The sequence below is a fragment of the Bacillus sp. MT(2024) genome (assembly GCF_036362845.1).
In the GTDB taxonomy this organism is placed as follows: Bacteria; Bacillota; Bacilli; order Bacillales; family Bacillaceae; genus Bacillus; species Bacillus velezensis.
In genome coordinates this window covers 2,702,443-2,933,128 of sequence record NZ_CP143632.1, presented here as the reverse complement: position 1 = coordinate 2,933,128, position 230,686 = coordinate 2,702,443, and the positions used below count along the sequence as shown (strand labels likewise).

Below are 230,686 nucleotides of genomic sequence, written 5' to 3'. Positions count from 1 at the left end.
CAATACGTTAGTTCCCTCTTTTGGAAAGATCAAGCCTTTTAAAGATCCATGCACCATTAAGTGTATGAGTTTTCAGTGTGAAAATGCAGCAAACCAATTATTTGTATTCAAAAACCCCGGCAGGCCGGGGTTTTAATCAGCATGAAGATCGCCAAAGGTCGTCATAATTCCTTCTTCGTCCAGTTCCTGCTCATATTTTTCGTGTGCTTTGCTTGGATACACGGAAATGTTTTTTCCGGTAATATCTGTCGCGATAAAGTTTTCATAATCCTCAGCATAGCCGATGTTTTCTTCTGAGTTCATTGTCATATCCCCATAGCTGAGCGGCGGATCTTCTAAATCCTGAGGCGTTTCTGAGTTTCCGTATTCCTCAACATCCTGATAAGCATCTTCACTATCGTAAGCCGCCCGGATTGATTCATCATCATCAAATTCAAACTGTCCGAACGGTGTTTCCTCTTCAATCGGCCTGTCTTTGGAAACGGCATCCTGCGAGGAATATTCCGCCAATGTCGTAGCCGTCGGCAGAGCTTCGAGTCTGTCATAAGGAATGTCCTTGCCGCTGACTTCACATGTGCCGTATGTGCCGTTTTCAATTTGTTTCAGAGAGTAATCAATATCGCGAAGGTGCTCCCGTTCATGGTCGAGCAGAGCCAGGTCTTTTTCCCGCTCGTATAATTCGGTCGCCTGATCGCCGGGATGATTGTCATAGGAAGACAATTCACCGGATGATTGATACGGGAATTCATCAGTTAACTGAAATTGATCATTTTCTTTAAAGCGACTTAAAATATCATGTCTGGCTTCTTTCAATTCTTTTTTTAAGTGTGTGATCTGTTCGTTTGTAAGCACATCAATCCCTCGTTTCTATGTGATGCTTACTGTTAGTATGAACGTTTTTGCGCAGAAAAATGGTGGATAAAAATAGTCATTTTCCCACGGGGAAGTAAAAGGATACAGTGATTGCCGAGAGTGGGGAAAGAAAATTCAAGTTTGTTTCTTTATTCATTTGCGCAAAAAGGTTTATAATAAGAAATGCGGGCATTTTGTCGTGCTCAAATCTGTGTGTTTGACACAAATTCATCACAGGTGTATTGTATTAAAAGCATTTAACGGATTATGGAGGAATGTCTCATGGTGACAACGGTGCAGCATACGTTCCGAGAGGAAGCAGATCATGCATTACATAAAGCCAAACAAGTCAACCATGCTGTCTTATTGAGCTATTCAAGACGTATTGCGTCTTTAGACCCTCTATCATTTTTCAAAGACGGAGCAAAAAAATATAAAGGCAAACGATTTTTTTGGTCAGAACCCGGTAGTGAATTAACAATAGTCGGTCTTGGCACAGAAGCGCTGTTCCAATCGAATGAAAAAAATGGAAAACGTTATCACGACGTTTTTGAACAATGGGAGCGCTTTAAAAAGACGGCTTTTCATATTCATGAAGAAGAAGAGGCGGCGCATACCGCGGTCGGCCCTGTCTTATTCGGCGGTTTTTCATTTAATCCCGCTGAAGAGAGAGGAGACGAATGGAACGGGTTCGAAGAAGGACTGTTCTTTATCCCCTCACTCATGCTGACAAAGACGGCAGATGGTGATTATTTAACCGTCAATCAATGGGCGGCAGACGGTAATCAGGCAGAAGATACGCTGAAACGTCTGAAATCTTTTTCAGAAGCTTTTGCAATTTCTTCAATTCAGTATGAAGAATATCCTGTTTTAACAAAAGCGGAAGAACTTGATGTGGAAAACTGGCTTGAGGCCATTAAAACAGCAACAAATGATATGAAAGCAAATCAATATGATAAAGTCGTGCTGGCAAGGGAAGTCGTTTTGTCTTATGATGGGCCTATTCCGGCGGAGAGCGTTGTCCGCAAGCTTTTGACGGACCAAACGACAAGCTATGTTTTTGCGATTGAGCAGGGAGATAAATGCTTTGTTGGCGCTTCACCGGAACGGCTGATCAAAAAATCCGGCAAAGACGTTATGTCCACCTGTCTGGCAGGTTCAATTAAGCGCGGAGAAAATCAACAAGAAGATGACCGTCTCGGCAAAGAGCTGCTGCATGACGAAAAAAATCTCGCGGAACATGATTTTGTGGTTAAGATGATACACGATTCTTTCTTGTCGAGCTGCAGCGATGTGAAAAAGCCTGCAGGTCCGCAATTATATAAAACAAAAAGTGTTCAGCATCTATATACGCCGATCACAGGCCACCTTAAAACGTCCGCTTCGCTGTTTGATTTAATTGAAAAGCTGCATCCCACTCCGGCATTGGGCGGAGCTCCCCAGCAGAAAGCTGTTGAAGTTATCGCTGATATTGAACCGATGACACGCGGATGGTACGCGGCTCCGATCGGCTGGATGGACGGCAGGGAAAACGGAGAATTTATCGTGGCTATCCGATCAGGGCTGATTGAAGGCAAAAGTGCGCGGCTTTTCGCAGGCTGCGGTATTGTTGAAGATTCAGATCCGCAATCAGAATATGAAGAAACACAAATTAAACTAAAGCCGATGATCTCTGCTTTAGGAGGTGAAAGGCTTTGACAAACCCGATTACACATTATATCGGAAGTTTTATTGATGAATTCGCTCTATCTGGTGTCACCGACGCGGTTGTTTGCCCGGGATCGAGGTCAACTCCCCTGGCGGTTTTGGCGGCGGCCCACCCGGATATTCAAGTCCATATACAGATTGATGAACGATCCGCAGGTTTTTTCGCACTAGGTCTTGCAAAAGCCCGCCAGCGTCCGGTCATGCTGATTTGTACGTCAGGAACGGCAGCGGCTAACTTCTATCCGGCCGTGATTGAAGCTCATTATTCAAGAGTGCCTCTTATTGTCCTGACTGCTGACCGGCCTCATGAATTGAGGGAAGTGGGGGCGCCTCAGGCGATTAACCAGCATTTTCTGTTCGGTAACTTTGTTAAGTTTTTCACAGACTCGGCTCTGCCTGAGGAAAATCCTCAAATGCTGAGCTATATCAGAACATTGGCCGGCAGAGCCGTAAGTGAAGCCGGGAAGCGCCCGATGGGGCCAGTCCATATCAATGTGCCGCTCAGAGAGCCTTTGATGCCGGATTTATCAGCCGGACCTTTTGAAAGAATGAGAAAGGGGAAGCACGTCTCAGTCACAACAGGGATGCAGTCAGCTGATCAAGACGCGCTCTGTCATATTACAGAGCGTCTCGCGGGTACCGAAAGAGGTATGATCGTCTGCGGCGAAATTCACGGTGAAGCAGAAAAGCAGCAAATCATCGCGCTTGCCGAGATGCTTCAGTTCCCGATTTTGGCTGATCCGCTTTCAAACCTCCGAAACGGGGAGCATGATAAGACGCTGATTATTGATGCTTATGACTCGTTCTTAAAAGATGAAGAAATAAAAGAGGCGCTGCGCCCTGAGGCTGTGATCCGCTTCGGCCCGATGCCGGTTTCCAAACCGCTCTTTTTATGGCTCAGAGATGATCCTGCCATTGAGCAGTTTATCGTCGATGAAGACGGAGGATGGAGAGATCCCACCCAGGCCGGCGCGCATATGATTCATTGCCATCCGTCGGTGTTTTTGGAAGCGGTCCGTTCAGCTGAAACCGGAAAACGGCCGTCCGGATGGCTTGAGAAATGGCAGTTTGTCAATGACCGGTTCCGGAGTCATTTACAGGCCGCGAGCATGGATGATTTATCATTTGAAGGAAATGTATATCGTCAGCTTCAGCACCTTGTCCCTGAAGGCAGTTCGATTTTTGTCGGCAACAGCATGCCGATCCGCGACGTGGATACTTTCTTTGAAAAACAAGATCGTTCCTTCCGTGTTTATGCCAACCGCGGCGCTAACGGCATTGACGGAGTTGTCTCCTCGGCTATGGGACTGTGTGAAGGTACAAAAGCTCCTGTCACGCTTGTCATTGGAGATTTATCGTTTTACCATGATTTAAACGGGCTGTTAGCGGCTAAAAAACTTGGAATTCCGCTTACGGTTATTTTAATAAACAATGATGGCGGCGGGATTTTCTCGTTTTTGCCGCAGGCATCTGATAAGACTCATTTTGAAGAACTGTTCGGTACGCCGACGGGTCTTGATTTCCGGCATGCCGCCGCACTGTACGGCGGGACGTATACTTGTCCTGAGACATGGGAAGCATTTAAGGATGCGTATCAGCCGCAGGCGGACAAGCCCGGACTTCATATAATCGAGCTGAAAACAGATCGGACATCAAGAGTTCAATTCCATCGTGATCTGCTGCAGACCGCAGTGCGGGAAGTGAAAAAAGAATGGAAACTGTAACAGTTAAAACGGCTGACGGCGTATGCTATCGTGCTGCTGATAGCGGACACGAATCGTCTGAAGCTATTGTTTGTCTGCATGGATTTACGGGCAGCAAAGAATCATGGATGTTTTTACGCGGCATGTTTCCCGGCGAGCGAATGGTGATGATTGACTGCCTGGGTCACGGGGAGACAGACGCGCCTGTGCAAGCGGCAAGGTATAGTGCGAGCCGGCAGGTTGCGGACCTTGCCGCCGTTTTTGATCAATTAAAACTTCACAAAGTGAAACTTATTGGTTATTCTATGGGGGGAAGACTTGCGTATTCCTTCGCACAGGCATTTCCGCATCGGGTGTCAGCGCTTGTTTTGGAAAGTACAACCCCGGGCCTCAGCACGCTTCAGGAACGCAAAAAGCGGATTCAGTCAGACCGGAAGCTTGCTGACTTTATATTGCGGGAAGGTATAACATCGTTTGTTGATTATTGGGAGAGCATTCCGTTGTTTGCCACGCAGCTTTCTCTGCCGGACAGCGTAAAGGCGTCCATCCGTGCCGGCAGGCTGAAGAATAATCCGTCCGGACTTGCAGGAAGCCTGCTCGGGATGGGGACGGGCTCACAGCCTTCCTGGTGGGAGGCATTACACCGCATCAAGGCGCCCGTCCTGCTTATATGCGGTGAATGGGATGAAAAGTTTTGCGCTATTAATCAAAAGGTGCATAACCTGCTCCCATCAAGTAAAATAGAGGTTGTCAAACAGGCGGGGCACACGGTACATGTGGAACAGCCGCGAATTTTTGGTAAGATAGTAAGTGAGTTTTTATACGGCTTGTAAAGCATAAAGAAAATAGCTTTTCGGCCGGACTCAGGCAAAAATGAAGGAGGTCATATCAATGGCTGCAGAATGGAAAAGTGAACGTCAGTACGATGAAATCCTGTACGAGACGTATAACGGTATTGCAAAAATAACAATTAACCGCCCGGAGGTACATAACGCATTTACTCCTAAGACGGTATCAGAAATGATTGACGCGTTTGCTTGTGCGCGTGATGACTCCAATATTGGTGTCATCGTTCTTGCGGGAGCGGGAGATAAAGCATTCTGTTCAGGCGGAGACCAAAAAGTCCGCGGTCACGGCGGATATGTCGGAGACGATCAGATCCCGCGTCTAAATGTGCTTGATCTTCAGCGTTTGATCCGCGTGATTCCTAAACCGGTCGTGGCGATGGTATCAGGCTATGCCATCGGCGGAGGCCATGTGCTTCATATCGTCTGTGATTTAACGATTGCGGCCGATAACGCGATTTTCGGCCAAACCGGACCGAAAGTGGGAAGCTTTGATGCCGGTTACGGCTCAGGTTACCTGGCGCGTATCGTCGGACATAAGAAAGCCCGTGAAATCTGGTACCTGTGCCGTCAATACAACGCGCAGGAAGCGCTCGACATGGGGCTTGTCAATACGGTTGTCCCATTAGAGAAACTTGAAGAGGAAACAATTAAATGGTGTGAAGAAATGCTTGAGAAAAGCCCTACAGCCCTTCGTTTCCTTAAAGCGGCATTTAACGCTGATACAGACGGCCTCGCCGGAATTCAGCAATTTGCAGGAGATGCAACGCTTCTTTATTACACGACTGACGAAGCGAAAGAAGGCCGTGATTCCTTTAAAGAGAAACGCAGTCCCGATTTCGGTCAATTCCCTCGTTTTCCGTGATCAGATGACACTACGAAACAGCTTGAGCCGCTCTGGTCCAAGCTGTTTTCTTTTCAAAAACAGTACTTTTACCTCGGAGATGATAACATGCTGACAGAACAGCCGAATTGGCTCATTCAAAGGGCTCAGCTGACACCGGAGAGAATCGCTCTCATATTTGAAAACAAACAGATGACATTCAGAGAATTATATCATGCTTCTAAACAAATGGCCGCGCGGCTGTCCAAATACTGTTCGCTTAAAAAAGGAGACCGCGCCGCGATTTTGCTTTCTAACAGACCGGAAATGGTTTATGCCGTTCACGCCTGCTTCTTATTAGGGGCGGAAGCTGTGCTGTTGAATACGAAGCTCTCAAAACAGGAACGGTTGTTTCAGCTCGAAGATTCACAGGCAAAGCTTTTATTAACGGAGGACGGTTTTTGCCGCGAAGAATATGAATCTGCGGTCGCCACCGCAGATGTGGACGAGCTGCAGGCTGAAGAGGCGGGTGACATGGAGCCGGAAGCTTATGTAACGCTTGATGATACGGCGACTCTTATGTATACGTCAGGAACAACAGGAAGGCCGAAGGGGGTGCAGCAGACTTTCGGTAATCATTATTCCAGCGCTGTATCGTCTGCGCTGAATCTGGGGGTCACGGAGCGGGACCGCTGGCTTATTGCGCTGCCGCTGTTTCATATCAGCGGTCTGTCTGCGCTGTTTAAGTCGGTCATTTACGGCATGCCTGTCGTGCTTCATCAAAAATTTTCTGTCACTGATGTGCTGGACAGCATCAGCTCCCATCAGGTCACGATCATTTCAGCGGTGCAGACCATGCTCTCGGGCCTGCTTGCGGAAACTGAACAATGTCCTGAATCACTGCGCTGCATTCTGCTTGGCGGGGGTCCGGCACCGCTGCCGCTCCTTGAAGAATGCCGCAGGAAACAATTTCCGGTATTCCAATCTTACGGCTTGACTGAAACCTGCTCACAGATTGTCACGCTTTCTCCGGAATTCAGTATGGACAAGCTCGGCTCGGCCGGTAAACCGCTGTTTTCATGCGAAATTAGAATTGAAAAAGACGGAAACCCTTGTGCGCCGTTTGAACATGGTGAAATTACGGTGAAAGGCCCGAATGTAATGAAAGGGTATTATCATCGTGACGACGCGAACCAGGCCGCTTTTCATAATGGATGGTTTAAAACGGGCGATCTTGGCTATTTGGATGATGAAGGGTTTTTATACGTGCTGGACAGGCGGTCGGACCTCATCATTTCAGGCGGAGAGAACATCTACCCGGCAGAAGTGGAAGCGGCGCTGCTTGCCCATCCGGCTGTAGCGGAGGTTGGTGTTTCGGGAGCCGAAGATCCGAAGTGGGGGAAAGTGCCGCATGCTTTTCTCGTGCTGACTTCTTCTGTCAGTTCTGAGGAGCTGACCGCTTTTTGCCGTGAGCGGCTTGCAAAATATAAAATACCGGCTGCTTTTTTCACGGTTGACGAGCTCCCGCGGAATGCGTCCAATAAACTGATGAGGCATCGGCTGAATGAGCTTCGTAAAGGAGAATTGTCATGATTAAGATTGAAAAAATCACCCTTTATCATGTAAGTATGAGGCTGAAAAAACCGTTTAAAACAAGTATTGAAACGCTGCAGGACCGTAAATTTTTGATCGTGGAAGCGATCGATGAAACCGGGAGAACCGGCTGGGGGGAGGTATCGGCGTTTTCTTCTCCGTGGTATACAGAAGAAACGATTCAGACATGCGCGCATATGCTGAGAGATTTTTTTATCCCAAATGTCGTAGGCCGCGAGTTTTTCCATCCGTCAGAAGTGCCTGACAGTCTCGCGCGTTTCAAAGGGAACCGCATGGCAAAAGCGGGGCTTGAATCAGCCGTGTGGGATCTATATGCCAAGAAAAAGGGGATATCTCTCGCAGAAGCCTTAGGGGGCAAAAGAGATAAAGTGCCCGCCGGCGTGGCGGTGGGTCTGGCTTCGGCTGATGAGATGCTTCGGGAAATTGAGCAATACGTAAAAGAAGGTTATCAACGTATAAAAATAAAAATTCAGCCCGGCCATGACGTTGATCTGGTCAGAGCCATCCGCAGCTGTTTTCCGAACGTGCCGCTGATGGCGGATGCCAACTCGGCTTATGAACTGAAAGACATCAGCAGGCTGAAAGAGTTGGATGAATTCCAGCTCATGATGATAGAACAGCCGCTTCAGGCAGATGATATTGTCGATCACCGCCACCTGCAGAAACACTTGAGAACTGCGGTATGCCTTGATGAAAGCATATGCTCACATGATGATGCAAGGCGGGCCATTGAGCTTGGGAGCTGTAAAATCATTAACATAAAACCGGCGCGTGTAGGAGGCCTGACAGAGGCCTTAAAAATACATGACTTATGCAGAGAGCATCACATGCCGGTTTGGTGCGGCGGAATGTTTGAAACCGGCATTTCGAGAGCGCAGACAGTCGCGCTTGCTTCGCTGCCGCAATTTACGATACCGGGTGATATTTCCTCATCAGACCGATACTGGGAGGAGGATATTGTCACTCCCGACATCCGTATCGAAGAGGGATTCATCTCTGTCCCGGACGGTCCCGGACTGGGTGTTGAAGTCAATCAGGAAATAATGAGAAAATACGTCACCCAAATGGACGTTTTTACGACAAACAACTGATAAAAAGACATTTCAGCGAGTTGAGCTGCCTGTATGCTGCTGTTATATTGAAACTGTTCATTATCACCCCTTCCCCCGTTTGAACCGGCTGTATCAGCCGGTTTTTTTAATAGGCGAATGCGATGATTTTTTTATTCTTCAAACAGTGTCGGCTTTACATCGCAGGTGCTGCTTTCCGGCTGGGGCAAACATGTACATCTTGATAAAAAATTCTGTGCTTGTCATGAATGCGATACTGATTGTATCGCATGCCGCCGCCTATATTTGCCGCCGAACCGCCTTTCTGCCATGCTTCTCATCCGCGCGGTTTTCTCCGGTTCAGGGATGCTTGCGGCGGAAATGAAAAAGAGCTGTATAAAACAGCTCTTTTCTTTTATAAATCATGCGGTTTAAAGGTTTTGCAATCCGTTTCTTCACTTTTTTCAGCGGTTTCGCCTGTATGGCTGACCACATAAATAGCGTCGGCCGTGCATTTGTTTCCTCTGCCCCAATATGAACAGTTATTGACTTCACACAGAATTTTTTGGTCCATGCTGGCTCCCCTCCAAGATAAAAGGTACGCCATTAGTATGAGCCGCCCTGATTTTTGTTATTCCTCCTGGCGGATATAACGTCTGTCTTTCATAAAGAGCTTCCAGAAGAAATAAAACCCGGGGAACAAAATGATGAAAGCGACGATATACGTCATAAACAGCGCCCTGAAGGTTGCCGGCTCCGTAAATCCTGACATGACCGTAATATCCGGATAAATCATATAAGGAAGATGAGCCCGTCCGTATGCATAGCTTGCCAGAAAGTATTGGAGCGCAATGGCGATCATGGCGATTCTCGGTTTGCCGAGGTTGCGGCCGAAGTGCTTATTCGGCAAAAACAGAGCCACGCCGGCAATGATAAATGTAATGACAGACAGAATGAGCCATGTCTTGTCTTTCATCATCCCCGTATACAGCCAGCCGGCTTCAGAGCGTAATGTCAGCATAATGAAGAAGGCAAACAGAAGCGACAGCGGCCCTGTTATTAAAGAGCTCCGTCTGTAGATGCGGTACGCATGCTCCTCTTCCGCAACATTTGAAAAATCGGCCAGAAGCAGTGAAGATAAAAATAAAGTGCTTAAAATGGCAAAGCCGATAAACGCATACGCATTAAGGCTTGTAAAGACATTTGCCAAATTCAGTTGATACACTCCGCCCGTCTTCTCAATAAACCCTCCGTGTGTGACCGGAAGGACCAAAATCAGCACAGCGGGAATAATGAAGCCTGAAATTCCGGAGATATATCTCATGATTTTTCTTTCCTTCGCCGTATTGGAGAAGACGAGAAAGCCGCTGCGGATGGCTAAGAGCAGCAAAATAATACTTCCCGGGATCAATAAAACGGTTCCCAGCACGAAGGTTGCCCCTGGAAAGAAGCTGAATAGGGCGACAACGATCGCGACGATAAAGACGTTGGTCACTTCCCATGTCGGGGACAAATAACGGTTGGCGATGTTTGTCGCCTTTGTTTGTTCTCTATTTAAATAAATCATCGACCAAAAGCCGGCTCCGAAGTCCATCGTTGCCATGACCGCGTAGATAAACACGAAGCCCCATACGATTGATATCGCAATGAGAGCATCCATGGTAATGTCCATTTCAATTCAGCCCTTTCTATTGTTAGGATTCCGCCGCTTTTACATCCTCCTCAACAGGATGTTTGCGGAAATAGTAAAGCAGCACATAAATGACTGCGGCTGCCAAAATGGCGTAAACGACCGTAAACAGGATGAACAGCAAACCGATTGAACCGGTTGTCGTGACGACATCAGACGTTTTCAGGAGATGGTAAATCACCCATGGCTGCCGCCCCGTACAAGCGAATATCCACCCGAATTCAATTCCGATCAGACTGAGCGGTCCTGCGGTTAAAAATAAAATCAAAAGCCAAGTCGGAAAGCTGTCTTTCTTTAAAATTTTTCTCCACACGATGCCGATGATGGAGTACAAAATGAGCAGCATCCCGATGCCGACCATTCCGTTAAACAGTGTATGGATGAATAAAGGCGGCCACTCGTCTTTCGGAAACGCGTTCAATCCTTTGACGACGGTATCAAAGCTGTTTGCGGCCAAAAAGCTTAAAGCCCACGGCACTTCTATCGCCCATTTTACTTTTTCTTCTTTTGCATCAGTAAAACCCCCGATCGCAAGCGGAGCGTGTGATCTAGTTTCAAACAGCCCTTCTGCGGCCGCAAGCTTCTCAGGCTGGTATTCGTAAAGAAGCTGGGCTGACTCGTGACCGTTTAAAGAGGCAAGAATGGAGAATATCCCGCCGATCGTTAAGGCGAGCAGCAGCGCTTTTCGGTGAAAGCGGTATACCTGCTCCTGTTTTCTCGTTCTCAGCATTTTATAAGCCGCTACTGACGCGACGATAAATGCACCGGTCATGAAAGCCGTCAGAACGACATGGCCCGCGGTGGTGAAAAAGCTTGGATTAAAAAACGCTGCCCACGGTTCGACGTCAGTGATTTTGCCGTTTAAAATTTTAAAACCGGCCGGCGTTCCTTCAAATGCGTGAACATTTGTGATTAAGACGGCTGATGCCGCGGCGCCGATCAAAACGAAAATAACGGCAATGATGCGCATCGCCGGAGTCAGCCGATCAGCGGCGTAGACATAAATGGACATAAACAGCGCTTCGATAAAGAAAGCATAAATTTCAATCTGAAACGGAAGTGACATCACCCTGCCGATGACCTCCATGAATCCGGGCCACAAAAGGGCAAGCTGTGTACCCGCGATCGTTCCGGTCGGTATCGCCACGCCGAGCAGAACAGCCTGCGCCTTCGTCCACCTTTTCGCCATAATGGCATAATGCGGATCTTTTGTTTTTTGATAAATCAATTCAGCCATTAAAATCATCAGAGGCAAGCCGACACCAAGCGTCGCAAAAATAATATGAAAGCCCATGGTTGTCCCGAACAGACTTCTGGCTAATACTAAATCATCCACGATCATAAACCGCCTTTCTAAATTACCGTTTTATGTAATGTGGTTATATTATTTGCTGAAGCGATTAGATTATTCTTCCGATTCCATATATGTGCAGGGTTTAGAAATCAAGGGATCAGGGCATATATGATTGACAAGCGCCTATTTAAGGTTTAGAATAAAACGTAATTATTACGATTTAAGAAAGGGAGATCACCATGAAAAAAGATATTCATCCGGATAACCATCAAGTGATTTTTCAAGATGTGAACAGCGGCTACCGCTTTTTAAGCCATTCTACGAAAACGTCAGAGGAAACGGCAGAGTGGGAAGACGGAAAAACATACCCGCTGATTAAAGTAGAAGTCAGCTCAGATACGCATCCGTTTTATACAGGCCGCCAAAAATTCAACGAAAAAGGAGGGAGAGTCGAACAGTTCAACAAAAAATACAATATGGGGAAATAAGACAAGCCCAATGGGGTTTGTCTTATTTATTGAGCACTTTGTCGTCTTGTGCGGGGAGTGACGAAATGACCCGCCTTATGTTATATTGTGAATAAAAAGGCAGAAAGGAAACACCAAGATGAGTCTTCTAAACGATATTATGCAATTTAATGAGCAGTTCACTAAAAACAAAGATTATGAAAAATACCAAACATCTAAATTCCCGGATAAAAAGATGGCGATTTTGTCCTGTATGGACACACGTCTTGTAGAATTGCTTCCGCATGCGATGAACATGCGAAACGGCGATGTGAAAATTATTAAAAGTGCCGGCGCGCTTGTCGCCCACCCGTTCGGAAGCATCATGCGCAGCCTTTTAGTCGCTGTATACGAATTAAACGCTGATGAAGTCTGCGTTATCGGCCACCATGATTGCGGCATGAGCAAAATCAACAGCGAGGATATGCTTGATAAAATTATCGACCGCGGTATTCCGAAAGAGCGGATTGACATGCTGAAGCACTCAGGTGTTGATCTTGATCAATGGCTGAAAAGCTTTGATTCAGTAGAAGCGAGTGTTACAGACAGCGTAAACGTCATTAAACACCATCCGCTATTCCCTGACAATGTCCCGGTGCACGGTCTGGTGATTGATCCTGAAACCGGTAAACTTGATCTGGTGATCGACGGCTACCAGCATATGGACTAATGTTTTTGTTTTTTGTCCGGTACGGGATCAACACCGCCCGGATGAAAAGGGTGGCACTTTAAAATCCGCTTCAGTGTCAGCCATCCGCCTTTTAATGCGCCGTGAGTCTTGACGGCTTCGATTCCGTACTGCGAACACGTCGGATAAAAGCGGCATGACGGCGGCGTCAGCGGAGAGATGAACTTCTGGTACCCGCGGATTAACGCAATCATTATGGTTTTCATCAAAAAACCACCTTTCTGATGCTAGTATAGAAAAAAAATTTCAGATTGAAAAGCTTCCGCCACAATTCTTATCGGAAAACTGTGTTATAATGGATGTATATTCTGAAAAAAAGGGAGTGCCATTATGCCTTCAGTAGAAAGTTTTGAGCTAGACCATAATGCGGTTGTGGCTCCGTATGTAAGACATTGCGGAGTGCATAAAGTCGGAACAGACGGCGTCGTGAATAAGTTTGACATTCGCTTCTGCCAGCCGAACAAACAGGCGATGAAGCCGGATACGATTCATACGCTTGAGCACTTGCTTGCGTTTACGATTCGCACACATTCTGAGAAATACGATCACTTCGACATCATAGATATCTCACCGATGGGCTGCCAGACAGGCTATTATCTTGTTGTCAGCGGCGAGCCGACAGCGGAAGAAATTGTAGACCTGCTTGACGCTACGCTGAAAGAAGCCATCGATATTACGGAGATTCCGGCGGCCAACGAAAAACAGTGCGGCCAGGCGAAACTTCATGATTTAGAAGGCGCGAAACGGCTGATGCGTTTCTGGCTGTCACAAGATAAAGAAGATTTGCTGAAAGTGTTCGGATAAAAAACAGGCCTTTTTGCTGACATGCAAAAAGGCTTTTTTACATATTTCTAAAAAATGTCACACCTTATGTGTAAGCGTTTGCTAAAATAGAAGCAAACATGAAGGAGTGATGGGATGAAACGGGCTGTATTGGCAGGTATGTGCGGTATGGTATTTCTATTATCTTCCTGCGGGGGCAATTCGGACAAAACCGCCGCGGATGAGGAGCCTAAAGCGCTTGAGGTCAAGCTTACAGGACCGGAAAAGGCAGCACCGCATGAAAAAACGGAATACAAGGCGGTGGTTTTTTACGGCGGCAAGCGTGTCACGGATGCGGATGAAGTCATGTTTGAAGTATGGAAAGAAGGAAAAAAAGGCAGCAGCAAAACAAGCAAGGCCAAGGAGGAAAAAGGGGCGTATCACCTGCGGACTGAATTTGATGAAGAGGGTGTGTATACCGTTCAATCCCACGTAACGGCAAAACAGCAGCATAATATGCCGACTGTAAAAGTGCGTGTCGGGGATGCTGAAGCTGCCGATGATTCCTCCGGCCATGAGGAACAGACGCATCATCATTAAGGATTGTTTTTATCCGTCAAGCCTTTTGATGCGTCCTCCGGCGGGTCAATCGTATGTTTTACGTTATAAGCTCTTACAGTCGACCAGATGGATAAAAGCAGCACGGCGAGCACGATAAGAAAGCCGAAGCCCAGAAGAAGCAGCATAAAATCCCTCCTTTTTAACAAATCATAACATATTTTCCATACGTAAAATCAAGGGCTAAAAATTTATGTTTTAACACACGATATATAGGGTATATCAATAGTAAATCAAAGGAGGAAGATAGGCATGTCAGAAAAACTATTGGAAGCGGTCAATAAACAAGTTGCAAACTGGACGGTCATGTATGTGAAATTACATAACTATCATTGGTACGTCAAAGGGAAGGACTTTTTCACATTGCACGAAAAGTTCGAGGAGCTGTATAACGAAACGGCTACATATATTGACGATCTGGCAGAACGTCTGCTGGCATTGAACGGCAAGCCGATCGGCACAATGACGGAATCATTGAAGACTGCTTCTATAAAAGAGGCGGAAGGCAATGAGAGCGCAGAACAAATGGTACAGAACATTTATGATGATTTCACTGTCATTGCGGAAGAGCTGAAAAGCGGCATGGATCTCGCAGATGAGGTCGGAGACGAAACGACCGGAGATATGCTGCTTGCCATTCACCAGAATATCGAAAAACATAACTGGATGCTGAAAGCGTATTTAGGATAATCAACAAGGGAAGACCGGGGCTATAAAGCACTCGGTCTTTTATTTGGCTGCCGAAGAGAGGTGTTGTCCATTTTTCTGAAAAATCCAGTCCGTTCCATTCACTTTTCATAGAATAATGTAAGGCCGTTTCTGTGAAAGGATGTTGGATCAAGTGGGCAAAGACTTTGGCATCTTTTCGTTTTTTGCAGTGATCGTGTCGGCAGCGGGGTTTTTCTTTGGCGGTTTTCAGTATTCCTTTCTGATTTTGCTATCGGTCATGGCGATTGAGTTTATCAGTACAAGCTTAAAAGAATCTCTTTTGCAGCAGCTGAGCGCAAGAAAGCTTTTTGCGCGGCTGGTCAAAAAAATCGTGACCCTGGCATTAGTCTCAGTTTGCCATTTTTTTGATCAGCTGCTTCATTCAGAAGGCGCTATCCGTAATTTGGCTATTATGTTTTATATCTTATACGAATCGGTTCAGATCGTGATAACGGCAAGCTCGCTGGGCATCCCGGTTCCGCAGGTGCTCGTCGACCTATTGGATACCCTGAAAAATAAATTCAAGCGCAAACCGTAACATTTGCTTCAAAGGAGGCTATACTAGCGGGTATGATGGTTTTCCTCTGAATTTTTGATAAAGGGCTTCCGAACAAACGCAACTGTGGTATGATGTATGGAAGATATGAAGGAACGGATTAGAGGGATAAACATGTACGAGTTTAAAGACTATTATCAGAATACTGTTCAGCTCTCCTTTGAACACCAGCCTTTTTCAGACAGCCCGAAGCATGTATGGGTCATATGCCGATATGGAGATAAGTGGCTTTTGACTGAGCATGAAGACCGGGGGTTTGAATTTCCGGGCGGAAAAGTGGAGCCGATGGAATGTGCGGAGGAAGCGGCCCTGCGCGAGGTGAAAGAAGAAACCGGCGCCGCGGTAAGACATCTGAAGTACGTCGGACAGTATAAAGTTCTCGGCAGGGAAAAGGTAATTGTGAAGAATATTTATTTTGCCGATATTGAAAAGCTTGAAAAACAGGCTGACTATTTTGAAACAAAAGGGCCGGTGCTGTTCAGCGAACTGCCGGAGAATCTCCCCCGAAATAAAAAATTCAGTTTCATTATGAAAGATTCGGTGCTTCCGATCAGTCTGAAAAAGCTGAAAGAGGACGGCGTATTTCAATCATAAAAAACGGAGACCCGGCGCTTACGCACGGGTCTTTTTTATATTTTTCCTTTCGTCCATTTTCTTTCTAACAGTTCGACTCCCTGATACATCAATGTCGCAAAAATCGCGATGATCAGAAGGCTTAAGAACACAAGAGTGAAATTGAAGACCTGGAAACCGTAAATGATCATGTAGCCCAGACCTTTTTCGGAAACGAGAAACTCGCCGACGATGACGCCGACCCAGGATAAACCGACGTTCACTTTAAGCGCGGAAATAATCGCGGGGGCGCATGCCGGCAGAATGACTTCTTTAAACATGATGCTTCTTTTCGCTCCGAATGTTTTCATCACCTTAATATAGTTTTCATCCACTTCCTGAAAAGCCGTAAAGACGACGATTGTCGTGATAATGACACTGATGACTGCTCCCATGGCGACAATGCTTGTGAAATTCGGTCCGAGTGCCACGATGAGAATCGGTCCGAGTGCGACCTTCGGCATCGCGTTTAAAATGACGAGGTACGGGTCTAAAACCCGGGCGAGCCTGTTTGACCACCATAACAGAGCGGCGAGGCATGTGCCGAGAAGCGTGCCGAGCAAAAAGCCGAGAACGGTTTCTCCTAAGGTTACGCCGATGTGCGCCGCAAGGGATCCGTCCGCAATCTTTTCAACTAAAAGCCTGCAAACGGCGGAGGGTGAGCTGAAGATTAACGGATCGATCCAGCCCGCCCTGCTCGATATTTCCCATCCGGCAAAAAATACGATGAAAATGGCGGCCTGATACGCACGGATCCGGAGCTTTTCTTTTTGGTGTCTTTTCTTAAACTGCTGATGAAGCTGTTCAATCGTGCCGCTGCTGTTTTTCAAGGGAATTCAGCTCCTTCCATATGGTTTGAAACAGCGGCTGAAAGGCCGGATCCTGACGCGCGTCAAACGGATCTAAAGCCGCGAGCTCCTTAGGCACGGTGAATATTTGGTGGATGGTGCCCGGCTGATTCGAAAATAAATAGATCGTATCGCTCATGGCGATGGCTTCACCGATATCGTGGGTGACGAGCACGGCGGTTTTTTGAAAATCCTTTAATGTTCTGAAGACAAGGTTTTCCAAAGAAAGCTTCGTTTGAAAGTCCAGCGCGGAAAACGGTTCATCAAGGAGCAGCAGGCCCGGGTCCGGCGCAAGAGTTCTGGCAAGTGCCGCCCGCTGCCGCATTCCGCCTGAGAGCTCTTTCGGGTATTTCTTTTCAACGCCGATTAATCCGAGCTTAGGCAGAAGGCTGAGAACTTCAGCTCTTTTTTCTTCTGTTAATGTTTTTGAAATGTGTAAACCGAGCAGCACGTTTTCCTCAATTGATTTCCAAGGAAATAAATAATCCTGCTGAAGCATATAACCGATTTGGTGTTCTTTATGGTTCGGCACGCTTCCTTCGATCAGCACCCGGCCTTGCGCAGGGGTGATAAGGCCGGCCAGAATGGACAGGAGTGTTGTTTTTCCGCATCCGCTCGGCCCGAGAAAGGAGATGAAATCCCCTTTTTCAATCTGAAAATGTATATCTTTCACGGCGGTTGTCTTTTCTTTCAGCGAGAAATAAGTATGTGTTACATGATCCACATGTAAAAAAGACATTCATGTTCCTCCTATTGTTCTGAGGTGACTTTTTTGGCGATTTTTGTGTTGACGAGTTTGCTGTACGGAATGTGTTTCGGGAGCTCTCCGGCTTCATCCATAATAGATTGAAGCAGTTCCCATTCATCCTTTTGCAGAACTGGGTCTGCAGAGAATGACTTTTGTTTTTTATAGCGCTCTATCGATGTTTCGATAATGGCCGGGTCTGTATCGGCAAATTCCTTCTGAATCGTTTTTGCGATGTCTTTGGCCGGATGGCTTTCCACCCATTGCTGGGCGCGATAAATGGCGCGGGTGAATTTTTCCGCCGTCTTTTCATTGTTTTTCAAATAACTTTCTTTTGCCATAAAGGTTGTGTATGGCACTTGGCCGGAAGCTTCTCCGAAGGATGCGACGATATGACCGATGCCTTCTTTTTCAAATTGGGATGCCGTCGGTTCAAACAGCTGCACATAATCACCCGTTCCGGATGCGAATGCGTTGGAAATATTGGGGAAATCAATGTTTTGAACGAGGTTAATGTCTTTTTTCGGCTCTATGTGATTCTTTTTCAGGACGTACTCACCGGCCATTTGGGGCATGCCGCCTTTTCGCTGGCCGAGAAATGTTTTTCCTTTTAAATCGTTCCATTTGAATGATTTCTCATCCTTCCGCGACACGAGAAACGTGCCGTCCGTCTGTGTCAGCTGCGCGAAGTTGATGACCGGATCTTTTGCTCCCTGTGCCTCCACGTAAATGGATGTTTCAGAACCGACCAGCGCGATGTCTGACCCGTTTGACAAAAGCGATGTCATCGTTTTGTCTCCGCCCCATGTTGTTTGAAGTGACACTTGGAGCCCTTCTTTTTTAAAAAAACCTTTTGCTTCAGCGACATACAGAGGCGTATAGAAGATGGAGTGTGTGACTTCCGCCACCTTTACCTTCGTCAGACTTTCTTCCTGTCTGCAAGCCGGAAGAATGAGCAGGAAAAAGGCGCATATGACAAAAACGCAGCCCGCTTTGAGCCATTTGTTCACGGTGTAACCTCCTTGTTTAAGCGTTAAAATAACCTTTTCTGCTTTACATATCGTATGATGGGTATAAAAAATGTGTGAGTGCCCATATTCACGTTGGGAAAGAATAAAAAAACTGATGATATAAGGAGGCGCATTGTATTGCTGGTAGAAAAGAAAAGGTTCCCGTCTCCGAGTCCGCATGTCCGCCTCTTTGCGGTATGCTATGAGTCAGAAGGGCTGAAGGTAAAGGGGCTCCTTGCCGAACCTGCGGCACCGGGAACATATGACGGTTTTTTATATTTGCGCGGCGGCATAAAAAATGTCGGCATGGTACGCCCCGGAAGAATCGTTCAATTCGCTTCCCAAGGCTTTGTCGTGTTTGCGCCTTATTACAGAGGCAACCAGGGCGGCGAGGGAAATGAAGATTTTGCGGGAGAGGACAGAGAGGACGCGTTTTCCGCTTTCCGCCTTCTTCGGGAGCATCCGAACGTCAGGGAAGGGCGGGTGCATATTTTCGGTTTTTCCCGGGGCGGAATCATGGGGCTTTTGACCGCGATTGAAATGGGGCATCAAGCGGCTTCACTCGTTTCATGGGGCGGTGTGAGCGATATGGTGCTTACTTATGAAGAGCGGAAGGATATGCGGCGGATGATGAAGCGGGTGATCGGCGGCACGCCGAAAAAGGTGCCGGATGAATACAGATGGCGTTCGCCGTTTGAAAAAGCAGACCGCATTCAGGCCCCTGTGCTGCTCATCCATGGAGAGAATGATGAGAATGTTTCGATTGAACACGCCCGGATGATCGAGGACAAGCTGAAAGAGGCGGGGAAACCGGTGGAAACTTGGTATTACAGCGGTTTTACGCATTATTTTCCGCCGCAGGAAAACAGACGCATTGTCCGGCGGCTGGCGGAATGGATGAAGACACGGTAAGATGCCTGATTTATGATATGATAATAAAGAATAAGAGAATGAAAGGGGATTTTCATTTTGGGAATGCCTGTTGAATTTAATACCATGATTGTGACAAAAGGCAATGAAAAACGGATAGAGGAAAATATCTTTTTATTGGAGAAAGAGGGCTACCGCGTCTATCCTCTTGATATTCCGATGGACGTGCGCAAAACGAAAACCGGAGAGAAATCCGGCACCGGCGAGGTCCAAAAGCTCGAATGGGCGAACGGCCGGACAAGCATTACATACAGACTCACTTCGCTTCATTCGACAAACTGAAAAAACAAAAGCCGAGGGCATAAACGCCCTTGGCTTTTTTGATTACACGAGAGGTCCGCCGGCTTTGGCAATCGAGTCTGCATGGGAAAACTTTTTAAAGTTTTCTTTAAACTCATTGGCTAAAAACAGCGCTTTTTCGTTGTATGCTTGTTTATCGCTCCATGTGTTTTCAGGCTGAAGAACTTCATCCGGCACGCCCGGAACATGAACGGGACTGTGCAGGCCGAAAATGCTGTCTGCCGTCATGTCAGTCTGGTTCAGTCTGCCGTCAATAGCGGCTTTGACCATCGCTCTTGTATACGAAAGTTTCATCCGTTCTCCGACTCCGTACCCTCCGCCGGTCCAGCCTGTGTTGACCAGGAAGACTTGAACGCCGTGTTCGTCGATTTTACGCCCGAGCATTTCGGCATATACATGTGCCGGAAGCGGAAGGAACGGTGAACCGAAGCACGTCGAGAAAGTCGTTTGCGGAGATGTCACGCCGCGTTCGGTTCCCGCGAGTTTACTGGTGTAGCCGCTTAAGAAGTGATACATCGCCTGTTCCTTCGTCAGTTTGCTGATCGGAGGAAGCACGCCGAATGCGTCCGCCGTTAGAAAGACGATCGCCTGCGGATGGCCGGCAATGCTAGGCTGCACGATATTGCCGATCATCTCAATCGGATATGCGGCTCTTGTGTTTTCCGTGTAGAAGGAATTGTCGTAATCCGCTTCACCCGTTTTTTCATCAAGCACGACATTCTCAAGAACAGACCCGAAGCGGATCGCACGAAAAATCTGCGGTTCTTTTTCCTCGCTCAGATTGATACATTTAGCGTAACATCCGCCTTCAATGTTGAAAACGCCGGAATCTGACCAGCCGTGCTCGTCATCTCCGATCAGTTTGCGGTCCGCATCGGCTGAAAGCGTCGTTTTCCCTGTGCCGGAAAGGCCGAAAAACAGGGCGACATCGCCTTTTTCACCGACGTTGGCTGAGCAGTGCATCGGCAGTATATCCTGCTGCGGAAGCAGGAAGTTCATAATGGAGAATATTGATTTTTTCATTTCTCCGGCGTATTCGGTGCCGCCGATTAAAATGACGCGCTTTTCGAAAGAGACAATGATAAATGTTTCCGAATGCGTGCCGTCCGTCTCCGGGTCTGCTTTAAAATGCGGAGCTGAGAGAATGGTGAAAGGCTGCGCTTGCGGGTCTCTTTCATCCGTTTCCGGTCTGATAAACAGCTGGCGCGCGAATAAATTGTGCCACGCAAATTCATTTACGACCGTAATCGGCAGTCTGTATTTTTCATCCGCTCCCGCGAATCCTTCAAACACAAACAGTTCATCCCGCTGTTTTAAGTAGCTGACGACTTTGGCGTACAGCTTTTCAAACGCCTCTTCAGAAATGGGCTGATTCACCGCGCCCCAATCAATTTGATTTTCTGTGCTTTGTTCACGGACGATAAATTTATCTTTAGGTGACCGGCCTGTATATGCGCCGGTGGTGGCGCGTACGGCGCCCGTTGATGTCAGCGTTCCTTCATCTCGGCTGATCACTTTTTCGGTAAGTTTTGGAGCCGATAAATTATGATGCACATTCGGACTTGCAAGTAATGCTTGAAGATCTGCGGTTAAATCAACTAATTTCATAAAAACCTTCCTTTGCCGGTTTATTTGTATTTCGCTGAATGTGGAATTAGTATAACATATATCTGAAAATAGTCTATACTATTTGCGGTTTTTTGTTTGTGTTTTTCCATTGCTTCCCGAAATAAAGGCGCGCAATCGCTTTAATTCATATTGACACTTTCCGCCCTTTTACGATAAGATATTTCATTGAGCGGATACTCTTATCCCGAGCTGGCGGAGGGACAGGCCCGATGAAGCCCAGCAACCGGTTTCTCTGTAAAAAAGCAGGTGAAAACACTGTGGGAAACCAAGGTGCTAACCTGATGCAAGGTTTAATATTTTCCTTGAGCGATAAGAGTGAAAGGCACACAGACCAAACCCTTTCCTCGAGTGGAAAAGGTTTTTTTATTTCATAAAATATGCCAATTAACATTCTCTGATATAGTATGACATTGTATTAAGAGGGAGCGAGTTCCGTATCATATGAGAAGGTCTTGCAAAAGATCTTTTTTCAGGAGGAAAAGTGAATGAGTAAAAACCGTCGACTATTTACATCTGAATCTGTTACTGAGGGTCATCCGGACAAAATCTGTGACCAAATTTCTGACAGTATCTTAGATGAGATTTTAAAAAATGACCCGAACGCGCGCGTGGCCTGCGAAACATCTGTAACGACAGGACTTGTGCTGGTAAGCGGAGAGATTACTACATCAACATACGTTGACATTCCGAAAACAGTCCGTGAAACGATTAAAGAAATCGGCTACACACGCGCTAAATACGGATTTGATGCGGAGACTTGCGCTGTTTTAACATCAATTGATGAACAGTCTGCGGATATCGCAATGGGTGTCGATCAGGCTCTTGAAGCGCGTGAAGGCACAATGAGCGATGCTGAAATCGAAGCAATCGGAGCGGGAGACCAAGGCCTGATGTTCGGTTATGCGTGTAACGAAACGAAAGAGCTTATGCCGCTTCCGATCTCTTTGGCGCATAAATTAGCCCGCCGTTTGAGCGAAGTCCGCAAAGAAGACATTCTTCCGTACCTTCGCCCTGACGGCAAAACGCAAGTTACCGTTGAATATGATGAAAACAACAAGCCGGTCCGCATCGACGCGATCGTCATTTCAACTCAGCACCACCCGGAAATTACGCTTGAGCAGATTCAGCGCAATCTGAAAGAGCATGTCATTAACCCTGTTGTGCCTGAGGAACTGATCGATGAAGAAACAAAATACTTCATCAACCCTACGGGACGTTTCGTAATCGGCGGACCTCAAGGTGATGCGGGTCTTACCGGCCGTAAAATCATCGTTGACACATACGGCGGATATGCACGTCACGGCGGCGGCGCATTCTCCGGTAAGGATGCGACGAAGGTAGACCGTTCTGCGGCATACGCTGCGAGATACGTAGCGAAAAACATCGTGGCAGCAGGTCTTGCTGATTCTTGTGAAGTGCAGCTTGCATACGCGATCGGCGTGGCACAGCCTGTTTCTATTTCCATCAATACATTTGATACAGGAAAAGCTTCTGAAGAAAAACTGATCGAAGTCGTACGGAATAACTTCGACCTGAGACCTGCCGGCATTATTAAAATGCTTGATCTGCGCCGCCCGATCTATAAGCAGACAGCTGCTTACGGCCACTTCGGACGTCATGATGTGGATCTTCCTTGGGAGCGTACTGACAAGGCGGATGCGCTTCGCAAAGAAGCACTAGGAGAATAATTTTATAGCCGCTTACTTAAGCGGCTTTCCCTTTTTGTAGATGCTGCCATGCTTATTTTTTACATAGCGTGAAACCAATGGCGTAACAAAGCGTCTATAAAAAGGGGGTCCAATTAGAAAATTACACTTATGGAGGCTATACTATGTGTGGATTTGTCGGTGTTTTTAATAAGCATCCATTAACTCAAACCGCAGATCAAGAAGAGCTAATCAAACAAATGAACCAAATGATCGTTCACCGCGGTCCTGACAGCGATGGGTATTATCATGATGAGCACGTCGGATTCGGCTTCAGACGGCTCAGTATTATTGACGTAGAAAACGGCGGACAGCCTTTATCATATGAAGACGAAAAATATTGGATCATTTTTAACGGCGAAATCTATAACTACATTGAATTGAGAGAAGAGCTTGAAGCGAAAGGCTACACTTTCAATACAGATTCCGATACCGAAGTGCTCCTTGCGACATACCGTCATTATAAAGAAGAAGCCGCTTCAAAGCTTCGCGGAATGTTTGCGTTTTTAATCTGGAACAAAGCTGACCGCGTCATGTACGGCGCGAGAGACCCGTTCGGAATTAAACCGCTGTATTACACAACCATCGGGGACAAAGTATATTTTGCATCTGAAAGAAAGAGTTTAATGGCCGCTCAAAACGGTATTGATCTTGATACAGCTTCTTTACAGCAATATATGTCTTTCCAATTCGTTCCTGAACCGAGCACGCTTGACGCTGAAGTGAAAAAAGTCGAGCCGGGCAGCCAGTTTACGATCCGCCCGGAAGGCGACATCGCGTTTAAAACATATTTCAAAGCGAACTTCAAGCCTGTTCAGTCTGATGAAGATAAATTGGTGAAAGAAGTCAGAGACGCAATCTTTGACTCTGTCAAAGTTCACATGAGAAGTGACGTTCCTGTCGGTTCGTTTCTATCCGGCGGTATCGACTCTTCTTTTATCGTCTCAGTTGCGAAAGAATTTCACCCGAGCCTTAAAACATTTTCCGTCGGTTTTGAGCAGCAGGGCTTCAGTGAAGTTGACGTAGCGAAGGAAACGGCTGCCGCGCTCGGGATTGAAAATATAAGCAAAGTCATTTCTCCTGAGGAGTATATGAATGAGCTTCCGAAAATCGTCTGGCACTTTGATGACCCGCTTGCAGATCCGGCGGCGATTCCTTTGTACTTTGTCGCGAAAGAAGCGAAAAAGCATGTAACGGTTGCATTATCCGGGGAAGGCGCGGACGAGCTGTTCGGCGGGTACAATATTTACCGCGAACCGCTTTCGCTTAAACCGTTTGAACGCATTCCGTCCGGTCTGAAAAAAATGCTTCTTCATGTGGCGTCCGTCATGCCTGAAGGAATGAGAGGGAAAAGCCTCTTAGTCCGCGGCTGCACACCGCTTGAGGAGCGCTATATCGGTAATGCGAAGATTTTTGAAGAGCCCGTGAAAAAACAGCTGCTCAAACATTACAATCCAGAGCTTTCATACCGTGATGTCACGAAGCCGTACTTTACGGAAAGCCGTTCATACAGCGACATTAATAAAATGCAGTATGTTGACATCCATACGTGGATGCGCGGCGACATCCTGTTAAAGGCTGACAAAATGACGATGGCCAACTCATTGGAACTGCGCGTGCCGTTCCTTGATAAAGTCGTGTTTGACGTGGCCTCTAAAATTCCGGATGAACTGAAAACGAAAAACGGCACGACGAAATACCTTCTGCGCAAAGCTGCTGAAGGGGTAGTGCCTGATCATGTGCTTAACCGCAAAAAACTCGGCTTCCCTGTGCCGATCCGCCACTGGCTGAAAAATGAAATGAACGAATGGGTTCGCAACATCATTCGTGAAAGTGAAACAGATGCTTATATTGAAAAGGATTATGTCCTTCAGCTTCTGGAAGATCATTGTGCCGACAGAGCGGACAACAGCCGCAAAATCTGGACCGTGCTGATCTTCATGATCTGGCACAGCATCAATGTCGAAAAAAGACTGGTGCCGGAAGAGCTGAATCATCAGCCGAAAGAAGTCATTTTCGTTTAATCCAAAAGGCTTTCGAGTTATCGAAAGCCTTTTTTCTATTGTTTTTTGTAAACCGTCTATTCCGCTCTGTTTTCGACAAAGTATTACGCAATATTCAGAAAAAGGTTATAATAGGACTAATCGGGTAGATTCCGGAAAGAGTTTTCTGGCTATTTCGTCTCGGTTTGTTGTTTCTTTGTCAAAATCAGGGGGAGGGAGAGTTATGCAAAACAAAGAAAAAACGCTTCACCGCGGCTTGGAAGAGCGGCATATCTCGCTTATGTCGTTGGGCGCCGCGATTGGAGTCGGGCTGTTTCTCGGGTCTGCTTCTGCCATAAAGCTTGCCGGGCCGGGGATTTTAGCCGCTTACGCCTGCAGCGGACTGATTATGTTTTTTATTATGCGGGCATTGGGGGAAATGGCGATTCAAAAGCCTGTAGCCGGCTCATTCAGCCGGTATGCCAGAGATTATCTCGGTCCGCTTGCCGGGTTTTTAACGGGCTGGAATTATTGGTTTTTATGGGTTGTTACCTGCATGGCGGAAATCACCGCGGTCGGCATTTATATGGGCTACTGGTTCCCTGACGTGCCGTCATGGATCTGGGCGCTTTGTGCACTCGTCATTATGACGGCTGTCAACTTTCTGGCGGTCAAAGCGTACGGTGAGCTTGAATTCTGGTTTGCGCTCATTAAAGTCTTGGCGATTCTGTCAATGATCGCGATCGGTCTGGTGATGATCGTATTCGGTCTCGGAAACGGAGGCGTTGCGCTCGGAATCAGCAATTTATGGAGCCACGGCGGCTTTTTCCCGAATGGGATTAAAGGGGTGCTGCTGTCGCTTCAGATGGTCATGTTTGCCTATCTCGGGATTGAGCTGATCGGTGTCACAGCCGGTGAGGTCAAAAATCCGGAAAAATCACTGGCGCGGGCCATAGATACTGTTTTTTGGCGCATTCTCATTTTTTACGTCGGAGCTTTGTTTGTCATTATGTCAATTTATCCGTGGCAGGAAATTGGTTCAGGCGGGAGCCCGTTTGTTTTGACATTTGAAAAAATCGGAATACCAGCTGCAGCCGGAATCATTAATTTTGTCGTATTGACGGCGGCTCTTTCTTCCTGCAACAGCGGGATCTTCAGCACGGGGCGTATGCTGTTCAATCTGGCGGAACAAAATGAAGCGCCTAAAGCATACGGTACGGTCACAAAAGGCGGTGTGCCGGGAAAAGCGGTATTGGTTTCAGCGGGTGCGTTATGCATCGGCGTTTTGCTGAACTACGTGGTGCCGGCGAAAGTGTTTACGTGGGTGACGAGCATTGCGACGTTCGGAGCAATTTGGACATGGTCGATTATTTTGCTTTCCCAAATGAAATACCGTAAAAGCTTACAGCCGGAACAACGGAAAAAACTCAAATATAAAATGCCTTTATACCCCTTTTCCTCATATATCTCGCTGGCATTTCTGGCTTTTGTCGTTGTGCTGATGGCTTTTGATGCAGAGACCAGGGTGGCCGTCATCATCGGTCCTGTCTGGTTCGGCATATTATTAGCCGCCTATTACGGGAAAGGTTTCCATAAAAGAAAAGACATAGATCTGGAAAACGGACAGACATTCGCCGAAAAAGCGTAAAAAAAGAGCCCGGGACATGGGCTCTTTTTTTCATAGGATCGGGCCGGCGGGGGAAGAATAAAACAAATTCCTGAACATTTTGCTTCTGTTTCCTGACAATCGGGAGAATGCAAATGGTTTTTACTTAAATAATATTTTGAAAAATGGTACAGTAGTAAAACAAAGCTGATCTATTTTTATTTCTCTTGCATTGTTTTATAGTATCGGCCTTTTTCAACATATTCCGTTCTGATTCTTTCCATGTCCCGTATGTCTTCTTCTGTCAGCCGGCGGATAACCTTTGCGGGCCGGCCGAACGCAAGACAGCCGGGAGGAATGGTTTTGCCCGGAGGAACGAGACTTCCGGCGCCGATAAACGCGCCTTCTCCGATTTCCGCCCCGTCAAGAATGACGGAGCCCATACCGATTAAAGCATTCTTTCTGATGATTGCGCTGTGCAGTGTAACCTGATGGCCGATCGTGACGTCATCTTCAATAAGAAGCGGGCGGTTCGGGCTTTGATGCAGACAGCTCAAGTCTTGTATGCTGACTCTTTTTCCGATCCTTGTCGGCGCAACATCCCCCCGGATGACTGCCGAGAACCAAATGCTCGATTGTTCTCCGATCACGACGTCGCCCGTTATGACGGCGTTATCCGCAATGAACGCTTCAGGATGTATGTCAGGCGTAAATTGTTTATAAGGGTAGATTATCATGTCTCATCCTTCTTTCTCTAAATTTATGTAAGAGGTGAACTGCATGTGGACTTGGAAAGCAGACAGGCCCGTCGGTACCATTGTCATTATCCACGGGGCAAGCGAATACCACGGGCGTTATAAATGGCTCGTTGAAATGTGGAGATCTTCCGGATATAACGTGGTGATGGGCGATTTGCCCGGTCAGGGAACGTCGACCCGCGCCAGAGGGCATATTCGCTCTTTCCAAGAATACATTGATGAAGTAGATATATGGATTGATAAAGCGAGAACGCTTGAAGCGCCCGTTTTCCTTTTAGGCCACAGCATGGGCGGACTGATTGCGATAGAATGGTTTAAGCAGCAGAGAAATCCCCGCATTACGGCACTCATTTTATCATCACCTTGTCTGGGTCTGCAAATAAAAGTCAATAAAGTCCTTGATTTTGCGTCTAAAGGACTGAACGTCCTCGCTCCGTCCCTCAGAGTGGATTCCGGCTTATCACCTGATATGGCAACGAGGAATGCGGATATGATTGAAGCGGATCAAAACGATTCTTTATATGTCACGAAGGTATCCGTAAGATGGTACAGAGAGCTTTTAAAAACCATTGATGCCGCTATGGTGCCGACTGATGCGTTTTTAAAGGTGCCGCTTTTGCTTATGCAGGGCGGTGATGACAAAATCGTCGATAAAATGAAGGTCCGCAAATGGTTTTCCGGTGTGGCTTCCCATAATAAATCGTATCGGGAATGGGAAGGGCTTTATCATGAAATTTTTAATGAACCGGAAAGAGAAACTGTGTTTAAGGCGGCAAAAGCCTTTACAGATCAGTATATTTGAATTCGCTGGGGGTGCATATGTTGACAGTACCGGAACATCCTTTTAACCTTATGGCAAAAGTGTATCGGGAAATTTTTCCGCTCGTTCATCAGGAATTGAACATGTGGCGGGAAAAATCAGATTCCATTAAAAATACCGAACTGCGGCAGCAGGCGGCCGCAAGTATCCGCGATAAATCGTTTCATTGTGAAGGCGGCGGCATTTTAGCCTTGCTTTCGGGAGAACAAAAACAGAAATGCGTGCAATTTATCATCGCGTATCAGACAATCAGTGATTATCTGGACAATCTGTGCGACCGCAGCACCTCGCTTGATCCGGAGGACTTCCGCATGCTTCATCTTTCCATGCGTGACGCGCTGACGGTCGGTGCCGAGGTGCGGCCGTACTATCAGTACAGAGAGGAGCGGGATGACGGCGGTTATCTTCATGAGCTGGTCAGAACATGCCAGCGGGTGCTCGGGTCAATAGAACATTACGGTATCATTAAACCTTATTTGCTTGAGCTGTGTGATTATTATTGCGATCTTCAGGTTCATAAGCATGTCGTTGAGCATGAACGCGTTCCGAGGCTTAAAGCCTGGTTTGAGCAGTACCGGTCACAGCTTCCGGAAATGGAGTGGTTTGAGTTCTCGGCCTGCGCCGGATCGACGTTAGGCATTTTCTGTCTCGTTGCTTACTCATTCCAGCCTGATTTTAACGAACATACCGCTGAGAAAATCCGCAGCAGTTATTTTCCGTACATACAAGGGCTGCACATACTGCTCGATTATTTAATTGACCAGGAAGAAGATCTGCTTGAAGGCGATCTGAATTTCTGTACGTATTATCAGTCTCATGAAGAAATGATGCAGAGACTGCAGCATTTTATTGAAAAAGCGGATGAACATTTGCAAGGCATTCCGCATGAAAATTTTCACCGGCTGATCAACAGGGGGCTGCTCGGTGTCTATTTATCCGATGACAAAGTCGCCGGCCAAAAAGAAATGGGCCGCCTCGCGCGAAAGCTGATCAGGGCAAGCGGAAAAACGTCATTTTTCTTTTATATCAACGGAAGAGCCTACCGCAAATTTCAGAAGATGGCTTGGACGAAAAGTTCGTAATGGGGAACTGCGCCTCTCGTGTACATCATGACGGCGCAGTTTTTTATTTATGACGTGAAGAATGAAACATTGTTTGCGCCTGCAGAATATGATACTTTAATTTTATGAAAAAATTAAAGTATTTAGCGGTCATAGCATTACTTTCCATTTCCGGAGGCTGCTCCGTCATCCATGCTTCCGCCGGCTATCATCCTGTCTTGATAGCGCACAGGGGCTCTTCTGCGATTGAGCCGGAACATACCGCTTTGTCTTATGCACGTGCGATTAAAGACAAAGCAGATTATATTGAGATAGACTTACGGGAGACAAAGGACGGCCGTCTGATTGCGATTCACGATAAAACGGTAGATCGGACAACAGATGGTAAAGGGATGACAGATGATCTGTCTTTGGCTCAGATTAAGAAACTGAATGCGGGAAAAGGAGAAAAGATTTTAACATTAGAAGAAATCATACAGAAATTCGGACAAACTGCCAATTACTATATTGAGACAAGAGAAAGCAACGGCAGCCTGGTGATGGAAAAGAAACTGATTGACATATTACAAAAACATAAGCTGATTTCCAGCCATAAAGCAGTCATTGAGTCTTTTAGCGGGAAGAGCTTAAAGAAAGTTCGTTCTATGAATAAAAAAGTTCCTCTTGTTCGATTATTAAAAGATCACGAGGCTGAGGAGATAAATGATAAGCAGCTGCAAACCATCAGAACGTATGCTGATACAGTCGGGATCAACGCCAAATTGGCAAATGAAGCAGTCGTGAAGCGCATTCATCACAATAAGATGAAAGTGCACGTGTTTTTTGATAAGGAAGACGAGCATACGCTGACGCCTATTATGCTGAAACAAAAAGCAGATGGTGTCTTTACGAACAATCCCGCTTATACACGCAGCGTGCTGCAAAACAGTAAATAAAAAGAGACATGCGCATTTTACGCTGTCTCTTTTTTTAACGGTTTCTTTTTTGCCGCAAGGTGCATTGCGAATTTGCCGATCAGCCCGATGACAAAAAATGCAGCAAACCACCAGTAATAGGTTTTCGCGAACTCAAATCCTAAATGTCTTGATAAAATGATGACAAACATCACATAGGGAACACTTGAAAATATGATGCGAAGAATATTCAAACTGCCGCTCCTCCCAGACGTTACACTTAAAAGGTGAACTTTTTTCCATTATTTCATAGTAATTGATTTTTCTTGAAAAGTAAACACAAAAAGAATCGGCCCGCTTATGACAGGCCGATTCTTTATTTGCCGGCAGATTTCTTTTCAATCGCTATAATAAACGGCGGGTCGTTTTGCTGGTTGAGAAAGCCGTAGCTCAGCACGCGGGCTTTTTCCTGATCAAGATTGCTGCAGTATTCCAGTAATGCACTTTTTTCTGTCTTGCCTTCAGGATGCCCGTGGTACACAACGAGAACGATCAGCCCGTTCTCCTTCAGCAGTTCAAGGAGCTGTTCGATCGCGGAAATGGTTGAGCGGCCGTTTGTCGTAATGCTTTTATCGCCGCCTGGCAGATAGCCGAGATTAAAGACGGCGCAAGCCACACGACCGTGCGCATCTTCAGGCAGCGATGCCTTTATTTGATCATGGCTTTTATGGTGAAGCGTGACGCGCGGGCCGAAGTCGGCACCGAGCCGCTCCTTCGTTTTAGCGAGTGCGTCCGCTTGAATATCAAAGGCATGGACATGTCCTGTCTCACCGACAAGGCCGGCCAGAAAATATGTATCATGTCCGTTGCCCATCGTCGCGTCAACCGTGATATCACCTTCCTGTGCGGCGGACTTCAGCAATTCTTTACTGAAAGGGAGGATGTGCATCAAGGTCATAGGGCGGTCTCCTCCCCGATCTTTCTGAAGAGCTTTCCTTGATAGCTTCCCCGTGTTTCCAGCTCTTTTTGAATGGCGCCCAGTACTTCCCACTTATTGACGCTCCACATCGGCCCGACCATTAATTCGATCGGCCCGTCTCCCGTAATGCGGTGAACGATCATTTCCGGGGGAATGATTTCGAGCTGATCACATACAAGACTTACATATTCTTCTTGAGAAAGGAACTCCAGCTTTCCTTTTTCATATTGCTTCACCATCGGTGTGCCTTTTAATAAGTGAAGCAGGTGAATTTTAATGCCTTGCACATCCAAATCAGCGACGGCTTTGGCCGTCTCCATCATCATGTCCCTGTTTTCAAGCGGAAGCCCGTTAATGATATGGGAACAAACGCGGATGCCGTGTTTTCTCAGTTTATTGACACCCTCAACATAGCAGTCAAAATCATGGGCGCGGTTGATCAGAAGGGCGGTCCGCTCATGCACGGTCTGCAGCCCGAGTTCAACCCACAAATAGGTCCGCTCATTCAGTTCTGCCAAATATTCCACGACATCGTCCGGCAGGCAGTCCGGACGGGTCGCGATAGACATGCCGACAACGCCGTCAAGCCCGAGGACGGATTCAAATTTTTCACGCAGCTCCTCTACAGGGGCATGCGTATTCGTGAACGCCTGGAAATATGCGATATACTTGCCGTCTTTCCACTTTTCGTGCATGCGGTTTTTGATATCGTGAAATTGCGTGAGTAAGTCATCGGCCCGATTGCCGGCAAAGTCACCGGATCCCGCCGCGCTGCAGAATGTGCAGCCGCCGTGTGCAACCGTGCCGTCCCGATTCGGGCAGTCAAAACCGCCGTCAAGTGCGACTTTAAACACTTTATGCCCGAAATGCTCCCGCAGATGATAATTTAATGTATGGTACCGTTTTTCCGTATTTGAATAAGGAAAAGGGTTATTCTCGTTCAATGTTCAAAAAGCCTCCCTCACATCAGATGCATCCTAAAATTGTAGCATGAATGATGGGGGTTCACAATCTGAAAACAGGATGCGGCTTTCTTTTGTTTATTATGACTCCAGGCAGGATTCTCATTCTTTTAGCTTAAACACGGAAAATTTGGTTCTCTTTCCTGCAACCTTCGGGTGTTATTATTTTGGGTCCGCTCAAACTAAGATTGATTTCCCATTCACTGAGGAGGGGTTTCGTTGGCAACAAGACAATCAGTAGATGAACATCTCCAAAGAAGCGAACAGGCGTATGAATTTGCGAATGAGCAATTTATGACCGCTTCAAAACAAGAGCATTATAATGATAATGAATACAGTGAAGCGCAAATGATGCTTGAAAACGCGGTGAATGAATTAAACAAGCTGTCATTATCTGCGAATGATCAGCAAAGAGAGCAGCTTTACAGAATGAGATTGCAGCTGCAGACTTTGCAAAACAATATGATTTTGCAGCGTAATTTTGATTACTGACCGCGCCGTTTCAAATGGTTCAGCAAACCTGCCGGAATCCCGGCGGGTTTTTTTGTATTTCTTTTAAAAAAGAATTGACAATAGGCCTGAGTGTGTTTATTGTATTACGTGTACTACTTGATGTAATACACATAAAACACTCAAAAAATGAAATCGACATATAAATGTTAAGCATAGGGAAGGGGAACTTTCATGAAAAACAAAAGATCCGTAAAACAAGATGTGCCTCTTATTATCGCCGCCTCGGTTTTGGCCAGCAGTCTGTTTGTCGTTCTTGTCGTCATCGGTTTTCAATGGCAGAACATTTAAAGAAAGAGAGCAGCTCGTAAAAGAAAGAAGGGAAGTAAATGATTCAAATCGATCCGAGAAGCTCAACTCCGATTTATGAGCAGATCATACAGCAATTGAAAGAGCTTTGTTTAAAAGGGATCATGAAGCCGGGGGATAAACTTCCTTCTGTCAGGGAATTGGCAACGATTATTATCGCCAATCCGAACACAGTCAGCAAAGCGTACAAGGAGCTCGAACGCGATGGTGTCATTGAAACGCTGAGGGGAAGAGGAACGTATATATCGGAGAATGCAAAAACGACATTGGTTGAAGGGAAGATGACGATGATAAAAGAGCAATTGAAACAGCTCATCATCGATGCCCATTACGCGGGAGTTGAGCTGGAGAAGCTGCAGGAATGGATAAAGGAAATCAGCGCTGATGTGAAAGGAGGCAAGGATCATGATTGAATTGCGGAATCTCTCAAAAACGATAGACGGTAAAGAAGTGCTCAAAGATATTTCGCTCACCATCGGAAAAGGGGAAATTTTCGGGCTGCTCGGGCGAAACGGATCAGGGAAAACAACACTGCTCCGGCTCATTCAGCAGATTCTGCTTCCGGATCAAGGGACGGTTTTATTTAATCAGGTGGAAATAAAGCGTCATCCGAAAGTCAAACAGAATATCATTTATATGCCTGTTGAAAATCCTTTTTATGACAAGTATACATATAAACAGCTTGTTGCGATTGTAAGCAGAATCTATCCGAATTTTGATGTGACTTACGCCAATGAGCTGATGAACAGGTACGGCATTCCGGAAACGAAGAAATATCGTGAATTATCCACAGGCCTGAAAAAACAGCTTGCGCTCGTCCTTGCCTTTGCTTCACGCCCGGCTCTTATCCTTTTGGATGAACCGACGGACGGAATTGACGCCGTAACGCGTCATGACGTGCTTCAGCTTATGGTGGATGAAGTAGCTGAACGGGAAACGAGCATTCTGATTACCTCACACCGTTTAGAAGATATTGAGCGAATGTGCAACCGGATCGGGTTTTTGGAAGGAAATCAGCTGACGAATGTGATGGACTTGGATGATATGAAGGAAGAGTACATGAAAATCCAAATGGCATTTGAAGAGGACGTCGCCTTGAAGATCAGAGAACAAAATATACCGATTCTCGACCATGCCGGTGTGTTTTATACGGTGCTGATTCAAAAGAACGATGAGAAGAAAAAGAACTTTCTGCAAGAGCTGCAGCCGAAAGTATGGAACGAACTTCCTGTGAACTTAGAAGAAGTCTTCATCGCGAAGTTTGGAGGGAACCGGAGATGGTAGACAGGGGATTGCTGTACAGGGAATGGGTGCAGAATCGAACTGTTCTTGTGATGGTCGGCATTTTTTTAGCGGCGGTCAATCCATTTGAAGTGTTAAATACCTATCTGGTTTATCAAGGCTGTCTGGACACCCACGGAGCATATTGTAAGTTTTATGTGAATTCTTTGGATAGCGGAATGCTGAACTTAAACTGGGCGCCCGCTGTGATTTTGGCGGTTTGCTTATTCGGACTGGAGCGTACGAAAGGAACGATTGATGCGCTTTTCAGTCTGCCTTATTCCCGCGCTCAGGTGTTTAACACTAAATTTTGGCTCGGGGCGGCGGTCATTACCGGCGCTCAGGTGATCGGCTACGGGCTGGCTGAGCTGCTCATTCTTCTGTTAAAGCCTGAGCGCGTATATTTCTTCCACCATTACAGCGTCGGAGAGATTATTGTGAGTGTTTTGGCTTTTACATTGGTCGCGAGCGCAGGCTGCTTAACGGGGAATACGTTCGCCCAGCTGTTAACGGCGTTTGCCGTGTCGATATCACCATACCTGATCATTACGTTGCCGCTGTCCAATGTAGAAGTCATCTTCGGAGCCGGCATGTATGAGCTGATGCCGTCAGTGGATGCTTATATCAAAGTATACAATCTTTTTCAATATTTGAATCCGATCATGTACATGGATACAGATTGGGTATCTGCCAGCAAGTATATATTAATCATTCCGGCAGTGATGAGCATTGTATTTTATGCCATCGGGTACTTTTGCTATGTCAGGCAGCCGGTGGAACGGAACGGCCATTTTTTTCTCTGGAGACAGCTTGACCGGCCCATTCAGGTTGTGGTGATCATCATCGCCGTTCTCGGTTTTGGCCTGGCGGGGTACTCGACGGGACAGACGATGACAGGGTATGTGGCCGGGATGCTGGTCGGAGGAGCGGTCGGATTTTTGGTCAGTTATTTTGCCATATATAAAAAAACGAAGCATGTGTAAGAAAGGAGGACCGGAATGATACCGCAGGGATTGTTGTACACAGAATGGAAGAAAAATCAGTGGTTGTTTATATGCAGCGGCATTCTTTTAATGGCGGCAAACCCTTTTTTGGTTTATAACAACTACTCAACATATCAAGAATGTTTGAATAACCAGGCTCTTCAAGATTGTGAATTCGTTGTCAATTATACGAATGGGTCGCTTCTTTCCTTCAGCTGGATTGTGAGTGTCATCATTGCCGTCTTCTTATTAGGCTTGGAACGGACAAAGGGAACGATGGATGCTTTGTTAAGCATGCCTTACAGCAGAGGCCAAATCTTTCAGACTAAATTCTGGCTCGGCGGGGCAGTCATTGTTGTTCCTCAGGCGATAGGCTATGGAGCGGCGTCATTGCTGATATCTTTGCTGAAACCGAGCCATACGTACGATTTTGATCATTTTTCAATCGGAATGATTGTCATCAGTTTTATGGCTTACGCCTTGTTAATGGCATCCGGAGCAATAACGGGACATATATTCGCCCAGCTGTTAACGGCGTTTACCGTAACGATTCTGCCTTTTTTACTCATCGGTCTGCCGGCCGCGAATTTGGAGGTCGTTTTCGGTGTTAGTGTGGGAGATCAATTTTCTTTTATCAGCAGTTATATCGAATCCCGTCTTTTTATATTTGTAACCCCTATTGGATATGTGTTTAACGAGTGGATCAGAGAAAGGGATTTGGTTTTAATCATTCCGATGGTGATGAGTCTTGTCTTTTATCTGATCGGTTACGTCAGCTTTCTGAAACATCCGAATGAACGGAACGGCAGATTCTTTCTATGGAGAAAATTGGACCGTCCGGTGCAGATTTTGGTGATTGCGTTTGCCGTTATGGGTTTCGGTGTTTTCGGATATGGGGTCACAGACACGATGTTCGGCTATTTAGCCGGCATTATCTTCGGCGCGGTTATCGGGTTTTTCATCAGTTATTTTACGGTTTACAGGAAGTCAAAGCATATGTAGATCCGTTTGAAAATGAGCAGTTTGGAGGAAGGCAAGGTGCCGATTAGCGGTTTGCTTTATAAAGAATGTAAGCAGCGGCAGACGCTGCTGCTGCTTACAGCGGGGTTCTTATCTATCTTAGGCCCTTTGGCAATTATAAATGAGTATTTTCACTATAAGGATTGTTTACGTGCACTTCAGCTGTACCCGGGGTCAGTTTGTACATTCAGCATCGATTACAGCAATTATCGGAATTTGATTGGGCTTCATTTCATTCCGCCGGTTGTTATGGGGCTTTTTCTGATAAGAGCAGGCCGGGCTGAAAGGATGTTTACACTGAGTCTTCCGTATTCGAGAAGCCGGATATTTCATACGAAGTTTTTCTTGGGAGCAGCCGTGTTAGCCGGCTCGCAGTTTGTTTCTTACGGAGTATCAGACATATTGTTTCTAGCGCTTAAACCTGACGCTGTCCATCATTTTCAATCATTCAGCGCAGGGATGCTGGTCATCAGCTTGATGATTTATGCATTAGTGACAGCTGCCGGCACGATAACGGGCAATTTAGCGGCGCAGCTGATCACAGCGTTCACGGTTTCCGTCTTTCCGATCGTGGTTATGACGATTTACCTGTTAAACGCTGAGTTCCTTTTTGGCAGGCAGGCTGTGCCGGATATTGATTTCCCTTGGAGCGGATTTCTGATCTATTTCATGCCTGCGGCTTACATCCATACATCATGGATGTATTACATGAAAAACGCATTGTTCATCTCCACATTAATGGGATTTTGTTTCTATCTATTCGGCTATGTGAATTTCCTGAAAATGCCGAATGAACGAAGCGGACATTTTATCCTGAGCAAACACATTGAACGCATCATTCAAGTGCTCGTCATGTCGCTCAGTATGATGGGAAGTGCGGGGGTATGCGGATATGCTTATAACGGTTCGTATACCGGTTACATATTCGGCATGCTCATCGGTGCGGTTATCGGGTTTTTCATCAGTTATTACTTCATCTATAAAAAAACGAAACAGATATAAGGGGGAGTGGTGTACGTGATAGAGGTACAGCATATCGATCATTCATTTAAAATCGGCAGGAAAGGCAGAGAGAGTGAGGTTCCGGTACTGAAGGATGTCTCTTTGACCGTTGAAAAAGGGGAAATTGCCTGTATCGTCGGGCGGAGCGGTTCCGGAAAATCAACGCTTCTGAATTTAATTTCGGGATACATAGCGCCGACAAAGGGCCGTATCGTCATTAACGGCACTGATGTGACGGGTTTCAATGAAAAAGAGTGGGCGCAGTTCCGCCTCGGGCATTTCGGCTTTATTTTTCAAAGCTTTCAGCTCATTCCGAGTCTGACAACCTATGAAAATGTTGAAATGCCGCTTGCCTTAAAAGGCGTCAAACCGTCTGAACGCAAGCAGAAAGTCGCGGATATGCTGAAACGGGTCGGACTTGAGAATCATGCGAATCATTATCCGAATGAGCTGTCAGGCGGCCAGCAGCAGCGTGTCAGTATCGCAAGAGCCCTCATTTTAAATCCGTCAATTATTTTAGCCGATGAGCCGACGGGAAGCCTCGATTCAGAAACGGAACTTGAGGTGCTTGCATTAATTCAGCAGCTGAACCGGGAGCGCGGGATTACATTTGTCATCATTACGCATGACGATGAAGTCGCTTCGATCGCGCATTCAAAATTCCAGCTGCATGACGGTGTATTAAAAGGGGGCGTTACTGTTGAGATTTAAGGATCAGATTCACTTTATCAGAAGAAATATGAAGAAAAACCGGCTGCGTGTTTTCATGACGGTGCTGGCGACGACAATGGCGTGCGCGTTTTTAGTGGTGCTGGCTTCCGTCGGATTCGGCATCCAAAAAACGATTACAGACATTACCATGAGCCAGCAGATTGTTACGGAAATCAATGTGCTCGGCCAAGAGAACGGAAAAGCCGTGAAGAAATCAGACTTGGAAAAGTATAAAAATGTCAAGTCTGTCGTTGAGAGAACACAAGTGTATGAACCGAACAAAGCGTCATTGGGAAACCGAACAAATGAAGATTCAGCCATTGTGCTGACAAACATGAAAGATGAAGTCAAAGCCAATATGGAGCTTGATCAGGGAAGAGTCGCCCGCACAGAGAATGAAATCGTGGTCGGCTATGATTTTGCGAAGAACCTATTGACGAAAAAAGAGGCTGACGCTTACGACAAAGAGTTAAAGGATCACCAAGGCGACATGTCGGAGGTGAAAAAACCAAAAGGCTATACGAAAGACCTGCTTAATAAAACGATACAGCTGAGCATCTCCAAAACAAACAAAGACGGAGACGTTGAAAAAACGAAAACGTACGACTTCAAAGTAGTCGGAATTACAAAAAAACCGTCCCAAGATTGGATGGAGGATACAAATATTTTTGTGAGTGATCAATTCAAAAAAGACTTCTCGACATTCTTGGATCTGAAGAATGGAAATGCGGAAAAAAGCATCAATGTGTATGCGGACAAATTCGATCATGTCGATCAGCTTACCCATGACCTCACGGATGACGGCTTTTATGTCAGATCTGTCACAACCGAGCTGAAGGGCGTCAACACCTTTTTCCTCGTCTTTAAAATCGGCCTGATCTTTGTCGGCTTTATCGCCGTCGTGATTTCTGCCATCGGTATTTTCAATACGATGACGATGGCGGTGACGGAACGAACGCAGGAAATCGGGATTATGAAAGCGATCGGCGCAAGCCCGTCCATCATCCGCAGAATGTTCCTGATGGAAAGCGCCTATATCGGGATATTAGGTTCTGTCATCGGGATTATCATTTCTTACGGAGTGAGTTTTGCCGTCAATCTGGCTGTGCCGGTTATCTTGAAAGCGGTAGGGGGAAACACCGGAGCTGAAGATCTTCATTATACCTTCTCCTATATCCCGCTCAGCCTCGTTGTGATCGCAGTTGTCATTTGTGCGGGGGTCGCGGTAATTTCCGGTATGAATCCGGCCCGCAAAGCGACAAAAACCAACGTTCTGACCGCATTAAGAAGAGAACTGTAAAGGAAAAAAGCCGGCTGGACATCAGCCGGTTTTTCCTCTATCTATCAGAAAAGGGCGGATACCATGTTTCACATTTTGTTAATAGAAGATGATAACACTTTGTTTCACGAGATGAAAGAGAGATTAACGGGCTGGTCATTTGCGGTGCATGGAATAAAGGATTTCAGCCGGGTCATCCGGGAGTTTACCGAAATCAAGCCTGATTTGGTGATCATTGACGTACAGCTGCCGAAATTTGACGGTTTTCATTGGTGCAGAATGATACGCTCCCAATCAAACGTGCCGATTCTCTTTTTGTCCTCGCGCGATCATCCCGCGGATATGGTCATGTCGATGCAGCTCGGGGCAGATGATTTTATTCAGAAGCCTTTTCACTTTGATGTGTTAATCGCGAAAATACAGGCGGTGTTCCGCCGTGTGCACCAATACGGCACAGAACCGGCGCTGATGAAAAGATGGTGCGGGGCGGTCATTGACACAGAAACCAACACGGTCAGCCGTAAAAACGGTTCGGTCGAGCTGACCAAAAACGAAATGCTGATCTTAAAACTGCTGGCTGAACAGAAAAATAAAATCGTCAGCCGGGAAGAACTCATCAGAAGCCTATGGAATGATGAGCGTTTCGTCAGTGATAATACGCTGACGGTGAATGTCAACCGGCTGCGGAAAAAACTCGATCAATTAGGCATCGGGAAAATGATTGAAACCAAGGTCGGGCAGGGATACATCGCAAAGGAAGAAGACGGTCTTTATGATTAAATCATTTCTGCTCGAAAGAAAAAGCTGGATCGCGATGTTTCTTTTGCAGCAGGCTGTGCTCCTTTTTGCGGCATATATTGATCCGTCTATTCCGTTTCTTTCAGTGCTGTATTTTGTTTACCTGTCGCTTCTTGTGTTTCTTGTATTTCTCTTGTTCCGCTATCGGAAAGAGACCGCCTATTATAAAAGCTTAAGAGAGTGGGACGCCAATTTAGACATGTCTTATCTTAAAGCGCCTGACAGTCCGTTTGAGTCTATCGTTGAAGAAAGCATTGAAGGGCAGACACAGCAATTACGAAAAAGCTCACTTGATCTTCAGGCGGCGTCAGAGCATGAAAAGGATGACCTGATGTCATGGATTCACGAGGTCAAAACACCGCTGACAGCGATGCATCTCATGATCGAGCGCCTTGATGAACAGCCGCTGAAAGCCCCTTTGCTGTATGAATGGCTGCGGATTCACCATCTCCTGGACCAGCAGCTTCATCAGAAACGATTGTCCTTTATTGAAAATGATTTATCATTCCAGCGCATTCAGCTCAGACCGCTCGTTTTCAAAGAAATTAAAAATCTGCAATCATGGTGCATACAAAAAGGGATCGGGTTTGACATTCAGCTTGATTCACCGGACGTTCACAGTGACGGAAAATGGCTTTCCTTCATCATCAGGCAGCTGTTAAGCAATGCGGTAAAATACAGTGAAGCGGATGACATTACCGTAAAAAGCTATGAACAAAACGGCCGTGTGCATGTCGATATCGAAGACCGCGGCATCGGCATCGAGCCCAAAGATCTTCCGCGCATTTTTGAAAAAGGATTTACCTCGACGCGAATGAGGCGAGATCACGCGTCAACGGGGATGGGCCTGTATTTGGCTCAAAAAGCCGCGGCTCCTCTTCTCATCCAAATCAGCGTGCGCTCTGAGCCGGAAAGCGGCACGGTTTTTACCTTGGTGTTTCCGAAACAGAACGATGCCGTCAGCATGTTCAGCGTGTGACAAAAGTGTCACATGCTTTTCTCTTTTGTTCGCTTAATCAAACGAAAAAAACGGCTTCTGTTTTTAAAATAAAGATAACCAATGTAAAAGGAGAATCATAACGTGATGATTTTAGAAGCAGGCAATATCCAAAAAAGCTACGGAAACAAGCTGAATAAACAAGAGGTGCTGAAAGGAATTGATCTTCAGATTCACAAAGGGGAATTCGTCAGCATTATGGGCCCGTCAGGATCAGGGAAAACGACCCTTTTGAATGTGCTTTCCTCCATTGATAAAGTGAGCGCGGGCACCATTAAACTGAACGAGACGGAGATTACATCCATGAAAGAAAAACAGCTTGCCGAATTCAGAAAACGGCATCTCGGCTTTATTTTTCAGGATTATAATTTATTGGACACGCTGACCGTGAAGGAAAACATACTCCTGCCGTTATCCATTACGAAAATGTCTAAGAAAGAGGCGGACCTGCGATTTGCCGAGACGGCAGAGGAGCTTGGGATCTATGATTTGAGACATAAGTATCCGAGTGAAATTTCCGGCGGGCAAAAACAGCGGACGTCTGCCGCAAGAGCTGTTATTCACGAGCCGGGCATTATTTTTGCTGATGAGCCGACCGGAGCGCTCGATTCAAAGGCTGCCACGGATTTATTGAATAAACTCAGCCGCCTGAATCAAAAACGCCGCGCCACCATTGTGATGGTCACGCATGATCCGGTTGCCGCCAGCTATTCCGGACGTGTGGTTTTCATTAAAGACGGCCGTGTGTATACACAGCTGAATAAAGGCGGCCAGGACAGACCGGACTTTTTTCAGGATATTATGAAAACGCAAAGTGTATTGGGCGGGGTTCAGGCATGAGTATTCATCATTTGATCTTCCAGAACCTGAAAAAGAATATGAAAAACTATTACCTTTACGTTTTTGCGCTGGTGTTCAGCGCCGCCCTTTATTTCGCGTTTGTCACGATGCAATACGATCCTGCGCTTGATGAAATGAAAAGCTCCATAAAAGGAGCGGCGGCAATCCGGGCCGCCTCTGTACTGCTTGTGGCGATCGTGTCGGTATTTCTTTTATACGCCAACACCATTTTTATTAAACGGCGCGGCCGGGAAATCGGCTTATTCCGATTAATCGGCATGACGAAAATGCACATTTTCCGCATACTCAGCGCAGAAAATTTCATTTTGTATTTCGGATCGATTTGGATCGGTATTTTCGCCGGCTTTTCCCTCTCGAAATTATGTATGATGATGCTGTTTCATACAGTCGGTGTGAAAGCCTCTGTCTCACTGTTTTTTTCAAGCAAGGCGCTCGTTCAGACGTTAATTGTGTTCGGGGCAATTTACGTGCTGATTATGATGATGAATTACTTATTTATTAAACGGCAAAGCATTTTGTCTTTATTTAAAACCGCGTCATCGTCAGAAAGCGGCATAAGACGGCTTTCTTGGGTGCAGATGTTGATCGGCGTTGTCGGTATTGCGGCCATTATCGCCGGCTATGCCGTGTCCGCGGATTTATTCGGAGGCAGTTTTACGAGCATGAATGAACTGTTTTCGGCAATGGTGTTTATTCTAGGCTCGGTCATTATCGGAACCTATCTGTTTTATAAAGGTTCGGTCAGCTTTCTGGCAAATCTCATCCGGAAATCAAAAGGCGGGTATCTGAATGTCAGTGAAGTGCTGTCTTTGTCATCCATCATGTTCCGGATGAAGTCAAACGCCGTGCTGCTGACGATTATTACGACTCTTTCGGCGCTGGCAATCGGTTTACTGTCTTTAAGCTATATCTCGTACTACTCCGCGGAAAAATCGGCTGAGCAAAATACAGCTGCGGACTTTGCGTTTGATAACCAAAAGGAGACTGACTCATTTACCGCTTTATTGAAGAAAAACGGAATTGAACACAAAGTAAAAACAATCAAGACCATTCAAGCCGGTGTCAATATGAAGAACATCATAAACGGCGACATGAAAAGCTTTAAACAAGACCCGTCCAGCCTGGCGCTGCCGATTATAAGCGAGAAAGACGCAGAAGGGACGGAGCTTTCTGACGGAGAAGCCGTGTTTACCGGATATAATGATATGATGAAAAGATTTCTCGACCTGAAAACGTCAGGTTCCATTGATATAAACGGCAAAACGGATAAAATACCGCTGGCGTATAAGGGCTTGAAGAACGACTTCCTCCTGTCATATACATTTACAAGCGGAGGGCTGCCGACCGTTATCGTCACGCAGCAGGTATTCGACCGGATCGAGAAAGATATCGACCCGTCCATTCAGGGAAAATCAAATCGGTTCTTCGGCATTACACTCAAACGAGAAGAGGACATCCAAAAAGCTGATGGTCTGTTTCAGGCGCAGCACTATTCAGACGGCGCGCTTTCACAATTTGAAACGGCTGACACGCAAAAGAAAAACATGGGGCTGATCATGTTTATTGTCGGCTTTTTGGGATTAACCTTTCTGATCACCTCAGGCTGTATCCTTTATTTTAAACAAATGGGCGAGTGTGAGGATGAGAAGGCTGATTATACGATATTGCGGAAGCTCGGCTTCACAACGGGAGATCTGCTGAAAGGCATCCGCCGGAAGCAGGCGTATCATTTCGGGATTCCGCTCGTTCTTGGGCTGTTCCACAGCTATTTTGCCGTTCAGTCAGGATGGTTTTTATTCGGAACGGAAGTGTGGACGCCGATGATCATCGTCATGGCGCTGTATACGCTGCTGTACTCCATCTTCGGCATGCTGTCGGTGCTGTATTATAAAAAGGTCATTCAATCCGCCTTGTAAAACAAGTTGAGGAGCCTCCGCATAAGCGGAGGCTTTTTTTGTATGAATAGAAGAAAGCGATTTTTAAAAGAATAGACATACGTCATTTTTTCGCGCGGGGGAGCCTTATGCAGAAGTATTTTCAATTGAAATCTGAAACAGGGGCCTTTCATCTTTTTTCCAAGGAACACATTTTCACGCTGTTGATCATCGGGTTGCTGGTGGCGGGCGTGATCGTATTCCGGAAAAAGCTCAACCAGAGTCGCATGATCCGCTATGTACTATTCATTCTCCTTGCCATGTCGCAGATCAGCTATCATATATGGCTGCTTTGTCATCATGCCTGGTCGCTGAAAACAGCTCTGCCGCTGCAGCTGAGCGACCTTTCCGTCTATTTGGCGATGCTGATGGTCATGACAAAAAGCAAAAAGCTGTTCGCCTTCCTCTATTTTGCCGGTTTGGGCAGCGCCGTACAGGCGATGGCAACACCTGATTTAGGGGCGTATTCTTTCCCGCATTTTCGGTACATCGTGTTTTTCGTCTCCCACGGCTGTGTTTTTCTTACCTGTCTATTCATGGCCGCTGCAGAAAAGTACAGACCGTCGGCGCGCGGGCTGTGGGTGTCGGTGCTGATCGTAAATCTGTACGGGGCGTGTGTCTTTTTTATTGATCGTGTGCTGAATGCAAATTATCTATATTTAATGAAAAAACCGAAGACCGCTTCGCTTCTGAATGTTTTCGGACCTTGGCCGTGGTATCTTCTATCAATGGAAGCGGCGGTGATATTGAGCTTTTTCATTCTGTATATTCCGTTTTGGCTGCTGAGGAAAAGAGCATGAAGCCGGTCTGTTTTTGCGAATCCAATCATTTGTAATTTTTTCAACATTCCGGCATTATTTTTTTCAGATTCTGATGTTGAAAAAAGACGTCCGCGGCGATAGAATGAATGTGCTATGATAACGTGATCGATACGGAGCCGCGGCTTGCGGTTTCCGTTTTTTCATGGGGTTTTTTATAGAGAGAGGGGGATCGGTATGCCGCGCGCTTTGAAGATATTAATCATCGGAATGTTTATCAATGTGACGGGCGCATCTTTTTTGTGGCCGCTGAATACGATCTATATTCATAATCATTTAGGGAAATCGCTGACTGTTGCGGGGATTGTTCTGATGCTGAATTCCGGGGCCAGTGTGGCGGGGAATTTATGCGGCGGATTTTTGTTTGATAAAATCGGCGGATTCAAATCCATTATGCTGGGCATTATGATCACATTGGCAAGTCTTCTCGGACTCGTTCTGTTTCACCAATGGCCCGTTTATATTTGGCTGCTCATCATTGTCGGCTTCGGTTCCGGTATCGTGTTTCCGGCCAGTTACGCCATGGCGGGAGCGGTATGGAAAGAAGGCGGGCGGAGGGCTTTTAATGCGATTTATGTAGCTCAGAACGCAGGTGTCGCCGTGGGCTCGGCACTCGGCGGGATGGTTGCAGCATACTCGTTTACGTACGTGTTTTTAGCCAATGCTTTGCTTTATGTGCTGTTTTTCCTTATCGTATTTTTCGGGTTTCGAAATATCAAAACCGGAAATGCGAGCCAGGTTTCTGTTCTGGACTACGAGCCTGTCAGCAGCAGAACGAAATTTACGGCGCTTCTCATATTGAGCGGCGGGTATGTTCTCGGGTGGATTGCCTATTCGCAGTGGTCCACAACCGTTGCGTCACATACTCAAAGCATCGGTATGCCGCTTTCATTATACAGTGTGCTCTGGACCGTAAACGGAATATTAATTGTCGCCGGACAGCCTCTCATAGGAGCTGTTCTGAAAAAATGGTCAGGCGCGTTAAAAACGCAGATGGTCATCGGCTTTTGTATTTTTATCGTTTCGTTCGGCGTGCTTCTTAGCGCCAAGCAATTTCCGATGTACCTCACCGCAATGGTGATTTTAACCGTCGGAGAAATGCTTGTCTGGCCTGCCGTGCCTACCATTGCCAATCAGCTTGCGCCTAAGGGGAAAGAAGGGTTTTACCAAGGATTTGTCAACAGTGCGGCGACGGGCGGCAGAATGATCGGGCCGCTCCTTGGCGGCGTGCTGGTTGATCAGTACGGCATGAGCGTGCTGCTGTTGATTCTGATGGTGCTTCTTGTTGTCAGCATCGCAGCGACGGTGCTGTACGACAAACGCCTGAAAACCGTTAATAAACAAAACGTCCAAGTGCGATGACGACATAAAAAATCCCGCTGTTTCGGCGGGATTTTTTTGTTTATACGACCGGAAGCACGTTGACGGCGTCCTTAACGTTTAAATACGTCTTTAATGAAGAAAAGCTGGCATCAAGCTGATTCATTCTCATGGCGAGGGAAGGCTTGATCCCGGTGATAATCAGTTCTGTGCCGATTAATTTAAGCAGGTGGTGCAATTTGAAAATCCGGTCTGCGGTCTGTTCGTTTACCTCGGCCAAACCTGATAAGTCTATAATTAAGTAATCATCTTTAGATGCGGTTAATATGTCCGTCAAAGTTGTCACAATTGAATCAAATCGTTCTTCCGTTAAGTTTCCCACTAACGGCAAGGCGGAGATGCCGTTTCGGATCGGAACAATCGGTGTTGAAAGCGTCGTGATTTCTGTGAGGGAATCCTCAAGGAGCTTTTCGTATTCTTTCTGCTCTGTAATGTCTTTTTGAAAACCGACAAAATAGAGCTTGTCTTCAACATACAGAGGATCAATGTTGAGTTCATTCCAAAACGGGGTGCCGTCTTTTTTGATATTTTTCAGCCGCACCGTGATCTTTTCTTTCTGGTTTAAGCTCTTTCTTATTTTCGCGACTTGTTGACGGTCGGTTTCTTTGCTTTGCAGAAATCTGCAGTTCTTACCTAATATCTCTTCGGAAGCGTAGCCTGTCATATCCATAAATCCCTGATTTGTATATATGATGGGATTGTCCTCAAGAGAGGGGTCTGTAATCACCACGCCGATGCGTGCGTGATCAAGCGCCTTTTTGATAAGCTCCAGCTGCTCCAGTTTTCCGGATACATTTGAGTCAGCCATGTAAAACCCCCTTTTGGCCGTAAAGCTGCGCGCTTTTTTCAGCCGTTGTTTCTCCCCTTTTTAAATGAATCTACAGTAACCGTAGCATAACATATGTTCTGATTCAAGCAGCCGAAGTTTGCAATTTGTCATTCGGGCTTGTCCTCATATACACTGAATATATAAGGGGAAGGCACATCATCGCTAAGTAAGTGACTAGGTCATTGTCACTGGGTGAAAAATGAATCTAATGCATCAAGCTTACCGATCATGTGTTCACATATAATGGAAGAAACAAGCTTTTTACATTCCTGTTCAATCGCCGGTATGTAGATATCGAAAATCATCGTATTCGTAAGGGGGCTGGATGGCCTGAAGTCGCTTTACTAAATAAGGGCTTTAGGAAGGTGATGAAGATGCTGCATCAGGTAATAATTGCTTGTGTAATTGGAGGCATCATGGGGGTTCTCGGTCATGTGAAAAAGAGAGGCAGGCTGGAGAAACCCAGAATGACAAAGCGGTTTATCTATCTCGGTTTTTTGGAAGATGGTTTTATCGGAATGGCTGCTTCCATCTTACTTGTCTTATCCGCTGACCCCGATTCAGGAATTCAACTCGTCATCTTATCCATAATCGCAGGCTACGGCGGAGAAGCTGTTCTCAGGAGCTTTGATTTTGTCAGAGAACAAAACAGTGATTCGGCCGAAGCAAAACCACACCAGCAAAAAAATCCTCCATCAAAATAATATCCCCGCTCACGACCCGTTCCGGGTACATTCCCATTGTATACAAACCTGCTTGCACTTATGAACAGAATTCTATAAAATACAGGTAAGATTACGGTAGCGATAAGAACAGTGAAGAGGAGCAGTAAGAAGCAGATTTCGCACTCAGAGAGTTGACGGCCGGTGCAAGTCAATCAAGTCTGTTTCCGAACTCGCCTCAGAGTTGCAGCGGCAAAACCGCTGACGCATAACTGCGTTAAAAGTATCAAGTGAGTGCGGCTTAAAACCGCGCTAACGAGGGTGGTACCGCGGGAAACAAAAATCTCTCGTCCCTTTTAGGGATGAGGGAGTTTTTTTTAGTTTTAGAATAATCTGAATATAATCTTCCTCATCCCGTCAATACTTGGACTACATACGCCGTATTCAATCAGAAGGAGGTTTTTACGTTGAGTTTTCAGCACGAAAAAATAGAAAAGAAATGGCAGAATTACTGGTTGGATCATAAAACGTTCGCCGTCAGTGAAGAGAATGACAAGCCGAAGTTTTACGCGCTTGACATGTTTCCGTATCCTTCAGGAGCCGGCCTTCATGTCGGACATCCGGAAGGCTATACGGCAACCGATATCCTTTCTCGCATGAGACGCATGCAAGGGTACAATGTGCTTCATCCGATGGGATGGGACGCGTTCGGGCTTCCTGCCGAGCAATACGCGCTTGACACGGGAAATGATCCGGCTGAGTTCACAAAACAAAATATAGATAATTTCCGCCGCCAGATCCAATCACTCGGATTTTCTTATGATTGGGATCGTGAAATCAATACGACTGATCCGGACTATTACAAGTGGACGCAGTGGATCTTCACCAAGCTGTACGAAAAAGGGCTCGCTTACGTAGACGAAGTGCCGGTCAACTGGTGCCCGGCGCTCGGAACGGTGCTTGCGAACGAAGAAGTCATTGACGGCAAAAGCGAGCGGGGCGGCCATCCGGTTGAACGCCGCCCGATGAGACAATGGATGCTGAAAATCACCGCTTATGCGGACAGGCTTCTTGAAGATTTAGAAGAACTTGACTGGCCGGAAAGCATTAAAGACATGCAGCGCAACTGGATCGGACGCTCAGAAGGCGCAAACGTGCATTTCGCGATCGACGGCACTGATGACACGTTTACGGTGTTTACGACAAGACCGGACACGCTGTTCGGCGCGGCTTATGCCGTACTGGCTCCTGAGCATGAGCTTGTGGAGGCCATCACGACGCCTGAACAAAAAGAAGCGGTAGACGCTTATGTTAAAGAAGTTCAGGCGAAAAGTGACCTTGAACGGACGGATCTTGCGAAAACAAAAACGGGCGTCTTCACAGGTGCATATGCCGTAAACCCTGCAAACGGGGAAAAGCTGCCGATCTGGATAGCGGATTATGTCCTCGCCTCTTACGGAACGGGCGCTGTAATGGCCGTGCCGGCGCATGACGAACGTGATTTTGAATTCGCCAAAGTGTTCAGCCTGCCTGTCAAAGAAGTCGTAAAAGGCGGAAACACGGATGAAGAAGCGTACACGGGAGACGGAGAACATGTCAATTCCGGCTTTCTGAACGGACTGAATAAAGCGGAAGCGATTGAAAAAATGATCGCCTGGCTTGAAGAAACGAAAAACGGTGAGAAAAAAGTGACATACCGTCTGCGTGATTGGCTGTTCAGCCGCCAGCGCTATTGGGGCGAGCCGATTCCGGTCATTCATTGGGAAGACGGCACGTCAACAGCCGTTCCGGCGGAAGAGCTGCCGCTGATTCTGCCGAAAACCGATGAGATCAAACCGAGCGGAACAGGTGAATCACCGCTTGCCAACATTAAAGAGTGGGTGGAAGTCACTGATCCTGAAACGGGCAGAAAAGGCAGAAGAGAAACGAACACGATGCCGCAATGGGCGGGAAGCTGCTGGTATTTCCTCCGCTTTATCGACCCGAAAAATCCGGATCAGCTCGCTTCACCTGAGAAACTGGATAAATGGCTGCCCGTCGATATTTACATCGGAGGAGCGGAGCATGCCGTGCTTCACCTTCTGTACGCTCGTTTCTGGCATAAATTCCTCTATGATATCGGTGTCGTGCCGACGAAAGAACCGTTCCAAAAGCTGTATAACCAAGGGATGATTCTCGGGGAAAACAATGAAAAAATGAGTAAATCCCGCGGAAACGTCGTCAATCCGGATGAAATTGTGGCGTCTCACGGAGCAGATACGCTTCGCCTGTACGAAATGTTTATGGGGCCGCTTGACGCATCTATCGCCTGGTCTGAATCAGGTCTTGACGGAGCGCGCCGCTTCCTTGACCGCGTATGGCGTTTGTTTATCGAGGAAAACGGCGAGCTGACGGGTAAAGTGACAGAAGGCGCGGGCGAAACTCTTGAGCGCGTCTATCATGAAACGGTTATGAAAGTGACAGAAAACTTCGAAGCCCTTCGTTTTAACACGGGCATTTCTCAGCTGATGGTCTTCATTAATGAAGCTTACAAAGCGAATGAACTGCCGAGAGAATATATCGAAGGTTTTGTGAAGCTGCTTTCTCCTGTTGCGCCGCATTTGGCGGAAGAACTGTGGGAAAAACTCGGCCACGAAGGTTCGATTGCATACGAGGCTTGGCCTGCTTATGATGAATCAAAACTGGTGGACGATGAAGTGGAAATCGTCGTCCAGCTGAACGGAAAAGTAAAAGCGAAATTAATGGTTCCGGCTGATGCTGATAAAGCAGCGTTAGAACAGCTCGCACAAGCTGACGAAAAAGTAAAAGAGCAGCTTGAAGGAAAAACGATCCGAAAAATTATTGCCGTACCGGGCAAGCTTGTCAATATCGTGGCAAACTGACCGGACGAAGCCCCTCTCCTACAGAGAGGGGCTTTTTTATCAGGCCTCTATCATAGAAATTGCACCGCGGGCTTTGGTATACTTAACACCATAAAGATGAATGGGAGTGTCACGCATTGAAAATAAATGAAATCAGCACAGCCGCACTGGAAGAAAAATTAAAAGCGGGAGAAGAGCTGTATCTGATTGATGTCAGAGAAGACGAAGAAGTTGCCGAAGGAATGATTCCGGAGGCCGTTCATATCCGCATGGGGGACATCCCTGAGAAGATGGATGCGTTAGACAAGGACAAGGAATATGTATTTATCTGCCGTTCCGGAAAAAGAAGCATGAACGTTTGTATGTATTTACATGAGCAGGGCTTCCGTACAGTTAATGTTGAAGGCGGCATGCTGGAGTGGGAAGGCGAAACAAAGCCGAAGAAATAACGCTTTGAAGTGAAAGAAGAAAAGGGACGTGCGTCTTTTTCTTCTTTTTTTATAAAAAAACGGGAGGCGAATCAGGTGAAACCGATGATCCGCGCGATGAAAACAAACGATATCAAGCAGGTCCGGCAAGTCGCAGAACGCAGCTGGCATCATACGTATGAAGGGATTATTCCCAGAAAAATTCAGGATCAGTTTCTCGAATCCGCCTATCAGGATGAGATGATGGAACGCCGGCTCTTGCATTCTCTGTTCTTTGTGGCAGAAGAAGAGGGGCGAGTGCTCGGTTTTGCAAATGTCACCCCGGTTCAAAAAGACGGAAATGCGGAGCTGACCGCCATCTATATTGACCCGGATTGCCAGGGAAGCGGGATAGGCACGGCACTTCTTAAAGAATGCATCAGGCAGTCCGGCGGGGTAAAAAAGCTTTATGTCCATGCAGAAAAAGAGAACCGCATCGCCTTGTCCTTTTATCAAGCGAAAGGGTTTCAAAGGGTATGTGAATTTGAAGAAGATTTTAAAGGACACACCTTACAGACGGTCAAACTGGTGCTGAACATATAAAAGCGTCCGGCCCGCTCAGGACCGGATCGCGAATGATCAATGATAAGCCGGAAGCCGGTCTTTGTGCGCTTCAAATAAGTCATCGCACAAAGAGATGATGTCATTCATGGAAAGCTCGGCGCTCGTATGCGGATCAAGCATGGCCGCTTGATATACGGCTTCCTTTTTTAATGTAACGGCTGCTTCGATGGTTAAAAGCTGTGTGTTAATGTTTGTTCTGTTGAGCGCCGCGAGCTGCTCCGGAAGTTCGCCGGAATAGCACGGCATAATTTGGTTTTTGAGGGCGGCGCACGGCACTTCAACGACCGCTTTCGCCGGCAGATTCGGTATCAGCCCGGTATTCAGCACATTGCCGCCGAATGTGAACGGACGGCCCGTCTCCATCGCTTCTATAATTCTCGAACCGTATTCTTTCGAGCGTTCATGCGTCAGGTTTTGGTTGTTGATGATGCCGTCTCTCATCGTTTCCCAATTTTTGATTTGATCCGCGCATCTCCTCGGATATTCATCAAGCGGAATTTGGAGTTCATCTATCAGCTCCGGATACCGGCTTTTTATAAAATATGGGTGATATTCGGCATTATGCTCAGATGATTCCGTCACGTAGCAGCCGAATTTATCCATCAGCTCAAACCGCACCATGTCCTTATGTTTCGTCTTTTGTTTTTCGCGTGCCCGTCTTTTAATTTCCGGATATAAATCAATTCCGTCTTTTTTAATCTCTAAAAGCCAAGCCATATGGTTGATGCCGGCAATGCGTTCTTCCGTACCTTCGTGATCCATGCCGAGTGAGTCAAACAGATCTTTGGTACAGACCTGGACGCTGTGGCACAGGCCGACCGTTTTGACATTTGTATGTCTGAGCATCGCTCCGGTCAGAGAGGCCATCGGATTTGTATAGTTTAACAGCCACGCATCCGGGCAGACCTCTTCCATGTCTTTTGCGATGTCAAATAAAACGGGGATGGTGCGGAGGGAACGGAAAATGCCGCCTATTCCGACGGTATCGGCAATCGTCTGGCGGAGACCGTACCGTTTCGGGATGTCAAAGTCAATGACCGTCGCGGGTTTATAGCCTCCGACCTGAATGGCGTTTATCACATAGCCGGCGTGTGTAAGCGCCTGTTTTCGGTCATCGTAGGAGATGATGGATATACTCGGATTGTAGCGGTCTCTCATGTTTTCCAGCATGAGCTGAGATTCTTTCAGCCGTACAGCGTCAATATCATAAAGCGCGAATTCAAATCCGTTTAATGCTTCAGTCAGTAAACAGTCCCCCAATACATTTTTTGCGAAAATCGTGCTCCCCGCTCCGATAAACGTAATTTTCTTCAACAGAAATTCCTCCCTTTTCTTCTCAGCCTTTGACCGCCCCGGAGGACAGCCCTGAGATAAAATATTTTTGAAGTGCCAAAAACAATACGACCATCGGCAGCATCGCCATAATTGCGGCTGCGGCGACTAAGTGAAGATTGTTCGCGTTTTCGCCGAAGAATCCCGCCATGGCCACGGTCAATGTCTGCACCTTTTGATCTTGTAAAAAGAAAATCGCAAATTGGTAATCGTTCCAGATAAACACGCAGGAAATAATGCAGACCGTTGCGGTAATCGGTTTCAACAAAGGAAACACGATCGTATAAAAAGTCCTGATCAATCCCGCGCCGTCCATCCTGGCGGCTTCCTCAAGTTCTTTCGGAATGGAAGAGCGGATAAACCCTGAATATAAGAAAACGGTCAGCGGCATATATGCAGCCGTATTAATGAGAATGGCTGCGGCATGCGTATTGACCAGCCCCGCATCAGCGACCATCTTGTATAAAGGAACCATGGAAGTCAAAGGCGGGATGATCATGATGGAAATCAAAAGGCCGAAGACGATTTTGTTCAGCTTTGTATTTCTTCTTGCGAGCGGGTATGCGGCAAGCGAACCCATGAAAATTAGCAAGGCGGCAGAAACGGCTGTAATGATGATCGTGTTCAGAAAGGATTGCCCGAGAGAGGCGCGCTCCCATGCTTCACGAAAATTCTGAAATGAAAAGGCGGATGGCAGCGACCATTTTGAACTGTAGTCTCCTTTTGCTTTTAATGATGTGGTCAGCAAAATATAAAAGGGGACAATATGAACGCACGAGATAACGGCAGCCAACAGCGTAAAGATCCGCATTCGGGCTGTTTTCATGACATTTCCGTCTCCTTTCGCTTGAAATACACGAGAGCCGAAAAGCTGATGACAAGAATAATAACGGACATAAACACTCCTTGGGCGGCGGCATATCCCGCATCCTGCCGTTTAAAATATAAATCATACATAAACGTCGACATCGATTGAGAGGAATTGCCCGGCCCGCCTGCGGTCAGCGCGAAAATGACATCAAACAGCTTCAGCCCTCCGATGATATTGATGACCATGTTGATGGTGACAGCCGGCATCAATAATGGCAGGGTGATGGTGAAAAACGGCTGAAGACCTCCCGCGCCATCCATTTTTGCGGCTTCGTAATAATCTTTCGGAATGCTTTGCAGCCCCGCCAAATATACAATCATCGCAATGCCTGCGTATTGATACGTGTTAATCATGACGATAATCCAAGGGTTTGCCGCAGGGCTTGCCAAGGCGTTGACAGGACCGATTCCCAGTGCGCCAAGTACATCATTCAGCGCACCCCCGTCATATGAGAAAATAAAATACCAAATGTATCCCATAATCAGGGGACTGATAATGACGGGCAGGTAGACGATCGTTCTTGTGAGCGCCTTCATTTTTAAGCTCTGATTCAAAAGCAGCGCATATAAAAGTCCGAGCATATTCTGAAAAAAAGTGCTTCCGATGCCGTAAAGCAAAGTGTTTTTCACAATAAGCCACGTGTCCGGATCTGTAAAAAGCCTTTTATATTGAGTGACCCCCACCCATTGATACGTCTGTGAGAAGCCGTTCCAGTTTGTAAATGTGATAAAAGCGCCTTTGACAAACGGAAAAATCATGAAAATAAAAACCGTGGCAAGAGCGGGAACGTACATCCACCACAGTGACGCGGGTTTTACCGGCTTTTGATGTTGAAATCCTTGGGTTTCTCTTGCAAGATCACTCATTCTTTTTCAGCTCCTTGTGAATCAGATTGAAGACGGAGCCGCTTATATTCCCTGCCGAGTTTCGCTGAAATTTCCGCGGGGGTTAAGATATCGGCCGTCAGCTCCTGCCCGGCTGTCCCCATCACATCCCACATTCCGTTCGGCAAATAAAGGCGGTCAAAATAAGGCTGCACCTTAATATGCTGATAGCGCTTATAGTCATTTGCGTAGAAAATGTCCGTTTGCACATTCACTAATCCGGCCGGAAGCGAGGTCGCTTCGGCAATTGATTTCGCATTCTCGGGACGGGCCATAAATGCGATGAACTGTTTGGCTTCTTCAAGCCGCGGGGAATCCTTGAATGCCGCCAGCGTGTAACGTTCGCCTCCGATCCAAACCGGCGCGTCTCCCTTGTGGACGGCCGGGGTCGGTATGATGCCGACTTTTACCTTCGGATTGATTTGAGCGACGTCTTGGCCGAGGGTGCCGCCCTGCAGCGTAAAGGCGATTTTGTTTTGCGCCATCAGTTCAATGAGCTGGGACCGTTTTGCCGTCACGGCATCTATATTGAGCAGGTTTTCCTTTTGCATCTCTTTCAGTTTGTCAGATAAATAGGTGAAGTGTGTCCAGCGGAAGGTTCCGTTTAACAGCTGTTTTTTAAAACGGTGTGCGGGATCTGTGATGAGAAGCGGTGCGGCGAATTGATCGTAATATTGGGCAAATGAGCTTTTCTCATAGCCGGCAAACCAAAAGGGGGTGACTGTTCCGCCGCTTTTTTCTTTAATCTGTCTCAGTGCTTTCATAAAATTATCCATTGTTTCCGGCGGCTTGATTCCGTATTTTTCCAACAGTGTGCGGTTGTAGGCCAGTCCGTCTTTTGCCTGATTCAGAGGGAAGGCGTATATTCTGCCTTTGGCGTCTTTGAGCATGCTGTTTAAATTCGGATCGAGCCGCTTCGTCCAAGACATGCCGCTGAGGTCGGCGGTATATTCTCCGTAGCGGATTTTGGCCCAGCCGTGTGTGTCGAAAAGATCGGGCATGTCACCGGCCGCCATTCTGACCCTCATCATATTTTCGTAGTCATTGCCTGGGAAATGAACGTTTACTTGAATGTCCGGATGTTCTTTTTGGAATGAATCAGCCAACTTTCTGAATACGGCGCGTTCGCTGTCTGAGGATATTGTGGAATAGACTGTCAATGTTTTCTGCTTTTCTCCGGCGCCGCTCTGTTCTGCCGAGCAGCCGGGAAGTATCATGCAAGTAAAAGAAAGAAACAAAGCCAGTAAGCGTTTCATCTTTTCCTCCTTTAAATATGATATAAACGCTGCGGGACATGTCACCTCCTTTCTTGTGAGCCGCAGCTTTGTCTGACAATCAATGAAGTGGGGAGCGTCACGGCCAGCGGGACGGTTCTGCCGTTTAAACGGTCGAGAAGCAATTTGACACCCGTCCGGCCCATCTCTTCCGTGTATACTTTTACTGTTGATAACGGCGTGCTGGCGTATTCTGCCTCATCAATTCCGTTGAAGCTGACAATCGCCGTATCGCGCGGGACTTGAAGGCCGGCTTCCTGCAAGGCTTTTAAAGCGCCGACAGCCATCGAATCACTTGCGATAAAAAAGGCATCGGGGAGACTTCCGCCTTTGATGGCTTCATTCATCAGCCGGAACCCTTCGTGCATGCTGTATTCGCCGATCAGTACATGCTCCGGCCCGGCGCCGGCCATTTGTAAGAAAGCGGTCAGACGCTTATCCTCAATCGTTTTATTGCTGTTTACACCGTCTATGACGGTATGCTCCCGTTCCCGGCCGCCGATATAACCGAGCCGCTGGTAACCGAGCGACAGAAGATGTTCGATCGCCTTTTGCGCTGCGGCATAAAAATCCACGCTGACGGAATCGTAGCGGGCGGGATCGGGGGTGCCGTTAACAAATACCGCGTGCCTGAAAGCGGCGCTGATATTCGTAAGCGCCTCGTCTTGCAGGCTGCCGATTACGATCACGCCGTCCAGATCGTGAAACATATGCTCTTGAAAAGACCCGAGATGGATAGAAGATGTGATAAAAACTTTTTGCCGAAAGCATTCTTCCTCAATGCCTTTTCGGATCGCTGAAAAATAAGGATCCTGCCGTTCTTCTTCCGGTGACAGACAGCTGACAACGCCGATCAGGGGCGCTGAATCGCTGCGGCTGCGGTTCTTCCGTTTTTTTGCCGACGGCTGATAGCCCAGCTCATCGGCGATCCTCAGAACTTTTTCTCTTGTTTCATCAGTCACGGCCAAAGAGTCATCCTTATTCAAAATTCTCGATACTGTCGCGCTGGATACAGATGCCTGTAAGGCAATATCTTTGAGACGGACCATTTCGCATCTCCTTTTTACTAAATATTTACTAAACAGAAATGACCTGGTTATTGTTAAAATGATATTATCATATGTTAGTAAGCGTTTTCAACACCTATTTTTGGTTACTTTTAGTAAAAATCAGTAAAAAAGAAAATCTGTTTTTCTCTATCATATTTCAATTGAACCGGAATAAATTGATAGAGAAAGGAGAGGGTGATGTGCTGAAGATAGCTGTTTTTGATGAGGAGCATGAAAAGGATCTGCAGACTGAAGTCAATACATTTTTAAAGGGGATTTCTGATGAACAGCTCGTTGATATTAAATATACGGTAGCGGCGGCCTGTGATCCTGAAGGTGAGCAGCTTTATTGTTTTTCCGCTCTCATTTTATACCGAAAATAAAAAAGCCCGGATGAAATGCCGGGCTTCTTTGTGCATTATGCTTTTTTGACGCGGGGACTTCTCGGTTTTTGGTATTTCTCCGCTTGTTTGATTCCTTTTCTTTCGCTCGCTAATGACTTGTACAGAGACACGATCATCAGAAGGATCACGACTGAAAACGGAACCGCGGCGAGAATGGCCGTGTTTTGCAGTGCGGCCAGACCGCCGGAATATAATAATACAGCTGCCACGGCGGACTGGATGACGCCCCAGATGATTTTCACCCGGTTTGACGGGTCCAAAGAGCCGTAAGACGTTTGCATTCCAAGCACAAATGTCGCTGAATCCGCTGATGTAATAAAGAATACAGCGATCAGAACAAGCGTTAATACGGATGTCACCATTGTCAGCGGATAGTGGCTGAGTGCGCCGAACAGCATCGTATCCGTTGACATACCCGCGACATTGAATACGCCTTTCTGCTGAAGATCCATCGCGGATACACCGAAAATCGCAAACCATAAGAAAGCCAATATACAAGGTGTCACCAACACCCCGATTAAAAATTCCCGGATCGTCCGGCCCCTTGATACACGGGCGATAAAAATGCCGACAAACGGCGACCAGGATATCCACCAGGCCCAATAGAAAATGGTCCAGCTGTTAATCCATTCGCGTTTTTGGGGATCATTCGGAGACAAGCGAAAGCTCATCTGCACGATATTTTGGATGTATTGGCCGATAGAATCGGTAAATGAGTTCATAATCAGCACCGTCGGGCCTGCAATGAGCATAAAGATCATTAAAATAGCCGCGAGCGCCATGTTGGTATTGCTTAAGTATTTAATCCCTTTGCCGATTCCGCTCCACGCAGAAATCAAAAATAACACGGTCACGACAGCGATCAGGATCAGCTGAATGGAAAATGTTTTCGGAATGCCGAATAAATAATGCAGACCGCCGTTGATCTGAGTCGCTCCGAGCCCTAAGCTTGTCGCCACACCGACAACGGTCGCAAACACCGCGATACAGTCAATTGCTTTGCCGATCGGCCCGTTTACTTTATCGCCCAAAAGCGGTGTCAGTGTGCTGCTGATCAAACCGGGCGCGTCTTTTCTGAATTGAAAATAAGCGATACATAAAGCGACGACCGCATAGATGGCCCAAGCGTGAAGCCCCCAGTGGAAAAACGTGTACCGGAGCGCATCACGAAATGCTTGGGGTGTTTCTGTTTCACCTGAGGGAGAGCTGATGGCGTAATGGCTGATCGGTTCTGCAGCCCCGTAAAATACCAAACCGATTCCCATGCCCGCGCTGAAAAGCATGGCAAACCATGATAATAAGCCGAATTCCGGTTTTTCCCCGGGTTTTCCGAGTTTTATTGTGCCGATCGGACTCACAATGAGAAAGAGACAGAAACCGACAAATATAGAAACGACCAGCAGATAATACCAGCCGAAAGAATCCGTAATAAATTTTTGTGCCGTATCAGTGACTTGCTGCAGGCTGTCAGGAGAAATGGCCCCCCATAAAACCGCAGCGGCTGTGATGACAATCACAATCCAAAAAACACTGGAGATGTTCTTCTTCAAACGTTCTCACCCTCTGACTATTTTTTTCAATACGCCACTTTTTAGTATGGTCGCACGATTGCAGATCATTCCTTTCTTCCTGTTCCCTCAATCAGGTGAAACAAAACGCAGAAAACTGTATCATGTTTTTGGTCAATTATCAACGGGGACGCTCAGGTAAATGCGCTTTAAACCATTTACAGCGAGCGTGAGAAACGTCCTGCATTCAAACCGGCGAGACGCCCCGTGACAAAGGCTGAAGTGATATTGTAGCCCCCGGTATAGCCGTGAATGTCGAGTATTTCTCCGCAAAAATATAAGCCTTCCATTTTTTTAGACGCCATTTGTTTCGGCTCAATCTCTTTTACGGAAACACCTCCGCCTGTGACAAACGCTTTGTCCAAAGAAAGCGTTCCGTCAGCGGCAACCGTAAGTTGTTTGCAGTCTTTGACAAAAGCCCTGAATTGATCCTTCGGCAGTTCCGTAAAGCTTGTCTGCGGATCAAGACCGTTCCGTTCCAGAAGAAAAAGCAGATACCGTTCCTGCATCCACGGCTTCAGCGCGTTTTTGAGCGCTTTTTTCGGTGCGTCTTTCAGTTCCTTGTGCATCTTTTGAAATAACTCTTCCTCGTTGATGCCGGGAAACAGATCGATGCGGAGTTTGACTTCGGGCTGCTTTTTCAGTTCTTTGACGACAAACTGGCTGCAGCGGAGAATGGCGGGGCCTGACAAGCCGAAATGGGTAAACAGCATGTCCATCACGTGTGTGACGATAGGTTTGCCTTTTTTATTCAGGACGCTGACGGCCGTGTTTCTAAGGGACAGCCCCTGAAGTGTTTTTTGTTTAATAAACGGTTCTGACGACGTAACCGGCACTTCCGTCGGAAAGAGTTCGGTCACGGTATGACCGGCCCCTTCCGCCCATGCATAGCCGTCTCCGGTGCTGCCGGTATGCGGGACTGATTTTCCGCCGACCGCGATAATGACGGCGTCTGCGTTAATGTGTTCGTCATTGTTTGTCGTAATGCCCGCTGTCCTGCCGTTCTCGTACCGCACCTCTTTGATTTTTTCATTTGTGCGGATGGTGACATTCAGTTGTTTTAATCGGTTCAAAAGCGCATCGACAACGCTTTGCGCTTTGTCCGTCACCGGGAACATGCGCCCGTGGTCTTCTTCTTTCAGCTGAATACCGAGTTTCTCAAAAAAGGCGATGATATCTTCATTATTAAATTCGGAAAACGCGCTGTATAAAAAGCGGCCGTTGCCGGGGATGTGTTTGATGATTTCTTCAACAGGTAGGCGGTTGGTCACGTTGCAGCGCCCGCCGCCGGAAATCGCCAGCTTCCGTCCCAGCTTGTTTCCTTTATCGATTAATAATACGTCCGCCCCTTCTTCGCCTGCCGCAATCGCAGCCATTAAACCGGACGGGCCGCCGCCGATTACAATCACGTCATAATGTTTCATATTCATCAACAACTTTCTTTTTCACGTATAATAGGCGGAAATGTCCGCTTCCTGCTATTATAGCGAAAGAAGGGGATTCCTTAAACGTATTTTGTTTTTAAGAGCTTTCCCAAAAAGTTTCCCGCTGTAATTATTACCGTCTAATTGCCCAGTTGTGTTAAAATAGAAAAGTTGAATCTTCGTAGAAAATGGTGATGAGGAAACATGTCAAGCAAATTGTTAAGGGGCACGTTCGTGCTGACGCTCGGCACCTATATATCGCGGATTTTAGGGATGATTTATCTGATCCCGTTCGGAGCGATGGTCGGAGCGACGGGCGGAGCTTTGTTTCAATACGGATATAATCAATATACACTGTTTTTAAACATTGCCACGATGGGATTTCCCGCCGCGGTTTCAAAATTTGTCTCGAAATATAACTCCAAAGGAGACTATGAGACGAGCAGGCGGATGCTGAGAGCGGGAATGTCGGTTATGCTCGTAACCGGGATGATCGCTTTTTCAATTCTTTATATTTCGGCGCCGTTTTTTGCGGAAACATCTCTCGGCGGCACGAGTAACAACGGACTTACGATTGACCACGTCGTTTATGTCATCCGGATGGTCAGTCTGGCACTTTTGGTCGTGCCGATTATGAGTCTTGTGCGCGGTTTTTTCCAAGGTCATCAGATGATGGGGCCGACAGCCGTTTCACAGGTTGTGGAGCAGCTTGCCCGGATCATCTTTTTATTGGGCGCAACGTATTTGATTTTAAGAGTGATCAACGGCGGCCTTGTCATCGCAGTCGGATACGCGACTTTCGCGGCGCTGATCGGATCATTCGGAGGGCTTGTCGTCCTTTATATTTACTGGAATAAGCGGAAGGGCGATCTTCTGGCGATGAAGCCGAATCTCGTCCCGTCTGCGAACTTAAGTTATAAAAAAATGTTCATTGAGCTTTTCAGTTATGCCGCTCCTTACGTATTTGTCGGACTGGCGATTCCTTTGTATTCATATATCGATACGAATACGTTTAATAAAGCGATGATTGCGGCGGGCCATAAGGATATCAGCCAGGACATGCTTGCGATTGTCACCCTTTATGTGCCGAAGCTTGTGATGATCCCGGTTTCTCTCGCGACCGCTTTCGGTCTGACGCTGATTCCGACGATTACTGAATCGTTTACGAGCAGGAATTATAAGCTTTTGAACCAGCAGATTAACCAGACGATGCAAATCATTCTGTTTTTGGTTATTCCCGCCGTTGTCGGGATGTCCGTGTTATCGGGTCCGGCCTATACGTTCTTCTACGGCTCTGAAAGTCTTCGCCCGGATATCGGACAGGATATATTGTTCTGGTACGCGCCTGTCGCGATTCTGTTTTCTCTGTTTACCGTAAACGCCGCGATCCTGCAAGGGATTAATAAGCAGAAATTTGCTGTCGTGAGCCTTTTCATCGGCGTCATTATCAAAGTGGTGCTGAACGTGCCGCTGATCAAGCTGTTTCAGGGAGACGGGGCCATCTTGGCAACGGCGCTCGGTTATATCGCTTCTCTTCTGTACGGTTTTATCATGATTAAGCGCCATGCGGGCTATTCGTATACGGTACTTATAAAACGGGTCATTTTAATCGCAGTCCTGTCCGTCGTGATGGGAGTCGCGGTCAAGCTGACTCAATGGCTGCTCAGCTTCTTTGTAACATACCAAAGCGGCCAGGTGCATGCGGCGATTGTCGTCTTTGTCTGCGCCGCTGTCGGCGGTGCGGTGTACATGTTTGCCGCATACCGAATCGGATTTTTACAGAAAATGTTTGGAAACCGTCTGCCCCGCGTTTTGAGAAGAGGCAGGCATTCCGCCCATTGAGAAATAATGAATAGTCCGCTTATCGCGGGCTTTTCTTTTTAAAGGAGAGGATCAGGATGAGACTTGATAAGCTGCTTGCCAACAGCGGATTCGGCTCAAGAAAAGATGTGAAAAAAATCGTCAAGGCCGGGGCTGTCATGATTGACGGAGAGCCGGCGAAAGATGTGAAAACCCATGTCGATCCGGAAAAACAGGACATCACGGTATACGGAGAGCCGGCAGACTATCGTGAATTTATTTATGTCATGATGAATAAGCCGCAAGGAGTGCTGTCCGCTACAGAAGACAGCCGCCAGCAAACGGTGGTTGATCTGCTGACGCCTGAAGAACAGCGATTTGAACCGTTTCCGGCGGGACGTCTTGATAAGGATACGGAAGGCTTTTTGCTTCTGACCAATGACGGGCAGCTCGCTCATCGCCTCCTTTCTCCGAAAAAGCATGTGCCTAAAACATATGAGGTCCGGTTAATTTCACCTCTGTCACCGGAAGACATCGTTCATCTGGAAAGAGGCGTCGTCATTGAAGGAGGCTATAAGACGAAGCCGGCAGCCGTTGAAATTATTACAGAAAGCCCGGATGAAACGGTGATACACTTGACCATTACAGAAGGCAAATATCATCAGGTGAAGCTGATGGCAAAGGCTGTCGGAAATGAAGTGGCTTATTTGAAGCGGCTTTCGATGGGGGCTGTTTCTCTTGACCCGGATCTTAAACCGGGAGAATTCCGCGAGCTGACTGAAGAGGAGCTCGAAACGCTGAGAGGCGCTGAAGTGTAATCGATATCAGAAAAGCCCAAAACAGATTTGTTTTGGGCTTTTTATATAGAGGAACAAAAAACAAGGCAAAGACGCTGCTTTGCCTTGCAGCATGTCAGGCCGAAAAGGGCCTTATGTAATTGTTCGCTTAAGATGTAATTTTCACTTTTTTTCGTGTTGTCTCCCACTTGCCTCGGCTAGGACTATGAACAAGATCATTGTATGCTAACACATTTAAGTCTCGCTGAATGGTTCTAGGTGTAATGCCGAATTCATCAACCAGTTCCTGTGTTGTCACAAGGCCTTTTTCCTGGATGAACATGTAAACTGATTTAATCCGAGTCAGCATACGATTTGTTGAAGGTTTCAAAAAACCACTCCCTATCATAAGATCGGATGGACTTGATATACCACAACTTTCGACTCTAAAACTTCGTACGAATAAGCAACAAAGGATGACATTCTGTTTTTTCTCTTTTAACTGCCTCCATTATACACGATATGGACGACATGAATCTAGGAATAAGCGCAGGTAATTTTTTCAAATGGGTACAGCCTTGGTGCATTACTATGTCCGGCCCGCTTTTATTATTATGGAAACTGAAACTTTTTTTATACATGTCCGTATGAAAACGGGGGAGTGAGAAGTTTGGGAGAATTATTGAATGCAAACATTGTCTGCGCCGGTTATGCTGACAGGCCGAAGGTGATTTCGAATGTATCTCTGTCAGTCAACGCTGGTGAAATTTCCGGTTTAATCGGAGCGAACGGCGCGGGGAAAAGTACAGTGATAAAGGCGGTTCTCGGGCTGTGCCGGGATATAGAAGGCGGTATTGAGTGGAATGATTCATCTTATGCTTACATACCGGAGCGTCCGAGTTTTTACGATGAACTGACGCTTTGGGAGCACCTCGAGCTGACCGGATCATTGCGGGGAATAGAAGGGGAAGAGTGCCGTGAGCGGGCAGGGCGGCTGCTTGAAGAGTTTTCGCTGACGTCTGTAAAACATGATTTGCCTTCCGGTTTTTCAAAAGGGATGCAGCAAAAGCTGATGCTCATACAGGCATTTTTGGCGAAGCCGGATATTTACATCATTGATGAGCCTTTTATCGGACTTGATCCGATCTCAACAAAGCTGTTTACCGACATGCTGATTGCTGAGAAAGAAAGGGGCGCGGGGATTTTGATGTGCACGCATGTTCTGGATACGGCGGAAAAAATCTGCGACCGATTTTATTTGCTGGATCAGGGCGCTCTGCTTCTTCAAGGCACATTAGAGGAGCTTCAGGAAAAAACGGGGAGCCGTTCACTGCTGGATTGCTTTTATTCAGCGGTTCGGAGCAGTCAGCGATGACCGGGCGGGCTCTGTTTTTTCAAAGGCTGTTTCATTATTGGCGGTATCAATGGAAGGTGTTTCAGACGGTCATTGATTGGACGGTCGCGCTGTATATCGTTCTTCCCGCTGCCGCATTTGCCGTTTATCAATATGCTGAATGGCTGAACGGCAGGGGGCTTCTTAATGGAGCGGCAGGTGTATTGGGATGGGGCTGGCTGTATGTATTCAGTGCCCTGCTGTTGTGCACGGGTTTTATTCATACCTTTTTGCTGGAAGCGGATCACGTGTTTTTGGTGCATGCAAAACATCTGATGCAAAAGCTGAAACGGTACGCGCTTTTGTATTCGATGTTCCTTTCCCTTATCAAATGGGGTGCGCTTGCCGTATTGTTATTTCCCTTATGGCTCCAGTACGGTGACTGTACCTTACCGGCATATTCAGGTATGTTTTGCTGTCTGTTCGGCTTCCATACCGCGATATTAGCGGTGCACCGGCACAGAAAAAACAGCAGGCGGACATTCGGGAATCAGGCGGCGGGCTGGCTGAAAGTGATGGTTCTGATGGCGGGTGCGTTTTTTATGATCGCCTTTGCCGCCGAATGGTATTGGCTTTGGCCGGCGGGATGTATATTGTTCATCTGCTCCGCTTTTTTGACTTGGAAAGGGACGGAGACATTATCAGCCTTTGAGGAAGAAGTGCTTGAGGAGAACAGGCGGAAGCTTTCATTCGCGGCCTCTGTTTTGATGCTCAGCCATGATGTGCAGCTCCCGAATGGTAAAAATAAAGGGCGGAACAAGCCGTTTTTATATCCCGGCTCAAAGCACATCTTTACAAAACGGTCGGCGTATACGGCGTGGAAAGAATTGTTCTTTAAAGTGATGATCCGAAACGGCGGGTATCTCCGGCAGCTTTACCTTTTAACCGCGGCTTTTACGGCTCTTATTCTCGTTCTTCCGCTCTTAGTGAAGCCGGCAGTCCTTATTTTATTTGCGATCGTCAGCCGCTATGCCGCGTCACTTTTATTTGACCGGATCACGGATAAACCGGTTTTAAGCGGTATCAAGAGAGACAGTGATGACTATTTCCGGGCGCGAAACAGCGCATTAACCGTCATTCAAATCATCTGTTCCGCCTGGTGTCTCATTGCCGCGATTCTTTCCGTTCTTTATATGTAAAAATCCCTTTCCGAAAAGGAAAGGGATTTTTCTTAATGTCCGTTCAAAATAAAAAGCTGAATAAAAAACAGCACCGCAAAGATGATGACTAAAGGATGGATTTCGCGCCATTTTTTCTTAGCTGCTTTAACAAGCGGATATGAAATGAAGCCGAGAGCGATTCCGGTTGAAATACTGGACGTTAAAGGCATCGCCAAAATGACGAGAAAGGCCGGGAACGCTTCGTCAAGCTCATTCCAGCGGATATTCGACACAGCACCCATCATCAGGCTGCCGACAATAATCAGAGCCGGTGACGTAATCGCGGACACTTCGGATAAGACGCTGACAAGCGGGCTGAAAAACATGGAAACGGCAAACATAACGGCAATCGTCAGCGCCGTCAGACCCGTTCTTCCGCCGGCGGCCACACCTGCTGAAGATTCAACGAACGCGGTCGTCGGGCTGGTGCCGAAGATGCTTCCGACCGTCGTAGCTGTCGAATCAGCCAACAGCGCTCTTCTGGCATTCGGCAGCTGATTGTTTTTGATCAATCCCGCCTGTTCGGCGACACCGATCATGGTGCCGGTCGTGTCAAAAATCGTAACGAGAAGAAAAGAAAACACAACGGCGTACAGACCGTGATGCACGACATCCCCGAGGGCCCCGAACGGATTTGTGATCAAAAGACCCTCCGGCAGGCGCGGGAATGAAACGAACCCTTTCGCAAAATGGATCTGTCCGGTCAAAAAGGCAATGACGGCGGTCAGCGCCATTCCGATGAACAGAGCCCCGTTTACATTCAGCACCATCAGCACGATACTGATGATAAGTCCGATAAGCGTTAAAATGACGGCGGGCGAATGAAGATCGCCGAGTGCGACCAGATTGGATTTATCAGCCGTGATGATTCCGGATTGGCGTAAGCCGATAAAAGCGATAAATAAGCCGATGCCGGTCGTAATTCCGTATTTTAAATTGTCCGGAATCGCTTCTATAAGTTGTTTTCTTAAAGGCGTTAACGATAAAATAATAAAGATGACTCCCGCGATAAAAACGGCGCTGAAAGCCGTCTGATACGTAATGCCGCTGCCTGTGCCGACAACGTGAAAGGCGAGATACGCGTTTAAGCCCATGCCGGGGGCAATGGCGATCGGAAAATTCGCAGCGAGAGCCATCCATAAAGTGCCGACAATGGAAGCGATAATCGTCGCGGTGAACACCTGGTCAAACGGAATTCCCGCATTGGAAAGGATCACCGGATTGACGACAATGATATACACCATTGTGAAAAAGGTGGTCAATCCCGCGGTAATTTCTCTTTTTATTGTCGTTTGATGCTTGTCGAGATGAAACATAAGTACCTCCAATGACGAACATTTTTTCAAAACATCATCTATATTATTCGTTTTATTGACATTTTGCAAGTCTTTATCAAGAAAGGGGATTTGTGATGAACTGGGAAGTTGAAGTCATCAGAAACAAAGAAGATCTGATCCGTGACACGCAGAAGTTTTTGCAGATCAACAGCGTAATGGACGAATCAACAGCCGGTCCCGGCCGGCCGTTTGGAGAAGGCGTCAATGCCAGCCTGACGTCACTGCTGGAATTCGGTAAAAAAGAAGGCTTCACCGTAAAGAATCTTGACGGCTATGCGGGCCATATTGAATGGGGAACGGGTGACGAAATCGTCGGCGTTTTGTGCCACGTCGATGTCGTTCCGCCCGGAGACGGCTGGACGAGCGATCCGTTTTCAGCCGATATCAGGGATGGCCGGATATATGCCAGAGGCGCCATTGATGATAAAGGGCCGACAATGGCGGCGTTTTATGCGCTGAAAATCGTCAAAGACATGCAGCTCCCTTTATCCAAACGCGTGAGAATCATCATCGGAACGGATGAAGAAAGTGATTGGAGATGCGTGGATCACTACTTCAAACACGAAAAAATGCCTGACATCGGCTTTGCTCCTGACGCAGATTTTCCGATCATTAACGCGGAAAAAGGAATTATAGATGCGTCACTGCGCATTGCAAAAAGCGCTTCTGACAAAGACGCAAAAAACGTGCTTCTGTCATTCCGTTCAGGACTGCGCTTGAACATGGTGCCGGATGCGGCTGAAGCGGTTATTGAAGGGAACGGTCTTGATGCCGTGCACGCATATTTCAGCAAATGGCTTGAGCAGTCAAAAACACAAGGTGAAGCAGTTTCGGAAAATGGAAAACTGACGCTTCGGGTGTACGGAAAATCATGCCACGCGATGGAACCGGATAATGGTGTCAATGCCGGCTTAAAGCTTGCTGAATGCCTTAACGGAACAGAGCTGGATGGAGCCGGAAAGCACTTTGTCAAAACCATCAGTGACTATTTTTCAAATGATACACGAGGCAAAAAGCTGAAAATTGATTGCAGGGATGACATCAGCGGAGAGCTGACATTGAATGTCGGCACCTTTACATACAGAAAGGGTGAGGAAGGAGAACTCGGCATCAACATCCGTTATCCCGTCACTTCAGACAGCAAAGTCATCCGTGATGCTTTTACGTCTGCTGAAGAATTCCGGCTTGAAGAATTTAAAGACAGCAAACCGCACCACGTTTCTGCCGATCATCCGCTCGTAAAGACGCTTCAAAAGGTTTACGAAGGACAAACGGGAAAGAAAGCGGATCTGATTTCAATCGGCGGAGGAACGTATGCGAGATCCCTTTCGGCGGGCGTCGCGTTCGGGCCGCTGTTCCCCGGCCGGCCTGACAGCGCGCATCAAAAGGATGAGTACATTGAAATCGATGACCTTCTCAGGTCAACGGCTTTATATGCCGAAGCCATTTATGAGCTTGCCAAGTGATAATAAAAAGGGACGCCGAAAGCGGCATCCCTTTTTATCATTCAAATGACCATAAATCCGTTGATAAATAACGTTCTCCCGTATCGGCCGTCATACAGATGACGATCTGTTCGGAAGGGAGGCGTTTGGCGGTTTCAATGGCGGCGAAGCAGGCGGCGCCTGAAGACGGGCCGACGAGTATGCCTTCTTCCCGGGCCAGACGCCGTGTTGTCGTATACGCATCTTCATCAGATATTTTCATGATTTCATCGTAAACGTCCTGATTCAGTATGCCGGGAATAAATCCGGGGCTTGTCCCGACAAGCTTATGAGCGCCGGGTTTTCCGCCAGACAGGACGGGGGATCCCGCAGGCTCGGCGACATGAACAAGCATATCCGGAAAAAGCTCTTTAAGCGTTTCTCCGGTTCCGGTAATGGTTCCGCCCGTTCCCGCCGTTGCCACAAAAGCACCGAGCGGTCTGTTGAGCTGCTGAACGGCCTGATAGATTTCAATGGCGGTCGTTTTTCGGTGGGCATCTGGATTTGCGCCGTTATCGAATTGCATCGGGATAAAACTTCCCGGAATCTGTTCGGCGAGTTCTTTCGCTTTTTTGATGCTGCCGGGCATTCTTTCCGCCCCCGGTGTTAACACAACCTCCGCGCCGTACGCTTTCAGGAGGTTGATGCGTTCTTTCGTCATCGTGTCAGGCATGACGAGAATTGCCTTGTAGCCGCGCGCCGCCGCGTTCATCGCCAGGCCGATGCCTGTGTTGCCGCTTGTCGGTTCGATGATGACAGAGCCGGGTTTTAAATGCCCGCTGTTTTCCGCTTCAATGATCATATTGTAAGCCGCTCTGTCTTTGACACTGCCGCTCGGGTTAAACGATTCTAATTTTAAATAGACCTGTGCTGCATGTTCTGGCTGAAGGCGATTGAGCTTTACGATCGGTGTGCCGCCGATCAGCTCCGCCGTGCTGTTTGCGATTTTCAAGGCCGGCTCATTCCTTTCTGTATAAAACGTTCGGTACATAATATCCTATCATAATGAGCGGACAGGGTTCTCCTCTCCGCTTATCCGTTTTATAATAACACCATAACCAAAGAGGGGGAGATCCTCGTATGAAAGCTTCATTGCCGCATTATTTTATCGGCATTCCGATTCCGGCTGACATTGCTGAACCGATTTGGGAAGCAGCCAAAAAGGAGCCGGCGTTATCATTCAAAAAATGGGTGCACCCGCATGACTATCATATTACGCTCATTTTTCTCGGAGCCGCGGATGAAGAACGGCTTGCGAAATTATCGTCTCTGCTCGCAGATGCTGCGTCGGCAGCGCAGCCGTTTACCGTACAGTTTCAGCATCTGGATATTTTCGGCGACCGCAGACAGCCGAGAGTGCTTCACCTTGAGCCCGAACGGAATGAACTGCTCTTTGATTTGCGGGAAAAAACAAAACAGGCTGTTTTGAAAGCCGGTTTTCAAGTGGAAAAACGGCCGTATCACCCTCATATGACGATGGCGCGGAAGTGGGCGGGAGACCGGCCGTTTCCTGACGATGTGCCGTTTGAAAGCGGCAGGGTGCAAAGTGCCGTCAGCCGGTTTTCCCTGTTTCAGACCCATCTTGACCGGTCGCCTAAATACGAAGAAATCGCACAGTTTCAATTGACATAAACAAATATTCGGAGTGGAGAAATCACATGGCACAGATCATCAAAATTCACGACTGCATATCCAGATATGAACTTGATCCATACCATTATATGAACCAGTTTATCCGGCTGAAGAAAGAACGCTGGGAGGCGCTTCTTGAAGCGTTTGACCGGATAACGGAAGAAACGGAAACGGAAACGGCTGCCGGCGGGGAAACCGATCAAGCGCCGGCCAGGAAAAAATTTTCCTTAAAAAAGAGAAAAGAAGAAAATACGGCCGATATAAATGAAAAGAGGCACCAATGGTTTGATGAACCGGAGGGAGAAGAGGCGCTGTTCGGGAATCTTCCGTCTCAAAAGTCTGAGCTCGCGCCTTTTTTCAAAGATCAGCTGTATGACTTTCAATTAAAATGGGCGAGCTCCACGCTTTCTCAAAAGTCTGAGCTTTCGCAGGCGGTCAAAAGGGACAGGATGTTAAAAATGCTGGCTCAAAAGCTGCCCGATTCCTATTTTGTGATGTATCATCCGGTTCTGCAAATTCAGCAGGCGTCCGTCGAACTGAGCATTATCATCATCTCGCCGCTGGAGATTTTCTGCGCCGCTTTTATGGAAGCGGAAGAGGACAGCGTATATATCGGATCAAAACACCGTTTTTGGGAAGAAAGAGGCTCCGGCAGCACGCGCCAAGTATTGAATCCGTCTCTCAGCCTGCACCGGACGGGCTCGGTCGTTTCGCAAATCATAAAAGAAAAGCAGGCCGACATTCCCGTGCGGAAGCTTTTGCTCAGCAGAACGTCTTATATTGATTACCCGGAGCCGCCGTACGGGCTGGAAATAGCTGATAAACGGACTGCCGCAGGGTGGCTGGAAAAGCAGCAGAAAAATACGGCGCCGATCAAGCACCACCAGCTGAAGGCGGCGAAGGCTCTTTTGTCTTACGGCTTGAGCGATTCAAGCCGGAGACAGGAATGGCTTGATTAAAGCGGACGTTTGCCGGCTGTCTCTTCATCTATGAAGCAGGTGAGAACAAACGATGAGTCAATGGTTTTTTATTATTAATCCGGTCTCAGGAGGCGGGCGGGGACGGCGTGTCTGGAAATCAGTTCAAAAAGAGCTGACCAGGCGCGGGGTCAGCCACCGCTCTTTTTTGACCGGGCATCCCGGACATGCGGAGGTGCTGGCGAGACAGATTTCAATGATGCAGGATCATAAGCTTAAGCGGCTGTTCGTCATCGGCGGTGACGGGACGATGCATGAAGTCATTAACGGACTGAAAGGAACGGATCAGATTGAGCTGACCTTTGTGCCCGCCGGTTCATACAATGACTTTTCCAAAGGGCTCGGTATTAAGAAGTCGGCGCTCCTCCAAGAAATCAAAAGTCTGCACCGCCCGCTCACACGGAAATTTTTTGCGGGAAACATCAACTTTTTTCATGACAAAGCGCAATCACTTTATTTTATTAACCACCTGTCTGTCGGTTTCGATGCCTCAGTTTTGAAGGCAGCTGCGAATTTTCCGTTATCGCGCGTTCTTCGGTTTTTGCGTCTCGGTTTTGTGATTTACCCGCTCGCGCATTTACATACGGCCTCGGGGTTTCAGCCGTTCAGATTTGTTTGCACGGCAGACGGCCAGAGGCGTGAATTCCGCAATGTCTGGTTTGTCATTGCGGCTAATCATCCTTATTACGGAGGCGGCATGAAAGCGGCGCCTTCAGCAAATCCCCGTCAAAACCATTTTGATATTGTCATTGCAGAAAACCTGTCCTTTTTCTCGCTGTATCGTTTTTTATGGGCGATGAGCTTCGGCCGGCATATCAAAATGGACGGAGTGACGATGATAAAGGGGAAGGAATTCGTTTTTGAAACAGATGGGAAAATTCCGTTTCACGCTGACGGCGAGCTGATCGGAACGACGCCGTTTCGGCTTATGCCGGGCGGCGCGCCGTTGAAAATAAAAACATAATAAACAAATGAAACCCGTCAAATGTTTCACGGCAAAGAGCGGTTCGCGGCATAAATCTTCAGAATTCACAGGTGTTCTTGCTAGTTTTGCTTGACGAAGTTTGTGCTGTAGCGCTAAAATTTATAGGACGGCTATTGATTAGCATATGAGACTCTCAATAGCTGTCTTTTTTATTCTCATGAAATTGTTTATGACAGGCCGCTCCGCCAATAGAGAAAGGCTGGAGGCCTATTCTAAAATATTTTAAGAAATGATGGGTTGAACATTGATATGAACTGGTTGGGACAATTACTAGGTAGCGATTGGGAGATCTTCCCCGCCGGAGGAGCTACAGGAGATGCATATTATGCGAAACATAACGGCCAACAGCTTTTTTTAAAACGTAATAGCTCGCCCTTTTTAGCCGTGTTATCCGCCGAAGGCATTGTTCCGAAGCTGGTTTGGACAAAACGGATGGAAAACGGAGACGTCATTACGGCTCAGCATTGGATGGCGGGCAGGGAGCTGAAGGCAAAGGATATGAGCGGACGCCCGGTGGCTGAGCTGCTCCGCAAAATCCACACATCAAAAGCTTTGCTCGACATGCTGAAAAGATTGGGAAAAGAACCGCTTGATCCGGGCGCCCTTTTGTCGCAGCTGAAGCAGGCCGTCTTTGCCGTGCGGCAATTTTCGCCGCTTATTCAGGAAGGCCTTGCTTATTTGGAAGCTCATGTGGATCAGGTGCAATTCGGTGAAAAAGTCGTTTGCCATTGTGATGTGAATCATAATAACTGGCTTCTGTCAGAAGACAACCAGCTGTATTTAATAGATTGGGACGGCGCCATGATAGCCGATCCGGCCATGGATCTCGGCCCTTTATTGTATCATTACGTCGAAGAGCCAGCGTGGGACAGCTGGCTTGGGATGTACGGCATGAAGCTCACGGAAGGGCTTCGGCTGCGGATGGCGTGGTACATGTTATCGGAGACCATCACCTTCATCGCCTGGCACAAATCAAAAGGAAACGACAAAGCGTATCATGATGCCATGGAAGAGCTTCATGCCCTGATGAAGCGGATTGTCAAGTAGTCAGGAGTACGAATCCATCTGCTCCACCCATTGGGACAAATGGTTTTGGTGCTCCTGAATATGCGTGTCGATGGAATCGGCCGTGATGCCGGACTGGCTGTAGCGGTAGACATCCTCGAGCACGTTTTTTATATTTGAATCAAGCCCGGTGTTGGCCATCAGTGATTTGATGACGCGCTCCAGCTGTTCATACTCGGCAACCGTGCCGCAGCAATCCAATTGATGGTCGGCCAATATGTCCTTTAATAACCGGACCTGATGTTCGCTTGTTAAGCCCATGATTCATATACACATCCTTTCTGTGTCATACATTGTGCAAAGCGGTGCGGTTTTATGCATCACATGAGTGTTCCGGACCGGGGGAGCCTCTTTTTTTATGCAGCCGGCGCCTTTAAAAGGCGCTTGCGGCTCTTTATGTTTCATGGTATGTTGTTACTCGAAATTATAGATAGAGGTGTCAATCATATGAGAATGCGCCATAAACCTTGGGCGAATGATTTTCTGGCAGAAAACGCTGACATCGCCATCAGTGATCCGGCCCAGTATAAAGGGCGGTGGAACACGGTCTTTGGCAATGACAACCCGATCCATATTGAAGTCGGTACGGGAAAAGGGCAGTTCATTTCTGGAATGGCCAAGCAGAATCCGGATATCAACTATATCGGAATTGAGCTGTTTAAAAGCGTCATCGTCACTGCCGTCCAAAAAGTAAAGGACAGCGGGGCTCACAATGTCCGTTTGTTAAATATAGACGCGGAAACACTGAATGACGTATTTGAACGGGGAGAAATCAAGCGCGTATATTTAAACTTTTCTGACCCGTGGCCGAAAAACCGTCACGAAAAGCGCCGTTTAACATTTAAAACGTTCTTGAAAAAATACGAAGAAGTGATGGGCGAAACAGGTGAGATTCATTTCAAAACCGATAACCGCGGTTTATTCGAATACTCTCTGAAAAGCTTTTCCGAATACGGCCTGCTTCTGACGGAAGTCAGTCTTGATCTGCACAACAGCGATCCGAAGGGCAATATTATGACAGAATACGAAGAAAAATTCTCCGCGCTCGGCCAGCCGATTTACCGGGCCGAAGTTGAATGGAGAACAAAAGACAGACTCTGATGCGGGAGTCTGTTTTTTTATGCCGCCATTTGCTACCATTACATCAGGAGGGATCAAGATGGAGACATTGAATATTGGGAGTATTTCATTAACATGGCTGGACGGCGGTGTAACGCATATGGACGGCGGAGCGATGTTCGGCGTTGTCCCGAAGCCTTTATGGTCGAGAAAATACCCCGTAAATGACAAAAACCAGATTGAATTAAGAACAGACCCGATTCTGATCAGAACAAACGGCCTGAATATATTGGTTGACGCGGGTATCGGCAGAGGGAAATTTTCTGATAAACAAAAAAGGAATTACGGTGTAACACAGGAATCCAATTTAAAACACTCTCTTCGTGAACTCGGGCTTTCCTGTGAGGACATTCATATTGCGGCGATGACCCATCTTCATTTTGACCATGCATGCGGCTTGACGGAATACAGCGGAGAGGAGCTTGTCTCTGTTTTCCCGAATGCCCGCATTATCACTTCTGCAACAGAGTGGCGCGAAATGAGAAACCCTAATATCAGATCGAAAAATACATATTGGAGAGAAAATTGGGAGGCGGTACAAGATCAGGTCGAAACCTTTGAGAACGAGTATCAGCTGACAGAAGGCATTACGATGCACCACACCGGCGGCCACAGCGCCGGCCACAGCGTCATCGTCTTAGAAGACGGCGGGGAGACGGCTGTGCATTTTGCCGACCTGATGCCGACGAATGCGCATAAAAATCCGCTATGGGTGCTGGCATATGATGATTATCCGATGACCTCCATTCCGCAAAAGCAGAAATGGCAGACGTTCGCGGCAGAAAAAGACGCCTGGCTGATTTTCTATCACGACGCGATTTACAGAGCGGTAAAATGGGGAGAAGACGGCGAAGTGGCTGCATCTGTCAGACGGGAGAAAAAATAGGCGGATCGATGATTTACCTGTATGAATTTCGGGAATAAAAGCAAACCTAAGACAAATTGCTTTGAAAGGAAGAGACAGGTGAATCAATTTCAAGTGACGAAAGATGGAGAAATCAAAACAACTCTGCGCGGATTAGAAGTGCTTTCTACGCCTTTTTTAAATAAAGGGGTGGCCTTTACACAGGAGGAAAGAAAGGAACTCGGGCTCGAGGGATTTCTGCCGCCGAAAGTATTGACAATCGAAGAGCAGGCGAGGCGGGCCTACGAACAATTCAGTTCGCAGCCTGATGAGCTGAGCAAAAATGTCTACTTGACCGCTCTCCATGATCGGAATGAAACATTATTTTACAGGCTGTTAAATGATCATTTAGGCGAAATGCTGCCGATCGTATATACGCCGACCGTCGGCACTGCGATCCAGCGTTACAGCCACGAGTACAGAAAACCCCGCGGTCTGTATTTGTCAATAGATGACCCTGAAGGAATGCGCGCCGCATTTCAGCAGTTCGGAAAAAATGAAAACATTGACTTAATCGTTGCGACAGATGCAGAGGGTATTCTGGGAATCGGTGACTGGGGCGTCGGCGGCATCGCCATTTCTGTCGGAAAACTCGCGGTGTATACGGCGGCGGCCGGAATTGATCCGTCACGAGTGCTTGCGGTCGTATTAGATGCCGGGACAAATCAAGAAAGCCTCTTAAATGACCCGCTGTACGTCGGAAACCAGCATTCAAGAGTGCGCGGCGAGAAATATGACCGCTTTATTGATGAGTATGTCTCGCTTGCCCGGGAAACATTCCCGAATGCGCTGCTTCATTGGGAGGATTTCGGTACGGCTAACGCCCGCGGCATATTAAAACGGTATAAAGATAAAGTCTGTACGTTTAACGATGACATTCAAGGAACGGGCGCGGTGTCGCTTGCAGCTGTTTTAGCGTGTGCGAAAGCGTCAAAAGTGCCTTTAAAAGAGCATAAAGTCGTCGTCTTCGGCGCGGGAACGGCCGGTATCGGAATTGCTGAGCAGCTGCGCGAAGCTATGGTGCATGACGGATTAAGCGAAGAAGAATCATACAGCCGCTTTTGGTGTATCGACAGAAACGGATTGTTAACGGATGATATGAAGGATCTGCGTGATTTTCAGGTTCCGTACGCCCGCCCTGCTGACGAAGTGAAAGAGTACGGCCGCAGCGGTGAAGGCGGATCAATTGATCTGGCGGAGACGGTGCGTCAGGCCAAGCCGACGATCCTGATCGGCACATCCACCGTCTCAGGCGCATTTACGGAAGAAATCGTCAAAGAAATGGCCTCACATGTCAAACGGCCGGCGATTTTGCCGATGTCAAATCCGACGACATTATCAGAAGCAAAACCTGAAGATTTAATTAAATGGACGGAAGGCCGCGCCCTTGTCACAACGGGAAGTCCGTTCCCGCCTGTTGCGTATAACGGCGTTACCTACCATATCGGACAGGCGAATAACGCACTCGTATTCCCGGGACTCGGACTCGGCACGATTGTGACAAAAGCAAGGCTCATTACGGACAATATGTTCGTTGCCTGCGCGAATGCCATCGCCGGTATGGTGGACGTCGGCAAGCCGGGAGCGCCGATGCTTCCGAAAGTGGAGGATCTCAGGACGGTATCGGCAACAGTGGCGGTAGCTGTAGCTAAAGCTGCGATTCAGGACGGTGTAGCGGAAACGGAACCCGAGGATCTGATCCAAGCGGTGCAGGACGCGATGTGGAACCCCGTATATAAACGAATTCGGCCGATGTAACCGAATAAAGCCCAAAACGCTGATGGTTTTGGGCTTTATTTTTTGCTTGTCCGAATTATGAGGCGACAGAATCAATGACATCGACAATCTGGCCTGTTTTTGCATTGACCATAACTTCATATTGCTCCAGTTCGCCGAATGCCGAACGTGTCACGCCGGTTTTGTATACCTGGATGGTTTCTCCGTTTACCTGGTAGGGCTCGGGCTCTGTGTAAATCCATGATCCGTCTATCGGCCCGCGCTGTTTAAAAGCCGCTTTCACGATACGGAGCGCTTTTTCTGAAGAGATATAAGGTTTCATCGCATACTTTTTCACTGCGATGGCAGCGCATAATCCGACTCCTGCACCTAAGAGAAAATGACGTAATTTCAATATGAAGCACCTCCAATTATGTCGTAGTTTTTATTATACAGAAGATGCCAGACGGTGTTAAGTAAAGCGGCGGTTTTACAGCCCATTCAACCTGAGCGCTTGGAAAACAGTTGTTTTTCTAATAAAATAAAAGCATTACATAGAAATGAGGGGAAAATATGAATGAGGAAACGAAAACGCTTTTCCGGACGCTGACGCAGCTTCCCGGCGCACCGGGAAATGAACATCAGGTCCGCTCCTTTATGAAACGGGAGCTTGCGAAATATGCGGATGACATCGTGCAGGACAGACTCGGAAGTGTTTTCGGAGTAAGGCGCGGCGCTGAAGATGCGCCGACCGTTATGGTAGCCGGGCATATGGATGAAGTCGGGTTTATGGTGACACAGATTACGGATAACGGCATGCTGAGATTTCAGACGCTCGGCGGCTGGTGGAGCCAGGTGCTGCTTGCCCAGCGCGTCGAGGTGCAGACGGATAACGGACCGATTATCGGCGTCATCTCAAGCATCCCGCCCCACATTTTAACGGATGCCCAGCGCGCAAAGCCGATGGAGATCAAAAATATGATGATTGATATCGGTGCCGATGACAGAGAGGACGCGGTCAAAATGGGGATCAGACCGGGACAGCAGGTCGTGCCGGTCTGCCCGTTCACCCCGATGGCCAACGAGAAGAAAATATTGTCCAAAGCGTGGGATAACCGCTACGGCTGCGGGTTAAGCATTGAACTATTAAAAGAGCTGCACGGAAAAGACCTGCCGAACAATCTTTACGCCGGGGCCACCGTTCAGGAGGAAGTCGGCTTGAGAGGGGCGCAGACAGCGGCCAACATGATTCAGCCTGATCTCTTCTTCGCGCTTGATGCCAGCCCGGCAAATGATATGAGCGGGGATAAGGAGCTGTTCGGCCGTCTCGGCGAGGGGGTGCTGCTCCGCATTCTCGATAGAACGACGGTCATGCACCGCGGGATGAGAGAGTTCGTCCTTGATATGGCGGAAACGCACAATATCCCTTATCAATATTTCGCTTCAGGCGGAGGAACGGATGCCGGACGCGTCCACATATCAAACAGCGGGGTTCCGTCTGCCGTCATCGGCATTTGTTCAAGATACATTCATACAAATGCCGCTATCATCCATGTCGATGATTATGCCGCGGCGAAAGAAATGCTCATTAAGCTGGTCATGGCGAGTGACAAACAGACGGTTGAAACGATCAGAGAAAATGTGTAAAAAAATAAGCAGTCAATAAGTCCCTTTGAATACTTATTGACTGCTGTTTTTACATTCTGTTTTAAGCCGCGTGATCGAGACAGTTCATTAAAGCGTATTGAAAATAGAATTAGGTAACACATATTATTTTTCAATATTATTATCAAAATGGTTCCAATCCAAATAAACAACCACGAATCTTTATTGCAATGATAAACGTTTTTAAATCAAAAACATGCTGCAAGCATTGAGATGAGCAGCGATTTCACAAAGTCGAGTGACATTTGCATTTTTTATTTGTTCTGCAAGGAGGTATGATTATGACAAAAAAGACAAACATAAAATTTCCTCTCATCTCTAACAATCTTCCTCTTGATCTGGTTAATACTGAGGTGGTCAGTTATGGTAAACGTCATAATTTGTTAAAGTCAAAAGAGGATCTTTTAGAATGGTTAAGGTTAATGAGTAAAGTAACCCCTTTTTTCAATCAATTAACATTAAAAAAAGCACAAGATGAACTGACTACTGTGATGGTTGAAAAAATACTTGAGTTACGATCAACACTAAGAGAAAATTTTGAGAAAATTGCAGATGGTGAAGAACCTGGAGAATCTTTTATCACTTTTTTAGAAAAAAAGATTGAATTGGCTCCATTTACATATAAGATTCTCGATACTAAACTTGCTCGTATTCCAATTGGAAATATTGATGATGCAATTATTTCGCTCATTGCTTATGATGGCTTATCGCTAATATATACAAAAAAGATTAATTTAATTAAGCGATGTGCTAATGAGGAATGTGTTTTATTATTCATTGATAACACTGGAAGGAGAAAATGGTGTTCAATGAAGATATGTGGTAACAGAGAAAAGGTTTCCCGTCATCTTAAAAAAACATAGAACAAATTTTCTTTATTGTATTGTCGAAATCATCTTGCACTTTACTTTAATTTTGAATAATCACATATAAATAAAAAGTTAATGAACAGCCTTATTTCAATATTCTTTTGAGTAAGGTTGTTTGTCTTTTTTAGAAAAAACAATCAATAAGTAACTTAACGGCTTTTACGGAAAATTAAAATGTCGCTCATAAAACAACCAATTTGCAGCTAAAACCCAGTTGAATTATAAAAAAAGGTTAAAGTAACAAACAGGAAAATGATATTTCAAGCGTTCTTAAAAGATCATTTTTGAATAGAAGAACAATCTTTGAAAGAGAGAAGGATTGTAATTTCAGATTTATAACCCTTTAAAATTAAATTGACAGGTTATTTTAATTGTTTTAAACTTAGTGAAAAGGAGGGGTTATATTGAAGATTGAGCAAACAGCAGAAAATCCACAAAGTAAAAAAGGCTATTATTTCAAAAAAATGAAAGGAGGAGGAAAAAGTCCTTTAAAAGTAAATGTTAAAGATGCTTCAACAGGCTTATTAGGTGGTTTTATAACAATTTTAATCTTGTCATTGATAACCTATAAAACTGGATCTCTGTGGCTGATGGCGCCTTTTGGGGCAAGTTGTGTACTGGCTTTCGGAGCGTGGAATGCCCCTTTATCACAACCTAGAAATATTATTGGCGGACACTTCATCTCGACATTGACTGGACTTGTTATATATAATCTTCTTGGTTCTCATCCCTGGACATTGGCTTTAGGAGTGGGGCTAGCTATATTTTTTATGGCGGTTACAAAGACTACTCATCCACCTGCTGGAGCGGACCCTATTGTAGTTATTCAAGGGGCGTATGCTTGGAGCTATTTAGCTTTTCCGGTTTTTGTGGGATCTGTAATTATTGTTGCGGCAGCAGTTATTATTAATAACTTGCGAAATAATCGGCAGTATCCCACTTTTTGGTTTTAATCAATTTCAACGAGCAGCATATGTATCCGTTATTGCGCAGATTTCGCTCTCCTTCCTTACATATAAAGAAAACAATATATAGTTAGTTTGAGGTTGAGTAAAATAATTCATGAATGAAGTGAAGAAAAAGAGGGCTGTGGGAATAATTTATTGCGGACAAATTCTTTTGGATTCGAGAAAAAAGTCTGAAAAGTAAGATTTGATACCATTCTATTGTAAATAGGTAAGCAGGACCGCATAAAGGCGGCCTGCTTATTTTGTTTCAAATAAATAAGAGAGTGCTTTCATCGCTTGATTTACGGTTTCGACCGTGATATTCGCTTTTCCGGAAAGCTCTTTCAGCGGATGATGAAGTTCTTTCGGGCGGATGAGAATGAGCGGCTTTCCTTTTGCGACGGCATAAGAAGCATCCATCGCGGTATTCCACTGTTTATATTTCTCGCCAAACAGGGCGATCACAAAATCGGCTTTTTCCATCAGCACCTCTGTACGGAAATTGTTGATATCAGAAGCTCTGGCGTCTTTTAAAACAGAATCGGGCTGCACGCCCATAATCTCTTCTCCGATATTGTCTGAGCGTTCATGGTTTTCCATCGGACCGACAAACGTAATCGGCAGGTTCAGCGCTTTTGCTTTTTGTTTGATTTCATCCCGCCAATCACTGTGGATTTCACCGGCTAAATACACGACAAACTGCACCTTTTGCCCCTCCTTATGTACATATTCAGAATTTCGTACGGCTACAAGCAAAATGGTAAACGAAACTTGCTTGATAATGCAAATGAAATATGATAATGATATTGCATATAGTTGGTTTTGCCGTAAACAGTCTGGTATGATCCAATTGGACAAACATCAGCATATAAAAAACTCATAATCCAGATGGAGGAATGACAATGAAAAAGATTGAAAGCACGGAAGAATTGCAAAAAGCGGTACAAGACGATTGGGCGGTATTTATGTTTTCAGCGGATTGGTGCCCGGACTGCCGCTTTGTGGAGCCGTTTCTCCCTGAGCTGGAAGCGGACTTTCCCGAATTCACTTATTACTACGTAGACCGCGATCAATTTATTGATACATGCGCGGAATGGGAAATTTACGGCATTCCGAGCTTTGTTGTGTTTAACGGAGGAAAAGAAGTGAACCGCTTCGTCAGCAAAGACCGTAAAACAAAAGAAGAAATTGAGCAATTTTTAACCGATTCCCTTGCTAAAGCATAAAGGAGGCCACGGGCTTTGAAAATGACGTCAAGGAAGCTGGCGGATTTATTAAAACAGCGCCTGCAGCACGAGAACCGATCCTTCTTTTTTGACAGAGAAAAAGACACCCTCCGTGTTGAGGATCAAACGACCAAAAAAGGCATCACATTGGAGCTCCCGCCGATCATTGCGAAGTGGGAGACAAAAAAAGAAGAAGCGATCGACGAAATCGTCTACTATGTGTCAGAAGCGATGGAGGCGATGGAAGGCAGCGGACAGGAGATGTCCGGAAAGGAAACCGGAATCTATCCGGTCATCCGCTCTACGTCATTTCCCGATCAAACGAGCGACGGCATTCCGCTCGTGTATGATGACCATACGGCCGAAACGAGAATCTACTATGCGCTTGATCTCGGTAAGACGTACCGCTTAATTGACAGCCGTATGCTCGAGAAAGAAAGCTGGACAAAAGAACGCATCAGGGAGACGGCGTCATTCAATCTCCGCTCTCTTCCTTCGGTCGTGAAACAGGATACGGTTGCGGACAATTATTTTTATTTTTTCAGGGCGAATGACGGCTATGACGCCAGCCGGATTCTCAATGATTCGATTCTTCATGAATACAAGCAGGCCGCTGAAGGCGAATTAGCGATTTCCGTTCCGCATCAGGATGTATTAATACTTGCTGACATTCGAAATGAATCGGGTTATGATATTTTAGGGCAAATGTCCATGAGCTTCTTTGCAAGCGGCACGGTGCCGATTACGGCCCTTTCATTTCTGTATAATGAAGGCAGACTGGAACCTGTGTTTATCATGGCGAAAAGCCGGCCGAAAAAGGATTAGAAAGGATTTTTCTTATGAACGCTTTTTACAATAAAGAAGGTGTGGGAGATACGCTTCTGATCTCTCTTAAAGATGCAGCACGCGAAGAAATCGGCTATGAAAGAGAAGGCGATGTCGTCAGAATCTTTAACAAAGAAACAAAAGAAACGACGGGCTTTAACATTTTTAACGTGTCTTCTTACTTACAGATTGAGGACAACGGCCCCGTCGCTTTGTCTGAGACATTCGTTCAGGATGTGAATGAAATACTGAACAGAAACGGCGTTTCAGAAACGCTGACGGTTGACCTTTCTCCGAAATTTGTTGTCGGTCACGTTGAATCGAAAGAAAAACATCCGAATGCGGATAAACTGAATATCTGCCAAGTGAATGTGGGAGAGGAAACCCTTCAAATCGTTTGCGGCGCGCCGAACGTGGACAAAGGGCAAAAAGTCGTCGTCGCTAAAGTCGGCGCGGTAATGCCGAGCGGACTTGTGATTAAAGACGCTGAATTAAGAGGCGTTCCGTCAAGCGGCATGATCTGCTCCGCGAAAGAACTCGCTTTGCCGGATGCGCCGGCGGAAAAAGGGATTCTTGTTCTTGAAGACAGCCGCGAGGCCGGCGAAGCATTTCAATTCTAACTCCCATAAATAAGCGCACAGAATCGAATGATGTGAGAGAAAGCCGTTAAGCAGGCCTGCTTAACGGCTTTCTTCAGTTGGGAGCTTAATCTTTTCTGAACCGCCCGGCAATGGTATACTAAATATCGTCCCAGACTACTAAAAAGGGAGTTAGAGAGTGATTAAACATGAGTTGGCTGAATAAATTTTTTGACTTATTTTTAGGTGAAAAAGAAGAAGAGCATGAACGTGAACCGAACACGCATGCCCAAATCCCGAAACAGCACATACCGGATCAGCCAGAAGGCAAATTAACGCGCATGGAAGATCCTAAAATATATTACGAATATCCGAAAGGGAATTTCCGCTTCCCGGTCGTTCCGGACGGCTATAAGCGAACGGAGCAAAACCAAAGACAGCGGGAAAGGCACGAACGCCGCCAGCCGTCCCGGGGTTATGCCGCCGGGAAGGAGCAAACCGAGCGGAAACAGCATACACATAAAGAGCCTGATGCCGTGAAAAAGCCCTTTAAACCGTCATCCATTCCTTCACCGGTTTACGGCTTTCAATCTCAGCACAGCATAAAAAAAGCGCCTATTTCCGAAAAGCGGCGTGAAGAGAACGTAACATTGCTGTCAGAGGAGCAATTTGTTCCGCCAAAATCCGGTCAGGAAACGGAAAAAGAGCCCGTCTTCACAACATCCGGTATAACAAAACAGACGAATGACCGGCCAGAACCGTTTGCGAAACAAGAAACGGAAGAAATCCAGGCCGTTAAAAAAGAGGAGCTTCACACCGAGGCTGAGAATGCAAAAGAGCAAGTGTTTGCAGCACCAGAACCGCAGCAGGCTGAAGAGCGGGAGCACACCGAAAGCGCGGAGTCTGCCGGCTTTACAGAAGAACAAGAGCATGAACAAACCCGACCGCAGCCTATTAAAGAGCCTGAGTATGAAGCATCCCGAACGGCTGAAAACACAGAGGAACAAGCGGCGCTGCAGGGGGAATATCAGGAGCCTGAGCCGGAAAAAGCACCTCCTTTTGAAACCGCAGAAGAACCGGTGTATACATACACAGAACCCGGATACGATGAGGAAGTTCAGCCGCAGTCTGAAGACAAGCCCGAATCAGCTGAAGCCGACGCGAAACAGGAAGCAGACTCTCAGCCTGAGTACAATGAAGCAGACCGGCATTCAGACCTTGAGCCTGAACCTGCAAGCATTGAGACGGCTGATGCCCCGTCCCGGCCTGCCGAGGAAAAAACGGAGCATCCCGGACAGCCTCAGACTGTGAGAAAAGCGGAGCGGCCGAAAGAGCGCAATGTTCCGTTTAACGTCATGATGCTTAAAAGCGATAAACACAAGCAGACGAAGACGCCAGAGGGCGGAGCGAGCTATGTCTTTCCGAATCTGTCGCTTCTGGACGTACCGCCGGCGCAAAGACATGACGACCAATCGTGGATTGAAGAACAGCGCGAGCTTTTAAACGTTACGCTGAAAAACTTTAATGTGCGCGCCCAAGTCGTTCATGTCACACAAGGCCCGTCCGTCACACGTTTTGAAGTGCATCCTGAGCCCGGAGTGAAAGTAAACAAAATTACAAACTTAGCAGATGATATAAAGCTGAGTTTATCTGCCAAGGATATTCGGATTGAGGCGCCGATCCCCGGTAAAAACACGATCGGCATTGAAGTTCCGAACCGCGTAAGCAAAGTCGTCGATTTAAGGCAGATGATCAGAAGCGCCGCTTTCAGGACGAATCCGTCTCCGCTTACAGCCGCGCTCGGTGTCGATATTTCCGGAAACCCGGTCGTCATTGATTTGAAAAAGATGCCGCACGGGTTGATAGCGGGTGCGACAGGATCGGGAAAAAGCGTCTGCATCAATACCATTTTGGTCAGTCTGCTTTATAAGGCGGATCCGAGTGATGTCAAAATGCTTCTGATTGATCCGAAAATGGTCGAGCTTGCGCCTTATAACCAAATTCCGCATTTGGTCAGCCCCGTCATCACGGACGCCAAAGCCGCGACCGCCGCGTTAAAATGGGTTGTGGAAGAGATGGAACGGCGGTATGAACTGTTTGCCCATTCGGGTGTGAGAGATATCGGACGCTTTAATGAATTAACGGCCGATCATAAGACAGGCGAAAAGCTCCCTTACCTCGTAGTGGTCATTGATGAGCTTGCCGATTTAATGATGGTCGCGCCGAACGATGTGGAAGAAAGCATTGCCAGAATCGCACAGAAAGCGAGAGCCTGCGGCATTCATCTGCTTGTCGCGACACAGCGTCCGTCTGTCGATGTCATTACCGGAATGATCAAGGCGAACATACCGACGAGGATTGCATTCTCCGTCTCAAGCCAGGTAGATTCCAGGACGATCATCGACATGGCGGGAGCGGAAAAGCTGCTCGGAAAAGGCGACATGCTGTACTGGGAAAACGGTACCGGAAAACCGGTGCGCCTGCAGGGCAACTTTGTGTCCGACAGAGAAATTGACCGCGTCGTCTCTCATGTCAGAAAACAGCTGCCGCCTTCTTATTTGTTTGAACAGGAAGAACTGATCAGGCAGGGAACCGCCCTTAAGGAAGAAGACGAACTGTTTCCTGAGGCGTGCCAATTCGTCGTGGAGCAAAACAGCGCCAGCACCTCAAGCCTTCAAAGAAGGTTCAGAATCGGTTATAACCGCGCCGCGAGGCTGATTGACATGATGGAAGCCGAAGGCATGATCTCAGAAGCGAAGGGCAGCAAACCCCGTGAAGTGCTGATTACGGCCGCTGACATTTCTCAAGAATAAGAATATCGTTCATTTTTCTCACAAACATGGTATGATAGTGGATGGACCATCAAAACTGCATCACTGTCACGCGCTGAAATATCATGCGGCAGGTTTAATCAAAAAGAAAGTTACAGATACTGACGATAACGTAAAAATAAATGGAAGCGCCGCTGTGCGGGCTTTTCGCCCGCTGCGGTCGCAAAATGAAATGAGCGTCATATACTGGGGAACAGATAGACGTTTGTTGGAGGTACGATTATGACTGTTTATCATTTTGTTGGAATAAAAGGGACAGGTATGAGCCCGCTTGCTCAAATCCTGCATGATACAGGGTATCAGGTGCAGGGATCGGATATCGAGAAGCAGATTTTCACTCAGGCTGCCCTTGAAAAAAGAAATATCCCGATCTATCCGTTCAGCGCCGATAACATCAAACCCGGCTTAACGGTCATCGCCGGAAACGCATTTCCTGATTCTCATCCGGAAATCGCAAAGGCGCTCGATGAAGGGATTCCTGTCATCAGATATCATAAATTTTTAGCTGAATATATGAAAAAATACACAAGTGTCGCGGTAACGGGCGCACACGGCAAGACGTCCACAACGGGCCTCTTGGCACACGTGATGCAGCAGGCGAAGCCGACTTCGTTTCTTATCGGGGACGGGACGGGCAGAGGAAATGAAAGCAGCGAATACTTTGTATTTGAAGCTTGCGAGTACCGCCGTCATTTCTTAAGCTATCAGCCTGATTATGCGATTATGACGAATATTGATTTTGACCACCCTGATTATTTCGCCAACATTGACGATGTGTTTGATGCTTTCCAAAACATGGCGCTTCAAGTCAACAAAGGCATCATTGCCTGCGGTGATGACGAGTACCTGCCGAAAATTCACGCCAATGTGCCAGTCGTTTATTACGGCACGGGAGAAGAAAACGATTTTCAAGCGAGAAACATCGTAAAAAATACGGAAGGCACGACATTTGACGTCTTTGTCCGCAATACGTTTTACGATACGTTCTACATCCCGGCATACGGCCATCACAATGTCCTCAATTCCTTAGCGGTCATTGCGCTCTGCCACTATGAAGAGATAGACGTGAACATGATTAAGCTCGGACTTGAATCATTCGGCGGCGTCAAACGCAGATTCAATGAAAAAGTGATCGGCAGCCAGGTACTGATCGACGACTACGCCCACCATCCGACTGAAATCAAAGTCACGATTGAGGCGGCGCGCCAAAAATATCCCGAACGTGAAATCATCGCGGTATTTCAGCCGCATACGTTTACACGGACGCAATCATTCCTGGATGAATTCGCAGAAAGCTTAAGCGCGGCCGACCGCGTGTATCTGTGCGACATTTTCGGCTCTGCCCGCGAGAACGTCGGCAAGCTCACGATCACGGATCTTCAGGAAAAAATCGATAACGCAGAACTCATTGAAGAAAATGACACATCCGTGTTAAAAGCGCATGAAGGCGCAGTGCTGATCTTCATGGGCGCCGGAGACATTCAAAAATATATGAGAGCCTATGAAAACGTCATAGCGTAACAAAAAAGCAGTGGGGCTCTCACTGCTTTTTTGCGCGTGCTGCAAAAGGGATTTACCGATAAACGGAGAAATAGTATACATACAGACCTTTCATATATGTTTATCATTTTGAGAATTGGGTATATACCACTATATCCTGCATTATAAGGAGGTATTAGATGATCATCATTCTTTACTTAAGCGTCGCACTCATTGCCGTTGCATTTCTCATCCTCGTCATCTATCTGTCCAAAACATTAAAGTCCGTGCAGATGACTTTAACAAACGTAGCCTCGACTTTAGACGGCCTTGAAGGGCAGATGAAAGGCATTACCGCAGAGACAACCGAGCTGTTACATAAGACAAACCGTCTCGCGGAAGACATTCAGGAAAAATCAGAGAAATTAAATACGGTTGTCCATGCTGTTCAGGAAGTGGGAACTTCCGTCCAGCAGTTTAATACATCCATAAAGCAGGCAGCAGGTTCCGTTACGGCCTCTGTAAGAGAGAATCAGGATAAGATCAGTCAGGTTGTCACCTGGAGCCAGGCCGCTATGGAAATATGGGACAAGTGGAAGCAAAAGAAAAAAACATCGCTTTAATCATAAGAAAAATCCACTAAGGAGGAATCATAATGAGCAAAGATGGAATCAATAGTAAGGATTTTTTAATCGGAACGCTGATCGGGGGAATTATCGGCGCGACAACGGCGTTGTTTCTGGCGCCTAAATCAGGTAAGGAGCTGCGCGACGATCTCGGCAGTCAGGCTTCTGCGTTAAAGGATAAGACGGACAGAATGACGGCCGATGCGAAAGAAAAAGGCTCTCAATATGTCAGCATCGCCAAGGACAAAACATCTAATATCACCCAGCTGGTAGCTGATCAGTCAGGCCAGATTATGAATAAAGTGAAGGATTTAAAAGACCGTTCTAAGAGCACACTAACCGAGAAAGCCGAAGAGACGAGAAGCGAAATGCAGGACACGGCCCAAAGCATCAAGGCCGAAGCGGAAGACGCCGGGGAAAAAGCCGGTCAGGCAAATCGCTGACCTTCAATAAGGAGAGATAACCGACATGACAAAACAGCTGATATCGTCTGAAGAAGAGTTCAAAAATGCCGCTGAGAAAGAAAACACGCTCGTGTTTTTGAAACACAGCACAACCTGCCCGATCAGCCAAGCCGCGTTTCAGGAGTTTGACGCCTTTGCATCGGAGCATTCAGAAGTACCTTCTTATTACCTGCATGTGCAGGACAGCCGGCCGCTTTCAAACTATATCGCCGAGACATACGGCGTGAAACATGAAAGCCCGCAAGTATTCGTCATTACAAACGGCGAAGTGAAATGGCACGCGTCTCATTCACAAATCACAAAAAACGCAATAGAGCAGCACCTTTCATAATTGCTGGCCGCCGGTTGATACCGGCGGTTTTTTTTTGAAAAAAACTATTGATCATTTCAGCCGGATCATGTAGGATATCAATATATACTGCTTCAACGCATAAAAGCTTAAAAGCGTTTTTGTGATAAAGTCGAATGTGAAAAAATTTATTATTTCATATTCCTATTTTCGCATAACTGTAGTAAGATGCATGTTAACCATTAAAATAAAACATAGCATAGAAGGGATGAAAAAGATGAGCAACAAGGAATTAGAGAGCCTAAGACAGCAGGCAGACGCACTAAACTTAGAAATCCTTAAATTAATCAATGAACGCGGAGCCGTTGTAAAAGAAATCGGTAAAGCAAAGGAAGCACAGGGTGTCAACCGATTTGACCCTGTCAGAGAGCGTACAATGCTTAACCGCATTATTGAAAGCAATGACGGCCCATTTGAAAACTCAACGATCCAGCATATTTTCAAAGAAATTTTCAAAGCCGGACTTGAACTTCAAGAAGAGGATCACAGCAAAGCGTTGCTCGTCTCCCGGAAGAAAAAAGCAGAAGATACGATCGTTGACATTAAAGGCGAAAAAATCGGTGACGGCGATCAGAGATTCATCGTCGGACCTTGTGCCGTAGAAAGCTATGAGCAGGTTGCCGAAGTCGCGGCCGCCGCGAAAAAACAAGGCATTAAAATCCTGCGCGGGGGCGCGTTTAAACCCCGCACAAGTCCGTATGATTTCCAAGGTCTCGGCGTAGAAGGCCTGCAAATTCTCAAACGCGTCGCTGATGAATATGACCTCGCGGTGATCAGTGAAATCGTAACGCCCGCCCACATTGAGCAAGCGATTGATTATATTGACGTCATTCAGATCGGCGCGCGGAACATGCAAAACTTTGAATTGCTGAAAGCCGCCGGTTCCGTTAAAAAGCCGGTATTGTTAAAACGCGGTCTTGCCGCAACAATTTCAGAGTTCATCAATGCAGCTGAATACATCATGTCACAAGGAAACGACCAAATCATTCTTTGTGAGCGCGGAATCAGAACGTACGAAACGGCAACGAGAAACACACTCGACATCTCTGCCGTGCCGATTTTGAAACAGGAAACTCACTTGCCGGTGTTTGTTGACGTCACACACTCAACAGGCCGCCGCGATCTCCTGCTTCCGACAGCAAAAGCGGCGCTTGCGATCGGCGCTGACGGCGTGATGGCCGAAGTTCACCCTGATCCTTCCGTTGCCCTGTCAGACTCTGCGCAGCAGATGGATATCCCTGAATTCGAGAAATGGCTGAACGAATTAAAGCCGATGCTGAAAGTAAAAGCATAATACAATGTTCCGCTCTTTAAAGGCCGCCTCGCGCGGCTTTTTTTCGTATCTTCATTTTATTTAATTATAAAATGAAAGTGAACGTTTTCATCACTGGGAAAAACGTGTATAATTTCATGAGAGATATTTAAATTTGATGAATAATGAAAAATAATGTACACTACTGACTTACGCTTACAATCATAAACGACAGAATGCGAAATTGTACGACATTTCTTTACATAAAGTGTTTATGCTATAGATAAGGATAAGTGTATCCAGTAAAAGGAGTGGTTTCAGTGAGCAACATTACGATATACGATGTGGCCAGAGAAGCAAATGTCAGTATGGCGACTGTTTCCCGCGTCGTGAACGGCAACCCGAATGTAAAACCGACGACCAGAAAAAAAGTATTGGAAGCCATTGACCGGCTCGGCTACCGTCCGAACGCGGTGGCAAGAGGGCTTGCAAGCAAAAAAACGACAACGGTCGGCGTCATCATCCCTGATATCTCAAGCATTTTCTACTCGGAACTTGCGCGTGGAATTGAAGATATCGCGACGATGTACAAATATAATATTATTTTAAGCAACTCGGATCAAAATCTTGAGAAAGAACTGCATCTGTTAAATACGATGCTCGGCAAACAAGTGGACGGTATCGTATTTATGGGCGGCAACATTACGGACGAGCATGTCGAAGAATTTAAGCGCTCTCCTGTGCCGATCGTCTTGGCTGCATCAGTGGAAGAACAGGGCGAGACGCCTTCTGTCGCCATTGATTATGAACAGGCGATTTATGATGCCGTTAAGCTTTTCATTGATAAAGGGCATCGTGATATTGCATTCGTCTCCGGACCGATGCAAGAGCCGATCAACCGTTCGAAAAAACTGCAAGGGTACAAACGGGCGCTTGAAGAAGCGGCGATTCCGTTTAACGAGCAATTCGTAGCGGAAGGCGATTACACTTATGATTCCGGTATGGAGGCGCTTCAAAGCTTGATGGGCCTTGACCGGAAACCGACGGCGATTCTTTCTGCGACGGATGAAATGGCCCTCGGCATTATCCATGCGGCCCAAGATCAAGGTCTTTCGATACCTGATGATCTTGATATTATCGGTTTTGACAATACGAGATTGAGCCTGATGGTCCGCCCTCAGCTTTCAACAGTCGTGCAGCCTACGTACGATATCGGCGCCGTGGCGATGAGACTTTTGACAAAACTGATGAACAAAGAGCCGGTTGAAGAGCATATCGTCGAATTGCCTCACCGCATCGAATTAAGACAATCAACCAAGTCATAAAAAAACGGAAAAGCAAGCTTCACTCTGAGGGGTGGAATCTTGCTTTTTTACTTGAGTAAGGAGAAGATATGAAACGTTTTGATTATCTGACGCCCGTTGGCTTTATGTTAGGCTGTATTATTGTCGCAATCGGTATTCTGTCAGGGACGGGACTGGCGGGAATCAGTTCATTTTTGGATCTGACTTCTTTTTTAATCGTCACAGGCGGCCTTGCCGCGGCGGTCTTTATCAGCTTTCCGCCGAGGGATTTAAAGAAAACCCCTTCTGTTCTGAAACAGGTATTCTCCCGTCAGGATGACAATGTGAAAGAGCTTGTCAGAGTATTTGTCAGCCTTTCGGAGCAGGCGCGCAGGCAGGGGCTGCTGTCTCTGGATGACCAGGCGCGGGAGATCAAGGATCCGTTTTTAAAAAAAGGGCTTTTGCTTGCGATTGACGGCTGGGACGAGGAAACGATCCGGCTGGTGATGGATTCTGAGATCGCCGCAATGGAAGAAAGACACAGAAAAGGAAGACGCGTTTTTGAAAAAGCCGGTGATTTCGCACCCGCCTGGGGAATGATCGGGACGCTCGTCGGACTCGTTCTTATGCTCAAAAATTTAAATGACCCGCATACCCTCGGACCGAACATGGCCGTTGCGCTATTGACGACGCTGTACGGAGCGCTGCTTGCCAATTTGGTGTTTATTCCAATCGCGGCAAAACTTGAAGAAAAAACGGAAAGTGAAATTTTCATCAAACAGGTCATGATCGAAGGGGTTGTCGGCATCCAATCGGGCAAAAATCCCCGCAACCTCGAAAGTCAGCTCGTCGTCTTCAGCTCAAGAGAAGACTGGCGTAAAGGACAGCCTGCGAACAAGAAAAAGGGCGCTGTCCATGAAGCTTAGAAAAGAGCGTTTTGAAAGAAGAAACAAACCGGAACATTCCGGCGGTTCACCAAGATGGATGGTGACGTTCGCTGACTTGATCACGCTCATTCTCGTGTTCTTTATCTTGCTTTTTTCGATGTCGCAAATAGACGCGGAAAAATTTCAATCTGCCGTTTCATCGATTCATACAAACGGCGGCGGGGGTGAACCGGCGTCATCAGACAAAGCAAACGAAAATAAAGAACAGGATTTGCTGTTACAAAACGTGAAGACATACATAAAAGCGCATCATTTGAGTTCCAAATTGACGGCGAAGCGCGATGAGCGCGGAGTGGTTCTTGTGCTGCAGGAGGCCGTTCTGTTTCAGACGGGAAAAGCGGATGTGCTGAAAAACGCCGAGCCGGTTCTGCATCAGATCGCGGTGCTTTTAAAAACAATTCCGAATGACATACAGGTAGAAGGCCATACGGACAGCCGCCGGATTTCCACCTATCAATTCCCGTCGAACTGGGAGCTGTCGTCTGCAAGAGCGGCGAGTGTGATCCGGTATTTTACCGCGAATGAAGGCTTTTCCGCCAAACGGTTTATCTCTGCCGGGTATGCGGATACGAAACCTGTGAAGGACAACAAAAGTCCCGGACATATGAAAGAAAACCGCCGTGTAGAAATTGTGATCAAAAAAACGACCTCCTCATAAGGTCGTTTTTTATTTTGTTTTATACCGCTGCTCAGACCGGATGGCAAAAAGTGCTTTTTCCACGGTTTGGGCATTTTTTTCTGAAATTTCTTCTTTGCGTGGAATCGGAGGATATAATTGTTCAGGATCACTCCAAAAAGCGGGCAACGTGCAGGGGGAATGCTTCTGCCATTTATCAATCCATTTCTGCGGTATGCGCTCCCCGGGATCAATCCCTTTCATCTCAAGCCAAATGCGGCTCCATGCTCTCGGGACGACTCTCCAAATATCGTATCCGCCGCCGCCGACCGCGATCCATCTGCCGCTGCAATATTGATGGGCTAATGAATGAGCGAGCCGCGGGATCTCCTGATAAATGTAGATTGTATTGGACAGGTGTGTCAATGGGTCGTAATAATGGGCGTCCGCACCGTTTTGGGTAAGAATCACATCCGGCTTAAAAAAAGCCGCAATTTCAGAGGCGGCCGTTTTGTAAGCGTGGAGAAAGGAATCGTCCTCTGTGAAAGCGTCCAGCGGAATGTTAAAAGAATAGCCGTAGCCTTGCCCGCTTCCTTTTTCCAGTACCTGCCCCGTCCCGGGAAATAAATAACGCCCGGTCTCGTGAAAAGAAACAGTGCAGACATCAGACCTGTCGTAAAACGTAAATTGAACGCCGTCGCCGTGGTGGGCGTCTGTATCAATGTATAACACTTTTGCCCCGTAGTTCTTCTGGATGTATTGGATGGCCACGGCGCTGTCATTATAGATACAAAAGCCTGACGCCCTGCCGCGGAAGCCGTGGTGAAGGCCGCCTCCTAAATTGCAGGCGTGCCTAGCTTGTCCCGTCATGACGTAATCAGCCGCCGTTAAGGTGCCGCCCACCAGAAGCGACGCAGCTTCATGCATGCCGGCAAAAACGGGGGTGTCTTCCGTTCCGAGACCGTAGCTTTCTCCTTCTGCGGCAGGGAGCCGGCCCGCACCCGCAAGTTCCACCGCCTGTATATAATCCTCTGTATGAACGAGAGCCAGCTCTTCTTTAGAGGCCGTGCGCGGAATGACGATGTCTCCTTCGTCAAACGCGTCCGCCGCCTGAAGCAGATCGTATGTTAAAAGCACGCGCTGCTGATTGAACGGATGATCCTGATGAAATTGATACGTCTGATAAGAAGGCGAGTAAACAAAAACGCTGTCTCTCATGGCTGATCCCTCAAATGTTTCGGCCATAAGACATTGTATCCGGCTTCATGAACGGCACGGATAAAAGGGAGCGGATTCATCGTCTTCACCCGGAAGACGAGAATGTTCGACCCGGCGGAATCATGGGGATAGACGAGCACACTCAGGATTTGCAGCTGAAGATCACGGCACATGCAGCTGAGATCAGCAAGGCTTTTTGTCATATCCGTCACCAGGATTTCCACCTGGGATCCCGGCTGGGCCGCGCCTGTCAGGCTGACGAAAGTCCGGAGCACGTCGGTTTTCGTTAAAATGCCCGTCAGCTTATGATTTACCGTAATCGGCAGACAGCCGATGCCGTGCTCATAAAAGGAAGCGGATATTTCTTCCACAAAGTCAAGAGGATGGGCGCAGATAACATTCCGCTTCATAATGGTCTCCACTTTGTTTGTCAGAAACGCGCCGCGTTCCTTTTGTTCGAAACTGCCGGGGCCGGCCTGTTTAATGTCTCTGTCTGTGACAATACCGATGACGTGCAGCTCGTCGTCGATGACAGGGAGATGGCGGATATGATATACCTTCATTTTACGGACGGCTGTTTCAATGGAGTCGTGTTTTGAGACGGTGATGACGTCCCGTTTCATGATTTGTTCTGCAATCATCTTTTTATCCCCTTTGTATGTCAGTCAATACATAAATCGCTGATAAAAACGAAGCCTGTCGAACTGTTCAATTGACTCCTGACTGACGTGCCTGCCGATGCGGGCCATCAGACAATTGGCCGGATGAGAGCTGATTTCCGGTTCATCCGTTGCAAACCAGACAAGACCCCCGGCATTCATCATCTTTTCCATGATCTTTCTGTATTCCCACACATCTTTTTTCATTCCTTTTAAATCCCAATGCCAGTAATATTCCGTCGTCATGATGATGTACCGTTCCATCTGTTCATCCATCATGCTGACTGTCAGCAACGTTTTCCCGACAGAACAGCCCCTGTAGCCGGGAGCGACCTCGATCGCACCGAGTTCAAGGAGGTCTTCCATATTTCCGTCAGACCACCGTTCAAGCGGATCAGGATATAAATACGTCACATAGCCGATAATCGTCTGTCCGTCCCTGGCGATAATGATCCGACCTTCAGGAAGCCCGGCGATCTCGATTAACGCTTTGTGCTGTTCATGAGGAAGGCGAAAGGCTGTCAGGCCTTCATGAAACTCATACTGTGCTAGGTCCTCTGGAGGAACGGGCCCTTCTACCAATAGAGGGCCGGCTGCTGTCTGAATTGATGAAGAATGGTACGTTTTATGATGTTTCACTGATTCACCGCCTGTCGGTTCTTAATAAAAACACATCTCTCTTAAGCATAACAAAATATAAAGCGTTTTCAATAGTGTTGTAATTTATATTTTAAAAATTGAGAAAACTGTGAACATCTACTATAATTAGTCTATAGATAAGCAAAGGGGGATGTTGCATGAATTTGAAAGCGTTGCCGGCGGAAAAGGGGAATTATCATCTGCGAAATTATGAGGAAACGTACCGCAGCTTCGATTGGAAAGAGGTCGAAGCGGAGTTTTCCTGGCATCAGACGGGGAAGCTGAATGCGGCGTACGAAGCGATTGACCGTCATGCCGAATCATTTCGAAAAAACAAAGTAGCGCTGTATTACAAGGACGCAAACCGGGATGAAAAATATACATTTAAAGAAATGATGGAGGAATCGAATCGGGCGGGAAATGTACTGAGACGGTATGGAAACGTGGAAAAAGGGGACCGCGTTTTTATTTTCATGCCGCGTTCGCCGGAGCTTTACTTTATTATGCTCGGCGCAATTAAAATCGGTGCAATCGCCGGCCCTTTATTTGAAGCGTTTATGGAAGGCGCCGTCAAAGACCGCCTGTTGAACAGCCAGGCAAAGGTTGTCGTGACGACACCTGAACTGGCCGAACGGATTCCGGCGGACAGCCTGCCCGACCTCGAGCATATTTTCATTGTCGGCGGCAGCAAAGAAGCGGGAGATAAAATCATCCATTATGATAAAGCGGCTGAGGGAGAAAGCACGAGACTTGATATTGAATGGATGGACAGAAGAGACGGCTACCTGCTTCACTACACATCAGGGTCTACCGGAACGCCCAAAGGTGTGCTCCATGTTCATGAAGCCATGATTCAGCAATACCAGACCGGCAAGTGGGTGCTTGATCTTAAAGAAGACGATATTTACTGGTGCACTGCGGACCCGGGCTGGGTGACCGGGACGGTGTACGGGATATTTGCGCCGTGGCTGAACGGAGCGGCGAACGTGATCGTCGGCGGCAGATTCAGTCCGGAAAACTGGTACGGCACGATTGAGAAGCTCGGTGTCAGCGTCTGGTACAGCGCTCCGACGGCTTTCAGAATGCTTATGGGCGCCGGAGATGAAATGGCATCCAAATTTGACCTTACTTCACTTCGTCACGTCCTGAGTGTCGGAGAACCTTTGAACCCCGAGGTCATCAAGTGGGGACATAAAGTATTCGGCAAGCGCATCCACGACACGTGGTGGATGACAGAAACGGGCGGACAGCTCATCTGCAATTATCCTTGCATGGAGATCAAGCCGGGTTCAATGGGGAAACCGATTCCGGGAGTGGAAGCGGCGATCGTTGACAATCAGGGAAATGAGCTTCCGCCGTACCGGATGGGAAATCTCGCCATTAAAAAGGGCTGGCCGTCGATGATGGATTCCATTTGGAACAACAAAGAGAAATATGATTCTTATTTCATGCCGGGCGGCTGGTATGTTTCCGGAGATTCTGCTTATATGGATGAAGACGGTTATTTCTGGTTCCAAGGCAGAGTCGATGATGTCATTATGACATCCGGCGAGCGCGTCGGCCCGTTTGAAGTCGAAAGCAAACTTGTTGAACATCCGGCGATTGCCGAAGCCGGCGTCATCGGAAAGCCGGACCCTGTCCGGGGAGAAATTATTAAAGCGTTTATCGCGCTCAGAGAAGGGCATGAGCCATCCGATCAGCTGAAGGAGGACATTCGCCTCTTTGTAAAACAGGGGCTTGCCGCGCATGCCGCACCGCGGGAAATTGAATTCAAAGATAAACTTCCGAAAACACGGAGCGGAAAAATCATGAGACGTGTGCTGAAGGCGTGGGAGCTGAACCTGCCGGCAGGCGACCTGTCCACAATGGAAGATTAAAGACGGCGTTGACATCGTATTTTATTTATGTTAAAAATGAGTAAGCTTCATACGAAAAGGTTTTGATTGAGACAAGTAGGATATCTGATTGTTCCAGAGAGCTGATGGCCGGTGAAAATCAGCACATAAGATATGCCGAATACACTCATGAACCGCTTTTGCGAACAAAGTCATTCCAAGGCTTTCAGTAGTGAAAGAACGGACACGGTCCGTTATCAAAAAGAGTGATAAAAGCTTTTTTATGCTTTTATTAGTAGGGTGGTACCGCGATTATATCGTCCCTTCGTTTTAAACGAAGGGGCGTTTTTTATTTTCATAAACAAAGGAGCAGACAAAATGACTAACTTATTAGAGGATTTATCATTCCGCGGCTTAATCCAGCAAATGACGGATGAAGAAGGACTGAATAAACAGCTGAACGAAGAAAAAATCCGTTTATACTCAGGGTTTGACCCGACGGCTGACAGCCTGCACATCGGACACCTTCTGCCGATATTGACACTGCGCCGTTTCCAGCTTGCAGGCCACCATCCGATTGCGCTTGTAGGCGGCGCGACGGGACTGATCGGCGATCCGAGCGGCAAAAAAGCGGAGCGTACGTTAAATACTCAGGATATCGTTGTCGAATGGTCGCAAAAAATTAAAAATCAGCTTTCCCGATTTTTAGATTTCGAGGCGGGAGAAAACCCCGCTGTCATAGCGAACAACTTTGATTGGATCGGAAAGCTGAGCATCATTGAATTTCTCCGCGACGTCGGAAAGAACTTCGGAATTAACTACATGCTTGCGAAAGATACTGTAAGCTCAAGAATTGAAACCGGAATTTCTTACACGGAATTCAGCTACATGATCCTGCAATCCTACGATTTTCTGAATCTGTACAGAGAAAAGAACTGCAAACTCCAAATCGGAGGCAGTGACCAGTGGGGCAACATCACGGCCGGTCTTGAACTAATCAGAAAATCAGAAGAAGAAGGGGCGAAAGCTTTCGGTCTTACCATTCCGCTCGTCACAAAAGCTGACGGCACGAAATTCGGCAAAACGGAAGGCGGCGCCATTTGGCTTGATAAAGAAAAAACATCGCCGTACGAATTCTACCAGTTCTGGATCAATACAGATGACCGCGACGTCGTCAAATACTTAAAATACTTTACTTTCTTGTCAAAAGAGGAAATTGAAGCTTATGCTGAAAAAACGGAGACGGCTCCTGAGAAAAGAGAAGCGCAGAAACGTCTCGCTGAAGAGGTGACGGTTCTTGTACACGGCCGCGAAGCGCTTGAGCAGGCCGTTCATATCTCCCAGGCGCTGTTCAGCGGCAATATTAAAGAGCTTTCTGCTCAAGACGTCAAGGTAGGATTTAAAGATGTACCTTCGTTTGAAAAAGACCGCTCTGAAGAACTGTCTTTAGTAGACGTGCTAGTGGAATCTAAATTATCGCCTTCAAAACGGCAGGCCCGCGAAGACATTCAAAACGGAGCTGTTTACATTAACGGCGAGCGCCAGACGGACATCGGGCATCTTCTGACTGCGGAAGACCGCATTGAAGATCAATTTACCGTACTGCGCCGCGGAAAGAAAAAATACTTCCTGATCACGTACTGAAAATAAAAAGCAGTCCGGCCGCTCCATGCGGCAGGCTGCTTTTTTATGTTTTGTGAATACTGCACGGGGAAATGAGTACAGTACATAGTATAAGCAAAACAGGGAAGGGGTGCTGCGCCGTGAATTTCATGTTTACCATCGCAAAAGAAAGATTGCAGCGGGATCATTGGGAACAGCAGCAAAGCATAAACGCCGAAGCCAAAGCCGAGGAATCAGAGACGGAAGAAGAAAATCCGATATCATAAAGGTAAAGCCTCCATTCTGCGGAATGGAGGCTTTTGATTGTCACCATATCAGTCTGACGGCGGCCATCAGCACGACTCCTGTGATGACCGTGATGGATAAGCTTTTTGTCAGCATCGCGCAAAGCAATGTCGGGATGAGAACGATCATTGCTTTCCAATCAAAGGTCAAAGCGCTGTTTGTTTTCACAATCATGCTTTCCGTTACCAGAGCCGTCAAAATGCAAAGCGGAATAAAGGAGAGCCATTTTAAAGCCAATTCAGGCATCTGAATGTTCCGGACAAATATAAACGGAACAATGCGCGGCACAAGTGTAACAATCATGCAGCCGAGTATAATCCAGATCATTTGTGTGCTGATGCTCATTTGTCCGTCACCACCCCGATCGTTGCCACAATCACGGTTGAGACGATGACCGCGATGTGTGACGGGACGAAATACGATAACAAGACCATAAAAATGATCATATAGAGAATTAAGGAGAGGCTGTGCTTCAGCTTTTCCGAAGCGGATGACTGCAATTGCAGCACAAGCAGCGCCGCAAACATAGCGGGCAAAGCAAAGTCCAGGCCGAGCGCGTAAGGATCAGATATCCATTGCCCGAGAAGCCCGCCCATCACGCAGGAAATAACCCAGCACATGTAAGCGGTTATATTGAGGCCGTTCATCCACTTATCGTATAACCTGCCGTTCTGAGCCGCTTTGTTCACCGCTACTCCGAAAGATTCGTCAGTAAGCAGAGCCCCGAAGCCGATATTTTTTGCCAGAGAGTATTTCGTGAAATACGGCGCGATGGTCAGGCTCAGCAGAAGGTGCCGCAGATTGACGATAAACGTCGTTAAAATAATGGCGGAAATCGGACTCCCGGAAACAAGGAGCGAGCAAATAATAAATTGGGCGGCGCCGGCATAGACACACAAGGATAACAAACAGATTTCAAGAATGCTTAGATGAGAGGCAACGCCGACGATGCCGAAAGCAAAACCGATGCTCATATAGCCCAGCAGCGTAGGCACACAATCCCGCACCCCCTGTAAAAACGTATCGTTCATTTCCCGGGAAACGGCGGTTTTTTGCACTTCTGTGTTAATCATTTTTTATACTCCTTTCATAGAGATTATAATGATAACGACTAATGAAAAAATCAAAGAAAATACGGTTCACATTTATATGAACCGATTTCCGGTGACGACATGAAATAACGAATGGTTTTGTTTCATCAGGCCTTCAACTTTTTCAGCCCCGACTTCTTTCACAAGCTCTGCGAACATCAGATCGTGCCTCATATATTCCATGGCCACGAGAACGAGAGCGGGATCTTCTGATTTAATGGCCCAGGCATTCGTCTGCGGAGAAAAATTGGCGATTAAGACTTCTTTATTATCTCGGGCAGCTATCGTTAATCTTCCGCCCATCCGTTTCTCCGCCACTTCAGGAGACATATTATGATTTGTCGTATTTCCGAGCTTCACTTCCGGAGGGCCGAACACAATCGAAAAGACGGGCAATTGTTCGGCGGCGCGTTTATTAGCGGCTTCTTGAATAAAGGGAATCTGCTGTTCCCAGACAGACAGCCACAACTCTTCCTCGGCTTTTTCAATCATATCCTTCATCTCATTGATGACATGATCATTCGTGCTGATGCGGCGGATGACATTCATCTCCTGCTCGCTTTCCAGCGCCAATAACTTTTCCTCAAGGTAGCCGAATGAGTTCTCGAAATCGTGCCGGAGCCGGTCGATTAATTCCTTTCCGGCCAGCGGGGCATATGTAACCGGATCAGACGGTACAATATGGACAGCGCCTTTATCAACTAATTTCCCCAATACCTCATAGATCATTGAGCGGGGGACGCCTGACCTTTTGCTGATTTCATATCCGGTAACAGGCGAGTGTTTCAACAAGCCGATATATGCTTTACATTCATATTGAGAAAATCCAAACTTCTGTAATTCTTTCAGAACATCGTCCATAAACATCCTCCGTAGTGGTTATTCATGAAACTACTATAATGTAAGCGGTTATATCTTGTCAATGGGACTTGAGTGCTGAAAGAAAGGTTCGCCTGTTTTGTCGCTTTCCAACTTAGTTTATGATGAGTTACATGTATGGCTTTTGTGAAAAACGTTGCCGTAGACCCACACGAATGCCGTTTGATACGATAAATACAAGAAGTCAAAAAGAGGAGGATCACGGTGGAAAACACCTCTAAAATCGCTTTTTTATCGGTTATAAGCAATTCCCTGGTCGTCATGCTCAAAATAGTGGTGGGGATAATAACCGGATCTGTCGCGATACTTTCTGAAGCCATTCATTCTTTTTTAGATTTGATCGCCGCCTTCATCGCCTTTATCTCCGTCAGGATTTCAAAAAAGCCGGCTGATACAGGGCATCCGTACGGTCATGGAAAAGTCGAGAATCTGTCGGGGACCATCGAGACGATTCTGATTTTTGCGGCAGGGATTTGGATGATATATGAATGCGTTCAAAAACTGGTGAACCCGGCGCCGGTTCATCTGCCCGTATTGGGAATTGTTGTGATGCTTGCGGGGGCTCTCATTAATTTGATCGTTTCGAAGTTCGTAAAAAGAGAAGCCGAAAAGGTTAATTCCGTGGCAATGAAATCAAATGCCCTGCATTTACTGACTGACGTGTACACATCATTAGGCGTAGCGGCAAGCCTTTTGGTCGTTACCTTAACGGAGTGGTACATACTTGATCCCATTATAGGTATGGTGCTGGCGGTGTATATCATATATGAAGCGTTTAAATTAATGAAAGAAGCATTCCCGCCGCTGATTGATACCCGTTTGTCGGAAGAGGAAGAAAAAACAATTTTAAAGATTATCGAAACATTTCAACAGGAATTTATTGAAATTCACGATTTTCGTACAAGACGCTCCGGCCCGCAAGAGTATATTGATTTTCACCTGGTCGTAGCCTCTCACGTGACGATTAAAGACGTGCACGACCTGTGTGACCGCATTGAAAGAGATATTACGAATGAATTCAAACAAGCACAGGTAATGATTCACCCCGAGCCGGAGAGCGAGAGGAAGAAATAAATCGATCTTATGTTTGCGTTTGTTCCCGGCAAAATGCCTGCAAAAGGCCCGTTCCCACGGGTCTTTTTGTTGTATAAATGTCCATTTCTCGCTCATATGAGAGAGAAGCTTATACACGTGAGGGGTACATTTCATACGTTATGTTGTAAAGAAAAAGGGAGGTGAACAGAATTGAACGCTATTTCTGTTAAAGAAATTGAACATGGAGTTGCCGTTGCGGAAAGAGAAGGTTTAGGGGAGTATTTATACCAAGAACCGGTTTCCAAAAAATGTTCGGGCCGTTCCCGCAGCAGAAAACGGACACACCGTTCCCGCAGCAGAAGACGGAGTCATCACCGGACACACCGCTCCCGCAGCAGAAGACGGAGCCATCACCGGACACACCGCTCCCGCAGCAGAAGACGGAGCCATCACCGGACACACCGCTCCCGCAGCAGAAGACGGAGCCATCACCGGACACATCGCTCCCGCAGCAGAAGACGGTCCCATCAAAAACGTACCCGCAAGCGCTGTTTTAAATGCTGACTGCAGACTCTATTACAAGTAACGGAGATCTGCTATAATGGCAAGAGAACTGCATAAAAGATCCGGTATCATCATCTGCGGACACTGAACTGACAACATGGCGCTGTTTGTTCGTGTCCGTTTTTCGTGTCAAAAAAAGATGCCGGAGGATAAAAAGGAAGGGATGACGCCGAATGAAACTGAATGAGGACTTTTATAACTCTGAAGGAAAGACAGTCTCTTCGCAAAACATAAGCAGCAAGCTTTTGCATATCACGGACAGCGGGCATATCAGCGTTGACTTCATCAGCATAAGCAGGCTGCGGAAGGCTTCAAAAATCGCGATCTTAGGTGACAGCGTCGCCCGGGGGCTGCGTGCGGAATACGGCTTTGGTGACATTCTGAAAGACCGGACAAACGCTGATATAACCAATCTGTCTGTCAGCGGCGTTAACATGAGCAACAACGGAAGCGATAACATTTATCAGCAGGCGCTTAAAACAAAGGGACATGATGTCATCATTGTCCAGGGAACAGATGATGATTGGTGCAACCACATTCCCATCGGCACAGATGAAAAGGATATCACCACATTTTACGGAGGCTTCTGCCAAGTGATCCAGCAGCTGCGGAGCGGAAATAAAGGCGCGAGCATCATTGTAGTGACCCCAACGAGACAAGCTAAAATATCAAAAGGAAAAATCGTCCGCCGTGATACTGATAAAAATAAACTGGGCCTGAAGCTGGCTGACTATGTGAAAGCCCAAAAAGAAGCCTGCACACTCCTCTCTGTACCGTATGCCGACCTGTTTGATACAGATCTCATCGACCCGTATAATCCCGCTTTCCGAAGCATGTGCATGTCAGAAGGTCTTCATCCGAACGAGAAAGGGCATCAAATCATATTTCAGGAAATCTGCCGGAATTATTATTACTATTATGGGTAACACAGCGCTAACAGATTATTTTCGGCCTTGCTTTTCTAAAAGCTCAATTATTCTTTGAGATGCGTGTTTTTGCGCTCTCAAAAGCGAGACGATATTACCGGTAAAACCGATTAAAATGATCAGCAGCAAAATGATCATCCACATCAGTGAACCTCCCGTCGAGTGTTGAAAAACCCACTCTTTATTTTACTTATTATGGATGGGGAAGAGAATAGGTCTAACTATTGGTGTTTCTTTATCAATCCATAAAAAAATGCACAGACTGAACGGGTCTGTGCATTTTTATTCGCTTATTTCAGCAGGTTCAATGATTCACGATTAAAGGCTTCCAAATCGTCAGGCGTTCTGCTCGTTACGATGTTATGGCTCACGACGACTTCTTCATCTTTATAATGTGCGCCGGCATTGATTAAGTCTTTGCGGATGCTGCGGAATCCCGTGATATCTTTTCCTTTAAGAAGGTCGGTATCAATCAGCAGCTGCGGGCCGTGGCAGATCGCGAAAACGGGTTTCTGATTTTCCACGAATGCTTTAGTGAATTCACCCGGGCGGTCATCTCCGCGCAGAAGATCCGGTGAAAAGCCTCCGGGAATCAATAACGCATCGAATTCCTTTGGGTCTGCGTCTGAGATCGCTTGATCGATCTTTACTTTCTCACCGTGCTTGCCCGTCACTTCTTTCCCTGCTTCCAAATCTATTGTCACCACACTGTGGCCCGCTTCTTTAAATGCTTCCGCCGGGCTTGTATATTCAATATCCTCAAATTGATCTGTCATCAGAACTGCGATTTTTTTGCTCATACATCATGCCTCCTGTGAATTTGTATATGACAAGAATATCAGGCGGATTGCCGCCTCACAACGTATTTGCTTGAAGATACGGCATGAAAAAAAGACCCCTCTGAAAAAGAGGAGCCAAAAGGTACGGAGGTCTGCTGAAACTTACGTGTTTAACTTGAGATAAGGCAAGAAATCGAACCAATTACTTTTTGCGTCTTTTTTTATCCTTTTTACACCCGCATTTCCCCGGATCGCCCGGATCAATGACTTCGTGAATTGTTTCTTCCTGATAAACGTGGCGGGGAACATAACGGATATGTTCTCTGTTAATGTGTTTGATGGGATGGACGTAAACCACTTCTTTGTCAGTATACTTGTCAGTCACAATATACTTAGGGTCACAGTAATACACTTTCGATTTTTTACCCATTCATCTCACCTCCCGTACTTTATTAAATGCTGAAAAGGAGGGTTTTGCATCGGACAAGTACACCATGGCAAGTCCACAATTTTTCAGCTGCAATTTCGTTTTTCTGGTTTTTCCTGAAGCCGTCTCAAATTGGAATGGCTAACCCTTTTTGAACGGGGAAATCTATAAAAAAGAATTCAAAAACGATTCTTTTCTCAGGTCAATCGAGATGCATACATCTTTAGGGGGATTTCAGAATGCTCGATGAAAAAACGATTGAAATCATTAAAAGCACAGTGCCGGTCTTAGAAGAGCATGGTGAAGAAATCACAGGCCGATTTTATGACCTGCTTTTTCAGCATCACCCTGAGCTGCTGAATATCTTTAATCAGACGAATCAAAAGAAAAAAACACAGCGTACGGCCTTGTCGAATGCTGTGATTGCGGCCGCAGCCAATATTGACCGGCTGGAAAACATAGTCCCCGTCGTCAAACAAATCAGCCATAAGCACCGGAGTATCGGTGTTAAGCCCGAGCATTATCCAATAGTTGGAAAGTACTTGTTAATCGCGATAAAGGATGTGCTAAAAGACGGGGCTGCTCCTGAGGTCATTCAGGCATGGGAAAAAGCATACGGCGTCATTGCAGACGCTTTTATCGGAATTGAGAAGGACATGTATGAACAAGCGGAAACGCAAAAAGGCGGCTGGAAAGACGATAAGGCGTTTAAAATTGATAAAAAGGTAAAAGAAAGCAAAGAGATAACGTCGTTTTATTTAAAACCGGAAGACGGACAAGTTCTCCCCGAATTCAAAGCGGGACAGTATATCAGTGTAAAAGTATACATTCCGGACACGGGTTATACGCATATCCGCCAGTACAGTTTGTCGGATGTATCCGGTAAGGATTATTACCGGATTTCCGTGAAAAAAGACGGAATTGTTTCTTCATATCTGCATGACCAATTACACGAAAAGGATTCAATTGAGATCAGCGCTCCGGCCGGGGATTTCGTATTAGACCCTGATTCCAAAAAGAATCTGGTTCTGATCAGTGCCGGTGTCGGAATTACCCCGATGATCAGCATGTTAAAGACGGTTGCCAAAACCCAGCCGCAGCGAAACGTTCTCTTTATCCATGCGGCAAGGAGCGGAGAGTATCATGCGCTGCGGCATGAAGCTGAAGAAGCCGCGGAACACTCATCCGCTGACACCGTCTTTATTTACAGCGAGCCGTCCGAACAAGAACGTTCAGAAAATATTCGTTTTCGGGAAGGCCGGATTGACAAACAGCTGTTAGAAGAAGTGATGACAGATAAAGATGCTGATTTTTACCTGTGCGGATCCCCGTCGTTCATTAAAGAAATGAAAAAACTGATTTCTGAATTCAATACAACGCCGGAATCGATTCGCTATGAATTATTTGAACCGCAGCTGAGTATGGTGTGACTGGAGAAGGAAGGGCGATGATTTTAATGTATGAAGCACCCGGATCGGGTGCTTTTTTTATTCTAGATAACAGAACGAACAGGGAATTAGAGCGGGGTGTCTCGTCGGTGGCTGCCGCTGAGTACGTTGGTTTGGATGATATAGGTACGCACACGCTGAGGAAAATATTCGGGTACCATTTTTACAAGCAAACAAAAGATGTTGCCATGCTGCAGGACGGACAACTCTTCGATTCATTGGAATCAATCAGGATGCCATGAACAACGCTATGAAGAAATTCAAGATATAAGCAGGCTCATCTCATAAACAAGATGAGCCTTTTTTTTGCATATTTTTATTGATTCCCTTCAAAAAGCATATGTGGAATTCATTTTAGTCATATTGCTTGAAAACAAGGGTGGCGAGGGCTGACGGCGCTTCGGGCAGTTGCACAGTATATAACATATGGGTAATTCGGAACTGACGTCTCATGTTATAATTCAAATCATAATTTATTAGGGGGCTTCTTTAAATGGGAAACCTAGGCTTGCTAGATAATGCAATAGATTATTTACAGCACGGATTACATAATTTACAGGAATATGAGGAAAGGCTTTCAATTTCAGATATAAAGCAATCTATTATCAATCTAATAAATTCATTAGATTTATTTGTATTAGAAAAACTTCGACAAGTTGAAGGAGAAGAAGCAATTTTTGCATCAAATAATAATAAAAAGGAGGATTATGATACAGGCTATAGAGCCACAGTTCACGTGGGGAACGCATACAGAAGAATAAAAGCAGTATTACAAAACCCAATAACTGATGATGAGCAGAGTGCTTACGACATTTTAAAGCTACTTAGAGATTCAGCAGTTCATTATGAGTTTGCATTTGGACAAGAAAAAGAAGAAAATATGCTGTTTCTGTTACATTACATCGGACGCTTTATTGATTTAGAACTTAGTGTGGAGTTAGAAAATGTCTTAGCCAATTATCATGAGTTTTATTTTAGTTATATTGAAGGCACTGATTATTATGTAATAGTTCAAGAAAGGGCTGAAGAAGCTAGAAAGGAAATGATCAGAAACGACATTTATTGGTATGAGTACGATACAGTTAAGAATGGGGCTCCCCAAATAGTTTTAGATTGGGTATGCGACGAATGCTCAGAACAGTCGGTAGCTGCAGACAATAGGTTAGGAGTAGATCCTGGAGTCTGTGCGATTTGTTTTGCGGAACACGAAATCAAGGAGTGCTTTAAATGTGGACAACGTATAAGTATAAACCATGAAGGTAAATGGATGTTTGAAGGTTACTGGTGCGATTTTTGCGCCGATCATTATGAAAGACAGTAGCAACTCGAATTAATTTTGGCACAAACTTGGCAGGATAACGGCACACCATTTTGTTTTAGATATAGTATTATGGTAAAGGAAGCGGCACTGCTGATGAGCGGGGTCCCTTTTTTATATTTCTCTGTAAACTGCTCCCGGTAATTCCCGGGATAAAAGATTGGCTGGTAACGGTTGAGTACGGAATCGGTTTAGAAAGAATATATACGAATACGATCATTTTTTTATTCGAACACCGAAAAAATCTTTCGGCAATTTTCGTAAATAGTACCAAATAAATTAGTTTTTAACCGATAATAATATGTGAAGCCAAAAAAGCATTATCGAAACATAAAATAAGAAAAATCAATAAAACGCTTATGTTTAAAGTTTAACTGATTGTCTAAGAGAGATGGTAGGCATATATTAAAGAGTGGTGAAGTTTATGGTTGTTACAGGAGACTATCAGTGTAATGTATGTAAAAGTATTACTCGTATAAAGGTTCAGCTGGGTTGGCTAGATAAATATCCAGTTAGAATCAGATGTGGAAATTGCAAAATTTCTATATATGGAAATGTATATTTAGACCAGAAAAATGCAGGGTATTCTATTAAATTAAAAAATGTCAATCCTCTTGATCCAGGTCAATTGCCTGATTTTATAGTGGAAGTTTCAGGTGAGCTTTTAACAGATAAGATACGTATATATACTGAATCGAAGAGTGACGTTTTCAGTCCCTTTTTTAAAAATGGTGTTTTTGTTATGGGGGAGAATATAGAACATTTCAAGCGAAGCACTCTTTTATTCCTTTATAAAATTGATAATGAATGGCCTATAGTTAAACGGATTAATGAATTATGGTTCAATGAGAGCCATGGATATTTGAGAAAAGAACTTCATAATGTCTTAGATAAAACACCGTTTCCTGTAGATAACGAATTAGAATTGTTGAGAGCAGTCCATTTTTTAAATACTCGGTTTATTCAAATTTTTGCGGGAGGATATTTCAAGAAAATAACAGATCATATATTTAATGAACTTAAAAATATAAACTCGACACAATTGTTATTACTTGCAAATCATTTTGAAAATAATTTAGGATCTTACGAGAAAAAATTATTCAATACTCTTGATAAGTTTGTCCAAAAATTCCATATGTTTATTCCTATTTTTGGATTGGATTTTTATTCAGACATAAAACACAGAGAGGAATCAATAAAACAACTTGGATTGACAACGGTTGATTTTGAGGATATCAAGGATTTTTATACAGACACTTTTGAAGATATAAGCGATGTTTTAAATTTAATCGTTGCTTACAATAATTTGAAACATCGTGGTGATTTTAAAGAAATGAAAAGTAATGTAATTGATAGTATCCAAGAAATTAAGGATTATCAAAAAATGCAAAAAAAGGGGAGAAAGCTGGAATTTATAAATGGACAAGAAAGCTTTGATAAAATATTTGTCTCAAAAGTTGATAATCGATTACGAAATGCAATAGCACATAGAAGTTACATCTATAATGTTGATACGCAGAAGTTGAAATATTACCCTTCAGGTGATGTAAGTAGAGGTAGTACGGAAAGTTTATATTTAACAGAGTTTATTCAAGAATGTTTTAAATTAATGAGGACTTGTATAGGATTAGCCGAAATTGTTTATCAAACTCGTAAGTTTAGTTATATAAATAAAGGTATTGAGGCTAGGCCTTTTAATCATTACTTTCCTTCATCTGAGAAAAAAAGAACTAATCCTAAAAGGAAAACCAATCAAAATAAAAATAAAAAGAAAAACCTAAAGAAACTAGCGAAAAAAAACCGGAAAATAAATAAAAAAAAATAATGGTGATTATATCTTTTGGTTCGTTTTTAAGAAAAGTCTTCCAGGTTAGACAGTTGAAATTATATTAGGCGCCTTCCCAAACGGGAAGGCGTTTTTATTTTAGGGATGACGCTTTTTTATTTGAGTAGTGCAGGTTCGAGTGCAAATGAACATTGAAGGAAAGGATCGTTTCAGGGTAGAGGGAAAGCTCTGAAATAGTCATAATCACCTTTTTTTATATTCTAACTGTGTCTGCTAAATCTCGGGATGACTATCGGCGGTGAACGCTCTGAGTGCGGGGAGCAGTATAAGAAGAATATGATTGGAGGGATTGGAATGAAGAAAGCTTTGAAGCCTTGCAATAAACCCGGATGTCCTATCCTGACACGAGAGGACTACTGCGAACAGCACAGAGAACAGCACAGAGAACAAAGCCGGCCTATGACCAATACCGGGAATCAGCTGCCAAACGGGGGTATAACAGCAAGTGGAGGCAGTCGCGCGCTGGCTACCTGCCCAAGCATCCGTTATGTGCCGCCTGCTTAATGCAGGGCAGAAGAACCTCGGATACAGTTGTCGATCACATCGTTCCGCATAAAGGCGGCATGAACCTATTCTGGGATTCAAGTAAATGGCTGCCCTTATACGCCTCGTGTCATGGCCGGTAGACAACGACGGAGGATGGAGGATTTGGGAACAGAACATCAAATGAAAGAATGTACAAATTCCCCAAGACTAAAAATTAAATTCTTTTGCGTACACTTAACTTCATCTGTTTCGATGTTATTGTCTTCACTGTCATATACCGAGCATAAAAGAAAGATGGGTAAAAACAAATTTGTGAAGCTTGTGTGTTTAAAAAAGATAGGAGGATGTAACCCCCTATCTTCTCATTCTTCCTATTCTGATTAACTCCCCAATAATTGATCCAGCGATGAAAATAATCAATGGGACTGGAGTGAATTTATTACCCAAAATGCCCATGTAAACAAAATAACATGCACATAAAACAAGGAACAGTAGGATATATCTTTTTAATATCCTGTTAATATTAGACGTTGTTTTTTCTTGTTGCATATTTTTTCACCTCGTTTTTATGGTCGGCAAGTTGATGGGATTGGCCTGCTTCCAAAGAATTTGGGACTGTCTGCCGTTTTAAGGACTTTCTTTCTTTTAGAGTCTTCGTAGAATTTTGTTCTATTAGCATAAGGGTATGCGCTGCATTTAAAGGCATAACGATATTGGAATACTGTATAGTATGCAGTTGTTTGGGTACCTGCTAAAAACCCTACAATAGCGAATACTACGTTGTAAGGTGTTTTTGTTATTGTTGAAATAGCTGTGGCTGCCACACCGACAGAAACGCCTTTCAAATTGTATTTATAATTGTATTTCCCCATGTATTTTCCACCGGGCGGTATCTTCATAGTTGACATATTAGAAGAAGAAAATACCCCATCTTCCTCCATAGTAAGGTTAAAATCGACCTCACCGTTTTTATAAAGTGTGTTTGTTTCGTTGTTGTATTCAAATTTTGTAACTGCCCCATTTTCCTCAGTAACTTTAGCTTTATTCACAGCTGGGTCAGTAAAGTCGTAAGAATAGACATACTTTTCCCCATCAATCTCAAAAACATTCTCACCTACAGTATCATTTGACATTGATGCAGGGATGTTCAACATTTCATTGCTTTCTGCTTTGGCTTTAAAGTTGGGCATAATACCTACAACCAATGCAGTGACCAAAAACAAAAGTAAAGCTGACCTGAATTTCTTCAAACAATCACACTCCCTATTGTATATTCGTTACGACCCAAATTATACCGGTATTGTTATTTTTTAAGAATAGGGACAGCGAAGTGTAAATTCGACAATGGAGATAAATAGTCCGCTATAATACCGTTCTGAAAAAGTGGGTAAATAGCCTTTTTTTGTAATTGCGCGATGTCGAAAGAGAAAATTGCGTGATGTCGAAAAAAATCCTATTAATTACATTTTATGTTAAAGGTATGCTAGAATATTGTTTGAGAAAATTTAGAATATTTGTAGAAAGAGGGGTTTATCTTATGAGTAAACTGGCTTCTGAATGTGTTGCAAATATATTAAATGATTGGTATATCGCGATAAAACAACAAGACGCTGAGTCTGCTGAGAAATATTTTGAAGAGGTCAAACCATTGTTTGATGAGATGGAAGAGGATCAGGAAGTTTTGATGTATTATTCTTTGTTGGAGGAAAGGCATAAAATGCTTTTGTATCAGGTGAAAGGGGAGGAGCTTCCGCCTCATTCATATTTTAATGAAAACCACGCTGAGGAAATAAAAAAAACAGACCATATGATTGAATATTATTTCTTTCTATTTGAAGCGTTATATGAGTCGCACAAAAGGAATTTTGAGAAAGCAATTACTTTGTTCAAAATAGCCGAGAAAAAATTGAAAGATATACCCGATTGTATAGAGCGGGCTGAATTTTATTCGAAAGTGGCGTCTATGTATATGATGCTGCGGCAGAGTCTAATTTCTTTGAATTATATGAATGACTCTGTACAAATTTATAGAGAGAACGAAGGCTATAAACGAAAGCTTGCCACGTCTCTTATGATTGTCGGGCAAAACTACACTGATTTAGGGCTTTACGAAAAAGCGGAGGAAAGTTTTTTAGAAGCAATCAGAATTTCGAGAGTTCTACACGATTCACTATTTACCGCATTAATACATCATAATTTAAGTATTACATATTCTGCAGCAAATCGTTCCCAAGACTGTATAAATGCCTTGAAAAAAGCCATCAGAAATAAAGATTGGAGGGACTCGGTTTATTATATAAATTCCCTGTATATGTTTCTGAAAGAGCTTTATAAAATAGGGGATGTAAATAAAATGCCATATTATTATAAAAAGACAAAGGAATATTTTAAACGAAAAGAGAATAAGGTGTATGAGGCTAAAATAAATATTATTTACGGACTTCTGCAGCAGGATCAGAGTAAAAGCATTGAAACTTGTCGAGGTGGTATTTCTTACTTATATGAAGTAAATGACCTTGATAGCGTCTTTGATCTTTCTTTGGTTATTTCAGAACACTGTGAGAAGCATGGACTCTATAAAGAGGCGCTTGAATTTTCTAAACATGCTATTTTAGCCGAGGAGAAAATGAGGCACCTGGAGGGATTGTAATTGAAAAAAGTTATTCTTTGTGCAGCTCTCACCTTCGTTACGTTAAGTGGTTTAGCTGCAGTCAAAATGAATCATGCATCATCGGATGTTAAGATAACAGAGCGCCCGGTCGGTACTCTGCAATTAGCAGAGCGGCCAGTTGGCACATAAAAAAAGCCCCTGTCCGGGGCTTTTTTTAATAAAGAGAGGGAGCATCTGTCCACCATTCTGACAGCCCAAAAGAAAAACCCTAGAAATGTTGATATAACAACGTTTCTAGGGTTTAATCCAATGCTCTTTAAAGAGCGTTTTACTTAACGGGAGTAGAACTCAACGATAAGCGCTTCGTTAATTTCCGGAGCAAGCTCAGAGCGCTCTGGAAGACGAGTGAATGTACCTTCAAGCTTTTCAGCGTCGAAAGTAAGGTACTCAGGAACGAAGTTGTTTACTTCTACAGATTCTTTGATGATAGAAAGGTTTCTTGATTTTTCGCGAACACCGATTGTTTGACCAGGTTTTACTTGGTAAGACGGAATGTCAACGCGGCTTCCGTCAACAAGGATGTGACCGTGGTTAACTAATTGGCGAGCTTGACGGCGAGTGCGTGCAAGACCGAGCTTGTACACAACGTTATCAAGACGTGCATCTAAAAGAATCATGAAATTTTCGCCGTGTTTACCAGTCATTTTTGCAGCTTTGTCAAACAATGTGCGGAATTGACGTTCGTTTACACCGTACATGTGACGAAGTTTTTGCTTTTCTTGCAATTGCAAACCGTATTCTGATAGTTTTTTACGCTGTCCCGGACCGTGGGGACCTGGTGCGTAAGGGCGTTTTTCTAATTCTTTACCTGTACCGCTAAGAGAGATTCCTAAACGGCGGGACAGTTTCCAAGATGGACCTGTATAGCGAGCCATAATGTGACTCCTCCTTTGGTTTTATTTTGTGGAAAATAAAAACCGTCTGTTCGATCCGACCGTGCACATTTTGTTTTCATGTATCCTCGCTCCAGCAGCAGAGAGTTACACGATACACCTTACAGCTAAGGAACAAAATGCAAACACAGAAGCTGAACAAAAAGGCTGCAATATTTCACACAAAGAACATTATATGATTTTTCCCCGCCGCCGTCAACCATTTCTCCATGAAGAGTGCCGGTTTATGATATAATGTACAAAAATGAGTAGTACATGTTTAGGTGATAAAAATGAAAAAACAAACAATTGATGAAGTGACGGCCTTTCATCAGAAAATGCTTTCTTTTTTCTTAACGAAATCTGAATCCGTCTCATTATCCGACTCGCTGTTATGGCTGGCCTCAGCTCTAGAATCCTGCTTTACATCTCTTTCATTGACCCTTTCACCGGCAGAATCAACACGTTTCACCATAAAAACAGAAGATGAACCGCATTATGCTCCGCTGAAAGAGAGTGACGGCCGTTTTATGATCAGGAATCAGACGTCCGGCAGATCCTTTTATCTGCGCTCGGAAGGCGGGCTGCCGATCCCGGAATCATTGCCTGAGATCGTTACTCAGTTTATCAATCAATCTGTGAGACAAAGCGGGCTGTTTGACAAAACGAAGCATCAGCGGAAAATTCACAGAATGACAGAAATGTTCCATTCGCTTTTGGATCAAAATGAGGTTTTGGAAAAACTGCAGGCAAGTTTGAGTACGGCTTTCCGGTCTTTCCGCTTTTCACTGTTTATCACGCAGGATCAGGATACGGACAGACAGCTTCCCGCAAAAGAATTACATATGGACGGAAAAGATGCCGACCCGTCTGCCCTGAAGGTTTATTTATCGGGGAGACTGCTCAGAAAAGGCAGGTCATCTGCTTACCTGCCGATCAAAGGCCAGCAGGGGACTTACGGGGTTCTGAAGACGGAGGGGCTGCAGGATGCCGTTCTTTCGTGCAGTACTCTCAGTGAAATGCTGCTGCTTGCGGGCGCAGCGGGAAAAGCATTTGAAAATGCGCAGCTCTATGAGCAATCGAAAAAAAGCATTGCGAATCTGGAGCTCATTAATGAAACATCGCGGCAGCTGAATCAGCGCCTCAGACTCACTGACACGATGCGGGAACTCGCCGCCATTATGACCCAATCGTTTCATGCGGAAGAAGTGGCTTTTTTTCATATTGATCATTTTGAGACGCAAAATCTGCTTCCGGGACATACCGCTTTTTTTAAGACAGAACGTGCGAACCCCTATATCAGCATTGTGAAAGAAAAGCTGTTCGAGGGAGAAAAGGGCGTGTTTATCGGCAGCGGAAAGACTGTATTCGGCGAAAACGGCTACGGCTCGCTGATGGCGGTGCCGATGATCGAAAATGACACCGTCTTCGGGTTCGCGATTTTATTGAAAAAGGATTTGTATGCTTTTACGTTTGAAATGTATAAGCTTTTTCAAGCGCTCATTCACCATGCGACATTGGCGGTCACGAACTCCATGCTGCGCGACAGGCTTGAGCATCTTGTTCAGACAGACCAGCTGACGGAGCTGTATTCAAGAACCTATTTGGATGAGAAAATTCAATACAGCATGAAAATTCATAAACGGGGTGTATTCATCCTCGTTGATATCGATAATTTCAAAACCATTAATGATACATACGGTCATCAAACGGGAGATTCGATCCTGATTCAGGTGGCCTCCGTTATGAAAAACCATATTCGTGAGCATGATGTCGCTGCGAGGTGGGGGGGCGAGGAGCTGGCTGTCTATCTGCCGAATATCAACGTGTCATCCGGAGAACGCATCGCTAAAAGGCTTGTTCGCGCCATCCGGGAAAACACCGAGCCGCGCGTGACGATTTCCTGCGGTGTTTCCTGCTGGTCAAAGACAGGCCCGATGCCGTTGAAAATGCTCGTTCAGCAAGCGGACGAGGCGCTTTATATCGCCAAACGGAACGGCAAAAACCGGCTGATCATCCATCAAAACAGCACGACGACATAAAAAAGGAGCCGGCCTGCCGGCCGGGCTCCTTTTTTTATCCTAATCGTTTTTCAAGCGTTTCAACAAACTTTGCTAAATAGGTTTCGTCCGTTTCATCAAAACGGTTTTTCACGGGGCTGTCAATGTCCAGCACACCGATCACTTCACCGTTTACGCGGATCGGGAGAACGATTTCTGACTGGGAAGCCGCGTCACAGGCGATATGTCCCGGGAACACATTCACATCGGCAATCCGCTGCACGTCGCCGTTAGAGTAGGCAGTGCCGCATACGCCTCTGCCGAACGGAATGCGCACACAGGCAGGAAGCCCTTGAAACGGTCCGAGCACAAGCTCGCCCTCTTTAGCGAAGTAAAACCCCGCCCAGTTGACTTCATGTAATGAATGGTATAAAAGCGCTGATGCATTCGCGTAATTTGCGATCGCATCCGTTTCATCTTCTGTCATGGCTTCGAGCTGTTTAAGCAGAAGCTGATAACTTTTTTCTTTATCTCCGGATTGTTTTTCGACATGAAACATGGAAAACCCTCACTTTTTCTATAATATCAAACAAAGTTCCGGCCGTTCTGCCGGCATTTGTCGAGAAGTTCTTACAGGAACGGCGCCTTTCTGCTTGAATTGTTACACATAAAGGGGTGAGCCGTATGAAAGTAAGCACCAAAGACAAAATTATTAACGCCGCTGTCCAGCTGTTTAACCAAAAAGGTTATTCCGGCACGTCCGTCCGTGAAATCGCAAAGTCAGCTGATGTAAATGTTGCGCACATCTCCTACTATTTTAAAGGGAAAGGCGGATTAATGGAACATTTAGTTTCCGAGTTTTACGAAGGCTATACTGAAGCGCTGGAAAAAGCCGCCGTCAGTATGAACGGTGAAGACGCGCAGGAACGCATCCTGCGGGTGATTTTCGATATTTTATCCTATCAGCACGATAACCGTCAATTAACGCGGTTTGTGTACCGGGAAGTGACGATTGATTCCGTGCTTATCAGGGAAATTATGTCTACTTACTTAATGAAAGAAAAATATATTTTCCAGCTGGTGATTGAAGAAGGGCAGTCACGCCACAGACGGCTGACGCTGCCCGTGCCGCATTTTATTCTGCAATTGAAATCCCTCTTGATGATGCCGTATCTTCAGCCTCAATACATTACGGAGGTGCTCTATATGCAGCCTCATGAACCGTACTTTTATAAAAGGTATTTTGAAGAGGTGAAGATATGGATCGAAAGCGTGTTCCGACGGCCTGATGCGGCGCTTATGAAGTAATGATGCTTTTGTACGTTTCATAGGAACTGCCGACATCTTCCGCTTGATGGGCGTCCGACCCGAATATGAGCGGGATTTTTTTTTGCTTCGCCGTCTCAGCCATCCAATCCTCCATGTATACTTCCCCGGCAAACTTCTTTCTGAGCCCGGATGTATTCACATCCAGCTCCATTCCGTGTTCTTTCACGGCGTCAAGACAGCGGGCCGCAAGCTCTCTTATTTGAGGTGACATGCTGTAAGGGAAAAGGCGTGCGAATTTTTTGACGAGCGTGATATGGCCGACCCGTTTTGGCTTAAAGGGGCCGAGAGGTGTTACAATGGAAGAATACACAGTTTCATAGTATTGTTCATATACGGCTTCAACGCTTCCGAAGTGGTCGGCAAGCTGCCGAAACGCGTGCTCGTCAAAATCGAGGCAGATATAAGACGGACCGGTCTTCAAAAAATGAACGGATAAAATGCCGTCATCCAGTGAGGGGCCGTACGTGTTCAGAAACGCCGCGGTTTCCTCTTCATACCCTGTGATAAAATCAGTTTCTAGCCCGGTCAGAATGCTGATTTGTCCATCATATTCCTTTTTCAGCTGTGAAAGCCGCTCCAAATAAACCTCCATCTGTCTGAGATCCATCGCGCTGTCCTGAAGCGGTACGGGATCTTGAAATGACGGAGGAAGGGGGGCGTGCTCTGTAAATGTGATCGAGTCAAAGCCTCTTTCCAGGGCCTTTTCGACATATTCTTTCAGCGCATCCTTCGAGCCGTGAGGGCAAAAAGGCGTGTGGATATGAGCGTCTCGTTTTTCCATTTGTGTCACTCCATTATAAAATTGCAGAATCCTGCCGAAATTATGCAAAAAGTTTTTGATTTCTGGTCAAAAAATGTTGGTTACATGGTATCATAATAACAATGAAAACGACAGATTTTCTCAATACATATATTGAAATCTTTCTGAATACATAAAACACCCTGACAGATTAAGAGAACAACAAGGGGGCTCATTATGGAGTTAGTCATCGGATTATTGGTTATACTGCTCGCGCTCTTTGCGGCGGGCTACTTTTTCAGGAAAAAAATTTATACGGAAATTGACCGGCTGGAGTCATGGAAGATTGAAATTTTAAACCGTTCGATAGTGGAAGAAATGTCCAAGATCAAACATCTGAAAATGACCGGAGAGACGGAAGAGTTCTTTGAAAGATGGCGCGAAGAGTGGGATGAAATTGTCACAGCCCATCTGCCGAAAGTAGAAGAGCTCCTTTATGATGCCGAAGAGAACGCCGACAAATACCGGTTCAAAAAAGCGAATCAGGTGCTTGTTCACATCGACGACCTCCTCACTGCAGCCGAATCAAATATAGAAGGCATACTGCGTGAGATCAGCGACCTTGTGACGAGCGAGGAAAAAAGCCGCGGAGAGATTGAACAGGTGCGTGAGCGGTATTCAAAAGCGCGAAAAAACCTTCTGGCGTACAGCCATCTCTACGGAGAGCTATATAACAGCCTGGAGACGGATCTCGACGAAATCTGGAGCGGCATAAAAAAGTTCGAAGAAGAGACGGAAAGCGGCAATTACATTAAAGCGAGAAAAGTGCTGCTTGAACAGGACCGCAGACTGGATCAGCTTCAAACATACATAGATGACGTTCCGAAACTGCTCGCGGACTGTAAACAGACCGTGCCTAACCAAATTGCCAAGCTGAAAGACGGCTACCGGGAAATGACGGAAAAAGGCTACAAATTGGAGCATATTCAAATCGAAAAAGAGCTGGAGACACTCACAAATCAATTGAAACGGGCCGAAAGCGCGCTTTTGGAAGAATTAGATGTCGACGAAGCGTCCGCCATTCTTCAGCTGATTGATGAAACCATTCAATCGATGTATGAACAGCTGGAAGGCGAAGTGGAAGCCGGACAGTCCGTATTAAGCAAAATGCCTGAGCTGATCATCGCGTATGAGAAGCTTGAGGAAGAAAAAGACCGCACAAAAACCGAAACGGAACTCGTCAAGGAAAGCTATCAGCTGACGGCGGGAGAAATCGGCAGACAGCATGCTTTCGAAAAACAGCTGGAAACGATAGGCCGGCTCCTTGAGCAGGCGAGAGAAAAGCTTGACGGTGAGCATGTCGCTTACTCGCTGCTGATTGAAGAAGTCGAGGCCATCGAAAAGCAGATGGAAGAGGCTCAGAAAGAACATGCCGAATACCGTGAAAATCTGCAGGCGCTCAGAAAAGAAGAACTGCAGGCGCGGGAAACACTGATGAATCTTCGGAAAACCATTTCTGACACGGCCCGAATGCTGCAAAAAAGCAACGTGCCGGGAATTCCTGAACAAGTTAAGGACAAGCTCGAGACGGCAAATCATCATATAGAAGAAACCGTCAGCCAATTGGAAGAGCTGCCGTTAAACATGGAGGAAGCCGCCAAACATCTGACCGAAGCTGAAAAGGTGGTTGCGGAAGTCAGCGAAGAGGCGGAAGAACTTGTGATTCAGGTGAAGCTGATTGAGCGGATCATCCAGTACGGCAACCGCTTCCGAAGCCAGAATCATATTTTATCCGAACAGCTGAAAGAAGCGGAACGGCTGTTTTACGCTTACAGCTATAATGAAGCTTATGAGATGGCAGCAGCTGCTGTTGAAAAAGCAGCTCCCGGCGCCGTGAAAAAAATTAAAGCTGATCAATCTGCTTCATAGACGCACAAGCAAAAACTGCACCCTGATGGAAATCAGAGGTGCAGTTTTTTTGTTTCTCACGGAATATAAAAAGCGCCTATGGCTGATATACATCAAACCGCAGGCGCTGAATGTTACGATTTTGCTTTATTTAATTCGATGGGCGGGCTGATAAAAAACGTGATGATGCAGCCGATGATCGCTCCGGCAATGCCCGGAAGCACCCAGCCGATTCCCATGCTGTAAAGCGGAAGATTTGCGTTTAAGAATGAATCTAATGATCCGAGCGGAATGCCTGCTGCCTTCAAACCGTCCAGGATACTGAACAGCCCTGTTCCGATCAGGCAGGCGATATAGACTTCGCGTCTTTCCTTAAAGATTTTATCAATAAAGGAAAGGACGATAATGACAATCGCCAGCGGATAAATGGCTGATAAAATAGGAACTGAAAATGCAATAATCTCAGCAAGTCCGAAATTTGAAATCGCCAGACTGAACAGCGTGACAATCGTAACCACCATTTTGTATGATAAAGCGGGAATCAATTTTGAAAAATATTCGCCGCAAGATGTGACAAGCCCGATGCTTGTCGTTAAACACGCAACGGTGATGGCGGCGCCGAGAACGATGTTTCCCAGTGAACCGAACAGGTAATCAGATGAAGCTGATAAAATCTTTGCGCCTTCGCCGAGCGGCCCGACAGCGTCCGTGCTTGTCGCTCCCAGATAGGCCAAAGATAAATAAATGAATGTCAAACCCGCCGCTGCAATCAGACCCGCTTTAATACAAGCGGCCGCGAGCGCTTTACGCTGGGTGACGCCCCTGCTTTTAACAGCATTGACGACAACGACGCCGAAGACGATTGAGGCGAGCGCATCCATTGTTTTATAGCCTTCCAAAAATCCTTTGAACACCGGCGTTCCGGAATATGCCTGATGTACGGCGCCCAGCCCGCCCATCGGAGTGACGATGGCTTTTACGACAATGATTAAAATGATACCGAATTTAATGGGAGTCAAAATCTTTCCGACTCTGTCCACGATTTTGGACGGGTTAAGAGCTAAATAATACGTAATAGAAAAAAAGATCAACGTGAAAACAAATAAAGATAATCTTTCCGGAATGCCGCTTAAAAACGGAACTGCACCGATTTCATATGAAACGGTTCCGGTTCTCGGAATCGCGAAAAGCGGCCCGATTGATAAATAAAGCACAACGGTGAAAATAGTGCCGAATACCGGGTGAGCTTTATCGGCAAGTCCTTTCGCGTCTTTGCCTGTTAATGCGATGGCGATAATACCCAAAAGCGGCAGTCCTACGCCGGTCAGTAAGAAACCGCCCATCGCTTTCCAGACATTATGCCCCGCCGCTTGCCCAAGCTCCGGCGGATATATCATATTTCCTGCCCCGAAAAAAAGTGCGAAGAGCATGAAACCGATAATAACGGTATCTTTGACAGGTAGTGAGTGTTTCATAAAAGTCCTCCTAAATACTATGTTGAAATATTCTGTCAATTAATTGTCAGATAATATAACAAAACGAACATTACTTATTATATGGCAATGTACAGAGAAGTCAATACTCGATTTATTGCGAATTTCTATTTACTTTTGTTATGGTAGCATAAATATCATACGATGTACCGTTTTCATAAAAGGAGTAAAAAAAATGATATATTTAGACAACAGTTCAACGACCGAGCCGTATGAAGAGGTTTTGGAAGTGTATAAACAGACGAGCAGCCGTTATTTCGGCAATCCTTCGTCTCTGCACCAGTTAGGAACTGAGACGGAACAGCTCCTTGAAGCGGCCGCTCAGCAAATAAAAAGAACCTTACGTTTAAAAAATTATGATATTGTATTTACATCAGGCGCGACTGAAGCGAATAACGCTGCGTTAAAGGGAGCGGCCTGGGCAAACATGAGTAAAGGAAGACATATCATTGCTTCGGCGATTGAGCATCCTTCTGTGACGGAGACGCTTGATCAGCTGACAGAGCTGTTCGGCTTTGAAGTCACATATCTTCCGGCCGATCAAAACGGCTTCGTTTCTTTGAAAGACGTCAAATCGGCTATCAGGCCGGATACGATAATCGTCAGCGTCATGCATGTCAATAACGAAGTCGGCTCCATTCAGCCCGTAAAGGAAATCGGCGGGTTTTTGAAGCAGCACCGGAATATTCTGTTTCATGTTGATCATGTGCAGGGCATTCATAAAGTTCCTCTGTCTATAGAAGAAGCGGGCATTGACCTTTGCACCGTTTCAGGGCATAAGTTTCACGGCTTAAAAGGGACCGGAGCGCTTATCGTCAAAAAAGGAACGCGGCTCATTCCGCTTATAACGGGCGGCTCGCAGCAAAAAGGCGTCCGCGCCGGAACAGAACACACGGCAGGCGCCGTTTCCCTTGCGAAAGCGATCAATCTTTCCGCGCGTGACATGAATGAGCGGCTTTCTTCCGTGGAGGCTGCCAAGAATGCGCTCATGGAAAGGCTGAGCGGGACGGACGAGGTCGTCATCAACACTCCCGCCGAAAATAGCGCGCCGCATATCATTAATTTTTCCGTTCCGGGTGTGAAGGCGGAAGTGCTGCTGCACATGCTTGAGGAAAAAGGAATATATGTCTCCACAACCGCGGCATGTTCGGCAAGAGAGCACAAACCGAGCCGTGTTCTTCTGCAAATGAATAAAGGCGAACAGATTGCATCAAGCAGCATCAGAGTCAGCCTGAACTTCAGCCATACGGCTGACATCACGGAGCCGTTTATGGCCGCGCTGGCGCCGGCTGTTCAAAAACTAAAAAAAATGATGAGGTAGCATATGAATTACGATCATATTTTAATCCGTTTTGGTGAAATATCCACAAAAGGAAAAAACAGACGCAGTTTTATTGAAAGATTAAAACAGAATATCCGCCTGGTATTAAAGGATTATAAAAAAGTAAAATACTTTTCAAACCGGGACCGGATGTCAATTACACTTAATGGAGAAAACCCGGAGGAAATTTGTTCCTTATTAAAGAATATATTCGGCATTCAAAGTTTCAGTCTCGCAATTAAATGCGAAAGCAAGCTGGAAGACATTAAAAAAACGGCTTTAGCCGCGATAGAAGGCGAATATAAACCGGGGAATACGTTTAAGGTCGAGACCAAACGGGCTTACAAGCAGTTTGAATTAGATACAAATGCGATGAACGCTGAAATCGGCGGCCATATTTTGAAAAACACGGATGGATTAACCGTCGATGTGAAAAATCCCGATATTCCGCTTCGGATTGAAATCAGGGAGGAAGCGACATTCCTGACCATTCGTAACGAAAAAGGCGCCGGAGGCCTTCCTGTCGGTTCCGCGGGTAAAGCGATGCTGATGCTTTCCGGAGGTTTTGACAGTCCGGTCGCCGGTTTTTACGCGATGAAACGGGGATTATCAGTTGAAGCCGTACATTTCTTCAGTCCGCCGTATACGAGCGAACGGGCAAAGCAGAAAGTCATGGATCTCGCGGGATGCCTCGCGAAGTTCGGCGGCAGTATGACGCTTCATATCGTGCCGTTTACAAAGACGCAGGAACTCATTCAAAAACAAATCCCGGAAAACTATACGATGACGGCGACGCGGCGTCTTATGCTGCAAATCGTGGACAGAATCAGAGAAGAACGAAAAGCGCTCGCGATCATTACGGGGGAAAGCCTCGGGCAGGTAGCGAGCCAGACCCTTGAAAGCATGTATGCGATCAATGCCGTGACGGCAACACCGGTTTTGCGCCCTTTAATCGGAATGGACAAAACAGAAATCATCGAGAAATCAAAAGAAATCGGCACTTATGAAACAAGCATTCAGCCGTTTGAGGACTGCTGCACCATCTTTACGCCGCCAAGTCCGAAAACACGTCCGAAAAAAGAAAAAATCGAGCACTTCGAAAGCTTCGTTGATTTTGAACCGCTGATTGCAGAGGCCGCTGCCGGCATCGAAACCATCACTGTTTACTCAGAGCAGGAAGCTCACGATAAGTTTGCCGGCCTGTTTTAAAACTGTATACAATTACCAAAGTTTTTTTGAATGAAGACATGTGTTTTATCACATTCTATACTCACAAGGAGGTGATACACATGTCACAATCAAACAGCGGAAACAGCAACCAGCTTTTAGTGCCAGGCGCTGCTCAAGCTATCGACCAAATGAAGTACGAAATCGCTTCTGAATTCGGTGTAAACCTTGGACCGGAAACAACTTCTCGCGCCAACGGTTCTGTCGGTGGAGAAATCACAAAACGTCTTGTCTCTTTTGCTCAGCAAAGCATGGGCGGAAGCAGCCAGCAGCAGTTTTAATCACAACTTCACATAATGGCTAAGAGAGCGGGGAATTCCCCGCTCTTTTTTCATGAGTATAGATAGAAGGCGGGAAGCAATTTATGCATATTTTTATTGTAATGGCCTATGTTTATGTATAATGGGGAAAGAAAGTGAGGAGTTGTTCGTGTTAAAACGAGAAGATTTAATCGCCCCAAAGAACTATAACCTTGTAAATGAAATCGAAAAGTTCAGCCGTTCCAAAGAGAAGAACGCGCTTATTTGGGAAGATCAAACAGGCGGCAAGAAAGTCTGGACGTATGAAAAATTGATGGAAGAAACGAATAAAATCGGAGCCCGCCTGAAAGGTCTCGGATTTGAAAAAGGCGATAAGCTGATTGTCATGGTTCCGAGAGTGCTTGAAGCGTATGCCGTTTATTTAGCGATCTTAAAAGCGGGGATGGTCGTCATTCCTTGCTCGGAAATGCTGCGCGCCAAAGACCTTGAATACCGGATCAAACACGCCGAAGTGAAAGGCGCTATCGTTTTTCCTTCATTTATAAACGCGTTTGACGAGGTGAATACCGAGCAGCTGGTGACATTGTCAATCGGTGAAAATGATGCCGGCTGGAAAAACCTCTTAACGATTGAAGCGGACGGAAACAGTTTTCAAACAGCTGATACAACAAGAGAGGACATGGCGTTTTTGTCCTATACTTCAGGCACGACCGGCCAGCCTAAAGGCGTTGTACATACACACGGCTGGGCCTTTGCCCATTTAAAAACATCAGCCGGTGCATGGCTGGATATTTCTGAAGACGATACAGTGTGGGCCACCGCGGCTCCCGGCTGGCAGAAATGGGTGTGGAGCCCGCTGCTCGCCGTTCTGGGAAGCGGCGCGACAGGATTCATTTATCACGGCAGATTCAACGCCAAGACGTATTTAGAGCTGCTGGAGCGCCATCAAGTAAATGTCTTCTGCTGTACCCCGACGGAATACCGCCTGATGGCAAAAGTGGAGGAGCTGGACAAATATGATCTTTCTGCTCTTCACAGCGCAGTTTCTGCGGGTGAGCCATTAAACCGGGAAGTCATTGACGTATTCCGGAAGCATTTCGGCATTAAAGTGAGAGACGGATACGGCCAAACGGAGAGCACCCTGTTAGTCGGCGTCCTGAAGGATATGGATATTAAGCCGGGAAGCATGGGCAAACCGACCCCCGGAAATCAAGTAGAGATTATAAACGATAAAGGCGAAATATGCGAAACAGGCGAAACGGGCGATATCGCCGTACATTTGAGCACACCGGCTTTATTCAAGGAATATTATAAAGATCCCGAAAGAACGAAAAAGCAGATTCGCGGAGATTACTTTCTTACAGGAGACCGCGCGAAAAAAGACGAGGACGGCTACTTTTGGTTTGAGAGCCGCAATGATGACATTATCGTCAGCTCCGGATATACAATCGGGCCTTTTGAAGTAGAGGACGCGCTCGTGAAGCATCCGGAAGTGAAAGAATGTGCAGTCGTGGCAAGCCCGGATGAAATCAGAGGTTCAATCGTAAAAGCTTATGTCGTTTTACAAGACGATGAAAAGCGCAGTGACGAACTTGTCAAAGAACTGCAAAACCACGTAAAAACAATTACGGCGCCTTACAAATATCCGAGAGAAATTGAATTTGTCGAAAGCCTGCCGAAAACGGCGTCCGCAAAAATCAGACGTGTGGAGCTGAGACAGCGTGAAGAACGGCTGAAGGCTGATAAAAAAGCATAATACAGGATAAAGGGTGAGCGGGGATGAAAGCGATTTGGCACGGCGGCACCATCTATACAATGCTTGACAAGAATCATGTCACTGAAGCCGTTTATACCGAAGAAGGCGTCGTCAGGCAGACGGGCAGCTACCGGGAGCTCCAAGGAACATACGGTTCGCCTGATACGGAGGAAATCGATTTACATGGAGCTGTCATGTTCCCGGGGTTTTCGGACAGTCATATGCATTTAATCGGACACGGGGAAAAACAGCTTCGCCTCGATTTGTCGCAGCTGACGTCAAAAGAAGCGATCCTGCGGGCCGCAAAAGAAGCAGAGCGTGAATTGGAAGATGGCGAATGGCTGATCGGCGAAGGCTGGGATGAAAACCTGTTTGAACGGCCGGATTACGTCACGAAGCATGACCTTGACCCGCTCTTTCCCGACCGCCCCGTCCTGCTGAAGCGGGTATGCCGGCACGCCGCAGCGGTTAATTCGGCCGCATTGCGCGCGGCGGGGATTACAAACGAAACCCCTGATCCAAACGGCGGGATTATCGTCCGGGACGGCACCGGTCCGACAGGCCTTCTGTTGGATAAAGCCCAAGAGCTTGTGACACAGGCCCTTCCGCCCGTCTCACTTCACTATGTCAAACGCGCGCTTCAAACGGCGATTACGGACTGCTGGTCAAAAGGCCTGACAGGCGGGCATTCAGAAGATCTGGCATACTACGGAGACGCGTCCGTTCCCGTTGCCGCGTACGAGTCATTAACCGGCAGCGGCCTTTATCCTTTTCGCGCCCATCTGCTCGTTCATCACGAAGCCGTCGACAGCTGGAGCGCTCTGGATAAATCGACCGGACCTTACCTGGAATACGGAGCGATGAAAATTTTTGCTGACGGCGCGCTCGGAGGCAGAACCGCTCTGTTGAAAAAGCCTTATCATGATGATCCGTCAGTTTCCGGCGTTCAGGTGCACGATGACGAGACCCTTGCCGCTCTTGTTTATAAAGCGAGAGAGAAAGGAATGGAGATCGCCGTGCACGCGATTGGCGACCTTGCATTTGAAAAGGTGCTCGATGTTATCGAAAGATACCCGGCAAAGCCCGGACAGCTAGACAGGCTCATTCATGCGCAAGTATTAGATGACGGATTGATTGAAAGAGCCGCCCGGCTGCCGATCGGACTTGATCTTCAGCCGCATTTTGTGGCCAGTGATTTTCCGTGGGTGATTGACCGGCTCGGAGAAGAGCGGATGAAAACGGCTTTCGCCTGGAAAACACTGCTGTCAAAAGGGCTGCTGTGCGCCGGAGGCTCAGACGCCCCGATTGAGCCGGCCGATCCGCTTCTGGGCATTCAATCGGCTGTGCTCCGTACAAGCAAGCAGCACCCGGAAGGTCCGGCCTATTATGAAAAAGAGTGCCTGACCGTGTACGAAGCCATTCAGCTTTACACGGAGGGAAGCGCGGCCATCATCCATAAAGAACATAGCCGCGGACGGATCGCCCCCGGCTATGATGCCGACTTTACCGTACTCAGCGGTGATCCGTTCGGGACGGATCCGAAAAAGCTTCATGAATTGGAAGCGGTCAAAACCGTCGTCGGCGGCCGTATCGTATATGAAAAAGAGGACAGGCAGTGATGCCCGTCCTCTTTTTTTATGATAAAAATGATCGCTTTACTTTTTCCCAGAAAGAGTTGTCTTTCAATTTCACCGTTTTGATTTTTTTATCGGATAGTGTAATCTCAACCTTTTTGACATTCCGCGTGCTGAGCGCTTCATTATCAAGCCCGATAATCGGATGCTCATTGCCGTCCTGCACCACCTGCAGTGTCAGCTTCCGGTCTGAGCTTAAAATAAACGGGGATCCGAGTGTACGGTATGTGTTGTTGTTCAACGACGCCAGTTCGGATACCTGCATGCAGGAAATCAAAGGATCAACAACGGCGCCTGAAACAGATTTATTGTAGGCGGTGCTGCCCGTCGGGGTGGAAATGATCATCCCGTCTCCTCTGAACGTCTCAAAATGAAGATCATCAATTAACACGTCCATCACAAACGTTTTAATAATGCTTGAACGGATGGAAACCTCGTTTAAACAGTGAAAATGATTGCTGCCGTCCACCGTTACGTGAATGAGCGGGTATTTTCTGACCTCTAGTTGTTCCGCGGTCATGCTGGCCGCCATTTTTTCAGGCTCATCGCTGTGAAAATCACAGTACAAATGGGCTTTCCCTTTTTTAGCGATGCCGACATACAGGCAGTCATCACGGAATCCGGTTTTTCTGACGGCTTGCAGAAATGAGCCGTCGCTGCCGATGCTGGCGATAATACCGGCATCCTCCGGGTGAGCCGCAACTGTAAAACCGTGCGATTCAGCAAGCTGCTTCAAGGAGCTGACTTGTTCTTTTGTTTCGTTGTTTTGTTTGTGAAAAAAATAAACATTGCGGCGAAGATCGGTCATATCCCCATTCCCCTTTGCTGTCATATTTACGTTTTTCTCCCAGCAGGTATTGTGTTAAAATACCTGTGGCAATAGTGTAACATGTTTCCTGTTTATCCGTTAAGAGAAAGCGCTTCATGAAAAAAATGAATCTTTTTTTACGGGGGAACGTACGAATATTGACAGAAAAGGAGGAGAACAAATGAATGCAAAAAGATGGATTGCGCTCGTCATCGCGCTCGGCATTTTCGGCGTATCAGTCATTGCAAGTGTGACCGTCGGGGTGCTGAAGAATTTCGGAGATACCGGGTCTGACTTTGCATCACTGACAGATGACACAGAGGAAGTGACGCTGGATAAGGGCAGCCCCGGCAGTAAAATCGCCGTGCTTGAAGTGGACGGCACGATTGAGGATAACGGCGGGTCCGCTGGCCTGCTCAGCTCAGGCGGGTATGATCACAGATCATTTTTAAAACAGGTTGAGCGTGCGAAAGAAGATAAAAGCGTCAAAGGAATTGTACTGAAAATCAATTCTCCCGGCGGAGGCGTTTACGAAAGCGCGGAAATACATAAAAAACTGGAAGAACTAAAGAAAGAAACGAAGAAACCGATTTATGTATCCATGGGCTCCATGGCGGCATCGGGAGGCTACTATATTTCAACGGCCGCCGATAAAATCTATGCTTCACCGGAAACGCTCACGGGTTCACTGGGCGTCATCATGGAAAGCGTCAATTATTCCAAGCTCGCCGATGAACTCGGCATCAAGTTTGAAACCATTAAAAGCGGCGCGCATAAAGACATCATGTCCCCGACCCGCGACATGACGAAGGAAGAAAGAAAGATCATGCAGACAATGGTCAACGATTCTTATGAAGGATTTGTCAATGTCATTTCAAAAGGCCGGCACATGTCAAAAGCGGATGTGAAAAAAATTGCCGACGGCCGTGTTTACGACGGCAGACAAGCGAAAAAAATCGGCCTCGTTGATGAGCTCGGTTTTTACGATGATACGATCAGCGCGATGAAAAAGGACCATAAAAATATGAAAAACGCTTCAGTCATCACATACGAGGAAGGATTCGGATTAGGCTCGCTCTTTTCCATGAGCGCAGCGAAAATGTTTAAAAGCGAAATTGATTTTCTGAATATGAAAGAACTCATTTCGCAATCCGGTTCGCCGCGGATGATGTATCTCTATGCAAAGTAGGGGGGAAGAAAGAATGGACGCGACTTACGAAGGCTTTCACGGCAAAGAAGAGGAAGCCGAACAACAGAAGGCGCCCGAGCAGGCATATGCGGGCTTTTGGATCAGGTTTTGGGCGTTTCTTCTTGATTGGCTGGTGGTCTGGGGACTTAACCATCTCATCGTTTCACCGATTTTCACGCTGATGAAGCTCCCGGCAACAAGCGGAATGTTTACAATCTCAGCTTATTCCGTCACAACCCTGATCGTCTACCTCGCCTATTTTGTGTTCATGACGAAATGGTTTCATCAGACACTCGGCAAAATGGTCTTCGGGTTAAAGGTCACTTCTTTGACGCCCGGAAAGCCGCTGACTTGGAGCACCGTCATTTTCAGAGAAGCGGTGGGGCGATATATCGATAAAATCTGGATTCTCTATATCGTCATTGCGTTTACGCCCAAAAAGCAGGGCATTCACGATTTGATCGCCGACACAACGGTGATTCACGAAGCGCTGTACCGCAAATAAAAGCAGTAAACCCGGAATAAACGTCCGGGTTTATTTTTTTTGGTTTTGGCGATAATGCTGCTAAGGAAGTGAAGCCTATGGGATATGCCGCAGCAGCTGTAATTCTCATTCTCATTTTGGTCTGGCTGCTCATGAGGATGAAAATCCATCTGACTTTCGAATATCTTCACGATAAAGATAACGACAAACTGACGTATAAACTCTCGGCCTTATACGGGCTGGTCCGTTTTAAAAAAACGCTGCCCGTCATTAAAGTAAACAGCGAAGACGCGTCTATTGATGTCAAACAGGACACGAAATCAGAAATGAAAGGTCAGAAAAAAGAGAAGAAAAAAATCACATATGAAGATGTCAAACAGAGCATTCACAGAATAGAAATGATTCTGCACCAAGTCTTTCAGATGCGCCAAATCGCCGCCTCATTTCTTGCGGGAGTCCGTGTTACGAAGTTTGAATGGGTGACGGTTATCGGAATAAAAGACGCCGCCGTTACGGGAATCGCCGCCGGCGGATTGTGGGCCGTAAAGGGAGGCCTTACGGCGATGCTGTATGATCATCTGCGTTTCATACATAAACCGGTGTGCGAAGTCATTCCGTCTTTTCAAGTGCCTGCATCCAAGACGCATTTGCAGTGTATATTCTTTTTTCGTTTTGGACATCTTATAGTTGCAGCTTTCAAATTGCTCAAATACGGGCGGAACGGACTTTCTATCATACGAAAGAAACAGCCGGTTCCGGTTGCTTCAAAGAATGATTCATCAGTTTAAGGAGGAGCGCATATGGCAGACCACCCCATTCAAGGTTTAATGAAAACCGCTATGGAAAATTTAAAAGAAATGATTGACGTGAATACAATCATCGGCGATCCTGTTGAAACGCCTGACGGCAGCGTAATCTTAACGGTTTCAAAGGTCGGATTCGGATTTGCGGCGGGCGGAAGCGAGTTTGGAGGAAAGCCGGCTGAAAAAAGAACCGATGATGATGAAAGAAAAGAGCAGAAGCTCCCGTTCGGCGGCGGAAGCGGCGGCGGAGTATCCATTACGCCGATTGCGTTTCTGATTGTCGGAACAAACGGCGTGCGCATGCTTCATTTAGACGAAAACACCCATCTGATTGATAAACTGTTAGACTCCGCGCCTCAAACGATTGAACGCATCCAGCATATGTTTAAAAAGAATGAAAAAGGCCGGAACCAAAAAAGAACGGATATCGATTTATAACAGAAAAGTTAACTGCCGCCCGCAGTTAGCTTTTTTTACGATGCGGCATAACCTTTGCAGTTTGCATAAAACTCGACTATGATAGAGCTATACATAGATAAAGGGAGGAATCAGAATGGCTGAAATTACATTTAAAGGCGGAGCCGTGACGCTGATCGGACAAGAAGTGAAACCGGGTGACCAAGCTCCTGACTTCACGGTTTTGACAAACGGATTAGAAGAGAAGACATTAGCAGATATGAAAGGGAAAGTAACGATCATATCCGTTATTCCTTCCATTGACACAGGCGTATGTGACGCGCAGACACGCCGCTTCAACGAAGAAGCCGCAAAACTTGGTGATGTGAACGTTTATACAATCAGCGCCGACCTTCCGTTTGCACAAGCGCGCTGGTGCGGAGCGAACGGAATTGATAAAGTGGAAACATTATCGGATCATAAAGAGATGTCATTTGGTGAAGCATTCGGTGTTTACATCAAAGAACTTCGTCTTTTGGCACGTTCCGTATTCGTCCTTGATCAGGACGGAAAAGTCGTTTACGCGGAATACGTAAGCGAAGCGACAAACCACCCGAATTATGAAAAGCCTATCGAAGCTGCAAAAGCGTTAATCAAGTAAAGAGAGAAAAAGAGCTCCGGGTGCTGCCGCGGAGCTCTTTTCATGGCAAGGAGGAAACAGCATGCAACACGACCATGTCGGTCAGATTTATGAACTTTTAGATGAAGCCGCCCAAGTGATAGCAGAAGGCCTTGAGATTTCTTATATTGAGGGGCTTGCGGAGGCGGGAGAGATGTATTTTCTTGAAACGGCCGACCAGCTTCCGCTTCAGGAAAAGCAAGCCGGCGAGCTTAAAAACCTGCTTGCGAAAGCAGACTTCAGAAAATGGGAGCATGAATGGATCCGCAAGGCGTTCCAGCTCGCCATTTTAAAAGGACTGAAAGATAAGTCCCATCCGAACAGACAGATGACGCCTGATACGATCGGCCTTTTCATCAGTTACCTCGTGAATAAATTTACGGGCGGCCGAAAAGGCCTGACATTGCTGGACCCCGCCTGCGGCACCGGAAATCTTCTGCTGACCGCGGCAAACCAGCTTTCTGACAAAGCGGCAAAAAGCTTCGGCATTGAAATCGACGATGTCCTTCTGAAGATCGCTTATGCTCAGGCGAATCTGCAGGAAAAAGAAATGGAGCTGTTCTGCCAGGACAGTCTTCAGCCGTTATTTATCGAACCGGCCGATGCGGTTATCTGCGATTTGCCGGTCGGCTACTATCCGAATGACGAAGGCGCTGAAGCGTTTGAGCTGAAAGCGGATGAAGGCCACTCATTTGCTCACCACTTATTTATTGAGCAGAGCGTCAAACATACAAAACCGGGCGGATACTTATTTTTTATGATTCCGAACCATCTGTTTGACAGCGCGCAAAGCGATAAACTGAAGCGGTTTTTTGCGGAAAAAGTGTATATCAACGCCCTTCTCCAGCTGCCGGCTACGATGTTTAAAGACGAAGCGCAGGCAAAGAGCATTTTAATCTTGCAGAAAAAAGGCGAAGACACAAAGCCGCCGAAACAAGCGCTTTTGGCGAATCTTCCTTCTTTTGCGAACCAGCAGGCGATGCGGGAGATGATGGCAAAATTGGATCAGTGGATTCAAAAAGAAAAATAATGACGAAAAAGCAGTGTGAGACGCAAAATCCCGCGCTGCTTTTCGCTTTTTAAAATGAATGGAAATCAGGGCGAAAACACAAATTAAGGAAAGAAAATAACATTCCGTAAGGCCGTGCCGTCCATTTGGCACAAATGAGATTTATCAGAAAATATCGACTTCGTGTTGTAAGCGGTACCAATGTGGATGTTGACTTGAAATGCTGGGTTGACAATGTTTAAATGGAAAAGTCAGATATTTTTTGGACCGCAGTTATGGTCTGGGAAAAAAGAACGAACAAACGAAGAAGAATTTTGATAGGAGCGTCATTTATGTCTAAAATTATTGCAATTAACGCAGGAAGCTCATCTTTAAAATTTCAGTTATTCGAAATGCCTTCAGAAAAGGTGCTAACAAAAGGTTTAGTAGAACGGATCGGTATCGCCGACAGCGTTTTCACTATCTCTGTTAACGGCGAAAAAAATACAGAAGTGACAGATATTCCGGATCATGCGGTTGCGGTGAAGATGCTGCTTCACAAGCTGACTGAATTCGGTATTATAAAGGATTTAAATGAAATTGACGGAATCGGCCACCGTGTGGTTCACGGCGGAGAAAAATTCAGCGATTCTGTTTTGCTTACGGATGAAACAATCCGTGAGATTGAAGAGATTTCAGAACTTGCGCCGCTTCATAATCCGGCTAACATCGTCGGCATTAAAGCCTTTAAAGAAGTGCTTCCGGATGTGCCTGCGGTTGCAGTGTTTGATACGGCGTTCCACCAAACGATGCCTGAGCAATCTTACCTGTACAGCCTTCCGTACGAATACTACGAGAAATACGGCATCCGCAAATACGGTTTCCACGGCACTTCTCATAAATACGTGACACAGCGCGCAGCTGAGCTTCTCGGCCGCCCGCTTGAAGATTTGCGTCTGATTTCCTGCCACCTCGGTAACGGCGCAAGTATTGCGGCCGTAGAAGGCGGAAAATCCATTGATACGTCAATGGGCTTCACACCGCTTGCGGGTGTTGCGATGGGAACACGTTCAGGAAACATCGACCCTGCATTGATCCCGTACATTATGGAAAAAACGGATCAGACGGCAGATGAAGTATTAAATACGTTAAATAAAAAGAGCGGACTGCTTGGCATATCCGGTTTCTCCAGCGACCTTCGCGATATCGTAGAAGCTTCAAAAGAAGGAAACGAAAGAGCGGAAACGGCTCTTGAAGTGTTTGCAAGCAGAATCCATAAATACATCGGTTCTTATGCTGCGAGAATGAGCGGCGTTGACGCGATTATTTTCACTGCGGGTATCGGTGAAAACAGCGTTGAAGTCAGAGAACGCGTGCTTCGCGGCTTAGAATTCATGGGTGTATATTGGGATCCTGCGCTGAACAACGTGCGCGGCGAGGAAGCGTTTATCAGCTACCCTCACTCTCCTGTCAAAGTCATCATCATTCCGACTGACGAAGAGGTCATGATCGCACGCGACGTTGTCCGCCTTGCACAGTAATGATCGAAAAAAGCACATCCTTTAGGGTGTGCTTTTTTATTGAATGCCCCAGAGTCAAACGTTACGATATGTTTAATACATAAACGATGAGGTGAAGCAATGAGCGTGCATGAACATAAACAAGAAGCCCCGTCAGCCGTGCGCTGCAAGGTGGTTACAGTCAGCGACACGAGAACGAAAGAAACCGACAAAAGCGGGCGCGTCATGATGGATTTCATCAGAGAAGCAGGATTTGAAACGGTCGCTTATGACATTGTAAAAGATGAAAAAGATGAATTGCAGAAAGCCGTTTTATCCGGCTGTATGGATGAATATACAGATGCGGTGCTGTTAAACGGAGGGACGGGCATTGCCGAAAGGGATGTCACAATTGAAGCGGTCACGCCGCTGTTTTCAAAAGAACTCCCGGGATTCGGCGAGCTGTTCCGCATGCTGAGCTATACGGAGGACATCGGTTCCGCCGCCATTTTGTCCAGAGCGGCAGCGGGTGTGATCCGAAATACCGCAGTCTTCTGCACGCCCGGCTCCTCAGGCGCCGTAAAGCTTGCAATGAGTAAACTGATTATTCCTGAACTGCCTCATGTGCTCCGGGAAATCCGAAAAGATTTATAAATGTATAAAAAGGCTTTGCTCCGCTCAAAAAATTGGGTGGGGTTTTTTTTATAAAAGGCTTGAAAAAACAGAATTTACTTGTTACAGTGTATACATACAAAATGCATTTTTATTAATTAAAACTAATTTTTATACAAAGGGAGCTTTTAACATGGCAGAACAAAAAAAGGTTGTATTGGCATACTCAGGAGGTCTTGATACTTCTGTAGCGATAAAATGGCTGCAAGAACAGGGATACGATGTTGTTGCCTGCTGCTTAGATGTTGGGGAAGGAAAGGATTTGGCATTCGTTCAGCAAAAAGCGCTGGAAGTTGGCGCCGTAAATTCGTATGTGATTGATGCGAAAGAAGAATTCGCCCGGGAGTACGCGCTCATTTCTATGCAGGCCCATACAATGTATGAAGGCAAGTATCCGCTCGTATCTGCACTATCCCGTCCGTTAATCGCGAAAAAACTCGTTGAAGTGGCGGAAAAGGAAAACGCGGTGGCCGTAGCGCACGGCTGCACGGGAAAAGGCAACGATCAGGTTCGTTTCGAAGTATCCATTAAATCATTAAATCCTGATCTGGAGGTCATTGCTCCGGTCCGTGAGTGGCAATGGTCGCGTGAAGAAGAAATTGAATACGCTGCAAGCCGCGGCATACCGATTCCGATCAATCTTGACAGCCCGTATTCCATCGACCAGAACCTATGGGGACGCGCCAATGAATGCGGTATATTAGAAGATCCGTGGGCGGCGCCGCCTGAAGGGGCATATGACCTGACAGCATCTCTTGAAAACACGCCGGACGTTCCGGAAATCATCGAAATCGCATTTGAAGCCGGTGTTCCGGTTTCAATCGACGGCATAACCTACCCGCTCGCTGATCTAATTCTCAAGCTGAACGAGACTGCCGGAAAACATGGCATCGGCCGGATTGACCATGTGGAAAACCGCCTGGTCGGCATTAAGTCCCGTGAAGTTTACGAGTGCCCGGGCGCGATGACTTTGATTACGGCTCACAAAGAGCTTGAGGATCTGACTTTAGTGAAAGAAGTGGCCCATTTCAAACCGGCAATTGAACAAAAACTGTCTGAAATCATCTATAACGGTTTATGGTTCTCGCCGTTAAAAGACGCGCTGCTTGCATTCCTGAAAGAAACCCAAAAACACGTCACCGGCGTTGTGCGAGTCAAGCTGTTTAAAGGCCATGCCATTGTAGAAGGACGTAAGTCGGAATATTCACTCTATGATGAAAAACTTGCGACATATACAAAAGACGATGCTTTTGACCATCACGCGGCAATCGGTTTCATCGAGCTTTGGGGGCTGCCGACAAAAGTAAACAGCATTGTGAAAAAGAAGGAGCAGATTGAAGCATGAAGAAGCTTTGGGGAGGCCGTTTTCAAAAAACACCGGAAAAGTGGGTCGATGAGTTCGGCGCATCCATCACATTCGACCAAAACTTAGTCAAAGAGGATATTACAGGGTCTCTCGCTCATGCGGCAATGCTGAAAAAATGCGGCATTCTGACGGAAGAAGAAGAAGGCGCCATCCGACAGGGGCTGCAGATCCTCCTGCAAAAAGCAGAGGAAGGGACGCTTGAATTCTCTGTTGATTATGAAGATATCCATTTGAATATTGAAAAAATGCTGATCGAAGAAATCGGACCGCTGGGCGGCAAGCTCCATACCGGCAGAAGCCGGAATGACCAGGTGGCGACCGACATGCATTTGTATTTGAAAGATCATGTCTCACATATCATCGTGCTGATTGAACAGTTCCAAAAAGCGCTGATCGAAAAAGCGGAGGCCAATGTCGAGACCATTCTGCCGGGGTACACCCATTTACAGCGGGCTCAGCCGATTTCTTTCGCCCACCATCTGCTTGCTTATTTTTGGATGCTTGAACGGGATAAAGAGCGTTTTCGCGATGCTATGAAGCGGATTAACATATCGCCGCTCGGATGCGGGGCGCTTGCCGGAACTACGTTTCCGATAGACCGTAACTATTCGGCGGAGCTGCTCGGTTTTGACTCCATTTATGAGAACAGTCTTGACGGAGTCAGTGACAGAGATTTTATTCTCGAGTTTTTAAGCGGCAGCAGCATGCTGATGATGCATCTTTCACGTTTATCAGAAGAAATCATTCTATGGTGCTCGCAGGAATTCAGATTCATTGAACTGGATGATACGTACGCGACGGGAAGCAGCATGATGCCGCAGAAGAAAAACCCCGACATGGCGGAGCTGATCCGCGGTAAAACCGGACGCGTATACGGTGATATGATGGGTCTTTTCACGATTATGAAAGGGCTCCCGCTCGCTTACAACAAAGACCTGCAGGAAGATAAAGAGGGCATGTTTGACACTGTGAAAACCGTAGAAGGAAGCCTTCAGATTTTCACGGGCATGATTGAAACGATGAAAGTAAACAAAGACATCATGAAACAAGCGACAAAACAAGATTTTTCAAATGCGACGGAACTTGCCGATTATTTAGCTAAAAAAGGCATGCCGTTCAGAGAAGCGCATGAAGTGGTCGGCAAGCTTGTGTACAGCTGTATTGAAAAAGGAATCTATTTAAGTGATATGGCATTTGAAGAATTCCTTCAAGCCAGCAGTCTCTTTGAAGAAGATATCTATACCGTGCTCGATCCGCATCATGCGGTTGAAAAAAGAATGAGCGCCGGCGGAACGGGTTTTCAGCAGGTAGAACAGGCGCTCGTAAAAGCAAAAGCCTGCGCCGGCATTTAATTTGCTGAAATTTCCTTCATATTTTCCCGTCATATCAGACACCCTACATCTATAAAAGATGGGAGGTAGAAGGAATGCGCAAAGAACAAGACCGTTACATCTATGATGAAAAAGAAAGTGAAGAAACGGCCAGGCTCATCTCAGAGGCATACCAAAGCGGTTATGTCGGCATGGAGGAAGCCTCTGCTCCTTCAGAAAATTAAGCTGTCTGTAAAGACGGCTTTTTTTTCGTGCGGACGAAGTGCAAAAAAGTGATATTGCCGTTTGTTTATAGTAAAGTAGAGGGAGAAACGTCTTGATTTTATTGAAGCGGCTACGTTGCTGGGGAGGGTATTCAATGTGCGACATGCTCTAATCACTGCCGGTACAAAGGGGTTGGGCCGAAAAGTGACTGAAATGCTTCTGGAAAAAGGTTTTTCTGTCACAGTGAATTACAGACAGGACGAAGAAGCGGTCGCTTGTCTGAAGGCGGATTATCCCGGGTGCCATGACAGATTGCAATTCGTTAAGGGCGATGTAACCCGGAAAGAAGATCTCATGCGGATCGCCGATGCAGCCCTTCAGCGGTTTGGAAGGATTGACATACTGATTAACAATGCCGGGCCGTACATATTTGAGCGCAAAAAGCTTGCCGATTACTCCGATGACGAATGGTATGGCATGCTTGAAGGGAATTTAAGCGCCGTTTTCCATCTGTTTAAAGCGGTTATCCCGGTCATGAGACAGCAGCGGTTCGGCCGGATTATTACATACGGTTTTCAAGGAGCGGACCATGCCCCCGGCTGGCTTCACCGTTCCGCTTTCGGAGCGGCTAAAGTCGGATTGGCTTCGTTAACGAAAACCATTGCGATTGAAGAAGCCGAATCAGGCATTACAGCCAATATGGTCTGCCCGGGCGATATTGTAGGAGATATGAAAGAAGCGTCTATAGAGGAAGCAAGACGGAAAATCGGCAAAGAAAAGACGCCGATCGGCAGGTCCGGAACCGGAGAGGACATTGCGAGAATCATCGCCTTTTTATGTGAAGAAGATTCCGATCTTGTAACCGGAACGGTCATTGAAGCAACAGGCGGGCTGAATGTGATTAACAGGCATCAATCCCTGTAAGTTTTTTCGTTTGTCAAAAAGGGAACTTGATAAATATTAATTTTTTATGAGGTGAAAACGATGAAAGTGACTTATCACGGACATTCTGTCATTCAAGTGGAAACGAAAACCCATAACATTATTTTTGATCCGTTTCTGACCGGAAACAGTCTGACAAATTTGAAACCGGAAGAAGTGAAAGCGGATGTCATCCTGCTTACTCACGGACACAATGACCATGTCGGAGATACAGAGCAGATCGCCAAACAAAACGATGCGCTCGTCATTGCGCCGAACGAGCTGGCCGTTTATCTCGGCTTTAAAGGGTTAAAGGTCCACCCGATGCATATCGGCGGGGCGCACCAATTTGATTTCGGCAAAGTAAAACTGACACAGGCGTTCCACGGATCGGCGGTCACTGATGAAGAAAACAAAACCATCACATACACCGGGATGCCGGCCGGGATTTTATTAACGATTGACGGCAAAACAATTTTCCACGCCGGCGATACGGCGCTGTTCTCAGATATGAAACTGATCGGGGAACTGAATCACATTGACCTGGCGTTTCTGCCGATCGGTGATAACTTCACCATGGGGCCTGAAGATGCGAAACTCGCGGCTGAATGGCTGAGAGCGAAACAGGTCGTCCCCGTTCATTACAATACATTCCCCGTCATTGAACAGGACCCTGACGCTTTCGCAGAAAGTCTGCCCGGAGGCGTCGGCAAAGTCATGGCGGTCGGCGAGACCATTGAGCTTGCCTGACATATGTGTCGAAGACCTTCTGAATCAAGCATTCAGAAGGTCTTTTTTGTGATGCCGCCTTTTTTCGGGCGTCTCATTGCGAATGAATCCCCCGTACCCTTATAATAAAAGCAGAAGACTGTCCTTAGAGGTGAAACGCTTGGCAACAAAGCATGAACAAATCCTATCATACATAGATTCGCTTCCTGTCGGTGAAAAAATTTCGGTCAGAAGAATTGCGAAAGAAATGAAAGTCAGTGAAGGAACGGCTTACAGAGCCATTAAGGAAGCCGAAAACAAAGGATTCGTTTCCACTATTGAACGTGTGGGGACCATCCGGATTGAACAGAAGAAAAAAGAAAATATTGAAAAGCTGACATACGCCGAGGTCGTCAATGTGATAGACGGCCAGGTGCTCGGCGGAAAAGCCGGTCTGCATAAAACGTTGAATAAGTTTGTGATCGGGGCGATGGAGCTTGACGCGATGATGCGTTATACGGCGGCGGGGAACCTGTTAATCGTCGGGAACCGAATCAACGCCCACCGCCAGGCGCTTGAAGCGGGCGCGGCCGTTTTGGTAACAGGAGGGTTTAATACCGATGACAGCATTATCGAGCTGGCCGATATGCTTGAGCTTCCGATTCTCTCCACGAGCTACGATACCTTTACGGTCGCCGCGATGATCAACCGGGCGATCTATGATCAGCTCATAAAAAAAGAGATTGTGCTCGTGGAAGATATTTTGACGCCCGCAGATCGGACAGTGACGCTGTTCCCTAAGGATAAACTGGAGAAATGGTACGAAAAGAACTATGAAACCGGACACGGCCGCTTTCCGGTTATCGATCAGCAGATGAAAATCCACGGAATCCTCACGCCGAAAGATATCGCGGGGCATGACCGGTCAGTTCCCATTGAAAAAGTAATGACCAAAAACCCTGTCACGGTGATCGGAAAAACATCTGTCGCCTCAGCGGCTCAAATGATGGTTTGGGAAGGAATTGAAGTGCTTCCGGTGACAGACGGGCATCACAAACTGATCGGAATGATCAGCCGCCAGGATGTCTTAAAAGCGCTTCAGATGGTTCAAAAGCAGCCTCAGGTCGGAGAAAAGCTGGATGATATTGTTTCAAGGGGATTTAAAGAAGAGGAAGATAACAAAACGCCGGCCGTTTATCAATATGAAGTCACGCCGCAAATGACCAATCAGCTCGGCACGATTTCTTACGGGGTGTTTACCACGATTTTAACCCAGGCCGCCAGCCGATTTTTACGCTCCCGCAAACGCGGCGAGCTGGTCATTGAAAGCATTACGATTTTCTTCCTGAAGCCCGTACAGATGGAGTCGGTCATTGAAGTGAAACCGCGCATTTTAGAGGCGGGCCGGAAATTCGGGAAAATGGAAGTGGAAGTGTCAAGCCAAAGCGGCATCGTTTCAAAAGCGATGCTCATGGTGCAGCTGATGGAGAGAAGTTAAGGGACGCACCCGGGTCCCTTGGCATTCATTATGCGTGGTCCCTCTCCGCTTCCTTTGCATGGATGGGCTCATAATGCTTATAGGCTTTATACCCGGCCCATGCGCTGCCTGCTCCGATTAAAATGAAGACGCCGCCGATGACCAGGGTCAGAACGGAGTGGAACAGAATCATTTGGTTTACTCCGTACAAAAGCACCAGCGCGCCTAATGCCATACTTGATTTAGCCGAAAAACATTCCTTCTCCAGCGCCCGTTTCGTCTGGATTCCTTTTACTTTGTAATACACGTAAAAGCAGGCAGAAAGCCCGATGAGAAAAACAAAAACCAGCATAAATGAAATCCTCCATTATATGAGTTTGCAAAACCGTTTATACCGTTGCTGAAAGATTTTCCTTTTCCATGGATAAAGAGTATGATTAAATGAATAAAAACGAAAAGGAGAAAACGATGAAATCCGAACTGATCAGAACCATATCATTATATGACACCATTATCTTACATAGACATGTGAGGCCTGACCCGGACGCCTACGGTTCACAGTGCGGCCTTACGGAAATCCTGCGGGAAACGTATCCCGAAAAAAATATTTTTGCCGTCGGACAGCCTGAACCGTCCTTGTCTTTTTTATATTCCCTCGATGAGGTGGATGACGAAACCTATAAAGATGCTCTTGTCATCGTGTGCGACACCGCAAACCAAGGCAGGGTCGACGATCAGCGCTACCATTCCGGCGCAAAGCTCATGAAAATAGACCACCATCCAAATGAAGATCCGTATGGCGATCTGTTATGGGTCGATACGAATGCAAGCTCCGTAAGCGAAATGATCTATGAGCTGTACCTGGAAGGAAAGCAGCACGGCTGGAAACTGAATACGAAAGCAGCTGAGCTGATCTACGCTGGTATCGTCGGTGATACGGGGCGCTTCTTATTCCCGAACACCACAAAAAAGACATTAAAATACGCGGGAGAGCTCATTGAGTTCCCATTTTCATCGTCAGAGCTGTTCAATCAATTGTATGAAACAAAATTAAATGTGGTGAAGCTTAACGGCTTTATTTATCAAAATGTGTCACTGTCTGAAAACGGCGTCGCTTCCGTTTTCATTAAAAAAGACATTTTGGAGACATATGGAACCACCGCTTCTGAAGCGTCGCAGCTTGTCGGAACACTCGGAAATATTTCGGGTATCCGCGCTTGGGTGTTTTTCGTAGAAGAAGACGATCAAATCAGAGTCCGGTTCCGTTCAAAAGGTCCGGTCATCAACGGAATTGCCCGGAAATACAATGGCGGCGGACATCCGCTTGCGGCGGGCGCATCCATCTTCAGCTGGGATGAAACCGATCAGATTCTTGCTGATCTGGAAGAGGTATGTAACGAACACAAGTAGAGGGGAGACCCTCTTTCTTAGTGTTCATCTGTCACGGGGATGAACCAGCAGCCGAATTCAGTCAGGTCTTCGTAGACGCGGAGATTACAGATTTGGAGTTCTTTTTTTATGAGGGAAGCGAGTGTGTCTGTTTCTGCATATGCGGAATAGCCTTGTCTGATTCGGGCTGCATGATCTTTTGCCAAGCGGCGTTCACTAAAAACCTCCATTTTCCCTTCCTCCCTTCAGAATCGTTGAAAATGTCTCATCTACAGTTTATAAAAAAGCGGAGAAAAAAGCGACAGATCTATGGAAAATTTTTAAAAATGACATAATTACGTCGCAAAAGAAATATGAATTTCGACAGACAATCTCGTATAAATCGTCAGTTCCTTTACTTCAGCTTTAAATTCCTTCTCATTTATGGTGTATATTTTGTTTTCGATCGTCCGTTTTAAAAGTTCCTTTGTTTTATACACGCTTTCAATATCCTTTGTGATGACTTCAGAAATATTATCTTTCACTTGTTCCTCAAATTTCATCTTGTCAGGCTGGGCGATTCTGTACTTTTCCCCATTAATCAGCTTCACATCAACACTTTGGATGAGAAGTCTTTGCTTATTATCCTCATTTAATTTATGAAGATCTTTCTGATAGATGGAGATTTGGTTTTTTAAATCCCGCGCGTGCTCCCGCTGCTTTTCAATTAACGTCACCTGTTCTTCCTGAAACGTTCCGTATGTAAACAGAAAGAACAGCCAGCTGACGATGGCTCCGCACATCATTCCCGCAAAAAAACGCTGCCATCCCGGTTTTTTATAATACTCGGGAATTCTCATGATGACATATTCTCCTGGGTCAGCCATGAAATAATCAGCCAGCCGGTCTGCGCGCCGCCCATTGCTGAAATAATTAAAAGAAGCTGTTTGAAGATGTCGCGCGTGTTGCCTTCCCACAGCCCCCGCTCGAAACTGTATACCGCGTCAAATGTTCCCCCGATGGCCGCGACAAGCGCCCAGATTTTCAGCCTGTTCGCCAATTTTGTGATCGCCGTCAGCGGAGGCTCGCCTGATAAATAAGCTCCGAGGCCGCCGATCAGCGCGCCGCCGAGCAACACACCGAGAGCGATAAAATAACTGCTGATGAAATTCGCCATAAAGCCGGCTTCCTGATCCATATATACACCACCTCACTTTTCTATCATATTGAGCGAAACGGACAAGTATGATGATGAGTCAAAAAAGAACATTTGTTTCTTAAGAAAACCCGTCTTATAATGTAGAAAGGCAAAATGAACGTATGGGAAAGGAGTGGCGGCATTGTCGTCTTTTGTTCACCTGCAAGTACATAGCGGCTACAGCCTGTTAAACAGCGCCGCTTCTGTAAAAGAGCTTGTTACACAAGCGAAGGAACTCGGATATTCATCATTGGCGCTGACGGACGAAAATGTGATGTACGGCGCCATTGAGTTTTATAAAGCATGCAAATCAAACGGAATTAAGCCGATTATCGGTCTGACGGCTTCTATATACACGGACGATACAGAGCTTGAAGCACACCCGCTCATTCTTTTAGCGGAGACAAACACCGGTTATCAGAACCTGGTGAAAATCTCAAGTGCGCTGCAATCCATGGCAAAGGGCGGCATGAAGCGAAAATGGATGAAGAGCTATCATGAGGGGCTGATCGCCATTACGCCCGGTGAAAACGGGTACATTGAAAGCCTGCTTCAAGCCGGGAAGTTTGAAGAAGCGGCCCGGGCTGCCGAAGGATTCCGGGAGCTGTTCGGAGACGGCCGTTTTTATTTAGGGTACCAGCCGTTTAAAGGACATGAGGCGTTATCAGAAGAGATTCTCCGCCTGTCAGCCGAGACGGAAATCGCTGTCTGCGCTGCGGGGGATGTCCGCTATATCAAGAAAGAGGATCAAGATGCGTACCGCTGTCTGTGCGCTATTAAAGCCGGAGAGAAATGGGAGGATCAGAGCGGGAATCTGCCGGACTTATACTTGAGGACGCCTGAAGAAATGGCAGAGCTTTACACGCGGCATCCGGAAGCGATTGAAGCAGCCGCCCGTATCGCCCGGCAATGCCGGGTCGATGTCAGCCTCGGACAGACACAGCTTCCGTCTTTTCCGGCGCCGGACGGCAAATCAGCCGATGACTATTTGGCGGAAGTCTGTCATGAGGGGCTGCGTCTCCGTTTCGGCACTCCTGATGAGCGGGTTGTCCGCCGGCTTGAATATGAGCTGGACGTCATCAGGCGCATGAAATTCAGTGATTATTTTCTCATCGTATGGGACTTTATGAAGTACGCGCATGAAAAGGGCATTGTGACAGGCCCGGGAAGGGGGTCCGCGGCAGGCTCGCTTGTCGCTTACTCGCTTTTCATTACCGACGTGGATCCGCTTAAACATTCTCTGCTGTTTGAGAGATTTCTTAATCCCGAGCGGATCAGCATGCCGGATATTGATATCGATTTCCCTGATACGAGAAGGGATGAGGTCATTCAGTATGTACAAAATAAGTACGGGGCCATGCACGTCGCCCAGATTATCACCTTCGGGACATTGGCCGCAAAGGCGGCGTTAAGGGATACCGGGAGAGTGTTCGGAATCAGCCCGAAAGAAGCCGACCAGCTTGCCCGCCTGATTCCGTCAAAACCGGGAATGACGCTTGAGGAGGCGAGGCGGCAGTCCGCTCAGCTGAACAGGCGGCTGTCCGAATCCGCCGTTCTTCATAAAGTGTTTCAGATCGCAAGGAAAATTGAAGGTCTTCCGAGACATACGTCAACACACGCGGCCGGGGTCGTTCTCAGTAAAGAGCCGCTTTCGGAAGTTGTCCCTCTTCAAGAAGGGCATGACGGCGTGTATTTAACGCAGTATGCGATGGATCACCTGGAAGATCTCGGTCTTTTGAAAATGGACTTTTTAGGTTTGCGCAACCTGACGCTTATTGAATCCATTAAAACGATGATTGAAAAAGAGACGAATACGAAAATTGATTTTTCCGAGATTTCTTATCAGGATGAAAAAACGTTCTCGCTATTGTCAAACGGTGATACGACGGGCATTTTTCAGCTGGAATCATCAGGAATGAGAAACGTGCTGAAGCGCCTGAAGCCGTCAAGACTGGAAGACATTGTCGCGGTTAACGCGCTTTACAGGCCGGGACCGATGGAAAATATTCCGTTATTTATCGATCGGAAGCACGGCCGCGCGCGTGTGGAAGTGCCGCACGAGGACGTAAGAAATATTCTCAGTGACACTTACGGCGTCATCGTCTATCAAGAACAGATAATGATGATCGCCTCGCGCATGGCAGGGTTTTCATTAGGTGAAGCGGATCTGCTCAGACGGGCTGTCAGCAAAAAGCAAAAGGACATTCTGGACAGAGAGCGAAGCCATTTTGTTGAAGGGTGCTTAAAAAAGGAGTATTCTGTAGTCACTGCAAACGAGGTCTACGATCTGATTGTAAAATTCGCTAACTACGGATTCAACAGAAGCCATGCTGTCGCATACAGCATGATCGGCTATCAGCTCGCCTATTTAAAGGCGCATTATCCGTTATATTTTATGTGCGGGCTGTTGACGAGCGTCATCGGCAATGAGGACAAAATATCGCAATATCTGCATGAAGCGAAGGGGAGCGGGATTCAAGTCCTTCCGCCGTCAATAAACAAAAGCGGTTTTCCGTTTGCGCCGGAAAACGGAGCCGTCAGATACAGTTTGCGGGCCGTTAAAAACGTAGGCGTCTCGGCAGTGAAAGATATTTATAAAGCAAGAACACATAAACCGTTCGAGGATCTTTTCGATTTCTGCTTTCGCGTACCTGCAAAAAGCGTGAATCGGAAAACCATCGAAGCCCTTATATTTTCTGGCGCCATGGACGAATTCAATCAAAATCGCGCCGCCTTGCTGGCTTCCGTTGATGTGGCTTTAGAGCACGCTGAACTTTTTCGTGCAGACGATGACCAAATGGGATTGTTTTTGGAAGAATCGTTCTCCATTAAGCCAAAATATGTAGAGGCTGAGGAATTTCCGCTCGTGGACAAGCTTCGGTTCGAAAAAGAAGCTCTCGGTGTTTATTTCTCAAGCCATCCTTTGTCTGCTTTCAGGGATCTCCTGAACAAACGGGGGGCGCAAGCGATCACAGCAGCGCGGCAGATGCCGAAGGGACAGCTGTCAATCGGCGCTTTGCTCGCGGGCATCAAAACGATTCGGACAAAGACAGGTCAGCATATGGCGTTTCTCACATTAAGCGATGAAACGGGAGAAATGGAAGCCGTCGTGTTTCCTGACCAATATAGAAGGCTGTCTCCGCTGTTAAAAGAAGGCGCGCTTTTATTCGCCGCCGGAAAAATGGAAGAGCGTCAGGAGAAGACACAATTCATCATGTCATCCGCCTCTCTTCTTGAGCAGACGGAGGCAGACAGAGCGCCGTCTGTTTACATCAAAATCGAAGGCAGCCGGCACAATCAGGAGTTTTTGGAAAAGATGAAGCGTATTTTACTGGAGCATAAAGGGGAAACCGGCGTTTATCTATATTATGAAAAAGACAAGCAGACGATCAGGCTGCCGGATACTTTTCATATTCAGGCGGACCATCAGGCGTTATACCGTTTAAAAGAGCTGCTGGGCCGCGAAAACGTCGTGTTAAAATAGTGGTAACAATAATCGTTTTGTTATACAATTGAAACAATTGTGCTATCTTATTTAAAGATTCTGAAATTTTTCACCTCCAGCGATTGTACCAGTCTATGCGGCAGAATATGTAACAAAGTACTTAAAAGGAGTGTTTAGAATGTCATTAAGAGAAGAAGCGTTACATTTACACAAAGTAAATCAAGGAAAGCTGGAATCAAAAGCAAAGGTAGAAGTCAGAAACGCGGACGACTTAAGCCTTGCCTACTCTCCCGGAGTAGCTGAGCCTTGTAAAGAGATTTATGACGATAAAAATAAAGTATATGATTATACAATGAAGGGGAACATGGTAGCAGTCGTAACAGACGGATCAGCCGTTCTCGGTCTCGGTAATATCGGGCCTGAAGCTTCACTTCCGGTCATGGAAGGGAAAGCGGTGCTGTTCAAAAGTTTCGCGGGCGTGGATGCATTCCCGATCGCGCTTGACACAAACGATGTGGACAAAATCATTGACACTGTGAAGCTGCTTGCACCGACATTCGGCGGTGTCAACCTTGAAGATATTGCGGCGCCGAACTGCTTCATTATCGAAGAGCGCCTGAAAAAAGAAACAAACATTCCGGTTTTCCACGATGATCAGCACGGCACTGCCATCGTAACCGTTGCCGGACTTGTAAACGCGCTGAAATTATCAGGAAAATCCATGTCATCCATTAAAGTTGTGGCAAACGGAGCGGGAGCGGCAGGCATCGCGATCATTAAGCTTCTTTACCATTTCGGCGTACGCGACATCGTGATGTGCGACTCTAAAGGAGCGATTTACGAAGGGCGTCCGGCTGGCATGAACGCGGTGAAAAACGAAGTGGCAAAGTTTACAAACCAAGACCGCAACGACGGTTCGCTGCAGGATGTCATTAAAGATGCAGACGTCTTTATCGGCGTATCAGTCGAAGGCGCGCTGACAAAAGAAATGGTGGAGAGCATGGCGAAAGATCCGATTATCTTCGCAATGGCCAACCCGAATCCGGAAATCATGCCTGAAGACGCGCGCGCAGCCGGCGCTAGCGTAATCGGAACAGGCCGTTCTGATTTCCCGAACCAGGTTAACAACGTACTGGCATTCCCTGGAATTTTCCGCGGGGCGCTTGACGTTCGCGCGACTCACATCAACGAAGAAATGAAAATTGCTGCGGTTGAAGCGATTGCTTCCCTTGTTTCAGAGGAAGAATTAAGCGCTGATTATGTCATCCCGGCTCCATTTGACAAACGCGTGGCTCCTGCCGTTGCGAAAGCTGTTGCGAAAGCAGCGATGGAAACGGGCGTCGCCAGAATTACGGTCGATCCTGAAGAAGTGGCTGAAAAAACAAGACAGCTCACGGTCATCGGCGAATAATAACACAAAAATGAAATGGCAGCGCGTTGGAAAAAAACAACGCGCTGCTGTTCAATATACGGACTGCCGGCATTTTTTTAAGGGCAGGTCTTAAAAAAATTTCAGCAGAATCCTTATTTCTTTTGAAAACGCTGACAGATAAGGCTGAACAACGCTTTTTACGGTATGAAATCCGTCCGTTTCCGTCTGTTTTGCAGCAAAAAATGTCGAATGGAGGATGACACCGTTTGACAAAAAAAGTACAATAGTTTCGGTAAAGTTATTATTAAGTCTATCTAATCGGAAGACATGCAGTGAAGAGAACCCTTCACAAAAGGGAGGTAATCATTTGTTAAAGGATATATTCACAAAAAAGAAAAAATATGCTTCCGTGCCGTCTGAGCAGGCAAAACATGATGTTCCGGAAGGCATTATGACAAAGTGCCCCAAATGTAAAAAAATCATGCTCACAAAAGAGTTAGATAAAAACCTGCGCGTCTGCATGAACTGCGGGCACCATTTCCCGATGAATGCAAAGCAGCGCATTGAAAGCCTCCTGGATGAAGATTCATTCGAAGAATTCAACCAGGGAATGATATCTGAAAACCCGCTCGGTTTCCCGGAATACTTAGAAAAAATCGAAAAAGACCGTGAGAAAACATCGCTGAATGAAGCGGTGGTTACCGGAAAAGGAACCATCAGCGGTTTCCCTGCCGTGATCGCGATCATGGATTCAACATTCCGAATGGGCAGCATGGGTTCGGTTGTCGGCGAAAAAATCACGCTTGCAATTGAAAAAGCAAAAGAGGATAAAGTCCCGTTTATCATCTTTACCGCTTCCGGCGGCGCACGTATGCAGGAGGGGGTCTTAAGTCTTATGCAAATGGCAAAGACAAGCTCTGCATTAAAACTGTTCAGTGAGGAGCAGGGACTGATTATTTCTGTCATGACCCACCCGACGACAGGCGGCGTATCGGCCAGTTTCGCGTCTCTCGGTGATTATAATTTCGCTGAACCGGGCGCCTTGATCGGATTTGCCGGAAGACGTATTATTGAACAGACGATCGGGGAAAAACTGCCGGAAGATTTCCAGACGGCGGAATTTTTATTAAAGCACGGCCAGCTTGATGCGGTGATTCACCGAAACGACATGAAAGACAAACTCGCATTTCTGCTGGACATGCACCAAACAGGAGGTGAGCATGAGTGGCTGCAAGATTAGAATTTGAAAAACCGGTGATTGAACTGCAGACGAAAATCGCCGAACTGAAAAAATTCACCCAAGATTCGGAGATGGATTTAAGCGCTGAAATCGAAAGGCTTGAAGACCGGCTCAGCAAGCTCCAGGATGAGATTTATAAAAACCTGAAGCCGTGGGACAGAGTGCAGATCGCACGCCTTCCCGACCGGCCGACGACGCTTGATTACATTCAATACCTGTTTACCGACTTTTTTGAGTGCCACGGAGACAGAACATACGGAGATGATGCTGCGATTGTCGGCGGAGTCGCCAAATATCACGGCATGCCGGTCACCGTCATCGGACATCAGCGCGGAAAAGACACGAAAGAAAACCTTGTCCGCAATTTCGGGATGCCTCACCCTGAGGGCTACCGCAAAGCGCTTCGTCTCATGAAGCAGGCGGATAAGTTCAACCGCCCGATTATCTGCTTCATCGACACGAAAGGAGCGTACCCGGGTAAAGCGGCGGAGGAACGGGGACAAAGTGAAGCCATCGCCAAGAACCTGTTCGAGATGGCCGGCCTGACTGTGCCTGTCGTTTGTATCGTCATCGGGGAAGGCGGCAGCGGAGGCGCGCTTGCGTTAGGTGTGGGCAACCGCATGCTGATGCTTGAGAACTCGACGTATTCCGTTATTTCTCCTGAAGGAGCCGCGTCCATTTTGTGGAAAGACTCCAGCCTTGCGAAAAAAGCGGCCGAAACCATGAAGATTACTGCGCCCGATTTATTAGAATTAGGAATTATTGATGATATGATTAAAGAAGTGAAGGGCGGAGCTCACCATGATATCAAGCAGCAGGCGGGCTACATTGACGGTATTCTTAAAGAAACGTTAAAATCTCTTCTTCGATTGAACGCCGAAGAGTTGATCTCACAGCGCTATGAAAAATATAAAGCAATCGGGAAAGTTTCGGTTGAGGATCAATATATCGGGGTAAACTGAATAGACGTGAAGCCTATGGCTCACGTTTATTTTTTGTGATTTTTGTGATATTCCTTAAATTTTATTTAAAAACAATTTATTTAATTGTATAATAGGTAAGGTTTCATGGGAGCTCAGGCGTCCCTTTTCATTGTTTTAGGGCAATGATCATGATATGTTTAACATATATATGTTGCTGAGGTGAATAGGAAATGAAGCGTATAGGAGTACTAACGAGCGGCGGGGATTCCCCGGGTATGAACGCTGCGGTGCGCGCGGTTGTGCGGAAAGCTATCTACCACGACGTCGAAGTGTACGGAATTTATAACGGTTATTCAGGATTAATCAGCGGAAAAATAGAAAAACTGGAGCTGGGTTCGGTCGGTGACATCATCCACCGCGGCGGAACAAAGCTGTATACGGCCAGATGTCCTGAATTCAAAACAGTTGAAGGCCGTGAAAAAGGAATCGAAAATTTAAAGAAACTCGGCATTGAAGGTCTTGTCGTCATCGGCGGAGACGGCTCATACATGGGTGCGAAAAAATTAACGGAGCACGGGTTTCCGTGTGTAGGTGTACCGGGTACGATAGATAATGACATCCCGGGAACTGATTTTACGATCGGATTTGATACGGCGTTAAACACCGTAATTGATGCGATTGATAAAATCCGTGACACCGCTACGTCTCATGAGCGTACATACGTTATTGAAGTAATGGGGCGCCATGCGGGCGACATTGCTTTATGGGCAGGTCTTGCAGGCGGAGCGGAATCAATTTTAATTCCTGAAGCGGACTACGATATGGAGGAAATTATCGGCCGTTTGAAGAGAGGGCACGACCGCGGCAAAAAACACAGTATCATCATCGTTGCAGAAGGGGTAGGCAGCGGGGTTGAATTCGGAAAACGCATCGAAGAAGAAACGAACCTTGAAACACGGGTATCCGTTTTAGGGCACATCCAGCGCGGCGGATCTCCAAGCGCTTCTGACCGGGTTCTTGCAAGCCGCCTCGGCGCTTACGCGGTTGAGCTTCTGCTTAAAGGAAAAGGCGGACGCTGCGTAGGTATACAAAACAACAAGCTTGTAGACCATGATATTATAGAAATTTTAGAATCAAAACATACTGTTGAACCAAACATGTATCAGCTTTCAAAAGAACTGTCTATTTAAGGCGGAAGAAGCTGAAGATTTCAGAAGGAAGTGAACGAGTTGAAAAAAACAAAAATCGTTTGTACAATCGGTCCGGCCAGTGAAAGTGTAGAAATGCTGACAAAATTGATGGAAGCGGGTATGAACGTTGCTCGTCTGAATTTTTCACACGGTGATTTCGAAGAGCACGGCGCAAGAATCAAAAACATCAGAGAAGCCAGCAAAAAGCTCGGCAAAAACGTGGGGATTCTCCTCGATACGAAAGGTCCGGAAATCCGCACGCACGATATGGAAAACGGCGCGCTTGAGCTTCAGGCGGGAAATGAAATTATCGTTTCTACGAAACAGGTGCTGGGAACGCTTGAAAAATTCTCAGTTTCTTATGAAGGCCTGGCAGACGACGTGTCAGCAGGGTCTATCATCCTGCTGGATGACGGTTTAATCGGATTGGAAGTGCTGGAATCAAATCCGGAAAAACACGAAATCAAAACAAAAATCTTAAACAGCGGCACGCTGAAAAATAAAAAAGGCGTAAACGTTCCCGGCGTCAGCGTCAACCTTCCCGGAATTACTGAAAAAGACGCCAAAGACATCGTATTCGGTATCGAGCAAGGCGTTGATTTCATCGCTGCGTCATTTGTACGCCGTTCTACGGATGTCCTGGAAATCCGCGAACTGCTTGAAGAGCATAACGCGTCTGACATTCAAATCATTCCTAAGATCGAGAACCAGGAAGGCGTGGACAACCTGGATGCGATCCTGGAAGTATCTGACGGCCTAATGGTAGCGCGCGGAGACCTCGGCGTAGAGATTCCGGCCGAAGAAGTGCCGCTCGTGCAAAAAGAAATGATCAAAAAATGCAACGCGCTCGGCAAACCGGTTATTACAGCGACACAAATGCTTGACAGCATGCAGCGCAACCCTCGTCCGACACGCGCTGAAGCAAGTGACGTTGCCAACGCTATTTTCGACGGCACAGACGCTATCATGCTTTCCGGTGAGACGGCTGCGGGACAATATCCTGTTGAGGCGGTTCAAACAATGTTTAACATCGCCACACGTACGGAAGAATCTCTGAACTACAAAGAAATTCTGTCTAAACGCAGAGATCAGGTCGGCATGACGATTACCGATGCGATCGGCCAATCAGTTGCGCACACGGCGATCAATCTGAGTGCGGCAGCTATCGTGACGCCTACAGAAAGCGGCCATACGGCGCGTATGATCGCGAAATACCGTCCGCAGGCTCCGATTGTAGCCGTTACGGTTAATGAGTCTGTATCACGCAAACTCGGCCTTGTATTCGGTGTATTCCCGTCAAGCGGCCAAAACGCGAATTCTACCGATGAAATGCTTGAAGACGCGGTTCAAAAATCACTTGACAGCGGCATCGTGAAACGCGGTGATCTGATTGTCATTACAGCAGGTTCTGTCGGTGAATCAGGCACGACGAATCTGATGAAAGTCCACACTGTCGGCAGCATTATCGCGAAAGGACAAGGCATCGGACGCAAATCTGCATTCGGTCCGGTCGTTGTTGCAAAAAATGCGAAAGAAGCTGAACAAAAAATGACAGACGGCGCAGTATTGGTTGCTTCAAGCACTGACCGCGACATGATCGCTTCACTTGAAAAAGCATCAGCGCTCATCACTGAAGAAGGCGGTCTGACAAGCCATGCAGCCGTTGTCGGTTTAAGCTTGGGCATTCCGGTTATTGTCGGCCTTGAGAACGCAACTTCAGTTTTAACAGAAGGACAGGTTATCACAGTTGACGCTGCCCGCGGCGCTGTGTATGAAGGCCGCGCAAGCGTTCTTTAAACAGCTTTAAAAAAGAGAGGGGGGTTCTCCCTTCTCTTTTGTCTTTAGGCTGATTTTCCTATTCCCATGCGGGCGGTGACGCGCTTTTAGAAGGGCAGGAGGGCAGAAAAATGAGAGTGTTATTCTTACTGTTTATCGTATGTCCGGCAATTGAAATCGGTTTGTTTCTGCTGGCAGGAAAATGGCTCGGTATTTTTCCGACCTTCCTTCTCATCATTTTGACAGGCGTGTTAGGCGCCTTGGTGGCAAAAAGACAGGGAACCGATGTGTATCATCGGGTGATGCGCGACCTGCAGCACGGCAAAATGCCGGGGGAAGCGCTTCTTGACGGAATATGCGTCTTTTTCGGAGGCCTGCTTTTGATGCTTCCGGGTTTTCTGTCCGATATTGCAGGGGCCTGTCTTCTGATTCCGTTCACTCGGAACCGCATGAAGCCGCTTTTGTTCAAATGGCTGAGAGGAATGTCAAAAAACAAGCGGATCATTATCAAATAAAAACGGCAGCCTTCTTACAGGGCTGCTGTTTTTATTTGGATTGAACAGTAATATAGGCCCATATTTCTTTTAGAGCGCCCGTTGTGATAAAGGCCTGAATGAAAACGAGCAGCGCGGGCCCCGCAGCCAGTCCTAAAATTCCGAACAATTTAAAGCCGGCAAACAGGGCGATTAAGGTCGCAAGCGGATCAAGTCCGATTGACTTGCTTAAAATTTTCGGCTCCGTCAGCTGGCGCTGAATGAGAACCACAATATATAAAACACCGAGACCGATCGCTTGAGGAAGCTGACCGGCAATGGCTAAATACATAATCCAGGGAACAAAGACCGACCCGGCGCCGAGATACGGGAGCAGATCAACCAGGCCGATAAAAAAGGCGATGGTTGCCGCATGCTCAATCCCTAAAAGAAAAAGTCCGATAAAGACAATGATCATCGTGAAAAGTATGAGCACGGCCTGCGCCTTAATGAAACCTGCCATCGCTTTTTTCAGCTCTCCCGATACGGCCTTGGCGTTTGCCGAAACCCGTTCCGGAAAAATGGAATAAAGCAGCGCCTTCAGCTTATGCCAGTCCTTTGTCATAAAAAAAGTCGCCAGCATTGCGAAAATGAAGACGGCAGCTGTATTGGGAAGGAAGGCAATCCATTTCGGCACCAGCTCCAAAAGATGTGAAAGCATGAGCCCCGCATTTTTAGCGGCTGTATCACCGAGGGTCTGAATATGCGTCACGATGGAAGCCTGCTGATTGGTTTCCAGCCCGTTAAATAAGACGGTCAGCTCGTGATACAATGGCTGAATGCGGGAAGTGAACAGCTCTTCGCAATACGTCATAAAGGCGCTGATATGGGGAGGGAGCGTTTTGGCCAGATAGGCGGTTCCCGAAATGATTTCCGCAACGAGAAATGTCGCCGCGCCGAGAAGAATAAGCAAAAAGAAGACCAGGACAATGACTGTATTGACTGACCGTGGCAGCCCCGTCAGTTTGTCCAGCCAGTCAACAACGGGAATGATCGCTGATGACAGAATAAGGGCGATCAGAAACGGATAAGTTAACGGAAATGAGGCGTAACCGGCCGCTAAAGCGCCGCCGGCCGCAGCGAGTACAAACAGCGCGCGGAAAAAAACAGTTGCATAGTGCGGATTCACATCGATCCTCCTCTCGGTCGGCACGTCCTATTACATTAGTTTATTCGTCAAAAAAAAGGATATGATTACAGATATGATGAAAGAGGGTGCTTTCAGGATGTTTACACAGGCGAATTTATTTTTACTATTATTGCTGGCCATCGCATTGGTAGCCAAAAATCAGTCATTGCTTTTTGCCGTCGGCTTTCTCATTGTGATAAAAGCTGTCGGTCTTGATCAGAAACTATTTCCGGTTATTCAGTCAAAAGGCATCAACTGGGGGGTCACCGTCATTACAATCGCCGTTTTAGTGCCGATTGCCACAGGTGATATCGGTTTTAAACAGCTCGGAGAAGCGATGAAATCATATTATGCGTGGATCGCTCTCGGTGCCGGGATCGCGGTTGCCTTAATCGCCAAAAACGGTCTCACCTTATTGGAAAACGACCCTCATATTACAACGGCGCTGGTCATCGGCACGATACTTGCCGTCGCGATTTTCGGAGGCGTCGCCGTCGGCCCGTTAATCGGCGCCGGAATCGCCTATTTGGCCATGCAAATCGTTAAAATATTCACTTCATAAAGTAAAAAAAGCGGCGTAAAGCTGCTTTTTTTTGCGGGTGAAAATAAGAGTTTGCAGCGCATTTTGTAGTTCAGACAAATGCCATTCGCATTATTCCGATGAATGAAGTGGCTTACCATGTAACAAAGAACTTCGGAATCGACGGCGCATATTGTGCGATGACAGCAGATGCAGTAAGGCGGTTCCAATTGATGAATGGATTAAAAGCTGATGGAATTTATGCACTTGAACCAAATCAAAACTTGAAGTGTTGTTAAAATAAGCGGAGACCCTTTCCTTCAATTTGAAAGTTTGTTAAATTTATAGTGAGAATGAAAAAACACAATTCGGTTGGTAGTCCGGATGCATGATTTAAAATGTCAGTAACCTTCCCCTCCTCGGGATGTCCATCATTCTTCAGTAAATTTAGGAGGAGGGAATCGTTATGAAATTAACGGTTTACTACGATGGTCAGTTTTGGGTAGGAGTCATTGAAGTTGTGAATAATGGGAAATTAAGAGCAGTTCGTCATTTGTTTGGACAAGAGCCCAAGGATTCAGAAATCATGCATTTTGTTCATAATCAACTTTTACAGACTCTCTCCCGTACTGAACAAGCAGGGGTTTGTGTTAAAGCAAAATCTAAGAAGTTAAACCCAAAAAGATTACAACGGCAAGCTTCTAAAGAGATGAAAAATATCGGGATATCAACTAAGGCGCAAAAAGCGATAAAACAGGAGCTTGAAGCAAGAAAAGAAAAGAAAAAACAACTGAACAGAAAACAAAGAGAAAAAATAAAGGAACAAAAATATTTAATCAGAAAACAAAAAGCAAAAGAAAAGCATAGGGGCAAATAGTTGGAGAACCCGATGGAGCCCTTCGATTGAAAAGTTGAGCGGCATCCGTTTTTTCTTCGGACTGATTTAGAAAGAAGAAGCAGAAATCGAGCCCTTCTCGAGATGAGGAGGGTTTTTCTGCATTTATTTAACTTCACTTACATCAGTAAATGAGTCAGTTTCAATTGATGAACGGTTTGATGAGGATATTTACGGGCTGAGTGCAAAAGCGAAAATCTTGTCTTAGCTGAAGTAATCATAAACTCTCTTTTTTATGAAGGGAGATGATTAATTTGAAAAACTAATTGTATTGTTGATCTTATATTTTCGTTAAGCTCTATCACAGTAGCTGCTGTTAAAACAGAACACCGCCAGAACCTAAAAGATTCTCAAGAGCTATTTGATGTTTTTATGTAAGAACTTTTATGTAAAGATATATTAACAATGTCCGTAAATTCTATAAGGCTGCCACTAAGAGACATTAATGGGAAGGCTTTATATTATAGCAAGGACCATATTTTCGTCTTTGTCTTTGGCCCATAAATGCCGTCAGCAGTCAGGCCGTACATTGGACTGGAATCGTTTGACTGCATTTGCTGTTTTCGGTCCGATAAAATTGAGAACTCTGCCCCATTCATATTATTCACTTTCCTAAGAAGGGGATTAAATTTGCGGTGAAGTTGTCGCGCCTGTCCTTTTAATGTTTCCCCAAAGCTCCCCCAAATGAAGACATAGAATACATGGTTTTACAAAGCATCTGAAAGCAAGCGATTAAATTTATCAACGCCAAGCCTTGATATATAGGGCTTTTAAAACATTTTTAGTTAAAAGTCTACAAATTAATCAGATTATTGTTTATAATAAGAATAGGCTTAAACTTAAATAAGCTTATAAGAATTTGTTATGTTCCTCTATAAGCATACCGGTTATGTAACCGCAACCAGTGAAATGTAAGCATTTTCTTAAAGGGGAAAGGGATTGTTTGCATGACTCATTTTAAGTAAGCCGTATGTTTTATATACTCTTTAAAGGGGAATTTTGATTGAAAAGGAGAGGTTGAATATGACAGCAACACGCGGTCTTGAAGGGGTTGTAGCAACAACATCATCTGTAAGCTCTATTATCGACGATACCCTTACATATGTAGGGTACGATATTGACGACTTGACAGAGAATGCAAGTTTTGAAGAAATCATTTATTTGCTGTGGCATCTGCGCCTGCCGAATAAAACGGAACTTGCTGAACTGAAAAAACAGCTTGCGAAAGAAGCAGCCGTTCCACAAGAAATCATTGAGCACTTCAAATCCTATCCCCTCAATAACGTACATCCAATGGCTGCGCTCCGGACGGCGATTTCATTACTCGGTCTGACTGACAGTGAAGCCGATGTCATGAATCCGGAAGCGAACTACAGAAAAGCCATCCGTCTGCAGGCGAAAGTGCCGGGCATTGTCGCCGCTTTCTCAAGAATCCGCAAAGGACTTGATCCTGTTGAACCGAAGGAAGAGTACGGAATCGCGGAGAACTTCCTTTACACCTTAAACGGTGAAGAGCCTTCTCCGATCGAAGTGGAAGCGTTTAACAAAGCGCTCATTCTTCATGCGGATCATGAGCTGAACGCATCAACATTTACGGCGAGAGTATGTGTCGCCACCTTATCTGATATTTACTCAGGCATCACTGCCGCCATCGGCGCTTTAAAAGGACCGCTTCACGGCGGAGCCAATGAAGCCGTCATGAAAATGCTGACAGAAATCGGCGAAGTGGAAAACGCCGAGCCTTATATCCGCAGCAAAATGGAGAAAAAGGAAAAAGTAATGGGCTTCGGACACCGTGTGTATAAGCATGGAGACCCGCGCGCCAAACACTTAAAAGAAATGAGCAAACGCCTGACGAATCTGACGGGTGAAAGCAAATGGTACGAGATGTCAATCCGTGTCGAAGAAATCGTGACGTCGGAGAAAAAACTCCCGCCTAACGTTGATTTCTATTCCGCATCTGTATACCACAGTCTCGGCATTGATCACGATCTGTTCACGCCGATCTTTGCGGTCAGCAGAATGTCAGGATGGATCGCCCATATTCTTGAACAGTACGATAACAACCGCCTCATCCGCCCGCGCGCTGATTACACGGGCCCGGATAAGCAGACTTTTGTTCCGATTGATGAAAGAGCCTGATCAAACGGGAGGCTGGTGATTTTCATGTCGTTAGCCTCTTGTTAATCAAGCCCGGATTGGTTTACAATTTTGATAGAATCTTGAGAAAAGTCATTTTATTTTTTATACAAGAAAAATAAAATGTTTTCTAAATATGAATTACATACTGGGAGGTAATATTGTGTCACAAGGTGAAAAAATTACAGTCTCTAATGGAGTATTAAACGTACCAAATAATCCGATTATCCCGTTTATTGAAGGCGACGGCACAGGCCCTGATATTTGGAACGCCGCTTCTAAAGTATTGGAAGCCGCTGTTGAAAAAGCATATAAAGGCGAGAAAAAAATCACGTGGAAAGAAGTTTATGCCGGTGAAAAGGCTTATAATAAAACAGGTGAGTGGCTTCCTGCCGAAACGCTGGAAGACATCAGAGAGTACTTCATCGCCATCAAAGGTCCTCTGACGACACCGGTCGGCGGCGGTATCCGTTCACTGAACGTGGCGCTGAGACAGGAGCTTGATTTGTTTACGTGCCTGCGCCCTGTCAGATATTTCACGGGAGTGCCTTCTCCGGTCAAACGTCCTGAAGATACGGATATGGTCATTTTCCGCGAGAATACGGAAGATATTTACGCCGGAATTGAGTATGCGAAAGGTTCTGAAGAAGTTGAAAAGCTGATCAGCTTCCTGCAAAATGAAATGGGCGTTAACAAAATCCGTTTCCCTGAAACGTCAGGAATCGGCATCAAGCCTGTTTCTGAAGAAGGCACAAGCCGCTTAGTCAGAGCTGCCATTGAGTATGCGATCGAAAACGGCCGTAAGTCTGTCACGCTTGTCCACAAAGGAAACATCATGAAGTTCACTGAAGGGGCATTTAAAAACTGGGGCTACGAGCTTGCCGAAAGAGAATACGGAGATAAAGTATTCACTTGGGCTGAATATGACCGCATTGTCGAAAAAGACGGAAAAGAAGCGGCTGATAAAGCGCAGAGCGAAGCGGAAGCGGCAGGGAAAATCATCGTCAAAGACAGCATCGCTGATATTTTCCTTCAGCAGATCTTAACCCGTCCGAGCGAATTCGACGTCGTGGCGACAATGAACTTAAACGGAGACTATATCTCTGATGCGCTTGCCGCTCAGGTAGGCGGAATCGGGATCGCGCCTGGAGCGAACATCAACTATGAAACAGGGCATGCGATTTTCGAAGCGACTCACGGAACGGCTCCTAAATATGCCGGCCTTGACAAAGTCAACCCGTCATCCGTCATCCTTTCAGGAGTGCTTCTTCTTGAACACCTGAACTGGAATGAGGCTGCTGACTTGATCATTAAATCTATGGAAAAAACGATTGCTTCAAAAGTAGTAACGTACGATTTTGCTAGATTAATGGACGGTGCAACTGAAGTGAAATGTTCAGAGTTCGGTGAAGAGCTCATCAAAAACATGGACTGAACCTAAAGCAGACTTCTAATGAAGCCAAAAAAGGAGAAGAGAATCATGGGAAAAACACGCAGTAAAGTTTCTGTTATCGGAGCAGGATTTACGGGAGCGACAACAGCCTTTCTTACAGCTCAAAAAGAGCTTGCGGACGTTGTGCTCGTTGATATTCCGCAATTAGAAAACCCGACAAAAGGAAAAGCGCTAGACATGCTCGAAGCAAGTCCGGTTCAAGGATTTGACGCGAAAATCACAGGCACGTCCAACTACGAGGACACAGCCGGTTCTGATATCGTCGTCATCACAGCCGGAATTGCGAGAAAACCAGGCATGAGCCGTGATGATCTCGTATCTACAAACGAAAAAATCATGAGAAGCGTCACACGTGAGATCGTGAAATATTCTCCTGACTGCATTATCGTTGTATTGACAAACCCTGTTGATGCGATGACATATGCGGTGTACAAAGAATCAGGCTTCCCGAAAGAACGCGTCATCGGACAATCCGGAGTGCTTGACACTGCGCGATTCAGAACATTCGTCGCTGAAGAATTAAACCTGTCTGTAAAAGATGTGACCGGTTTTGTTCTTGGCGGACACGGTGACGACATGGTTCCTCTCGTCCGTTATTCCTATGCGGGCGGCATTCCGCTTGAAACGCTTATCCCGAAAGACCGTCTTGATGCGATTGTAGAACGCACAAGAAAAGGCGGCGGGGAAATCGTCAACCTTCTCGGAAACGGAAGCGCCTACTACGCGCCTGCTGCATCACTGACTGAAATGGTAGAAGCCATTTTGAAAGATCAGCGCCGCGTGCTTCCGACCATCGCTTACTTAGAAGGCGAATACGGTCATGAAGGCATTTACTTAGGCGTACCGACGATTATCGGAGGAAACGGCCTAGAGCAAATCATCGAGCTTGAACTGACAGACTATGAAAAAGCGCAGCTGAGTAAATCAGTTGAATCTGTCAAAAACGTGATGAAAGTATTGTCATAAGAAAAAAGGGAAGGCTTCCGAATCAGAAGCCTTCCTCTTTTTACAATTAATGAAAGCGTTTTCTTTTTCCCTGAGCGATCCTTTCTCTGAAAATGATCAAAAAGGCGAATTGTCTGAACGGGCAGTATTGGATAAAATGAAATCATAAAGTGATATGCAGCACATAAAATAGAGAAAATTGGATGTCGGGGAAAATAGACAGCGGAGGGCGCAGCATGAACAAAAAAATTTTAGTTGTAGATGATGAACAATCTATCGTTACTCTTTTACAGTATAATCTGGAACGGTCCGGCTATGATGTCATAACCGCATCAGACGGTGAAGAGGCTCTGGAGCTGGCAGAGAATGAAAATCCGGATTTAATCGTACTGGATGTCATGCTGCCGAAAGTGGACGGAATCGATGTCTGTAAACAGCTCAGACAGCAGAAAATGATGGTCCCGATCTTGATGCTGACAGCAAAAGATGAGGAATTTGATAAGGTGCTGGGACTGGAGCTCGGAGCGGATGATTACATGACAAAGCCGTTCAGTCCGCGGGAAGTCACTGCGCGGGTGAAAGCCATTTTAAGAAGGGCTGACATTTCTTCGCTGTCACAAGGCAGAGAAGAGGAAAAGGACGGGCAGATCCTCATCGGCGAGCTGAAAATTCTTCCGGAGCATTACGAAGCGTATTTTAAGTCAGAACAGCTGGAATTGACGCCTAAAGAATTTGAACTGCTTCTGTATTTGGGAAAACACAAGGGAAGAGTGCTGACGAGAGATCTTCTGCTGAGCGCGGTCTGGAACTATGATTTTGCCGGGGATACCCGGATTGTTGACGTTCATATCAGCCATCTGCGCGACAAAATCGAATCAAATACCAAAAAACCCATCTATATTAAAACAATCAGAGGTTTGGGGTATAAACTGGAGGAGCCAAAAATGAATGAATAAAGTCCGTGTGCGTCTGTTCGCTTTACTCGTTGTATGTATCATATTGGTTTTCAGTGTTCTCGGCCTTTTTTTACAGCAGCTTATTTCTTCATCCGCTGAAGAAAGAACGGCGGATCAGCTGAAAAAGGAATCGGTATACATAGCGGGCCTTCTTGACACCGGCCGAATCGGCAATAAAAGCAATGAAACGGTAATCCGTGATGCCGGCCGCACCCTCGGTATAAACGTCTCCGTGCTCAACGAGAAGGGTGACGCTGTATATCATTCCGGCAGTCGTGCTGATGATTCAGCCGTAAAGGAGTTCATTTCTCACAATAAAAGCGAGGAAGCTGTACAGTCGAAAAGCAAAGTCATCCGCGGCACTGCCGTAAAAAATGACGCAGGGAAAATTGCGGGGTATGTACTCGTTTCCTCGGAGATCAACGGCGGTTCAAGCGTTACCGGAGAAATGTGGGGCATGCTGGCAGCAAGTCTTTGTACCGCTTTTATCATTATCGTTTTCTTTTATACAAACATGACGTCCCGTTACAAAAAATCAATCGACGCCGCGACAAAGGTGGCGACGGAGCTGTCCAAGGGGAATTATGACGCCCGCTCCTACAGCGGTTACGCAAGGCGGTCGGACCGTCTCGGGCGTGCGATGAACAGCCTGGCGGTTGATTTAATGGAAATGACAAGAACGCAGGATATGCAGCGCGATCGTCTATTAACGGTCATTGAAAATATCGGATCCGGTTTGATTTTAATAGACGGGAGAGGTTTTATCAATCTCGTGAACCGGTCATACACGAAGCAGTTTCATACAAAGCCTGAACGTCTGCTTCGGCGCCTTTACCACGATGCGTTTGAACATGAGGAGATCATTCGGCTTGTCGAAGACATTTTTATGACGGAGACGAAAAAATGCCAGCTGCTCAGACTTCCCATCAACATTGAGCGGCGCTACTTTGAAGTTGACGGCGTTCCGATCATGGGCCCTGATGATGAATGGAAGGGCATCGTCCTCGTTTTTCACGATATGACGGAAATTAAAAAATTGGAGCAGATGAGAAAGGACTTCGTCGCCAATGTCTCCCATGAACTGAAAACACCGATCACCTCGATTAAAGGATTTACGGAAACACTGTTAGACGGAGCGATGAAAGACGAAAAGGCGCTTTCAGACTTTCTGTCTATCATTCTGAAAGAAAGTGAGCGGCTCCAATCTCTCGTGCAGGATTTATTGGATTTATCCAAGATGGAGCAGCAAAACTTTACGATGCGCGTAGAGTCCTTTGATGCTGCAAAAATTCTGCATGAAATTGAGGCGCTTTTGCAGCATAAGGCTGAGGAAAAAGGCATCAGCTTTCAGCTCGATCTCCCGGAAGAGCCGATTTTTGTGACGGGTGATGCGCACAGGCTGAAGCAGGTATTTTTGAATCTGGCGAACAATGCCCTGACCTACACGCCTGAAAAAGGGACGGTGGGGATTTCGGTACATGTGAAAGAAACCGTTGTCGATATCAAAGTGTCCGATACGGGAATCGGCATTCAGAAAGAAGAGATCCCGCGGATATTTGAGAGATTCTACCGCGTGGATAAAGACAGAAGCCGCAACTCGGGAGGAACCGGCCTCGGCCTCGCCATTGTGAAGCACTTAATAGAAGCCCATGAAGGTAAAATCGAGGTCACAAGCGAGCCTGGACAGGGAACTGTGTTCACTGTGACGCTGAAGCGGCCGCCGGCAGCGTGATCAGCTTTACAAAGGATTAACAATTTCTTCATGACCTGTTAAACCTATCTTGTTAGGATGTAACAGAACCCCTTCATCCAAGGAGCCAATTTTGACGGCGGGAACGCGTTTTTTGTTCCCGTCCTTTTTTGCGTTTTCACGGGGTTCGCTCATTTTCCTTTCAAATTGAACTTTGTTAAAATAAGAGAAGCTGTGAGATTAAAAAACAGAGGAATGACGAGCTTTTGCTCTTAGGAGGATATTGAATGACGGAACGAAAAAAATTAGTGCTTGTCGACGGAAACAGTCTGGCGTACCGGGCGTTTTTTGCATTGCCGCTTTTAAGCAATGAAAAAGGCATTCATACAAATGCCGTATACGGGTTTGCGATGATTTTAATGAAAATGCTGGAAGATGAAAAACCGACCCATATGCTGGTGGCTTTTGATGCGGGAAAAACCACTTTCCGCCACAGCACGTTTAAAGAATATAAAGGCGGAAGACAAAAAACGCCGCCGGAGCTTTCAGAACAGATGCCGTTCATCCGTGAGCTCCTCGATGCCTACAACATCAGCCGCTACGAGCTTCCTAAATATGAAGCGGACGATATTATCGGCACGCTTGCCGTATCTGCTGAAAAAGACGGCTTTGAAGTGAAGGTCGTTTCGGGGGACAAGGACTTAACCCAGCTTGCCACCGGGAAAACGACCGTTGCCATTACGAGAAAAGGCATTACCGACGTAGAAGATTACACGCCGGAGCACGTGCAGGAAAAGTACGGTCTGACCCCTTTGCAGATCATTGATATGAAGGGATTAATGGGGGATTCATCCGATAACATACCGGGCGTCCCCGGCGTCGGGGAAAAAACCGCGATTAAGCTCTTAAAGCAGTTCCATTCGGTTGAGAAACTGCTTGATTCCATTGATGAAGTCAGCGGAAAAAAATTAAAAGAAAAGCTTGAAGAATATAAGGAACAAGCCCTGATGAGCAAAGAGCTGGCGACGATTATGACAAATGCGCCGATTGAAGTCAAGCCCGAAGATTTAGATTACCAAGGGTTTGACCGTGAACAAGTTGTTGCCATTTTTAAAGACCTCGGTTTTAATACGCTTCTTGAGCGGCTCGGAGAAGAAAGCGGGGAAACGGCGGAAGAAAATTTTGAAGACATCAATGTCGAAACGGCAGAAGAAATCACCGAAGATATGCTCGTTTCGCCGTCCGCTTTGGTCGTCGAACAAATCGGTGATAACTATCACGAAGAACCGATCCTCGGCTTTGCCATCGTGAATGAAACAGGTCTTTATTATATTCCGAAAGAAATCGCCATTCAGTCTGAAGCTTTTAAATCTTGGGCTGAAGATGAATCAATGAAAAAATGGGTGTTCGACAGCAAACGTTCCGTCGTCGCTTTGCGCTGGCAGGGAATTGAGCTGAAGGGAACGGAATTTGACGCGCTTCTTGCTGCCTACATTATAAACCCGGGCAATTCGTACGACGATGTCGCGAGCGTAGCGAAAGAATACGGGCTGAATATCGTTTCAAAAGATGAAGCGGTATACGGAAAAGGCGCAAAACGCGCCGTTCCGGCTGAAAAAGAGCTTGCCGATCATCTCGCGCGGAAAGCGTCTGCCGTTAACAGCCTCCGTGACAAACTGCTTGACGCTTTGGAAGAAAATAATCAGCTTGAACTTTATCAAGATCTTGAACTCCCGCTTGCGCTAATTCTCGGAGAAATGGAATCAATGGGCGTCAAAGTGGATGTTGAAAGACTGAAGCGAATGGGAGAAGAGCTCAAGGCAAAACTGAAAGAATATGAAGAAAAAATCCATGACATCGCCGGTGAGCCGTTTAACATCAACTCACCAAAACAGCTCGGCGTCATTCTGTTTGAAAAACTCGGCCTGCCGCCAGTAAAGAAAACAAAAACAGGCTATTCCACTTCAGCTGATGTGCTTGAGAAGCTCGCCGACAAACATGATATCGTCGCGTACATTCTGCAATACAGACAAATCGGCAAACTCCAATCGACTTATATTGAAGGGCTGCTGAAAGTCACGCGCAAGGATTCTCATAAGGTGCATACACGATTCAATCAGGCATTGACGCAAACCGGACGCCTGAGCTCAACGGATCCGAACCTGCAAAATATTCCGATCCGGCTGGAGGAAGGGCGGAAAATCCGTCAGGCTTTCGTACCGTCCGAACCGGACTGGCTTATTTTCGCCGCTGATTATTCACAAATTGAATTAAGGGTGCTTGCGCATATTTCAAAAGATGAAAATCTGATCGAAGCATTTACGAATGACATGGACATTCACACAAAAACCGCCATGGACGTGTTTCATGTCAGTGAAGATGAAGTGACACAAGCGATGCGCCGCCAGGCAAAGGCCGTCAATTTCGGGATCGTTTACGGCATCAGCGATTACGGGCTTTCGCAAAACCTCGGCATCACCCGGAAAGAAGCGGGCGCTTTTATTGACCGCTATTTGGAGAGCTTCCCGGGCGTCAAGGCATATATGGAAGAATCGGTGCAGGGAGCGAAACAAAAAGGATATGTGACGACACTTATGCAGCGCCGCCGCTATATCCCTGAGCTGACCAGCCGCAACTTCAACCTGCGGAGCTTTGCGGAACGGACGGCCATGAATACGCCGATTCAGGGAAGCGCCGCTGATATTATTAAAAAAGCCATGATTGACATGGCAGCTGAGCTGAAAGAGAAAAACCTGAAGGCGCGGCTGCTGCTTCAGGTGCACGATGAATTGATTTTTGAAGCGCCTAAGGAAGAAATTGAAATATTAGAAAAGCTGGTTCCTGAAGTGATGGAGCATGCTTTGGCATTAGACGTGCCGCTGAAGGCTGATTATGCTTCAGGGCCGTCCTGGTACGATGCAAAATAAACAGAAAAAAAGGAAGTGATGATTGTGCCGGAATTACCAGAAGTTGAAACGGTCCGGCGCACTCTGACCGGTCTTGTGAAGGGGAAAACGATTGAATCGGCGGATATCAGATGGCCGAATATCATCAAAAAACCCGCCGAGCCGGAGGAATTCGCGCGGCAAATTGCAGGAGAAACGATCCGATCCATCGGAAGAAGGGGAAAGTTTTTGCTTTTCCATTTGGATCATTATGTCATGGTGTCCCACCTGCGGATGGAGGGGAAATACGGTCTTCATCAGGCCGATGAGCCTGACGATAAACATGTGCACGTCGTGTTTCACATGACGGACGGAACACAGCTCCGCTACCGGGATGTCCGGAAATTCGGCACGATGCATTTGTTTGCGCCGGGAGAGGAACGGAATGCATTGCCGCTTTCACAGCTCGGGCCCGAACCAGATGATGAAGCATTTACCGCCGCTTATTTAAAAGAGCGGCTTGCAAAAACGAACCGCGCGGTGAAAACCGCCCTGCTCGACCAAAAAGCGGTCGTCGGCCTCGGCAACATTTATGTCGATGAAGCTTTATTCCGGGCGCGGATTCACCCTGAGACAAAAGCGAACAGCCTGTCTGACGGGCAGATAAAAACGCTTCATACAGAAATTAAAGACACCCTTCAGGAAGCGATTGACGCGGGCGGGAGCACCGTCCGGTCTTATATCAATTCTCAAGGGGAAATCGGAATGTTTCAGCTCAAACATTACGTATACGGCAAAAAGGATGAACCGTGCAAAACGTGCGGCACGATGATTTCTAAAATCGTGGTCGGCGGAAGGGGTACGCATTTTTGCGCCCGCTGCCAAAAAAAATCATAAACTGAAGCTGTTCAAGCAGGCGGCAGCAGAATGACTTTTTTCTAACACAGTTGATGACCTTTCTCCATATATATATTGTGATTCACCCAATAGGCATATGCCACAATTGCCGATCAAGAGAAAGGGAGAAACGGATATGGAGATTGTTTCTTTGCTGCTTTTGGCTTTTGCTGTCAGCTTGGACAGTTTTTCAGTCGGGTTTACGTACGGTTTGAGAAAAATGAAAATCCCGTTCAAAGCGATTGCCGTGATCGCCTGCTGTTCAGCCTCTGTGATGTTTATATCCATGCTGATCGGCCATTTTCTGACAAAGATTTTTCCCGTATCCGTCACGGAGAAACTGGGCGGGCTGATCTTAATCGGAATCGGGGCATGGGTCATCTGGCAATTTTTTAAACCGGCTAAAGAGCCGGATTACTTATTGCATGAAAAAACGCTGCTTAATCTTGAAGTGAAATCGCTCGGCATCGTCATTCATATTTTGAAAAAACCGACCAGCGCCGATATTGATCAATCCGGAACCATTAACGGAGTCGAGGCGCTTCTGCTCGGTATCGCCTTATCCATTGACGCGTTTGGCGCCGGGCTGGGAGCGGCCATTCTCGGCTTTTCTCCGGTTATGATGAGCGTGACTGTCGGGCTGATGAGCTCGCTGTTTGTTTCACTCGGCATAAACGCTGGGCATTTGCTCTCAAGATGGAATTGGATAGATAAAATGACATTTTTGCCGGGAGTCCTGCTGATTATCATCGGGATTTGGAAAATGTAAGAAGGAGTGGGCTTTTTGAGCTTGGTCATCGGTTTAACGGGAGGCATCGCAAGCGGCAAAAGCACGGTAGCGCGTATGCTGATCGACAAAAAAATAACAGTCATTGATGCGGATGTCATCGCGAAACAGGCGGTGGAAAAAGGAATGCCGGCTTACGGACAAATTGTGGAAGCATTCGGAAAAGACATCCTGCTGGAAAATGGCGATATTGACAGAAAAAAACTCGGTTCTATCGTTTTCACTGACGAACAGAAGCGTCTGAAACTGAATCAGATCGTTCATCCGGCAGTGCGTGCGGAAATGCTGAAACAGCGGGATGAAGCCGTTGCGAGAAAAGAGCAGTTCGTCGTTTTGGATATACCGCTTTTGTATGAAAGCGGGCTTGATTATCTTGTCGGCAAGGTGCTCGTCGTCACCGTACCGGCAGACATTCAGCTCAAACGGCTGATGGAGCGGAATTCCCTGACAGAAGAAGAAGCGATGAGCCGGATAACGTCGCAAATGCCTTTAGCGGACAAAGCAAAAAAAGCTGACGCCGTCATTGATAACAGCGGCAGTCTTGAACATACAAAGCACCAGCTTGAGGAAGTATTGAGCGGCTGGGCATAAACAAACACCGTTCGGAAAGCCGAACGGTGTTTTTCTGGTTAAAAATCAAAATTGTCAGGGTCCGGACCGACACGGAGATTTTCGTTCAGATCATCAATCCGCTTCATATCGTCAGCTGACAGTTCGAAATCAAAGACATTTGCATTTTCTTCAATACGGTGTTTTTTAGTTGATTTCGGAATGGTGATGACACCGTTTTGCAAATCCCAGCGCAAAATCACTTGAGCGGCTGATTTGCCGTATTTCTCAGCGATCTCCTGTAAGACGGGGTGATCAAGCAGCTGCCCTTGCATCAATGGCGACCACGCTTCAAGCTGAATGCCTTGTTCAGTGCAGAAAGCAAGCAGTTCTTTCTGTGTCAGGCGCGGGTGGTACTCCACCTGGTTGATCATCGGCTTGATTTCCGTTTCTTTCATGAGATGTTTCAGATGGTGAATTTGGAAATTGCTGACCCCGATCGCCTTAATGCGTCCATCCCGGTAGAGGGTTTCGAGCGCCCGCCACGCATCGATGTACTTTCCTTCGACAGGCCAATGGATCAAATATAAATCTAAATAATCTAAACCGAGTTTTTCTAAGCTTGTGTCAAACGCTTTTAACGTTTCTTCATATCCTAAATCGGCATTCCATACTTTTGACGTGACAAAAATGTCTTCACGTTTTAATCCCGCTTCTTGCAGCCCTTGGCGGATGCCTTCGCCGACACCTTCTTCATTTCCGTAAATCGCGGCGGTATCAACGCTGCGATAGCCGTGCACCAATGCCGTTTTCACCGCGTTGACGAGTTCCGCGCCTTCCTCTACTTTGAAAACTCCGATGCCGAACCAAGGCATCTCTACTCCGTTATGCAATGTTGCTTTTGCTTGTAAATGTGTTGTCATGTATATATTCCTCCTATTATTTGTCTGTTGAAAAAAATCAAAATGCGCTGAAGAAAAACTCACCTCCTTTCAATGGCAGTGCGATCCCGCTTTTCAAGCTTCCTGCTCCATCCGGTTAATACGACCGCGCTGAGCACCATCAGCGCCCCGATCCAAGCGGTATGAATGATTCCGATTGAGTCTGTAATGATTCCGCCGGCAAACGAGCCGATCGCGATTCCGGCATTAAATGCCGCGATATTTAAGGCTGATGCTGTATCAACGGCGCTTGGCGCAAAACGTTCACTCAGCATCACGACATATACCTGAAGGCCCGGCACATTCATAAACGCCAACAGCCCCATGAAAATAATGGTGATCAGCCCGGCTGTTTTAAACGGTGCGGTAAAAGTCAGGACAAACAGCACAGCAGCCTGGACAATGAACATATAAAACAAGGCTTTCAGCGGATTCCGGTTTGATAAACGGCCGCCAATCATGTTTCCGATGGCAATCGCAATTCCGTAAATGAGCAGGATGGCTGCGACGGTTTCTTTCTGAAAACCGGTTACCTCCTGAAGAAGCGGAGATAAATACGTAAACACGACAAACGTTCCGCCGTAGCCTAACGCTGTAATAATAAATAAAAGCAATAACCGGCCGTTTGTGACGAGTTTGACCTGCTCGGAAAATGCGGTTTTCGTCCCTTTGCGCAAATGTGACGGAACGAGAAGCGCGTTTGTGAGGAATGCGATGATTCCTACCGCCACAATGACGGCAAATGCGATTCTCCATCCGAATTGCTGGCCGAGATAGGTGCCGAACGGAACGCCGGTCACCGTAGCCACCGTCAGCCCCGTGAACATAATGGAAATCGCGCTTGCTCTTTTATGCTCCGGCACGATATTGGCGGCGATCGTTGCCCCGATTGACATGAAAATGCCGTGGGAAAAAGCCGAAATGACCCGTGCCGCCAGTAAGACGCCGATTGAGGAAGCGCTCGCTGCGAGTGTATTTCCGGCGATAAAAATCAACATTACCCAGAGCAGCAGCGTTTTCCGCGACATGCCGGATGTGAGAGACGTTAAAACCGGCGCGCCGAATGTCACGCCCAGAGCATACATGGAAACGGTAAGTCCCGCCGTTGTCACAGGTATATGCAGATCTTGAGATATAAGCGGCAGCAGTCCGACGCTGATAAATTCGGTTGTGCCGATCGCAAAAGCGCTGACGGCTAATGCCAGCAGCGCTGGTAAATAACTTTGGCGATGTGAAGACATCTGTTTTCCTCCTTGAACGATAATGTATGGTTGAAATGATGCCGGGTAAACGATATAAGTATAAGAGTACATTCCTTTTCAGCCGGCAAATGTCATTATGATTGATAGAAGTGTCATTGAAAAGAACGTACTTTTAAGTGCCATAGGCACTTTTTAGTTCCTATAGATGAGGAGGAATTACCGTTGCTGAAGAAAAAATACAATATATCCGTAGAGGCGGCGCTTGAAGTGATCGGCGGAAAATGGAAGTGTGTGATCCTCTGCCACCTCATGCGCGGGAAAAAACGGACAAGCGAATTGAAGCGGCTTATGCCGGACATCACCCAGAAGATGCTGACACAGCAATTGCGGGAGCTGGAAGCTGACGGCGTCATCAACCGGATCGTGTACAATCAGGTGCCGCCGAAAGTGGAATACGAGCTGAGTGAATACGGGCACAGTCTGGAAAGAATTTTAAATGCGCTGTGTGACTGGGGCGCGATGCATATTGCTAAACGGTACGGCGAGGTGTCTTCCGTTTTAGAGGACAGCATTTTAAATGACAAATTTAAAGAACCGGGACAAATATAAGAAAAAAGCAGGCAGCCTGAGACGCTGATCCTGCTTTTTTTATGGAAGAAAGATCATTTTATATGCAAAAAAACCGATTGAACAACATATTGATCGGTATAAGGGTGGATTTTTATCAAGTTGTACTGGCGGATTTCTTTTAATGTGTTATACTATATATAAATAAAGGTAAATTAGAGTGGCATATTAAAAAGGGGTGACCTGAGCATGAAGGTAAAAGTAGCAATCAACGGGTTTGGAAGAATCGGAAGAATGGTGTTCAGAAAAGCAATGGAAGATGATCAAATTCAAATAACAGCCATTAATGCAAGCTATCCCCCGGAAACGCTTGCTCATTTGATAAAGTATGACACAATTCACGGCAAATACGATCAAGAAGTTGAGACCGCCGACGACAGCCTGATCGTCAACGGAAAACATATTATGCTGTTCAATCGCCGGGACCCGAGAGAGCTTCCGTGGAAAGAATGCGGAATAGACATCGTCGTAGAGGCAACGGGGAAATTTAATTCAAAAGAAAAAGCGATGAGCCATATTGAAGCAGGGGCGAAAAAGGTCATTTTGACGGCTCCGGGCAAAAATGAAGACGTTACCATTGTCATGGGAGTAAATGAAGAGCAGTTCAACCCCGATGAACATGTCATTATTTCAAATGCATCCTGCACGACAAACTGCCTTGCGCCGGTCGTCAAAGTGCTTGATCAGGAATTCGGGATTGAAAGCGGCCTGATGACGACTGTTCACGCTTACACGAATGATCAAAAAAATATCGACAATCCGCATAAAGATCTGCGGAGGGCTAGAGCGTGCGGAGAGTCCATCATTCCGACTTCTACAGGCGCCGCCAAAGCGCTGTCGCTTGTGCTGCCTCATTTGAAAGGAAAACTTCACGGTCTTGCTTTGCGTGTTCCCGTTCCGAATGTGTCATTAGTGGACCTTGTCTGCGATCTGAAAACAGATGTGTCTGCCGAGCAAGTGAACGCCGCTTTCCAAAGAGCCGCAAAAACGTCGATGTACGGAATTCTTGATTATTCGGATGAGCCGCTCGTTTCTTCGGATTATAATACGAATTCACACTCTGCGATCATCGACGGACTGACAACGATGGTGATGGAAGAACGAAAAGTAAAGGTGCTCGCCTGGTATGACAATGAATGGGGATATTCCTGCCGGGTCGTTGATCTTATCCGTCACGTCGCCGCGCGAATGAAACACCCGTCAGCTGTGTAGACTAAAGATCATGGACATTTGTTAGAAAAAAACCCTTAACGGCATATTCGCAAAAAACACACCTTGCAAAATAAACTTAAACACAGTATACTATCTTTCGTGAACTTCTTGCTCGTGACTGCTTCGGAATTACTTAAAGGGTTAGGACCTCTCCGGACTAACTTTCCCCCGTGGTAAATGGCCGGGTCAGTTCTCGGAAATTCACTTTTTTAATTCTTGTTAAGGGGGGTCCATGATTATGGAAACAATGGGGCGTCACGTCATCTCCGAGCTGTGGGGATGCGATTTTGATAAGCTCAATGACATGGATTTTATTGAAAAAACGTTTGTAAATGCTGCTTTGAAATCAGGAGCTGAGGTGCGCGAGGTCGCATTTCACAAATTTGCACCGCAAGGCGTAAGCGGAGTCGTTATTATCTCTGAGTCACATTTAACGATTCACAGTTTTCCTGAACACGGATATGCAAGCATTGATGTTTATACTTGTGGAGACCTGGATCCTAATGTGGCTGCGGATTACATTGCGGACGCATTACATGCAGATACAAGAGAAAACATTGAAATACCGAGAGGAATGGGGCCTGTACAGATTAAACAGGCACAAGCGAAAGTACTGTAATTTTCAAAACGCAAACACAAGGGAGCTAAGCTGAAAAAGCCATTACGCGCTTTGAAGCTGATGCTCCTTTTCTAATGTAAAAAAACAGCATTGCTTTTTCTTTAAGCATTTTTTTTGTAAAATAGAAAAGATAAGGCCGGTCTATCGGCTCTCCCAACAAATAGGCTCATCCTAGAAACGTTGGCGGGCATTTACCGGAAGCTTGCGAACCGCATTACAGCAACGAAACAGATGGGAGCTGATCCAATTTGAAATGTCCTTCATGCCAGCATAACGGTTCCCGCGTACTTGATTCACGGCCTGCGGACGAAGGGAAATCAATCCGCAGAAGGCGGGAATGCGAAGCCTGCCATTACCGCTTCACTACATTTGAGAAGTTTGAAGAGATGCCTCTGATCGTCGTGAAAAAAGAAGGCGTCCGGGAAGAATTCAGCCGTGAAAAAATGCTGCGCGGGTTAATTAAAGCTTGTGAAAAAAGGCCCGTTCCTTTAAAAACATTGGAAGACATGTGCTTTGACATTGAAAAAGAGCTGAGAAACCAAGGCGTATCTGAAGTCAAAAGCGAACTTGTCGGAGAAATGGTAATGGACCGCCTGGCGAAAATCGATGAGGTGTCTTATGTCCGCTTTGCCTCCGTCTACCGGCAGTTTAAGGATATAAACGTGTTTATCGATGAATTGAAAGATTTAATAAAGAAAGAACGCTGAGAGAGCTAAGAGATTGTGTCTGGCTCTTTTCTCATGAGCAAAATTGGCATTTGATAGATCGCAGAAACGGTGTAAAATGAGAGTAGAAACATATCGGAAGGTTTGAGAATCATGGCTGACTATTGGAATGACGTATTGCCTGTAGATCCTTATACGGTCAAAAGCCGTTCGCTTCTTCAGGATGTCGACAGACAGGTTTTGACACATCTGTACCAGCCGCTGATCGGTTCTTTTGCATTCTCCCTTTATATGACCTTGTGGGGGGAGCTTGAGCAGAACCGCTTGTGGGGAGCGGAATCCACGCACAGGCAGCTGATGGGCATGATGCAGTCAAATTTAAAAAAGATTCATCATGAACAGGGAAAGCTTGAAGGAATCGGGCTGCTGAAAGTGTATATCCGGGAGTCCGAGCAAAAAGAGCGGATGTTTATTTATGAGCTGCTGCCCCCGCTCAGGCCGAATGATTTTTTTGAAGACGGCATGCTGAATGTCTTTCTTTATAACAGAGTCGGTAAAACGAAATACCAGCAGCTGAGACAATTTTACACGCACCCTTCCGTCGGCGCGGGCGCAAGGGAAATTACCCGTCCGTTTAATCACGCCTTTGCCTCTTTTCAGCCGAGTGAATGGAAAATGACGCCTGATATGGAAGAGGCGATGAAGCTCCCCGAGGACTATGAGACGGCGTCTGTCGGACAAGCGCCTTCCTATACGGTGACGGAGGAAGTGTTTGATTTTGAGCTGTTTTTGGCGGGGTTATCAGAAACGATGATACCGCGCAAATCAATCACACAGGATGTGCGGGAGAGCATTAAAAAGCTTTCATATTTATACGGAATAGATCCTATCTCCATGCAGCACGTCGTCATGACCGCAATTAATGAACAGGATACGATAACGGCAGAAGCGCTGAGGAAAGCGGCCAGCGACTGGTACCAAATTGAAAGAAGCGGCAAGCTTCCGGAACTGATTGATAAAACACAGCCTGTCACCTTGAGAGAAAACCGGACGGAAAAGGACGATTCATTGAACGGCGAACTCATCGCACAGCTTGAGACCATATCACCGAGAAAGCTTCTTCAGGACATTGCGGACGGGACCGAGCCGTCTAAAGCCGACCTGCAGATTATTGCCGATATTATGTTCGAACAAAAGCTTGAGCCCGGCGTCACCAATGTGCTGATTTATTATGTCATGCTGAAAACGGATATGAAGCTGTCCAAAAACTATATCCAAAAAATCGCCGCCCACTGGGCCAGAAAGAAAGTCAAAACGGTACGGGAAGCAATGAAGCTCGCAATCGAAGAGCACAGGCAATATCTTGATTGGGCGGACGGCAAAACAAACGGCGCGGCGCGCGGCAAAAAAACCGTCCGGGAAGAAAAGCGCCCTGATTGGATGAAAGAAGAAGAAACCGGGAAGAAACAAGAACAGACGGCTCTTTCCGCACAGGATCTTGAAGAACAGAAGAAAAAAATGATGGAAGAAATGAAAAAACTGAAAAAATACTCTGCCTATTGAGACAGAGAAGCGGGGTGATATTGAATGGAACCGATCAGCCGATCCTTAGAAGGCGTGACGAAAAGACCTGACTTTCAAAAACGCCTGGAACGAATGCAGCAGCAAGTCATGGCCGACGAAGACGTCCAGGCTTTTTTGAAGGAACAGAAAGATGTAATCAATCAAAGCATGATTGACAGAGGGTTAAATAAACTGTACGAATTCGTTCAGCAAAGCAAACAGTGCGCCTTCTGTTCGAAAGACAGCCGGACGAACAGCCTGCTTGAAGGCTACCATCCGAAGCTTGTGATCAACGGGCGTTCCATTGATATTGAATATTACGAATGTCCGGAAAAGAGAAAGCTCGACCGCCAGAAAAGGCAAAAGTCCCTGATGAAGAGCATGTATATCCAGCAGGATCTTCTCGGCGCGACGTTTCAGCAGATCGACATTACCGATCCGAGCAGACTCGGCATTTTCCAGCATGTGACGGATTTTCTGAAGAGCTATAATGAAACGGGAAAAGGCAAAGGGCTGTATCTGTACGGAAAATTCGGAATCGGAAAGACATTTATTTTAGCCGCCATTGCCAACGAACTGGCGGAAAAAGAGTATTCATCAATGATCGTATATGTTCCCGAATTTGTCAGAGAGCTGAAAAACTCGCTTCAGGATCAGTCGCTGGAGGCGAAACTGAATATGGTGAAAACGACGCCCGTACTGATGCTTGATGACATCGGAGCGGAATCAATGACAAGCTGGGTCAGGGATGAAGTCATCGGCACCGTGCTTCAGCACAGAATGAGCCAGCAGCTTCCCACTTTCTTCTCGTCTAATTTTTCACCAGACGAGCTGAAGCATCATTTTACGTATTCACAGCGGGGAGAAAAGGAAGAAGTAAAAGCGGCAAGACTGATGGAGCGGATTTTATATTTGGCTTCGCCTGTCCGTCTTGACGGGGAAAACCGCCGCCGTTCATGATGCCGGCGTCCAATGGGAAGGATTTGAGGGAATGAGGAATAAGAAGGCTGTCACTTGGGCTGCGGCTGCGGCGGGAGCGGGTCTTTTGCTGTGGGCAAACCGCAAATATCTGAATCTGTCGCCTAAGGAGATCCGGCTGTGGGTGTTATCGTTCGGTGTTTTTGCGCCGCTTGTGTTTATCGGAATTTCCATCGTCAGGCCTTTTGTGCTGTTTCCCGTATCAATCGTTTCCGTCGCCGGAGGATTGGCGTTCGGCCCGTTTTTCGGCACCATGTATACGCTGGCGGGCTCAATGGGCGCTGCCGCCGCGTCTTTTTTTGCGGCGGGGCTGTTTGCCTTTAATGAGAAAAGCCGTCATGGAAAAATGGAAGCCATTCAAAAGCAGATGAAAACCAATGGCTTCTTTTATATTTTTATCCTGCGCATTCTGCCTGTTAACTTTGATGTGATCAGCTATGCCGCGGGCCTATCGAAAGTCAGGCCGGTAACGTATTTTTTGGCGACCGCAGCGGGCATCATTCCGGGGACGATCGTCCTGAATGTGCTCGGCGCGAGCTTTATGTCCGGCAATGTGCTGACCGTACTCTGCGTGATCTGTCTTTACGTCGTATTTTTATCGCTTCCCGTTATATTTAAAAAGAAGGTGCGTCATTTGTTCGGCGGTGAAAGCTAACCTTTACGTCTATTTTAAAAACATCCCCCATATACTTGTAACAGATGCCGTAAGGGGGGACAAATATGCTTGAAGTGATCTTTGAAGATGACCACGATACCGCCGCTTTTTTACATCTCATTCAGCAATCGGACGACCGGAGACATTTTATTGTCCGTGAAGGCATAAAAAAAGTCGGAATCGCAAGGTCTGAAACGGCTTTTTGCGTTCAGCGCTTTATTGAGCCGATACTTGTCAGGTTTTTTTTGGAATGCAAAGAAGACGAGCATATGCTTTCGCTTATTGAGGACGCATACTGCTTCACCGATCAGGATGAACAGCAGCAAATCCTTCAGCTTGCACACAGCATTATGGAAGGAGAGCTTGAGGATCATCCGTTTGAGCCGAAGAAAGAGCCGCGCGCACAGTTTATTTCAGATGCGCTCCGGACGATTTCACTTGATGCGGGTGTTTTTTCCGTGCGTTCGTTTCAGACGTTCCGGCTCGGCAGGTATTATGAGAGGCTCAGAGAATACGCGGAGGCTGCGATAGATGAATACCGGATGGAACAGGAATATCAAAACTTTATCCAGTCTCTGAGAGATTATGTGACATCCAATCCGCCGCGGATGAAGAAAGTCCGCATCGTACATGAACGGGCTTTTACGCTGTGGGAGCTGCGCTATGTGTCAGAACGGGAACAGAAAAAATACATAGACAGACGGTTTGTGCGGGAGCACCCGATGTATATAGATTCCCATCTCCTTGCGCCGCTGATCTCCATTGCGCCTGAGACGGTCGAACTGTATACGGACAAACCGGAACATATGATGTCCAGAACGATTCAAAACGTGTTTCAGGAGAGGGTGCGCCTTTTTCCGCTGGGCGCGTTTGCAGCCGAGAAGACGGAAGGATAGCCGCTCGGACGGCCTTGCGTAAGCGGCAGGGCTGTCTGTGCGAAATCAGACGGAAAACCGAGTTGCATTTTTCTCACAGACATTTTATAATACATAAAAGATTAATGATTGCTACACGTATTGATAAGGACATGAAGCATTGATACCGGCTTTATAAGAGAGGAGAGCCCAGGCTGAAAGCTTTCCAGCTATGGATCATTGTCTTTACCGCCTTTGAACTTCAGCTGTGAACGCCGGAATAAGCGCCAGTAATAGCTGACGGGAACTCCCGTTACAGAGTTTAGAGCCGCAGGTGCCGAAACAATCGGCCGCGCGGAAAAAAGGGTGGAACCACGATTCCGTTTATTTAACCTCGTCCCTTTCATAGGGGGCGGGGTTTTTGATTTGCATAAAAAAAGGAGTGACGAAGATGTCAGATATGATCAACATCACATTTCCGGACGGAGCGGTAAAGGAATTTCCGAAAGGAACAACAACAGAAGATATCGCGGCATCCATCAGTCCGGGATTAAAGAAAAAGTCTTTAGCCGGAAAACTGAACGGACAGGAAATTGATTTAAGAACGCCGATTCAAGAGGACGGTGCCGTAGAAATCATTACAGAAGGCACAGAAGAAGGCTTGAACATCATGCGGCATAGCACGGCGCATTTATTGGCCCAGGCGATTAAACGCATTTATAAAGATGTGAAATTCGGAGTCGGCCCCGTCATTGAAAACGGGTTCTATTATGACGTTGAAATGGAGCAGGCGCTGACGCCGGATGACCTTCCGAAGATTGAAAAAGAAATGAAACGCATCATTGGTGAAAATCTGCCGATCATCCGAAAAGAAGTGAGCCGTGATGAAGCAAAAGCCATGTTTGCGGAAATCGGCGATAATCTGAAGCTTGAATTGCTGGATGCCATCCCAGAAGACGAAACGGTCTCCATTTATGAGCAGGGCGAATTTTTTGACCTGTGCCGCGGCGTGCATGTGCCGTCTACAGGCAAAATTAAAGAATTTAAGCTGCTGAGCCTTGCGGGCGCATACTGGCGCGGCGACAGCAAAAACCAAATGCTTCAGCGCATTTACGGCACGGCCTTCTTTAAAAAGGATGACTTAAAAGAGCATTTGCGCATGCTTGAAGAAGCGAAAGAGCGTGACCACCGAAAACTGGGCAAAGAATTAAAATTGTTTGCCAACTCTCAAAAAGTCGGACAAGGTCTGCCGCTCTGGCTGCCGAAAGGCGCGACCATCCGCCGCGTGATCGAGCGCTACATTGTGGATAAAGAGCTGAGCCTCGGTTATGAGCACGTCTATACGCCTGTCCTCGGAAGCAAAGACCTGTACGAAACATCAGGCCACTGGGATCATTATCAGGATACAATGTTCCCGCCGATGGAAATGGACAATGAAACACTCGTGCTCCGTCCGATGAACTGTCCTCACCATATGATGATTTATAAACAGGACATTCACAGCTACCGCGAGCTTCCGATCCGGATTGCAGAGCTGGGAACGATGCACCGATACGAAATGTCCGGGGCGCTTTCAGGTCTTCAGCGCGTACGCGGCATGACGTTAAATGACGCGCACATTTTCGTCCGCCCTGATCAGATTAAAGAAGAATTCATCCGCACGGTCCGTTTGATTCAAGACGTATACGAAGACTTCGGCCTGAATGATTACACATTCCGCCTGTCTTACCGCGATCCTGAAGACACGGAAAAATATTTTGATGATGATGAGATGTGGAACAAAGCGCAATCCATGCTGAAGGCGGCAATGGATGAGATGGGGCACGACTATTATGAAGCGGAAGGCGAAGCGGCGTTTTACGGCCCTAAACTTGACGTGCAGGTGAAAACGGCGATCGGCAAAGAAGAGACATTGTCAACTGTACAGCTTGACTTCCTTCTTCCGGAACGCTTTGATCTCACTTACGTCGGAGAAGACGGCAAACAGCACCGCCCTGTCGTTATTCACCGCGGCGTCGTGTCAACGATGGAGCGTTTCGTTGCTTTCTTAATTGAAGAGCACAAAGGCGCCCTTCCGACATGGCTTGCGCCGGTGCAATTCCAAGTCATTCCTGTATCACCGTCCGTGCATCTTGACTATGCGAAAAAAGTGCAGGAGCGCCTGCAGCGCGAAGGCCTGCGTGTCGAGCTTGACAGCCGGGACGAAAAAATCGGCTATAAAATCCGTGAAGCGCAAATGCAAAAAATCCCGTACATGCTTGTGGTCGGTGACCAAGAAGCGGAAAACGGCGCGGTAAACGTCCGGAAATACGGCGAGCAGAAATCAGAAACCGTCTCATTGGACGATTTTGTGAAAAAGGCTGTAGCCGAAGCGAAAAAATAACCGGAAATACAAAAACCCCGTTCATTCAGAATGGGGTTTTTTTGCGTGTAAAATTATCTTTCTTTTTGTTTCTCTATAATCGCAAACAGCTCGTGAAGATCGCTGATCACGTAATCAGGCGCAATGTCCGTATCATTTTTCTTTTGCGTCCGGTTTACCCAGACTGTCGTAATGCCTGCCCGTTTCGCTCCCAATATATCAGTATTGAGGTTATCTCCGACCATAATGGCGTCTTCTTTTTTCAGGTTCAGGAGGCCGAGGCAATGTTCGAATATGGAGGCATCGGGTTTCCCTTTTCCGAAAGCGCCTGAGATGACGATTTCATTAAAATAAGGCGCCAGCTCAGGAACGCCGGCGAGTTTTTCTTTCTGCAGGCTGGGATCGCCGTTTGTCAGCAGAAGCAATTCATAAACACCTTTCAGCTTATCAAGCACCGCAAACGTTTCATCATACACATACGGGCGCTGTCTGCGTTCCGCCGCGAAAAACTCCGCCAAATATTCGCCGTAAGCCGCATCGTCTATACCGACGCTTTTTAAGCCGTTCGTCCAGGCGTTTCGTCTGTATTCCGGCGCAATCCGATTCAGCTGTTTAAATCCTTCGCTGACCGGCTCGGAAAAATTCGCCCACAATCCTTCAAACGGATTAATGCCGATCATGACCGTATAAGGATAGGTTTCGTATGACATATACAATTCCCGTGCCGCTTTCCGAACCGCCTCTTCAAATGTATGCGGGTCAAGGCCATATTTTTTTTCCGCTTGTAAACATGTTTCCCTGAATGTTGTTCTGACGCTTTTTTCATCCCATAACAGTGTATCGTCCAAATCAAAAAATACGGCTTTCATGATCTTCTCCTCTTTGTTATATTCTGAAACTCTCTGCCGCAAGGCTCCCGTTTATTCTACAATAGATACATAGACTGTGAAAGATGTTTTCAGATGATTTGAAAAAAACAGGCAGGTTTGTGTCAGATTCTGTCTCAGGCTCTAAAACGTGATAAAATACAATTTGAAAGAACAGGTGAAAAGTATGCTGCATTTGATCATCATGATGCTGGAAAGAGTCGGAATTATCGTCATATTGGGATTTGTTCTGGCTCATACCAGATTGTTCAGACAGGCGCTCCAGCAGCCTGAGAGCTATAAAGGCAAAGCGGTGCTGATTTCAATTTTCTCGCTGTTCAGTATCATCAGCAACTATACGGGAATAGAAATTCAGCGGAATACAATCATGAATAATGATTGGGTGTTTCAAATTAATCCGTCCGGTTCAATTGCCAATACAAGAATTATGGGCGTTGAAATCGGCGGACTCTTAGGCGGTCCGTATGTGGGAATCGGCGTCGGCATACTGGCCGGCCTGCATCGTTTATCACTCGGCGGCGCGACCGCAGTCAGCTGTGCCGTCTCATCCGTTTTAGCGGGCATTTTGTCCGGCTGGATCGGACGGTATTTCAGAAAACGCTATGCGATGCCGACACCGCGTGTGGCCGCGCTTGTCGGACTCGGAATGGAATCGCTGCAAATGCTGCTCATCCTCTTGATGGCCAAGCCGTTTTCTGATGCTTGGACGCTTGTGAGCATCATCGGCATCCCGATGATATTGGTAAACGGGTCAGGGACTTTTATTTTTCTTTCGATCATTCAGTCGATTATCCGGAAGGAAGAACGGGCGAGAGCCCTTGAAACCCATAGGGTGCTGATGATTGCCGATCAGACGCTTCCGTTTTTCCGCCAGGGGCTGAATGAAAGCTCATGCAAAAGCGTCGCCGCCATCATTCACAGGCAAACAGGAACGGACGCGGTATCGCTTACGGATAACGAAAAGATTTTGGCGCACGTCGGCGCGGGTGCCGACCATCATATTCCGTCTGAAAGCCTGATCACCGGATTGTCAAAACGCGTCATTAAAACGGGTCATATTATGAAAGCGACATCAAAGGAAGAAATTGAATGCACGCACGATCCCTGTCCGCTGCATGCGGCGATTGTATTGCCGCTGACGTCAAACGGCAAAACGATCGGGACGCTGAAAATGTACTTTAAAAGCCCGTCAGGTTTAAGCCGGGTTGAAGAAGAGCTTGCAGAAGGACTCGCCATGCTGTTTTCCACCCAGCTTGAACTCGGCGAGGCGGAACTGCAGAGCAAATTGCTGAAAGACGCAGAAATAAAGGCGCTTCAAGCACAGGTCAATCCGCATTTTCTGTTTAATGCGATCAATACGATTTCTGCACTTTGCCGTACGGATGTGGAAAAAACCCGAAAGCTTCTGCTGCAGCTCAGCGTCTATTTCCGTTCCAATCTGCAGGGAGCAAGGCAGCTGCTCATCCCGCTTTCTAAAGAACTGAACCATCTGCAGGCGTATTTATCATTGGAGCAGGCCCGTTTTCCCGGGAAATATAAAATCAGTCTTGAAATCGAACGCGGTTTGGAGGACATCGAAATTCCTCCTTTTGTGCTGCAGATTCTCGTCGAAAATGCGCTTCGCCATGCATTTTCAAGAAAGCAGGACAGCTGTGCCGTCAATGTCAGCGTGGTATCCGCCGGTCAGTCGGTTTTAATGCGGGTTGGAGATAACGGTAGGGGAATTGATCCGGAATTGCTGTCCGTGCTCGGAAACCGTCCGCTCCCGTCTAAAGAAGGGACGGGAACCGCGCTTTACAATTTAAATCAGCGGCTGATCGGGCTGTTCGGCCCACAAGCAGCCCTGCGATTGGAAAGTGAGGCCGGCAAAGGTACGGACGTATCATTTGAGCTGCCTTTGAAACTGATGACTAAAGGAGAAGAACATGCTGAAGGTGTTAATCGTTGATGATGAAATGCTGGCAAGAGATGAATTAGCTTATTTGCTGAAACGGACGAATGAAGTAAGTGACATAAACGAAGCTGAAAATATTGAATCCGCTTTTGACAGTATGATGGATCAAAAACCGGATATGCTGTTTTTGGACGTTGATTTGTCAGGAGAAAACGGATTTGACATTGCCAAACGGCTGAAAAACATGAAAAATCCGCCGGCCGTCGTTTTTGCGACAGCGTATGACCAATTTGCTTTAAAAGCTTTTGAAGTCGACGCGCTCGATTATTTAACGAAGCCTTTTGATGAAGAAAGAGTGCGCCAGACGATCAGAAAGTTTAAAAGAGTGAAGCTGGACAGGGCAGGAGCCGTCTCGGAGCAGCCGTCCGCAGCCGGAGCGCATAAACTGGCTGTATCAGCCGGTGAATCTATTGTCATTTTAGATACGAAGGACATTATTTACGCCGGCATGGAGGACGGACACGTTTCCGTCAAAACCTTTGCCGCGTCTTATTCCGTTCATGAAACTTTGGCGGTCATTGAGAAAAAACTGCCTGATACGGGTTTCTTGAGAGTGCACCGCGCGTTCATCGTGAATACGGAGCATATTACGGAAATTCATCCGTGGTTTAATTCGACTTACAATCTGATTCTAAAAGACGGCTCTAAAATTCCCGTCAGCCGTACATACGCCAAGGACTTAAAAAAGCTGCTTCATATTATATGAGGCGGCTTTTGCATTTCAGCAGCCGTTTTTTGCATTTCAGAATGAATATTCAGCCGTTTGTTATGAAAGCGCTTTAAAAAGCGATTTCTCTTTTATAATGGACCTAACAAAGAGAAAGAGGTGAAGAAAATGAGTGCGAAAAAAGTGTACGGATTTCTGACACAAGCATTTATTTTTGCCGTAATTATGCTCATATCTAATGAGATTGCAGCGATTGTCCCCATTCCTATACCCGCTTCCGTAGTAGGTTTGGTGTTATTATTTATCCTCTTATGCCTGAAAGTGATTAAGCTTGAACAAGTAGAAACGCTGGGAACATCATTAACGTCACTGATCGGATTTTTATTTGTCCCGTCGGGCATCTCCGTGATGAATTCACTTGGCGTCATGCAGCAGTACGGCGTGCAGATCGCACTCGTCATCTTACTCGCCACCATCATTCTGTTAGGGGCGACGGGCCTTTTTTCTCAGCTGATCTTGTCTGTCAGCCAAAAACGTCAGAAGGCTGCTCCGGCTGATAAACAAACGGTGCGCCGTTCCAATCAGGAAAACGAACTTGTGCAGCATTAGGAGGGAAAACGGATGAGTCCATATTTCGGTATTGTCGTTTCACTTGCGGCCTTTGGCATCGGCACGTATTTATTTAAAAAAACGAGAGGCTTTTTCCTCTTCACCCCGCTGTTTGTCGCGATGGTGCTTGGAATCCTTTTTCTGAAGCTCGGCGGTTTTTCATATGAAGATTATAAAAGCGGAGGAGACATTATTAAATTCTTCCTGGAGCCCGCGACGATCGCTTTTGCCATCCCTTTATACAAACAGCGTGACAAGCTGAAAAAATACTGGTGGCAGATCATGTCTTCCATCATTGTCGGATCTATCTGCTCAGTCACGATTGTCTATTTGATCGCAAAAGGCATTCATCTCGACGCGGCCGTTATGAAAAGCATGCTTCCGCAGGCGGCGACAACGGCAATTGCCCTTCCGCTGTCAAAAGGGATCGGCGGCATCACCGACATCACCGCTTTCGCTGTTATTTTCAATGCCGTTATCGTCTATGCTCTTGGCGCTTTATTCTTAAAACTGTTTAAAGTAAAGCACCCAATCTCTAAGGGACTGGCTCTCGGCACATCAGGACACGCACTCGGTGTTGCGGTCGGAATTGAGATGGGGGAAGTAGAAGCGGCAATGGCAAGTATCGCGGTTGTCGTCGTAGGAGTGGTGACGGTGCTGGTCATTCCGGTATTCGTTCAGCTCATCGGAGGATAAACCCGGTTTTTTTATTGTGTTGGCACGTCCGCGGGCGGCAAAGAACGAAATTTCACATTTTTCCTTGCGCTCGCCCCGGCATCGTGTTAAAATGAAAAAGTTGATCCGGAGAAGTCATTCTTGACTAATGATCCGGTATTGTGTAGAATAGTTATTGAATTGAATATAAATCACAAGCAGAGGCACCCGCTTCTCACCTGATTGACACATTCATGTAGTTGGCAGGTTGACCGTACATTTTTATTTATGCAGATGTTCGTAGTGTGGGTGTGTTGTCATGCCCGCACTTTTTGTTTGCCTGCAGAATGCAGTCAAAAAGCGTTGTGAATCAATTCGAAGAAACTATGGAGGTGGCTCATTATTAGCAAAGATCAATTGGTTAATGAGGGTATCCGTGCACGTGAAGTTCGTCTGATCGGACAAAATGGCGATCAGCTCGGCATCAAGTCCCGTCAGGAAGCACTTGAAATCGCCGGCCGCGCAAATCTTGACCTTGTGTTAGTTGCAGCAAATGCAAAACCGCCTGTCTGCCGCATTATGGACTACGGTAAGTTCCGATTCGAGCAGCAGAAAAAGGACAAAGAAGCACGCAAAAATCAAAAAATCATTAACTTAAAAGAAGTTAGATTAAGTCCGACGATCGATGAGCATGACTTTAACACGAAATTGCGCAATGCGATTAAATTCCTTGAAAAAGGCGATAAAGTGAAAGCTTCTATCCGCTTTAAAGGGCGCGCAATCACTCATAAAGAAATCGGCCAGCGCGTATTGGACCGTTTCTCTGAAGCATGTGCGGAAGTTGCGACAGTCGAAACAAAACCAAAAATGGACGGCCGCAGCATGTTCTTAATGCTCGCGCCGAAAAACGAAAAGCAATAAGGAGGAAATCCCATGCCAAAAATGAAAACTCACCGCGGATCTGCTAAACGTTTTAAAAAGACAGGTTCTGGGAAGTTAAAACGTTCTCATGCATACACAAGTCACTTATTCGCCAACAAATCCCAAAAGCAAAAGCGTAAGCTTCGCAAGGGTGCTATTGTGAGCGCAGGAGACTTCAAACGCATCAAACAACAGCTTGCCAACATCAAGTAATCGGACAAGGAACAATTAGGAGGGAAATCTAATGCCAAGAGTAAAAGGCGGAACTGTTACACGTAAGCGTCGTAAAAAGGTTCTTAAATTAGCAAAAGGTTATTTCGGTTCAAAACATACATTATACAAAGTAGCAAACCAGCAGGTCATGAAATCAGGAAACTATGCATTCCGTGACCGCCGTCAGAAAAAACGTGATTTCCGTAAGCTTTGGATCACTCGTATCAACGCTGCTGCACGTATGAACGGTCTTTCTTACAGCCGTTTAATGCACGGTCTTAAGCTTTCAGGCATCGAAGTAAACCGCAAAATGCTTGCTGATCTTGCTGTAAACGATCTTACTGCTTTCAATCAGCTTGCTGATGCTGCTAAAGCTCAGTTAGACAAGTAAGTTGAAAAAGCCGCTCTCTTTCCGGGAGCGGTTTTTTTACGTAAAGGGTGACAATCAATGGCTCTCTTCATTTACGCCGTATTGATAAACGGATACGGCTTTTGGATCATGGGCGCTGATAAAAGAAGAGCAAAGGCGCACAGGTGGAGAATATCAGAGAAACGAATATGGCTCACAGCCGCCATGTTCGGCTCACTCGGCGTATGGATCGGCATGCGCACCTTCAGGCATAAGACGAAGCACAAATCCTTTTTATACGGGGTGCCGCTGCTTTTTCTCACTGAAGCCGCCCTTGTGCTCATGTATTTGATGTATAAAAAATAAAAAGCAGGAGAGCTTATCGCTCGCCTGCTTTTTTCGCTTTTTTGATGGGCTGGTCCCAATCAATCTTGCAATTCGGGTACCGCTCCAATACCTTTTTTTCGACTTCTTCAAAATCACCTGCAGAAAAGCGGTTCAGCTTTTCCGGATTTTCGGTCCATACAAATATCGTATGAATAAACAGCGGATGATCTTTGGAAGGGATATGCTTTTCTCCTTCAAAGAGCACTCCTTTATAAGTAAGCTGGAGATTTTTTCGCGTGTTTTTCTGTTCGTCAATAAAATAAAAATTCTCTTTTGATTGCGCCAGTCTGAGCCTTCTTTTCGGGTTTGCGTAAAATTTGACGCACATGTAAATAAAATAAATAAGAAGTGCAAGCAAGACAATCCTCAATACTGTAATGGCCATATGTGTGAAGGCACCTCCTCACCTTTGTCATGATCTGATGTAATACGAAAAACAAAACAAAAAGTTTCATTTTTTTAAAAGAAATAGATAAAAACATTTACCCGTTTTTCAGGCGAATTAATCGTATGCTTCAGCATTGGTTTTGTATAATAAGAAGGGTAGTGAAAAAAAGGAGGTTTATTGATGACAAAATTAGATGAAACGCTCACCATGCTGAAAGCCTTAACGGATGCAAAAGGGATACCGGGAAATGAGAGAGAAGTAAGACAAGTGATGAAATCATACATAGAACCATTTGCCGATGATGTCACAACAGACCGGCTGGGAAGTTTAATCGCCAAAAAAACCGGCAAAGAAAACGGTCCGAAAATCATGATCTCAGGGCATTTAGACGAAGTCGGTTTTATGGTGACGCAAATCACTGATAAAGGCTTTCTCCGCTTTCAAACCGTCGGCGGCTGGTGGTCTCAGGTCATGCTGGCCCAGCGCGTCACCGTCGTGACAAAAAAAGGGGACATCACGGGGATCATCGGTTCGAAACCGCCTCACATTCTGCCTCCTGACGCCAGAAAAAAAGCCGCTGATATTAAAGAGATGTTCATCGATATCGGGGCGTCCAGCCGTGAAGAAGCAATGGAATGGGGCGTTCTTCCGGGTGACCAGATTGTGCCGTATTTTGAATTTACAGTGATGAACAATGAAAAGCATTTATTGGCGAAAGCATGGGACAACCGTATCGGCTGTGCGATTGCCATCGATGTATTAAAAAATCTGAAAAACAGTGATCACCCGAATGAAGTATATGGGGTCGGAACGGTTCAAGAAGAAGTCGGGCTGCGCGGGGCGAAAACAGCGGCACATACGATCCAGCCTGATATCGCGTTCGGTGTGGATGTCGGAATTGCCGGAGATACACCGGGAATTTCTGAAAAAGAGGCGCAAAGCAAAATCGGCGAAGGGCCGCAAATTATTCTGTATGACGCGTCAATGGTATCTCACAAAGGGCTGCGCGACCTTGTCGTGAACACGGCGGAAGAAGCGGGAATTCCGTATCAATTCGATTCCATTGCCGGAGGGGGCACGGATTCAGGTTCCATTCATTTAACCGCAAACGGAGTGCCGGCGCTGTCCATTACGATCGCGACGCGCTACATTCACACTCATGCCGCTATTTTGCATCGGGATGATTATGAGAATACGGTAAAATTGATCACAGAAGTGATTAAAAAATTAGACCGGGAAACGGTTGACCGTATTACTTATCAATAAAGATACGGAAGAATCTGCTTTTTTAAGCAGATTCTTTTTTTTGTCTGTACAAATATGAGCCTTGCGTCTACAATAAGAAAAGACATAGAAAAATCTGACAACATGTTTTTGAAAGCGCTTTAAAAAAAGGGAGGTTTACAAATGAAAAACAGATTCAGACGCATGATCCGCTTTTCATGCGCAGCCGTTACAGCCGGTCTGCTTCTGATGTCTTCATCTCCGGCATCTGCCGCGTTTTGGGGGGCATCAAATGAATTGCTTCATGATCCGACAATGGCGAAGGAAGGAAACACGTGGTACGCTTTCGGAACCGGTTTGGAAGGGGAGAGGGGGCTTCGCGTCTTAAAGGCGGGCAGCGGCGGCGTATGGACCGTTCAGAAATCAATCTTTACTTCCCCGCTGTCATGGTGGGGCAATTATGTGCCGAATTACGGGCTGAATCAATGGGCCCCCGATGTTCAATATTTTAACGGAAAGTATTGGCTGTATTATGCCGTTTCTTCATTCGGCAAAAATACCTCCGCGATCGGTCTTGCATCATCTACAAGCCTCAGTTCGGGAAACTGGAAGGACGAAGGGCTTGTCATCCGTTCGACAAGCGCCAATAACTACAATGCAATTGATCCGGAGCTGACAATTGATAAAGACGGAAACCCTTGGCTTGCCTTCGGTTCTTTTTGGAGCGGCATTAAGCTGACAAAGCTTGATAAAAATACAATGAAACCGACGGGATCACTTTATTCCATCGCTGCCAGACCGAATAACGGCGGAGCTTTGGAAGCGCCGGCCATCACCTACCAGAACGGCTACTATTACTTAATGGTGTCGTTTGATAAATGCTGTTCAGGCGTGAATAGTACGTACAAAATCGCTTATGGAAGATCCAAAAGCATCACCGGCCCATATCTCGATAAAAGCGGGAAAAGCATGTCTGAAGGCGGAGGGACGATTCTTGATTCCGGCAATGAACGCTGGAAAGGCCCGGGCGGTCAAGACATTGTGAACGGGAATATTTTAGTGCGTCATGCGTATGATGCCGAAAACAGCGGAATTCCGAAGATGCTCATCAATGATATCGATTGGAGTTCAGGCTGGCCTTCCTATTAATTGATCAGCCGGGCATGTGTGTCCGGCTTTTTTACTTGCAATAAAAGATTGACAGTTTGATTCCTCCTTAACTATAATAAAGTTGTTCGTACAAATGAAAGAATAAAAGTTTTATTATTTATATTCGTACGTATATTTATTTAAAAATGCAAGCGCTTTATTTTGATGGGAAGGGGAAATGAATGTGCTTCAGAACAAAGAATATGAATTTTGGTTTGTAACGGGAAGCCAGCACTTATACGGAGAGGAAACGCTGCAGCTTGTCGATAAACACGCAAAGGGAATATGTGACGGTCTCAGCGGGGTGTCATCAAGATACAAGATCAGGCATAAACCGGTTGTCACGTCATCTGAAACGATCAGAGAGGTTTTGCGGGAAGCGCAGTATCAAGAAAACTGTGCCGGGGTCGTGACATGGATGCATACATTTTCCCCTGCGAAAATGTGGATTGAAGGTCTTTCCGCTTTTCAAAAGCCGATGCTTCATCTGCATACCCAATATCACCGCGACATCCCGTGGGAAACGATTGATATGGACTTTATGAACAGCAACCAATCCGCTCACGGAGACCGGGAATACGGATATATCCAGTCAAGAATGGGGCAGACGAGAAAAGTCATCGCAGGCTATTGGGATGATGAGGAAGTCAAACATGACATTTCGCAATGGATGAACACGGCTGCCGCTTGGAATGAAAGCAGGAATATTAAAGTAGCCCGGTTCGGCGACAATATGCGGAATGTGGCGGTTACTGACGGCGACAAAGTCGGCGCCCACATTCAATTCGGCTGGCAGGTTGACGGGTACGGAATCGGCGATCTTACCGAGGTGATGAACAATGTCACCGACGCAGAAATTGAGGCGCTTTATGAGGAATACGACAAATTGTATGTCATCAGCGACGAAACGAAGCGGGATGAAGCAAAAGTTGCTTCCATTAAAGAACAGGCGAAAATTGAACTCGGATTAACGGCCTTTCTCGAACGGGGCGGATATACAGCGTTTTCGACCTCCTTTGAAGTTTTGCACGGAATGAAGCAGCTTCCGGGTCTTGCCGTTCAGCGTCTCATGGAAAAAGGGTACGGATTTGCCGGCGAAGGCGATTGGAAAACGGCTGCCCTTGTGCGAATGATGAAAATAATGGCGGACGGAGAACAAACCTCCTTCATGGAAGATTATACGTACCATTTTGAACCGGGTCGTGCGATGATTCTCGGATCACATATGCTTGAAGTATGTCCGACGATCGCTCTTGATCAGCCGAAAATCGAAGTCCATCCTCTCTCAATCGGAGGGAAGGAAGATCCGGCCCGGCTGGTCTTTAACGGAATCGGCGGTTCAGCCATCATCGCCAGCATCATTGATATCGGCGGGCGATTCCGTCTCATTCTGAATGAAGCGGAAGGCAGGGAAATTGATCATGATATGCCGAATCTCCCTGTGGCGCGGGTGCTGTGGAAGCCGGAGCCATCACTGAAAACAGCTGCGGAAGCATGGATTTTGGCGGGGGGCGCCCACCATACCTGTATGTCCTTCCGGCTTACGGCTGAACAGATGCTTGACTGGGCTGAGATGGCAGGCATTGAAAGCATCTTTATTTCCCGCAATACCGAAATACATGAGCTGAAAAAAGAGCTGAAATGGAATGACGTATTATACCGGCTGGGAGGGAATTGATATGGCGTATACGATTGGTGTTGATTTCGGCACATTGTCCGGCCGGGCGGTGCTTGTCAATGTCCGCACGGGCGAAGAAATCGCGTCTGCGGTAAAAGAATACACTCATGCCGTCATCGACCGCACGTTGCCGAAGACGGGTGAAAAACTCCCTCGGGACTGGGCGCTTCAGCATCCTGCCGATTATATCGAAGTTCTGGAAACGGCGATTCCGAACCTGCTTGAGCAGGCGGGCGCTGATCCAAAAGACGTGATCGGCATAGGAATTGATTTTACCGCCTGCACGATTTTGCCGATAGACGGCGCTGGCCAGCCGCTTTGTATGCTGCCGGAATTTGAACGGGAGCCCCACAGTTATGTGAAGCTGTGGAAGCATCATGCGGCTCAAAAACATGCAGACCGTTTGAACACGATTGCCGAAGACACAAAGGAACCATTCCTTAAAAGATACGGCGGTAAAATTTCTTCTGAATGGATGATCCCGAAAATCATGCAAATCGCGGAAGAAGCGCCGCATATATACAAGGCGGCAGATCGGATTGTGGAAGCGGCAGACTGGATCGTCTATCAATTGTGCGGTTCATTGAAGCGAAGCAACTGCACGGCCGGCTATAAAGCAATCTGGAATGAGGAGACGGGATATCCGCCGGATCATTTTTTCGAAAAGCTCAACCCGTTAATGAAAACGATTACACAGGATAAATTAAGCGGCACGATTTATTCAGTCGGGGAAAAAGCAGGAGGTTTGACCGAAAAAATGGCGGAGCTGACCGGGCTTCTGCCGGGGACTGCCGTTGCCGTCGCCAATGTCGACGCTCACGTGTCAGTGCCCGCGGTCGGTATTACAGAGCCGGGGAAAATGCTGATGATCATGGGAACGTCTACCTGCCATGTGCTGCTCGGCGAGGAAGAACATATCGTCCCCGGTATGTGCGGAGTCGTCAATAACGGCATTTTGCCCGGATATGCGGGATATGAAGCGGGGCAGTCCTGTGTCGGCGACCACTTTGAATGGTTCGTCAAAACGTGCGTTCCGAGAGACTATGAGAAGGAAGCTGAGGATAAACACATAGACATTCACGAGCTGCTCAGCAAAAAAGCAGCTGAACTTGTTCCCGGGGAAAGCGGCCTTCTCGCGCTTGACTGGTGGAACGGAAACCGCTCAACCTTGGTGGACGCCGATTTGACGGGCATGATGCTCGGCATGACGCTGCACACGAAGCCGGAAGAAATCTACAGGGCATTGATTGAAGCGACGGCGTTCGGAACGAGGATGATTATCGAAACATTCCGGGAAAACGGTGTTCCGATCGAAGAGCTTTACGCAGCCGGAGGAATCGCCGAAAAAAATCCGTTTGTCATGCAGATTTACGCAGACGTCACAAATATGGACATTCAATTATCCGGATCTCCGCAGGCGCCTGCACTGGGCTCCGCGATTTTCGGAGCGCTCGCCGCGGGACGGGAAAACGGGGGATTCTCCAATATTGCTGAAGCATGCGCGCATATGGGGAAATTAAAAGACGGCTTTTATGCCCCGAACCGGGAAAGAGCTGAGATTTATGACAGCTTATATGCGGAATATAAAGAGCTCGTACACTACTTCGGCAAAGAAAACAATGTCATGAAACGCCTGAAAGCCATTAAAAACCGCGATTTTGCGAAAGGGGGGAGCCTCCATGCTTGAAGCGTTAAAAGAAGAAGTGCTCGCGGCCAATCTGAAGCTCGAGGAACATAACCTTGTCACGTTTACATGGGGGAATGTCAGCGGCATTGACAGAGAGAGCGGGAGAATCGTCATTAAACCGAGCGGTGTCGATTACAGTGAGCTGACCGCTGACAAACTGGTCGTTCTGAATGAGGACGGAGACATTCTGGAAGGCTCGCTGAAACCGTCTTCTGACACGCCGACCCATCTTTATCTGTATAAAGCGTTTCCGGCTATCGGCGGAATCGTTCATACTCACTCCCGCTGGGCGACGAGCTGGGCGCAGTCCGGAAGAGACATACCCGCTCTCGGAACGACTCACGCGGATTACTTTGAAAGCGCTATACCCTGCACGAGGGAAATGTATGAAGAAGAAATTGTGAAAGATTACGAGTATCATACAGGCAAAGTTATAGCCGAAACCTTTCAAAACGAACCGTATGAACAAAATCCGGGTGTCCTCGTCCACAGCCACGGCCCGTTCTGCTGGGGAACGGACGCGCTGAATGCCCTGCATAACGCCGTTGTGCTCGAAACGGTAGCGGAAATGGCCTACCATTCGCTTATGCTGAACAAACAGCTCAGTCCGATCGACAGAGTGCTGCATGATAAGCATTTTTACAGAAAACACGGGGCGAATGCTTATTATGGCCAAACTTGACGCAGCCGGGTTTCTGATTGATTTAGACGGAACCGTATTCAGGGGGCGGGAGCTGATTGACGGCGCAAAAGAAGCCGTTCATACCCTTCAGTCACTGGGCAAAGCCGTTGTCTTTTTAAGCAACCGCGGCAATCTATCAAGAGCAATGTGCCGAAAGAAACTGCTGGGTGCCGGTATCCGCACGGATGAACGGAGCATCGTGCTGTCCTCCAGTGTGACGGCATCATTTTTAAAGAAGCATTATCCTTTGTCAAAGGTCTGGGTGTTAGGAGAGAAAGGGCTGACTGATGAACTCGCTTTAGCGGGTGTCGTCCTGGCGCAAAACCCGCAGGCGGCAGACTGGCTTGTCATCTCCCTGCATGAAACCGTCACCTATGAGGATCTGAATCTCGCTTTTAAGGCGGCTTCCTCCGGCGCGCGCATCATCGCCACGAACCGGGACCGCTCCTTTCCGAATGAAGGCGGCCATGCCATGGATGTCGCGGGAATGATCGGGGCCATTGAAGCATCCGCCGGAGCAAAAACGGAGCTTGTCATCGGCAAACCGTCTTGGCTGATGGCTGAGGCGGCATGTGAAGCGCTCGGACTTCCCCCTGAGGAATGCGCCATTATCGGAGACAGCCTCGAATCTGATATCGCAATGGGCAGGCTGTACGGAATGAAAAGCGTATTGGTTCTGACGGGGTCGGCCAAACTTGGGGAGCCCCGTCTATATGAACCTGACATCGTCCTTGATTCTATTAAAGACCTGACAGAATTAGCGAAGGAGGGAATCCTTTTATGAAACGTTCTCCTGAGGACATTCAATCCGAGTTTGACAAGGAAGGGGCCAGCCGCTCACCGATTCAAATAGAAGATATCGTGATCGGGGCGAATGCAAAAGAAGAGCTTCTCAGATTTCTGCAAAAAAAATGCTGGAATCATCCGGTCCTCGTCTGTGACCGGAACACGTACGAGGCGGCGGGACGTCTGCTTGCGGACGAATTAAGGGCAGGCGGAATCAAAGCATCAAAAGTCATCATTCCGGAGCATGAAGCCGGGGCCGCCGCGGCTGATGAGAGGACATTGGTCTATACGCTGATCAATCTCGCGGAAGAGACGGATGTCATCATTGCGGCTGGTTCAGGAACGATTCACGACATTACGCGGTTTGCCGCTTATCAGCGCGGTTTGCCGTTTATCTCATTCCCCACCGCTCCGTCAGTCGATGGTTTTACATCGGCGGGAGCGCCGCTCATATTAAACGGAATCAAAACGACGATCCAAACGAAAGCACCGATCGCCTTATTTGCCGATACGAATGTATTAAAAGAAGCGCCCCGTTCAATGACAGCCGCGGGCTTCGGAGACATGCTCGGAAAAATAACATCGCTGGCAGATTGGGAGATTTCCCGCAGTCTTGCGGGTGAGCCGTACTCAGAAGCAGGGGCGAAGCTTGTGAAAGACGCGCTTTGGCAGTGCATTGATCACCGCGCTGACATTGCCATGGGGACTGAGGAAGGCGTTCAGATACTGATGGAAGCGCTGATCGTTTCGGGTCTTGTCATGCTTGCTCTCGACCACTCCCGCCCCGCCTCAGGAGGAGAACATCACATCTCGCATTGGATTGAGATGGAAATGCTGAAGGCAAAACAGCCTCCGATTCTCCACGGTGCGAAGGTCGGCTGTGCGTGCGCGTTGCTGAGTGATATTTACAAAGAACTGGCTTGTCACGAAAAGCTTGCTGAACTGCCGCCGCACTTTCGCGAGGCGATTCAGTCTGCATATGAAGGGCTTCCCGACGGCAAAACAATTGCCGGGTGGCTCTCATCTGCGGGAGGTCCCGCCTGTTTCGATGAGATCGGTGTAAAAAAGGACCTTGTCAGCGATGCGCTTAAGCATGCGCACACACTGCGAGACCGTTATACCGGTTTAACCATCATAAATGAAAATGCAGCGCTCTTTGCACATCATTTGCATCAATAGCCGCACGGCCTAAAGTGGAAGGGGTAATGACATGAAAAAAACAACCGCTGTATGTTTGGTGCTGATGATGCTCTTCTTGTTTACCGCCGGCTGTTCACAAGAACGGACTGCCGGCCGGCCGGGAGAAACGGAGCTGACGTTTTGGACGTTTAACGGCCTGCACGAACAGTTTTATCAGGAAATGGTCAAAGAATGGAATCAGAAGTATCCGGATCGCAAAATCAAGCTGAATACCGTTGTTTATCCTTATGGACAAATGCATGATAATTTATCGGTTTCGCTGATCGCGGGTGAGGGGCTTCCCGATATAGCCGACGTGGAATTAAGCCGGTTCTCGAACTTTCTGAAGGGGAAGGATATCCCGCTTGCCGATCTGACGCCGCTGATTGAAAAAGACCGCGATAAGTTTGTGGAAGCGCGTCTGGCCTTATACAGCAAAAACGGAAAATTGTACGGCCTTGATACACATGTGGGGACGACCGTCATGTTTTACAACATGGATATCATGAAAAAAGCGGGCGTTGATCCCGCCTCCATTAAGACATGGGAAGATTACCGGCGGGCAGGGAAAAAAGTGCGTAAGGCCGCGGGGAAACCGATGGGAACGGTTGAAACAAACGATTCCGCCACATTCCTATCCATGATTTCGCAGCAAGGGTCAGGCTACTACAGCAAAAACGGAAAATTGATTCTGAACAGCAAGAAGAATATAGATACACTGAATGATGTAAAGGACATGGTAAATGATAAAACCCTTCTGCCGGCTCCCGGCGGCGGCCATCACAGCGAAGAATACTACGGTTTTATGAATCAGGGCGGGGCAGCCTCCGTGCTGATGCCCATTTGGTACATGGGACGGTTTATCGATTATATGCCTGATTTAAAAGGAAAAATGGCGATTTACCCTATGCCGGCCTGGAAAGAAGGCGGTGACAGATCAGCGGGTTTAGGCGGAACAGCCACCGTCGTGCCGAAGCAGGCTGAACATCTGGAGCTCGCGAAAGAATTTCTCGGATTTGCGAAAGGTTCAAAGGAAGGGAACATAAAGCTGTGGACGGTGCTCGGCTTTGACCCGCTCCGCTGGGACGTGTGGGATTCAAAAGAATTGAAGGAGAAAAACAAGTACACGGATTTCTTCCAGAACGGTACGTCAATTTTTTCCTCGCTTCTTGAAATAAAAGATGAGATCAATCCGATTTATCTGCATGAAGACTTCTCTAAAGCGGCTGATCTCGTTGTCAGACAGGTGCTGTTCGATGCGCTGAAGACGCAGGAAAAAACACCTGAGGAAGCCTTGGACGAGGCGGCAGAGCAATTGGAAAAATAGGAGAAGCCGCCCTATTTAACAGTGAAAGCGGGGGAGCTTTTATGAGACCTGTAAAGACAGAGACAGCGCAAACCGTTTCTGCAGTCCGGAAGAAGCCGCGCCGGCGCAATGTGCTGTATTCAAAAAAAGCGGCGCCTTATCTTTTTACGGCGCCATTTATCATTTCGTTTCTCGTTTTCTTTTTGTATCCGATCATCAGCGTGTTTATCATGAGCTTTCAGCGGATACTGCCGGGAGAAATTACATTTGTCGGGTTTTCCAATTATACCGCTCTTCTTAATCCAACCTTTTATACGGCATTATTTAACACATTGGAATATACTTTCTGGACGCTGATCGTGCTGATTCCGGTGCCGCTTCTTTTAGCGGTGATTCTGAATTCGAAGCTCGTCAGGTTCAGAAATGTGTTTAAATCGGCTCTGTTTGTACCGGCTTTAACATCGACGATCGTAGCGGGGATTATTTTCCGGCTGATGTTCGGAGAAATGAATACGTCGCTTGCAAACGAGCTGATGATGAAGCTTGGCGCATCACCCCAAAACTGGCTCAACAACAAAGGTACCGGCATGTTTTTAATGGTGCTGCTTGCGTCATGGAGGTGGATGGGCATTAACATTCTTTACTTTCTGGCGGGATTGCAAAACGTGCCGAAAGAATTGTATGAGGCGGCTGAAATTGACGGGGCAAGTACGTGGAAAAAGTTCCGGCATATCACCCTTCCATTTTTAAAGCCGGTGTCCGTTTATGTGTTAACGATCAGTATGATCGGCGGTTTCAGAATGTTTGAGGAAAGCTATGTGCTTTGGCAGAATAATTCTCCGGGCAATATCGGCCTCACGCTTGTCGGTTATTTATATCAGCAGGGGCTTGCATACAACGAAATGGGGTACGGTGCCGCAATCGGAATTGTGCTTTTGCTTGTCATCTTACTAGTCAGCCTTGTTTCACTGAAACTGTCCGGTTCGTTTAAAGGGGAGGGATAAGCGTTGCGTAACAATTACATGTTTTCCGTGTACAGAGTCGCGTTTACCTTGTTTTTTATCATGCTGAGCCTGCTGTATATCTTTCCGATGATCTGTCTATTGCTCGGTTCTTTAAAGCCGTCATCTGAGCTGATGCGCATCGGGCTGAATCTGCGTCTTGATCCGGATGTGATGAGCCTTGATAACTACACCTATTTGTTCAACGGGGGGAGCATTTATTTCAAATGGTTTTTTAACAGCCTGCTGCTCGGCGTCCTCACCACGGTTCTCACGCTGTTTTTTTCCTCTTTGATCGGCTACGGACTCGGTGTCTACGAGTTTAAAGGCAGAAATATTATTTTCGTTCTTGTGCTGATCATTATGATGGTGCCTCTTGAAGTGATGATGCTTCCGTTGTTCAAATTGACGGTGGGTCTTCATTTGATCGATTCTTATACGGGGGTGATTCTGCCGTTTATTGTGTCGCCTGTCGCCGTGTTCTTTTTCCGGCAATATGCGCTCGGACTTCCGAAGGATCTGCTTGATTCAGCGAGAATGGACGGCTGCACCGAATTCGGCATTTTCTTCAGAATTATGGCGCCGCTCATGAAACCGGCATTCGGAGCAATGATCATTCTTCAATCTTTAAACAGCTGGAATAACTTTTTATGGCCGCTGATCGTGCTTCGGTCGAAAGAAATGTTTACGCTTCCAATCGGACTTTCAGGGCTGCTGAGTCCGTACGGCAACAACTATGACATGCTGATTTCCGGGTCCGTTTTTGCGATACTGCCGGTGATCATCATATTCTTGTTTTTCCAAAAATACTTCATTTCCGGCCTTACAGTAGGCGGAGTGAAGGGATAGAGAGAGGGAGGAAATGTAATGAAAAAAGCGGGAATTACAGCAGATAAAGAATATATCATCGGTGAAGTGGACAAACGGATGTACGGATCATTTATAGAACATATGGGCCGGGCGGTGTATGAAGGCATTTATGAGCCCGGACACCCGAAAGCCGACAAGGACGGCTTCAGAACAGACGTGCAGGAGTTAATCAAAGAATTGCAAGTGACGTTCATCCGCTATCCTGGAGGGAATTTTCTCTCAGGCTACAATTGGGAGGACGGCGTCGGGCCGGTGAAGGACCGCCCGCGGAGGCTTGATTTGGCATGGCAGACGACAGAAACGAACGAAGTGGGGACGAATGAATTTTTAACGTGGGCGAAAAAAGTGAACGCCGAAGTGAATATGGCGGTCAATCTCGGGACGAGAGGGATCGATGCCGCCCGGAACCTCGTCGAATACTGCAACCATCCTGAAGGGTCATACTGGAGCGACTTACGAAAATCGCACGGATATGAAAAACCTTACGGCATCAAAACATGGTGCTTAGGAAATGAGATGGACGGCCCTTGGCAGATCGGTCATAAAACGGCGCATGAATACGGACGGCTCGCCGCTGAAACAGCAAAGGTGATGAAATGGACGGACCCGACGATCGAATTGGTGGCTTGCGGAAGCTCAAACAGCGGCATGCCGTCCTTCATCGAGTGGGAGGCCGAGGTGCTTGAGCATACGTACGAGCATGTGGATTACATTTCACTGCATACGTATTACGGCAACCATGAAAATGATCTTGAGAACTATTTGGCGAAGTCTATGGATTTAGACCATTTTATTAAATCCGTCACAGCCGTATGTGATTATATGAAAGCGAAAAAACGCAGCAAAAAAACGATTCACCTTTCTTTAGATGAATGGAATGTGTGGTATCACTCAAATGAAGCGGATAAAAAAGTGGAGCCATGGATTACGGCCCGGCCGATTCTCGAAGACATCTACAATTTTGAAGATGCGCTGTTGATCGGTTCACTGCTGATTACGATGCTGCAGCATGCGGACAGACTGAAGATCGCCTGTCTCGCCCAGCTTGTCAACGTGATTGCGCCTATCATGACTGAAAAGGGCGGAGAAGCATGGAGGCAGCCGATCTTTTACCCTTACATGCACGCCTCAGTCTACGGGAGAGGGGCTTCAATGAAGCTGCTGATCACCTCCCCGAAATACGACTCGGCGGACTTTACGGATGTGCCGTATGTTGATGCCGCGGCCGTTTACCATGAAGAGGATGAAGCACTGACCATTTTTGCCGTCAACAAAAGCAAGGAACTGATGGAAACGGAGATCAAACTGAGAGGGTTTGAAGATTACCGCATCATTGAGCATATCGTGCTGGAGCATCAGGATATGGAAGCGACCAATCAAAAAAACAGAAAAGAAGTCATTCCTCACTCCAACGGAACGTCTTCGGCAAACGCTGAAGGGATAACGGCACATTTTACTCCGCTGTCCTGGAATGTCATCCGTTTATCAGGAAAATAATGTTCCGAAAAGCCGGGCTGCCGCTGCCGGCTTTTTTTTACGCAAAAATCATCTCCTGTTATCTGATAATTGTGATAATATTTAGAAAAAGAGAAAAGGGGCTGGGATTAAATGAATGCGATTACAATCGTCATAGCGTCTATATGTATTTTGGCGATCGCCTATCGGCTTTACGGTACCTTTATGATGGTCAAAGTATTAAAAATCAATGATCAGACACCGACTCCGGCCCATGTGCTTGAGGATGGGAAAGATTATGTGCCGACGAATAAGTGGGTGTCATTCGGCCACCACTTCGCGGCAATCGCCGCTGCCGGCCCGCTTGTGGGACCGATTCTGGCAGCTCAGTTCGGCTATCTGCCCGGGCTTTTATGGCTGTTAATCGGGGCGGTGATCGGGGGAGCCGTGCACGATATTGTCGTATTGTTTGCATCAATGCGGAAAAACGGGAAAACGCTTTCTGAAGTCGCCAAAGAAGAGCTCGGCCCGGTGGCGGGATTTTGCACCGGTCTTTCGATGCTGTTTATCATTACGATCACGATGGCGGGGCTGTCCATGGTTGTGCTGCACGCGCTTGAGAAAAACCCGTGGGGAACGTTTGCGGTGGGGATTACGATTCCGATCGCGATGGGGGTCGGCCTCTACTATAAAAAAACGGGCAATCTCAAACTCGCATCAACAGTCGGGTTTCTTTTGTTAATGGCCGGTGTTGTAATCGGGCCGCGGCTGCAGACAACGGCTCTCGGGGACATGCTGACACTGGATGCGAAAACGCTTGCAGTGGCGCTTCCCGTCTATGCGTTTTTCGCCGCGGCGCTTCCGGTTTGGCTTTTGCTGGCTCCTCGCGACTATTTAAGCAGTTTTATGAAAATCGGGGTTTTTGCCGCTTTGATCGCAGGCGTCTTTTTCGTCAATCCCGCCATTAAATTCCCGGCCGTAACGGAGTTTATTCACGGCGGAGGGCCGGTGATCGCGGGTCCTGTCTGGCCGTTTATTTCAATAACGATTGCCTGCGGCGCCATTTCGGGCTTTCATGCATTTGTCGGTTCCGGCACAACGCCGAAAATGCTGGATAAATGGAGTGATATAAAACCGGTTGCTTTCGGAGCGATGCTTGTGGAATGTCTCGTCGGAATTATGGCGCTCATTGCAGCTGCCGCTCTTGAGCCCGCCGACTATTTTGCTATTAACAGCACGCCTGAAATATTCCGCACCCTCGGGATGAATGTCGTCCATCTGCCTGAATTGAGCAAAGAAATCGGGCTCAGTCTGGAGGGAAGAACGGGCGGCGCTGTTACGCTTGCCGTCGGAATGACGTATATCTTTACGGAGATTCCGTTTTTCAGTCATTTGGCTTCATACTTTTTTCAATTCGTCATTATGTTTGAAGCGGTGTTTATTTTAACGGCGATTGATGCGGGAACCCGTGTCGCCCGGTACTTGATTCAAGAGTTTTTCGGAGAGGTCTATAAGCCGCTGAAAAAAACAGACTGGCTGCCGGGCTCGATTTTCTCAAGCGCGCTCTCCTGCCTGCTGTGGGGCTATCTTCTGTATTCGGGCGACATCAGTTCCATTTGGGCGCTGTTCGGCGTATCCAATCAGCTTATGGCATCTGTCGGCTTAATCATCGGTGCGACCGTCGTATTAAAAATAGCGGATAAGCGGCGCTATATGCTGACATGCCTGATTCCTCTCGCTTATTTGTATGTGACCGTCAACTATGCGGGTTATTGGATGGTGCGGTATGTGTATTTGAACCCCGAAGCGGCGGGATACAACGTGCTGAATGGCGTTTTATCCATTATCATGCTCATTCTCGGCCTTGTAATTATCATTGCGGCTGTGAAAAAATGGGCGAATGTATGGCGTGATCCGAGTGCCAGACTGGAAGCTTCAATACCCGGATAAATCCGCGGCCGATCCGAACATTGCAGCATCATAAAAGCAGAGAGCCGATCTGTCTCTCTGCTTTCGGCTTATGACAAATCTGCCGCTTCCAAAAGGTAATCCGCCAAATGAACCGCGCGGACACGGTCTGTTAATCCTTCGCGTAAAATGCCGAGCTGCATTTGCAAAAGGCATCCGGGATTGGCTGTCACGATGACGGCCGCCTCCGTTCTTCCGGCGGCTTTCATCTTGCTGTCTAATATTTTCATAGACATCTCTGACTCTGTTATATTATAAATTCCCGCCGACCCGCAGCAGCTGTCGGCCTTTTCCATTTCTCTGTACTCAGCCCCTTTAATGCTTTTCAAAAGCGTTCGCGGTTCCTCTGACGTATGCATCACATTGCGGAGATGGCAGGAGTCCTGATATGTGACGATATGAGGAGACTGCGCCCGCAGGTTTTTTTGATGGAACTTCAGATCAACCAGTACGGATGAAAAATCTTTGAGCTTCCGGACAAATTGTTCGGCACGTTCCGCCCATCCAGGTTCATCTTTCAGTAAATGAGGATATTCCTGAAGAAAGGCGCCGCATCCACCGGCGTTTGTAATGATATAATCAGCGTCAAGCGCCTCAAAAGCGGCGATATTCCGCTTGGCCAGTTCTTTTCCCATCTCTTTTTCTCCGCTGTGCCCGTGAAGCGCGCCGCAGCACGCCTGGCCGTCCGGAACCGCGATTTCACACCCGGCCGCCTGTAAAAGCGCCGTTGTCGCATGATTTGTTGCTAAAAACATCGTATCCATTAAGCAGCCCGAGAAAAAAGCGGCCCGTTTTTGGACGGGACCCGCGGCAGGAAGAAAACGCGGCCTTTCCTTCATGTCTTTCCGTTTCGGGGCGGGCGGGAGCACTTGTTCCATCGTGCGCAGATGTTCAGGCAAAACGCGCAGCATACCGGTTTTTCTGACGGCTGTCTGCAGTCCCGATCTTTGGTATATTCCGAGAAGATTCACGGCTGCCTGCATGCGGTTTTGATGAGGGAAAAGCCCGGTGAAGGCGGCTTTCCGCAAGAGGCGCACGCCCGGCTTATGTTTTTTATTTTGATGAATGATATCCCTCGCTTCTTCAAGCAGCTGTCCGTAATTGACCCCTGCCGGACAAACGGGCTCGCATGCCCGGCATCCGAGACACAGCGAAAGTGAGCGTTCGACATCTTCATCCGGCTCGATCAGTCCGTCTGTGACGGCTTTCATCAGGGCGATCCGGCCGCGCGGCGAATGGGATTCTTGAAATCCCGATTCGATATAGGTCGGACAGGAAGGAAGGCAGAAGCCGCAGCGCATACAGTTCAGCAATTCACCTTCATCCATGCGGGTTTTGAATTCTGTTTGAATGTGTTGCTGCTCTTTAGCCGTTGTCATTTCATCACCACCACGCGTTTCCTTGATGAATTGGCGAATATTTTTCCCGGATTCAGCAGATTTTGGGGATCAAGCGCTTGTTTGATCGCTTTCATGGCGGTGATGCCTTCTGTTTTCAGCTTCATTTCTAAATACGGCGCTTTTACGATACCGACCCCGTGTTCACCCGTTATCGTCCCGCCCAGCTCAATCGCTTTTTCAAAAATAGCGGCAAAAGCTTTTTCGACACGTTCCATCTCCTCTGTATTTCGGATATCGGTGGTGCACGTCGGATGAAGGTTGCCGTCTCCGGCATGGCCGAATGTGCAGATGGACAAGCCGTATGTTTCTGCAATCTCGTTAATGGCTCTGACCATATTGGCAATTTGTGATCTCGGCACGGTGGCATCTTCCAGAATCGTCGTCGGTTTCAGTCTGGCGAGAGCTGATAGTGCGGACCGTCTGGCCTCTGTAAGGGCGAATGCTTCCTCCTCGGTTTCAGCCGTTTGGACGGATACGGCGGCTCCGTTTTTACAGATGGCTTCGATTTTTTCCATATCCCGTCTGACCGTTTCGATGTCACCGTCCTGTTCGATCAGCAGCACCGCTTTTGCGTCGGTCGGAAGCCCGATCTTGGCGTAATCTTCAATGACCTGCAGTGTCGGCTGATCCAGAAATTCGAGTGTGGCCGGAATGATTTTTTCAGCGATGATGGCAGAAACAGATTCCGCAGCCGCTTCAATATGTTCATAGAGTGCAAGCAGCGTTTTTTTCGTTTCCGGCTTCGGAACCAGCTTTAAAGTCGCTTCCGTCACAACGCCGAGCGTACCTTCTGATCCGACGAAAAGCCGGGTCAGATCATAACCGGCGACATCCTTTGTCAGCTTTCCTCCTGTGCGGATGATATCGCCTGAAGCCAAGACGGCTTCAAGGCCGAGGACATAATCCCGGGTGACGCCGTACTTCAAACCGCGCAGTCCGCCGGAATTTTCATTAATATTCCCGCCGATCGTCGATATTTTCATGCTGCTCGGATCAGGCGGATAAAATAAACCTTTTTGCTCAACCGCACGGATCATATCTTGCGTAATCACGCCCGGCTGGACGGTTGCCGTCAAATTTTCTTCATCAATTTCAAGAATGCGGTTCATATGTTTGAATAAAAGCACAAGCCCGCCTTCAGACGGACATGTGCCGCCGCATAAGTTTGTGCCTGAACCCCTCGGCACGATCGGAATGTCATGCCTGCTGCAAATCGTTAATATACGGGACATGTCATCCGCGCTGCGGGGGGCGATTACCGCATCCGGCATGGCTTGCAGCTGAGGAGCCGCATCATAAGAATACACAAGACGGCCCGCCGCCGAATCATCATAATTCTCCTTCCCGACCGTCCGGATGAACGCTTCTTTTGCCTCTCGTGAAATCATGTTCTCCCAACCTCCCTGATAAGAAAAGCGTTTTCATTTAATTGTAAAGAAAAACGATTCCGCACACTATGGAGAAACGTATGAAAAATGATGATATGATTACGTACTTTTTGTATGTTGATCTAAAAAGCGGAGCGCCAAATAAAAAGCCGTTATGTCTTCGGGGCGGTCAAGCTTCATATTTGTCAGTGATTCCAGTTTGGAAAGACGGTAGCGCAATGTATTGATATGAATATGCATGTCGTCGGCGGTGCGCTTTAACGATAATTGCCGGTCGAAAAAGGCGCGCAGCGTATTCAGAAGTTCTTCCCGGCCGAGTACATGCTTGAGAACCCGCCGTGAAAATTCCGACCGCGTGCCGGGTGCGATATCGGCAATACACATATCCAGTTTTAAATCTTCTTCAAAGACGGCCTGCTTGTCACCGATTCCGGCTGAAAGTGCTTTATCCGCCTGTTCGTATGATTCCGCGAGGCGCTCTCCCGGAACGATCCGTCCGATGCCGGCGGTGACAGGCTGCCCAAAAACGGCGCCGATCTTTTTGATGAGCTGTGTTTTGGAAGCCGAATTTGCTTCATGATTAATGAGAATGCGTTCATTTCCCCAGCGGACAAACAGGTCTTCAGGGCATTCGTTCTGCCAGAGCCGCCCGAGCTCCTCCGCTTTATATTGCTCATAACGTCCTTGAATGAGTATGATCCGGCGGTATGCGTGAAGGTCTGCGCCGATGAGCTTTGCTTTTTCTAAAAAGCCCGGAGACCATTCTTTCAGCTGCAGCCAATCAACCATAAAGGATTCAAGCATTCTCGCACGCCACTGCGCTTCTTCCATATGGCGCGTTTCTTTAATAAACAGCTCCGTCATTTTCCTGAGCAATTCTCCGAAAGGCAGGATATCGTCAGGGTCTCCTGTCAGACCGAACACTCCGATCACCTCATGGCCTGAAAAAACGGGGAGGTTCAGTCCTGCTTTTACGCCCTGGAGCCGTTTTTCATCTTCTTTCGTAATGATGACATTCCGTTTTTCGCGGGCGCAGATCAGTGCGCCTTCATGAAACCATCCGGCGCGCGCCTCGTTGGTGCCTGCGATGATCATCCCTTTTGTATCGGCAATAATCACTTCGCGGCTGTACATATGTTTGACTTCGGCAATCAATTTTTTTGCCAGTTCCGGCTGTAACTGCATGGCGATCCCCCTCGCCATTATTATACAAAAAAAACCGGGTGTGCCATCACCCGGTTCATGCTTATTGCGCAGGTTTTAATCCGCCTTCAAGTGTTTTGAGCATTTCATTTTTTTCTGAGTCTGACGCATGCTGCCAAAGAACTTCGAATAAGACGCCGAGGCCCGGAAGCATTTTTTCTTCACCGCTTTGGATGGCGTCAACGATAGTATGCTCCAGCTGATCCTGGTTATTGCCGGTTACATTGGCAATAACGGCGTTGCGTAAATTAAGATCCATTACAACCGCTCCTTTTTCCTGAATGTGATACGCATATTCTTACCGCGCACGCGGTTTATTATGTGCTGTTCTTGAGATATAATAACAACATGCATGAAAAAAGGAGAGCACAGACATAAAGTGAAACGAATCGACTCTGCAAAAAACCAAAAAGTGAAGGACTGGAAAAAACTTCACACAAAAAAAGAGAGACTTAAAACGAATACATTTCTGATAGAAGGAGAGCATCTGGCAGAAGAAGCGCTCAAATCAAAGGGAACGGTAAAAGAAATTCTCGTAAACGATGAGAGCGCCATCCCGGCCGATCTGGACATGAGCATTCCGTGCTACGTGCTGAGCGAAGACGCGTTTTCAGCCGTGACGGAAACGGAAACGCCGCAGCGGATCGCCGCGGTCTGCCATATGCCGGATAAGCAGCCTGATCAGCTGAAACGGCTGCTTCTGATTGATGCCGTGCAGGACCCGGGGAATTTAGGAACAATGATCAGAACGGCAGATGCGGCGGGAATCGACGCCGTTGTCCTTGGTGAGGGAACGGCAGACCCGTACAACGGAAAAACGCTGCGTTCAGCACAAGGATCTCATTTTCATATTCCCATTTTAAAACGTCCGCTTGATGAGTTTACCGCTGAGCTGAAATCACAAGGCGTCGCGATCTACGGCACGGCGCTTGAAAACGGTGCGGCTTATCAAAGCGTGAAGCCTGAAGAATCGTTCGCGTTAATCGTCGGGAACGAGGGGGCGGGAGTGGACGCAGGCCTTCTGCAAAAAACCGATCTCAACCTGTACGTTCCGCTGTACGGAAAGGCGGAATCGCTGAATGTGGCGGTAGCGGCCGCCATCCTCGTTTATCATCTCAGAGGATAGGTTGCGAAAAACCTTGTATTTCACTATAATAGATAACAATAATGTAAAAACCGTGACAGAGGACGTCAATTTTTGCACACGCTGCCTTCCAGGGAGAAAATGCCGCTGACTGAGAGCATTTTTATCGCAGCACAGAAATTGATTTTCACCTCTCGAGTTGTCACCGGGACCGCGCCAAATGCGCGTAAAGGTGAACCGGAACGATCGTTTCCGTTATGTCAATGAAGCTGTCGGCAGATGAAGTCTGCCTTAAAAAGGGTGGTACCGCGGCCACAACTCGTCCCTTCTCTCAAGGGGCGGGTTTTTTTGTTTTCTGAAAAAGGCATAGAACGGTTTGGTTTACATAAAAGGAGGATGCATGATGGAAGAGAAGCTTAAACAGCTTGAACTGGAAGCTGCAGAAAAAGTAGAAGCGGCGGGTTCATTAAAAGAAGTTAACGACATTCGGGTGCAATATCTCGGAAAAAAAGGGCCGATTACAGAAGTTCTCCGCGGCATGGGCAAACTGTCCGCCGAAGAGCGCCCGAAAATGGGAGCGCTCGCCAATGAAGTGAGAGAGCGCATTGCAGCAGCCATTACGGCGAAAAATGAACAGCTTGAACAAGAAGAGATGAATAAAAAACTCAGCAGCCAGACGATTGACGTCACATTGCCGGGCAGTCAGGTAAACATCGGCGGGCGCCATCCGCTGACGGTCGTTATTGAAGAAATTGAAGATTTATTTATCGGCATGGGATATACCGTCGAAGAAGGCCCTGAAGTGGAAACGGATTATTACAACTTTGAGGCGCTGAACCTGCCGAAGGAACATCCGGCCCGCGACATGCAGGACAGCTTTTACATTACAGAAGAAATGCTGATGAGAACGCAGACGTCACCGGTGCAGACGCGCACGATGGAAAAGCATAAAGGAAAAGGCCCCGTCAAAATCATTTGTCCCGGTAAAGTGTATCGCCGCGACAACGATGACGCGACACATTCCCATCAGTTCATGCAGATCGAGGGTCTCGTCGTGGACCGCAAAATCAGCATGAGCGACCTGAAAGGCACGCTTGAATTGGTCGCCAAAAAAATGTTCGGCCAAGACCGTGAAATCAGGCTCCGTCCGAGCTTTTTCCCATTCACAGAGCCTTCTGTCGAGGTGGATGTAACCTGCTTTAAGTGCGGCGGCCAAGGCTGCTCCGTCTGCAAAAAAACAGGCTGGATCGAAATTCTCGGCGCCGGCATGGTTCACCCGAACGTGCTGAAGATGGCTGGTTTCAATCCTGAGGAATACCAGGGTTTCGCTTTCGGAATGGGTGTTGAACGTATCGCGATGCTGAAATACGGCATTGAAGATATCCGCCATTTCTATACCAATGATGTCAGATTCATTTCGCAGTTTAAACAGGCGTAAGAGGAGGATACACATGTTTGTTTCATATAAATGGTTAGAAGATTACGTTGACTTGCAGGGAATCGATCCGGCCGTGCTTGCAGAAAAAATTACAAGAGCCGGTATTGAAGTTGAGGGTATCGAGTATAAAGGGGAAGGCGTAAAAGGCGTTGTCATCGGACACGTGCTTGAGCGTGAACAGCACCCGAATGCCGACAAACTCAACAAATGCCTTGTTGATATCGGTGCGGAGGAACCCGTTCAGATTATCTGCGGCGCCCCGAATGTTGATAAAGGACAGAAGGTTGCCGTTGCAACGGTCGGAGCCGTGCTTCCCGGCAATTTCAAAATTAAAAAAGCCAAGCTGCGCGGCGAAGCGTCTCACGGCATGATCTGTTCCCTTCAGGAGCTCGGCATTGAAAGCAAGCTCGTGGCGAAAGAATATGCGGAAGGCATTTTCGTTTTTCCGAATGATGCTGAAACGGGAGCTGACGCAATGGCGGCCCTTCAGCTTGATGATGCGATTTTAGAATTGGGCTTAACGCCGAACCGCGCCGACGCGATGAACATGCTTGGCGTGGCTTATGAAGTTGCGGCTATCCTCGGCGCAGAGGTAAAGCTTCCGGAGGCTTCATATGAAAAAGCGGCAGAAAAAGCGGCGGATGCTGTTTCCGTCAAGATTGAAGATACGCAGGCCAATCCGCATTATGCCGCAAAAATCATTAAAAACGTCAAAATCGGCCCGTCACCGCTTTGGATGCAGACGAAGCTGATGAATGCAGGCATCCGCCCGCATAATAACGTCGTGGACATTACAAACTTCGTCCTCCTTGAGTACGGACAGCCGCTTCACGCTTTCGATTACGACCGGTTCGGTTCAAAAGAGGTCGTCGTCAGAAAAGCGGCGGAAAACGAAACCATCGTGACGCTGGATGAACAAGAGCGCAAGCTGTCAAGCAGCCATTTGGTCATCACAAACGGAAAAAAAGCGCAAGCCGTTGCGGGAGTCATGGGCGGAGCTGAGTCTGAAGTCCGTGAAGACACCACTGCGATTTTACTGGAAGCCGCTTATTTCGACGGACAGACCGTCCGCAAAGCATCGAGAGACCTCGGACTGAGAAGCGAAGCGAGCGCCAGATATGAAAAAGGCATTGATCCGGCCCGCGTTTTGCTGGCGGCTGAACGGGCCTGCAGTCTCATTCAGGCATATGCCGGCGGAGAAGTGCTCTCAGGCACGGTTGAAGAAAACCATCTGAAAATCGAAGCAAACAACATTCACGTGTCTGTTGAAAAAGTGAACGCCGTGCTTGGCATGGCAATCGCTAAAGAAGAAATCATCAGCATTTACAAGCGCCTCGGGTTTGCAGTCGGTGAAGCTGAAGACGTTCTCGTCGTAACAGTGCCGTCCCGCCGCGGAGATATTAGAATAGAAGAAGACCTGATTGAAGAAGCGGCGAGATTGTACGGGTATGACAATATTCCGTCCACGCTTCCGGAAACGGCCGGCACGACAGGCGGCTTGACACCGTATCAGGCAAAACGCCGGAAAGTGAGACGTTTCCTTGAAGGAGCGGGTCTTTCACAAGCGACCACTTATTCATTAACGAATGATAAAAAAGCGGCCGCTTTTGCGATCGAAAAATCATTCAACACGATGCTTTCTCTGCCGATGAGCGAAGAAAGAAGCATTCTCAGACACAGCCTCGTGCCGAATCTTCTTGAAGCCGTTTCATACAATCTGGCCAGACAGACTGATTCCGTTGCTTTATATGAAACGGGTTCTGTATTTCTGACGAAAGAAGAAAACACAAAACCGGTTGAAAAAGAACGGGTTGCCGGAGCTGTAACCGGATTGTGGCGCAAAAATTTATGGCAGGGTGAGAAAAAGCCGGTTGATTTCTTCGTCGCCAAAGGAATCGTTGAAGGCCTGCTGCATCAATTGAATGTGTCAGACCGGGTTGAATTTGTCCAGTCTGAACGCAAAAACATGCATCCCGGCCGGACGGCAAACATTCTATTGAACGGTTCGCTTGCCGGATTTATCGGCCAGGTGCATCCGGCAATGGAAAAAGAGCTGGATATCAAAGAAACGTATGTGTTCGAGCTTGATCTGCACGCGCTTCTGACCGAGGAAACAGAACCTGTCGTGTATACGCCGATTCCGAAGTACCCGTCCGTCACGCGCGACATTGCGCTTGTGGCAGATAAAACCGTTACAAGCGGACAGCTCGAAGCCGTGATCAAAGAAGCCGGCGGCGCGCTGCTGAAAGAAGTCACCGTATTTGATGTGTACGAAGGTGAGCATATGGAAGAGGGCAAAAAATCCGTCGCCTTCTCGCTCCAATATGTTAACCCTGAACAAACATTGACAGAAGAAGAAGTGACAAAAGTACATGAAAACGTGCTGAAAGCGCTGGAAGAAACGTATCAGGCGGTATTAAGAGGATAAAGAAAAAGCTTGCAGATCATTCTGCAAGCTTTTTTATTATGACCGTTTCCGTTCTACAAGGCGTTTCGCTTTTTGCGTATTGGCAAAATGAAGTTTGGTGAACGTTCTGAGCGCACCTTCTCCCTTATTGATGATCAGCTTGGCGGCAGCTTCATCGACGTGCGGCCCCGCGCCCTTTGGAATCGTCATCCCAGCCTCACGGGAAAGCTTATCCATTTCAATTAAGAAAGAATATCGCGCAATGATAGAGGCTGCGGCGACGGAAAGATGTATGCTTTCCGCTTTCGTGCTGAAAAACGTTTTTTCTTTTACGATATCCCGTCCGGAAAGATGCTTAAAATAAATGCCGGGCTCTGCGAATTGGTCAATCAGAATCGCTTCCGGTTTAACGCCGTTCATTTTTCTCAGCAGATTGGAAATCGCCTGATTATGAAGGAGCGCCTTCATTTTTCCTTGGCTCATGCCTTTTTCCTGCATCTGATTGTATTTTTCGTTTTTTAACACAAGCAGGCTGTAAGGAATGGTTTTAATTAACAGTTTGGCGATTTCAATAATCTGCGGATCTTTTAAATCCTTCGAATCCTTCACACCGAGTTCTTTCATTAAAGAAAGCTTTGTTTTGTCTGCGTAAGCGCAGGCAACCGTTATCGGCCCGAAGTAATCGCCTGTTCCGACTTCATCAGAGCCGATCACTGACATGGAGGCAATGCCCGCCGGGGGAGCGTAAAGCGGATCGGCTGCTTTTTTGACGGTTTTCTTTGCTTTCGGTGCCTCAGCCGTTCCCCAGCGGGCCGCTTCTGTGCCGGCGTTTTTTCCTTGGAAGAGAACCTTGCCCGAGCGGTAGGCTGTAATGGTACAGCCCGGAGGCTTGGCCTGGAAGACGGCGCCCTGCGGAACGGCGGGAGTTAGGGAGCCGGCATAGGATTGTTTCATTTGTTCCATAGCGGAAGCGGATACTTTTATAACAGAATGGGACACGATATAATCTCCTTTTTTGGCACTTTTCACTGTATATACCAGTGTATCATAACAGCCCGAGGCTCGTCTTTCCATTCAAACGATAATCGTGGTATGATAGGAACTAGGATTCTCGCGGAATGGAGGAGAAACGTTGTCTGACGGCAAAAAAACCAAAACGACAGTAAACATTTACGGCCAGCACTTCACCATTATCGGAGAAGAAAGCAAAGCGCACATGCGCCATGTGGCCGGAATGGTTGATGATAAAATGAGAGAAATCAACGAGAAAAATCCATATCTTGATATAAATAAGCTCGCTGTATTGACTGCGGTCAATGTCGTGCATGATTATATGAAACTGCAAGAAAAATATGAAATACTGGAGCGGCAGCTTAAAGAAAAGGAATGAACACCATATGATAGATATCATCATCTTAGTTCTGCTCTTAATGGGCACATTGCTTGGATTAAAAAGAGGGTTTATCCTCCAATTTATATATTTAACGAGCTTCATCCTCTCGATTGCGTTTGCGGCGCTTTTTTACAAAAATCTGGCCCCGCATCTGAGTTTTATACCCGCGCCTGATTTTTCCGGCGGGCAGGCGGCTCTGTCTTTTATTAAAGGAAACGTGGAGACGGCTTATTACAACGCGATCGCGTTTGTCATTTTGTTTATCATCGCAAAGATTCTGCTCCGGATTATCGGAGCGGCGCTTAATATCATCGCCGGCATTCCGGTCATTAAACAGATCAACAAACTGCTGGGCGGGGTGCTTGGATTTCTGGAAGTCTATTTATTTGCGTTTATCCTGTTATACGTCGCATCCGTACTGCCGGTAAGCGCGCTTCAGGATATGCTCGCACAATCGACGCTTGCAAATATCATCACACATCATACGCCGTATCTGTCGGGGCTCCTGCAAGAACTGTGGGCCCAGTACGGGGCATAAAAAACTTCTCTTGACCGGAGAAGTTTTTTTCAAGCTCTGCGTCAGTTGTGCCGGAGGAGAAAAATTTGTATGATGAAAAGCAGGAAACGACTGGGGGTTAACAGTATGCATAAAAAAGATATCATCAGGCTGCTTGAAACGATTGCGGTCTATATGGAACTGAAAGGGGACAACCCGTTTAAAATATCAGCCTTCCGAAAAGCGGCAGCGGCGCTTGAGCAGGATGACCGCAGCCTGTCGGAAATCGACGACATGATGTCTTTATCCGGAATCGGAAAAGGCACCTACGGCGTCATTCGTGAATATATGCAGGAAGGTGTGTCCGGCACGCTTCTCCAATTGCAGAAAGAAGTCCCGGAAGGCTTGATTCCTCTTTTGAAGCTTCCGGGCCTCGGCGGCAAAAAAATCGCCAAGCTGTACCAGGAACTGGGTGTTCATGACGCGGAATCGCTGAAAGAAGCATGCGAGCAGCAAAAAGTACAGGGGCTCGCCGGTTTCGGCAAAAAAACGGAGGAGAAAATCCTTCAGGCTCTCGGAGAAGCCGGAAAACAGCCGGAACGGTTTCCGATCGGCTATGCGCTCAGCATTGCTTCAGTCATTGAAGAACATTTGGCCCGGCTGACGGATATTCAGAAATATTCCCGGGCCGGCAGTCTCAGAAGAGCGCGGGAAACCGTAAAAGATCTGGATTACATTATCGCTACAGATCATCCGGAGGCTGTCAGAGAACAGCTTCTTTCCCTCCCGAACGTAAAAGACGTGATAGCGGGCGGGGATACAAAAGTATCGGTTATCCTCACATTTGAATATGAGACGAGTGTGGATTTCCGGCTTGTGACAGAGGAACAGTTTGCCACCACACTGCATCATTTTACCGGTTCTAAAGATCACAACATTAAAATGCGCCAGCTGGCGAAAGAGCGCGGTGAACGGATCAGTGAATACGGAGTAGAAACCATAGAAACGGGAGACGTCAAAACATTCCCGAGCGAAGAAGCGTTTTACGCCCACTTCGGTCTGCCGTTTATTCCTCCTGAGCTCAGAGAAAGCGGGCAGGAGGTCGACACGTACCGGGAAGAAACGGACCTTGTGGAGCATAAAGCGATAAAAGGCGATCTCCACATGCACTCAGCCTGGAGTGACGGCGCTTTTTCCATCAGAGAAATGGCAGAAGCATGTATGGCAAAAGGCTACCAGTACATGGCGATCACCGATCATTCCCAATATTTAAAGGTAGCCAACGGGTTAACGGCCGAACGGCTCAAAAAACAGGCGGAAGAAATTGACGCGTTAAACGCTGAATTTGAACATTTTCATATTTTTAAAGGCGTAGAAATGGACATTCTCCCCGACGGTTCGCTTGATTATGATGACAGTGTTCTGTCTGAAATGGATCTTGTCATCGCATCTATTCATTCAAGTTTCAGCCAGCCGGAGCATGTCATTATGAAACGGCTTGAACAGGCGCTGACGAATAAGCACGTGGACATTATCGCCCACCCGACGGGCCGTCTGATCGGCAGACGGGCCGGCTATGAAGTCGACATCGATATGCTGATTGAGCTCGCCGCCAAAACAAATACGGCGCTTGAACTGAATGCAAACCCCGCGCGCCTCGATTTACGGACTGAGCATCTGATCAAAGCAAATGAAAAAGGTGTGACTTTGGTCATTAATACCGATGCCCATAATATCGAGATGCTCGATGATATGAAAACGGGCGTGACCGCTGCGCGCAAAGGCTGGACGGAGACAAAACATGTGTTAAACGCCCGGCCGCTACATGAGGTCAAAGCATTTCTGACGCGCAATGATTAAGTAAGGAGGACCATAAAACCGTGCAGCAAAAAGTGTTATCATCACTTGAATTTCATAAAGTAAAAGAACAGATTACCGCACATGCCGCCTCATCGCTCGGCCGGGAGAAACTTCTGCAGCTGAAACCTTTGACGGATCTAACCGACATCCAAAAACAGCTGGATGAAGTCGAAGAAGCATCCGCAATCATGCGCTTGAGAGGCCATGCTCCGTTCGGCGGCCTGACCGACATAAGATCCGCTTTACGGCGGGCGGAAATCGGCAGTGTGCTGACGCCGGCGGAATTCACCGAATTGTCCGGGCTGCTGTATGCCGTTAAACAAATGAAGCATTTTATCAGCCAAATGACAGAAGACGGCGTCGGCATTCCGCTGATACAGGCCCATGCAGAAGAGCTGATTACATTAGGCGATTTGGAAAGGGAGATTAACTCCTGCATTGATGACCATGGTGAAGTGCTTGATCATGCGTCTCCCGCTTTAAGGGGAATCCGCACACAGCTCAGGACGCTTGAATCAAGAGTCAGAGACCGGCTTGAATCGATGCTGCGTTCATCTTCCGCTTCTAAAATGCTGTCTGACACCATCGTTACGATTCGGAATGACCGCTTTGTCATCCCGGTCAAACAGGAGTACAGATCAAGCTACGGCGGAATTGTCCACGATACATCTTCATCCGGTGCGACACTGTTTATTGAACCGCAGGCGATCGTAGATATGAACAACTCGCTTCAGCAGGCGAAAGTAAAAGAAAAACAGGAAATCGAACGGATTCTCCGGATGCTGACGGAGCATACCGCTGAACACACACAAGAAATCGCTCAAAATGTGGAAGTGCTGCAGACACTGGATTTCATTTTCGCCAAAGCGAGATACGCAAAAGCAATGAAGGCGACAAAACCATTCATGAACGGAGACGGCTTTATCCGTCTGAAAAAAGCGCGCCATCCGCTGCTGCCCCAAGATCAAGTCGTGGCCAACGATATTGAACTGGGCGGAGATTATTCAACGATCGTCATCACGGGACCGAATACGGGCGGTAAAACCGTTACGTTAAAAACACTCGGGCTGCTGACGATAATGGCGCAGGCAGGATTGCACATACCGGCTGACGAGGGATCAGAAGCAGCCGTATTTGACAATGTGTTTGCCGATATCGGCGATGAACAGTCGATCGAACAAAGTCTGAGTACGTTCTCATCCCACATGGTCAATATCGTCAATATTTTAAAAGACGTGTCTGAAAACAGTCTTGTGCTGTTCGATGAACTCGGTGCCGGAACAGATCCGCAGGAAGGGGCGGCGCTTGCCATGAGCATCCTTGACGAAGTTCACCGGACAAACGCCAGAGTGCTTGCGACCACCCATTATCCGGAACTGAAAGCATACGGATATAACAGACAAGGCGTCATGAATGCCAGCGTTGAATTTGACATTGAAACGCTTTCGCCTACCTATAAGCTTCTGATCGGAGTGCCGGGCCGAAGCAACGCATTTGAAATCTCAAGACGCCTTGGGCTTCCGGAGCATATCATCGGCCAGGCGAAGTCAGAAATGACCGCCGAACATAACGAAGTCGATCTGATGATCGCATCGCTTGAAAAAAGCAAAAAAAGAGCGGATGAAGAACTTTCTGAAACCGAATCACTCAGAAAAGAAGCAGAAAAACTGCACAAAGAGCTTCAGCAGCAAATCATTGAGCTGAACGCCCAAAAAGATAAAATGATGGAAGAAGCCGAGCAAAAAGCTGCTGAAAAACTGGAAGCCGCCGCAAATGAAGCCGAACAGATTATCCGCGAGCTCAGGTCCATCAAGCAAGAACACAGATCCTTTAAGGAACACGAGCTGATTGACGCCAAAAAACGTCTCGGAGACGCGATGCCGGCTTTTGAAAAATCAAAGCAGCCGGAAAGAAAAACAGAGAAAAAACGCGAGCTGAAGCCGGGCGACGAAGTAAAGGTGCTCACATTCGGACAAAAAGGGGCGCTGCTTGAAAAAACCGGCGAGAAAGAATGGAACGTCCAAATCGGCATCCTCAAAATGAAGGTGAAGGAAAAAGATCTCGAGTTTCTCAAATCGGCTCCTGAACCGAAAAAAGAAAAAGCAATCACCGCCGTAAAAGGGAAGGATTATCACGTATCCCTTGAACTTGACCTCAGGGGAGAGCGTTACGAAAACGCCCTCAGCCGCGTCGAAAAATATTTAGATGACGCGGTGCTTGCCGGCTATCCGAGAGTGTCCATCATTCACGGAAAAGGCACGGGCGCCCTCCGAAAAGGGGTGCAGGATCTTCTGAAAAACCACCGCAGCGTGAAAAGCTCGCGGTTCGGGGAAGCGGGAGAAGGAGGATCAGGCGTAACGATTGTCGAACTAAAATAAAAAGGGAGAAAACGTCATGAATGCTTTTTGGGAAAATGAGCTTGTTGAAATCGCGGCTTATTACAGTGTGGCCGTCTTGTGTCTCGTCATTTTTCTGACCGTGTTTGAATTGGTGACATCCTATAAAAACTGGGTGGAAATCCAAAAAGGCAATCTTGCGGTGGCAATGGCGACCGGAGGGAAAATTCTCGGTATCGCGAATGTCTTTCAGCACAGCATCGCCCAGCATAATTCGCTTTTGCAAATGATCGGCTGGGGCGTATACGGATTTATTATGCTTTTAATCAGCTATTTTATCTTTGAATTTCTGACGCCCCGGTTTAAAATTGATAAAGAAATTGAAAAAGATAACAGAGCTGTCGGCTTTATTTCATTTGTCATCTCAGTCGGCCTGTCATTTGTGGTGGCCGCCGGGATTTAAGGGGACGGGGAAAAATGGAGAAGCTTGCCAAAGTGCTGCTGTCGGCAGCGGGGATTTTTCTGTTCATCGGACTTATTTATCTGGTCATGACATCTTAATACTGAAAAAAGGCTGCCGAACTAAAATCGGCGGCCTTTTTTATTGAGAATACCAGTTTATGCAGGCCGTATCAGAGCAAATGACGGCTTCCCAATTCATGGCGCGGACGACAGACTGTATGTCTTGATCTTCCATAAGAAAGAGTGTCGTAAAAGAATCATATATGCTCATAAAAGCGGCGCGCCGTTTTTCATCGGCAATGATCATGTCAGCCCGCAGCAGTCCGCATACATCCGAAGCCGCCGTTTGATTGAGTAAAAATATGCCTTTCTCTTCGAACGGCTCATAATAAGTGCAGCGCTTTATGCCTTTTGAACGGAACACATCCAAAAGTCCCGGAATCAAAAATGGCGAAGTGACATCATCGCTCGGCAAGTACAGATCGGGATGATGGAGCCGATTTAACCGCTCGGCGGATTCAGGATGTGCATATTCCTCCCGCAATGCCGTGACAGCAGTCATAAGCGCAAGCGCCGTTTCTTTTTCAGAACGCAGGCCGCAAATGGTCATGACGGTTTGCCAGGAAACGGGTCTGCCCATCGCGATGATCTCCTCATCACTCGGATACATATGTTCATAAGGCCGTTTGCGCTTTTGCTCTTCCCGACCATCCGGCATCCGGACAAAGGGATGGAGCAAAAAGGCGGCCGACGTAAACGGCTTCGGCAGCTGGCGCAGGATAGGAACTCCCTCTTCAAAATGCAGCGTTTCCAGCAAACTCAACACCTCCTGAAACTCGAAATTTCACATGAAACGCTTTCCCATTCCAATCACCCTTCTGCTATAATAATAGCGTATAGGAAAACAGAAGGGAGAGGTATTATGCAGTCTGAAAAGCCATGGCTTTCTCAATATCCCGAAGAGATTCCGCATGAGCTTGAATTTACCGATCAAACCCTGCCATCCAATCTGACAAACTCCGCAGCTCAATTCCCGAACCATACCGCCATTTATTTTCTAGGAAAAAAACTCACATTCCAAGACGTTCTCACAGATTCATTAAAGCTAGCCGCTTTTTTACGCAAAACAGGCTTGAAAAAAGGTGACAGAGCCGCCATTATGCTGCCCAATTGTCCGCAGTCGGTCATCGCTTTTTACGGCGTATTGTTTGCCGGCGGCATTGTCGTTCAGACCAATCCTCTCTACACGGAACACGAGCTTGAGTATCAGCTGAAAGACAGTGCGCCGCGCGTGATCATCACCCTCGATATGCTGTTTCCGAAAGTGATAAAAATGAAAACGTTATCACTCGTCGAACGCATTATTACAACAAGTATAAAAGACTTTTTGCCGTTTCCGAAAAATATGCTTTATACGCTCACGCAAAAACAACAGGTGCATATTGATTATGACGGCTGCGAACAAATTCACAAATTAGCGGATATTTTAAAAAACGAAAAAGCGGAGGAAGCGGAGCCATTTGATATTGACCCTGCGCATGACATCGCCGTGCTTCAATACACGGGCGGAACAACCGGCTATCCGAAAGGCGTCATGCTCACACACCGAAACATTCAGGCCAATACAGAAATGTGCGCCGCCTGGATGTACAAAATGAAAAAGGGAGCCGAAAAGGTGCTCGGCATCGTGCCTTTTTTTCATGTGTACGGATTGACCGCCGTGCTCAATTTTTCCATTATGCAGGGATGTGAAATGATCCTTCTTCCTAAATTCAATGCTCTTGATACCCTGAAAACAATCGACAGGCTGAAGCCGACGGTTTTCCCCGGGGCGCCGACGATTTACATCGGGCTGCTGCATCACCCGGAGCTGAATAAGTATGATCTGTCCTCCATTGAAAGCTGTCCGAGCGGTTCAGCGGCGCTTCCGGTTGAGGTCAAACAGAAATTTGAAAAAGTGACCGGAGGAAAGCTTGTGGAAGGCTACGGATTATCCGAAGCATCACCGGTTACCCATTCAAACTTCATCTGGGGAAAAAATAAACCCGGCAGCATCGGCTGTCCCTGGCCCAATACCGATGCCGGAATCTATTCAGAAGAAAAAGGCGGGCTTGCGGAGCCGTATGAACACGGCGAACTGATCGTAAAAGGCCCTCAGGTCATGAAAGGATACTGGAATAAGCAGGAGGAGACGGCGCGTGTCATCAGAGACGGCTGGCTGTTTACCGGAGATATGGGATATATGGATGAGGAAGGATTTTTCTACATCGCCGACAGGAAAAAAGACATCATTATTGCCGGCGGATACAACATCTACCCCCGGGAGGTGGAAGAGGCGCTTTATGAGCATGAAGCCGTTCAGGAAATCGTCGTAGCGGGCGTCCCTGATTCCTACAGGGGGGAAACGGTGAAAGCATTTATCGTTTTGAAAAAAGGCGCCGAGGCAGATGCCGATGAGCTTGATGCGTTTGCAAGAGAGCGGCTTGCGCCGTACAAAGTCCCGAAGCTGTACGAATTCAGAAAAGAGCTTCCGAAAACGGCCGTCGGAAAAATATTAAGAAGGCGTTTAGTCGAAGAGGAAGATGCTTCCCATGAAAACAAGGTGCCTTAAAAGAAAAACTTGACAAAATCCGGATTCCTTTTTATCATGAAGTTATGAATGAATGGTCATTCATTTATCGAAGGAAGGAACGATGACATTGAACCAAAAACGGCCAAAGTATATGCAGATTATTGATGCAGCAGTAGAAGTCATAGCGGAAAACGGCTATCACCAATCACAGGTGTCCAAAATCGCCAAGCAGGCCGGCGTTGCGGACGGCACCATCTATTTATATTTCAAAAACAAAGAGGATATACTCATTTCTCTTTTTAAAGAAAAGATGGGCCAGTTCATTGAACGCATGGAAGAAGAAGTGAAAGAAAAAACGACGGCAAAAGAAAAACTCGCTCTCGTTATTAAGCAGCATTTCACACTGCTCGGCAATGACCGCCACCTCGCGATTGTGACCCAGCTTGAGCTCAGACAGTCGAATATCAAGCTGCGCCTGAAAATCAATGATATTTTAAAAGGTTATTTAAACATGCTGGACACCATTTTGACCGAAGGAATCAAGTCGGGGGAATGGAAAGACAATCTCGACGTCCGCCTCGCCCGGCAGATGATATTCGGGACGATAGATGAAACAGTGACAACATGGGTGATGAACGATCAGAAATATGATCTTCCGGATTTGTCAGACAAGGTATTGGAGCTGTTGGTGTCAGGGATTCATCAAAACTAAAGGGGGTTGACGGATGAACAGCCTTTCGATGGCGGTAGAACAATCTGTTGCGGTGATCACCATTAATCATCAGCCGGCAAACGCGCTGTCCGGCGCGGTTTTAGATGAGTTGTCCGGTCTGTTCGACCGCTGTGAAACAGATGACAGTGTCAGAAGCATCATCATTCGCGGAGAGGGGAAATTTTTCTCGGCGGGCGCTGATATAAAGGAATTTACGTCGCTTGAAAATCTTGAGCAATCTTCTGCCATGGCGGATAAAGGCCAGCAGCTGATGGAAAGAATTGAAGGGTTTCCGAAGCCCGTTATCGCGGCGATTCACGGCGCTGCGCTCGGCGGCGGCCTTGAGCTTGCCATGGCCTGCCATATCAGAATCGCTACATTAGATGCAAAGCTCGGCCTGCCCGAGCTGAATCTCGGCATTATTCCGGGCTTTGCCGGGACGCAGCGGCTTCCCCGGTACGTCGGTACGGCGAAAGCGCTTGAAATGATCGGCACTTCAGAACCTGTGACCGGAGAAGAAGCGCTCAGCCTCGGTCTTGTCACGATAGGCGCCGAACATGAGGAAGAGCTGCTGCAAAAAGCGAAAATGCTCGCGGGCAAGTTTGCGGAAAAAAGCCCGCAGTCGATGGCTTCTCTGCTTGAGCTCCTTTATTCAAACAAGGTCTATTCTTATGACGGCGGCTTAAAGCTTGAAGCAAAGCGCTTTGGGGAAGCATTTGCATCAGATGACGCAAAAGAAGGCATTCAGGCATTTCTCGAAAAAAGAAAGCCTCAATTCGGTGGGCGAAGATAAAGGGGATAAGAATATGAATCTATTTGTACTGATGAAACGGACGTTTGACACAGAAGAGAAAATCGTCATTGAAGCAGGAAAGATTCAGGAGGACGGGGCCGAATTTATCATTAATCCGTATGATGAATACGCCATTGAAGAAGCCATTCAGCTGAAGGAAGAGCACGGCGGAACCGTGACCGCCGTAACCGTCGGCGGAGAAGATGCGGAGAAAGAACTGAGAACCGCCCTTGCGATGGGCTGTGACCAGGCGGTGTTAATCAATATTGAAGATGATCTGAGCGATCCTGACCAATACTCCGTTTCAACTATCTTATATCATTATTTCAAGGACCGGGAATATGATCTGATTCTCGGCGGAAATGTCGCGATTGACGGCGGTTCCGGCCAAGTGGCTCCAAGGCTTGCCGAACTGCTGAACATTCCTTGCGTCACAACGATTACAAAACTGACAATCAGCGGCGATGAAGCTGTGGCAGAGAAAGACAACGAAGGGGATACCGAAATCATTAAAACCTCACTTCCTTTAGTCATCACGGCACAGCAAGGCTTAAACGAGCCGCGCTATCCGTCGCTTCCGGGCATTATGAAGGCGAAGAAAAAACCGCTGGAAGAACTTGAGCTCGATGATCTCGGCATTGATGAAGATGATGCCGCACCGAAGCTCAAAACGATCGAACGTTTTCTGCCGCCGCAAAAAGAAGCGGGCAGACTGATCGAAGGAGAAGCCGCTGAGCAGGCGAAAGAGCTTGTGTCACTGCTGAGAAAAGAAGCCAAAGTCGTATAAACTGATATTAAAGAAACTGGGGGATGTCAGAATGGGAAAAAAAGTGATCGTACTCGGAGAAATTCGTGACGGCGCCTTACGGAACGTCACCTTTGAAGCCATAGCCGCAGGCAAAACCATTTCCGGCGGAGGAGATGTCATCGGCGTGCTGATGGGAAAGGGCGCGGCTGATGCAGCATCAGAACTCATTCAGTACGGCGCCGACAAAGTATTTACGGCCGATTCGCCGGGGCTTTCTCAGTATACGGCGGACGGATATGCCGCGGTTCTCGGGGATTTGATCGAAAATGAAAAGCCTGATGCGGTCATTTTCGGCCACACTTCTATGGGAAAAGATTTGTCACCTAAGCTTGCGGCCCGGTTTGAAACGGGGCTGATTTCAGACAGCACGGATGTAAGCGTTACCGGAGATAACATCGTTTTTACAAGACCGATCTATTCCGGCAAAGCCTTTGAACAGGTGATTTCAACCGATCCTTTCATTCTGGCGACAATTCGTCCGAATAATATTCAGGCATTAGAAAAAGACGCGAACCGGACGGGTGATATTGAAGAGCTTGCGGCGCCTCCGGCAGATTTGCGGACGGTCATTGAAGAAGTAGTCAAAAAAACGGCGGACGGCGTGGATTTATCAGAAGCGAAAATTATCGTAGCAGGCGGCCGCGGTGTAAAAAGCAAAGATGGATTTGAACCGTTAAAAGAACTTGCCGAGGTGCTCGGAGCAGCCGTGGGCGCTTCGCGCGGCGCGTGTGACGCGGACTACTGCGACTATTCTCTTCAAATCGGCCAGACGGGGAAAGTCGTCACGCCGGATTTGTATATCGCCTGCGGCATTTCCGGAGCGATTCAGCATTTGGCGGGCATGTCAAACAGTAAGGTCATCGTTGCCATTAACAAAGACCCGGAAGCGGAAATATTTAAAATAGCGGACTACGGAATTGTCGGCGATTTGTTCGAAGTGGTACCGCTTCTGACCCAGGAATTTAAAAATGCCAATATTCATTCATAATCAAAACCCTCTGGCTTATTTGTCAGAGGGTTTTGGTTTGCGTTAATTGATTCGTACAAATTACATATTGATAAAACAATAGATTGACATGTACGAACCAATGTAATAAGCTTTTGTAAAGCGCTTACAAACTTATCCAGTCAGCATACATCCCAGATAGATCGGCTCTAGTGCTTTCATTCTTATTAAGGGGAAGGAATGATCAAGTTTGTCTCACAATACGGCAGTCATTCAAACTGATATCACACGGGGAACCATTAATAAAAACATATACGGACATTTCGCGGAACACCTGGGAAGAGGCATATATGAGGGCATCTGGGTCGGAAAAGATTCCGATATTCCGAATACCGGAGGGGTCAGGACGGATGTCGCCGCCGCCCTCAAGCAGCTTCAGATTCCCGTCCTCAGATGGCCGGGCGGCTGTTTTGCTGATGAATACCATTGGGCGAACGGCGTAGGGAAACGCAAAACCATGCTGAATACCCATTGGGGCGGGACGATTGATTCTAATGAATTCGGCACGCACGAGTTTATGATGCTTTGTGAACTGCTCGGATGCGAACCGTACATCGCCGGAAACGTCGGCAGCGGAACGGTTAAAGAAATGGCTGATTGGATTGAATACATGACGTTTGAAGCAGGCACGCCGATGTCCGACTGGAGAAAAGAAAACGGGCGGGAAACACCGTGGAAGCTGAAGTATTTCGGAATAGGAAATGAGAACTGGGGCTGCGGCGGAAACATGCATCCTGAGTATTATGCCGACCTTTACAGAAACTTTCAAACCTATGTCCGCAATTACAGCGGTAATGAAATCTATAAAATTGCCGGCGGCGCGAATGTCGACGATTACCGCTGGACTGAAATTTTAATGAAAAAAGCCGCGGATCTCATGGACGGGCTGAGCCTGCATTATTACACAATACCGGGCGACTTCTGGAAGGGGAAAGGATCAGCGACGGAGTTTACGGAAGATGAATGGTTCATCACGATGAAAAAAGCGGCGCATATGGATGAATTGATCACAAGGCACAGCGCCATCATGGATCAGTACGATCCCGAAAAAAGAGTCGGGCTGATCATTGATGAATGGGGCACGTGGCTTGATCCTGAGCCGGGCACGAATCCGGGCTTTCTGTATCAGCAGAATACGATCCGCGACGCCCTTGTCGCCGCCGCGCATTTTCACATTTTTCATCAGCACGCAGACCGCGTACAGATGGCCAATATCGCGCAAACCGTCAACGTGCTTCAGGCAATGATCCTGACAGAAGGGAAAGAAATGCTGTTGACGCCGACGTATCATGTGTTCGATATGTTTAAGGTGCACCAGGACGCATCTCTTTTGGCGGCAGAAACAAATGCAGCCGGGTACGAATGGAATGACGGCCGGCTCCCGCAAGTCAGCATTTCAGCGTCCAAACAGCAGAACGGAGACATACATATCAGCATTTGCAATATCGATCATCTGCACAAAGCTGACGTGAAGATTGAACTGCGGGGCATGAAAAAGACAGGGACGCCTTCGGGAACGATTCTGCACGCGGAAAAAATGAATGCCCACAATACATTCAGCAGTCCGGAAAACGTCAAACCGAAGCCGTTTTCCGGGTTTGCTCAAAAGGGAGGAAAACTTGAGGCGGAGCTTCCTCCGATGGCGATTGTATTAATCACGTTGCCTGCAGGTCCATCTTAAGTTTTGAACGCCCGCCGCCCGGTTATAATACACTGTATAAATAAGATTATTTCCGGCGGGTTCGGGAGAAAATAATATAAGCATTAAATTAGCATGAACGAATGGGAGATGCTATACTAAAAATCATCATTTGACAATTGGAGGAATAACAAATGGCTATCGTAAAAGCAACTGATCAATCGTTCTCAGCTGAAACAAGTGAAGGTGTCGTATTGGCTGATTTCTGGGCTCCTTGGTGCGGACCTTGTAAAATGATCGCGCCCGTTCTTGAAGAGCTTGATCAAGAAATGGGAGACAAACTGAAAATCGTCAAAATCGACGTGGATGAAAACCAAGAAACTGCCGGTAAATACGGCGTCATGAGCATCCCGACACTTCTCGTGCTAAAAGACGGAGAAGTCGTTGAAACATCTGTCGGCTTCAAACCGAAAGAAGCTCTTGAAGAGCTTGTAAACAAACATCTGTAAGCCGAAAGCTTCCGTTACGGCAGGGCGATTCCTTTGAAAGGGAATCGCCTTTTTTTGATCTTCCAAAAGCTGAGAATGGAGAAAAACAAATGTTCGTGATACACTGAATGGACACGAGAAATGAATGTAAGGAAGGGTAACGTATGAATAAACAACTGAAAGAAAAGCTGGCCCTCCTTCCCGATCAGCCGGGCTGTTATTTAATGAAAGACCGTCAAAAAACAGTCATCTACGTGGGGAAAGCGAAAGTCTTGAAAAACAGGGTGCGGTCTTATTTCACCGGTTCTCACGACGCAAAAACCCAACGGCTTGTGACGGAGATTGAGGACTTTGAATATATCGTGACTTCCTCCAATCTTGAAGCGCTTATTTTGGAAATGAATCTGATTAAAAAATACGATCCGAAATACAATGTCATGCTGAAAGATGATAAAACCTATCCTTTTATTAAAATCACCCATGAACGCCATCCTCGGCTGATTGTCACCCGGAATGTCAAAAAAGACAAAGGACGCTATTTCGGCCCGTATCCGAATGTGCAGGCGGCGCGGGAAACGAAAAAACTGCTGGACCGCCTTTACCCGCTCAGGAAATGCTCAAAGCTTCCGGACCGCGTCTGTCTTTATTATCATCTCGGACAATGCCTCGCCCCATGTGTAAAGGATATATCTGAGGAGACAAACCGGGAGATTGTTGAAGACATCACCCGTTTTTTAAAGGGAGGGCATAACGAAATCAAAAAAGAGCTTGAAGCGAAAATGGCAGAAGCGGCCGAAAAGCTTGAATTTGAACGGGCTAAAGAATTCCGCGACCAGCTTGCTCACATTGAATCGACGATGGAGAAGCAGAAAATGACCATGAATGACCTTCTGGACCGCGATGTGTTTGCATATGCCTACGATAAAGGCTGGATGTGCGTCCAAGTCTTTTTTATACGCCAAGGAAAACTGATCGAACGCGATGTCAGCATGTTTCCGATGTATCAGGAAGCGGATGAAGAGTTTCTGACCTTCATCGGCCAGTTCTATTCCAAAAACAATCACTTTCTGCCTAAGGAAATTCTGGTGCCTGACAGCGTTGACAGGGACATGATCAGCGAGCTGTTGGAAACCGCCGTGCATCAGCCGAAAAAAGGCCCGAAAAAAGAGCTGCTTTTGCTTGCGCACAAAAATGCGAAAATCGCCCTGCGGGAAAAATTCTCGTTAATCGAGCGGGATGAGGAACGGTCAATCGGTGCAGCCGAACGGCTTGGCGACGCACTGAATATTTACACGCCGCATCGGATTGAAGCGTTTGACAACTCCAATATTCAAGGCACAAACCCCGTATCGGCCATGATTGTCTTTATAGACGGAAAACCGAATAAAAAGGAATACCGCAAATATAAAATTAAAACCGTAACAGGGCCTGATGATTACGGCTCAATGAGGGAAGTCGTCAGAAGAAGATACACGAGGGTGCTCCGCGAAAACCTTCCGCTGCCGGATTTAATCATCATTGACGGCGGAAAAGGGCAGATTAACGCGGCGCGCGACGTGCTCGAGAATGAGCTCGGCCTTGATGTCCCGGTAGCGGGATTGGCGAAAGATGATAAACACCGGACATCGAACCTGTTGATCGGCGACCCGCTTGAACCGGTGTTTCTGGAGCGGAACAGCCAAGAGTTTTACCTGCTTCAGCGCATTCAGGACGAAGTTCACCGTTTTGCGATCAGCTTTCACAGACAGATCCGGGGAAAAAGCGTCTTTCAATCCGTTCTGGATGATATCCCCGGAATCGGCGAAAAACGCAAAAAAATGCTCTTAAAACATTTCGGATCTGTCAAAAAGATGAAGGAAGCAAGCCTTGACGATATCAAAAAAGCCGGTGTCCCGGCCGCGGCGGCCCAGCTGCTGTTTGAAAAATTAAAAAAATAGTATTGTGCTTTCCTGAAAAATCTGCTAGAATGTGAACTAATTTCATAAGATCGTGTTATATGGTGAAGATAGAGGTGCGAACTTCAATAGTAAGCCTTTGGAGAATGATGGATTCTGCGAAAAAGGCTGAAAGGGGAGCGTCGCCGAAGTGTATCACATCCCATCGGTGTGATTTGCTGGCCTTGCATTAAATAAATGTAAGGCTGTCAAGAATTCATTTTCTTGGAGGGCTATCTCGTTGTTCATAATCAATCGTACTGATATGAAAAAGCAATGAGAGCTATTCCTCTCATTGCTTTTTTTATTGTGGACAAAACGCTCTTTTCTCCTCACCCGCACGAACCAAAATGTAAAGGGTGGTCTAGTATGGGTCTTATCGTACAAAAATTCGGAGGCACTTCCGTCGGCTCTGCCGAAAAAATTCAAAATGCCGCAAATCGCGCCATTGCTGAAAAGCAAAAAGGCCATGATGTCGTAGTCGTCGTTTCGGCAATGGGAAAATCAACCGACGCGCTCGTTAACCTCGCGGCTGAAATCACATCTGAACCAAGCAGACGCGAGATGGATATGCTTTTGTCTACGGGGGAGCAGGTCACGATTTCGCTTTTGGCCATGGCGCTTCAGGAAAAAGGATATGACGCCGTCTCTTATACGGGCTGGCAGGCGGGTGTCCGCACGGAAGCCGTTCACGGCAATGCGAGAATTACGGATATTGATATCACGGCGATTCGTTCGCAGCTTGCAGAAGGTAAAATTACAGTCGTTGCCGGTTTTCAGGGCGTAACGGAAGACGGCGGCATCACGACACTCGGACGGGGCGGTTCCGATACGACGGCGGTCGCTCTTGCAGCAGCGCTGGAAGCGGATAAATGCGACATTTATACAGATGTTCCGGGCGTATTTACGACAGATCCGCGGTATGTCCGGTCAGCGAGAAAACTGGCGGGGATTTCTTATGATGAAATGCTGGAACTTGCAAATCTCGGAGCGGGTGTTCTTCACCCGCGGGCGGTTGAGTTCGCGAAAAACTACCAAGTGCCTTTAGAAGTGCGGTCAAGCACGGAGCATGAAGCCGGAACATTAATTGAGGAGGAATCATCAATGGAGCAGAATTTAATCGTCAGAGGAATTGCATTTGAAGACCAGATCACAAGGGTGTCCGTTACGGGCCTTGCAAGCGGACTGACAACACTTTCAACAATCTTCACCGCGCTGGCAAAACGAAACATCAACGTTGACATTATTATTCAGACACAGTCGGACGATGGGGAAGCGGATATTTCTTTCTCAGTGAAAACGGAAGATGCCGCGCAAACGGTCGCCGTGCTTGAAGAATATAAAAACGCGCTTGACTATGAAAAAATTGAAACCGAAAGAAAACTGGCGAAAGTCTCCATTGTCGGGTCGGGCATGGTTTCAAATCCCGGCGTCGCCGCGGACATGTTTGCCGTACTGGCGGAAAAAAATGTACAAGTCAAAATGGTAAGCACATCCGAAATAAAAGTATCAGCGGTTGTCAACGAAAATGATATGGTGAAAGCGGTCGAAGCGCTTCATGACGCGTTTGAGCTTTCTAAACAGCCGTCTGCCGTATAAACGGGCAGGCAAAAAGGCGGGACTTGGAGTCACCGCCTTTTTTCAATTATACAGGGTCCTTCATATCCCATTTTACGGTCAGGACGACTTTATCCGCTCTCTTTTTTACCTGTTCATAAGATTCTGCAATCTGATCGTTCATCAATTGAATCTGTTCGGCTATAAAACCGGCTTCAAGCTGGAAACAAGGCTCTTTCTGATGTTTGAGCCTGTTGGACACGAGCGGTCCTTCCAGTTCAAATTCCAATTCTTGTTTTTTTGATCCTGCGTTTGTCAAAGTTCCCCAGCCGGCTTTTTCAAAAAAGGCGGGGATTTCTTCCCACGATTGAAGAGGAAATTTGCGGGCGAGGCGTTTTCCCGCCCAATACATCATCGATGAATGCTCCGGGCCGAGGATATCCGGAAGCACGATTTCCCGGATTAATTCGTAGCCGTATGCGCTGACGTCGAGTTCAGTTAAAGGTTCTAAAGCTGCTTCATAATTATTCTTCATATTATGTATTCCCCTCTCTCCTTCGTTTATTATAGCTTAAACAGGGGGGAGGATTACAGGATGATCCTATAAAACACGCGAAAAAATGTGAGAAAGATATCGCAGGAAAATAAAATTTTCCCTCCAGATAATCAATTCCGAAAATTATAATTTATGTACACGTTTTCTTGACGCCCTTTTGAGGGAGGAGTAAAATGAAATTGTCAATAAATTTTAATAAAGTGCTTACAATTGAAACGAAGTGGGGGCAGAGATTTTAGTACATTTCGCACTTAAATCAAACAGGGGGTAAAGTAATGTCTGGGAACAGAGAGTTTTATTTTCGAAGATTGCATTCCTTGCTCGGTGTTATTCCGGTCGGCATCTTTTTGATCCAGCATTTAGTCGTCAACCAATTTGCCGCAAGGGGAGCGGATGCGTTTAACAAGGCGGCCGGCTTTATGGACAGTCTGCCGTTCAGGTATGCGTTAGAAATTTTTATTATTTTCTTACCTTTAATTTATCATGCGGTTTACGGTGTGTACATAGCATTTACTGCGAAAAACAACGCTGGCCACTACAGTTATTTCAGAAACTGGATGTTTGTGCTTCAGCGTGTCACTGGTATTCTCACCCTTATTTTCGTCAGCTGGCATGTGTGGCAGACGCGGATTGCCGCGCAGATGGGCGCTGAAGTCAACTTCGATATGATGGCGAATATTCTGAGCTCGCCGTTTATGCTCGGTTTTTACATTGTAGGCGTTTTATCGGTCATTTTCCACTTTTCAAACGGCTTATGGTCTTTTGCGGTCACATGGGGGATCACGGTTACGCCGCGTTCTCAAAGAATTTCGACTTACGTGACGCTGATTATATTTTTAGCGCTTTCATACGTAGGTTTAAAAGCGATTTTTGCGTTTGTGTAAGAGAACTAGATTACTAGAGGGAGAGGGGCTATCATGAGTCAATCAAGCATTATCGTAGTCGGCGGGGGTCTAGCCGGCCTCATGGCGACAATTAAAGCAGCGGAATCAGGCACGGCCGTTAAATTGTTTTCCATCGTTCCGGTCAAACGCTCTCACTCGGTCTGCGCGCAGGGCGGGATAAACGGAGCTGTCAACACAAAAGGGGAAGGAGACTCTCCGTTTGAGCATTTTGATGACACGGTATACGGAGGCGACTTTTTGG

The 230,686-nt window shown here is 46.9% G+C and carries 226 protein-coding genes, 4 pseudogenes, 2 riboswitches and 3 other annotated features (1 of these 235 cut by a window edge); of the genes and pseudogenes, 170 read left to right on the top strand and 60 right to left on the bottom strand.

The annotated features are described in order from the left end of the window. Positions 1 to 132 precede the first annotated feature (132 nt). Positions 133 to 852 (bottom strand): TraR/DksA C4-type zinc finger protein, encoded by a 720-nt coding sequence (locus VP472_RS14375; RefSeq protein WP_146277399.1) that lies wholly within the window; start codon positions 850 to 852, stop codon positions 133 to 135. Positions 853 to 1,134: 282 nt separating this feature from the next. Between VP472_RS14375 and VP472_RS14370 the strand changes: the two genes are divergently transcribed. From VP472_RS14370 to menC, 6 genes are all read left to right on the top strand, one after another. After that, on the top strand, positions 1,135 to 2,550 hold the full coding sequence (locus tag VP472_RS14370; RefSeq protein ID WP_146277397.1) for an isochorismate synthase: 1,416 nt from the start codon (positions 1,135 to 1,137) through the stop codon (positions 2,548 to 2,550). Further along, positions 2,547 to 4,283, top strand: coding sequence for a 2-succinyl-5-enolpyruvyl-6-hydroxy-3-cyclohexene-1-carboxylic-acid synthase (menD, locus tag VP472_RS14365; RefSeq protein ID WP_102422718.1), 1,737 nt, complete (start codon positions 2,547 to 2,549; stop codon positions 4,281 to 4,283). The genes VP472_RS14370 and menD overlap by 4 nt, the downstream gene beginning before the upstream one ends. Then, entirely contained in the window at positions 4,271 to 5,095 is an 825-nt protein-coding gene (gene menH / locus VP472_RS14360; protein WP_070082250.1) for a 2-succinyl-6-hydroxy-2,4-cyclohexadiene-1-carboxylate synthase, read from the top strand. The genes menD and menH overlap by 13 nt, the downstream gene beginning before the upstream one ends. A gap of 58 nt (positions 5,096 to 5,153) precedes the next feature. After that, positions 5,154 to 5,972: a 1,4-dihydroxy-2-naphthoyl-CoA synthase gene (menB, locus tag VP472_RS14355; RefSeq protein ID WP_003152221.1), complete on the top strand. Its 819-nt coding sequence runs from the start codon at positions 5,154 to 5,156 to the stop codon at positions 5,970 to 5,972. A gap of 87 nt (positions 5,973 to 6,059) precedes the next feature. Next, the gene (locus VP472_RS14350; RefSeq protein WP_146277395.1) at positions 6,060 to 7,523 is read left to right on the top strand and encodes an o-succinylbenzoate--CoA ligase; all 1,464 of its coding nucleotides are present in this window, start codon (positions 6,060 to 6,062) and stop codon (positions 7,521 to 7,523) included. Next, positions 7,520 to 8,635: an o-succinylbenzoate synthase gene (menC, locus tag VP472_RS14345; RefSeq protein WP_146277393.1), complete on the top strand. Its 1,116-nt coding sequence runs from the start codon at positions 7,520 to 7,522 to the stop codon at positions 8,633 to 8,635. Before VP472_RS14350 ends, menC begins: the two co-directional genes overlap by 4 nt. 373 nt (positions 8,636 to 9,008) lie before the next feature. Here the strand turns inward: menC and VP472_RS14340 are convergent, their stop codons facing one another. Genes VP472_RS14340 through VP472_RS14330 form a run of 3 tightly spaced genes read right to left on the bottom strand, consistent with a single transcriptional unit; the run spans position 9,009 to position 11,619 of the window. Then, on the bottom strand, positions 9,009 to 9,167 hold the full coding sequence (locus tag VP472_RS14340; protein ID WP_007408842.1) for a DUF1540 domain-containing protein: 159 nt from the start codon (positions 9,165 to 9,167) through the stop codon (positions 9,009 to 9,011). A 57-nt stretch (positions 9,168 to 9,224) separates the two neighbouring features. After that, positions 9,225 to 10,265 carry a cytochrome d ubiquinol oxidase subunit II gene (locus tag VP472_RS14335; RefSeq protein WP_146277391.1) on the bottom strand — a complete coding sequence of 347 codons (1,041 nt, stop codon included), beginning with the start codon at positions 10,263 to 10,265 and terminating at the stop codon, positions 9,225 to 9,227. A 22-nt stretch (positions 10,266 to 10,287) separates the two neighbouring features. After that, the gene (locus VP472_RS14330; RefSeq protein WP_071392556.1) at positions 10,288 to 11,619 is read right to left on the bottom strand and encodes a cytochrome ubiquinol oxidase subunit I; all 1,332 of its coding nucleotides are present in this window, start codon (positions 11,617 to 11,619) and stop codon (positions 10,288 to 10,290) included. Between the two features lie 197 nt (positions 11,620 to 11,816). Here VP472_RS14330 and VP472_RS14325 point away from each other — a divergent pair, with 197 nt between their 5' ends. Beyond that, positions 11,817 to 12,065 (top strand): type B 50S ribosomal protein L31, encoded by a 249-nt coding sequence (locus VP472_RS14325; protein WP_003152229.1) that lies wholly within the window; start codon positions 11,817 to 11,819, stop codon positions 12,063 to 12,065. A 118-nt stretch (positions 12,066 to 12,183) separates the two neighbouring features. After that, positions 12,184 to 12,753, top strand: coding sequence for a beta-class carbonic anhydrase (locus tag VP472_RS14320; RefSeq protein ID WP_003152233.1), 570 nt, complete (start codon positions 12,184 to 12,186; stop codon positions 12,751 to 12,753). Here VP472_RS14320 and yidD read toward each other — a convergent pair. Then, positions 12,750 to 12,977, bottom strand: a complete 228-nt coding sequence (gene yidD / locus VP472_RS14315; protein ID WP_003152235.1) for a membrane protein insertion efficiency factor YidD — start codon at positions 12,975 to 12,977, stop codon at positions 12,750 to 12,752. The genes VP472_RS14320 and yidD overlap by 4 nt on opposite strands. 124 nt (positions 12,978 to 13,101) lie before the next feature. Between yidD and VP472_RS14310 the strand changes: the two genes are divergently transcribed. Both VP472_RS14310 and VP472_RS14305 read left to right on the top strand, forming a co-directional pair. Further along, complete coding sequence (locus VP472_RS14310; protein ID WP_003152237.1) at positions 13,102 to 13,575, top strand: S-ribosylhomocysteine lyase; 474 nt, start codon at positions 13,102 to 13,104, stop codon at positions 13,573 to 13,575. A 114-nt stretch (positions 13,576 to 13,689) separates the two neighbouring features. Next, complete coding sequence (locus VP472_RS14305; protein WP_146277389.1) at positions 13,690 to 14,133, top strand: FixH family protein; 444 nt, start codon at positions 13,690 to 13,692, stop codon at positions 14,131 to 14,133. Here VP472_RS14305 and ytzI read toward each other — a convergent pair. Further along, positions 14,130 to 14,279 (bottom strand): YtzI protein, encoded by a 150-nt coding sequence (gene ytzI, locus VP472_RS14300; RefSeq protein WP_071391461.1) that lies wholly within the window; start codon positions 14,277 to 14,279, stop codon positions 14,130 to 14,132. The two genes, VP472_RS14305 and ytzI, sit on opposite strands and share 4 nt — an antisense overlap. A gap of 124 nt (positions 14,280 to 14,403) precedes the next feature. On the opposite strand from ytzI, the gene VP472_RS14295 reads away from it, so the two are divergent. The 3 genes from VP472_RS14295 (at position 14,404) to ytkD (ending at position 16,009) form a co-directional block, all read left to right on the top strand. Continuing rightward, positions 14,404 to 14,841: a Dps family protein gene (locus VP472_RS14295; protein WP_003152242.1), complete on the top strand. Its 438-nt coding sequence runs from the start codon at positions 14,404 to 14,406 to the stop codon at positions 14,839 to 14,841. 151 nt (positions 14,842 to 14,992) lie between these two features. Next, complete coding sequence (locus VP472_RS14290; protein WP_003152243.1) at positions 14,993 to 15,397, top strand: phage holin family protein; 405 nt, start codon at positions 14,993 to 14,995, stop codon at positions 15,395 to 15,397. A 132-nt stretch (positions 15,398 to 15,529) separates the two neighbouring features. Then, positions 15,530 to 16,009: an RNA deprotection pyrophosphohydrolase gene (ytkD, locus tag VP472_RS14285; RefSeq protein ID WP_003152244.1), complete on the top strand. Its 480-nt coding sequence runs from the start codon at positions 15,530 to 15,532 to the stop codon at positions 16,007 to 16,009. A gap of 35 nt (positions 16,010 to 16,044) precedes the next feature. Here ytkD and VP472_RS14280 read toward each other — a convergent pair whose 3' ends face one another. Genes VP472_RS14280 through VP472_RS14270 form a run of 3 tightly spaced genes read right to left on the bottom strand, consistent with a single transcriptional unit; the run spans position 16,045 to position 18,630 of the window. Further along, positions 16,045 to 16,857 (bottom strand): ABC transporter permease, encoded by an 813-nt coding sequence (locus VP472_RS14280; RefSeq protein ID WP_014418698.1) that lies wholly within the window; start codon positions 16,855 to 16,857, stop codon positions 16,045 to 16,047. Further along, entirely contained in the window at positions 16,832 to 17,614 is a 783-nt protein-coding gene (locus VP472_RS14275; protein ID WP_003152246.1) for an ABC transporter ATP-binding protein, read from the bottom strand. The genes VP472_RS14280 and VP472_RS14275 overlap by 26 nt, the downstream gene beginning before the upstream one ends. Before the next feature lie 11 nt (positions 17,615 to 17,625). Next, complete coding sequence (locus VP472_RS14270; protein WP_146277387.1) at positions 17,626 to 18,630, bottom strand: ABC transporter substrate-binding protein; 1,005 nt, start codon at positions 18,628 to 18,630, stop codon at positions 17,626 to 17,628. Between the two features lie 138 nt (positions 18,631 to 18,768). Between VP472_RS14270 and VP472_RS14265 the strand changes: the two genes are divergently transcribed. Both VP472_RS14265 and VP472_RS14260 read left to right on the top strand, forming a co-directional pair. Continuing rightward, positions 18,769 to 19,542 carry an alpha/beta hydrolase family protein gene (locus VP472_RS14265; RefSeq protein ID WP_015418056.1) on the top strand — a complete coding sequence of 258 codons (774 nt, stop codon included), beginning with the start codon at positions 18,769 to 18,771 and terminating at the stop codon, positions 19,540 to 19,542. 57 nt (positions 19,543 to 19,599) lie between these two features. After that, entirely contained in the window at positions 19,600 to 19,842 is a 243-nt protein-coding gene (locus tag VP472_RS14260) for a DUF2584 domain-containing protein (RefSeq protein WP_003152249.1), read from the top strand. 42 nt (positions 19,843 to 19,884) lie between these two features. Here VP472_RS14260 and pckA read toward each other — a convergent pair whose 3' ends face one another. Further along, positions 19,885 to 21,468, bottom strand: coding sequence for a phosphoenolpyruvate carboxykinase (ATP) (gene pckA, locus VP472_RS14255; protein WP_146277385.1), 1,584 nt, complete (start codon positions 21,466 to 21,468; stop codon positions 19,885 to 19,887). A gap of 197 nt (positions 21,469 to 21,665) precedes the next feature. Then, positions 21,666 to 21,805, top strand: a riboswitch (SAM riboswitch). A gap of 169 nt (positions 21,806 to 21,974) precedes the next feature. Here pckA and metK point away from each other — a divergent pair. The 3 genes from metK (at position 21,975) to alaP (ending at position 26,825) form a co-directional block, all read left to right on the top strand. Next, the gene (metK, locus tag VP472_RS14250) at positions 21,975 to 23,177 is read left to right on the top strand and encodes a methionine adenosyltransferase (protein WP_003152253.1); all 1,203 of its coding nucleotides are present in this window, start codon (positions 21,975 to 21,977) and stop codon (positions 23,175 to 23,177) included. Positions 23,178 to 23,320: 143 nt separating this feature from the next. After that, positions 23,321 to 25,219: an asparagine synthase (glutamine-hydrolyzing) gene (asnB, locus tag VP472_RS14245; RefSeq protein WP_003152255.1), complete on the top strand. Its 1,899-nt coding sequence runs from the start codon at positions 23,321 to 23,323 to the stop codon at positions 25,217 to 25,219. 202 nt (positions 25,220 to 25,421) lie between these two features. Beyond that, the gene (alaP, locus tag VP472_RS14240) at positions 25,422 to 26,825 is read left to right on the top strand and encodes an alanine permease AlaP (RefSeq protein WP_014418695.1); all 1,404 of its coding nucleotides are present in this window, start codon (positions 25,422 to 25,424) and stop codon (positions 26,823 to 26,825) included. Positions 26,826 to 27,001: 176 nt separating this feature from the next. Here alaP and VP472_RS14235 read toward each other — a convergent pair whose 3' ends face one another. Beyond that, positions 27,002 to 27,517, bottom strand: coding sequence for a gamma carbonic anhydrase (locus VP472_RS14235; RefSeq protein ID WP_025853382.1), 516 nt, complete (start codon positions 27,515 to 27,517; stop codon positions 27,002 to 27,004). Positions 27,518 to 27,563: 46 nt separating this feature from the next. Between VP472_RS14235 and VP472_RS14230 the strand changes: the two genes are divergently transcribed. The 3 genes from VP472_RS14230 (at position 27,564) to VP472_RS14220 (ending at position 30,357) form a co-directional block, all read left to right on the top strand. Beyond that, a complete protein-coding gene (locus VP472_RS14230) occupies positions 27,564 to 28,343 on the top strand; it encodes an alpha/beta hydrolase (protein WP_003152261.1) in 780 nt (259 codons plus the stop codon). Between the two features lie 20 nt (positions 28,344 to 28,363). Then, positions 28,364 to 29,443 carry a tetraprenyl-beta-curcumene synthase family protein gene (locus VP472_RS14225; protein WP_003152263.1) on the top strand — a complete coding sequence of 360 codons (1,080 nt, stop codon included), beginning with the start codon at positions 28,364 to 28,366 and terminating at the stop codon, positions 29,441 to 29,443. Positions 29,444 to 29,547: 104 nt separating this feature from the next. Beyond that, entirely contained in the window at positions 29,548 to 30,357 is an 810-nt protein-coding gene (locus VP472_RS14220; RefSeq protein ID WP_102422713.1) for a glycerophosphodiester phosphodiesterase family protein, read from the top strand. A 17-nt stretch (positions 30,358 to 30,374) separates the two neighbouring features. Here the strand turns inward: VP472_RS14220 and VP472_RS14215 are convergent, their stop codons facing one another. From VP472_RS14215 to VP472_RS14205, 3 genes are all read right to left on the bottom strand, one after another. Then, positions 30,375 to 30,569, bottom strand: a complete 195-nt coding sequence (locus VP472_RS14215; protein WP_003152265.1) for a hypothetical protein — start codon at positions 30,567 to 30,569, stop codon at positions 30,375 to 30,377. Positions 30,570 to 30,691: 122 nt separating this feature from the next. Further along, positions 30,692 to 31,273: a tRNA 5-(aminomethyl)-2-thiouridylate-methyltransferase MnmM gene (locus VP472_RS14210; RefSeq protein WP_014305624.1), complete on the bottom strand. Its 582-nt coding sequence runs from the start codon at positions 31,271 to 31,273 to the stop codon at positions 30,692 to 30,694. Next, entirely contained in the window at positions 31,270 to 32,238 is a 969-nt protein-coding gene (locus VP472_RS14205; RefSeq protein WP_015418049.1) for a tRNA modification radical SAM protein MnmL/YtqA, read from the bottom strand. Before VP472_RS14205 ends, VP472_RS14210 begins: the two co-directional genes overlap by 4 nt. A 237-nt stretch (positions 32,239 to 32,475) precedes the next feature. On the opposite strand from VP472_RS14205, the gene VP472_RS14200 reads away from it, so the two are divergent. The 14 genes from VP472_RS14200 (at position 32,476) to VP472_RS14130 (ending at position 46,121) form a co-directional block, all read left to right on the top strand. Then, positions 32,476 to 32,748 carry a YtzC family protein gene (locus VP472_RS14200; RefSeq protein WP_003152272.1) on the top strand — a complete coding sequence of 91 codons (273 nt, stop codon included), beginning with the start codon at positions 32,476 to 32,478 and terminating at the stop codon, positions 32,746 to 32,748. 347 nt (positions 32,749 to 33,095) lie between these two features. Continuing rightward, positions 33,096 to 33,488 carry a GntR family transcriptional regulator YtrA gene (gene ytrA, locus VP472_RS14190; protein ID WP_003152275.1) on the top strand — a complete coding sequence of 131 codons (393 nt, stop codon included), beginning with the start codon at positions 33,096 to 33,098 and terminating at the stop codon, positions 33,486 to 33,488. Further along, the gene (locus tag VP472_RS14185) at positions 33,481 to 34,359 is read left to right on the top strand and encodes an ABC transporter ATP-binding protein (protein ID WP_003152276.1); all 879 of its coding nucleotides are present in this window, start codon (positions 33,481 to 33,483) and stop codon (positions 34,357 to 34,359) included. The genes ytrA and VP472_RS14185 overlap by 8 nt, the downstream gene beginning before the upstream one ends. After that, positions 34,353 to 35,339 carry an ABC transporter permease subunit gene (locus tag VP472_RS14180; protein ID WP_146277381.1) on the top strand — a complete coding sequence of 329 codons (987 nt, stop codon included), beginning with the start codon at positions 34,353 to 34,355 and terminating at the stop codon, positions 35,337 to 35,339. The genes VP472_RS14185 and VP472_RS14180 overlap by 7 nt, the downstream gene beginning before the upstream one ends. Before the next feature lie 15 nt (positions 35,340 to 35,354). Then, a complete protein-coding gene (locus tag VP472_RS14175; RefSeq protein WP_153986681.1) occupies positions 35,355 to 36,341 on the top strand; it encodes an ABC transporter permease in 987 nt (328 codons plus the stop codon). Between the two features lie 36 nt (positions 36,342 to 36,377). After that, positions 36,378 to 37,361, top strand: a complete 984-nt coding sequence (locus VP472_RS14170; protein WP_146277377.1) for an ABC transporter permease — start codon at positions 36,378 to 36,380, stop codon at positions 37,359 to 37,361. A gap of 15 nt (positions 37,362 to 37,376) precedes the next feature. Then, positions 37,377 to 38,072: an ABC transporter ATP-binding protein gene (locus tag VP472_RS14165; RefSeq protein WP_003152281.1), complete on the top strand. Its 696-nt coding sequence runs from the start codon at positions 37,377 to 37,379 to the stop codon at positions 38,070 to 38,072. Continuing rightward, positions 38,062 to 39,372 (top strand): ABC transporter permease, encoded by a 1,311-nt coding sequence (locus tag VP472_RS14160; RefSeq protein WP_003152283.1) that lies wholly within the window; start codon positions 38,062 to 38,064, stop codon positions 39,370 to 39,372. Before VP472_RS14165 ends, VP472_RS14160 begins: the two co-directional genes overlap by 11 nt. 63 nt (positions 39,373 to 39,435) lie before the next feature. After that, a complete protein-coding gene (locus VP472_RS14155) occupies positions 39,436 to 40,131 on the top strand; it encodes a response regulator transcription factor (protein ID WP_014305616.1) in 696 nt (231 codons plus the stop codon). Continuing rightward, positions 40,124 to 41,128: a sensor histidine kinase gene (locus VP472_RS14150; protein WP_146277375.1), complete on the top strand. Its 1,005-nt coding sequence runs from the start codon at positions 40,124 to 40,126 to the stop codon at positions 41,126 to 41,128. The genes VP472_RS14155 and VP472_RS14150 overlap by 8 nt, the downstream gene beginning before the upstream one ends. Before the next feature lie 102 nt (positions 41,129 to 41,230). After that, positions 41,231 to 41,986 carry an ABC transporter ATP-binding protein gene (locus VP472_RS14145; RefSeq protein ID WP_015387828.1) on the top strand — a complete coding sequence of 252 codons (756 nt, stop codon included), beginning with the start codon at positions 41,231 to 41,233 and terminating at the stop codon, positions 41,984 to 41,986. Then, the gene (locus VP472_RS14140) at positions 41,983 to 43,923 is read left to right on the top strand and encodes an FtsX-like permease family protein (RefSeq protein WP_015418041.1); all 1,941 of its coding nucleotides are present in this window, start codon (positions 41,983 to 41,985) and stop codon (positions 43,921 to 43,923) included. The genes VP472_RS14145 and VP472_RS14140 overlap by 4 nt, the downstream gene beginning before the upstream one ends. 107 nt (positions 43,924 to 44,030) lie before the next feature. Next, positions 44,031 to 44,741 (top strand): YwaF family protein, encoded by a 711-nt coding sequence (locus VP472_RS14135; RefSeq protein WP_146277373.1) that lies wholly within the window; start codon positions 44,031 to 44,033, stop codon positions 44,739 to 44,741. A gap of 195 nt (positions 44,742 to 44,936) precedes the next feature. Beyond that, positions 44,937 to 46,121, top strand: coding sequence for an MDR family MFS transporter (locus VP472_RS14130; protein ID WP_014305612.1), 1,185 nt, complete (start codon positions 44,937 to 44,939; stop codon positions 46,119 to 46,121). A gap of 40 nt (positions 46,122 to 46,161) precedes the next feature. Here VP472_RS14130 and VP472_RS14125 read toward each other — a convergent pair whose 3' ends face one another. Then, positions 46,162 to 46,947 (bottom strand): YtvA family blue-light photoreceptor, encoded by a 786-nt coding sequence (locus VP472_RS14125; protein WP_146277372.1) that lies wholly within the window; start codon positions 46,945 to 46,947, stop codon positions 46,162 to 46,164. A gap of 389 nt (positions 46,948 to 47,336) precedes the next feature. Here VP472_RS14125 and VP472_RS14120 point away from each other — a divergent pair, with 389 nt between their 5' ends. From VP472_RS14120 to VP472_RS14105, 4 genes are all read left to right on the top strand, one after another. After that, a complete protein-coding gene (locus tag VP472_RS14120; protein ID WP_015418038.1) occupies positions 47,337 to 47,672 on the top strand; it encodes a DUF4257 domain-containing protein in 336 nt (111 codons plus the stop codon). Between the two features lie 102 nt (positions 47,673 to 47,774). Continuing rightward, positions 47,775 to 47,988: a binding site (T-box leader), on the top strand. A 109-nt stretch (positions 47,989 to 48,097) separates the two neighbouring features. Continuing rightward, positions 48,098 to 50,512 carry a leucine--tRNA ligase gene (leuS, locus tag VP472_RS14115; protein ID WP_146277370.1) on the top strand — a complete coding sequence of 805 codons (2,415 nt, stop codon included), beginning with the start codon at positions 48,098 to 48,100 and terminating at the stop codon, positions 50,510 to 50,512. 116 nt (positions 50,513 to 50,628) lie between these two features. Then, positions 50,629 to 50,940, top strand: a complete 312-nt coding sequence (locus VP472_RS14110) for a rhodanese-like domain-containing protein (RefSeq protein WP_003152299.1) — start codon at positions 50,629 to 50,631, stop codon at positions 50,938 to 50,940. Between the two features lie 84 nt (positions 50,941 to 51,024). After that, positions 51,025 to 51,501 carry a GNAT family N-acetyltransferase gene (locus tag VP472_RS14105; RefSeq protein ID WP_246879721.1) on the top strand — a complete coding sequence of 159 codons (477 nt, stop codon included), beginning with the start codon at positions 51,025 to 51,027 and terminating at the stop codon, positions 51,499 to 51,501. Between the two features lie 36 nt (positions 51,502 to 51,537). On the opposite strand, the gene melA is transcribed toward VP472_RS14105, so the two are convergent. The 5 genes from melA to VP472_RS14080 are packed head-to-tail and all read right to left on the bottom strand — an operon-like array spanning position 51,538 to position 56,932. Continuing rightward, positions 51,538 to 52,836, bottom strand: coding sequence for an alpha-galactosidase MelA (gene melA / locus VP472_RS14100; protein WP_146277366.1), 1,299 nt, complete (start codon positions 52,834 to 52,836; stop codon positions 51,538 to 51,540). Positions 52,837 to 52,858: 22 nt separating this feature from the next. After that, entirely contained in the window at positions 52,859 to 53,680 is an 822-nt protein-coding gene (locus VP472_RS14095; protein WP_003152305.1) for a carbohydrate ABC transporter permease, read from the bottom strand. Next, a complete protein-coding gene (locus VP472_RS14090; RefSeq protein WP_003152306.1) occupies positions 53,677 to 54,591 on the bottom strand; it encodes a carbohydrate ABC transporter permease in 915 nt (304 codons plus the stop codon). Before VP472_RS14090 ends, VP472_RS14095 begins: the two co-directional genes overlap by 4 nt. Continuing rightward, on the bottom strand, positions 54,588 to 55,865 hold the full coding sequence (locus tag VP472_RS14085; protein ID WP_146277364.1) for an ABC transporter substrate-binding protein: 1,278 nt from the start codon (positions 55,863 to 55,865) through the stop codon (positions 54,588 to 54,590). Before VP472_RS14085 ends, VP472_RS14090 begins: the two co-directional genes overlap by 4 nt. A 41-nt stretch (positions 55,866 to 55,906) precedes the next feature. After that, a complete protein-coding gene (locus VP472_RS14080; RefSeq protein WP_015387832.1) occupies positions 55,907 to 56,932 on the bottom strand; it encodes a LacI family DNA-binding transcriptional regulator in 1,026 nt (341 codons plus the stop codon). 200 nt (positions 56,933 to 57,132) lie between these two features. Here VP472_RS14080 and VP472_RS14075 point away from each other — a divergent pair, with 200 nt between their 5' ends. After that, on the top strand, positions 57,133 to 57,315 hold the full coding sequence (locus VP472_RS14075) for a sporulation protein Cse60 (RefSeq protein WP_003152309.1): 183 nt from the start codon (positions 57,133 to 57,135) through the stop codon (positions 57,313 to 57,315). Positions 57,316 to 57,350: 35 nt separating this feature from the next. Here the strand turns inward: VP472_RS14075 and opuD are convergent, their stop codons facing one another. Both opuD and VP472_RS14065 read right to left on the bottom strand, forming a co-directional pair. Further along, a complete protein-coding gene (gene opuD, locus VP472_RS14070; RefSeq protein WP_012118228.1) occupies positions 57,351 to 58,886 on the bottom strand; it encodes a glycine betaine transporter OpuD in 1,536 nt (511 codons plus the stop codon). A 176-nt stretch (positions 58,887 to 59,062) separates the two neighbouring features. After that, positions 59,063 to 60,328, bottom strand: a complete 1,266-nt coding sequence (locus VP472_RS14065; protein WP_146277500.1) for a BaiN/RdsA family NAD(P)/FAD-dependent oxidoreductase — start codon at positions 60,326 to 60,328, stop codon at positions 59,063 to 59,065. Between the two features lie 204 nt (positions 60,329 to 60,532). On the opposite strand from VP472_RS14065, the gene VP472_RS14060 reads away from it, so the two are divergent. Next, the gene (locus tag VP472_RS14060; protein ID WP_003152313.1) at positions 60,533 to 62,170 is read left to right on the top strand and encodes a putative polysaccharide biosynthesis protein; all 1,638 of its coding nucleotides are present in this window, start codon (positions 60,533 to 60,535) and stop codon (positions 62,168 to 62,170) included. A 56-nt stretch (positions 62,171 to 62,226) separates the two neighbouring features. Then, the gene (locus VP472_RS14055) at positions 62,227 to 62,946 is read left to right on the top strand and encodes a pseudouridine synthase (RefSeq protein WP_007613195.1); all 720 of its coding nucleotides are present in this window, start codon (positions 62,227 to 62,229) and stop codon (positions 62,944 to 62,946) included. A 127-nt stretch (positions 62,947 to 63,073) separates the two neighbouring features. Here the strand turns inward: VP472_RS14055 and VP472_RS14050 are convergent, their stop codons facing one another. Next, positions 63,074 to 63,295: a DeoR family transcriptional regulator gene (locus VP472_RS14050; RefSeq protein WP_003152337.1), complete on the bottom strand. Its 222-nt coding sequence runs from the start codon at positions 63,293 to 63,295 to the stop codon at positions 63,074 to 63,076. A 279-nt stretch (positions 63,296 to 63,574) separates the two neighbouring features. On the opposite strand from VP472_RS14050, the gene VP472_RS14045 reads away from it, so the two are divergent. Beyond that, entirely contained in the window at positions 63,575 to 64,279 is a 705-nt protein-coding gene (locus VP472_RS14045; protein ID WP_146277362.1) for an ABC transporter ATP-binding protein, read from the top strand. Further along, positions 64,276 to 65,436 (top strand): ABC transporter permease, encoded by a 1,161-nt coding sequence (locus VP472_RS14040; RefSeq protein ID WP_146277360.1) that lies wholly within the window; start codon positions 64,276 to 64,278, stop codon positions 65,434 to 65,436. Before VP472_RS14045 ends, VP472_RS14040 begins: the two co-directional genes overlap by 4 nt. Positions 65,437 to 65,468: 32 nt before the next feature. Here VP472_RS14040 and VP472_RS14035 read toward each other — a convergent pair whose 3' ends face one another. After that, on the bottom strand, positions 65,469 to 66,773 hold the full coding sequence (locus VP472_RS14035; RefSeq protein WP_146277358.1) for an NCS2 family permease: 1,305 nt from the start codon (positions 66,771 to 66,773) through the stop codon (positions 65,469 to 65,471). A gap of 95 nt (positions 66,774 to 66,868) precedes the next feature. Here VP472_RS14035 and pepV point away from each other — a divergent pair, with 95 nt between their 5' ends. Beyond that, on the top strand, positions 66,869 to 68,260 hold the full coding sequence (gene pepV / locus VP472_RS14030) for a dipeptidase PepV (RefSeq protein WP_146277356.1): 1,392 nt from the start codon (positions 66,869 to 66,871) through the stop codon (positions 68,258 to 68,260). A 37-nt stretch (positions 68,261 to 68,297) separates the two neighbouring features. Here the strand turns inward: pepV and cysK are convergent, their stop codons facing one another. Next, a complete protein-coding gene (gene cysK / locus VP472_RS14025; protein ID WP_103715921.1) occupies positions 68,298 to 69,269 on the bottom strand; it encodes a cysteine synthase A in 972 nt (323 codons plus the stop codon). Between the two features lie 89 nt (positions 69,270 to 69,358). On the opposite strand from cysK, the gene thpR reads away from it, so the two are divergent. The 4 genes from thpR (at position 69,359) to VP472_RS14005 (ending at position 72,919) form a co-directional block, all read left to right on the top strand. Further along, positions 69,359 to 69,910, top strand: a complete 552-nt coding sequence (gene thpR / locus VP472_RS14020; RefSeq protein WP_012118221.1) for an RNA 2',3'-cyclic phosphodiesterase — start codon at positions 69,359 to 69,361, stop codon at positions 69,908 to 69,910. Positions 69,911 to 69,936: 26 nt separating this feature from the next. Continuing rightward, positions 69,937 to 70,869, top strand: a complete 933-nt coding sequence (locus tag VP472_RS14015; RefSeq protein ID WP_153986680.1) for a hypothetical protein — start codon at positions 69,937 to 69,939, stop codon at positions 70,867 to 70,869. A gap of 52 nt (positions 70,870 to 70,921) precedes the next feature. Next, positions 70,922 to 71,851: a YegS/Rv2252/BmrU family lipid kinase gene (locus VP472_RS14010; RefSeq protein WP_138092787.1), complete on the top strand. Its 930-nt coding sequence runs from the start codon at positions 70,922 to 70,924 to the stop codon at positions 71,849 to 71,851. Between the two features lie 270 nt (positions 71,852 to 72,121). Next, positions 72,122 to 72,919, top strand: coding sequence for a phosphotransferase family protein (locus VP472_RS14005; RefSeq protein WP_003152355.1), 798 nt, complete (start codon positions 72,122 to 72,124; stop codon positions 72,917 to 72,919). On the opposite strand, the gene VP472_RS14000 is transcribed toward VP472_RS14005, so the two are convergent. Continuing rightward, positions 72,920 to 73,198, bottom strand: a complete 279-nt coding sequence (locus VP472_RS14000; RefSeq protein ID WP_003152357.1) for a YtzH-like family protein — start codon at positions 73,196 to 73,198, stop codon at positions 72,920 to 72,922. A gap of 186 nt (positions 73,199 to 73,384) precedes the next feature. Between VP472_RS14000 and trmB the strand changes: the two genes are divergently transcribed. The 3 genes from trmB to VP472_RS13985 all read left to right on the top strand — a co-directional run bounded on the left by trmB (position 73,385) and on the right by VP472_RS13985 (position 76,718). Beyond that, entirely contained in the window at positions 73,385 to 74,038 is a 654-nt protein-coding gene (gene trmB, locus VP472_RS13995; protein ID WP_003152359.1) for a tRNA (guanosine(46)-N7)-methyltransferase TrmB, read from the top strand. Positions 74,039 to 74,096: 58 nt separating this feature from the next. Beyond that, positions 74,097 to 74,942: a YtnP family quorum-quenching lactonase gene (locus VP472_RS13990; RefSeq protein ID WP_146277352.1), complete on the top strand. Its 846-nt coding sequence runs from the start codon at positions 74,097 to 74,099 to the stop codon at positions 74,940 to 74,942. Between the two features lie 78 nt (positions 74,943 to 75,020). After that, positions 75,021 to 76,718, top strand: coding sequence for an NAD-dependent malic enzyme (locus VP472_RS13985; protein ID WP_024085698.1), 1,698 nt, complete (start codon positions 75,021 to 75,023; stop codon positions 76,716 to 76,718). 55 nt (positions 76,719 to 76,773) lie between these two features. On the opposite strand, the gene VP472_RS13980 is transcribed toward VP472_RS13985, so the two are convergent. Beyond that, the gene (locus VP472_RS13980) at positions 76,774 to 77,091 is read right to left on the bottom strand and encodes a PepSY domain-containing protein (protein WP_003152366.1); all 318 of its coding nucleotides are present in this window, start codon (positions 77,089 to 77,091) and stop codon (positions 76,774 to 76,776) included. Between the two features lie 158 nt (positions 77,092 to 77,249). On the opposite strand from VP472_RS13980, the gene VP472_RS13975 reads away from it, so the two are divergent. From VP472_RS13975 to VP472_RS13965, 3 genes are all read left to right on the top strand, one after another. Next, positions 77,250 to 78,323 (top strand): M42 family metallopeptidase, encoded by a 1,074-nt coding sequence (locus VP472_RS13975; protein ID WP_003152370.1) that lies wholly within the window; start codon positions 77,250 to 77,252, stop codon positions 78,321 to 78,323. A gap of 299 nt (positions 78,324 to 78,622) precedes the next feature. Continuing rightward, the gene (locus VP472_RS13970) at positions 78,623 to 79,204 is read left to right on the top strand and encodes a CGNR zinc finger domain-containing protein (protein WP_102422696.1); all 582 of its coding nucleotides are present in this window, start codon (positions 78,623 to 78,625) and stop codon (positions 79,202 to 79,204) included. Positions 79,205 to 79,674: 470 nt separating this feature from the next. Further along, complete coding sequence (locus VP472_RS13965; protein ID WP_026092269.1) at positions 79,675 to 80,163, top strand: HPP family protein; 489 nt, start codon at positions 79,675 to 79,677, stop codon at positions 80,161 to 80,163. A 252-nt stretch (positions 80,164 to 80,415) separates the two neighbouring features. On the opposite strand, the gene VP472_RS13960 is transcribed toward VP472_RS13965, so the two are convergent. Next, the gene (locus VP472_RS13960; protein WP_025649736.1) at positions 80,416 to 80,862 is read right to left on the bottom strand and encodes a YtoQ family protein; all 447 of its coding nucleotides are present in this window, start codon (positions 80,860 to 80,862) and stop codon (positions 80,416 to 80,418) included. Positions 80,863 to 81,059: 197 nt separating this feature from the next. On the opposite strand from VP472_RS13960, the gene VP472_RS13955 reads away from it, so the two are divergent. From VP472_RS13955 to motS, 12 genes are all read left to right on the top strand, one after another. Then, entirely contained in the window at positions 81,060 to 81,383 is a 324-nt protein-coding gene (locus tag VP472_RS13955; protein ID WP_003152373.1) for a thioredoxin family protein, read from the top strand. Positions 81,384 to 81,398: 15 nt separating this feature from the next. After that, entirely contained in the window at positions 81,399 to 82,208 is an 810-nt protein-coding gene (locus tag VP472_RS13950; RefSeq protein WP_146277350.1) for a DUF1444 domain-containing protein, read from the top strand. Between the two features lie 14 nt (positions 82,209 to 82,222). After that, positions 82,223 to 82,828, top strand: a complete 606-nt coding sequence (gene ytpR / locus VP472_RS13945; RefSeq protein ID WP_003152375.1) for a YtpR family tRNA-binding protein — start codon at positions 82,223 to 82,225, stop codon at positions 82,826 to 82,828. A gap of 167 nt (positions 82,829 to 82,995) precedes the next feature. Further along, positions 82,996 to 85,599, top strand: a complete 2,604-nt coding sequence (locus VP472_RS13940; RefSeq protein ID WP_146277348.1) for a DNA translocase FtsK — start codon at positions 82,996 to 82,998, stop codon at positions 85,597 to 85,599. Positions 85,600 to 85,839: 240 nt separating this feature from the next. Further along, complete coding sequence (gene murC / locus VP472_RS13935) at positions 85,840 to 87,138, top strand: UDP-N-acetylmuramate--L-alanine ligase (RefSeq protein WP_003152377.1); 1,299 nt, start codon at positions 85,840 to 85,842, stop codon at positions 87,136 to 87,138. A 158-nt stretch (positions 87,139 to 87,296) separates the two neighbouring features. Next, entirely contained in the window at positions 87,297 to 87,719 is a 423-nt protein-coding gene (locus tag VP472_RS13930; RefSeq protein WP_007408777.1) for a DUF948 domain-containing protein, read from the top strand. Between the two features lie 32 nt (positions 87,720 to 87,751). Next, a complete protein-coding gene (locus VP472_RS13925) occupies positions 87,752 to 88,165 on the top strand; it encodes a YtxH domain-containing protein (RefSeq protein ID WP_003152380.1) in 414 nt (137 codons plus the stop codon). A gap of 25 nt (positions 88,166 to 88,190) precedes the next feature. Continuing rightward, on the top strand, positions 88,191 to 88,517 hold the full coding sequence (ytxJ, locus tag VP472_RS13920) for a bacillithiol system redox-active protein YtxJ (protein WP_017418385.1): 327 nt from the start codon (positions 88,191 to 88,193) through the stop codon (positions 88,515 to 88,517). Positions 88,518 to 88,752: 235 nt separating this feature from the next. After that, entirely contained in the window at positions 88,753 to 89,829 is a 1,077-nt protein-coding gene (locus VP472_RS13915; RefSeq protein ID WP_003152383.1) for a bifunctional 3-deoxy-7-phosphoheptulonate synthase/chorismate mutase, read from the top strand. Between the two features lie 278 nt (positions 89,830 to 90,107). Beyond that, positions 90,108 to 91,112, top strand: a complete 1,005-nt coding sequence (gene ccpA / locus VP472_RS13910) for a catabolite control protein A (RefSeq protein ID WP_003152385.1) — start codon at positions 90,108 to 90,110, stop codon at positions 91,110 to 91,112. Positions 91,113 to 91,180: 68 nt separating this feature from the next. After that, complete coding sequence (gene motP, locus VP472_RS13905) at positions 91,181 to 91,996, top strand: flagellar motor protein MotP (RefSeq protein WP_003152386.1); 816 nt, start codon at positions 91,181 to 91,183, stop codon at positions 91,994 to 91,996. After that, entirely contained in the window at positions 91,986 to 92,675 is a 690-nt protein-coding gene (gene motS, locus VP472_RS13900) for a flagellar motor protein MotS (RefSeq protein ID WP_146277346.1), read from the top strand. The genes motP and motS overlap by 11 nt, the downstream gene beginning before the upstream one ends. A gap of 9 nt (positions 92,676 to 92,684) precedes the next feature. On the opposite strand, the gene VP472_RS13895 is transcribed toward motS, so the two are convergent. From VP472_RS13895 to VP472_RS13885, 3 genes are read right to left on the bottom strand one after another with little or no spacing between them, the layout of a single operon-like run. After that, on the bottom strand, positions 92,685 to 93,851 hold the full coding sequence (locus tag VP472_RS13895) for an acetoin utilization protein AcuC (protein WP_146277498.1): 1,167 nt from the start codon (positions 93,849 to 93,851) through the stop codon (positions 92,685 to 92,687). After that, positions 93,848 to 94,492, bottom strand: a complete 645-nt coding sequence (locus tag VP472_RS13890) for an acetoin utilization AcuB family protein (RefSeq protein WP_060387100.1) — start codon at positions 94,490 to 94,492, stop codon at positions 93,848 to 93,850. The genes VP472_RS13895 and VP472_RS13890 overlap by 4 nt, the downstream gene beginning before the upstream one ends. A gap of 24 nt (positions 94,493 to 94,516) precedes the next feature. Next, positions 94,517 to 95,149 carry a GNAT family N-acetyltransferase gene (locus VP472_RS13885; protein WP_015240397.1) on the bottom strand — a complete coding sequence of 211 codons (633 nt, stop codon included), beginning with the start codon at positions 95,147 to 95,149 and terminating at the stop codon, positions 94,517 to 94,519. Positions 95,150 to 95,307: 158 nt separating this feature from the next. On the opposite strand from VP472_RS13885, the gene acsA reads away from it, so the two are divergent. The 3 genes from acsA to sr7p all read left to right on the top strand — a co-directional run bounded on the left by acsA (position 95,308) and on the right by sr7p (position 98,873). After that, on the top strand, positions 95,308 to 97,026 hold the full coding sequence (acsA, locus tag VP472_RS13880; RefSeq protein WP_014418650.1) for an acetate--CoA ligase: 1,719 nt from the start codon (positions 95,308 to 95,310) through the stop codon (positions 97,024 to 97,026). A gap of 53 nt (positions 97,027 to 97,079) precedes the next feature. Next, positions 97,080 to 97,312, top strand: a binding site (T-box leader). Positions 97,313 to 97,362: 50 nt separating this feature from the next. Then, a complete protein-coding gene (tyrS, locus tag VP472_RS13875) occupies positions 97,363 to 98,628 on the top strand; it encodes a tyrosine--tRNA ligase (protein WP_007613147.1) in 1,266 nt (421 codons plus the stop codon). A 119-nt stretch (positions 98,629 to 98,747) separates the two neighbouring features. Continuing rightward, a complete protein-coding gene (gene sr7p / locus VP472_RS13870) occupies positions 98,748 to 98,873 on the top strand; it encodes a small protein SR7P (RefSeq protein WP_264080668.1) in 126 nt (41 codons plus the stop codon). Between the two features lie 40 nt (positions 98,874 to 98,913). On the opposite strand, the gene VP472_RS13865 is transcribed toward sr7p, so the two are convergent. The 3 genes from VP472_RS13865 to VP472_RS13855 all read right to left on the bottom strand — a co-directional run bounded on the left by VP472_RS13865 (position 98,914) and on the right by VP472_RS13855 (position 100,844). After that, the gene (locus VP472_RS13865) at positions 98,914 to 99,237 is read right to left on the bottom strand and encodes an AzlD domain-containing protein (RefSeq protein ID WP_003152394.1); all 324 of its coding nucleotides are present in this window, start codon (positions 99,235 to 99,237) and stop codon (positions 98,914 to 98,916) included. Further along, positions 99,234 to 99,965 carry an AzlC family ABC transporter permease gene (locus VP472_RS13860; protein WP_003152395.1) on the bottom strand — a complete coding sequence of 244 codons (732 nt, stop codon included), beginning with the start codon at positions 99,963 to 99,965 and terminating at the stop codon, positions 99,234 to 99,236. Before VP472_RS13860 ends, VP472_RS13865 begins: the two co-directional genes overlap by 4 nt. Before the next feature lie 72 nt (positions 99,966 to 100,037). Then, positions 100,038 to 100,844, bottom strand: a complete 807-nt coding sequence (locus VP472_RS13855; RefSeq protein WP_017418381.1) for a TrmB family transcriptional regulator — start codon at positions 100,842 to 100,844, stop codon at positions 100,038 to 100,040. Positions 100,845 to 101,066: 222 nt separating this feature from the next. Here VP472_RS13855 and VP472_RS13850 point away from each other — a divergent pair, with 222 nt between their 5' ends. From VP472_RS13850 to VP472_RS13840, 4 genes and pseudogenes are all read left to right on the top strand, one after another. Further along, positions 101,067 to 101,936, top strand: coding sequence for a cation diffusion facilitator family transporter (locus VP472_RS13850; protein WP_007408764.1), 870 nt, complete (start codon positions 101,067 to 101,069; stop codon positions 101,934 to 101,936). 171 nt (positions 101,937 to 102,107) lie between these two features. Continuing rightward, positions 102,108 to 102,158: pseudogene (locus VP472_RS20155) on the top strand (hypothetical protein); the annotation flags it as partial. Positions 102,159 to 102,205: 47 nt separating this feature from the next. Beyond that, on the top strand, positions 102,206 to 102,454 hold the full coding sequence (locus VP472_RS13845) for a hypothetical protein (RefSeq protein WP_071391491.1): 249 nt from the start codon (positions 102,206 to 102,208) through the stop codon (positions 102,452 to 102,454). A gap of 180 nt (positions 102,455 to 102,634) precedes the next feature. Then, on the top strand, positions 102,635 to 103,387 hold the full coding sequence (locus tag VP472_RS13840; RefSeq protein WP_077722710.1) for an SGNH/GDSL hydrolase family protein: 753 nt from the start codon (positions 102,635 to 102,637) through the stop codon (positions 103,385 to 103,387). Positions 103,388 to 103,402: 15 nt separating this feature from the next. Here VP472_RS13840 and VP472_RS13835 read toward each other — a convergent pair whose 3' ends face one another. The 3 genes from VP472_RS13835 to VP472_RS13825 all read right to left on the bottom strand — a co-directional run bounded on the left by VP472_RS13835 (position 103,403) and on the right by VP472_RS13825 (position 104,596). Beyond that, positions 103,403 to 103,531, bottom strand: coding sequence for a hypothetical protein (locus VP472_RS13835; RefSeq protein ID WP_255219918.1), 129 nt, complete (start codon positions 103,529 to 103,531; stop codon positions 103,403 to 103,405). A gap of 146 nt (positions 103,532 to 103,677) precedes the next feature. Then, the gene (locus VP472_RS13830) at positions 103,678 to 104,187 is read right to left on the bottom strand and encodes a type 1 glutamine amidotransferase domain-containing protein (RefSeq protein WP_025285115.1); all 510 of its coding nucleotides are present in this window, start codon (positions 104,185 to 104,187) and stop codon (positions 103,678 to 103,680) included. Positions 104,188 to 104,368: 181 nt separating this feature from the next. Continuing rightward, positions 104,369 to 104,596 carry a hypothetical protein gene (locus VP472_RS13825; RefSeq protein ID WP_003152402.1) on the bottom strand — a complete coding sequence of 76 codons (228 nt, stop codon included), beginning with the start codon at positions 104,594 to 104,596 and terminating at the stop codon, positions 104,369 to 104,371. 236 nt (positions 104,597 to 104,832) lie between these two features. On the opposite strand from VP472_RS13825, the gene hmpA reads away from it, so the two are divergent. The 4 genes and pseudogenes from hmpA to VP472_RS13805 all read left to right on the top strand — a co-directional run bounded on the left by hmpA (position 104,833) and on the right by VP472_RS13805 (position 109,184). Next, positions 104,833 to 106,023: an NO-inducible flavohemoprotein gene (gene hmpA, locus VP472_RS13820; protein ID WP_146277344.1), complete on the top strand. Its 1,191-nt coding sequence runs from the start codon at positions 104,833 to 104,835 to the stop codon at positions 106,021 to 106,023. A 110-nt stretch (positions 106,024 to 106,133) separates the two neighbouring features. Then, positions 106,134 to 106,312, top strand: a pseudogene (locus VP472_RS13815) (site-specific integrase); the annotation flags it as partial. A 222-nt stretch (positions 106,313 to 106,534) separates the two neighbouring features. Further along, positions 106,535 to 107,362 (top strand): hypothetical protein, encoded by an 828-nt coding sequence (locus tag VP472_RS13810; protein WP_146277342.1) that lies wholly within the window; start codon positions 106,535 to 106,537, stop codon positions 107,360 to 107,362. A 421-nt stretch (positions 107,363 to 107,783) separates the two neighbouring features. Next, positions 107,784 to 109,184 (top strand): metal-binding protein, encoded by a 1,401-nt coding sequence (locus tag VP472_RS13805; RefSeq protein ID WP_095324133.1) that lies wholly within the window; start codon positions 107,784 to 107,786, stop codon positions 109,182 to 109,184. A 1,073-nt stretch (positions 109,185 to 110,257) separates the two neighbouring features. Here the strand turns inward: VP472_RS13805 and VP472_RS13800 are convergent. Then, positions 110,258 to 110,941 (bottom strand): hypothetical protein, encoded by a 684-nt coding sequence (locus VP472_RS13800; RefSeq protein ID WP_146284211.1) that lies wholly within the window; start codon positions 110,939 to 110,941, stop codon positions 110,258 to 110,260. 287 nt (positions 110,942 to 111,228) lie between these two features. Between VP472_RS13800 and VP472_RS13795 the strand changes: the two genes are divergently transcribed. Then, entirely contained in the window at positions 111,229 to 112,341 is a 1,113-nt protein-coding gene (locus VP472_RS13795) for a response regulator aspartate phosphatase (protein WP_146277338.1), read from the top strand. Continuing rightward, complete coding sequence (locus VP472_RS13790; protein ID WP_162886258.1) at positions 112,342 to 112,491, top strand: PhrK family phosphatase-inhibitory pheromone; 150 nt, start codon at positions 112,342 to 112,344, stop codon at positions 112,489 to 112,491. Between the two features lie 143 nt (positions 112,492 to 112,634). Here the strand turns inward: VP472_RS13790 and rpsD are convergent, their stop codons facing one another. Further along, a complete protein-coding gene (gene rpsD, locus VP472_RS13785; RefSeq protein WP_003152406.1) occupies positions 112,635 to 113,237 on the bottom strand; it encodes a 30S ribosomal protein S4 in 603 nt (200 codons plus the stop codon). A 290-nt stretch (positions 113,238 to 113,527) separates the two neighbouring features. On the opposite strand from rpsD, the gene VP472_RS13780 reads away from it, so the two are divergent. Further along, complete coding sequence (locus tag VP472_RS13780; RefSeq protein WP_146277336.1) at positions 113,528 to 115,276, top strand: sensor domain-containing diguanylate cyclase; 1,749 nt, start codon at positions 113,528 to 113,530, stop codon at positions 115,274 to 115,276. A 34-nt stretch (positions 115,277 to 115,310) separates the two neighbouring features. Here the strand turns inward: VP472_RS13780 and VP472_RS13775 are convergent, their stop codons facing one another. Next, complete coding sequence (locus tag VP472_RS13775) at positions 115,311 to 115,793, bottom strand: GAF domain-containing protein (protein ID WP_077722701.1); 483 nt, start codon at positions 115,791 to 115,793, stop codon at positions 115,311 to 115,313. Positions 115,794 to 115,918: 125 nt separating this feature from the next. Here VP472_RS13775 and refZ point away from each other — a divergent pair, with 125 nt between their 5' ends. Next, positions 115,919 to 116,542 (top strand): forespore capture DNA-binding protein RefZ, encoded by a 624-nt coding sequence (refZ, locus tag VP472_RS13770; RefSeq protein ID WP_007408038.1) that lies wholly within the window; start codon positions 115,919 to 115,921, stop codon positions 116,540 to 116,542. Here the strand turns inward: refZ and hisJ are convergent. Then, positions 116,532 to 117,344, bottom strand: a complete 813-nt coding sequence (gene hisJ, locus VP472_RS13765; RefSeq protein ID WP_069473539.1) for a histidinol-phosphatase HisJ — start codon at positions 117,342 to 117,344, stop codon at positions 116,532 to 116,534. The two genes, refZ and hisJ, sit on opposite strands and share 11 nt — an antisense overlap. A 195-nt stretch (positions 117,345 to 117,539) precedes the next feature. Here hisJ and ezrA point away from each other — a divergent pair, with 195 nt between their 5' ends. Further along, the gene (gene ezrA, locus VP472_RS13760) at positions 117,540 to 119,231 is read left to right on the top strand and encodes a septation ring formation regulator EzrA (protein WP_052586432.1); all 1,692 of its coding nucleotides are present in this window, start codon (positions 117,540 to 117,542) and stop codon (positions 119,229 to 119,231) included. A gap of 113 nt (positions 119,232 to 119,344) precedes the next feature. Here the strand turns inward: ezrA and brnQ are convergent, their stop codons facing one another. Next, complete coding sequence (gene brnQ / locus VP472_RS13755) at positions 119,345 to 120,685, bottom strand: branched-chain amino acid transport system II carrier protein (RefSeq protein ID WP_003152412.1); 1,341 nt, start codon at positions 120,683 to 120,685, stop codon at positions 119,345 to 119,347. Between the two features lie 193 nt (positions 120,686 to 120,878). Here brnQ and VP472_RS13750 point away from each other — a divergent pair, with 193 nt between their 5' ends. The 5 genes from VP472_RS13750 (at position 120,879) to VP472_RS13730 (ending at position 126,886) form a co-directional block, all read left to right on the top strand. Further along, positions 120,879 to 122,024, top strand: coding sequence for a cysteine desulfurase family protein (locus VP472_RS13750; RefSeq protein ID WP_146277332.1), 1,146 nt, complete (start codon positions 120,879 to 120,881; stop codon positions 122,022 to 122,024). Positions 122,025 to 122,027: 3 nt separating this feature from the next. After that, on the top strand, positions 122,028 to 123,233 hold the full coding sequence (gene thiI, locus VP472_RS13745; protein ID WP_146277330.1) for a tRNA uracil 4-sulfurtransferase ThiI: 1,206 nt from the start codon (positions 122,028 to 122,030) through the stop codon (positions 123,231 to 123,233). An 80-nt stretch (positions 123,234 to 123,313) separates the two neighbouring features. Next, a complete protein-coding gene (locus VP472_RS13740; RefSeq protein ID WP_003152415.1) occupies positions 123,314 to 123,532 on the top strand; it encodes an alpha/beta-type small acid-soluble spore protein in 219 nt (72 codons plus the stop codon). A gap of 148 nt (positions 123,533 to 123,680) precedes the next feature. Next, positions 123,681 to 125,267, top strand: coding sequence for an acyl-CoA synthetase MbcS (gene mbcS, locus VP472_RS13735; RefSeq protein ID WP_102421675.1), 1,587 nt, complete (start codon positions 123,681 to 123,683; stop codon positions 125,265 to 125,267). A gap of 23 nt (positions 125,268 to 125,290) precedes the next feature. Next, positions 125,291 to 126,886 (top strand): amidohydrolase, encoded by a 1,596-nt coding sequence (locus tag VP472_RS13730; RefSeq protein ID WP_146277328.1) that lies wholly within the window; start codon positions 125,291 to 125,293, stop codon positions 126,884 to 126,886. 16 nt (positions 126,887 to 126,902) lie between these two features. On the opposite strand, the gene VP472_RS13725 is transcribed toward VP472_RS13730, so the two are convergent. Further along, positions 126,903 to 127,709, bottom strand: coding sequence for an NAD kinase (locus VP472_RS13725; RefSeq protein WP_003152418.1), 807 nt, complete (start codon positions 127,707 to 127,709; stop codon positions 126,903 to 126,905). Positions 127,710 to 127,890: 181 nt separating this feature from the next. On the opposite strand from VP472_RS13725, the gene sppA reads away from it, so the two are divergent. The 14 genes from sppA to VP472_RS13655 all read left to right on the top strand — a co-directional run bounded on the left by sppA (position 127,891) and on the right by VP472_RS13655 (position 140,447). Beyond that, positions 127,891 to 128,898: a signal peptide peptidase SppA gene (gene sppA / locus VP472_RS13720; RefSeq protein ID WP_146277326.1), complete on the top strand. Its 1,008-nt coding sequence runs from the start codon at positions 127,891 to 127,893 to the stop codon at positions 128,896 to 128,898. Positions 128,899 to 128,911: 13 nt separating this feature from the next. Beyond that, positions 128,912 to 129,403 (top strand): RDD family protein, encoded by a 492-nt coding sequence (locus VP472_RS13715; protein WP_017418361.1) that lies wholly within the window; start codon positions 128,912 to 128,914, stop codon positions 129,401 to 129,403. Positions 129,404 to 129,480: 77 nt separating this feature from the next. Further along, positions 129,481 to 130,170 (top strand): DUF2953 domain-containing protein, encoded by a 690-nt coding sequence (locus VP472_RS13710; RefSeq protein ID WP_153986679.1) that lies wholly within the window; start codon positions 129,481 to 129,483, stop codon positions 130,168 to 130,170. A 12-nt stretch (positions 130,171 to 130,182) separates the two neighbouring features. Then, positions 130,183 to 130,623 (top strand): GerW family sporulation protein, encoded by a 441-nt coding sequence (gene ytfJ, locus VP472_RS13705; RefSeq protein ID WP_003152423.1) that lies wholly within the window; start codon positions 130,183 to 130,185, stop codon positions 130,621 to 130,623. Positions 130,624 to 130,738: 115 nt separating this feature from the next. Continuing rightward, positions 130,739 to 131,242: a thiol peroxidase gene (gene tpx / locus VP472_RS13700; protein ID WP_007408050.1), complete on the top strand. Its 504-nt coding sequence runs from the start codon at positions 130,739 to 130,741 to the stop codon at positions 131,240 to 131,242. 61 nt (positions 131,243 to 131,303) lie between these two features. Then, positions 131,304 to 132,290 (top strand): class I SAM-dependent methyltransferase, encoded by a 987-nt coding sequence (locus tag VP472_RS13695; RefSeq protein WP_071391502.1) that lies wholly within the window; start codon positions 131,304 to 131,306, stop codon positions 132,288 to 132,290. Positions 132,291 to 132,601: 311 nt separating this feature from the next. Next, complete coding sequence (locus VP472_RS13690; protein ID WP_003152426.1) at positions 132,602 to 133,789, top strand: acetate kinase; 1,188 nt, start codon at positions 132,602 to 132,604, stop codon at positions 133,787 to 133,789. A gap of 99 nt (positions 133,790 to 133,888) precedes the next feature. After that, entirely contained in the window at positions 133,889 to 134,401 is a 513-nt protein-coding gene (locus VP472_RS13685) for a MogA/MoaB family molybdenum cofactor biosynthesis protein (RefSeq protein ID WP_094247661.1), read from the top strand. A gap of 151 nt (positions 134,402 to 134,552) precedes the next feature. After that, positions 134,553 to 135,764, top strand: coding sequence for an argininosuccinate synthase (locus VP472_RS13680; RefSeq protein WP_038459484.1), 1,212 nt, complete (start codon positions 134,553 to 134,555; stop codon positions 135,762 to 135,764). Continuing rightward, positions 135,761 to 137,137, top strand: a complete 1,377-nt coding sequence (argH, locus tag VP472_RS13675) for an argininosuccinate lyase (RefSeq protein ID WP_007613085.1) — start codon at positions 135,761 to 135,763, stop codon at positions 137,135 to 137,137. Before VP472_RS13680 ends, argH begins: the two co-directional genes overlap by 4 nt. A gap of 74 nt (positions 137,138 to 137,211) precedes the next feature. Next, positions 137,212 to 137,340, top strand: a complete 129-nt coding sequence (locus VP472_RS13670) for a hypothetical protein (RefSeq protein WP_003152430.1) — start codon at positions 137,212 to 137,214, stop codon at positions 137,338 to 137,340. A gap of 136 nt (positions 137,341 to 137,476) precedes the next feature. After that, positions 137,477 to 138,244, top strand: coding sequence for an SDR family oxidoreductase (locus tag VP472_RS13665; protein WP_003152431.1), 768 nt, complete (start codon positions 137,477 to 137,479; stop codon positions 138,242 to 138,244). A 60-nt stretch (positions 138,245 to 138,304) separates the two neighbouring features. Continuing rightward, positions 138,305 to 138,991, top strand: coding sequence for a metal-dependent hydrolase (locus VP472_RS13660; RefSeq protein WP_003152432.1), 687 nt, complete (start codon positions 138,305 to 138,307; stop codon positions 138,989 to 138,991). A gap of 139 nt (positions 138,992 to 139,130) precedes the next feature. Beyond that, positions 139,131 to 140,447, top strand: coding sequence for a CBS domain-containing protein (locus VP472_RS13655; protein ID WP_003152433.1), 1,317 nt, complete (start codon positions 139,131 to 139,133; stop codon positions 140,445 to 140,447). A 28-nt stretch (positions 140,448 to 140,475) separates the two neighbouring features. Here the strand turns inward: VP472_RS13655 and VP472_RS13650 are convergent, their stop codons facing one another. Continuing rightward, the gene (locus VP472_RS13650; protein WP_003152434.1) at positions 140,476 to 140,778 is read right to left on the bottom strand and encodes a YtpI family protein; all 303 of its coding nucleotides are present in this window, start codon (positions 140,776 to 140,778) and stop codon (positions 140,476 to 140,478) included. 116 nt (positions 140,779 to 140,894) lie between these two features. On the opposite strand from VP472_RS13650, the gene VP472_RS13645 reads away from it, so the two are divergent. After that, positions 140,895 to 141,836 (top strand): DHH family phosphoesterase, encoded by a 942-nt coding sequence (locus VP472_RS13645; RefSeq protein ID WP_003152435.1) that lies wholly within the window; start codon positions 140,895 to 140,897, stop codon positions 141,834 to 141,836. Between the two features lie 17 nt (positions 141,837 to 141,853). On the opposite strand, the gene VP472_RS13640 is transcribed toward VP472_RS13645, so the two are convergent. The 3 genes from VP472_RS13640 to VP472_RS13630 form a co-directional block, all read right to left on the bottom strand. Then, positions 141,854 to 142,045 carry a YtzJ family protein gene (locus VP472_RS13640; protein ID WP_003152436.1) on the bottom strand — a complete coding sequence of 64 codons (192 nt, stop codon included), beginning with the start codon at positions 142,043 to 142,045 and terminating at the stop codon, positions 141,854 to 141,856. A gap of 105 nt (positions 142,046 to 142,150) precedes the next feature. Beyond that, complete coding sequence (gene ytrI, locus VP472_RS13635) at positions 142,151 to 142,654, bottom strand: sporulation membrane protein YtrI (protein WP_007408062.1); 504 nt, start codon at positions 142,652 to 142,654, stop codon at positions 142,151 to 142,153. Further along, on the bottom strand, positions 142,651 to 142,992 hold the full coding sequence (locus tag VP472_RS13630; RefSeq protein ID WP_017418353.1) for a sporulation membrane protein YtrH: 342 nt from the start codon (positions 142,990 to 142,992) through the stop codon (positions 142,651 to 142,653). Before VP472_RS13630 ends, ytrI begins: the two co-directional genes overlap by 4 nt. Before the next feature lie 142 nt (positions 142,993 to 143,134). On the opposite strand from VP472_RS13630, the gene dnaE reads away from it, so the two are divergent. From dnaE to VP472_RS13595, 7 genes are all read left to right on the top strand, one after another. After that, complete coding sequence (gene dnaE, locus VP472_RS13625) at positions 143,135 to 146,476, top strand: DNA polymerase III subunit alpha (protein ID WP_217365526.1); 3,342 nt, start codon at positions 143,135 to 143,137, stop codon at positions 146,474 to 146,476. A gap of 139 nt (positions 146,477 to 146,615) precedes the next feature. Next, positions 146,616 to 147,848: an NADP-dependent malic enzyme gene (locus tag VP472_RS13620; RefSeq protein ID WP_007613079.1), complete on the top strand. Its 1,233-nt coding sequence runs from the start codon at positions 146,616 to 146,618 to the stop codon at positions 147,846 to 147,848. Positions 147,849 to 148,176: 328 nt separating this feature from the next. Next, on the top strand, positions 148,177 to 149,049 hold the full coding sequence (accD, locus tag VP472_RS13615) for an acetyl-CoA carboxylase, carboxyltransferase subunit beta (protein ID WP_094247666.1): 873 nt from the start codon (positions 148,177 to 148,179) through the stop codon (positions 149,047 to 149,049). Then, positions 149,034 to 150,011, top strand: coding sequence for an acetyl-CoA carboxylase carboxyl transferase subunit alpha (accA, locus tag VP472_RS13610; RefSeq protein ID WP_146277320.1), 978 nt, complete (start codon positions 149,034 to 149,036; stop codon positions 150,009 to 150,011). The genes accD and accA overlap by 16 nt, the downstream gene beginning before the upstream one ends. Positions 150,012 to 150,202: 191 nt before the next feature. After that, entirely contained in the window at positions 150,203 to 151,162 is a 960-nt protein-coding gene (gene pfkA, locus VP472_RS13605; protein ID WP_003152443.1) for a 6-phosphofructokinase, read from the top strand. Positions 151,163 to 151,201: 39 nt separating this feature from the next. Beyond that, positions 151,202 to 152,959, top strand: coding sequence for a pyruvate kinase (pyk, locus tag VP472_RS13600; protein ID WP_017418349.1), 1,758 nt, complete (start codon positions 151,202 to 151,204; stop codon positions 152,957 to 152,959). A 110-nt stretch (positions 152,960 to 153,069) separates the two neighbouring features. Continuing rightward, entirely contained in the window at positions 153,070 to 153,453 is a 384-nt protein-coding gene (locus VP472_RS13595; protein WP_012118168.1) for an FxsA family protein, read from the top strand. A gap of 31 nt (positions 153,454 to 153,484) precedes the next feature. Here VP472_RS13595 and ytvI read toward each other — a convergent pair whose 3' ends face one another. Beyond that, a complete protein-coding gene (gene ytvI / locus VP472_RS13590) occupies positions 153,485 to 154,600 on the bottom strand; it encodes a sporulation integral membrane protein YtvI (protein ID WP_003152446.1) in 1,116 nt (371 codons plus the stop codon). Between the two features lie 97 nt (positions 154,601 to 154,697). On the opposite strand from ytvI, the gene VP472_RS13585 reads away from it, so the two are divergent. The 3 genes and pseudogenes from VP472_RS13585 (at position 154,698) to VP472_RS13575 (ending at position 155,997) form a co-directional block, all read left to right on the top strand. Continuing rightward, positions 154,698 to 155,162, top strand: coding sequence for a DUF441 domain-containing protein (locus tag VP472_RS13585; RefSeq protein WP_146277318.1), 465 nt, complete (start codon positions 154,698 to 154,700; stop codon positions 155,160 to 155,162). A 125-nt stretch (positions 155,163 to 155,287) separates the two neighbouring features. Next, positions 155,288 to 155,424: pseudogene (locus VP472_RS13580) on the top strand (peptidoglycan-binding domain-containing protein); the annotation flags it as partial. A gap of 162 nt (positions 155,425 to 155,586) precedes the next feature. Continuing rightward, positions 155,587 to 155,997, top strand: a complete 411-nt coding sequence (locus VP472_RS13575) for a YjdF family protein (RefSeq protein ID WP_146277316.1) — start codon at positions 155,587 to 155,589, stop codon at positions 155,995 to 155,997. Between the two features lie 479 nt (positions 155,998 to 156,476). Here VP472_RS13575 and VP472_RS13570 read toward each other — a convergent pair. Further along, positions 156,477 to 156,585 (bottom strand): annotated as a pseudogene (locus VP472_RS13570) (peptidoglycan-binding domain-containing protein); the annotation flags it as partial. A 453-nt stretch (positions 156,586 to 157,038) separates the two neighbouring features. Here VP472_RS13570 and citZ point away from each other — a divergent pair. The 9 genes from citZ (at position 157,039) to coaE (ending at position 168,358) form a co-directional block, all read left to right on the top strand. Continuing rightward, on the top strand, positions 157,039 to 158,157 hold the full coding sequence (citZ, locus tag VP472_RS13565; RefSeq protein WP_003152453.1) for a citrate synthase: 1,119 nt from the start codon (positions 157,039 to 157,041) through the stop codon (positions 158,155 to 158,157). Positions 158,158 to 158,317: 160 nt separating this feature from the next. Continuing rightward, the gene (gene icd / locus VP472_RS13560) at positions 158,318 to 159,589 is read left to right on the top strand and encodes an NADP-dependent isocitrate dehydrogenase (protein WP_003152454.1); all 1,272 of its coding nucleotides are present in this window, start codon (positions 158,318 to 158,320) and stop codon (positions 159,587 to 159,589) included. A gap of 45 nt (positions 159,590 to 159,634) precedes the next feature. Next, on the top strand, positions 159,635 to 160,573 hold the full coding sequence (gene mdh, locus VP472_RS13555) for a malate dehydrogenase (protein WP_003152455.1): 939 nt from the start codon (positions 159,635 to 159,637) through the stop codon (positions 160,571 to 160,573). A 215-nt stretch (positions 160,574 to 160,788) separates the two neighbouring features. Beyond that, positions 160,789 to 161,508, top strand: coding sequence for a response regulator transcription factor (locus VP472_RS13550; protein WP_003152457.1), 720 nt, complete (start codon positions 160,789 to 160,791; stop codon positions 161,506 to 161,508). Continuing rightward, a complete protein-coding gene (pnpS, locus tag VP472_RS13545) occupies positions 161,501 to 163,240 on the top strand; it encodes a two-component system histidine kinase PnpS (RefSeq protein WP_101562335.1) in 1,740 nt (579 codons plus the stop codon). The genes VP472_RS13550 and pnpS overlap by 8 nt, the downstream gene beginning before the upstream one ends. Positions 163,241 to 163,485: 245 nt before the next feature. Next, on the top strand, positions 163,486 to 166,125 hold the full coding sequence (gene polA, locus VP472_RS13540; RefSeq protein ID WP_146277314.1) for a DNA polymerase I: 2,640 nt from the start codon (positions 163,486 to 163,488) through the stop codon (positions 166,123 to 166,125). Between the two features lie 24 nt (positions 166,126 to 166,149). Next, positions 166,150 to 166,980 carry a DNA-formamidopyrimidine glycosylase gene (gene mutM, locus VP472_RS13535; RefSeq protein ID WP_015387866.1) on the top strand — a complete coding sequence of 277 codons (831 nt, stop codon included), beginning with the start codon at positions 166,150 to 166,152 and terminating at the stop codon, positions 166,978 to 166,980. 136 nt (positions 166,981 to 167,116) lie between these two features. After that, positions 167,117 to 167,749 carry a sporulation membrane protein YtaF gene (ytaF, locus tag VP472_RS13530; protein WP_003152461.1) on the top strand — a complete coding sequence of 211 codons (633 nt, stop codon included), beginning with the start codon at positions 167,117 to 167,119 and terminating at the stop codon, positions 167,747 to 167,749. Between the two features lie 15 nt (positions 167,750 to 167,764). Then, positions 167,765 to 168,358, top strand: a complete 594-nt coding sequence (gene coaE / locus VP472_RS13525; protein WP_146277312.1) for a dephospho-CoA kinase — start codon at positions 167,765 to 167,767, stop codon at positions 168,356 to 168,358. Between the two features lie 38 nt (positions 168,359 to 168,396). Here the strand turns inward: coaE and VP472_RS13520 are convergent, their stop codons facing one another. Next, entirely contained in the window at positions 168,397 to 169,239 is an 843-nt protein-coding gene (locus VP472_RS13520) for an aldo/keto reductase (RefSeq protein ID WP_003152464.1), read from the bottom strand. A gap of 59 nt (positions 169,240 to 169,298) precedes the next feature. Beyond that, positions 169,299 to 170,498 carry an MFS transporter gene (locus tag VP472_RS13515; RefSeq protein WP_063174673.1) on the bottom strand — a complete coding sequence of 400 codons (1,200 nt, stop codon included), beginning with the start codon at positions 170,496 to 170,498 and terminating at the stop codon, positions 169,299 to 169,301. Positions 170,499 to 170,681: 183 nt separating this feature from the next. On the opposite strand from VP472_RS13515, the gene VP472_RS13510 reads away from it, so the two are divergent. From VP472_RS13510 to thrS, 9 genes are all read left to right on the top strand, one after another. Then, positions 170,682 to 171,068: a winged helix-turn-helix transcriptional regulator gene (locus VP472_RS13510; protein WP_003152469.1), complete on the top strand. Its 387-nt coding sequence runs from the start codon at positions 170,682 to 170,684 to the stop codon at positions 171,066 to 171,068. Positions 171,069 to 171,275: 207 nt separating this feature from the next. Continuing rightward, positions 171,276 to 172,298, top strand: coding sequence for a glyceraldehyde-3-phosphate dehydrogenase (locus tag VP472_RS13505; protein ID WP_102421665.1), 1,023 nt, complete (start codon positions 171,276 to 171,278; stop codon positions 172,296 to 172,298). A gap of 238 nt (positions 172,299 to 172,536) precedes the next feature. After that, a complete protein-coding gene (gene speD / locus VP472_RS13500; protein WP_003152471.1) occupies positions 172,537 to 172,917 on the top strand; it encodes an adenosylmethionine decarboxylase in 381 nt (126 codons plus the stop codon). A 248-nt stretch (positions 172,918 to 173,165) separates the two neighbouring features. After that, positions 173,166 to 173,624 carry a transcriptional regulator NrdR gene (gene nrdR, locus VP472_RS13495; protein WP_003152473.1) on the top strand — a complete coding sequence of 153 codons (459 nt, stop codon included), beginning with the start codon at positions 173,166 to 173,168 and terminating at the stop codon, positions 173,622 to 173,624. Between the two features lie 111 nt (positions 173,625 to 173,735). After that, on the top strand, positions 173,736 to 175,145 hold the full coding sequence (locus tag VP472_RS13490; RefSeq protein WP_003152474.1) for a replicative helicase loading/DNA remodeling protein DnaB: 1,410 nt from the start codon (positions 173,736 to 173,738) through the stop codon (positions 175,143 to 175,145). A gap of 24 nt (positions 175,146 to 175,169) precedes the next feature. Further along, positions 175,170 to 176,105, top strand: coding sequence for a primosomal protein DnaI (dnaI, locus tag VP472_RS13485; protein ID WP_007408085.1), 936 nt, complete (start codon positions 175,170 to 175,172; stop codon positions 176,103 to 176,105). A gap of 31 nt (positions 176,106 to 176,136) precedes the next feature. Beyond that, positions 176,137 to 176,778 carry a TVP38/TMEM64 family protein gene (locus tag VP472_RS13480; protein WP_070082726.1) on the top strand — a complete coding sequence of 214 codons (642 nt, stop codon included), beginning with the start codon at positions 176,137 to 176,139 and terminating at the stop codon, positions 176,776 to 176,778. A gap of 65 nt (positions 176,779 to 176,843) precedes the next feature. Then, positions 176,844 to 177,674: a putative sporulation protein YtxC gene (ytxC, locus tag VP472_RS13475; RefSeq protein ID WP_146277310.1), complete on the top strand. Its 831-nt coding sequence runs from the start codon at positions 176,844 to 176,846 to the stop codon at positions 177,672 to 177,674. A 409-nt stretch (positions 177,675 to 178,083) separates the two neighbouring features. After that, on the top strand, positions 178,084 to 180,015 hold the full coding sequence (gene thrS / locus VP472_RS13470) for a threonine--tRNA ligase (protein ID WP_015417978.1): 1,932 nt from the start codon (positions 178,084 to 178,086) through the stop codon (positions 180,013 to 180,015). Positions 180,016 to 180,068: 53 nt separating this feature from the next. Here thrS and VP472_RS13465 read toward each other — a convergent pair whose 3' ends face one another. Next, positions 180,069 to 180,863: an HAD family hydrolase gene (locus VP472_RS13465; protein ID WP_014418604.1), complete on the bottom strand. Its 795-nt coding sequence runs from the start codon at positions 180,861 to 180,863 to the stop codon at positions 180,069 to 180,071. A gap of 184 nt (positions 180,864 to 181,047) precedes the next feature. Here VP472_RS13465 and VP472_RS13460 point away from each other — a divergent pair, with 184 nt between their 5' ends. The 8 genes from VP472_RS13460 to VP472_RS13425 all read left to right on the top strand — a co-directional run bounded on the left by VP472_RS13460 (position 181,048) and on the right by VP472_RS13425 (position 186,614). Further along, positions 181,048 to 182,829, top strand: a complete 1,782-nt coding sequence (locus VP472_RS13460; RefSeq protein ID WP_031379151.1) for a sensor histidine kinase — start codon at positions 181,048 to 181,050, stop codon at positions 182,827 to 182,829. After that, positions 182,807 to 183,541, top strand: coding sequence for a LytR/AlgR family response regulator transcription factor (locus tag VP472_RS13455; RefSeq protein ID WP_146277308.1), 735 nt, complete (start codon positions 182,807 to 182,809; stop codon positions 183,539 to 183,541). The genes VP472_RS13460 and VP472_RS13455 overlap by 23 nt, the downstream gene beginning before the upstream one ends. A 129-nt stretch (positions 183,542 to 183,670) precedes the next feature. Beyond that, positions 183,671 to 184,111, top strand: coding sequence for an antiholin-like murein hydrolase modulator LrgA (lrgA, locus tag VP472_RS13450; RefSeq protein WP_058906271.1), 441 nt, complete (start codon positions 183,671 to 183,673; stop codon positions 184,109 to 184,111). A 12-nt stretch (positions 184,112 to 184,123) separates the two neighbouring features. Beyond that, on the top strand, positions 184,124 to 184,807 hold the full coding sequence (gene lrgB / locus VP472_RS13445; protein WP_007408093.1) for an antiholin-like protein LrgB: 684 nt from the start codon (positions 184,124 to 184,126) through the stop codon (positions 184,805 to 184,807). A gap of 168 nt (positions 184,808 to 184,975) precedes the next feature. Further along, positions 184,976 to 185,106: a sequence feature (ribosomal protein L20 leader region), on the top strand. Positions 185,107 to 185,164: 58 nt separating this feature from the next. Beyond that, positions 185,165 to 185,686: a translation initiation factor IF-3 gene (infC, locus tag VP472_RS13440; protein WP_071543361.1), complete on the top strand. Its 522-nt coding sequence runs from the start codon at positions 185,165 to 185,167 to the stop codon at positions 185,684 to 185,686. 12 nt (positions 185,687 to 185,698) lie between these two features. Then, positions 185,699 to 185,899: a 50S ribosomal protein L35 gene (gene rpmI / locus VP472_RS13435; RefSeq protein ID WP_003152493.1), complete on the top strand. Its 201-nt coding sequence runs from the start codon at positions 185,699 to 185,701 to the stop codon at positions 185,897 to 185,899. Between the two features lie 31 nt (positions 185,900 to 185,930). Further along, a complete protein-coding gene (rplT, locus tag VP472_RS13430) occupies positions 185,931 to 186,290 on the top strand; it encodes a 50S ribosomal protein L20 (RefSeq protein WP_003152495.1) in 360 nt (119 codons plus the stop codon). Between the two features lie 57 nt (positions 186,291 to 186,347). Continuing rightward, positions 186,348 to 186,614 (top strand): DUF1294 domain-containing protein, encoded by a 267-nt coding sequence (locus tag VP472_RS13425; protein ID WP_003152496.1) that lies wholly within the window; start codon positions 186,348 to 186,350, stop codon positions 186,612 to 186,614. A gap of 13 nt (positions 186,615 to 186,627) precedes the next feature. Here VP472_RS13425 and VP472_RS13420 read toward each other — a convergent pair whose 3' ends face one another. After that, positions 186,628 to 187,020, bottom strand: coding sequence for a hypothetical protein (locus tag VP472_RS13420; protein WP_003152498.1), 393 nt, complete (start codon positions 187,018 to 187,020; stop codon positions 186,628 to 186,630). Between the two features lie 183 nt (positions 187,021 to 187,203). On the opposite strand from VP472_RS13420, the gene VP472_RS13415 reads away from it, so the two are divergent. The 12 genes from VP472_RS13415 to cstA all read left to right on the top strand — a co-directional run bounded on the left by VP472_RS13415 (position 187,204) and on the right by cstA (position 201,990). Beyond that, on the top strand, positions 187,204 to 188,289 hold the full coding sequence (locus tag VP472_RS13415; RefSeq protein ID WP_007408096.1) for a M42 family metallopeptidase: 1,086 nt from the start codon (positions 187,204 to 187,206) through the stop codon (positions 188,287 to 188,289). 141 nt (positions 188,290 to 188,430) lie between these two features. Further along, positions 188,431 to 189,396 (top strand): arabinan endo-1,5-alpha-L-arabinosidase AbnA, encoded by a 966-nt coding sequence (locus tag VP472_RS13410; RefSeq protein ID WP_146277306.1) that lies wholly within the window; start codon positions 188,431 to 188,433, stop codon positions 189,394 to 189,396. A 184-nt stretch (positions 189,397 to 189,580) separates the two neighbouring features. Then, positions 189,581 to 191,074 (top strand): L-arabinose isomerase, encoded by a 1,494-nt coding sequence (gene araA / locus VP472_RS13405; protein WP_022552845.1) that lies wholly within the window; start codon positions 189,581 to 189,583, stop codon positions 191,072 to 191,074. 1 nt (position 191,075) lies between these two features. Further along, on the top strand, positions 191,076 to 192,761 hold the full coding sequence (gene araB, locus VP472_RS13400) for a ribulokinase (RefSeq protein ID WP_146277304.1): 1,686 nt from the start codon (positions 191,076 to 191,078) through the stop codon (positions 192,759 to 192,761). After that, positions 192,754 to 193,443, top strand: coding sequence for an L-ribulose-5-phosphate 4-epimerase (gene araD / locus VP472_RS13395; protein ID WP_003152509.1), 690 nt, complete (start codon positions 192,754 to 192,756; stop codon positions 193,441 to 193,443). The genes araB and araD overlap by 8 nt, the downstream gene beginning before the upstream one ends. Beyond that, complete coding sequence (locus tag VP472_RS13390; RefSeq protein WP_370649020.1) at positions 193,421 to 194,227, top strand: sugar-phosphatase AraL; 807 nt, start codon at positions 193,421 to 193,423, stop codon at positions 194,225 to 194,227. The genes araD and VP472_RS13390 overlap by 23 nt, the downstream gene beginning before the upstream one ends. Beyond that, the gene (locus tag VP472_RS13385) at positions 194,224 to 195,408 is read left to right on the top strand and encodes a sn-glycerol-1-phosphate dehydrogenase (RefSeq protein WP_146277301.1); all 1,185 of its coding nucleotides are present in this window, start codon (positions 194,224 to 194,226) and stop codon (positions 195,406 to 195,408) included. The genes VP472_RS13390 and VP472_RS13385 overlap by 4 nt, the downstream gene beginning before the upstream one ends. Before the next feature lie 31 nt (positions 195,409 to 195,439). Beyond that, positions 195,440 to 196,735, top strand: a complete 1,296-nt coding sequence (locus VP472_RS13380) for an arabinooligosaccharides ABC transporter substrate-binding protein AraN (RefSeq protein WP_146277299.1) — start codon at positions 195,440 to 195,442, stop codon at positions 196,733 to 196,735. 41 nt (positions 196,736 to 196,776) lie between these two features. Beyond that, the gene (locus VP472_RS13375; RefSeq protein WP_003152513.1) at positions 196,777 to 197,718 is read left to right on the top strand and encodes an arabinooligosaccharides ABC transporter permease AraP; all 942 of its coding nucleotides are present in this window, start codon (positions 196,777 to 196,779) and stop codon (positions 197,716 to 197,718) included. 18 nt (positions 197,719 to 197,736) lie between these two features. Continuing rightward, on the top strand, positions 197,737 to 198,564 hold the full coding sequence (locus VP472_RS13370) for an arabinooligosaccharides ABC transporter permease AraQ (protein WP_007612991.1): 828 nt from the start codon (positions 197,737 to 197,739) through the stop codon (positions 198,562 to 198,564). Positions 198,565 to 198,582: 18 nt separating this feature from the next. Further along, on the top strand, positions 198,583 to 200,082 hold the full coding sequence (arfA, locus tag VP472_RS13365) for an arabinosylfuranosidase ArfA (protein WP_146277297.1): 1,500 nt from the start codon (positions 198,583 to 198,585) through the stop codon (positions 200,080 to 200,082). Between the two features lie 111 nt (positions 200,083 to 200,193). Beyond that, entirely contained in the window at positions 200,194 to 201,990 is a 1,797-nt protein-coding gene (gene cstA / locus VP472_RS13360) for a carbon starvation protein CstA (RefSeq protein WP_146277295.1), read from the top strand. Between the two features lie 68 nt (positions 201,991 to 202,058). Here the strand turns inward: cstA and VP472_RS13355 are convergent, their stop codons facing one another. The 4 genes from VP472_RS13355 to sspI all read right to left on the bottom strand — a co-directional run bounded on the left by VP472_RS13355 (position 202,059) and on the right by sspI (position 206,258). Next, on the bottom strand, positions 202,059 to 203,387 hold the full coding sequence (locus tag VP472_RS13355) for a (Fe-S)-binding protein (RefSeq protein WP_146277293.1): 1,329 nt from the start codon (positions 203,385 to 203,387) through the stop codon (positions 202,059 to 202,061). Further along, the gene (gene glcD / locus VP472_RS13350) at positions 203,384 to 204,796 is read right to left on the bottom strand and encodes a glycolate oxidase subunit GlcD (RefSeq protein ID WP_153986678.1); all 1,413 of its coding nucleotides are present in this window, start codon (positions 204,794 to 204,796) and stop codon (positions 203,384 to 203,386) included. The genes VP472_RS13355 and glcD overlap by 4 nt, the downstream gene beginning before the upstream one ends. Positions 204,797 to 204,895: 99 nt before the next feature. Beyond that, positions 204,896 to 205,981 (bottom strand): CdaR family transcriptional regulator, encoded by a 1,086-nt coding sequence (locus VP472_RS13345; protein ID WP_146277291.1) that lies wholly within the window; start codon positions 205,979 to 205,981, stop codon positions 204,896 to 204,898. A 61-nt stretch (positions 205,982 to 206,042) separates the two neighbouring features. Further along, positions 206,043 to 206,258 carry a small acid-soluble spore protein SspI gene (sspI, locus tag VP472_RS13340; protein ID WP_003152527.1) on the bottom strand — a complete coding sequence of 72 codons (216 nt, stop codon included), beginning with the start codon at positions 206,256 to 206,258 and terminating at the stop codon, positions 206,043 to 206,045. Between the two features lie 120 nt (positions 206,259 to 206,378). On the opposite strand from sspI, the gene VP472_RS13335 reads away from it, so the two are divergent. The 3 genes from VP472_RS13335 to pheT all read left to right on the top strand — a co-directional run bounded on the left by VP472_RS13335 (position 206,379) and on the right by pheT (position 210,949). Then, on the top strand, positions 206,379 to 207,125 hold the full coding sequence (locus VP472_RS13335; RefSeq protein WP_128574919.1) for a TrmH family RNA methyltransferase: 747 nt from the start codon (positions 206,379 to 206,381) through the stop codon (positions 207,123 to 207,125). Positions 207,126 to 207,486: 361 nt separating this feature from the next. Next, positions 207,487 to 208,521: a phenylalanine--tRNA ligase subunit alpha gene (gene pheS / locus VP472_RS13330; RefSeq protein ID WP_003152530.1), complete on the top strand. Its 1,035-nt coding sequence runs from the start codon at positions 207,487 to 207,489 to the stop codon at positions 208,519 to 208,521. Between the two features lie 13 nt (positions 208,522 to 208,534). Beyond that, on the top strand, positions 208,535 to 210,949 hold the full coding sequence (gene pheT / locus VP472_RS13325; protein WP_146277289.1) for a phenylalanine--tRNA ligase subunit beta: 2,415 nt from the start codon (positions 208,535 to 208,537) through the stop codon (positions 210,947 to 210,949). A 36-nt stretch (positions 210,950 to 210,985) separates the two neighbouring features. Here pheT and rnhC read toward each other — a convergent pair whose 3' ends face one another. Continuing rightward, positions 210,986 to 211,927: a ribonuclease HIII gene (gene rnhC / locus VP472_RS13320; RefSeq protein ID WP_012118136.1), complete on the bottom strand. Its 942-nt coding sequence runs from the start codon at positions 211,925 to 211,927 to the stop codon at positions 210,986 to 210,988. 133 nt (positions 211,928 to 212,060) lie between these two features. Here rnhC and zapA point away from each other — a divergent pair, with 133 nt between their 5' ends. The 5 genes from zapA (at position 212,061) to VP472_RS13295 (ending at position 217,476) form a co-directional block, all read left to right on the top strand. Then, positions 212,061 to 212,318, top strand: a complete 258-nt coding sequence (gene zapA / locus VP472_RS13315) for a cell division protein ZapA (RefSeq protein WP_003152533.1) — start codon at positions 212,061 to 212,063, stop codon at positions 212,316 to 212,318. Positions 212,319 to 212,325: 7 nt separating this feature from the next. Then, positions 212,326 to 212,859: a CvpA family protein gene (locus VP472_RS13310; protein WP_003152534.1), complete on the top strand. Its 534-nt coding sequence runs from the start codon at positions 212,326 to 212,328 to the stop codon at positions 212,857 to 212,859. Between the two features lie 105 nt (positions 212,860 to 212,964). Further along, entirely contained in the window at positions 212,965 to 214,677 is a 1,713-nt protein-coding gene (polX, locus tag VP472_RS13305; RefSeq protein ID WP_146277287.1) for a DNA polymerase/3'-5' exonuclease PolX, read from the top strand. Positions 214,678 to 214,697: 20 nt separating this feature from the next. After that, complete coding sequence (locus VP472_RS13300; protein WP_146277285.1) at positions 214,698 to 217,055, top strand: endonuclease MutS2; 2,358 nt, start codon at positions 214,698 to 214,700, stop codon at positions 217,053 to 217,055. 16 nt (positions 217,056 to 217,071) lie between these two features. Beyond that, positions 217,072 to 217,476, top strand: coding sequence for a DUF350 domain-containing protein (locus VP472_RS13295; protein ID WP_003152541.1), 405 nt, complete (start codon positions 217,072 to 217,074; stop codon positions 217,474 to 217,476). 138 nt (positions 217,477 to 217,614) lie between these two features. Here VP472_RS13295 and VP472_RS13290 read toward each other — a convergent pair whose 3' ends face one another. Continuing rightward, complete coding sequence (locus tag VP472_RS13290) at positions 217,615 to 218,292, bottom strand: DUF2711 family protein (RefSeq protein WP_146277283.1); 678 nt, start codon at positions 218,290 to 218,292, stop codon at positions 217,615 to 217,617. A 105-nt stretch (positions 218,293 to 218,397) separates the two neighbouring features. Here VP472_RS13290 and VP472_RS13285 point away from each other — a divergent pair, with 105 nt between their 5' ends. The 9 genes from VP472_RS13285 (at position 218,398) to VP472_RS13245 (ending at position 229,026) form a co-directional block, all read left to right on the top strand. Continuing rightward, positions 218,398 to 220,086 (top strand): AMP-binding protein, encoded by a 1,689-nt coding sequence (locus VP472_RS13285; protein ID WP_153986677.1) that lies wholly within the window; start codon positions 218,398 to 218,400, stop codon positions 220,084 to 220,086. 88 nt (positions 220,087 to 220,174) lie between these two features. Then, positions 220,175 to 220,759 (top strand): fatty acid metabolism transcriptional regulator FadR, encoded by a 585-nt coding sequence (locus VP472_RS13280; RefSeq protein WP_007408119.1) that lies wholly within the window; start codon positions 220,175 to 220,177, stop codon positions 220,757 to 220,759. A gap of 13 nt (positions 220,760 to 220,772) precedes the next feature. Further along, positions 220,773 to 221,552 (top strand): enoyl-CoA hydratase, encoded by a 780-nt coding sequence (locus VP472_RS13275; protein WP_102421648.1) that lies wholly within the window; start codon positions 220,773 to 220,775, stop codon positions 221,550 to 221,552. 13 nt (positions 221,553 to 221,565) lie between these two features. Continuing rightward, positions 221,566 to 222,339: an electron transfer flavoprotein subunit beta/FixA family protein gene (locus tag VP472_RS13270; RefSeq protein ID WP_094247679.1), complete on the top strand. Its 774-nt coding sequence runs from the start codon at positions 221,566 to 221,568 to the stop codon at positions 222,337 to 222,339. Between the two features lie 31 nt (positions 222,340 to 222,370). Beyond that, positions 222,371 to 223,348 carry an electron transfer flavoprotein subunit alpha/FixB family protein gene (locus tag VP472_RS13265; RefSeq protein WP_017418309.1) on the top strand — a complete coding sequence of 326 codons (978 nt, stop codon included), beginning with the start codon at positions 222,371 to 222,373 and terminating at the stop codon, positions 223,346 to 223,348. 208 nt (positions 223,349 to 223,556) lie between these two features. Next, complete coding sequence (locus VP472_RS13260; protein ID WP_146277279.1) at positions 223,557 to 225,047, top strand: alpha-N-arabinofuranosidase; 1,491 nt, start codon at positions 223,557 to 223,559, stop codon at positions 225,045 to 225,047. 152 nt (positions 225,048 to 225,199) lie between these two features. Next, entirely contained in the window at positions 225,200 to 225,514 is a 315-nt protein-coding gene (gene trxA, locus VP472_RS13255; protein ID WP_003152560.1) for a thioredoxin, read from the top strand. Between the two features lie 143 nt (positions 225,515 to 225,657). Further along, entirely contained in the window at positions 225,658 to 227,430 is a 1,773-nt protein-coding gene (gene uvrC, locus VP472_RS13250) for an excinuclease ABC subunit UvrC (RefSeq protein ID WP_071391533.1), read from the top strand. A 61-nt stretch (positions 227,431 to 227,491) separates the two neighbouring features. Further along, positions 227,492 to 227,671, top strand: a riboswitch (Lysine riboswitch). A gap of 125 nt (positions 227,672 to 227,796) precedes the next feature. Then, positions 227,797 to 229,026 (top strand): aspartate kinase, encoded by a 1,230-nt coding sequence (locus VP472_RS13245; protein ID WP_146277277.1) that lies wholly within the window; start codon positions 227,797 to 227,799, stop codon positions 229,024 to 229,026. Between the two features lie 46 nt (positions 229,027 to 229,072). Here the strand turns inward: VP472_RS13245 and VP472_RS13240 are convergent, their stop codons facing one another. Continuing rightward, the gene (locus tag VP472_RS13240) at positions 229,073 to 229,519 is read right to left on the bottom strand and encodes a YslB family protein (protein WP_146277275.1); all 447 of its coding nucleotides are present in this window, start codon (positions 229,517 to 229,519) and stop codon (positions 229,073 to 229,075) included. Between the two features lie 296 nt (positions 229,520 to 229,815). Here VP472_RS13240 and sdhC point away from each other — a divergent pair, with 296 nt between their 5' ends. Together sdhC and sdhA are read left to right on the top strand one after the other, a co-directional pair. Continuing rightward, the gene (gene sdhC / locus VP472_RS13235) at positions 229,816 to 230,424 is read left to right on the top strand and encodes a succinate dehydrogenase cytochrome B558 (RefSeq protein WP_003152571.1); all 609 of its coding nucleotides are present in this window, start codon (positions 229,816 to 229,818) and stop codon (positions 230,422 to 230,424) included. A 33-nt stretch (positions 230,425 to 230,457) separates the two neighbouring features. Then, a protein-coding gene (gene sdhA / locus VP472_RS13230) for a succinate dehydrogenase flavoprotein subunit (RefSeq protein ID WP_003152573.1) crosses the window boundary here: on the top strand, positions 230,458 to 230,686 show its start. The gene runs 1,532 nt beyond the window's last position; 229 of the gene's 1,761 nt are visible here — the first part of the coding sequence; the start codon lies at positions 230,458 to 230,460; its stop codon lies beyond the right edge, outside the window.

Excerpts from the sequence above, each read along its gene's own strand:
- VP472_RS14370 (WP_146277397.1), top strand. The coding sequence starts at position 1,135 with ATGGTGACAACGGTGCAGCATACGTTCCGAGAGGAAGCAGATCATGCA.
- menH (WP_070082250.1), top strand. The coding sequence starts at position 4,271 with ATGGAAACTGTAACAGTTAAAACGGCTGACGGCGTATGCTATCGTGCT.
- menB (WP_003152221.1), top strand. The coding sequence starts at position 5,154 with ATGGCTGCAGAATGGAAAAGTGAACGTCAGTACGATGAAATCCTGTAC.
- VP472_RS14350 (WP_146277395.1), top strand. The coding sequence starts at position 6,060 with ATGCTGACAGAACAGCCGAATTGGCTCATTCAAAGGGCTCAGCTGACA.
- menC (WP_146277393.1), top strand. The coding sequence starts at position 7,520 with ATGATTAAGATTGAAAAAATCACCCTTTATCATGTAAGTATGAGGCTG.
- VP472_RS14340 (WP_007408842.1), bottom strand. The coding sequence starts at position 9,167 with ATGGACCAAAAAATTCTGTGTGAAGTCAATAACTGTTCATATTGGGGC.
- VP472_RS14335 (WP_146277391.1), bottom strand. The coding sequence starts at position 10,265 with ATGGACATTACCATGGATGCTCTCATTGCGATATCAATCGTATGGGGC.
- VP472_RS14325 (WP_003152229.1), top strand. The coding sequence starts at position 11,817 with ATGAAAAAAGATATTCATCCGGATAACCATCAAGTGATTTTTCAAGAT.
- VP472_RS14320 (WP_003152233.1), top strand. The coding sequence starts at position 12,184 with ATGAGTCTTCTAAACGATATTATGCAATTTAATGAGCAGTTCACTAAA.
- yidD (WP_003152235.1), bottom strand. The coding sequence starts at position 12,977 with ATGAAAACCATAATGATTGCGTTAATCCGCGGGTACCAGAAGTTCATC.
- VP472_RS14310 (WP_003152237.1), top strand. The coding sequence starts at position 13,102 with ATGCCTTCAGTAGAAAGTTTTGAGCTAGACCATAATGCGGTTGTGGCT.
- VP472_RS14305 (WP_146277389.1), top strand. The coding sequence starts at position 13,690 with ATGAAACGGGCTGTATTGGCAGGTATGTGCGGTATGGTATTTCTATTA.
- ytzI (WP_071391461.1), bottom strand. The coding sequence starts at position 14,279 with ATGCTGCTTCTTCTGGGCTTCGGCTTTCTTATCGTGCTCGCCGTGCTG.
- VP472_RS14295 (WP_003152242.1), top strand. The coding sequence starts at position 14,404 with ATGTCAGAAAAACTATTGGAAGCGGTCAATAAACAAGTTGCAAACTGG.
- ytkD (WP_003152244.1), top strand. The coding sequence starts at position 15,530 with ATGTACGAGTTTAAAGACTATTATCAGAATACTGTTCAGCTCTCCTTT.
- VP472_RS14275 (WP_003152246.1), bottom strand. The coding sequence starts at position 17,614 with ATGTCTTTTTTACATGTGGATCATGTAACACATACTTATTTCTCGCTG.
- pckA (WP_146277385.1), bottom strand. The coding sequence starts at position 21,468 with ATGAAATTAGTTGATTTAACCGCAGATCTTCAAGCATTACTTGCAAGT.
- metK (WP_003152253.1), top strand. The coding sequence starts at position 21,975 with ATGAGTAAAAACCGTCGACTATTTACATCTGAATCTGTTACTGAGGGT.
- asnB (WP_003152255.1), top strand. The coding sequence starts at position 23,321 with ATGTGTGGATTTGTCGGTGTTTTTAATAAGCATCCATTAACTCAAACC.
- alaP (WP_014418695.1), top strand. The coding sequence starts at position 25,422 with ATGCAAAACAAAGAAAAAACGCTTCACCGCGGCTTGGAAGAGCGGCAT.
- VP472_RS14230 (WP_003152261.1), top strand. The coding sequence starts at position 27,564 with ATGTGGACTTGGAAAGCAGACAGGCCCGTCGGTACCATTGTCATTATC.
- VP472_RS14220 (WP_102422713.1), top strand. The coding sequence starts at position 29,548 with ATGAAAAAATTAAAGTATTTAGCGGTCATAGCATTACTTTCCATTTCC.
- VP472_RS14210 (WP_014305624.1), bottom strand. The coding sequence starts at position 31,273 with ATGACCTTGATGCACATCCTCCCTTTCAGTAAAGAATTGCTGAAGTCC.
- ytrA (WP_003152275.1), top strand. The coding sequence starts at position 33,096 with ATGATTCAAATCGATCCGAGAAGCTCAACTCCGATTTATGAGCAGATC.
- VP472_RS14185 (WP_003152276.1), top strand. The coding sequence starts at position 33,481 with ATGATTGAATTGCGGAATCTCTCAAAAACGATAGACGGTAAAGAAGTG.
- VP472_RS14180 (WP_146277381.1), top strand. The coding sequence starts at position 34,353 with ATGGTAGACAGGGGATTGCTGTACAGGGAATGGGTGCAGAATCGAACT.
- VP472_RS14175 (WP_153986681.1), top strand. The coding sequence starts at position 35,355 with ATGATACCGCAGGGATTGTTGTACACAGAATGGAAGAAAAATCAGTGG.
- VP472_RS14155 (WP_014305616.1), top strand. The coding sequence starts at position 39,436 with ATGTTTCACATTTTGTTAATAGAAGATGATAACACTTTGTTTCACGAG.
- VP472_RS14150 (WP_146277375.1), top strand. The coding sequence starts at position 40,124 with ATGATTAAATCATTTCTGCTCGAAAGAAAAAGCTGGATCGCGATGTTT.
- VP472_RS14140 (WP_015418041.1), top strand. The coding sequence starts at position 41,983 with ATGAGTATTCATCATTTGATCTTCCAGAACCTGAAAAAGAATATGAAA.
- VP472_RS14135 (WP_146277373.1), top strand. The coding sequence starts at position 44,031 with ATGCAGAAGTATTTTCAATTGAAATCTGAAACAGGGGCCTTTCATCTT.
- VP472_RS14130 (WP_014305612.1), top strand. The coding sequence starts at position 44,937 with ATGCCGCGCGCTTTGAAGATATTAATCATCGGAATGTTTATCAATGTG.
- VP472_RS14125 (WP_146277372.1), bottom strand. The coding sequence starts at position 46,947 with ATGGCTGACTCAAATGTATCCGGAAAACTGGAGCAGCTGGAGCTTATC.
- VP472_RS14120 (WP_015418038.1), top strand. The coding sequence starts at position 47,337 with ATGAAGATGCTGCATCAGGTAATAATTGCTTGTGTAATTGGAGGCATC.
- VP472_RS14105 (WP_246879721.1), top strand. The coding sequence starts at position 51,025 with ATGATCCGCGCGATGAAAACAAACGATATCAAGCAGGTCCGGCAAGTC.
- VP472_RS14095 (WP_003152305.1), bottom strand. The coding sequence starts at position 53,680 with ATGAAAACAGCCCGAATGCGGATCTTTACGCTGTTGGCTGCCGTTATC.
- VP472_RS14090 (WP_003152306.1), bottom strand. The coding sequence starts at position 54,591 with ATGAGTGATCTTGCAAGAGAAACCCAAGGATTTCAACATCAAAAGCCG.
- VP472_RS14085 (WP_146277364.1), bottom strand. The coding sequence starts at position 55,865 with ATGAAACGCTTACTGGCTTTGTTTCTTTCTTTTACTTGCATGATACTT.
- VP472_RS14080 (WP_015387832.1), bottom strand. The coding sequence starts at position 56,932 with ATGGTCCGTCTCAAAGATATTGCCTTACAGGCATCTGTATCCAGCGCG.
- VP472_RS14065 (WP_146277500.1), bottom strand. The coding sequence starts at position 60,328 with ATGAAACATTATGACGTGATTGTAATCGGCGGCGGCCCGTCCGGTTTA.
- VP472_RS14060 (WP_003152313.1), top strand. The coding sequence starts at position 60,533 with ATGTCAAGCAAATTGTTAAGGGGCACGTTCGTGCTGACGCTCGGCACC.
- VP472_RS14055 (WP_007613195.1), top strand. The coding sequence starts at position 62,227 with ATGAGACTTGATAAGCTGCTTGCCAACAGCGGATTCGGCTCAAGAAAA.
- VP472_RS14040 (WP_146277360.1), top strand. The coding sequence starts at position 64,276 with ATGACCGGGCGGGCTCTGTTTTTTCAAAGGCTGTTTCATTATTGGCGG.
- VP472_RS14035 (WP_146277358.1), bottom strand. The coding sequence starts at position 66,773 with ATGTTTCATCTCGACAAGCATCAAACGACAATAAAAAGAGAAATTACC.
- pepV (WP_146277356.1), top strand. The coding sequence starts at position 66,869 with ATGAACTGGGAAGTTGAAGTCATCAGAAACAAAGAAGATCTGATCCGT.
- cysK (WP_103715921.1), bottom strand. The coding sequence starts at position 69,269 with ATGTACCGAACGTTTTATACAGAAAGGAATGAGCCGGCCTTGAAAATC.
- thpR (WP_012118221.1), top strand. The coding sequence starts at position 69,359 with ATGAAAGCTTCATTGCCGCATTATTTTATCGGCATTCCGATTCCGGCT.
- VP472_RS14015 (WP_153986680.1), top strand. The coding sequence starts at position 69,937 with ATGGCACAGATCATCAAAATTCACGACTGCATATCCAGATATGAACTT.
- VP472_RS14010 (WP_138092787.1), top strand. The coding sequence starts at position 70,922 with ATGAGTCAATGGTTTTTTATTATTAATCCGGTCTCAGGAGGCGGGCGG.
- VP472_RS14005 (WP_003152355.1), top strand. The coding sequence starts at position 72,122 with ATGAACTGGTTGGGACAATTACTAGGTAGCGATTGGGAGATCTTCCCC.
- VP472_RS14000 (WP_003152357.1), bottom strand. The coding sequence starts at position 73,198 with ATGGGCTTAACAAGCGAACATCAGGTCCGGTTATTAAAGGACATATTG.
- trmB (WP_003152359.1), top strand. The coding sequence starts at position 73,385 with ATGAGAATGCGCCATAAACCTTGGGCGAATGATTTTCTGGCAGAAAAC.
- VP472_RS13990 (WP_146277352.1), top strand. The coding sequence starts at position 74,097 with ATGGAGACATTGAATATTGGGAGTATTTCATTAACATGGCTGGACGGC.
- VP472_RS13975 (WP_003152370.1), top strand. The coding sequence starts at position 77,250 with ATGAATGAGGAAACGAAAACGCTTTTCCGGACGCTGACGCAGCTTCCC.
- VP472_RS13970 (WP_102422696.1), top strand. The coding sequence starts at position 78,623 with ATGACAAAAAAGACAAACATAAAATTTCCTCTCATCTCTAACAATCTT.
- VP472_RS13965 (WP_026092269.1), top strand. The coding sequence starts at position 79,675 with ATGAAAGGAGGAGGAAAAAGTCCTTTAAAAGTAAATGTTAAAGATGCT.
- VP472_RS13955 (WP_003152373.1), top strand. The coding sequence starts at position 81,060 with ATGAAAAAGATTGAAAGCACGGAAGAATTGCAAAAAGCGGTACAAGAC.
- ytpR (WP_003152375.1), top strand. The coding sequence starts at position 82,223 with ATGAACGCTTTTTACAATAAAGAAGGTGTGGGAGATACGCTTCTGATC.
- VP472_RS13940 (WP_146277348.1), top strand. The coding sequence starts at position 82,996 with ATGAGTTGGCTGAATAAATTTTTTGACTTATTTTTAGGTGAAAAAGAA.
- murC (WP_003152377.1), top strand. The coding sequence starts at position 85,840 with ATGACTGTTTATCATTTTGTTGGAATAAAAGGGACAGGTATGAGCCCG.
- VP472_RS13930 (WP_007408777.1), top strand. The coding sequence starts at position 87,297 with ATGATCATCATTCTTTACTTAAGCGTCGCACTCATTGCCGTTGCATTT.
- VP472_RS13925 (WP_003152380.1), top strand. The coding sequence starts at position 87,752 with ATGAGCAAAGATGGAATCAATAGTAAGGATTTTTTAATCGGAACGCTG.
- ytxJ (WP_017418385.1), top strand. The coding sequence starts at position 88,191 with ATGACAAAACAGCTGATATCGTCTGAAGAAGAGTTCAAAAATGCCGCT.
- VP472_RS13915 (WP_003152383.1), top strand. The coding sequence starts at position 88,753 with ATGAGCAACAAGGAATTAGAGAGCCTAAGACAGCAGGCAGACGCACTA.
- motP (WP_003152386.1), top strand. The coding sequence starts at position 91,181 with ATGAAACGTTTTGATTATCTGACGCCCGTTGGCTTTATGTTAGGCTGT.
- motS (WP_146277346.1), top strand. The coding sequence starts at position 91,986 with ATGAAGCTTAGAAAAGAGCGTTTTGAAAGAAGAAACAAACCGGAACAT.
- VP472_RS13895 (WP_146277498.1), bottom strand. The coding sequence starts at position 93,851 with ATGAGAGACAGCGTTTTTGTTTACTCGCCTTCTTATCAGACGTATCAA.
- VP472_RS13890 (WP_060387100.1), bottom strand. The coding sequence starts at position 94,492 with ATGATTGCAGAACAAATCATGAAACGGGACGTCATCACCGTCTCAAAA.
- acsA (WP_014418650.1), top strand. The coding sequence starts at position 95,308 with ATGAATTTGAAAGCGTTGCCGGCGGAAAAGGGGAATTATCATCTGCGA.
- tyrS (WP_007613147.1), top strand. The coding sequence starts at position 97,363 with ATGACTAACTTATTAGAGGATTTATCATTCCGCGGCTTAATCCAGCAA.
- VP472_RS13865 (WP_003152394.1), bottom strand. The coding sequence starts at position 99,237 with ATGAGCATCAGCACACAAATGATCTGGATTATACTCGGCTGCATGATT.
- VP472_RS13860 (WP_003152395.1), bottom strand. The coding sequence starts at position 99,965 with ATGATTAACACAGAAGTGCAAAAAACCGCCGTTTCCCGGGAAATGAAC.
- VP472_RS13855 (WP_017418381.1), bottom strand. The coding sequence starts at position 100,844 with ATGGACGATGTTCTGAAAGAATTACAGAAGTTTGGATTTTCTCAATAT.
- VP472_RS13845 (WP_071391491.1), top strand. The coding sequence starts at position 102,206 with ATGTTCGGGCCGTTCCCGCAGCAGAAAACGGACACACCGTTCCCGCAG.
- VP472_RS13840 (WP_077722710.1), top strand. The coding sequence starts at position 102,635 with ATGAAACTGAATGAGGACTTTTATAACTCTGAAGGAAAGACAGTCTCT.
- VP472_RS13835 (WP_255219918.1), bottom strand. The coding sequence starts at position 103,531 with ATGTGGATGATCATTTTGCTGCTGATCATTTTAATCGGTTTTACCGGT.
- VP472_RS13830 (WP_025285115.1), bottom strand. The coding sequence starts at position 104,187 with ATGAGCAAAAAAATCGCAGTTCTGATGACAGATCAATTTGAGGATATT.
- VP472_RS13825 (WP_003152402.1), bottom strand. The coding sequence starts at position 104,596 with ATGGGTAAAAAATCGAAAGTGTATTACTGTGACCCTAAGTATATTGTG.
- hmpA (WP_146277344.1), top strand. The coding sequence starts at position 104,833 with ATGCTCGATGAAAAAACGATTGAAATCATTAAAAGCACAGTGCCGGTC.
- VP472_RS13810 (WP_146277342.1), top strand. The coding sequence starts at position 106,535 with ATGGGAAACCTAGGCTTGCTAGATAATGCAATAGATTATTTACAGCAC.
- VP472_RS13805 (WP_095324133.1), top strand. The coding sequence starts at position 107,784 with ATGGTTGTTACAGGAGACTATCAGTGTAATGTATGTAAAAGTATTACT.
- VP472_RS13795 (WP_146277338.1), top strand. The coding sequence starts at position 111,229 with ATGAGTAAACTGGCTTCTGAATGTGTTGCAAATATATTAAATGATTGG.
- rpsD (WP_003152406.1), bottom strand. The coding sequence starts at position 113,237 with ATGGCTCGCTATACAGGTCCATCTTGGAAACTGTCCCGCCGTTTAGGA.
- VP472_RS13780 (WP_146277336.1), top strand. The coding sequence starts at position 113,528 with ATGAAAAAACAAACAATTGATGAAGTGACGGCCTTTCATCAGAAAATG.
- VP472_RS13775 (WP_077722701.1), bottom strand. The coding sequence starts at position 115,793 with ATGTTTCATGTCGAAAAACAATCCGGAGATAAAGAAAAAAGTTATCAG.
- refZ (WP_007408038.1), top strand. The coding sequence starts at position 115,919 with ATGAAAGTAAGCACCAAAGACAAAATTATTAACGCCGCTGTCCAGCTG.
- hisJ (WP_069473539.1), bottom strand. The coding sequence starts at position 117,344 with ATGGAAAAACGAGACGCTCATATCCACACGCCTTTTTGCCCTCACGGC.
- ezrA (WP_052586432.1), top strand. The coding sequence starts at position 117,540 with ATGGAGTTAGTCATCGGATTATTGGTTATACTGCTCGCGCTCTTTGCG.
- brnQ (WP_003152412.1), bottom strand. The coding sequence starts at position 120,685 with ATGAAACACTCACTACCTGTCAAAGATACCGTTATTATCGGTTTCATG.
- VP472_RS13750 (WP_146277332.1), top strand. The coding sequence starts at position 120,879 with ATGATATATTTAGACAACAGTTCAACGACCGAGCCGTATGAAGAGGTT.
- thiI (WP_146277330.1), top strand. The coding sequence starts at position 122,028 with ATGAATTACGATCATATTTTAATCCGTTTTGGTGAAATATCCACAAAA.
- VP472_RS13740 (WP_003152415.1), top strand. The coding sequence starts at position 123,314 with ATGTCACAATCAAACAGCGGAAACAGCAACCAGCTTTTAGTGCCAGGC.
- VP472_RS13730 (WP_146277328.1), top strand. The coding sequence starts at position 125,291 with ATGAAAGCGATTTGGCACGGCGGCACCATCTATACAATGCTTGACAAG.
- VP472_RS13725 (WP_003152418.1), bottom strand. The coding sequence starts at position 127,709 with ATGACCGATCTTCGCCGCAATGTTTATTTTTTTCACAAACAAAACAAC.
- sppA (WP_146277326.1), top strand. The coding sequence starts at position 127,891 with ATGAATGCAAAAAGATGGATTGCGCTCGTCATCGCGCTCGGCATTTTC.
- VP472_RS13715 (WP_017418361.1), top strand. The coding sequence starts at position 128,912 with ATGGACGCGACTTACGAAGGCTTTCACGGCAAAGAAGAGGAAGCCGAA.
- VP472_RS13710 (WP_153986679.1), top strand. The coding sequence starts at position 129,481 with ATGGGATATGCCGCAGCAGCTGTAATTCTCATTCTCATTTTGGTCTGG.
- ytfJ (WP_003152423.1), top strand. The coding sequence starts at position 130,183 with ATGGCAGACCACCCCATTCAAGGTTTAATGAAAACCGCTATGGAAAAT.
- tpx (WP_007408050.1), top strand. The coding sequence starts at position 130,739 with ATGGCTGAAATTACATTTAAAGGCGGAGCCGTGACGCTGATCGGACAA.
- VP472_RS13695 (WP_071391502.1), top strand. The coding sequence starts at position 131,304 with ATGCAACACGACCATGTCGGTCAGATTTATGAACTTTTAGATGAAGCC.
- VP472_RS13690 (WP_003152426.1), top strand. The coding sequence starts at position 132,602 with ATGTCTAAAATTATTGCAATTAACGCAGGAAGCTCATCTTTAAAATTT.
- VP472_RS13685 (WP_094247661.1), top strand. The coding sequence starts at position 133,889 with ATGAGCGTGCATGAACATAAACAAGAAGCCCCGTCAGCCGTGCGCTGC.
- VP472_RS13680 (WP_038459484.1), top strand. The coding sequence starts at position 134,553 with ATGGCAGAACAAAAAAAGGTTGTATTGGCATACTCAGGAGGTCTTGAT.
- argH (WP_007613085.1), top strand. The coding sequence starts at position 135,761 with ATGAAGAAGCTTTGGGGAGGCCGTTTTCAAAAAACACCGGAAAAGTGG.
- VP472_RS13670 (WP_003152430.1), top strand. The coding sequence starts at position 137,212 with ATGCGCAAAGAACAAGACCGTTACATCTATGATGAAAAAGAAAGTGAA.
- VP472_RS13660 (WP_003152432.1), top strand. The coding sequence starts at position 138,305 with ATGAAAGTGACTTATCACGGACATTCTGTCATTCAAGTGGAAACGAAA.
- VP472_RS13650 (WP_003152434.1), bottom strand. The coding sequence starts at position 140,778 with ATGCTGGTTTTTGTTTTTCTCATCGGGCTTTCTGCCTGCTTTTACGTG.
- VP472_RS13645 (WP_003152435.1), top strand. The coding sequence starts at position 140,895 with ATGAAATCCGAACTGATCAGAACCATATCATTATATGACACCATTATC.
- VP472_RS13640 (WP_003152436.1), bottom strand. The coding sequence starts at position 142,045 with ATGGAGGTTTTTAGTGAACGCCGCTTGGCAAAAGATCATGCAGCCCGA.
- ytrI (WP_007408062.1), bottom strand. The coding sequence starts at position 142,654 with ATGAGAATTCCCGAGTATTATAAAAAACCGGGATGGCAGCGTTTTTTT.
- VP472_RS13630 (WP_017418353.1), bottom strand. The coding sequence starts at position 142,992 with ATGGATCAGGAAGCCGGCTTTATGGCGAATTTCATCAGCAGTTATTTT.
- VP472_RS13620 (WP_007613079.1), top strand. The coding sequence starts at position 146,616 with ATGTCATTAAGAGAAGAAGCGTTACATTTACACAAAGTAAATCAAGGA.
- pfkA (WP_003152443.1), top strand. The coding sequence starts at position 150,203 with ATGAAGCGTATAGGAGTACTAACGAGCGGCGGGGATTCCCCGGGTATG.
- VP472_RS13595 (WP_012118168.1), top strand. The coding sequence starts at position 153,070 with ATGAGAGTGTTATTCTTACTGTTTATCGTATGTCCGGCAATTGAAATC.
- VP472_RS13585 (WP_146277318.1), top strand. The coding sequence starts at position 154,698 with ATGTTTACACAGGCGAATTTATTTTTACTATTATTGCTGGCCATCGCA.
- VP472_RS13575 (WP_146277316.1), top strand. The coding sequence starts at position 155,587 with ATGAAATTAACGGTTTACTACGATGGTCAGTTTTGGGTAGGAGTCATT.
- citZ (WP_003152453.1), top strand. The coding sequence starts at position 157,039 with ATGACAGCAACACGCGGTCTTGAAGGGGTTGTAGCAACAACATCATCT.
- mdh (WP_003152455.1), top strand. The coding sequence starts at position 159,635 with ATGGGAAAAACACGCAGTAAAGTTTCTGTTATCGGAGCAGGATTTACG.
- VP472_RS13550 (WP_003152457.1), top strand. The coding sequence starts at position 160,789 with ATGAACAAAAAAATTTTAGTTGTAGATGATGAACAATCTATCGTTACT.
- pnpS (WP_101562335.1), top strand. The coding sequence starts at position 161,501 with ATGAATAAAGTCCGTGTGCGTCTGTTCGCTTTACTCGTTGTATGTATC.
- polA (WP_146277314.1), top strand. The coding sequence starts at position 163,486 with ATGACGGAACGAAAAAAATTAGTGCTTGTCGACGGAAACAGTCTGGCG.
- ytaF (WP_003152461.1), top strand. The coding sequence starts at position 167,117 with ATGGAGATTGTTTCTTTGCTGCTTTTGGCTTTTGCTGTCAGCTTGGAC.
- VP472_RS13520 (WP_003152464.1), bottom strand. The coding sequence starts at position 169,239 with ATGACAACACATTTACAAGCAAAAGCAACATTGCATAACGGAGTAGAG.
- VP472_RS13515 (WP_063174673.1), bottom strand. The coding sequence starts at position 170,498 with ATGTCTTCACATCGCCAAAGTTATTTACCAGCGCTGCTGGCATTAGCC.
- VP472_RS13505 (WP_102421665.1), top strand. The coding sequence starts at position 171,276 with ATGAAGGTAAAAGTAGCAATCAACGGGTTTGGAAGAATCGGAAGAATG.
- speD (WP_003152471.1), top strand. The coding sequence starts at position 172,537 with ATGGAAACAATGGGGCGTCACGTCATCTCCGAGCTGTGGGGATGCGAT.
- VP472_RS13490 (WP_003152474.1), top strand. The coding sequence starts at position 173,736 with ATGGCTGACTATTGGAATGACGTATTGCCTGTAGATCCTTATACGGTC.
- dnaI (WP_007408085.1), top strand. The coding sequence starts at position 175,170 with ATGGAACCGATCAGCCGATCCTTAGAAGGCGTGACGAAAAGACCTGAC.
- VP472_RS13480 (WP_070082726.1), top strand. The coding sequence starts at position 176,137 with ATGAGGAATAAGAAGGCTGTCACTTGGGCTGCGGCTGCGGCGGGAGCG.
- ytxC (WP_146277310.1), top strand. The coding sequence starts at position 176,844 with ATGCTTGAAGTGATCTTTGAAGATGACCACGATACCGCCGCTTTTTTA.
- thrS (WP_015417978.1), top strand. The coding sequence starts at position 178,084 with ATGTCAGATATGATCAACATCACATTTCCGGACGGAGCGGTAAAGGAA.
- VP472_RS13465 (WP_014418604.1), bottom strand. The coding sequence starts at position 180,863 with ATGAAAGCCGTATTTTTTGATTTGGACGATACACTGTTATGGGATGAA.
- VP472_RS13460 (WP_031379151.1), top strand. The coding sequence starts at position 181,048 with ATGCTGCATTTGATCATCATGATGCTGGAAAGAGTCGGAATTATCGTC.
- VP472_RS13455 (WP_146277308.1), top strand. The coding sequence starts at position 182,807 with ATGCTGAAGGTGTTAATCGTTGATGATGAAATGCTGGCAAGAGATGAA.
- lrgA (WP_058906271.1), top strand. The coding sequence starts at position 183,671 with ATGAGTGCGAAAAAAGTGTACGGATTTCTGACACAAGCATTTATTTTT.
- lrgB (WP_007408093.1), top strand. The coding sequence starts at position 184,124 with ATGAGTCCATATTTCGGTATTGTCGTTTCACTTGCGGCCTTTGGCATC.
- rpmI (WP_003152493.1), top strand. The coding sequence starts at position 185,699 with ATGCCAAAAATGAAAACTCACCGCGGATCTGCTAAACGTTTTAAAAAG.
- rplT (WP_003152495.1), top strand. The coding sequence starts at position 185,931 with ATGCCAAGAGTAAAAGGCGGAACTGTTACACGTAAGCGTCGTAAAAAG.
- VP472_RS13425 (WP_003152496.1), top strand. The coding sequence starts at position 186,348 with ATGGCTCTCTTCATTTACGCCGTATTGATAAACGGATACGGCTTTTGG.
- VP472_RS13420 (WP_003152498.1), bottom strand. The coding sequence starts at position 187,020 with ATGGCCATTACAGTATTGAGGATTGTCTTGCTTGCACTTCTTATTTAT.
- VP472_RS13415 (WP_007408096.1), top strand. The coding sequence starts at position 187,204 with ATGACAAAATTAGATGAAACGCTCACCATGCTGAAAGCCTTAACGGAT.
- VP472_RS13410 (WP_146277306.1), top strand. The coding sequence starts at position 188,431 with ATGAAAAACAGATTCAGACGCATGATCCGCTTTTCATGCGCAGCCGTT.
- araB (WP_146277304.1), top strand. The coding sequence starts at position 191,076 with ATGGCGTATACGATTGGTGTTGATTTCGGCACATTGTCCGGCCGGGCG.
- araD (WP_003152509.1), top strand. The coding sequence starts at position 192,754 with ATGCTTGAAGCGTTAAAAGAAGAAGTGCTCGCGGCCAATCTGAAGCTC.
- VP472_RS13390 (WP_370649020.1), top strand. The coding sequence starts at position 193,421 with ATGCTTATTATGGCCAAACTTGACGCAGCCGGGTTTCTGATTGATTTA.
- VP472_RS13385 (WP_146277301.1), top strand. The coding sequence starts at position 194,224 with ATGAAACGTTCTCCTGAGGACATTCAATCCGAGTTTGACAAGGAAGGG.
- VP472_RS13380 (WP_146277299.1), top strand. The coding sequence starts at position 195,440 with ATGAAAAAAACAACCGCTGTATGTTTGGTGCTGATGATGCTCTTCTTG.
- VP472_RS13375 (WP_003152513.1), top strand. The coding sequence starts at position 196,777 with ATGAGACCTGTAAAGACAGAGACAGCGCAAACCGTTTCTGCAGTCCGG.
- VP472_RS13370 (WP_007612991.1), top strand. The coding sequence starts at position 197,737 with ATGTTTTCCGTGTACAGAGTCGCGTTTACCTTGTTTTTTATCATGCTG.
- arfA (WP_146277297.1), top strand. The coding sequence starts at position 198,583 with ATGAAAAAAGCGGGAATTACAGCAGATAAAGAATATATCATCGGTGAA.
- cstA (WP_146277295.1), top strand. The coding sequence starts at position 200,194 with ATGAATGCGATTACAATCGTCATAGCGTCTATATGTATTTTGGCGATC.
- VP472_RS13355 (WP_146277293.1), bottom strand. The coding sequence starts at position 203,387 with ATGACAACGGCTAAAGAGCAGCAACACATTCAAACAGAATTCAAAACC.
- glcD (WP_153986678.1), bottom strand. The coding sequence starts at position 204,796 with ATGATTTCACGAGAGGCAAAAGAAGCGTTCATCCGGACGGTCGGGAAG.
- VP472_RS13345 (WP_146277291.1), bottom strand. The coding sequence starts at position 205,981 with ATGCAGTTACAGCCGGAACTGGCAAAAAAATTGATTGCCGAAGTCAAA.
- sspI (WP_003152527.1), bottom strand. The coding sequence starts at position 206,258 with ATGGATCTTAATTTACGCAACGCCGTTATTGCCAATGTAACCGGCAAT.
- pheS (WP_003152530.1), top strand. The coding sequence starts at position 207,487 with ATGGAAGAGAAGCTTAAACAGCTTGAACTGGAAGCTGCAGAAAAAGTA.
- pheT (WP_146277289.1), top strand. The coding sequence starts at position 208,535 with ATGTTTGTTTCATATAAATGGTTAGAAGATTACGTTGACTTGCAGGGA.
- VP472_RS13310 (WP_003152534.1), top strand. The coding sequence starts at position 212,326 with ATGATAGATATCATCATCTTAGTTCTGCTCTTAATGGGCACATTGCTT.
- polX (WP_146277287.1), top strand. The coding sequence starts at position 212,965 with ATGCATAAAAAAGATATCATCAGGCTGCTTGAAACGATTGCGGTCTAT.
- VP472_RS13295 (WP_003152541.1), top strand. The coding sequence starts at position 217,072 with ATGAATGCTTTTTGGGAAAATGAGCTTGTTGAAATCGCGGCTTATTAC.
- VP472_RS13285 (WP_153986677.1), top strand. The coding sequence starts at position 218,398 with ATGCAGTCTGAAAAGCCATGGCTTTCTCAATATCCCGAAGAGATTCCG.
- VP472_RS13275 (WP_102421648.1), top strand. The coding sequence starts at position 220,773 with ATGAACAGCCTTTCGATGGCGGTAGAACAATCTGTTGCGGTGATCACC.
- VP472_RS13270 (WP_094247679.1), top strand. The coding sequence starts at position 221,566 with ATGAATCTATTTGTACTGATGAAACGGACGTTTGACACAGAAGAGAAA.
- VP472_RS13265 (WP_017418309.1), top strand. The coding sequence starts at position 222,371 with ATGGGAAAAAAAGTGATCGTACTCGGAGAAATTCGTGACGGCGCCTTA.
- trxA (WP_003152560.1), top strand. The coding sequence starts at position 225,200 with ATGGCTATCGTAAAAGCAACTGATCAATCGTTCTCAGCTGAAACAAGT.
- uvrC (WP_071391533.1), top strand. The coding sequence starts at position 225,658 with ATGAATAAACAACTGAAAGAAAAGCTGGCCCTCCTTCCCGATCAGCCG.
- VP472_RS13245 (WP_146277277.1), top strand. The coding sequence starts at position 227,797 with ATGGGTCTTATCGTACAAAAATTCGGAGGCACTTCCGTCGGCTCTGCC.
- VP472_RS13240 (WP_146277275.1), bottom strand. The coding sequence starts at position 229,519 with ATGAAGAATAATTATGAAGCAGCTTTAGAACCTTTAACTGAACTCGAC.
- sdhC (WP_003152571.1), top strand. The coding sequence starts at position 229,816 with ATGTCTGGGAACAGAGAGTTTTATTTTCGAAGATTGCATTCCTTGCTC.